This window comes from Micromonospora siamensis (genome assembly GCF_900090305.1).
Taxonomy (GTDB): Bacteria; Actinomycetota; Actinomycetes; order Mycobacteriales; family Micromonosporaceae; genus Micromonospora; species Micromonospora siamensis.
In genome coordinates, this window is sequence record NZ_LT607751.1 from 4818298 (window position 1) to 5048356 (window position 230059).

General features: G+C 73.9%; 202 protein-coding genes, 1 tRNA gene and 4 pseudogenes (2 of these 207 running past the window's edge). 73 read left to right on the forward strand and 134 right to left on the reverse strand.

Features of this window, described 5'->3' with window-relative positions:
* From tkt to pgl, 6 genes are all read left to right on the forward strand, one after another.
* Positions 1–400: the end of a transketolase gene (gene tkt, locus GA0074704_RS21875; RefSeq protein WP_088972236.1), read on the forward strand. The gene continues 1739 nt to the left of window position 1, outside the view; the window shows 400 of its 2139 coding nt (coding positions 1740–2139); its start codon lies beyond the left edge, outside the window; its stop codon occupies positions 398–400.
* Between the two features lie 16 nt (positions 401–416).
* A complete protein-coding gene (tal, locus tag GA0074704_RS21880; RefSeq protein ID WP_088973876.1) occupies positions 417–1595 on the forward strand; it encodes a transaldolase in 1179 nt (392 codons plus the stop codon).
* Between the two features lie 73 nt (positions 1596–1668).
* The gene (locus GA0074704_RS21885; protein WP_088972237.1) at positions 1669–3315 is read left to right on the forward strand and encodes a glucose-6-phosphate isomerase; all 1647 of its coding nucleotides are present in this window, start codon (positions 1669–1671) and stop codon (positions 3313–3315) included.
* A 65-nt stretch (positions 3316–3380) separates the two neighbouring features.
* A complete protein-coding gene (gene zwf / locus GA0074704_RS21890) occupies positions 3381–4931 on the forward strand; it encodes a glucose-6-phosphate dehydrogenase (protein WP_088972238.1) in 1551 nt (516 codons plus the stop codon).
* A 31-nt stretch (positions 4932–4962) separates the two neighbouring features.
* On the forward strand, positions 4963–5979 hold the full coding sequence (locus tag GA0074704_RS21895) for a glucose-6-phosphate dehydrogenase assembly protein OpcA (RefSeq protein ID WP_088972239.1): 1017 nt from the start codon (positions 4963–4965) through the stop codon (positions 5977–5979).
* Positions 5980–6012: 33 nt separating this feature from the next.
* Complete coding sequence (pgl, locus tag GA0074704_RS21900; RefSeq protein ID WP_088972240.1) at positions 6013–6783, forward strand: 6-phosphogluconolactonase; 771 nt, start codon at positions 6013–6015, stop codon at positions 6781–6783.
* A gap of 263 nt (positions 6784–7046) precedes the next feature.
* Here the strand turns inward: pgl and GA0074704_RS21905 are convergent, their stop codons facing one another.
* The 8 genes from GA0074704_RS21905 to rapZ form a co-directional block, all read right to left on the reverse strand.
* Positions 7047–7391, reverse strand: a complete 345-nt coding sequence (locus GA0074704_RS21905) for an RNA polymerase-binding protein RbpA (protein ID WP_088972241.1) — start codon at positions 7389–7391, stop codon at positions 7047–7049.
* Positions 7392–7525: 134 nt separating this feature from the next.
* Entirely contained in the window at positions 7526–7786 is a 261-nt protein-coding gene (secG, locus tag GA0074704_RS21910) for a preprotein translocase subunit SecG (RefSeq protein ID WP_088972242.1), read from the reverse strand.
* A 95-nt stretch (positions 7787–7881) separates the two neighbouring features.
* Entirely contained in the window at positions 7882–8673 is a 792-nt protein-coding gene (gene tpiA, locus GA0074704_RS21915; RefSeq protein ID WP_088972243.1) for a triose-phosphate isomerase, read from the reverse strand.
* Positions 8673–9872 (reverse strand): phosphoglycerate kinase, encoded by a 1200-nt coding sequence (locus GA0074704_RS21920; protein WP_088972244.1) that lies wholly within the window; start codon positions 9870–9872, stop codon positions 8673–8675. Before GA0074704_RS21920 ends, tpiA begins: the two co-directional genes overlap by 1 nt.
* 52 nt (positions 9873–9924) lie before the next feature.
* On the reverse strand, positions 9925–10929 hold the full coding sequence (gene gap / locus GA0074704_RS21925; RefSeq protein ID WP_088972245.1) for a type I glyceraldehyde-3-phosphate dehydrogenase: 1005 nt from the start codon (positions 10927–10929) through the stop codon (positions 9925–9927).
* A 318-nt stretch (positions 10930–11247) separates the two neighbouring features.
* Positions 11248–12228 carry a DNA-binding protein WhiA gene (whiA, locus tag GA0074704_RS21930; protein WP_076467662.1) on the reverse strand — a complete coding sequence of 327 codons (981 nt, stop codon included), beginning with the start codon at positions 12226–12228 and terminating at the stop codon, positions 11248–11250.
* A gap of 54 nt (positions 12229–12282) precedes the next feature.
* A complete protein-coding gene (locus GA0074704_RS21935; protein WP_088972246.1) occupies positions 12283–13248 on the reverse strand; it encodes a gluconeogenesis factor YvcK family protein in 966 nt (321 codons plus the stop codon).
* On the reverse strand, positions 13245–14141 hold the full coding sequence (gene rapZ, locus GA0074704_RS21940; protein ID WP_088973877.1) for an RNase adapter RapZ: 897 nt from the start codon (positions 14139–14141) through the stop codon (positions 13245–13247). Before rapZ ends, GA0074704_RS21935 begins: the two co-directional genes overlap by 4 nt.
* A gap of 363 nt (positions 14142–14504) precedes the next feature.
* Between rapZ and recQ the strand changes: the two genes are divergently transcribed.
* Entirely contained in the window at positions 14505–16349 is a 1845-nt protein-coding gene (gene recQ / locus GA0074704_RS21945) for a DNA helicase RecQ (RefSeq protein ID WP_088972247.1), read from the forward strand.
* 93 nt (positions 16350–16442) lie between these two features.
* On the opposite strand, the pseudogene GA0074704_RS21950 reads toward recQ, so the two are convergent.
* Positions 16443–17104: pseudogene (locus GA0074704_RS21950) on the reverse strand (C39 family peptidase).
* An 881-nt stretch (positions 17105–17985) separates the two neighbouring features.
* Complete coding sequence (gene uvrC / locus GA0074704_RS21955; protein WP_088972248.1) at positions 17986–19932, reverse strand: excinuclease ABC subunit UvrC; 1947 nt, start codon at positions 19930–19932, stop codon at positions 17986–17988.
* A 237-nt stretch (positions 19933–20169) separates the two neighbouring features.
* On the opposite strand from uvrC, the gene GA0074704_RS21960 reads away from it, so the two are divergent.
* The gene (locus GA0074704_RS21960; protein WP_157743765.1) at positions 20170–21468 is read left to right on the forward strand and encodes an MFS transporter; all 1299 of its coding nucleotides are present in this window, start codon (positions 20170–20172) and stop codon (positions 21466–21468) included.
* A gap of 6 nt (positions 21469–21474) precedes the next feature.
* Here GA0074704_RS21960 and GA0074704_RS21965 read toward each other — a convergent pair whose 3' ends face one another.
* The 3 genes from GA0074704_RS21965 to rsgA all read right to left on the reverse strand — a co-directional run bounded on the left by GA0074704_RS21965 (position 21475) and on the right by rsgA (position 26444).
* Positions 21475–21987, reverse strand: a complete 513-nt coding sequence (locus GA0074704_RS21965; RefSeq protein WP_088972249.1) for a Rieske (2Fe-2S) protein — start codon at positions 21985–21987, stop codon at positions 21475–21477.
* A 244-nt stretch (positions 21988–22231) separates the two neighbouring features.
* Positions 22232–25177, reverse strand: a complete 2946-nt coding sequence (gene uvrA, locus GA0074704_RS21970) for an excinuclease ABC subunit UvrA (protein WP_088972250.1) — start codon at positions 25175–25177, stop codon at positions 22232–22234.
* A 187-nt stretch (positions 25178–25364) separates the two neighbouring features.
* Entirely contained in the window at positions 25365–26444 is a 1080-nt protein-coding gene (rsgA, locus tag GA0074704_RS21975) for a ribosome small subunit-dependent GTPase A (protein ID WP_088972251.1), read from the reverse strand.
* A 184-nt stretch (positions 26445–26628) separates the two neighbouring features.
* Between rsgA and GA0074704_RS21980 the strand changes: the two genes are divergently transcribed.
* Together GA0074704_RS21980 and GA0074704_RS21985 are read left to right on the forward strand one after the other, a co-directional pair.
* A complete protein-coding gene (locus GA0074704_RS21980; protein ID WP_088972252.1) occupies positions 26629–27345 on the forward strand; it encodes a maleylpyruvate isomerase family mycothiol-dependent enzyme in 717 nt (238 codons plus the stop codon).
* A 7-nt stretch (positions 27346–27352) separates the two neighbouring features.
* Positions 27353–28006, forward strand: coding sequence for an MBL fold metallo-hydrolase (locus GA0074704_RS21985; protein ID WP_088972253.1), 654 nt, complete (start codon positions 27353–27355; stop codon positions 28004–28006).
* Positions 28007–28072: 66 nt separating this feature from the next.
* On the opposite strand, the gene GA0074704_RS21990 is transcribed toward GA0074704_RS21985, so the two are convergent.
* Entirely contained in the window at positions 28073–28693 is a 621-nt protein-coding gene (locus GA0074704_RS21990; RefSeq protein WP_088972254.1) for a DedA family protein, read from the reverse strand.
* A gap of 103 nt (positions 28694–28796) precedes the next feature.
* Positions 28797–29474 (reverse strand): class I SAM-dependent methyltransferase, encoded by a 678-nt coding sequence (locus GA0074704_RS21995; protein WP_088973878.1) that lies wholly within the window; start codon positions 29472–29474, stop codon positions 28797–28799.
* Between the two features lie 186 nt (positions 29475–29660).
* Between GA0074704_RS21995 and GA0074704_RS22000 the strand changes: the two genes are divergently transcribed.
* On the forward strand, positions 29661–29864 hold the full coding sequence (locus GA0074704_RS22000; protein WP_088972255.1) for a cold-shock protein: 204 nt from the start codon (positions 29661–29663) through the stop codon (positions 29862–29864).
* A 220-nt stretch (positions 29865–30084) separates the two neighbouring features.
* On the opposite strand, the gene GA0074704_RS22005 is transcribed toward GA0074704_RS22000, so the two are convergent.
* From GA0074704_RS22005 to GA0074704_RS22020, 4 genes are all read right to left on the reverse strand, one after another.
* Positions 30085–31395, reverse strand: a complete 1311-nt coding sequence (locus GA0074704_RS22005) for an MFS transporter (protein ID WP_231926642.1) — start codon at positions 31393–31395, stop codon at positions 30085–30087.
* The gene (locus GA0074704_RS22010; protein WP_088972256.1) at positions 31392–31991 is read right to left on the reverse strand and encodes a helix-turn-helix domain-containing protein; all 600 of its coding nucleotides are present in this window, start codon (positions 31989–31991) and stop codon (positions 31392–31394) included. The genes GA0074704_RS22005 and GA0074704_RS22010 overlap by 4 nt, the downstream gene beginning before the upstream one ends.
* 75 nt (positions 31992–32066) lie before the next feature.
* Positions 32067–32975: a hypothetical protein gene (locus tag GA0074704_RS22015; RefSeq protein ID WP_088972257.1), complete on the reverse strand. Its 909-nt coding sequence runs from the start codon at positions 32973–32975 to the stop codon at positions 32067–32069.
* 276 nt (positions 32976–33251) lie between these two features.
* Positions 33252–33767, reverse strand: a complete 516-nt coding sequence (locus GA0074704_RS22020; protein WP_088972258.1) for a MarR family winged helix-turn-helix transcriptional regulator — start codon at positions 33765–33767, stop codon at positions 33252–33254.
* A 181-nt stretch (positions 33768–33948) separates the two neighbouring features.
* Between GA0074704_RS22020 and GA0074704_RS22025 the strand changes: the two genes are divergently transcribed.
* Positions 33949–36084 carry an MMPL family transporter gene (locus tag GA0074704_RS22025; RefSeq protein ID WP_088972259.1) on the forward strand — a complete coding sequence of 712 codons (2136 nt, stop codon included), beginning with the start codon at positions 33949–33951 and terminating at the stop codon, positions 36082–36084.
* 207 nt (positions 36085–36291) lie between these two features.
* Here GA0074704_RS22025 and GA0074704_RS22030 read toward each other — a convergent pair whose 3' ends face one another.
* Together GA0074704_RS22030 and GA0074704_RS22035 are read right to left on the reverse strand one after the other, a co-directional pair.
* Complete coding sequence (locus GA0074704_RS22030; protein WP_088972260.1) at positions 36292–37767, reverse strand: PhoX family protein; 1476 nt, start codon at positions 37765–37767, stop codon at positions 36292–36294.
* Between the two features lie 109 nt (positions 37768–37876).
* Positions 37877–38707: a transglycosylase SLT domain-containing protein gene (locus tag GA0074704_RS22035; RefSeq protein ID WP_088973880.1), complete on the reverse strand. Its 831-nt coding sequence runs from the start codon at positions 38705–38707 to the stop codon at positions 37877–37879.
* Positions 38708–39179: 472 nt separating this feature from the next.
* Here GA0074704_RS22035 and typA point away from each other — a divergent pair, with 472 nt between their 5' ends.
* Positions 39180–41048, forward strand: coding sequence for a translational GTPase TypA (typA, locus tag GA0074704_RS22040; protein ID WP_088972261.1), 1869 nt, complete (start codon positions 39180–39182; stop codon positions 41046–41048).
* 86 nt (positions 41049–41134) lie between these two features.
* Complete coding sequence (locus tag GA0074704_RS22045; RefSeq protein ID WP_088972262.1) at positions 41135–42001, forward strand: serine hydrolase; 867 nt, start codon at positions 41135–41137, stop codon at positions 41999–42001.
* 8 nt (positions 42002–42009) lie between these two features.
* On the opposite strand, the gene GA0074704_RS22050 is transcribed toward GA0074704_RS22045, so the two are convergent.
* Positions 42010–42807 (reverse strand): tyrosine-protein phosphatase, encoded by a 798-nt coding sequence (locus GA0074704_RS22050; protein ID WP_088972263.1) that lies wholly within the window; start codon positions 42805–42807, stop codon positions 42010–42012.
* Between the two features lie 44 nt (positions 42808–42851).
* On the opposite strand from GA0074704_RS22050, the gene GA0074704_RS22055 reads away from it, so the two are divergent.
* Positions 42852–43949: a mandelate racemase/muconate lactonizing enzyme family protein gene (locus GA0074704_RS22055; protein WP_088973881.1), complete on the forward strand. Its 1098-nt coding sequence runs from the start codon at positions 42852–42854 to the stop codon at positions 43947–43949.
* 58 nt (positions 43950–44007) lie between these two features.
* The gene (locus GA0074704_RS22060; protein ID WP_088972264.1) at positions 44008–44910 is read left to right on the forward strand and encodes a C40 family peptidase; all 903 of its coding nucleotides are present in this window, start codon (positions 44008–44010) and stop codon (positions 44908–44910) included.
* Positions 44911–44973: 63 nt separating this feature from the next.
* Here the strand turns inward: GA0074704_RS22060 and GA0074704_RS22065 are convergent, their stop codons facing one another.
* From GA0074704_RS22065 to pnuC, 3 genes are all read right to left on the reverse strand, one after another.
* A complete protein-coding gene (locus GA0074704_RS22065; RefSeq protein WP_088972265.1) occupies positions 44974–45972 on the reverse strand; it encodes a TerC family protein in 999 nt (332 codons plus the stop codon).
* Between the two features lie 367 nt (positions 45973–46339).
* Positions 46340–47425, reverse strand: coding sequence for an AAA family ATPase (locus GA0074704_RS22070; RefSeq protein ID WP_231926646.1), 1086 nt, complete (start codon positions 47423–47425; stop codon positions 46340–46342).
* The gene (gene pnuC / locus GA0074704_RS22075; protein ID WP_088972266.1) at positions 47422–48078 is read right to left on the reverse strand and encodes a nicotinamide riboside transporter PnuC; all 657 of its coding nucleotides are present in this window, start codon (positions 48076–48078) and stop codon (positions 47422–47424) included. Before pnuC ends, GA0074704_RS22070 begins: the two co-directional genes overlap by 4 nt.
* Before the next feature lie 107 nt (positions 48079–48185).
* On the opposite strand from pnuC, the gene GA0074704_RS22080 reads away from it, so the two are divergent.
* On the forward strand, positions 48186–48479 hold the full coding sequence (locus tag GA0074704_RS22080; protein ID WP_088972267.1) for an antibiotic biosynthesis monooxygenase family protein: 294 nt from the start codon (positions 48186–48188) through the stop codon (positions 48477–48479).
* Positions 48480–48603: 124 nt separating this feature from the next.
* Here the strand turns inward: GA0074704_RS22080 and GA0074704_RS22085 are convergent, their stop codons facing one another.
* From GA0074704_RS22085 to rpsA, 6 genes are all read right to left on the reverse strand, one after another.
* Entirely contained in the window at positions 48604–49512 is a 909-nt protein-coding gene (locus GA0074704_RS22085; RefSeq protein ID WP_088972268.1) for a DUF5753 domain-containing protein, read from the reverse strand.
* Positions 49513–49627: 115 nt separating this feature from the next.
* The gene (locus tag GA0074704_RS22090) at positions 49628–49996 is read right to left on the reverse strand and encodes a VOC family protein (RefSeq protein WP_088972269.1); all 369 of its coding nucleotides are present in this window, start codon (positions 49994–49996) and stop codon (positions 49628–49630) included.
* Between the two features lie 24 nt (positions 49997–50020).
* Positions 50021–50869, reverse strand: a complete 849-nt coding sequence (locus GA0074704_RS22095; RefSeq protein WP_088972270.1) for a helix-turn-helix domain-containing protein — start codon at positions 50867–50869, stop codon at positions 50021–50023.
* Between the two features lie 19 nt (positions 50870–50888).
* A complete protein-coding gene (uvrB, locus tag GA0074704_RS22100; protein ID WP_088972271.1) occupies positions 50889–52994 on the reverse strand; it encodes an excinuclease ABC subunit UvrB in 2106 nt (701 codons plus the stop codon).
* Positions 52995–53312: 318 nt separating this feature from the next.
* Positions 53313–54494 (reverse strand): dephospho-CoA kinase, encoded by a 1182-nt coding sequence (coaE, locus tag GA0074704_RS22105; RefSeq protein WP_088972272.1) that lies wholly within the window; start codon positions 54492–54494, stop codon positions 53313–53315.
* Positions 54495–54889: 395 nt separating this feature from the next.
* Positions 54890–56383 carry a 30S ribosomal protein S1 gene (rpsA, locus tag GA0074704_RS22110; RefSeq protein ID WP_088972273.1) on the reverse strand — a complete coding sequence of 498 codons (1494 nt, stop codon included), beginning with the start codon at positions 56381–56383 and terminating at the stop codon, positions 54890–54892.
* Positions 56384–56751: 368 nt separating this feature from the next.
* Between rpsA and GA0074704_RS22115 the strand changes: the two genes are divergently transcribed.
* The 5 genes and pseudogenes from GA0074704_RS22115 to GA0074704_RS29790 form a co-directional block, all read left to right on the forward strand.
* Positions 56752–57552 carry a class I SAM-dependent methyltransferase gene (locus GA0074704_RS22115; protein ID WP_088972274.1) on the forward strand — a complete coding sequence of 267 codons (801 nt, stop codon included), beginning with the start codon at positions 56752–56754 and terminating at the stop codon, positions 57550–57552.
* Between the two features lie 110 nt (positions 57553–57662).
* Entirely contained in the window at positions 57663–58214 is a 552-nt protein-coding gene (locus tag GA0074704_RS22120; protein WP_088972275.1) for a Uma2 family endonuclease, read from the forward strand.
* Positions 58215–58264: 50 nt separating this feature from the next.
* Positions 58265–58483, forward strand: a complete 219-nt coding sequence (locus GA0074704_RS22125; protein WP_088972276.1) for a hypervirulence associated TUDOR domain-containing protein — start codon at positions 58265–58267, stop codon at positions 58481–58483.
* The gene (locus GA0074704_RS22130) at positions 58470–58901 is read left to right on the forward strand and encodes a DUF3140 domain-containing protein (protein WP_088972277.1); all 432 of its coding nucleotides are present in this window, start codon (positions 58470–58472) and stop codon (positions 58899–58901) included. Before GA0074704_RS22125 ends, GA0074704_RS22130 begins: the two co-directional genes overlap by 14 nt.
* A 72-nt stretch (positions 58902–58973) precedes the next feature.
* Positions 58974–59320: pseudogene (locus GA0074704_RS29790) on the forward strand (SDR family NAD(P)-dependent oxidoreductase); the annotation flags it as partial.
* A gap of 22 nt (positions 59321–59342) precedes the next feature.
* Here the strand turns inward: GA0074704_RS29790 and polA are convergent.
* From polA to GA0074704_RS22175, 8 genes are all read right to left on the reverse strand, one after another.
* The gene (polA, locus tag GA0074704_RS22140; RefSeq protein WP_088972278.1) at positions 59343–62042 is read right to left on the reverse strand and encodes a DNA polymerase I; all 2700 of its coding nucleotides are present in this window, start codon (positions 62040–62042) and stop codon (positions 59343–59345) included.
* A gap of 116 nt (positions 62043–62158) precedes the next feature.
* A complete protein-coding gene (locus GA0074704_RS22145; RefSeq protein ID WP_088972279.1) occupies positions 62159–62869 on the reverse strand; it encodes an ABC transporter ATP-binding protein in 711 nt (236 codons plus the stop codon).
* Complete coding sequence (locus GA0074704_RS22150) at positions 62859–63779, reverse strand: ABC transporter ATP-binding protein (RefSeq protein ID WP_172880704.1); 921 nt, start codon at positions 63777–63779, stop codon at positions 62859–62861. The genes GA0074704_RS22145 and GA0074704_RS22150 overlap by 11 nt, the downstream gene beginning before the upstream one ends.
* Entirely contained in the window at positions 63772–64926 is a 1155-nt protein-coding gene (locus tag GA0074704_RS22155) for a branched-chain amino acid ABC transporter permease (RefSeq protein WP_088972280.1), read from the reverse strand. Before GA0074704_RS22155 ends, GA0074704_RS22150 begins: the two co-directional genes overlap by 8 nt.
* Positions 64923–65873 carry a branched-chain amino acid ABC transporter permease gene (locus GA0074704_RS22160; protein ID WP_088972281.1) on the reverse strand — a complete coding sequence of 317 codons (951 nt, stop codon included), beginning with the start codon at positions 65871–65873 and terminating at the stop codon, positions 64923–64925. Before GA0074704_RS22160 ends, GA0074704_RS22155 begins: the two co-directional genes overlap by 4 nt.
* A 92-nt stretch (positions 65874–65965) precedes the next feature.
* Complete coding sequence (locus GA0074704_RS22165) at positions 65966–67132, reverse strand: branched-chain amino acid ABC transporter substrate-binding protein (protein ID WP_088972282.1); 1167 nt, start codon at positions 67130–67132, stop codon at positions 65966–65968.
* A gap of 280 nt (positions 67133–67412) precedes the next feature.
* Positions 67413–68609, reverse strand: coding sequence for a hypothetical protein (locus GA0074704_RS22170; RefSeq protein ID WP_157743766.1), 1197 nt, complete (start codon positions 68607–68609; stop codon positions 67413–67415).
* A 62-nt stretch (positions 68610–68671) separates the two neighbouring features.
* Positions 68672–69292, reverse strand: coding sequence for an ANTAR domain-containing response regulator (locus GA0074704_RS22175; protein WP_088972284.1), 621 nt, complete (start codon positions 69290–69292; stop codon positions 68672–68674).
* Positions 69293–69373: 81 nt separating this feature from the next.
* Between GA0074704_RS22175 and GA0074704_RS22180 the strand changes: the two genes are divergently transcribed.
* A tRNA-Leu gene (locus GA0074704_RS22180) sits at positions 69374–69456 on the forward strand.
* 32 nt (positions 69457–69488) lie between these two features.
* Complete coding sequence (locus GA0074704_RS22185) at positions 69489–70238, forward strand: transcriptional regulator (protein ID WP_088972285.1); 750 nt, start codon at positions 69489–69491, stop codon at positions 70236–70238.
* 73 nt (positions 70239–70311) lie between these two features.
* Here GA0074704_RS22185 and GA0074704_RS22190 read toward each other — a convergent pair whose 3' ends face one another.
* A complete protein-coding gene (locus GA0074704_RS22190) occupies positions 70312–71472 on the reverse strand; it encodes a trans-sulfuration enzyme family protein (protein ID WP_088972286.1) in 1161 nt (386 codons plus the stop codon).
* Between the two features lie 101 nt (positions 71473–71573).
* On the opposite strand from GA0074704_RS22190, the gene GA0074704_RS22195 reads away from it, so the two are divergent.
* From GA0074704_RS22195 to GA0074704_RS22205, 3 genes are all read left to right on the forward strand, one after another.
* Positions 71574–72053, forward strand: a complete 480-nt coding sequence (locus GA0074704_RS22195) for an Lrp/AsnC family transcriptional regulator (protein WP_088972287.1) — start codon at positions 71574–71576, stop codon at positions 72051–72053.
* An 84-nt stretch (positions 72054–72137) separates the two neighbouring features.
* The gene (locus GA0074704_RS22200; RefSeq protein ID WP_172880707.1) at positions 72138–73130 is read left to right on the forward strand and encodes an LLM class flavin-dependent oxidoreductase; all 993 of its coding nucleotides are present in this window, start codon (positions 72138–72140) and stop codon (positions 73128–73130) included.
* Positions 73131–73378: 248 nt separating this feature from the next.
* Positions 73379–74812 (forward strand): pyridoxal-dependent decarboxylase, encoded by a 1434-nt coding sequence (locus tag GA0074704_RS22205; RefSeq protein WP_231926648.1) that lies wholly within the window; start codon positions 73379–73381, stop codon positions 74810–74812.
* 612 nt (positions 74813–75424) lie between these two features.
* Here the strand turns inward: GA0074704_RS22205 and GA0074704_RS22210 are convergent.
* From GA0074704_RS22210 to GA0074704_RS22235, 6 genes are all read right to left on the reverse strand, one after another.
* Complete coding sequence (locus GA0074704_RS22210) at positions 75425–76396, reverse strand: sulfite exporter TauE/SafE family protein (RefSeq protein ID WP_088973884.1); 972 nt, start codon at positions 76394–76396, stop codon at positions 75425–75427.
* Between the two features lie 132 nt (positions 76397–76528).
* Positions 76529–77002 carry an RrF2 family transcriptional regulator gene (locus tag GA0074704_RS22215; RefSeq protein ID WP_088972290.1) on the reverse strand — a complete coding sequence of 158 codons (474 nt, stop codon included), beginning with the start codon at positions 77000–77002 and terminating at the stop codon, positions 76529–76531.
* 74 nt (positions 77003–77076) lie between these two features.
* Positions 77077–77946, reverse strand: coding sequence for an acyl-CoA thioesterase (locus GA0074704_RS22220; protein WP_088973885.1), 870 nt, complete (start codon positions 77944–77946; stop codon positions 77077–77079).
* Between the two features lie 64 nt (positions 77947–78010).
* On the reverse strand, positions 78011–79459 hold the full coding sequence (gene pyk / locus GA0074704_RS22225) for a pyruvate kinase (protein ID WP_088972291.1): 1449 nt from the start codon (positions 79457–79459) through the stop codon (positions 78011–78013).
* Between the two features lie 196 nt (positions 79460–79655).
* On the reverse strand, positions 79656–81038 hold the full coding sequence (locus tag GA0074704_RS22230; RefSeq protein WP_197697566.1) for an FAD-binding oxidoreductase: 1383 nt from the start codon (positions 81036–81038) through the stop codon (positions 79656–79658).
* Positions 81039–81159: 121 nt separating this feature from the next.
* Positions 81160–81525, reverse strand: coding sequence for a YciI family protein (locus GA0074704_RS22235; protein WP_088972292.1), 366 nt, complete (start codon positions 81523–81525; stop codon positions 81160–81162).
* A gap of 199 nt (positions 81526–81724) precedes the next feature.
* Here GA0074704_RS22235 and GA0074704_RS22240 point away from each other — a divergent pair, with 199 nt between their 5' ends.
* The 3 genes from GA0074704_RS22240 (at position 81725) to GA0074704_RS22250 (ending at position 86587) form a co-directional block, all read left to right on the forward strand.
* Complete coding sequence (locus GA0074704_RS22240; RefSeq protein ID WP_172880710.1) at positions 81725–83896, forward strand: SpoIIE family protein phosphatase; 2172 nt, start codon at positions 81725–81727, stop codon at positions 83894–83896.
* A 107-nt stretch (positions 83897–84003) separates the two neighbouring features.
* Positions 84004–84867 carry an aldo/keto reductase gene (locus GA0074704_RS22245; RefSeq protein WP_088973887.1) on the forward strand — a complete coding sequence of 288 codons (864 nt, stop codon included), beginning with the start codon at positions 84004–84006 and terminating at the stop codon, positions 84865–84867.
* A gap of 118 nt (positions 84868–84985) precedes the next feature.
* The gene (locus GA0074704_RS22250) at positions 84986–86587 is read left to right on the forward strand and encodes a GMC family oxidoreductase (RefSeq protein WP_088972294.1); all 1602 of its coding nucleotides are present in this window, start codon (positions 84986–84988) and stop codon (positions 86585–86587) included.
* A gap of 29 nt (positions 86588–86616) precedes the next feature.
* Here the strand turns inward: GA0074704_RS22250 and GA0074704_RS22255 are convergent, their stop codons facing one another.
* From GA0074704_RS22255 to GA0074704_RS22280, 6 genes and pseudogenes are all read right to left on the reverse strand, one after another.
* Complete coding sequence (locus GA0074704_RS22255; protein WP_088972295.1) at positions 86617–86856, reverse strand: hypothetical protein; 240 nt, start codon at positions 86854–86856, stop codon at positions 86617–86619.
* Between the two features lie 263 nt (positions 86857–87119).
* Complete coding sequence (locus tag GA0074704_RS22260) at positions 87120–87932, reverse strand: lipase family alpha/beta hydrolase (RefSeq protein WP_088972296.1); 813 nt, start codon at positions 87930–87932, stop codon at positions 87120–87122.
* A 290-nt stretch (positions 87933–88222) separates the two neighbouring features.
* Positions 88223–88413: pseudogene (locus tag GA0074704_RS22265) on the reverse strand (DUF397 domain-containing protein).
* A gap of 149 nt (positions 88414–88562) precedes the next feature.
* Positions 88563–88892, reverse strand: a complete 330-nt coding sequence (locus tag GA0074704_RS22270; protein WP_231926945.1) for a hypothetical protein — start codon at positions 88890–88892, stop codon at positions 88563–88565.
* Between the two features lie 71 nt (positions 88893–88963).
* Positions 88964–89275 carry a hypothetical protein gene (locus tag GA0074704_RS22275; RefSeq protein ID WP_088972298.1) on the reverse strand — a complete coding sequence of 104 codons (312 nt, stop codon included), beginning with the start codon at positions 89273–89275 and terminating at the stop codon, positions 88964–88966.
* A 143-nt stretch (positions 89276–89418) separates the two neighbouring features.
* Positions 89419–89994: a TetR/AcrR family transcriptional regulator gene (locus GA0074704_RS22280; RefSeq protein WP_172880713.1), complete on the reverse strand. Its 576-nt coding sequence runs from the start codon at positions 89992–89994 to the stop codon at positions 89419–89421.
* A 202-nt stretch (positions 89995–90196) separates the two neighbouring features.
* On the opposite strand from GA0074704_RS22280, the gene GA0074704_RS22285 reads away from it, so the two are divergent.
* Positions 90197–91663 carry an MFS transporter gene (locus GA0074704_RS22285; RefSeq protein WP_231926649.1) on the forward strand — a complete coding sequence of 489 codons (1467 nt, stop codon included), beginning with the start codon at positions 90197–90199 and terminating at the stop codon, positions 91661–91663.
* A 144-nt stretch (positions 91664–91807) separates the two neighbouring features.
* Here the strand turns inward: GA0074704_RS22285 and GA0074704_RS22290 are convergent, their stop codons facing one another.
* Both GA0074704_RS22290 and GA0074704_RS22295 read right to left on the reverse strand, forming a co-directional pair.
* Positions 91808–92791 (reverse strand): hypothetical protein, encoded by a 984-nt coding sequence (locus GA0074704_RS22290; RefSeq protein ID WP_088972300.1) that lies wholly within the window; start codon positions 92789–92791, stop codon positions 91808–91810.
* Positions 92792–95302 carry an FtsK/SpoIIIE domain-containing protein gene (locus GA0074704_RS22295; protein WP_088972301.1) on the reverse strand — a complete coding sequence of 837 codons (2511 nt, stop codon included), beginning with the start codon at positions 95300–95302 and terminating at the stop codon, positions 92792–92794. It abuts the gene before it with no gap.
* A gap of 204 nt (positions 95303–95506) precedes the next feature.
* Between GA0074704_RS22295 and GA0074704_RS22300 the strand changes: the two genes are divergently transcribed.
* Positions 95507–96931 (forward strand): alkaline phosphatase PhoX, encoded by a 1425-nt coding sequence (locus tag GA0074704_RS22300; RefSeq protein ID WP_088972302.1) that lies wholly within the window; start codon positions 95507–95509, stop codon positions 96929–96931.
* 94 nt (positions 96932–97025) lie between these two features.
* Here GA0074704_RS22300 and GA0074704_RS22305 read toward each other — a convergent pair whose 3' ends face one another.
* The 5 genes from GA0074704_RS22305 to gltB all read right to left on the reverse strand — a co-directional run bounded on the left by GA0074704_RS22305 (position 97026) and on the right by gltB (position 107806).
* Positions 97026–99680, reverse strand: coding sequence for a type 1 periplasmic-binding domain-containing protein (locus GA0074704_RS22305; RefSeq protein ID WP_231926650.1), 2655 nt, complete (start codon positions 99678–99680; stop codon positions 97026–97028).
* Positions 99681–99780: 100 nt separating this feature from the next.
* Positions 99781–100569: an SGNH/GDSL hydrolase family protein gene (locus tag GA0074704_RS22310; protein ID WP_088972303.1), complete on the reverse strand. Its 789-nt coding sequence runs from the start codon at positions 100567–100569 to the stop codon at positions 99781–99783.
* A gap of 193 nt (positions 100570–100762) precedes the next feature.
* Positions 100763–101374: an SMI1/KNR4 family protein gene (locus GA0074704_RS22315; protein ID WP_157743767.1), complete on the reverse strand. Its 612-nt coding sequence runs from the start codon at positions 101372–101374 to the stop codon at positions 100763–100765.
* Between the two features lie 212 nt (positions 101375–101586).
* Complete coding sequence (locus tag GA0074704_RS22320; protein WP_088972305.1) at positions 101587–103092, reverse strand: glutamate synthase subunit beta; 1506 nt, start codon at positions 103090–103092, stop codon at positions 101587–101589.
* Positions 103085–107806, reverse strand: coding sequence for a glutamate synthase large subunit (gene gltB, locus GA0074704_RS22325; protein ID WP_088972306.1), 4722 nt, complete (start codon positions 107804–107806; stop codon positions 103085–103087). Before gltB ends, GA0074704_RS22320 begins: the two co-directional genes overlap by 8 nt.
* 145 nt (positions 107807–107951) lie before the next feature.
* On the opposite strand from gltB, the gene GA0074704_RS22330 reads away from it, so the two are divergent.
* A complete protein-coding gene (locus GA0074704_RS22330) occupies positions 107952–108797 on the forward strand; it encodes a GNAT family N-acetyltransferase (RefSeq protein ID WP_088972307.1) in 846 nt (281 codons plus the stop codon).
* A 173-nt stretch (positions 108798–108970) separates the two neighbouring features.
* Here the strand turns inward: GA0074704_RS22330 and GA0074704_RS22335 are convergent, their stop codons facing one another.
* Positions 108971–110152, reverse strand: coding sequence for an FAD-dependent oxidoreductase (locus GA0074704_RS22335; RefSeq protein ID WP_088972308.1), 1182 nt, complete (start codon positions 110150–110152; stop codon positions 108971–108973).
* A gap of 269 nt (positions 110153–110421) precedes the next feature.
* A pseudogene (lgt, locus tag GA0074704_RS22340) lies at positions 110422–111588 on the reverse strand (prolipoprotein diacylglyceryl transferase); the annotation flags it as partial.
* Positions 111589–111690: 102 nt separating this feature from the next.
* Here lgt and GA0074704_RS22345 point away from each other — a divergent pair.
* Positions 111691–112332, forward strand: coding sequence for an NUDIX hydrolase (locus tag GA0074704_RS22345; RefSeq protein ID WP_088972309.1), 642 nt, complete (start codon positions 111691–111693; stop codon positions 112330–112332).
* Positions 112333–112623: 291 nt separating this feature from the next.
* On the opposite strand, the gene trpA is transcribed toward GA0074704_RS22345, so the two are convergent.
* The 3 genes from trpA to trpC are packed head-to-tail and all read right to left on the reverse strand — an operon-like array spanning position 112624 to position 115503.
* Positions 112624–113427 (reverse strand): tryptophan synthase subunit alpha, encoded by an 804-nt coding sequence (trpA, locus tag GA0074704_RS22350; protein ID WP_088972310.1) that lies wholly within the window; start codon positions 113425–113427, stop codon positions 112624–112626.
* Positions 113428–113429: 2 nt separating this feature from the next.
* Positions 113430–114659: a tryptophan synthase subunit beta gene (trpB, locus tag GA0074704_RS22355; RefSeq protein WP_088972311.1), complete on the reverse strand. Its 1230-nt coding sequence runs from the start codon at positions 114657–114659 to the stop codon at positions 113430–113432.
* A 40-nt stretch (positions 114660–114699) separates the two neighbouring features.
* The gene (gene trpC / locus GA0074704_RS22360) at positions 114700–115503 is read right to left on the reverse strand and encodes an indole-3-glycerol phosphate synthase TrpC (RefSeq protein WP_172880966.1); all 804 of its coding nucleotides are present in this window, start codon (positions 115501–115503) and stop codon (positions 114700–114702) included.
* 512 nt (positions 115504–116015) lie between these two features.
* Here trpC and GA0074704_RS22365 point away from each other — a divergent pair.
* The gene (locus GA0074704_RS22365) at positions 116016–116273 is read left to right on the forward strand and encodes a hypothetical protein (protein WP_088972313.1); all 258 of its coding nucleotides are present in this window, start codon (positions 116016–116018) and stop codon (positions 116271–116273) included.
* On the opposite strand, the gene GA0074704_RS22370 is transcribed toward GA0074704_RS22365, so the two are convergent.
* Genes GA0074704_RS22370 through GA0074704_RS22390 form a run of 5 tightly spaced genes read right to left on the reverse strand, consistent with a single transcriptional unit; the run spans position 116266 to position 120275 of the window.
* The gene (locus GA0074704_RS22370) at positions 116266–116853 is read right to left on the reverse strand and encodes a Trp biosynthesis-associated membrane protein (protein ID WP_088972314.1); all 588 of its coding nucleotides are present in this window, start codon (positions 116851–116853) and stop codon (positions 116266–116268) included. The genes GA0074704_RS22365 and GA0074704_RS22370 overlap by 8 nt on opposite strands.
* Positions 116850–118403 (reverse strand): anthranilate synthase component I, encoded by a 1554-nt coding sequence (locus GA0074704_RS22375; RefSeq protein ID WP_088972315.1) that lies wholly within the window; start codon positions 118401–118403, stop codon positions 116850–116852. Before GA0074704_RS22375 ends, GA0074704_RS22370 begins: the two co-directional genes overlap by 4 nt.
* On the reverse strand, positions 118400–118828 hold the full coding sequence (hisI, locus tag GA0074704_RS22380) for a phosphoribosyl-AMP cyclohydrolase (protein ID WP_088972316.1): 429 nt from the start codon (positions 118826–118828) through the stop codon (positions 118400–118402). The genes GA0074704_RS22375 and hisI overlap by 4 nt, the downstream gene beginning before the upstream one ends.
* 56 nt (positions 118829–118884) lie before the next feature.
* The gene (locus GA0074704_RS22385) at positions 118885–119889 is read right to left on the reverse strand and encodes an aldo/keto reductase (protein WP_088972317.1); all 1005 of its coding nucleotides are present in this window, start codon (positions 119887–119889) and stop codon (positions 118885–118887) included.
* Positions 119886–120275 (reverse strand): MerR family transcriptional regulator, encoded by a 390-nt coding sequence (locus tag GA0074704_RS22390; RefSeq protein WP_088972318.1) that lies wholly within the window; start codon positions 120273–120275, stop codon positions 119886–119888. The genes GA0074704_RS22385 and GA0074704_RS22390 overlap by 4 nt, the downstream gene beginning before the upstream one ends.
* Before the next feature lie 106 nt (positions 120276–120381).
* Here GA0074704_RS22390 and GA0074704_RS22395 point away from each other — a divergent pair, with 106 nt between their 5' ends.
* The 3 genes from GA0074704_RS22395 to GA0074704_RS22405 are packed head-to-tail and all read left to right on the forward strand — an operon-like array spanning position 120382 to position 122470.
* Complete coding sequence (locus tag GA0074704_RS22395; RefSeq protein WP_088972319.1) at positions 120382–121119, forward strand: ABC transporter ATP-binding protein; 738 nt, start codon at positions 120382–120384, stop codon at positions 121117–121119.
* Positions 121116–121871 carry an ABC transporter permease gene (locus GA0074704_RS22400; protein ID WP_088972320.1) on the forward strand — a complete coding sequence of 252 codons (756 nt, stop codon included), beginning with the start codon at positions 121116–121118 and terminating at the stop codon, positions 121869–121871. Before GA0074704_RS22395 ends, GA0074704_RS22400 begins: the two co-directional genes overlap by 4 nt.
* Positions 121868–122470 carry a TetR/AcrR family transcriptional regulator gene (locus tag GA0074704_RS22405; protein ID WP_088972321.1) on the forward strand — a complete coding sequence of 201 codons (603 nt, stop codon included), beginning with the start codon at positions 121868–121870 and terminating at the stop codon, positions 122468–122470. Before GA0074704_RS22400 ends, GA0074704_RS22405 begins: the two co-directional genes overlap by 4 nt.
* Positions 122471–122480: 10 nt before the next feature.
* On the opposite strand, the gene GA0074704_RS22410 is transcribed toward GA0074704_RS22405, so the two are convergent.
* Both GA0074704_RS22410 and GA0074704_RS22415 read right to left on the reverse strand, forming a co-directional pair.
* A complete protein-coding gene (locus GA0074704_RS22410) occupies positions 122481–124274 on the reverse strand; it encodes an ABC transporter ATP-binding protein (protein WP_088972322.1) in 1794 nt (597 codons plus the stop codon).
* Positions 124271–126145 carry an ABC transporter ATP-binding protein gene (locus tag GA0074704_RS22415; RefSeq protein WP_172880968.1) on the reverse strand — a complete coding sequence of 625 codons (1875 nt, stop codon included), beginning with the start codon at positions 126143–126145 and terminating at the stop codon, positions 124271–124273. The genes GA0074704_RS22410 and GA0074704_RS22415 overlap by 4 nt, the downstream gene beginning before the upstream one ends.
* Positions 126146–126330: 185 nt before the next feature.
* Here GA0074704_RS22415 and GA0074704_RS22420 point away from each other — a divergent pair, with 185 nt between their 5' ends.
* From GA0074704_RS22420 to GA0074704_RS22430, 3 genes are all read left to right on the forward strand, one after another.
* Positions 126331–126960, forward strand: a complete 630-nt coding sequence (locus tag GA0074704_RS22420) for a TIGR03085 family metal-binding protein (RefSeq protein WP_088972324.1) — start codon at positions 126331–126333, stop codon at positions 126958–126960.
* Positions 126961–127012: 52 nt separating this feature from the next.
* Entirely contained in the window at positions 127013–128038 is a 1026-nt protein-coding gene (locus GA0074704_RS22425) for a terpene synthase family protein (protein WP_231926651.1), read from the forward strand.
* A gap of 185 nt (positions 128039–128223) precedes the next feature.
* Positions 128224–130050: an AMP-dependent synthetase/ligase gene (locus tag GA0074704_RS22430; protein ID WP_088972326.1), complete on the forward strand. Its 1827-nt coding sequence runs from the start codon at positions 128224–128226 to the stop codon at positions 130048–130050.
* A 59-nt stretch (positions 130051–130109) separates the two neighbouring features.
* On the opposite strand, the gene GA0074704_RS22435 is transcribed toward GA0074704_RS22430, so the two are convergent.
* The 3 genes from GA0074704_RS22435 to yczR form a co-directional block, all read right to left on the reverse strand.
* Positions 130110–130508, reverse strand: a complete 399-nt coding sequence (locus GA0074704_RS22435) for a hypothetical protein (protein WP_172880717.1) — start codon at positions 130506–130508, stop codon at positions 130110–130112.
* Positions 130509–130516: 8 nt separating this feature from the next.
* The gene (locus GA0074704_RS22440; RefSeq protein ID WP_197697567.1) at positions 130517–131794 is read right to left on the reverse strand and encodes a low temperature requirement protein A; all 1278 of its coding nucleotides are present in this window, start codon (positions 131792–131794) and stop codon (positions 130517–130519) included.
* Positions 131795–131865: 71 nt separating this feature from the next.
* Positions 131866–133323, reverse strand: a complete 1458-nt coding sequence (yczR, locus tag GA0074704_RS22445; RefSeq protein ID WP_088972329.1) for a MocR-like transcription factor YczR — start codon at positions 133321–133323, stop codon at positions 131866–131868.
* Positions 133324–133381: 58 nt separating this feature from the next.
* Here yczR and yczE point away from each other — a divergent pair, with 58 nt between their 5' ends.
* Positions 133382–134053: a membrane protein YczE gene (gene yczE, locus GA0074704_RS22450; protein ID WP_088972330.1), complete on the forward strand. Its 672-nt coding sequence runs from the start codon at positions 133382–133384 to the stop codon at positions 134051–134053.
* A 68-nt stretch (positions 134054–134121) separates the two neighbouring features.
* Positions 134122–134583, forward strand: a complete 462-nt coding sequence (locus tag GA0074704_RS22455) for a hypothetical protein (RefSeq protein WP_088972331.1) — start codon at positions 134122–134124, stop codon at positions 134581–134583.
* 46 nt (positions 134584–134629) lie between these two features.
* Here GA0074704_RS22455 and hisF read toward each other — a convergent pair whose 3' ends face one another.
* From hisF to hisD, 12 genes are all read right to left on the reverse strand, one after another.
* Positions 134630–135397 carry an imidazole glycerol phosphate synthase subunit HisF gene (gene hisF, locus GA0074704_RS22460; protein ID WP_088972332.1) on the reverse strand — a complete coding sequence of 256 codons (768 nt, stop codon included), beginning with the start codon at positions 135395–135397 and terminating at the stop codon, positions 134630–134632.
* Positions 135398–135473: 76 nt separating this feature from the next.
* On the reverse strand, positions 135474–136472 hold the full coding sequence (locus GA0074704_RS22465; protein WP_088972333.1) for an NADP-dependent oxidoreductase: 999 nt from the start codon (positions 136470–136472) through the stop codon (positions 135474–135476).
* A 46-nt stretch (positions 136473–136518) separates the two neighbouring features.
* On the reverse strand, positions 136519–136950 hold the full coding sequence (locus GA0074704_RS22470; RefSeq protein ID WP_088973889.1) for an organic hydroperoxide resistance protein: 432 nt from the start codon (positions 136948–136950) through the stop codon (positions 136519–136521).
* Positions 136951–136955: 5 nt separating this feature from the next.
* Positions 136956–137417: a MarR family winged helix-turn-helix transcriptional regulator gene (locus GA0074704_RS22475; RefSeq protein ID WP_088972334.1), complete on the reverse strand. Its 462-nt coding sequence runs from the start codon at positions 137415–137417 to the stop codon at positions 136956–136958.
* A gap of 183 nt (positions 137418–137600) precedes the next feature.
* Positions 137601–138026, reverse strand: a complete 426-nt coding sequence (locus GA0074704_RS22480; protein ID WP_088972335.1) for a RidA family protein — start codon at positions 138024–138026, stop codon at positions 137601–137603.
* Positions 138023–138751 (reverse strand): bifunctional 1-(5-phosphoribosyl)-5-((5-phosphoribosylamino)methylideneamino)imidazole-4-carboxamide isomerase/phosphoribosylanthranilate isomerase PriA, encoded by a 729-nt coding sequence (gene priA / locus GA0074704_RS22485; RefSeq protein ID WP_088972336.1) that lies wholly within the window; start codon positions 138749–138751, stop codon positions 138023–138025. Before priA ends, GA0074704_RS22480 begins: the two co-directional genes overlap by 4 nt.
* Before the next feature lie 20 nt (positions 138752–138771).
* On the reverse strand, positions 138772–139092 hold the full coding sequence (locus GA0074704_RS22490; RefSeq protein ID WP_088972337.1) for a hypothetical protein: 321 nt from the start codon (positions 139090–139092) through the stop codon (positions 138772–138774).
* Positions 139093–139117: 25 nt separating this feature from the next.
* The gene (gene hisH / locus GA0074704_RS22495; protein ID WP_088972338.1) at positions 139118–139771 is read right to left on the reverse strand and encodes an imidazole glycerol phosphate synthase subunit HisH; all 654 of its coding nucleotides are present in this window, start codon (positions 139769–139771) and stop codon (positions 139118–139120) included.
* Entirely contained in the window at positions 139771–139941 is a 171-nt protein-coding gene (locus GA0074704_RS29090) for a hypothetical protein (RefSeq protein ID WP_172880720.1), read from the reverse strand. The genes hisH and GA0074704_RS29090 overlap by 1 nt, the downstream gene beginning before the upstream one ends.
* 176 nt (positions 139942–140117) lie before the next feature.
* Positions 140118–140729, reverse strand: coding sequence for an imidazoleglycerol-phosphate dehydratase HisB (gene hisB / locus GA0074704_RS22500; RefSeq protein ID WP_088972339.1), 612 nt, complete (start codon positions 140727–140729; stop codon positions 140118–140120).
* Positions 140729–141799, reverse strand: coding sequence for a histidinol-phosphate transaminase (locus GA0074704_RS22505; RefSeq protein WP_088972340.1), 1071 nt, complete (start codon positions 141797–141799; stop codon positions 140729–140731). The genes hisB and GA0074704_RS22505 overlap by 1 nt, the downstream gene beginning before the upstream one ends.
* The gene (hisD, locus tag GA0074704_RS22510) at positions 141796–143118 is read right to left on the reverse strand and encodes a histidinol dehydrogenase (protein WP_088972341.1); all 1323 of its coding nucleotides are present in this window, start codon (positions 143116–143118) and stop codon (positions 141796–141798) included. Before hisD ends, GA0074704_RS22505 begins: the two co-directional genes overlap by 4 nt.
* Before the next feature lie 106 nt (positions 143119–143224).
* Between hisD and GA0074704_RS22515 the strand changes: the two genes are divergently transcribed.
* The gene (locus GA0074704_RS22515) at positions 143225–143926 is read left to right on the forward strand and encodes an LON peptidase substrate-binding domain-containing protein (RefSeq protein ID WP_088972342.1); all 702 of its coding nucleotides are present in this window, start codon (positions 143225–143227) and stop codon (positions 143924–143926) included.
* On the opposite strand, the gene GA0074704_RS22520 is transcribed toward GA0074704_RS22515, so the two are convergent.
* The 25 genes from GA0074704_RS22520 to mraZ all read right to left on the reverse strand — a co-directional run bounded on the left by GA0074704_RS22520 (position 143838) and on the right by mraZ (position 170511).
* Positions 143838–144692, reverse strand: coding sequence for a DUF2567 domain-containing protein (locus tag GA0074704_RS22520; protein ID WP_088972343.1), 855 nt, complete (start codon positions 144690–144692; stop codon positions 143838–143840). The two genes, GA0074704_RS22515 and GA0074704_RS22520, sit on opposite strands and share 89 nt — an antisense overlap.
* A gap of 27 nt (positions 144693–144719) precedes the next feature.
* Complete coding sequence (locus tag GA0074704_RS22525; RefSeq protein WP_377470646.1) at positions 144720–146486, reverse strand: MinD/ParA family ATP-binding protein; 1767 nt, start codon at positions 146484–146486, stop codon at positions 144720–144722.
* Between the two features lie 235 nt (positions 146487–146721).
* Complete coding sequence (locus GA0074704_RS22530; protein ID WP_231926652.1) at positions 146722–147501, reverse strand: hypothetical protein; 780 nt, start codon at positions 147499–147501, stop codon at positions 146722–146724.
* A gap of 19 nt (positions 147502–147520) precedes the next feature.
* Positions 147521–148465, reverse strand: coding sequence for an RluA family pseudouridine synthase (locus tag GA0074704_RS22535; RefSeq protein ID WP_088972345.1), 945 nt, complete (start codon positions 148463–148465; stop codon positions 147521–147523).
* The gene (gene lspA / locus GA0074704_RS22540) at positions 148462–149094 is read right to left on the reverse strand and encodes a signal peptidase II (RefSeq protein ID WP_088972346.1); all 633 of its coding nucleotides are present in this window, start codon (positions 149092–149094) and stop codon (positions 148462–148464) included. Before lspA ends, GA0074704_RS22535 begins: the two co-directional genes overlap by 4 nt.
* A 67-nt stretch (positions 149095–149161) precedes the next feature.
* Positions 149162–149581, reverse strand: coding sequence for a TraR/DksA family transcriptional regulator (locus GA0074704_RS22545; RefSeq protein ID WP_088972347.1), 420 nt, complete (start codon positions 149579–149581; stop codon positions 149162–149164).
* A gap of 228 nt (positions 149582–149809) precedes the next feature.
* A complete protein-coding gene (locus GA0074704_RS22550) occupies positions 149810–151312 on the reverse strand; it encodes a potassium/proton antiporter (protein ID WP_088972348.1) in 1503 nt (500 codons plus the stop codon).
* A 22-nt stretch (positions 151313–151334) separates the two neighbouring features.
* Positions 151335–151637, reverse strand: coding sequence for a DUF167 domain-containing protein (locus GA0074704_RS22555; protein ID WP_088972349.1), 303 nt, complete (start codon positions 151635–151637; stop codon positions 151335–151337).
* Between the two features lie 11 nt (positions 151638–151648).
* Positions 151649–152326 (reverse strand): hypothetical protein, encoded by a 678-nt coding sequence (locus GA0074704_RS22560; RefSeq protein ID WP_088972350.1) that lies wholly within the window; start codon positions 152324–152326, stop codon positions 151649–151651.
* A gap of 80 nt (positions 152327–152406) precedes the next feature.
* Positions 152407–153216: a DivIVA domain-containing protein gene (locus GA0074704_RS22565; protein WP_088972351.1), complete on the reverse strand. Its 810-nt coding sequence runs from the start codon at positions 153214–153216 to the stop codon at positions 152407–152409.
* Between the two features lie 53 nt (positions 153217–153269).
* On the reverse strand, positions 153270–153569 hold the full coding sequence (locus GA0074704_RS22570) for a YggT family protein (protein ID WP_088972352.1): 300 nt from the start codon (positions 153567–153569) through the stop codon (positions 153270–153272).
* 31 nt (positions 153570–153600) lie between these two features.
* Positions 153601–154308 carry a cell division protein SepF gene (locus GA0074704_RS22575; RefSeq protein ID WP_088972353.1) on the reverse strand — a complete coding sequence of 236 codons (708 nt, stop codon included), beginning with the start codon at positions 154306–154308 and terminating at the stop codon, positions 153601–153603.
* Between the two features lie 191 nt (positions 154309–154499).
* Positions 154500–155243: a YggS family pyridoxal phosphate-dependent enzyme gene (locus tag GA0074704_RS22580; RefSeq protein ID WP_088972354.1), complete on the reverse strand. Its 744-nt coding sequence runs from the start codon at positions 155241–155243 to the stop codon at positions 154500–154502.
* Positions 155244–155252: 9 nt separating this feature from the next.
* Complete coding sequence (gene ftsZ / locus GA0074704_RS22585) at positions 155253–156368, reverse strand: cell division protein FtsZ (protein ID WP_088972355.1); 1116 nt, start codon at positions 156366–156368, stop codon at positions 155253–155255.
* 242 nt (positions 156369–156610) lie between these two features.
* Entirely contained in the window at positions 156611–157429 is an 819-nt protein-coding gene (locus tag GA0074704_RS22590) for a cell division protein FtsQ/DivIB (protein ID WP_088972356.1), read from the reverse strand.
* A complete protein-coding gene (gene murC / locus GA0074704_RS22595; protein ID WP_088972357.1) occupies positions 157426–158910 on the reverse strand; it encodes a UDP-N-acetylmuramate--L-alanine ligase in 1485 nt (494 codons plus the stop codon). Before murC ends, GA0074704_RS22590 begins: the two co-directional genes overlap by 4 nt.
* Positions 158911–159001: 91 nt before the next feature.
* Complete coding sequence (gene murG / locus GA0074704_RS22600; protein ID WP_088972358.1) at positions 159002–160108, reverse strand: undecaprenyldiphospho-muramoylpentapeptide beta-N-acetylglucosaminyltransferase; 1107 nt, start codon at positions 160106–160108, stop codon at positions 159002–159004.
* Positions 160108–161511, reverse strand: coding sequence for an FtsW/RodA/SpoVE family cell cycle protein (locus tag GA0074704_RS22605; RefSeq protein ID WP_157743823.1), 1404 nt, complete (start codon positions 161509–161511; stop codon positions 160108–160110). Before GA0074704_RS22605 ends, murG begins: the two co-directional genes overlap by 1 nt.
* A 196-nt stretch (positions 161512–161707) precedes the next feature.
* Positions 161708–162835 (reverse strand): phospho-N-acetylmuramoyl-pentapeptide-transferase, encoded by a 1128-nt coding sequence (gene mraY, locus GA0074704_RS22610; protein ID WP_088972360.1) that lies wholly within the window; start codon positions 162833–162835, stop codon positions 161708–161710.
* On the reverse strand, positions 162832–164250 hold the full coding sequence (locus GA0074704_RS22615) for a UDP-N-acetylmuramoyl-tripeptide--D-alanyl-D-alanine ligase (protein ID WP_088972361.1): 1419 nt from the start codon (positions 164248–164250) through the stop codon (positions 162832–162834). Before GA0074704_RS22615 ends, mraY begins: the two co-directional genes overlap by 4 nt.
* Positions 164247–165839 carry a UDP-N-acetylmuramoyl-L-alanyl-D-glutamate--2,6-diaminopimelate ligase gene (locus tag GA0074704_RS22620; protein ID WP_172880723.1) on the reverse strand — a complete coding sequence of 531 codons (1593 nt, stop codon included), beginning with the start codon at positions 165837–165839 and terminating at the stop codon, positions 164247–164249. The genes GA0074704_RS22615 and GA0074704_RS22620 overlap by 4 nt, the downstream gene beginning before the upstream one ends.
* A gap of 52 nt (positions 165840–165891) precedes the next feature.
* Positions 165892–168150, reverse strand: coding sequence for a peptidoglycan D,D-transpeptidase FtsI family protein (locus GA0074704_RS22625; protein ID WP_088972363.1), 2259 nt, complete (start codon positions 168148–168150; stop codon positions 165892–165894).
* Between the two features lie 3 nt (positions 168151–168153).
* The gene (locus GA0074704_RS22630; protein WP_088972364.1) at positions 168154–168762 is read right to left on the reverse strand and encodes a hypothetical protein; all 609 of its coding nucleotides are present in this window, start codon (positions 168760–168762) and stop codon (positions 168154–168156) included.
* Positions 168752–169873 carry a 16S rRNA (cytosine(1402)-N(4))-methyltransferase RsmH gene (rsmH, locus tag GA0074704_RS22635; protein ID WP_088972365.1) on the reverse strand — a complete coding sequence of 374 codons (1122 nt, stop codon included), beginning with the start codon at positions 169871–169873 and terminating at the stop codon, positions 168752–168754. Before rsmH ends, GA0074704_RS22630 begins: the two co-directional genes overlap by 11 nt.
* Before the next feature lie 206 nt (positions 169874–170079).
* Positions 170080–170511: a division/cell wall cluster transcriptional repressor MraZ gene (mraZ, locus tag GA0074704_RS22640; RefSeq protein WP_088973890.1), complete on the reverse strand. Its 432-nt coding sequence runs from the start codon at positions 170509–170511 to the stop codon at positions 170080–170082.
* A 357-nt stretch (positions 170512–170868) separates the two neighbouring features.
* Between mraZ and GA0074704_RS22645 the strand changes: the two genes are divergently transcribed.
* The 5 genes from GA0074704_RS22645 (at position 170869) to GA0074704_RS22665 (ending at position 175620) form a co-directional block, all read left to right on the forward strand.
* On the forward strand, positions 170869–172116 hold the full coding sequence (locus tag GA0074704_RS22645; RefSeq protein WP_088973891.1) for a MurT ligase domain-containing protein: 1248 nt from the start codon (positions 170869–170871) through the stop codon (positions 172114–172116).
* On the forward strand, positions 172106–172828 hold the full coding sequence (locus GA0074704_RS22650) for a type 1 glutamine amidotransferase (RefSeq protein ID WP_088972366.1): 723 nt from the start codon (positions 172106–172108) through the stop codon (positions 172826–172828). Before GA0074704_RS22645 ends, GA0074704_RS22650 begins: the two co-directional genes overlap by 11 nt.
* Complete coding sequence (locus tag GA0074704_RS22655; protein WP_088973892.1) at positions 172768–173523, forward strand: TVP38/TMEM64 family protein; 756 nt, start codon at positions 172768–172770, stop codon at positions 173521–173523. Before GA0074704_RS22650 ends, GA0074704_RS22655 begins: the two co-directional genes overlap by 61 nt.
* A gap of 64 nt (positions 173524–173587) precedes the next feature.
* Positions 173588–174808, forward strand: a complete 1221-nt coding sequence (locus GA0074704_RS22660; RefSeq protein ID WP_088972367.1) for a TolB-like translocation protein — start codon at positions 173588–173590, stop codon at positions 174806–174808.
* Positions 174805–175620, forward strand: coding sequence for a phosphotransferase (locus GA0074704_RS22665; protein ID WP_197697569.1), 816 nt, complete (start codon positions 174805–174807; stop codon positions 175618–175620). The genes GA0074704_RS22660 and GA0074704_RS22665 overlap by 4 nt, the downstream gene beginning before the upstream one ends.
* A 461-nt stretch (positions 175621–176081) precedes the next feature.
* On the opposite strand, the gene leuS is transcribed toward GA0074704_RS22665, so the two are convergent.
* Complete coding sequence (leuS, locus tag GA0074704_RS22670; RefSeq protein ID WP_088972368.1) at positions 176082–178922, reverse strand: leucine--tRNA ligase; 2841 nt, start codon at positions 178920–178922, stop codon at positions 176082–176084.
* Between the two features lie 433 nt (positions 178923–179355).
* On the opposite strand from leuS, the gene GA0074704_RS22675 reads away from it, so the two are divergent.
* Genes GA0074704_RS22675 through GA0074704_RS22685 form a run of 3 tightly spaced genes read left to right on the forward strand, consistent with a single transcriptional unit; the run spans position 179356 to position 184196 of the window.
* Positions 179356–180408 (forward strand): AAA family ATPase, encoded by a 1053-nt coding sequence (locus tag GA0074704_RS22675; protein ID WP_088972369.1) that lies wholly within the window; start codon positions 179356–179358, stop codon positions 180406–180408.
* A 1-nt stretch (position 180409) separates the two neighbouring features.
* Positions 180410–181708, forward strand: coding sequence for a DUF58 domain-containing protein (locus GA0074704_RS22680; protein ID WP_088972370.1), 1299 nt, complete (start codon positions 180410–180412; stop codon positions 181706–181708).
* A 16-nt stretch (positions 181709–181724) separates the two neighbouring features.
* A complete protein-coding gene (locus GA0074704_RS22685) occupies positions 181725–184196 on the forward strand; it encodes a transglutaminase TgpA family protein (RefSeq protein ID WP_088972371.1) in 2472 nt (823 codons plus the stop codon).
* 478 nt (positions 184197–184674) lie between these two features.
* Here GA0074704_RS22685 and GA0074704_RS22690 read toward each other — a convergent pair whose 3' ends face one another.
* From GA0074704_RS22690 to GA0074704_RS22725, 9 genes are all read right to left on the reverse strand, one after another.
* Entirely contained in the window at positions 184675–185073 is a 399-nt protein-coding gene (locus GA0074704_RS22690) for a DUF3040 domain-containing protein (protein ID WP_088972372.1), read from the reverse strand.
* A 116-nt stretch (positions 185074–185189) separates the two neighbouring features.
* Positions 185190–186449, reverse strand: a complete 1260-nt coding sequence (locus GA0074704_RS22695) for a DNA polymerase IV (RefSeq protein WP_088972373.1) — start codon at positions 186447–186449, stop codon at positions 185190–185192.
* 37 nt (positions 186450–186486) lie between these two features.
* The gene (locus GA0074704_RS22700; RefSeq protein WP_088972374.1) at positions 186487–187650 is read right to left on the reverse strand and encodes an alkaline phosphatase family protein; all 1164 of its coding nucleotides are present in this window, start codon (positions 187648–187650) and stop codon (positions 186487–186489) included.
* The gene (locus tag GA0074704_RS22705) at positions 187647–188396 is read right to left on the reverse strand and encodes a methyltransferase domain-containing protein (protein WP_172880726.1); all 750 of its coding nucleotides are present in this window, start codon (positions 188394–188396) and stop codon (positions 187647–187649) included. Before GA0074704_RS22705 ends, GA0074704_RS22700 begins: the two co-directional genes overlap by 4 nt.
* Before the next feature lie 104 nt (positions 188397–188500).
* Entirely contained in the window at positions 188501–188677 is a 177-nt protein-coding gene (locus GA0074704_RS29095; RefSeq protein WP_172880729.1) for a hypothetical protein, read from the reverse strand.
* 167 nt (positions 188678–188844) lie between these two features.
* The gene (locus GA0074704_RS22710) at positions 188845–192228 is read right to left on the reverse strand and encodes an error-prone DNA polymerase (RefSeq protein WP_088972376.1); all 3384 of its coding nucleotides are present in this window, start codon (positions 192226–192228) and stop codon (positions 188845–188847) included.
* Positions 192229–192249: 21 nt separating this feature from the next.
* The gene (locus GA0074704_RS22715) at positions 192250–193809 is read right to left on the reverse strand and encodes a DNA polymerase Y family protein (protein ID WP_088972377.1); all 1560 of its coding nucleotides are present in this window, start codon (positions 193807–193809) and stop codon (positions 192250–192252) included.
* Positions 193806–194546 (reverse strand): hypothetical protein, encoded by a 741-nt coding sequence (locus GA0074704_RS22720; RefSeq protein WP_088972378.1) that lies wholly within the window; start codon positions 194544–194546, stop codon positions 193806–193808. Before GA0074704_RS22720 ends, GA0074704_RS22715 begins: the two co-directional genes overlap by 4 nt.
* 145 nt (positions 194547–194691) lie before the next feature.
* Positions 194692–195141: an SAV_6107 family HEPN domain-containing protein gene (locus tag GA0074704_RS22725; protein ID WP_088972379.1), complete on the reverse strand. Its 450-nt coding sequence runs from the start codon at positions 195139–195141 to the stop codon at positions 194692–194694.
* A 520-nt stretch (positions 195142–195661) separates the two neighbouring features.
* On the opposite strand from GA0074704_RS22725, the gene GA0074704_RS22730 reads away from it, so the two are divergent.
* A complete protein-coding gene (locus tag GA0074704_RS22730) occupies positions 195662–197059 on the forward strand; it encodes a ferredoxin reductase family protein (protein WP_088972380.1) in 1398 nt (465 codons plus the stop codon).
* Positions 197060–197072: 13 nt separating this feature from the next.
* On the opposite strand, the gene GA0074704_RS22735 is transcribed toward GA0074704_RS22730, so the two are convergent.
* The gene (locus tag GA0074704_RS22735; protein ID WP_088972381.1) at positions 197073–198281 is read right to left on the reverse strand and encodes an RNA-guided endonuclease InsQ/TnpB family protein; all 1209 of its coding nucleotides are present in this window, start codon (positions 198279–198281) and stop codon (positions 197073–197075) included.
* Positions 198282–198400: 119 nt separating this feature from the next.
* Here GA0074704_RS22735 and GA0074704_RS22740 point away from each other — a divergent pair, with 119 nt between their 5' ends.
* The 8 genes from GA0074704_RS22740 to GA0074704_RS22775 all read left to right on the forward strand — a co-directional run bounded on the left by GA0074704_RS22740 (position 198401) and on the right by GA0074704_RS22775 (position 205518).
* Complete coding sequence (locus tag GA0074704_RS22740) at positions 198401–198898, forward strand: FMN-binding protein (protein ID WP_088972382.1); 498 nt, start codon at positions 198401–198403, stop codon at positions 198896–198898.
* A gap of 7 nt (positions 198899–198905) precedes the next feature.
* Positions 198906–199712, forward strand: coding sequence for an FAD:protein FMN transferase (locus GA0074704_RS22745; protein WP_088972383.1), 807 nt, complete (start codon positions 198906–198908; stop codon positions 199710–199712).
* Positions 199713–200271: 559 nt separating this feature from the next.
* Positions 200272–200760: a YbaK/EbsC family protein gene (locus GA0074704_RS22750; RefSeq protein ID WP_088973894.1), complete on the forward strand. Its 489-nt coding sequence runs from the start codon at positions 200272–200274 to the stop codon at positions 200758–200760.
* Positions 200757–201497 (forward strand): monooxygenase, encoded by a 741-nt coding sequence (locus GA0074704_RS22755; protein WP_088973895.1) that lies wholly within the window; start codon positions 200757–200759, stop codon positions 201495–201497. The genes GA0074704_RS22750 and GA0074704_RS22755 overlap by 4 nt, the downstream gene beginning before the upstream one ends.
* Positions 201494–202063, forward strand: coding sequence for a GNAT family N-acetyltransferase (locus tag GA0074704_RS22760; protein ID WP_088972384.1), 570 nt, complete (start codon positions 201494–201496; stop codon positions 202061–202063). The genes GA0074704_RS22755 and GA0074704_RS22760 overlap by 4 nt, the downstream gene beginning before the upstream one ends.
* Positions 202063–202896: a carotenoid biosynthesis protein gene (locus tag GA0074704_RS22765; RefSeq protein ID WP_377470707.1), complete on the forward strand. Its 834-nt coding sequence runs from the start codon at positions 202063–202065 to the stop codon at positions 202894–202896. The genes GA0074704_RS22760 and GA0074704_RS22765 overlap by 1 nt, the downstream gene beginning before the upstream one ends.
* Entirely contained in the window at positions 202893–204020 is a 1128-nt protein-coding gene (locus GA0074704_RS22770) for a glycosyltransferase (protein WP_088972386.1), read from the forward strand. Before GA0074704_RS22765 ends, GA0074704_RS22770 begins: the two co-directional genes overlap by 4 nt.
* 10 nt (positions 204021–204030) lie before the next feature.
* Positions 204031–205518, forward strand: a complete 1488-nt coding sequence (locus GA0074704_RS22775) for a phytoene desaturase family protein (RefSeq protein WP_088972387.1) — start codon at positions 204031–204033, stop codon at positions 205516–205518.
* 15 nt (positions 205519–205533) lie between these two features.
* On the opposite strand, the gene GA0074704_RS22780 is transcribed toward GA0074704_RS22775, so the two are convergent.
* Positions 205534–206223, reverse strand: a complete 690-nt coding sequence (locus GA0074704_RS22780) for a CDP-alcohol phosphatidyltransferase family protein (protein ID WP_088972388.1) — start codon at positions 206221–206223, stop codon at positions 205534–205536.
* Positions 206224–206266: 43 nt separating this feature from the next.
* Positions 206267–207184, reverse strand: coding sequence for a methylenetetrahydrofolate reductase [NAD(P)H] (gene metF / locus GA0074704_RS22785; RefSeq protein ID WP_088972389.1), 918 nt, complete (start codon positions 207182–207184; stop codon positions 206267–206269).
* A 239-nt stretch (positions 207185–207423) separates the two neighbouring features.
* Here metF and GA0074704_RS28930 point away from each other — a divergent pair, with 239 nt between their 5' ends.
* Both GA0074704_RS28930 and GA0074704_RS22795 read left to right on the forward strand, forming a co-directional pair.
* Complete coding sequence (locus tag GA0074704_RS28930; RefSeq protein ID WP_157743768.1) at positions 207424–208764, forward strand: helix-turn-helix domain-containing protein; 1341 nt, start codon at positions 207424–207426, stop codon at positions 208762–208764.
* A gap of 34 nt (positions 208765–208798) precedes the next feature.
* Entirely contained in the window at positions 208799–209881 is a 1083-nt protein-coding gene (locus GA0074704_RS22795; RefSeq protein WP_088972390.1) for a polyprenyl synthetase family protein, read from the forward strand.
* A gap of 129 nt (positions 209882–210010) precedes the next feature.
* On the opposite strand, the gene GA0074704_RS22800 is transcribed toward GA0074704_RS22795, so the two are convergent.
* On the reverse strand, positions 210011–210397 hold the full coding sequence (locus GA0074704_RS22800) for an Rv2175c family DNA-binding protein (RefSeq protein WP_088972391.1): 387 nt from the start codon (positions 210395–210397) through the stop codon (positions 210011–210013).
* 143 nt (positions 210398–210540) lie between these two features.
* Between GA0074704_RS22800 and pknB the strand changes: the two genes are divergently transcribed.
* Both pknB and GA0074704_RS22810 read left to right on the forward strand, forming a co-directional pair.
* Complete coding sequence (pknB, locus tag GA0074704_RS22805) at positions 210541–212520, forward strand: Stk1 family PASTA domain-containing Ser/Thr kinase (protein ID WP_088972392.1); 1980 nt, start codon at positions 210541–210543, stop codon at positions 212518–212520.
* Positions 212511–213401, forward strand: a complete 891-nt coding sequence (locus GA0074704_RS22810) for a deoxyribonuclease IV (RefSeq protein ID WP_088972393.1) — start codon at positions 212511–212513, stop codon at positions 213399–213401. Before pknB ends, GA0074704_RS22810 begins: the two co-directional genes overlap by 10 nt.
* Before the next feature lie 120 nt (positions 213402–213521).
* Here GA0074704_RS22810 and GA0074704_RS22815 read toward each other — a convergent pair whose 3' ends face one another.
* Both GA0074704_RS22815 and GA0074704_RS22820 read right to left on the reverse strand, forming a co-directional pair.
* Positions 213522–214541, reverse strand: a complete 1020-nt coding sequence (locus tag GA0074704_RS22815) for a threonine aldolase family protein (RefSeq protein WP_088973896.1) — start codon at positions 214539–214541, stop codon at positions 213522–213524.
* Positions 214542–214605: 64 nt separating this feature from the next.
* Positions 214606–216012 carry a class II 3-deoxy-7-phosphoheptulonate synthase gene (locus GA0074704_RS22820; protein ID WP_088972394.1) on the reverse strand — a complete coding sequence of 469 codons (1407 nt, stop codon included), beginning with the start codon at positions 216010–216012 and terminating at the stop codon, positions 214606–214608.
* Between the two features lie 147 nt (positions 216013–216159).
* Between GA0074704_RS22820 and GA0074704_RS29715 the strand changes: the two genes are divergently transcribed.
* Positions 216160–217068 carry a lytic polysaccharide monooxygenase gene (locus GA0074704_RS29715; protein ID WP_088972395.1) on the forward strand — a complete coding sequence of 303 codons (909 nt, stop codon included), beginning with the start codon at positions 216160–216162 and terminating at the stop codon, positions 217066–217068.
* Between the two features lie 263 nt (positions 217069–217331).
* Positions 217332–218306 carry an AraC-like ligand-binding domain-containing protein gene (locus GA0074704_RS22830; RefSeq protein ID WP_088972396.1) on the forward strand — a complete coding sequence of 325 codons (975 nt, stop codon included), beginning with the start codon at positions 217332–217334 and terminating at the stop codon, positions 218304–218306.
* 70 nt (positions 218307–218376) lie between these two features.
* On the opposite strand, the gene GA0074704_RS22835 is transcribed toward GA0074704_RS22830, so the two are convergent.
* A complete protein-coding gene (locus tag GA0074704_RS22835; RefSeq protein WP_088972397.1) occupies positions 218377–220008 on the reverse strand; it encodes a glycosyl hydrolase family 18 protein in 1632 nt (543 codons plus the stop codon).
* A 164-nt stretch (positions 220009–220172) separates the two neighbouring features.
* On the opposite strand from GA0074704_RS22835, the gene GA0074704_RS22840 reads away from it, so the two are divergent.
* Positions 220173–220661 (forward strand): glutathione peroxidase, encoded by a 489-nt coding sequence (locus GA0074704_RS22840; RefSeq protein ID WP_088972398.1) that lies wholly within the window; start codon positions 220173–220175, stop codon positions 220659–220661.
* Between the two features lie 101 nt (positions 220662–220762).
* Here the strand turns inward: GA0074704_RS22840 and GA0074704_RS22845 are convergent, their stop codons facing one another.
* Positions 220763–221566 (reverse strand): SGNH/GDSL hydrolase family protein, encoded by an 804-nt coding sequence (locus GA0074704_RS22845; RefSeq protein ID WP_088972399.1) that lies wholly within the window; start codon positions 221564–221566, stop codon positions 220763–220765.
* A gap of 202 nt (positions 221567–221768) precedes the next feature.
* Here GA0074704_RS22845 and GA0074704_RS22850 point away from each other — a divergent pair, with 202 nt between their 5' ends.
* From GA0074704_RS22850 to GA0074704_RS22865, 4 genes are all read left to right on the forward strand, one after another.
* Positions 221769–222458: an NADPH-dependent F420 reductase gene (locus GA0074704_RS22850; RefSeq protein WP_088973897.1), complete on the forward strand. Its 690-nt coding sequence runs from the start codon at positions 221769–221771 to the stop codon at positions 222456–222458.
* Positions 222459–222591: 133 nt separating this feature from the next.
* Entirely contained in the window at positions 222592–223452 is an 861-nt protein-coding gene (locus tag GA0074704_RS22855) for a DUF4397 domain-containing protein (RefSeq protein WP_088972400.1), read from the forward strand.
* Positions 223449–224135 (forward strand): class F sortase, encoded by a 687-nt coding sequence (locus GA0074704_RS22860; RefSeq protein WP_231926654.1) that lies wholly within the window; start codon positions 223449–223451, stop codon positions 224133–224135. Before GA0074704_RS22855 ends, GA0074704_RS22860 begins: the two co-directional genes overlap by 4 nt.
* Before the next feature lie 51 nt (positions 224136–224186).
* Positions 224187–225134 (forward strand): threonine ammonia-lyase, encoded by a 948-nt coding sequence (locus tag GA0074704_RS22865; protein WP_157743769.1) that lies wholly within the window; start codon positions 224187–224189, stop codon positions 225132–225134.
* 30 nt (positions 225135–225164) lie between these two features.
* Here GA0074704_RS22865 and GA0074704_RS22870 read toward each other — a convergent pair whose 3' ends face one another.
* The 5 genes from GA0074704_RS22870 to GA0074704_RS22890 form a co-directional block, all read right to left on the reverse strand.
* Positions 225165–225515 (reverse strand): DUF2203 domain-containing protein, encoded by a 351-nt coding sequence (locus tag GA0074704_RS22870; RefSeq protein WP_088972402.1) that lies wholly within the window; start codon positions 225513–225515, stop codon positions 225165–225167.
* A 418-nt stretch (positions 225516–225933) separates the two neighbouring features.
* Positions 225934–226752 (reverse strand): pyrroline-5-carboxylate reductase, encoded by an 819-nt coding sequence (proC, locus tag GA0074704_RS22875; RefSeq protein WP_088972403.1) that lies wholly within the window; start codon positions 226750–226752, stop codon positions 225934–225936.
* 71 nt (positions 226753–226823) lie between these two features.
* The gene (locus GA0074704_RS22880) at positions 226824–227852 is read right to left on the reverse strand and encodes a 6-phosphofructokinase (protein WP_088973899.1); all 1029 of its coding nucleotides are present in this window, start codon (positions 227850–227852) and stop codon (positions 226824–226826) included.
* Positions 227853–228029: 177 nt separating this feature from the next.
* Entirely contained in the window at positions 228030–228533 is a 504-nt protein-coding gene (locus GA0074704_RS22885) for a pyridoxamine 5'-phosphate oxidase family protein (RefSeq protein ID WP_088972404.1), read from the reverse strand.
* Positions 228534–228612: 79 nt separating this feature from the next.
* The gene (locus tag GA0074704_RS22890; RefSeq protein ID WP_088973900.1) at positions 228613–229110 is read right to left on the reverse strand and encodes a polyadenylate-specific 3'-exoribonuclease AS; all 498 of its coding nucleotides are present in this window, start codon (positions 229108–229110) and stop codon (positions 228613–228615) included.
* A 263-nt stretch (positions 229111–229373) separates the two neighbouring features.
* Between GA0074704_RS22890 and GA0074704_RS22895 the strand changes: the two genes are divergently transcribed.
* Positions 229374–230059, forward strand: the 5' portion of a protein-coding gene (locus GA0074704_RS22895) for a Crp/Fnr family transcriptional regulator (protein WP_088972405.1). The gene runs 7 nt beyond the window's last position; the window shows 686 of its 693 coding nt (coding positions 1–686); its start codon is at positions 229374–229376; its stop codon lies beyond the right edge, outside the window.

Here is a 230059-nt window from a genome sequence, read left to right on the forward strand (position 1 = left end):
GGCGTCCAACGGCAAGCCGCAGGTGATCATCGTGGGCACCGGCTCCGAGGTGCAGCTCTGCCTGACCGCCCGGGAGCGGCTGGAGGCCGACGGCACCCCGACCCGGGTGGTCTCGATGCCCTGCCAGGAGTGGTTCTTCGAGCAGGACGAGGCGTACCGGGAGTCGGTGCTGCCGCGCGGGGTAAAGGCACGGGTGAGCGTGGAGGCGGGCATCGCCATGTCGTGGCGGGGCATCGTCGGCGACTCCGGGGAGAGCGTCAGCCTGGAGCACTACGGCGCCAGCGCCCCGCACACCGTGCTCTTCGAGCAGTTCGGGTTCACCCCCGACCGGATCGTGGCCGCCGCGCACGCGGCGCTGACCCGGGTGGGCGACATCACCGGTTTCACGACCGGCAACTGAGGGGAGCGTGGACGGCATGACGGACAGGCTGAGTGAGCTCACCGCCGCGGGAGTGGCGGTCTGGCTCGACGATCTTTCCCGGGTACGACTGAGCTCCGGCGGGCTGGACCAGCTCCGCCGCGAGAAGCACGTGGCCGGGGTGACCACCAACCCGAGCATCTTCGCCAAGGCGCTGAGCGACGCCACGGAGTACAACTGGCAGCTCAAGGACCTCGCCACCCGTGGCATCGAGGTCGAAGAGGCCGTACGGATGCTCACCACGTACGACGTGCGGTGGGCGTGCGACGTGATGCGCCCGTCGTACGACGGCAGCAACGGCGTCGACGGCCGGGTCTCCATCGAGGTGGACCCGCGGCTGGCCGACGAGACGGAGAAGACCGTCGCCGAGGCCAAGGCGCTGTGGTGGCTGGTGGACCGCCCCAACCTCTTCATCAAGATCCCGGCCACCGAGGCGGGCCTGCCGGCGATCACCGCGACCCTGGCCGAGGGGATCAGCGTCAACGTGACCCTGATCTTCGGCCTGGACCGCTACTCGCAGGTGATGGAGGCGTTCCTGGCCGGCCTGGAGCAGGCCAAGGCGAACGGCCACGACCTGTCCAAGATCGGCTCGGTGGCGTCGTTCTTCGTCTCCCGGGTCGACACCGAGGTCGACAAGCGGCTGGAGAAGCTCGGCTCCGACGAGGCGAAGGCGCTGCGCGGCAAGGCCGCCGTGGCCAACGCCCAGCTGGCGTACGAGCGCTACGGCGAGGTCTTCTCCTCCGACCGCTGGCAGAAGCTGGCCGACGCGGGCGCCCACCCGCAGCGGCCGCTGTGGGCGTCCACCTCGACGAAGAACCCGGACTACCGCGACGTCATCTACGTCGAGGAGCTGATCGCGCCCGGCACGGTCAACACCATGCCGGAGTCGGTGATCCACGCCTACGCCGAGCACGGCGAGACCCGCGGCGACACCATCACCGGCTCGTACGACGCCGCCCGCAAGGTCTTCACCGACCTGGAGGGCGTCGGCGTCGACATGTCCGACGTGATCGCCACGCTGGAGCGCGAGGGCGTGGAGAAGTTCGAGGCCAGCTGGCTGGAGCTGCTCGAGGGCGTGAAGAAGTCGCTGGCCGAGGCGGCGAAGGGCGCCGGCGCGCCGAACAAGGCCGCCAAGGGCAACGCGCAGGCCGCCCAGCAGGCCGGAGGCAACGCGTGACGATGCGCGACGGTGGCGCCCCGGGGTTTCCCGGGGCGCTCCCCCGCGCCCGGCCACCGATCGGGAGGCCGGCGTGACCGACCTGCTCGCCGGCGTGGAGGCGGCCGCCGGGCTCGCGGTGCACGGGGCGGACGCGGTCGACCGGGCCGCCGCCACGTCCACCCGGGCAGCCCTGGTGGCGGCCGGTGTCCCCGGCCGGCTGGCCGGCAAGGACCCGACCCTGTGGGGCCCGGCGGCGCAGGCCGGCGCGAAGAGCCGGCTCGGCTGGCTGGACACCCACCGGCGTAGTCGGGAACTGCTCCCCCAGCTCGCCGAGCTGGCCGCCGAGCTGGCCGACCTGGACCACGTGGTGCTGGCCGGGATGGGTGGCTCGTCGCTCGCCGCCGAGGTGATCGCCCGGACCACCGGCCGGCCGCTGACCGTGCTGGACACCACCGACCCGGGCCAGGTCCGGGCGGCGCTGGCCGACCGGCTGGAGCGCACCGTGGTGGTGGTGGCCAGCAAGTCCGGCTCGACGGTGGAGACCGACAGTCACCGGCGCGCGTACTGGCAGGCGTTCCTGGACGCCGGGATGACCGAGGCGGAGGCGGCCCGACACTTCGTGGTGGTCACCGACCCGGGTTCCCCGCTGGAGGAGACCGCCGCCGAGATGGGCGTGGTGGTCATCCACGCCGACCCGGAGGTGGGTGGCCGGTATTCGGCGCTGACCGCGTTCGGGCTGGTCCCGGCCGCGCTGGCCGGCGTCGAGGTGACCGCGCTGCTCGACGACGCCGAGGCGCTGGCCGGGTCGCTGGACCGGGATCGGGACAATCCGGCGCTCGCGCTGGGGGCCGCGCTGGCCGCCGCCGCGACCGACGGCCGGGACCGGGTCGTGCTGGTCTCCGACGGCACCGGCATCGACGGCCTGGGTGACTGGGCCGAGCAGTTGATCGCCGAGTCGACCGGCAAGACCGGGCTGGGAATCCTGCCGGTGGTGGTCGAGTCGCCGGGCGCCCCGGGGGCCTCCGGTGCCGGCGTGCTGACCGTGACCTACGGCGGCGCGCTGCCCCCCGACGCCGTGCCGGGCGGCGGGTGCGTGCCCGACCTGGCCGTCAACGGCCCGCTCGGCGCGCACTTCCTGGCCTGGAAATACGCCGTCGCGGTCGCCGCCGTGGCGCTCGGCGTCGACCCGTTCGACCAGCCGGACGTCGCCGGGGCCAAGCGGACCACCGAACGCGTCCTGGCCGAGGGGGCGCCGGCGCAGCCGCCGTCGTCCACCGAGGGCGCCATCGAGGTGTACGCCCCGGCGGGTGCCCCCGCCGACCTGGCCGGCGCGCTGCGCTGGCTGCTCGACCAGGTGCCCGGCGACGGGTACCTCGCCGTCACCGCGTACCTCGATCGGCTCGCCGACGCCGACGCGGCCCGGCTGCGGCCGCTGCTGGCCCGGGCCACCGCGGCGCCGGTGACCTTCGGGTGGGGACCGCGGTTCCTGCACTCCACCGGCCAGTACCACAAGGGCGGTCCGGCCGTCGGCGCTCATCTCCAGGTGACCGGGGCGGTCACCGATGATCTGCCGGTGCCCGGACGCCCGTACTCCTTCGCAGAACTTCAGGCGGCCCAGGCCGCGGGCGACCGGCAGGCCCTGGCCGACCGCGGCCGGCCGGTCCTGCGGCTGCACCTGACCGAGCGGGCGGCGGGCCTGGCCCAGCTGCTCGATGTGGCCGGACGGACACTGACGTGACGATGATTGACGAAAATCCCCCAGCGGAGCGAGGAGACACCGTGAGCGCGAGGAGTGGGCCGAGCGTGCCGACCGCGCAGACGTCGGGCGAGGGTGGCCCGGCGAACCCGCTACGCGACCCGCAGGACCGTCGGCTGCCCCGGATCCCGGAGCCGTGCGCTCTGGTGATCTTCGGGGTCACCGGCGACCTGGCGCGCAAGAAGCTGCTTCCGGCGGTGTACGACCTGGCCAACCGAGGGTTGCTACCGCCCGGGTTCGTGGTCCTCGGCTTCGCCCGCCGGGACTGGGGCGACGGCGACTTCGAGACCCTGGCCTGCGAGGCGGCCCGCAAGCACGCCCGCACCCCCTGGCGGGACGAGGTGTGGGCCCGGCTGGCCGGCAACATCAAGTTCGTCGGCGGCTCGTTCGACGACGACGCCGCCTTCGACCACCTGGCCGCCACCCTGGACGAGCTGCGGGACACCCACGGCATCCACGGCAACGCCGCCTTCTACTTCTCCATCCCGCCGGCGGCCTTCCCCGTCGTGCTCAAGCAGCTGGCCCGCACCGGCATGGCCGACAACGCCAAGTCCGGCGGCTGGCGGCGGGTCGTGGTGGAGAAGCCGTTCGGCAACGACCTGCCCTCGGCCAAGGCGCTCAACGACCTGGTCGACGACGTCTTCACCCGGCAGGACGTCTTCCGGATCGACCACTACCTGGGCAAGGAGACGGTCCAGAACATCCTGGCCCTGCGCTTCGCCAACAACCTGTTCGAGCCGCTCTGGAACTCCAAGTACGTCGACTCGGTGCAGATCACCATGGCCGAGGACGTCGGCATCGGCACCCGGGCCGCGTTCTACGACTCGGTCGGCACCGCCCGTGACGTGCTCCAGAACCACCTGCTCCAGCTGCTGGCCCTGGTGGCCATGGAGGAGCCGACCAGCTTCGACGCCGACGAGATCCGGGCCGAGAAGCTGAAGGTGCTCAAGGCCATCACCCTGCCGAAGGACGTCGAGCGGGGCACCGTGCGCGGCCAGTACCTGCCCGGCTGGGTGGGCGGCGAGCGGGCCAAGGGCTACCTGGAGGAGGAGGGCGTCCCGGAGACCTCCACCACCGAGACGTACGTCGCCGTGGAGCTGGGCATCCAGAACCGCCGGTGGGCGGGGGTGCCGTTCTACATCCGGGCCGGCAAGCGGCTGCCCCGACGGGTCACCGAGGTGGCCATCATGTTCAAGAAGGCGCCGCACCTGCCGTTCAACGCCGCCGACATGGAGTCGCTCGGCCCCAACCAGCTGGTCATCCGGGTCCAGCCGGACGAGGGCGTGGTGCTCAAGTTCGGTTCCAAGGTGCCCGGCACCACCATGGAGGTCCGCGACATCGCGATGGACTTCCAGTACGGCGAGGCGTTCACCGAGTCCAGCCCCGAGGCGTACGAGCGGCTGGTGCTCGACGTGCTGATCGGCGACCGGACGCTCTTCCCGGACGCTGCCGAGGTGGAGCAGAGCTGGCAGGTCGTGGACCCGCTGGAGCACGCCTGGGAGGGAACGAAACCGGAGCCGTACCGGGCCGGTGAGTGGGGCCCGCGCGCCGCCGACGAGATGCTGGCCCGCGAGGGCCGGGCGTGGCGGCGGGCGTGAGCGAGCAGAGGATGCGAACCAGGAGGCTTCAGTGATCGGGCTGTGGGACACCACCGGCAACGAGGTGGTCAAGGCGCTCGCCGCCGAGCGGCGCAGCGCCGGCGGGGTGGCCAGCGGCATGGCCCTGACCCTGATCGTCGTGGTGGACGAGAAGCGGGTCCGCGAGGCCGAGGCGGCGGCGACCATCGCCGCCGCCGCGCACCCCTGCCGGATCGTCGTGGTGGTCCGCTCCGACGTCGAGCGGGACCGCAACCGGCTGGACGCCGAGATCGTCGTCGGCGGCCGGCTCGGCCCGTGCGAGGCGGTGGTGACCCGGATGTACGGCCGGCTCGCCCTGCACGCCGAGTCGGTGGTGATGCCGCTGCTGGTGCCGGACGTGCCGGTGGTGACGTGGTGGCACGGCGAACCGCCGGCCGAGATCGCCACCGACTTCCTCGGCGTGGTGGCCGACCGGCGGATCACCGACGCCGCGCAGGCCGTCGACCCGGTGGCCGCGCTGCGGCAGCGGGCCGCCGACTACGCCCCCGGCGACACCGACCTGGCCTGGACCCGGATCACCCCGTGGCGCACGCTGGTGGCGGGCGCGTTCGACACCACCCAGGCCCGGGTCACCGAGGCGACCGTGGTGGCGCCGCGCACCGACCCCACGGCGGCGCTGATGCGCGGCTGGCTGACGGCCCGGCTCGGCATCGACCCGGTCTGGGAGCACACCGACGACTACCCGCGGATGCGGGAGGTGCAGCTGCGCTGCGCCAACGGTGACGAGCTGACCCTCAGCCGGGACGACAGCATCGCCATCTTCCGGCGTACCGGCCAGGACGACCGGACGCTGCCGCTGGTCCGCCGGCCGCTCGGCGACGAGCTGGCCGAGGAGCTGCGCCGGCTCGACGCCGACCAGGTGTACGCCGAGGCGCTCGGCGCGGCGGCCGGGCTCTCCGGGCTGGACCAGCGCCCCGCCGGGCGGGTGCACGTCTGGAAGGACCCGGCGACGGCCCAGCGGGCCGAGGCCGGGGTCACCGCGCATGCCGGCGCGACGGCACAGGGATGACCGCGTGGCGGTCGGAAGAACGAAGGCACAGGGATGAGTGAGGCGAGTGTCGCCGTACACGCCGATGCCGACCTGCTGGCGCAGGCGGTCGCGGCCCGGCTGGTGGTGAGTCTGCTCGACGCGCAGGCCGACCGGGGTGCCGCCTCGGTCGTGCTGACCGGCGGGCGGATCGCCGCGGCGGTGTACCGGGCGGTGGCGGCGTTGCCGGCGCACGACGCGGTCGACTGGTCGCGGGTGGATGTCTGGTGGGGCGACGAACGGTTCCTGCCGGCCGGCGACCCGGAGCGCAACGAGACCCAGGCCCGGGCGGCCCTGCTCGACGCGCTGCCGCTGGACCCGGCCCGGGTGCACCCGATGCCCGCCTCGGACGGGCCGGCCGGCAACGACCCGGAGGCCGCCGCCGCCGGCTACGCGCAGGAACTGGCCCGGGCCGCCGGGCCCGGGCACGCCACCCTCCCCCACTTCGACGTGCTGATGCTCGGGGTGGGCGAGGACGGTCACGTGGCCTCGATCTTCCCGGAGCACCCGGTGCACCACGACAACCGGCCGGTGAGCGCCGTGCGGGGCAGCCCGAAGCCGCCGCCGGTGCGGACCACCCTCACCCTGCCCACGATCAACACGGCGGAGGAGGTCTGGCTGGTCGCCGGGGGCGCGGACAAGGCCCGGGCGGTCGGCATGGCGCTGGCCGGGGCGGGGCCGGTGCAGTTGCCCGCCGCCGGGGTGCACGGTGTCGCGCGTACCCGATGGCTGCTGGACCGGGCCGCGGCGGCCGACGTGCCGCCGCGCTTCCGCAGCCTGCGCTAGCCGGCCGCCCGGACCGGCCCTGCCGACGGCGCTCGCCGAGCGCGATGGTCCGGTTGGCTCGCCCAGGCCGTAACGGGTCCTCGCGACGCAGTGATCGATGCGAGCGTGACACCTCAGAGGCACATGTATGACTCTGAGGTGTCACGCTCGTTGCATGTCGCCGCCCTGGCCGGGCGGTCGGACGACGTCGGCTCGTGCCACACGATCGCCATGCTCAGGACGTCGCCCCGGCCCACGCCCCAGCCGTGGACGGCACCGGCGGGTCACGCCCGGCCGCGTCGGCGGTGCAGCGCGGCCAGGGCCTCGGCGAGGATCGCCTCCGCCTCCTCCGGGGTGCGCCGCTCCTTCACGTACGCCAGGTGGGTCTTGAAGGGCTCGGTGCGGGCGCGGCCCGGCGGGTCGGCCGGGTCCTGGCCGCCCGGCAGCCCGCACCGCGGGCAGTCCCAGAGCGCGGGCGGCTCGGCCTCGGCGGCGATCAGGATGTCGAACCGGTGCTCGTTGCGGCACCAGTAGGTGACCGCCTGGCGGGGAGCCGGTGCGTACCGTTCGGGGGGCCGCTCGGGGCCGGACCCGATCCGGGTGCCGCGGATGACGTTGCCACTCGGCACGGCTGCTCGCTCCTGTCGTCGGAGGGGACCGCCGCCCGGTGCGGGCGGCGGGCGACGCGGTGCAGCGGAAAAAGAACTGCGCGCGGTCCGTCGGTGACGGACCGCGCGCAGATTGTACGGCGTGAATGCCTCGCTCAGGAGCCGCTGCCGACCTGGAGCCGGAGCCAGAGGCCGAGCCCGACGATGCAGGCGAACCAGACGATGCCCACCAGAACGGTGTAGCGGTCGAGGTTCTTCTCGGCCACCGACGAGCCGGCCAGGCTCGAGCTGACCCCACCGCCGAACATGCTGGACAGCCCGCCGCCCTTACCTCGGTGCAGCAGGATCAGCATGGTGAGCAGAACGCTCGTGATGACCAGCAACACGATCAACGTGTATGCGAACCAGATCGGCATGGCTGGGGTCAGTCCTCTCGTTACGATCCTCGCCCGGACAGATCGGGCACGGCGGCCTCGACCGGTGGACGGGCGGAGTCAAGGATAGCGAGCGATCAGCGGGCGGTGTGCTCCGGGAACCTGCAGATCTTCGCGAACTCCTCGGCGTCCAGGCTGGCGCCCCCGACCAGGGCACCGTCCACGTCCGGCTGGGCCATGATCGACGCCACGTTCGACGACTTCACCGACCCGCCGTAGAGGACCCGTACCTGGTCCGCCGTGGCCTGGTCGAAGGTCTCGACCAGGCGCTTGCGCACCTCGCCGCAGACCTCCTGGGCGTCCTCCGGGGTGGCCGTCTTGCCGGTGCCGATCGCCCAGACCGGCTCGTACGCGACGACGACCTTGGTGACCTGCTCGGCGGTGAGCCCCCGCAGGGCGCCGTCGAGCTGGTCGCAGCAGTGCGGCACGTGCCGCAGCTGCTCCCGGATCTCCAGCCCCTCACCGATGCAGAGGATCGGAGTGAGCCCGTTGGCCAGCGCCGCCGCCACCTTGGCGTTGACGATCGCGTCGTCCTCGTAGTGGTACTGCCGCCGCTCCGAGTGCCCGACCACCACGTACGTGCAGCCGAGCTTGGCCAGCATCGGCCCGGCGATGTCGCCGGTGTACGCGCCCGACTGGTACGGCGACAGGTCCTGCGCGCCGTACCCGATCAGCAGCTTGTCGCCGTCCACCGCGGTCTGCACGGTACGCAGGTCGGTGAAGGGCGGCAGCACCACGCACTCGACGTCGGTGAGCTGCTTCTCGTTGAGGCTCGCGGCCAGCTTCTGCACCAGTAGGTTGGCCTCGAGATGGTTCAGGTTCATCTTCCAGTTGCCGGCCATCAGCGGCCGGCGGGTGATGCTCGCCATCAGTCCTCCAGCGCCGCGATGCCCGGGAGCTTCTTGCCCTCGAGGTATTCCAGGGACGCCCCGCCACCGGTCGATATGTGATCGAAATCGGTCTCGTCCAGGCGCAACGAACGCACCGCGGCGGCGCTGTCTCCGCCGCCGACCACGCTGAACGCGTCGGTCTTGGTGATCGCCTCGGCGATCCCGCGGGTGCCCGCGGCGAAGGCCGGCATCTCGAACACGCCCATCGGCCCGTTCCAGAAGATGGTCTTCGCCTGGGAGATCGCGGCGGCGAAGCCGGCCACCGTCTCCGGGCCGATGTCCAGCCCGAGCCGGTGGCTCGGGATGCCGTCGGCGCGCACCGTGTCGTGCGCGGCGTCCGGGGCGAAGGCGTCCGCGGCCACCACGTCGACCGGGAGCATGATCTTGCCCTCGGAGCGCTCCAGGAGGTTGCGGCAGGTCTCCACCATCTCCTCCTCCAGCAGCGAGGTGCCCACCTCGTGGCCCTGGGCCTTGAGGAAGGTGAAGCACATCCCGCCGCCGATGAGCAGCCGGTCGACCGTCGGCAGCAGCGCCTCGATCACCGCCAGCTTGTCGGAGACCTTCGAGCCGCCCAGCACGACCACGTACGGCCGCTCCGGCGCGCCGGTCAGCTTGGAGAGCACCTCCACCTCGCGCAGCACCAGGCGGCCGGCCACGTGCGGCAGCCGCGCCGGCACGTCGTAGACGCTGGCGTGCTTGCGGTGCACGGCGCCGAAGGCGTCGTCCACGTACGCCTCGCCGAACGCGGCGAGCTGATCGGCGAAGGCGCCCCGCTCGGCGTCGTCCTTGCTGGTCTCACCCTTGTTGAACCGCAGGTTCTCCAGCAGCGCGACCTGACCGTCGGCCAGGCCCTCCACCGTGGACCGGGCGGACTCGCCGACGGTGTCCTCGGCGAAGTGCACCGGGGCGCCGAGCAGCTCGCCGAGGCGCCCGGCCACCGGGCGGAGGCTGAACTGCGGGTCCGGGGCGCCCTTCGGGCGGCCCAGGTGCGAGCAGACGACCACCTTCGCGCCGGCCTGCACCAGCGCGCTCAGCGTCGGCAGGACGGCCCGGATCCGGCCGTCGTCGGTGATCTCAGCGGTCTGCTTGTCGAGCGGGACGTTCAGGTCGGCGCGCACCAGCACGCGCCGACCCGAGACCCCCTCGCCGAGCAGGTCGTCGAGGTTGCGGATCGTCACCGAGCTAGCCCTCCGTTCGTGACTGCGGGGCTCGCAAGCTCACTCCTCGCACTCACAGGGACTGACCCACCAGCTTGACCAGGTCGACCAGGCGGTTGGAGTAGCCCCACTCGTTGTCGTACCAGCCGACGACCTTGACCTGGTTGCCGATCACCTTGGTCAGCGGCGCGTCGAAGATGCAGGACGCCGGGTCGGTGACGATGTCCGCCGACACGATCGGGTCCTCGTTGTAGACCAGGATGCCCTTGAGCGGGCCCTCCGCGGCGGCCTTCAGCGCGGCGTTGACCTCCTCCACGGTGGTCTCCCGGCCGACCTCGACGGTCAGGTCGGTCGCCGAGCCGGTCGGGATCGGCACCCGCAGGGCGTAGCCGTCCAGCTTGCCCTTCAGCTCCGGCAGCACCAGGCCGATCGCCTTCGCGGCACCGGTCGAGGTGGGAACGATGTTCAGCGCGGCGGCGCGGGCCCGACGCAGGTCCTTGTGCGGCGCGTCCTGCAGGTTCTGGTCCTGGGTGTACGCGTGGATGGTGGTCATCAGACCCTTGGTGATCCCGAACGTGTCCTGCAGGACCTTCGCCATCGGGGCGAGGCAGTTGGTGGTGCAGGAGGCGTTCGAGATGATGTTGTGCTTGGCCGGGTCGTACTGGTCCTGGTTAACCCCCATGACCACGGTGACGTCCTCGTTCTTCGCCGGCGCGGAGATGATGACCTTCTTGGCCCCGCCGTCGATGTGCGCCTTCGCCTTGGTGCCGTCGGTGAAGAATCCGGTGGACTCGATGACGACGTCGACGCCGACCTCGCCCCACGCCAGCTTGGCGGGGTCCTTCTCCTCGAACACCTTGATGGCCTTGCCACCCACGGTGATCTCGTCGGCGCTGGCCTTGACCTCGTGCGGGAGGCGACCCAGGATGCTGTCGTACTTGACAAGGTGGGCGAGCGTCGCGTTGTCGGTCAGGTCGTTGACCGCCACGATCTCGATGTCGGCGCCGGACGCAAGCACTGCCCGGAAGAAGTTACGGCCGATCCGGCCGAAGCCGTTGATGCCAACCCGGATGGTCACAGGTCCCATCTCCTCGCGTTCTGGTCCGCCGGCGTCGGACACCGGCCGGCGGAGATGTGTGCGCCGACCGTTGGAGCCGGCCGTTGACGGTTCATCTCGGCCACCCCGCCGCGGTCCGGAGACCTGACCGCCCGAGGCGGTGAGTCACGGCGAGGAGAGCCTGTGCCGGCCCCCTTGCCGTACGTCGTGACCTTATCCGAGCGCACGGGGCCCCGCTGCGCCGGGGCAAGATCCGGTACGCCCCGTGGGACGCGCCGGCCCGCCCCGGCGACGGTCCCGCGTTGCGCTCGGTAACGTCGTCCGGCCGTCACCGTCCTATCAGACCACGAGCATGTCCGGCGTGACTGCCGCTTCCGTATCGGGGATGCCCAGGTCACGGGCACGCTTGTCGGCCAGCGCCAGCAGTCGCCTTATCCGGCCGGCGATGGCGTCCTTGGTCAACGGCGGGTCGGCCAGCGCGCCCAGCTCCTCCAGGGAGGCCTGCCGGTGCTCCAGCCGCAGCCGCCCCGCCGAGGTGAGGTGGTTGGGGGCGTCGTCGGCCAGGATCTCCAGCGCGCGGGTCACCCGGGCCGCCGCGGCCACCGCCGCCCGGGCCGAACGGCGCAGGTTCGCGTCGTCGAAGTTGGCCAGCCGGTTCGCGGTGGCCCGCACCTCGCGGCGTACCCGACGTTCCTCCCAGGCCAGCACGCTGGAGTGCGCGCCGATCCGGGTGAGCAGCGCGGCGATCGCGTCACCGTCCTTGACCACCACCCGGTCCACGCCGCGGACCTCGCGGTTCTTGGCGGTGATGCCGATCCGGCGGGCCGCGCCGACCAGGGCCAGCGCCGACTCCGGACCCGGGCAGGTGATCTCCAGGGCGCTGGAGCGGCCCGGCTCGGTCAACGAGCCGTGCGCCATGAACGCGCCCCGCCACGCCGACACGGCGCAGCAGACGTTCGCGGCCACCACGTGCGGCGGCAGGCCGCGCACCGGCCGGCCCCGGACGTCCAGCAGGCCGGTCTGCCGGGCCAGCGCCTCGCCGTCCTTGACCACCCGGACGATGAAGTGGCTGCCCTTGCGCAGGCCGCCGGAGGCCAGCACGTGGATCTCGCTCGGGTAGCCGTACACCTCGGCGATCTCCCGGCGCAGCCGCCGGGCCACCGCGCCGGTGTCGAGTTCCGCCTCGACGACCACCCGCCCGGATACGATGTGCAGGCCGCCCGCGAAGCGCAGCAACGCGGCCATCTCCGCACGTCGGCAGCACGGCTTGGGCACGTCGACCCGACTCAGCTCGTCCTTGACCGCAGCTGTCATCGCCATTCTGCGCCCCCTCACGGACCGGTTCCGGCGTGTCGCCGGTGATTACGTACGTGCTTAACGATCGGCGCCCAGGACAGGCACCAGCGCGGCGCCGAGCGCGGCCGGATCGTGTCGGGACGTGCCGTCGGTGACGGCCACCGGGGCGAGGATCAGTCGGGCACCCAGCGATTCTGCCGCACGCTCGACCGGTTCCGGGTCACCCACCGCCTTGCCGTCGGCGAGGACCAGGTCGACCTTGAGTTCGGGAAGATACCAGTGCAGCGCGGCCAGGTGGTCGGCCACGGAGAGCCCGAGGGTCTCCTTCTCGGCCGCCAGGTTCAGGGTGACCAGCCGGCGGGCCGGACTCGCCACGATCGCCTCGGCCAGCCCGGGGACCAGCAGGTGTGGCAGCACGCTGGTGTACCAGCTGCCCGGCCCGAAGATCAACCAGTCGGCCTCGGTGATGGCCGCCACCGCCTCCGCGCAGGCCGGCGGCGCGTCCGGGGTGAGCCGCAGCGACTCGACCCGCCCGGTGGTCACCGCGACCTGGTGCTGGCCGCGGACCGTCCGCACCTCGTCGGGACGGGCCGGGTCGATCCCCCGCACCAGCGCCTCGATCCCCACCGGCTGCGGCGACATCGGCAGCACCCGACCCACCGCGCCGAGCATGACGCCGGCGTGCCGCAACGCGGCCACCGGGTCGCCGAGCTGCTCCATCAGGCCGCACAGCACCAGGTTGCCCACCGCGTGCCCGGCGAGCCCGTCACCGGCCGGGCCGGCCGGGGCGAACCGGTGCTGGAACAGGCCCGCGCTGCGGCGGGTCGTCGGGTGCTCCCCGGCCAGCGCCACCAGCGCCTGCCGCAGGTCACCCGGGGGCAGGCCGCCGCGCTCGGCGCGGAGCCGGCCGCTGGAGCCGCCGTCGTCGCCCACGGTCACCACCGCGGTGATGTCCAGGTCGATCTCGGGTACGCAGTGACGCAGCGCCCGCAGCGACGCCGAGAGGCCGTGCCCGCCGCCGAAGGCGACCACCTTCACCGTCATTCCCGCCCCAGGTCCCGGTGTTGCGCGTTGGCGGCGATGCCGGACTGCCGCAGCCGGCCGGCGAGCTCCTCGGTGATGGCGACGCTGCGGTGTTTGCCACCGGTGCAGCCCACCGCCACGGTCAGGTAGCGCTTGCCCTCCCGCTCGAAGCCGGCGGTGGTGGCGTTGACCAGGTCGGCGTAGGCGGCGACGAACTCGTCGGCCCCCTCCTGACCCAGCACGTACGCGCTGACCGCCTCCTCCCGGCCGGTGTGCTCGCGCAGCTCCGGCACCCAGTACGGGTTGGGCAGGAACCGGGCGTCCAGCACGAAGTCGGCGTCCGGCGGCAGGCCGTACTTGAAGCCGAAGGAGAGCACGGTGACCCGCAGCCGGCGGGCGTCCTCGCCGGCGAACAGCTCCTCCACCCGGCGGCGCAGCTGGTTGACGTTGAGCTGACTGGTGTCGATGATCACGTCGGCCTGGTCGCGGGCCTCCTCCAGCAGCTCCCGCTCCACGGCGATGCCGTCGGCCAGCCGGCCGTCGCCCTGCAACGGGTGCGAGCGCCGGACGCTCTCGAACCGCCGGATCAGCACCTCGTCGTCGGCGTCCACGAAGACCACCCGGGGGTGGAAGCCCCGGTCCTTCAGCTCCCGGATCGCGCCGGCCAGGTCGGTGGAGAAGGCGCGGGACCGCACGTCCAGCACCATCGCCGTACGCCGGGCGGCGCCGCCCGCCTTCACGGCCAGCTCGGCCATGTCCAGCATCAGCGCCTGCGGGAGGTTGTCCACCACGTAGTAGCCGACGTTCTCCAAGGCCCGGGCCACCGTGCTGCGCCCGCCGCCGGACAGGCCGGTGACCACCACCAGGGTGGTCTCCTCCTCGGCCGGCTCACCGGTCGCCGCCGGGCTCTCCACGACCGACCCGTGCACGCCCGGCAGGTCGCCCGGTGTCCGCTCCTGGGCAGTTCCCGCCTCGCTCAACCCGTTACCCCCAAGCCGTGGTGCTCCGGTGCGTTCTGCGACCGGGCATGGTCAGTCAGCGACTCTATCCCGCTGCGCCCCGTCGATCGTCGCCCCCGGCGCGCTGACGGGTCCGTCCGCTGCGCTCAACGTGCCGACCAACCCCGGTGTTCCTGCTCGGCGCCCGATCCGGCGGTGGGGTCGCGCACCCGACAGGAGCCACCCCTCGACGACGGGGCCCGCTGACGACGTCCGGCCCTCGGCGTGGCAGGCCCGCCGGGGCCGGACGCTGTCGGGGGCGCTCCGTAGACTGCCCCAATGGTCTCCCCCACCACCGAGCAGCGGACCGAGGACGCCTCCGGGGTGCTGCGCCGGGTCTTCGGCTACGACGCGTTCCGCGGTTTCCAGCGCGAGGTCATCGACCACGTCGTGGCCGGCGGGGACGCCCTGGTGCTGATGCCCACCGGTGGGGGCAAGTCGCTGTGCTACCAGATCCCGGCGCTGGTCCGCCCCGGCGTCGCGGTGGTGATCTCGCCGCTGATCGCGCTGATGCAGGACCAGGTGGACGCGCTCACCGCCGTCGGCGTCAACGCCGGTTTCCTCAACTCGACGCTCGACCTCGACGCCCGGCGGCAGGTCGAGCGGGCCTTCCTCGACGGCGAGCTCGACCTGCTCTACCTCGCCCCGGAGGCGCTCGGCACCCGCCCGGTGCAGCACCTGCTCGACCGGGGCAGCATCGCGCTGTTCGCCATCGACGAGGCGCACTGCGTGGCCCAGTGGGGGCACGACTTCCGTCCCGACTACCTGGCCCTGTCGATGCTGCACGAGCGGTGGCCGGCGGTGCCGCGGATCGCGCTGACCGCCACGGCCACCACCGCGACCCGCGCCGAGATCGCCACCCGGCTCAAGCTGACCGAGGCGCGGCACTTCGTGGCCAGCTTCGACCGGCCCAACATCCAGTACCGCATCGTCGGGAAACGGGAGCCCCGCAAGCAACTGCTGAGCCTGCTCCGCGACGAGCACCCGGGCGACGCCGGGATCGTCTACTGCCTCTCCCGCGCGTCGGTGGAGAAGACCGCCGACTTCCTGGTCGCCAACGGCATCCCCGCCCTGCCCTACCACGCCGGCCTGGACGCGGCGACCCGCGCGACCAACCAGCAGCGGTTCCTACGCGAGGACGGCCTGGTCATGGTGGCCACGATCGCCTTCGGCATGGGCATCGACAAGCCGGACGTACGCTTCGTCGCCCACCTCGACCTGCCCAAGTCCGTGGAGGGCTACTACCAGGAGACCGGCCGCGCCGGCCGGGATGGTCTGCCGTCCACGGCCTGGCTGGCGTACGGGCTCCAGGACGTGGTCCAGCAGCGCAAGATGATCGAGACGTCGGACGGCGACCTGGCCCGCCGCCGCTCGCTCGCCGCCCACCTGGACGCGATGCTGGCGCTCTGCGAGACGGTGCGCTGCCGCCGCGCCCAACTGCTCGAATACTTCGGCGAACCGGCCGGCGGCCCGTGCGGCAACTGCGACACCTGCCTGGAGCCGCCGGAGTCGTGGGACGGCACGGTGCCGGCGCAGAAGCTGCTCTCCACCGTCTTCCGGCTGGACCGGGAACGCAACCAGCGGTTCGGCGCCGGCCACTGCGTCGACATCCTGCTCGGCCGGCAGACCGAGAAGATCACCCAGCACACCCACGACCAGCTGACGGTCTTCGGCATCGGCGGTGAGCTGAGCGAGGCGGAATGGCGCGGCGTGGTCCGGCAGCTGCTGGCCGAGGGGCTGCTGGCGGTCGAGGGCGACTACGGCACCCTCGCCCTCACCGAGGCCAGCGCCGAGGTGCTGGGGCGCCGCCGCACGGTGATGATGCGCCGGGAGCCGGAACGGAAGTCCGCCGGGCGGGCCGCCCGCGCCAAGGCCTCCGCCGCCGCGGCCGTCGAGCTGCCGCCGTCGGCCGCGCCGCTGTTCGAACGGCTGCGCGCCTGGCGGGCGGCGACCGCGAAGGAGCAGGGCGTCCCCGCGTACGTCATCTTCCACGACGCGACGTTGCGCCAGATCGCCACCGACGCACCCACCTCGCTGGGTGAGCTGTCCAAGGTCGGCGGCGTCGGCGAGAACAAGCTGGCCAAGTACGGCGACGCGATCCTCGGCGTGCTGGCCGAGGGCTGACCCGCCCGCAGCCGTATCGGGTGGACGGCCCGTGGACAGACGACGAGGGCCCGACCCCGGGTGGGGGGTCGGGCCCTTGTCGGTTGCTCGGGGTCAGCTGGCGGTGTAGCCGCGGGTGGCGATCCAGTCGGCGAGGTTGTCCACGCTCATCCGGTAGGAGGCCATGTTCGGGTCGGCCGAGTCGGCGATCGTCACGGTCTTCCCACCATCGCGGTAACCCACCACCGAGATGTAGTGCCCGCCCTCGAAGGAATGGGTGTTGCCGTCGGTGTCCACCGCGGTACCGGCGATGTTCGCCACCACGGCCCGGCCCTCGTCGACGGTCTCGACGATGTCGGCGCGCAGCTTGTCGGTCTGCTTGTCGTCGGCCTTACGGTCCTTGATCTCCACCGACCGGTACACGTCCTTACCGGTCTCCTTGTTCAGCACCGGGGTGATGTCGTTGATGCTGTTGGTGCCGTCCTCGGTGGTTCGGTGGTGCCCATCTCCTTGGCCATGGCGTCGACGTCGATGTCCTTGCCCTGGACGGAGAGGGCGTTGCGGGTGGCGGCGGGGCCGCAGTAGTAGAAGTTCGGCTGTGCCTCGTAGCGCACGTTGAGCTCGCGCTCGCCGTGGCCACGGTTGCTGGACACACCGGTGGCGGCCTTCTCGGCCGGGGTGGCCTGCGCGGCGATCGCCGGACCCGCGATACCCGCGGTCGTGGCGGCCAGGCCGGCAACGGTCAGAGCGCTCTTACGAATCAGATCGGTACGCATCGGCGTGCTCCTCTGCATTCGGGGGTTGTGCGCGCGACCCACACGGGGGTGCGATGCGGCCACGCGACAAAAAGGGGGAAGCCTGAAAGAGGGTCGGCTCGGCGATCCGGGGGACCTGCTCGGCTGACCGGGGATGTAACGACCGGTGGCCGGAGACGATTCCCGCCGGCGCTACCGGGGACCGGTGCTGCGCGATCCCGGAGGGTGTAACCCGGCGACTCGGTCCCGCATTCCGCCGGGCCCTGACCGGTGCTGCGCGGTCCGGGGTGTAACCGTGCGGCTCGGTCCGGCATTCCACCGGGCCTTGCCCTGGGCCGGCGGGCTGGGAGTGCCCGCGGTATGCCAGGTACAACGCCCCGGCCCCGCCCGCGATTCCGCCCCCCGAGTGCCGCCCGCCACCGGGCACCGCTCACAAACCCGACACCCGGAACACCACAACCCGGACATTCCGCCCATGCCGCCTGGCGGCGACATGCGTGAGTGGAACGCCATGGCTGTCAAACGGGCCCGGAGACAGCCATGGCGTTCCACCGAGCGGTGGCGGCTCCGCGCCGAGTGACGAGGCCCGCTGGGTGCCGGACGCTCCCGTCGCCCGCGCCGGCGGCGACACCGCTATGCCACACGCCAGCCCGACAGCCGGCAGGGACGCTGCGACGACGCGGACATAACGCCGCGACGGCCGTCAGGGATGCCGCGACATGCGGGCATAGGACGCGACGGCCGGCAGGGACGCCGTGACATGCCGGTGCGACGGCCGCCAGGGACGCCACGACATGTGGGCACGCCGGCCAGCTGGGCGACGACCGGACGCCGCCGCGGGCGGCGGGTCAGCCGGGGGTGGCGGGTCAGCCGGGGGTGGCGGGTCAGCCGGGGGTGGCGGGTCAGCCGGGGGTGGACGGGGTCGCCGTGGTCTCCTCGTCCAGCGCGGCGAGGATCGCCTCCGCCGTCCGCTTACCCACCCCCGGCACCTCGGTGATCTCGTCCACGGTCGCCGCCGAGAGCCGCTTCAGCGACCCGAAGTGCCGCAGCAGCGCCTTGCGGCGTACCTCGCCGAGGCCGGGGATGTTGTCCAGGGCCGACTCGGTCATCCGCTTCGAGCGGCGCTGCCGGTGGAAGGTGATGGCGAACCGGTGCGCCTCGTCGCGGACCCGCTGCAACAGGTAGAGCCCCTCGGACGTACGCGGCAGGATGACCGGGAAGTCGTCGTCGGGCAGCCAGACCTCCTCCAGCCGCTTGGCCAGCCCGCAGAGCGCCACGTCGTCGATGCCCAGCTCGGCGAGGGCCTGGGCGGCCGCCGCCACCTGCGGCGCACCGCCGTCGACCACCACCAGCTGCGGCGGGTACGCGAACTTGCGGGGCCGCCCGGTGGTTGGGTCGATGCCCGGCCGGTCCGGGTCGGCGGCGGTCTCCTCCCCCAGCTCGCCGGTCTCGGCGCGGGCGTCGAGATAGCGGGCGAAGCGGCGGCGCAGCACCTCCGACATGGCGGAGAGGTCGTCGGTGGCGCCGCGGACGATGAAACGGCGGTATTCGCTCTTACGCGGCAGCCCGTCCTCGAAGACCACCATGCTGGCCACCACGTCGGTGCCCTGGATCTGGGACACGTCGAAGCACTCGATGCGCAGCGGCGAGGTGCGCATGTCCAGCGCCTCGCTGATCTCGTCGAGCGCCTTGCTGCGGGTGGTCAGGTCACCGGCGCGCTTGAGCTTGTGCCGGTTCAGGGCGTCCTTCGCGTTGCGCTCGACGGTCTCCAGCAGGGCCTTCTTGTCGCCGCGCTGCGGTACCCGCAGGGCGACCCGGCTCCCTCGCCGGCCGGAGAGCCAGTCGGCCAGCGCGTCGGCGTCGGCGGGCAGCTCGGGGACGAGCAGCTCGCGGGGCACGTCCGCCTCGCCCTGCTCGCCGCCGTACACCTGGGTGCAGAAGTGGTGCACCAGGTCGCCGGTGCTCAGCTCCTCGGTCTTCTCCACCACCCAACCGCGCTGGCCGCGGACCCGGCCGTCGCGGACGTGGAAGACCTGCACGGCGGCCTCGAGCGGGTCGTCGGCGAAGGCCACCACGTCGGCGTCCGTGCCGTCGCCGAGCACCACGGTCTGCTTCTCCATCGCCCGGCGCAGGGCGGCGACGTCGTCGCGGAGCCGGGCCGCCCGCTCGAACTCCAACTCCTCGCTGGCCTGGAGCATCTCTCGTTCGAGCTTGCGGACCATGGTGTCGGTGCGGCCGGCCATGAAGTCGCAGAAGCCGTCGACGATCTCCCGGTGCCGGTCGGCGGAGACGGTGCCCACGCAGGGCGCCGAGCACTTGCCGATGTAGCCCAGCAGGCAGGGACGGCCGACCTGGCCGGCCCGCTTGAACACCCCGGAGGAGCAGGTCCGCGCCGGGAAGACCCGCAGCAGCAGGTCGAGGGTCTCGCGGATCGCCCAGGCGTGCGAGTACGGCCCGAAATACCGCACCCCCTTGCGCTTGGCGCCCCGCATCACCTGCAGACGCGGGTATTCCTCGTCGAGGGTCACCGCGAGGTACGGGTACGACTTGTCGTCGCGGTAGCGGACGTTGAACCGAGGGTCGTACTGCTTGATCCAGGTGTATTCCTGCTGGAGGGCCTCCACCTCGGTGGCGACGGTGATCCAGTCCACCGACTCCGCCGTGAAGACCATCTGCCGGGTGCGCTGGTGCAGGTTGACCGGGTCGGCGAAGTAGGAGTTGAGCCGGCTGCGCAGGTTGCGGGCCTTGCCGACGTAGATCACCCGACCGGTGCCGTCGCGGAACCGGTAGACCCCCGGGGACTCGGGAATCGTGCCGGGCGCGGGTCGATAGGTCGAGGGATCAGCCACCCGACAAGCGTAATCCGATGGACCGACAGCCCTCGGGCGACGCTTGCGGGCCGGACAACGACACGGGCAGGCCGGGAAACGGCGGGCCGACCGGCAACGGCACGGGCCGGCCGGGAAAACCGGTGTCCCGGCCCGGCACCTGACCAGTAGCGTTCCCGCCCGGGCCCGTCCGGGCCGCCCGCCGGACGTCCGGCACCCCGGACGGTGGGGTGACCGGGTCGAACGAGGAGCGCGCGGATGCAGGCCACGCCGATCCGCCGCAGCCGGGGCGGAGCCGTCCTGGTCGCGGCGCTGACCGTCGACGCGATCGGCAACGGCCTGTTCATGCCCCTGTCGCTGGTCTACTTCCTGGTGCTGACCGACGTCCCGCTGGGACGGCTGGGTCTGCTGCTCAGCGCGGCCACCGCACTCACCCTCGGGGTGCCGTTGTGGGCGGGGGCGCTGGCCGACCGGTTCGGCGCGTTGCCGGTGGTGGTCGCCGCCCAGCTGCTACAGGCGGCCGGCTATCTCGCGTACTCCCGGGTCACCGGCCCGGTCGGCGTCTTCGCCGCGGCGGCACTGGTGGCCCTCGGGGTGCGGTTCTTCTGGTCCACGGTCTTCACGCTGGTCGCCGACTACGTCGACGGCCGCGGCGGCGGATGGACGTCGGACACCTGGTACTCGGTGAGCAACGGGGCCCGGTCCGCCGGCCTGGCGATCGGCGGGCTGGCCACCGGCCTGCTCGTGGCGAACGGCCAACCGGCCGCCTACCGCGCGACCGCCTGGGCGGCGGCCGGGTGCTTCACCCTGGCCGCGCTCACCATCGCGGTGGCGGTACGCGCGCCCCGCACCGCGTCCACCCCGGCCACGACCGGCCGCGGCGGCTACCCGGCCCTGCTGCGCGACCGGCCCTTCCTCGGTCTGGTCACGGTGAACACGGCGCACGCGTTGACCAGCATGATGCTCGGTCTGGCGCTGCCCACGGTGGTGCTGACCGACCTGCGCGCCCCGGCCTGGCTCACCGCCGCGGTGCTCGCCGGCAACGCCTTCGGAATCGCCGCGCTGTCCGGGCCGGTCGGCACCCGCCTGCCCCGCTTCCGGCGCAGCCGCACCATCGCCCTGGCGGCGACCCTCTGGACGGTCTGGGGTGTGGCGATGGCCGCCCTGGGGCCCGGGCCGCTGGTCGTGGTGGCGCCGCTGCTGGTGGCCGCGACGCTGCTGTGCACCGTGGCGGAGCTGGCCCACGCGCCGGCCTCGGCGGCGCTCGCCGCGGCGGTCGCGCCGGCCGGTTCGCGGGGGCGTTACCTGGCGGTGTTCCAGTACTCCTGGACGCTCGCCTCGATGCTCGCCCCGGCCTTCTTCGCCACCCTGCACGAGGTCGACGGCACCGCGCCGTGGCTGGTCCTGGCGCTGGTCAACGCGGGCACCGTCGGGGCCGTGCTGCTGCTGGAGCGGGCCCTGCCGCCGCGGGTCCTGCGCGACCCACCGCGCGCCGTCGAGCCGGTCGGGCGGCGGGCCGCCGCGGACGGTACGGAGGCGACCCGCACGCCCGTGTGACCCGGTTCAGGCCAGGGTGATCTGCTCGCCGGTGACCTTGAGCTGTTTCGCCGGCAGCGGCTTCGTGGCGGGCCCCTGCTGGACCGAGCCGTCGCTGGTCGAGAAGCGGCTGCCGTGGCAGGTGCAGATGATCGAGTCACCGTCGATCTTCGACACCGGGCAGCCCTGGTGGGTGCAGATCGGGTCGAAGCCCTTGAACTGACCGGCCTGCGGCTGGGTGATCACCACACCCTTGTCGGCGAGGATGACGCCTCCGCCGACAGGGACGTCGGTGGTCCGGGTCAGCGGGCCGGCGCTGTCCCGGTTGCCGCCTTCGGCGTCCCCGGCGCCCGTCGCGCCCGGCCCGCCGCTCGTCGGCCCGGCGCCCGGCCCGCCGCTGGTCGGAGTGGCGCCGGAGCCGGAGCCGTCGTCGCTGCCGCAGGCGGAGAGGAGCACGCCGGCCCCGACCGCTCCGGCGCCGGCCAGCAGGGTACGGCGGGTGGGCGTACCCGGCCCGGTGCAAGCCTGCTCGTCACTCATCTGCGGCCCCTCTCGGTTGGTGGCCCCGGTCGGCGACCCGGCGCCCCTGCCCTTCGACACGCGCCACCCGGTCACCCGGTTCAACGGGCCGCCGCAGGGCCCGGCAACGGCGACGGGCGGACCCGATCGTGGGCCCGCCCGTTCGCGTTCGTGTCCCGCCGACGGCACACCGGCGGAACCGCCTCGACGGCCGGCGCGACCCGGCCGTCGATCTCGCGGACCGGGTCGGTCCACCGCCCGCGGGTCAGCGCGCCCCGGCCGGCACCTTGCGGGTCGACCGGGACCGGGTGGCGCCGTTGGCCTTCGCCGCCCGGGTGGTGGCCGCCGCGGCGCCCTTCGCCGTGCCGTCGAGCTTGAGCAGCGGGCGCAGGAACTGGCCGGTGTGGCTCTCCGGCACCTCGGCGACCTCTTCCGGGGTGCCGGTGGCGAGCACCGTGCCGCCCCGGTGGCCACCCTCGGGGCCCATGTCGATGATCCAGTCGGCGGTCTTGATCACGTCGAGGTTGTGCTCGATGGTGATCACGGTGTTGCCCTTGTCGACCAGGCCCTCGAGCACCATCAGCAGCTTGCGGATGTCCTCGAAGTGCAGGCCGGTGGTCGGCTCGTCGAGGACGTAGACCGTCCGGCCGGTGGAGCGCTTCTGCAGCTCGGAGGCGAGCTTGACGCGCTGCGCCTCACCGCCGGAGAGGGTCGGCGCGGGCTGGCCGAGCCGGACGTAGCCCAGCCCGACGTCGACCAGGGTCTTGAGGTGCCGGTGAATGGCCGGGATGGCGGAGAAGAACTCGGCCGCCTCCTCGATCGGCATCTCCAGCACGTCGGAGACCGTCTTGCCCTTGTAGTGCACCTCGAGGGTCTCCCGGTTGTAACGCGCGCCCTTGCAGACCTCGCAGGGGACGTAGACGTCCGGGAGGAAGTTCATCTCGATCTTGATGGTGCCGTCGCCGGAGCACGCCTCGCAACGGCCGCCCTTGACGTTGAACGAGAACCGGCCGGGGCCGTATCCCCGGACCTTGGCCTCGGTGGTCTCGGCGAAGAGCCGGCGGACGTGGTCCCAGACGCCGGTGTAGGTCGCCGGGTTGGACCGGGGCGTACGCCCGATCGGCGACTGGTCGACGCCGACGACCTTGTCCACGTGCTCCAGGCCGGTGACCCGGGTGTGCCGGCCCGGCACCAGCCGGGCACCGTTGATCTGGTTGGCCAGTACGGCGTGCAGGATGTCGTTGACCAGCGTCGACTTGCCCGAGCCGCTGACCCCGGTGACCGCGATCAACTGGCCCAGCGGGAAGCCGACGGTCAGGTTGTGCAGGTTGTGCTCGCGGGCGCCGTGCACCACCAGCTCGCGGCCGGGGGTCTGCGGCCGGCGCTGCTGCGGGGTGGGGATCACCTTCCGCCCGGAGAGGTACGCCCCGGTGACCGACTCGGGATTGTCCAGCAGCGCCGGCACCGAACCGCTGTGCACGATCTTGCCGCCGTGCTCCCCCGCGCCCGGGCCGATGTCGACGATCCAGTCCGCCATCCGGATGGTGTCCTCGTCGTGCTCCACCACGATCAGCGTGTTGCCCAGGCCGCGCAGCCGGATCAGCGTCTCGATCAGCCGGTGGTTGTCGCGCTGGTGCAGCCCGATCGACGGCTCGTCGAGCACGTAGAGGACGCCGACCAGGCCGGAGCCGATCTGGGTGGCCAGCCGGATGCGCTGCGCCTCGCCACCGGAGAGGGTGCCCGCCGCCCGGTCCAGGGAGAGGTAGTCCAGGCCGACGTCGAGCAGGAACTTCAACCGGGCGTTGATCTCCTTGAGCACCCGCTCGGCGATCAGCTTCTGCCGGTCGGTCAGCTCGATGCCGGCCAGCAGGTCGGCCGCCTCGCCCACCGACAGGTTGCAGACCTCGGCGATGCTCCGCCCGGCCAGGGTGACCGCGAGCACCTCCGGCTTGAGGCGGGCGCCACCGCAGGCCGCGCAGGGCACGTCGCGCATGTAGCCCTCGTACTTGTCGCGGGACCACTCGGACTCGGTGTCGGAGTGCCGGCGCTCGATCCACTGCACCACGCCCTCGAAGCCGGTGTAGTAGGAGCGCTCGCGACCGTACTTGTTGCGGTAGCGCACGTGCACCTGGTCGTCGGAGCCGTGCAGGATCGTCTTCTGCGCCCGCGACGGCAGCGCCCGCCACGGCGTGTCGACGTCGAAGTGCTGGCTCTCGCCGAGCGCCTCCAGCAGGCGGAGGAAGTATTCCAGGTTGTGCCCGGTGGACCAGGGCTGGATCGCGCCCTCGCGGAGGCTGCGCTCCGGGTCGGGAATGATCAGCTCCGGGTCGACCTCCTTCTTGGTGCCCAGGCCGGTGCACTCCGGGCAGGCGCCGTACGGCGCGTTGAAGGAGAAGACCCGGGGCTCCAGGTCCTCGATGGCGAGGGGGTGGTCGTTGGGGCAGGCCAGGTGCTCGGAGTAGCGGCGCTCCCGGTTCGGGTCGTCCTCGGCCAGGTCGACGAAGTCGAGCAGGACCAGGCCGCCGGAGAGGCCGAGCGCGGCCTCGACCGAGTCGGTCAGCCGCTGCTTGGCGCTGGCCTTGACGGTGAGCCGGTCGATCACCACCTCGATCGTGTGCTTCTCCTGCTTCTTGAGCTTGGGCGGCTCGGTGAGCTGGTGCACCACGCCGTCGACCCGGGCCCGGGCGTAGCCCTTGCCCTGGAGCTCGGCGAAGAGGTCGACGTATTCGCCCTTGCGGCCGCGCACCACCGGGGCGAGGACCATGAACTTGGTGCCCTCGGCCATGGCGAGGACCCGGTCGACGATCTGCTGCGGGCTCTGCTTGGAGATCCGCTCGCCGCAGACCGGGCAGTGCGGCTCGCCGATGCGGGCGAAGAGCAGCCGGAGGTAGTCGTAGACCTCGGTGATGGTGCCCACCGTCGAGCGCGGGTTGCGCGAGGTGGACTTCTGGTCGATGGAGACCGCGGGACTGAGACCCTCGATGAAGTCGACGTCGGGCTTGTCCATCTGGCCGAGGAACTGCCGGGCGTACGACGAGAGCGACTCGACGTAGCGCCGCTGCCCCTCGGCGAAGATCGTGTCGAAGGCCAGGCTCGACTTGCCCGACCCGGAGAGCCCGGTGAAGACGATCAGAGCGTCCCGGGGCAGGTCGAGACTGACGTCACGCAGGTTGTGCTCGCGCGCGCCACGGATGATCAGTCGGTCGGCCACGGTGCGTGTGCTCCCGGAAGAAGAAAGTGAGGCGGTTCTGTCCGCTCCGAGCGGGGTCTGAGCGGTTTTGCGGGCGCGGAGAAGACGCCTGGGCAACTCTAGCCCCGACGTACGACAACTTTCCGCGCCCGCACATTCCCCCAGCTCACCCCGGTCGCGCCGCCCCTAACGCCCCCGGAGCGGCCCGTCAGTATCCGCCCGCCGACGGCGGCTGCGCCGGACGCGCGGTCCGTCGCCGGGCCGACCGCCACCCACCCCGCCGCTCGGCGGCCACCCGGGCCTCCCGGCGCCGGCTCTCGTGGGCCACCTCCCGCTGCAGGCGGCGCCAGCTGTCGTACCGCCGGGGCGGCAGCTCGCCGTTCTCCAGGGCCGCCCGGACCGCGCAGGCCGGCTCGGCGTCGTGCGCGCAGTCGGCGTACCGGCAGCCGGCGGCGAGGGCCGTGATGTCGGTGAACGCCCGGTCCACGCCCGCCGCGCCGTCCAGCAGGCCGACCGCGCGTACCCCCGGGGTGTCCAGCACGGCGCCGCCGCCGGGGATCGGCACCAGGGCCCGCCAGGTGGTGGTGTGCCGGCCCTTGCCGTCGACCCGGCGGATCGCCTGGGTCGGCATCACCGTCGCCCCGGCCAGCGCGTTGACCAGGCTCGACTTGCCGGCGCCGGAGGGCCCGAGCAGCCCCAGGGTGCGCCCGGGGGCGACCAGCGGGCGCAGCGGCGCCAGGCCCTCCCCCCGCTCGGCGCTGACCGGCAGCACCGGCGCCCCCGGCGCCACCGCGGCGAGCTGCCGGGCCACCGCGTCCGCGTCGGCGGCCAGGTCGGCCTTGGTCAGCAGCACCAGCGGGCGGGCCCCCGACTCGTGGACCAGGGAGAGCAGCCGTTCGATCCGGCCGACGTCCGGCTCGGGGTGCACCGGCTCGACGACCGCCGCCGCGTCCAGGTTGGCGGCCAGCACCTGGCCGCTGGCGTCCCTGCCGGCGGTCCGGCGGACCAGCGCGGTCCGCCGGGGCAGCACCGCCTCGACGGTGACCGGCCCGTCCGGCCAGGTCGCCAGCAGCACCCAGTCACCGGCGCAGGGCAGGGTCGCCGGGTCCCGGGCGGCGTCGCCGAGGACCGCGCCACCCAGCGAGGCGCGCACCGGCCCGTCGGCGGTGAGCACCGTGCAGACGCCGCGGTCCACCCGGGCCACCCGGCCGGGACGCCGCCCGGTCCGGCGGGGCGCCTGGGCCGCCCGGTCGGCGTCCCAGCCGAGGGCGGTGAGGTCGATCGTCATGGCACATCCTCAGGAGTGTCGGAACGGGTTGGGGCGGAACACGCGTACGACGACGGGCATGGTCACCACCACCTCGCCTCCCGACCCCCGGTGCCGCGTTCTGCGACGACGGTAGGACCACCGCCGACGCGCCGAAAGCGATTTCCACGGCGACGCGGTGCGAGGCGACCGCTAGGGTCGACCCGTGACCACCGACCCGCTGTTGCTGACCGGCGAGGTGGACGACGCCACCGCGCGGCTGCTGGCCACCGTCGGGGCCCTCGACGCCGCGGCGGTCGCCGCGCCGTCGCTGCTGCCCGGCTGGACCCGGGGGCACGTGCTGGCCCACCTGGCCCGCAACGCCGACGGCATGCTCAACCTGCTCACCGCGGCGCGCACCGGCGAGGACATCCCGATGTACGCCGACCCCGCCGCCCGGACCGCCGACATCGAGGCCGGCGCGGCCCGCCCGCCGGCCGAGCACCTGGCCGACCTGCGTCGCTCGGCCGCCCGGTTCGTCGACGCGGTCGCCGCCATGCCGGTGCCGGCCTGGGCGGCTACGGTGCGGACCCACCGTGGCCCGATGGTGGCCGCCCGGCTGGTCTGGGCCCGGCTGCGGGAGGTCGAGGTGCACCACGTCGACCTGGCCGTGGGATACCGGCCGGCCGACTGGCCGGCGGCGTTCGGCCACCGGCTGCTGCACGAGGTCGCCGCCGACCTGGCCGGTCGCTCCGACGTGCCGGCGATGGTGCTGCGCTTCGAGGGCAGCCGGCACGAACTCACCGTCGGCGAGCCGGCCGGCGCCCCCGTGGTCGCCGGTCCGGCGCCGGAGCTGGCGGCCTGGCTGATCGGCCGCGCCGACGGCCGGGTGCTCACCGTGACCCCGCACGGCCCGCTACCGACCCCACCGGAATGGATCTAGGTAACCGATGACCTACAACGGAGACGTCACCCCCGGCGGAGCGCCGGCGGTACGCGAACTGGACCGGCTCACCGTCACCAAGGTGTCGGTCGGCCCGATGGACAACAACGCCTACCTGCTGCGCTGCCACGACACCGGCGAGCAGCTGCTGATCGACGCGGCGAACGAGGCGCCCCGGCTGCTGGAGCTGGTCGCCGACGGCGGGCTGGCCACGGTGGTCACCACCCACCGGCACATGGACCACTGGGTGGCGCTGGAGGAGGTGGTCGCCAAGACCGGCGCCCGTGCCCTGGTGCACGCCGACGACGCCGACGGGCTGCCGATCCCGGCGGAGCCGCTGCGCGACGGGGACACCGTGCGGGTGGGCGACTGCGAACTCGAGGTGATCCACCTGGTGGGGCACACTCCCGGGTCGATCGCGCTGCTCTACCGGGACCCGTCCGGCGTACCGCACCTGTTCACCGGCGACTCGCTGTTTCCCGGTGGTGTCGGCAACACCGAGCAGGACCCGCAGCGGTTCGGCTCGCTGATCGACGACGTCGAGCACAAGCTCTTCGACCGGCTGCCCGACGAGACCTGGTTCTACCCGGGCCACGGCAAGGACAGCACGCTCGGCGCGGAGCGCCCCGCCCTGCCGCAGTGGCGGGCCCGGGGCTGGTGACCGCCCGGCCGGCGCGGTCCTGTCGATCCGCGCCGGCCGCCCCCGAGGCGATGCCGGCCGGCGTGGTCAGCCGGCCTGCTCGGCCAGCACGGCCCGCAGCCGGCGCCGGGTGCCGGCCACCGCCAGGGCGGCGAGGAGCAGGCCGACCGCCATGGTGACCGGCAAGGGTCCGCCGAACCCCGGCAGCACCCCGGCCAGCGACCGGGCCGCGGTGCCGAGCAGCACGTAGAGACCCGCCCACGCCGTCGCGCCGGCCGCCGCGCAGGCCAGGAAGCGCCGGTACGGCATCCGCAGCCCACCCGCGGCCAGCGGCAGCAGCGCGTTGAACACCGGCAGGAAGGGCGCGACCAGCACCATCCGCCCGCCACCGGCGCGCAGGATGCCCTCCGCGGCGGCCCACCGGGTCTCGCCGATCCAGCCCCCGGCCCGGCTGTGCCGCAACCGGTCGCCGTAGCGCCGGCCGGCGAGGAAGCTCAGCGACCAGCCGGCCAGGCAGCCGCCGACCACGGCGGCGAAGCTGGCGCCGGTGGTGGCGGGCGCCCCGACACCGATCGCGGCGAGGATCGCCACGTCGCCGGGGACGAGCACGCCCAGCAGGGGTACGGCGTCCAGGAGCATGACCACCGCGAGCGCCCCGGCCTGCAGGGTGGTGGGAAGCTCGGTCAGCTGGGACAACCATTCCGCCATGCCTCGTACGCTATTTGCACCGCCCCGCTCGGGGCATCCGGCGCGGTCCCCCGGTCGTCCCGGAGAACCGGTCTCCGGGTGTTCCCTGAGCCGGCGCCGCCGGTCAGGCCGGTCGGAGCACCCGGACCGGGCGTGGCGCCGGGTCGACGCTGGGCTCCGTCGTCGGCACCGGGTAGCTGACGACCGTCTCCCAGCCGGTGGCGGAGAGGTGACCGCGACCCGGATCGCCGAGGAGCACCTGCGCGCCGCCGGCCGCGGCCCGGCGCAGGAACGGCAGCACCCGACCGGCCATGTCGCCGTCGTAGAGCACGTCCCCGGCCAGCAGCAGGTCGACCTGGATGTCGGCGTCGAGCAGGTCGCCCAGCTGCGCGGCGACGTCCACCCGGTTGACCCGGGCGTTGACGGTGACCGCTGCCGCCGCGTACGGGTCGATGTCGTTGGCCACGACCTGCCGGGCCCCGGCGAGCGCGGCGGCGATGGCGACCAGCCCGGAGCCGGTGGCCAGGTCGAGCACCCGCCGGCCGCGGGCCAGGTCGGGATGGTCGAGCAGGTAGCGGGCCAGGGCCTGCCCACCCGCCCACGCCGAGGCCCAGTACGGCGCCGGCAGTGGGCCGCCGGCGGCGGCCTCCATCCGGGCCCACCAGACGATCGCGTCCTCGGCCAGGTGCAGCCGGACCTCGGGGACGAAGGGCGTCTCGACCAGCCGGAGCCGGTCGAGCCCTTCACCGGGCGCGGTGATTTCCTGCTCCAACTCGGTCAGCGCTGCGGCTGCGGCTACCACCATCGCAGGCCAGCATGCCGCAACCGGCCCGCCGACGGGTCGATTTCCCGACCCGGAGTGCGATTGTCCGAAGGCTCGCCGGCACTTCCGGCAGCGGATCGCGGTGCGGGCGGTTACTGTCGGGGGTGGTAAGGGCGATCACCGGCCAGTCGCCGGTGGTCCGCCGCTGTGAACAGGGAGAGATGCATGGCAACCGGCACGGTCAAGTGGTTCAACTCGGAAAAGGGCTTCGGCTTCATCGAGCAGGACGGCGGAGGCCCGGACGTCTTCGTCCACTACTCGGCCATCGCCTCCAGCGGCTACCGAGAGCTGCACGAGGCGCAGAAGGTCGAGTTCGAGGTGACCCAGGGGCAGAAGGGCCCGCAGGCGGACAACGTCCGTCCGATCTAGTTCCGTGCCGGTGGCGGCGGCCCTGGGTCGCCGCCACAGCGCGGTCGTCGCGTCCGCCGGCTCGGTCACGAGACGGCCGGGCACCGGCGTCACCGCGGCGATCGTGGCAGCGTCCACGGTCGCCGCGTCCACATCTTGACCCGTACGGCGCGCCGATCGAACCTGGTCGGGCGCCGTCGGTCTGTTCCAGGCCGTCGGCTGCGGCGTTCGGGCGGCGCGGTCAGGCCGGTGCCGTCGGTAGGTCGCGCCGGTGCCGGAGCGGGCCCACCAGCAGGATCAGCGGGCTGGCGGCCAGCCAACCGGTGAGCAGCCAGATCGCCCGCCCCGGCCCGAGGGCCGCGCCGAGCGCGCCGGCCACCGTGGCGGCCAGCGGGATCGCCCCGTAGTTGAGCAGGTGCATGCTCACGGTGACCCGACCCAGCAGGTGGTGCGGGGTGTACGCCTGCCGGAACGCGCCCTTGACGACGTTGCCGACGGCCACGCCGAGGCTGACCAGCAGCCCGCCCAGCACGGGCCAGAGCAGGCCCGCGCCCGGCCGGGCCAGCGGGATGAGCAGCGACGGTGGCCCGGTCAGGGCCGCGGCGACCAGCATGGCCCGCGCGCTGCCCAGTCGCCGTCCGGCGGTGGTGGCGACCAGTGCGCCGAGCACCCCGCCGAGGCTCATCGCGCCGACCACGGCACCGACCAGCCCGGGCCGCAGGCCGACCTCGCGGACAAGGAAGACCACCAGGAGCGCCTGGTAGCCGATCAGGCCGACGTTGCTGGCGGCGCCGAACATCGTCAGCACCCGCAGGTACGGGTCGCGCGCCACGAAGCTGAGGCCGTCGGCGATCCGTCGACGCAGCGACGGCGCGCCCGTCGCCCGGGCCGGCGGCGGCTCGACCGCCCGGACGCGCAGCAGGCAGGCGGCCGAGATCAGGAAGCTCAGCGCGTCCAGCAGCAGGGCGACGACCGCCCCGGCGAGCTGCGCGACCACGCCGGCCACCCCGGGGCCGAGGACGTAGCTGCTGGTCTGGGTGGCCTGGAGCTTGGCGTTGCCCTCCGGCAGCTGGTCGGGACGCAGCAGGGTGGGCAGGTAGACCTGGTCGGCGGTCTCGAAGAAGACCCGGGCCACCCCGGCGCCGAGCGCCACGGCGAGCAGCTGCCCGACGGTGAGCACGCCGAGCGCGGCGGTCACCGGGACGCTGGCGAACAGCAGTGCCGAGACCAGGTCGCAGCCGATCATCAGGGGACGACGGGGCAGCCGGTCGACCCACGCCCCCACCGGCAGCCCGATGAGCAGCCAGGGCAGCCACGCCGCGGCGGTGAGGACGGCCACCTGGAGGGCGCCGGCGTCGAGCACCGTGACCGCGACCAGGGGCAGCGCCACCGCCGTCACGTTGCTGCCCAGGGCGCTGGCGGTCTGCCCCGCCCAGAGCAGCCGGAAGTCGCGATGCCGCAGCAGCCCGCCGCGGGCGCGGTTGTCGCGCCCGTCGGTGGTGGGCCCGTCCACCGCGGGCCGGGAGCCGGCCGGGGCCGGGGTGGCGCTCACGGCCGGGCCGGGACGCCGTACGCGAAGACGAAGACCGGCTGCCGTTCGCGGCCGTCGTCCGGGGTCCCGCGGTCGCCCCAGCGGGCCAGCAGGTCGTTGAGTTCCCGGCTCAGTTCGGCCAGTTCGTCGGGGGTCAGTCGCAGCCAGCGGTCGGTGGAGAAGGGCCCGTCGCCCCACCGTTCGTGTGCCTCGTCTCCGGCGGCGTGCCAGGCACGGGCCAGCGTCACGTGCCGGTCGAGGTTGAGCGAGGTGGCGGCGTCGGCGACCGCCCGGCCGGCGGGGTCGGCGTCGAAGTCGGCGCTGGACCAGCGGACGCCCCGGTTGACCAGTCGCCACCAGCGTTCCCGCCGGTCCCGGGCCAGCTCGGGGGCCTCGGTGACGAGGTCGGCGGCGGCGAGGACCTTCATGTGGTGGCTGATGTTGGCGGGGGCCTGGCCGGTCTGTTCGGCGAGGACGCCGACGGTGGCGGCGTCGTGCACCTTGAGCACGTCCATGAGGCGGCGGCGCAGCGGGTGGGCCAGCGCGGCGAGCACCGGGGAGTCGGTGATCCGGCGTACGGCGGGGTCGGTGCGTGGTGTCGCGGGGGTCTCGTCCACCGACCCACTGTTTCATTAGCAAGAAGTGTTGCGCAAGGCCCGTTGCGCAACTCCTTCGCGGCTGACCGGCAGCGGTCAGGCGGCGAGCCGGCTGTGCAGCTCGTCGGCGACCTTGTCGGCGATGCTGGGCGGAATGGCGGCGGCGATCGCCTGCGGGGTGAGGGTGGCCAGGATTCCGGCCACGATGGCCTGCTCGTCGGTGAAGTCCTTCTTGGACAGCGCGGTGACCTGCGCGACCAGCGCCGGCCAGCCCTGGGCGGCGGTCAGCATCAGCCCGAGCGGCGAGGTCGCCGGCGGCTTGGTGATCAGGCCGGCGGTGCCGACCGGGGAGATCAGCCAGTTGCGCAGGTTCTGCAGGTCGGCGAAGACGTCGCCGACGGTCCGGTTGGGATAGCCGGTGTCTTTGATGAGCTTGTCGGTCTGTTCCATGGTGGGCTCCGGTTTCACGGGGGCGATCAGCCCGATGCTGGTGAGGTAGCGGCGGAACAGCGGGGTCTGGTCCCGGTTCGCCTTGGTGGAGTCGCGGAAGAAACTGAAGTGGGTGTGGTACAGGTGGCTGCTGTCGCCACTCGTACGCTTGCCCAGCCGGTCCCACCTCCTGACGGTCTTCCCGTCCGGCGAGTAGATGATCTCCCGCAGGTCACGGGTGTCCGGTGCGTCCGCGACGCACTGCGCGACCAGCCAGTTCGAGAAGGAGCGAAGGTCGTGGGTACGACCGTTCGACCTCACCTCGAACGGGCCGACGTCCAGTGCGGACGCGTACAGGGTCAGGCCGTTGCGGTCCCGTGGGGACTCGACGACGGAGTAGTCGTCGGGCAGCACCCGGTCGGAACCGCAGTGGTAGCCGCCCCGGTGGCTGGGATCACCGACGATCCCCACCTCCGCGGGCTCCAGGTCCTCGGGGCGGACGGTGTCCGGGTCGACGTTGAGATGGGTGAGCAGGAGGCGACGCACTGCGAGCAGGTTCGCCGGTGCCGTGGTCATCACAACCCCCTTTCCGATTTGGCGGGGGCCGGGAGCAGTGATCACCGTCCGTGATGGACGGGGACCGGGACGCCGCCCGGCCGATTGATGCACGTCGTCGGGCAGCTGAGCCCAGCGTAACCGATGAACCTGGGAATTCTCGCAGGTCAAAGTACCTGTATTGACCGGCGGAACGGCCCTGCGGCGGCCGTCGGAACAGCCGACCGGGCCGAGCAGCTGCGTACGCGCCGCAAAATACGACGTTTCACCTCGCGGAGCGTGACCGGGGTGGGCGACTCAGGCCGGCGGTCGGCGCGCGGGCTCGCCGCGCGCGGCGCGGACCTCGTCGCGGTGCTGGCGCATCGAGGTGACCATGGCGGCCATGAAGCGCTGCACGGTCTCCAGCTCGTCGTCGTCGAAGCCGGCCATCACCTCGTCGGTACGCCGGCCGAGCGGCCCGAAGAACTCCATCGCCAGCTGGGCGCCCGGGTCGGCGTAGCGCAGGAACACCTTCCGGCGGTCGGCGGTGTCGCGGTCCCGCCGGATGTGCCCGGCCCGCTCCAACCGGTCGACCAGGGCGGTCACCGCTCCCGAGGAGAGGTTGAGCAGATCCCCCAGCCGGCCCGGGGTGATCGGGTCGCCGACCAGTTCGGCGTCCATCACGGCGATCAGCGCGTGCAGGTCGCTGGCGCCCAGACCGTGCAGGCCGGCGAAGGCGTGCCCGACGTGCTGGGCGTCCACGGAGTATCGCCGCAGGTCGTTGGTGATGTCGGCGATCAGGCGACCGCGTCGGGTCTCCCGCCGCCGATACATGCCGTGCGCTGCCACGTCGCCCGTCGCTTCCTCCCGCCGCCCTGCGGTTGCAGCATAGAGCAACCGCAGATAATCTCGGTCATCAAGATACTCTGCGGTCGAGCGGAATGCCGACCGTCGAGATCCCTGTTTCCGCGCCGCTCCCGCTGCAAACCCACGCCGAGAGACCGTGAGGCACCCGATGTCCCTCTTCACCCGCGTCGCCCGTGGCCGGCTCGCCGCCTGGCTCACCGTGGTGGCGGTGATCGTGCTCGGCGGGGCCGTCTTCGGACTGCCCAAGCCCGACAACCCCGCACCTGTCTCCGCCACCGGACTGTCGACGCAGTGGCAGTCCACGCAGGTGGAGCGCCTCCAGGAGCAGCTGCCCTCCCGCGACGTGCAGCCGGCGATCGTGGTGCTCAGCCGCGCCGACGGTGGCCGGCTCACCGACGCCGACCGCGCCACCCTCACCGGCGGCCAGGTCGACCTCGGCCAGTTCGCCGTCGGCGGCCGGACCGCGCCGCCGCAGACCTCCCCGGACGGCACGGTGGCACTGGTCGTCGTGCCGCTGTCCACCGACGGCGGTCAGGAGAAGGTCGCCGACAAGGTCGCCGAGATCCGCGACGCGCTCGGCGCGCTTCCCGACCCGCTCACCGTCCAGGTGACCGGCGGCCCCGCGTTCACCGCCGACCTCACCAAGGTCTTCGAGGGCGCCGACGTCACCCTGCTCGCCGTCACCGCCGCGGTGGTGGCGCTGCTGCTGCTGATCACCTACCGCAGCCCGTTCCTCTGGATCGTGCCGCTGGTCGTGGTCGCCGCCACCGAGCAGCTCACCCTGCGGGCGGTCGACACGATCGTGCCGGCGGTCGGCATCCACCTCCAGGATGGCGCGGTCACCGGCATCGCCAGCGTGCTGGTCTTCGGCGCCGCCACCGACTACGCCCTGCTGCTCATCGCCCGCTACCGGGAGGAGCTGCGCCGCGAGGAGGACCGGTTCGCCGCCATGCGGCACGCCCTGCGCCGCACCGCCGAGCCCATCCTGGCCAGCGGCGGCACCGTCGTGCTCGGCGTACTCACCCTGCTGCTGTCGGAGCAGGAGACCAACCGCGCCCTCGCCGTGGCCTGTGCCACCGGCGTCGTGTTCGCCATGCTCTCCGCCCTGTTCGTGCTCCCGGCGGTGCTGGTGCTGTTCGGGCGGGGCCTGTTCTGGCCGTTCGTCCCCCGGGTCGGCAGCCCGGCCCGCGAGGGGAAGCTCTGGGGCCGGCTCGGCGCCGCCGTCGAACGCCGTCCGGCGCCGGTCGCGGTGCTGGCCACCCTGCTCCTGGCCGGTCTCGCCCTCGGCGGCCTCGGGATCCGCACCGGCCTGTCCGAGACCGAGCAGTTCCGGGTGAAGCCGGAGGCGGTCGCCGGGGCGGAGACCCTGGCCCGGGCCTTCCCGGCCGGCACCACCCAGCCGGTCGCCGTGCTCACCAACCCGTCGGCGGCCGAGGCCGTCACCCGGGCGGCCGCCGCCGTGGACGGAGTCGCCTCGGCCCGACCCGGCACCGCGGGTGAGGCCGTGGCCCAGGTCGACGTGGTGCTGGAGGCGGAGCCCGGCACCGCCGCCTCCGACCGGGCGATCGAGGCGCTGCGCGACGCGGTCGTCGCGGTCCCCGACTCCGCTCCCCCGGCCGTCAAGGGCGTCGAGGCCGCCCGCGGCGCACTGGTCGGCGGCTCGGTGGCGGCGACCCTGGACACCGAGGAGGCGAACGACCGGGACCTGCGGCTGATCCTGCCGATCATCCTCGCCCTGGTCGGCGCCGTGCTGGTGCTGCTGCTGCGCGGCCTGGTGGCGCCGCTGCTGCTGGTGGCCACCGTGATCGCGTCGTTCTTCGCCAGCCTGGGCGCGGCGTGGCTGCTCTTCGACCACGTGCTCGGCTTCCCGGCGCTGGACAGCGGGGTGCTGCTGCTGGCCTTCGTGTTCCTGGTCGCGCTGGGGGTGGACTACAACATCTTCCTGGTCACCCGGGCCCGCGAGGACGCCCGTACAACCGGCACCCGCGACGGGATGCTCTCCGCGCTGCGGGTCACCGGCGGGGTGATCACCAGCGCCGGCATCCTGCTCGCCGCGGTCTTCGCGGTGCTCGGCGTGCTGCCGCTGATCACCCTCACCCAGATCGGCATCATCGTCTGCATCGGCGTGCTGCTGGACACCCTGCTGGTGCGTACCGTGCTGGTCCCCGCGCTGGCCTTCGTGCTGGGTGACCGGTTCTGGTGGCCGGGTCGGATCCGGCGGGAGCCGGACGGCACGGCCGGTGCGGAGTCCGCCCCGGTCGAACCGGCCGGCACCCACGCCTGAGTCGGCCACGCGACGGGGCCCCGGCGGTCGACACCGCCGGGGCCCTGCGCGTCGGCCACCTCAGAAGGCGCCCACCCCGTTCGGGGTGCCCAGGCCGCTCGGCCCGTCCCAGCCGGCGCGGGCGGTGCACCACTGGCCGGGTGGGGCAGCAGCCGTTGGAAGCAGGGGTCGGGGTGACCACCCCGACCCCTACCCACGGGTGCGCGCTCAGACCCCGATCGCCCGCCAGTCACCCCAGATGGCGAAGGTCAGGCCGCGGCTGGCCTGGATGTTCACGAACAGGGTGTGCCCGTCCGGGCTGAACGTGGACCCGGCGAACTCGTCGTCGGACCGGTCCACCCCGGTGCTGCTGACCAGCCGGTTCAACGCGATGTCGAACAGCTCGCCGCGCGGGGTCAGCCCGCGTACGTAGTTGTCGTCGACGTTGTCCTCGCAGACCACGATGGTGCCGCGCGGGCTGGTGGTGACATTGTCCGGGAAGTCCAGCACGTCGGGGCCGGGCGACTCGTAGACCAGCCGCAGCAGCTGCGCCCGGCAGTCGTACGCCCAGACCTGACCGTGCCCGTTGCCGAACCCGTCGGCGATCGGGCCGGTGGAGGTCTCCGCCGGGCCACCGCCCTGGGTGGCGGTGAAGTAGACGACCCCGTCGTCGTACGCCGAGCCCTCCAGCCGGGAGAAGTACGCGGCGCCCTGCGCCCAACCCTGCCGGGAGACGTGGGTCAACGCGGTCTCGTTGCCGGTCGGCGCCGGCTGCCCGGGCGTGTAGGGGAAACGCGGCGCCGGGTCGTCGATGTCCACCCACCGCACCGGGTAGGTGGCGTGCCGGCGCTGGCTCGCGGCCAGGTTCACGTTGGGTCGGCCCCGCACGGCGAGCATCTGCAACCGGCCGCCGTCGGCCAGCCGGCCGGTACGCATCGGATGCTCCGACGGGGTGTAGCGGTAGAAGCCGGAGGCGAAGCCGAAGTTGTCCTCGGTCAGATAGAGGTGCCCGCCCACCGGGTCGAACGCGACCGACTCGTGGGCGAAGCGGCCGGCGGCGGTGACCGGCTGACGGTCGGCCGTGCCGTCCACGGGCACCTCGAAGACGAAGCCGTGCGGTCGGGTGAGCGGGACGTTCGAGGTGCCGGTGAAGTCGGGGCCGACGTCCGGTCCGTTGACCGTCTCCTCGCAGCTGATCCAGGCGCCCCACGGCATCCGGCCGCCGGAGCAGTTCATCATCGTGCCGTTGAGGCTGGTCCAGGCCCGGCGTACCTCGCCGAAGCGGGTGACCTCGACGGTGGTGGTGCCGCCCTGCGCCATCGGGTCGTACGCGACCGAGGCGTCGCCGAAGGCCGGGCCGGGGTTGTTGACCTCGTGGTTGCGGACCAGCCGGACGGTGTCGCCGGGGCCACGGAAGGCGCCCATGCCGTCGTGCCGGCCGGGCAGCCGGGTGCCGTCGTCCAGGACGACGGGGCTCTCGGTGTCGTGGAACGAGCGGTACCGGAAGCCTTCGGGAAGGTGCAGCCGGACCCGGCCGTCGCGCAGGTCGGGCACAGGGCCGAGGGTGGGGTGGGGCGCGGGACGGCGGCCGACCGCGCCGGCCTCGCCGCGGGCGACGAACCCGAGGAACGGGCCGCCGAGCACGGCGCCGCCCGCGGCGGCGGCAGCGCCGCGCAGCAAGGAACGCCGGTTGACATCGGGCATCGGAGACTCCTTTGTCGCCGGGCGGGCCCCGTCGGCCGGAGCCCGGTCCACAGGAGATCCTGGTCACGCCGGCGTGGGCTTGGCAACCCCTGCCCGGCGGCCCTCGGGGTCAGAAGTCGAGGCAGACGCAGGTCCTCATCAACTCCCGCACGTTCTCCACGTACTGCGCGTTGGGGATCACCAGCGGCCCCCTGTCGTCCTGCGGGAGCACCGCGGCGATGCCGAAGTTGTACGCCGCGATCACCGCGTTCAACAGGCAGGACTCGATCCCGCCGGTGCACAGCCCCGGGTCGAGGCGATAGTTGCCCCGGAAGTGGGTGTCGCCGATCTTCTTGGTCAGCCAGGCGAGGTAGGTCCCGCCGAGGTAGGCGTTGTCGCGGTAGTCGTGCACGTCGTAGTCCTGGCCGAAGCGCTGGTTCATCCAGTCGACCGTCTCCGGCTGGATCTGCATCAGCCCGATGCCGCCGTCGCAGGCCACCACGTCGGACTGCCAGCCGCTCTCCTGCCAGGCGGTGGCCTTGACCAGGCTCAGCGGAATCTTGATCTCGGGGGCGCTGGTCGGCCAGTACGTCCGCCGGGCGGCGTCGGTCAGCGCGGCCTTCGCCTTCGCCCGGCTGACCGGGGTGCCCCGGTGGGTGGGCGGGCAGCCGGGCGGGTCCGGGGGCCGGGTGGCCACGGGCGCCCCGGTCTCCGCGGGTGGCGGTGTGGTCCGGCTCGCCGTGCGGGTCGGTCTCGGTTTCGGCTTGGGCTTCGGTTTCGGCGAGGCGGACCGCCGCGGGGACGGCGAGGCGGTCGGCGCGGGCGGAGAGGTCTCCTCCACCACCGGCTCGACCCACTCCTGCTCGGTGGGTGCCGCGTCGGCGGTCACCGGCGCGCCGGCCGTCACCGGCCGCTCCGGCTGCCCGCAGCCCACCGTCGTGGCGGCCAGCGCGACCAGCATCACCGCCACCGGCCATCCCCTGCGTCGAGACACGTCGACCTCCCCCGTCGTCGGACGGACCGTAGCAAGGGTGTAGCCCCTTGTGTGGCCCCGCGCGCATCGGGCGCGCCGGGGTCGGCCCTCCCACCAGGGCCGACGGGGGTACGCCCGGAGACCGCCGGCCGCGCGGAAGCCACCCGTACGTGTGTCACCGGTCACGGCTGCGGCGGCGAGGCCGCAGCGCCGACCCGGGCTGCGGCGCCGCCGCGTACGCTAGGAAGCCGACCAGCAGCAGGCGCGCCCGCCCGGCGTACGCGAGCCGAGATCAACGCCGGTCCCACCGCGACCGACCGTCGCAGCCGGTGGGGCGGCGGGGATGGCAGGGGCCTGGGCGTGAAATCGGTCGGAACAGCAGCTTCGACTCAGATCCGGACGCGTCCGGGGGACGACCCCGGCCCGCGCACCGGCAACCGCAGACAGGAGTATGGAGGGTATGCAGCTTCGCACCGACCTCCGCAACGTCGCCATCATCGCCCACGTCGACCACGGCAAGACGACCCTGGTCGACGCCATGTTGCGGCAGGCCGGCGCCTACGGCGCCCGTGGTGAGACCACCGAGCGGGTCATGGACTCGGGGGATCTCGAGCGGGAAAAGGGCATCACCATCCTGGCCAAGAACACCGGCGTGCGGTACCTGCCGGCGGACGGGTCCGACCCGGTCACCATCAACATCATCGACACCCCCGGCCACGCCGACTTCGGCGGCGAGGTCGAGCGCGGCCTGACCATGGTCGACGGCGTGGTGCTGCTGGTCGACGCCAGCGAGGGTCCGCTGCCGCAGACCCGGTTCGTGCTGCGCAAGGCGCTGCGGGCCCGGATGCCGATCATCCTGGTGATCAACAAGGTGGACCGGCCGGACGCCCGGATCAAGGAGGTCGTGGACGACACCTACGAGCTCTTCCTCGACCTGGACGCCGACGAGGAGCAGATCGACTTCCCGATCGTCTACGCCTGCGCCCGCGACGGCATCGCCTCGCTGACCCAGCCCGCCGACGGCGCGGTGCCGGACGACAGCACCAGCCTGGAGCCGCTGTTCCGCACCCTGCTGGACACCATCCCGGCGCCCGCGTACGAGGAGGGAGCGCCGCTGCAGGCGCACGTCACCAACCTCGACGCCTCGCCGTTCCTGGGCCGGCTGGCGCTGTGCCGGGTCCGCCAGGGCACCATCAGCAAGGGCCAGACGGTCGCCTGGTGCCGCACCGACGGCAGCACCCAGCGGGTCCGCATCTCCGAGATGCTGATGACCGAGGGCCTGGAGCGCAAGCCGGCCGAGACCGCTGGCCCGGGCGACATCATCGCCGTCGCCGGCATCTCGGACATCATGATCGGTGAGACCCTCGCCGACGCGGAGAACCCGGTGGCGCTGCCGCTGATCACCGTGGACGAGCCGGCCATCTCGATGACCATCGGCACCAACACCTCGCCGCTGGTCGGCCGGGTCAAGGGCTCCAAGGTCACCGCCCGGATGGTCAAGGACCGGCTCGACAAGGAGCTGATCGGCAACGTCTCGCTGCGGGTGCTGCCGACCGAGCGGCCGGACGCCTGGGAGGTGCAGGGCCGTGGTGAGCTGGCCCTGGCCATCCTGGTCGAGCAGATGCGGCGCGAGTCCTACGAGCTGACCGTCGGCAAGCCGCAGGTCGTCACCCGGGAGATCGACGGCAAGACCTGCGAGCCGGTCGAGCGGCTGACCATCGACGCCCCGGAGGAGTACCTCGGCGCGATCACCCAGCTCCTCGCGACCCGCAAGGGCCGGATGGAGCAGCTGGTCAACCACGGCACCGGCTGGATCCGGATGGAGTGGCTGGTCCCGGCGCGCGGCCTGATCGGCTTCCGCACCGAGTTCCTCACCGACACCCGGGGCACCGGCATCCTGCACCACGTCTTCGAGTCGTACGAGCCGTGGTTCGGCGAGCTGCGGACCCGTAACAACGGTTCGCTCGTCGCCGACCGGTCCGGCGCGGTCACCGCCTTCGCGATGATCAATCTGCAGGAGCGCGGCCAGCTCTTCGTCGAGCCGACCACCGAGGTGTACGAGGGCATGATCGTCGGGGAGAACTCCCGCTCCGACGACATGGACGTCAACATCACCAAGGAGAAGAAGCTCACCAACATGCGGGCGTCGACCTCCGACGAGACCGAGAAGCTGATCCCGCCGCGCAAGCTGTCGCTGGAGCAGGCCCTCGAGTTCTGCCGCGAGGACGAGTGCGTCGAGGTCACCCCGACCGCGGTGCGCATCCGCAAGGTGGTGCTGGACCAGCAGCAGCGGGGTCGGGCCGCGGCCCGCCGCAAGCACGCCGGCTGACCCACCGCGTACCACCGGAGCCCGGACCGCCCGCACGGCGGCCCGGGCTCCGTCGTACCGGCCCGGGGTGGGTTACCGTTCCGGACATGATCTGGGCGGAACTCGACGCGCACCTGGCCAAGGTCCCCGGCACCGTCTCGGCGTACGTAGGTCGTCCCGGCGCCGCGCCCGCCTGGACCCGGCTGCCCGACGCCACCCACTACGCGGCCAGCACCATGAAGGTCGCCGTGCTGGTCGCCCTGCTCCGCGCCGCCGAGGCCGGCGAACTGGACCTGGACACCCCGATCCCGGTGGTGAACGAGTTCGACTCCGCCCTGCCCGGCGCGCCCCGGTTCGGCTGCGACCGCGACTACGACAACGACGAGGCGGTCTGGGAGCGCGTCGGCGGCACCGCCTCGCCGCGCTGGCTCGCCCAGCGCATGATCGTCCGGTCCAGCAACCTGGCCACCAACATCGTGCTGGGCCTGGTCGGCCTGCCGGCGGTGGCGCGGGCCTGGACGCTCGGCGGGGCCCGGCACAGCGCCACCGGCCGGGGCATCGAGGACTTCGCCGCCCGGGAGGCCGGCATCACCAACCCGGTCACCGCCGCCGACCTGGCCGCCCTGCTCGGCGCACTGGCGCTGGGCGCGCGGCGGCCCGGCCCGCTGGCCTCGCCGGCCGGCTGCGCGGCCATGCTCGACGTGCTGTGCGCCCAGGAGTTCCGCGAGGACATCGCCGCCGGGCTGCCCGAGGGCACCCGGATCGCGCACAAGAACGGCTGGGTACGCGGGGTCCGGCACGGCGCCGGCGTGGTCTTCCCGGACGACGCCCCGCCGTACGTCATCGTCGTCTGCACCACGACCGACCTGGCCGACGGCGGCCCGAGCGGCGAAGAGGTGGAGGACGACGCCTGCCGGCTGATCGCCAACGTCTCGGCCCGCGTGTGGGCCGCCCGGCACGACCTGCCGGCCTGACCACCGGCTCAGTCCAGCAGGTTCTCCCGCAGCGCCGCCACCGTCGTCGCGTCCACCCCCAACCCGTCGCGCAGGTACGCCTCGAACGAGCCGTGCACCCGCCGCACCTCGTCGTACGCGGCGTCCAGGTACTCCGGGCGCACCTCCAGCACCGGGCGCACCGTCTCCGGGTCCAGCCCCGGATGCCGGCGCCCCATCGCCTCCAGCAGCACCTCCCGCAGGCTGGCGGTCAACTCGTTGTTTCGCAGGTAGTCCGCCCGGATCGTCGCCTCGTCCACGCCGAGGGCGGTCAGCAGCACCACGGTCAGCCAGCCGGTGCGGTCCTTGCCCGCCGAGCAGTGGAACACCAGCGGCAGGTTCCCCGGCTCCGCCGCCAGCCGCACCGCCGTCCCGAAACCGGTCCGGGCCGAGGATCCGGTGACGAACCAGCGGTAGATCGCCGCCATCGCCGCCGGCGTCCCCTCCGCGGCCAGCTCGTCGTACGCGGCCAGGTCGTGCCCGAGCAGCACCGCCGAGACGTACGTGAAGACGGGGTGGGCCGCGTCGTGCACCGGCAGGTGCACCAGCCGGGGTTCACCGGCCAGCCGGTCCGGCGGGGCGACGTCGATCTCGGAGGCGTCCCGCAGGTCCACCACGCAGGCCGCACCCAGCTTGCCCAGCACCGGCAGGTCCTCGTCGGTGAGCCGGCCCAGCGCGGGCGTCCGGATCAACCGGCCGGCCCGTACCCGCCGCCCACCGGCGCCCAGCAGGCCGCCGAGGTCCCGTGCGTTCGGCGCCCCCACCAGTTCCCAGTCCCGTACGGTCATCGACGCTCCCCTGTCCCGGCTGCCCTGCGTATAGGGTGCCCGACATGACGATCGCCGCGGTACGCACCCACCGGCTTTCCGCCCCCTTGCACACCCCGTTCGTCACCGCGCTGCGCCGCGCCACCACCGTGGAGACACTGGTCGTCGAGGTGACCGACGACGAGGGACGCTCCGGTTTCGGGGAGGCGCCGCAGGTGTGGCAGGTCACCGGCGCCTCGGTCACCGGCGCCCAGGCCTGCGTGCAGGACGTGCTCGGCCCGTTGATCGCCGGCCGGGACCCCGACGACCTCGTCGCCCTGTGCGCGGAGGTGGCCCGGGCGGTGGCCGGCAACGAGTCGGCCAAGGCGGCGGTCGACGTCGCCCTGCACGACCTGGCCGCGCGACGGCTCGGCGTACCCCTGGTGCGGCTGCTGGGTGGCACGGCCCTGCGGGTGCCCACGGACGTCACCCTGGCGGCCGGTGACCCGGCGGAGCTGGCGGCGGCCGGCCGGCAGCGCCGCACCGAGGGTTTCTCGGTGCTCAAGCTGAAGGTGGGCACGGACGCCGCGGGTGACCTGGAGCGGGTCCACGCCGTCCGGACCGCCGTCGGCCCCGGGGTGCGGATCCGGTTGGACGCCAACCAGGGCTGGACGCCTCGCGAGGCGGTCCGGGTGATCAACGGCATCGCCGACGCCGGGCTCGACGTCGAGCTGGTCGAGCAGCCGGTGGCCCGCTGGGACCTCGACGGGCTGGCCTGGGTCAGCGACCGGGTGTCGGTGCCGATCCTCGCCGACGAGTCGGTCTTCGGGGTGCGCGACCTGGTCGAGGTGATCCGCCGTCGGGCCGCCGACCTGGTGAACGTGAAGCTGGCCAAGTGCGGTGGACTGCAACCGGCCCGGACCCTGCTCGACCTGGCCGCGGCGCACGGGGTCGGCACCCTGGTCGGTTCGATGATGGAGAGCCAGATCGGGGTGGGCGCGGCGGCGAGCCTGGTCGCCGCGTACGGGACGACGGTGGTGTCCGACCTGGACGCCGCCTGGTGGCTGGCCTGGTCCCCGGTGGTCGGCGGCATCGGGTACGAGGGCGCGACGGTGGTGCTGCCCGACGTGCCCGGGCTCGGCGTCACCGGAATTCTTGAAGCAAAGCTGCAACGTCGTGGTTGATGCCCGTTGCTTTCTTTCATAGGGTCGCCTCGGGGGACGACGCGAGCGGGAGGTGCGCGTGGAGCTGCAACCGGGCCGGGAGGCCCTCGTCCGGGTGGCGGCGGCCACCCTGTGGACCGCACCCGAGGCGGTCCGGCCCGTCGACCGCCCCGCCCTCGCGCCCCGCACCGACATCCCCGCCTGGGTCGCCGGGATGGACGCCGAGCAGCGCGTCGGCGACTGCGTGCTGAGCCAGCTGCTCCTCGGCGAACGGGCGCTGGTCACCGAGCTGCGCCCCGACGGCTGGGCCCGGGTGGTCGCCGTCGAGCAGCCCGCCCCCGAGCTGGACCGGCGGGGCTATCCGGGCTGGCTGCCGACCGCCCAGCTGACCCCGGCCCCACCCCGGTCCGACAGCTCGGCCCGGTGCACCGTCGCCGCGCTCACCACCGACCTGCGGGAGGACGCCCACGGGCCGGTGGCCCTCGCCGGGGCCACCCTCGGCACCCGGCTGCCCCCGGCCGGGCCACCCGTGGCCGGCCGGCTGCCGCTGCACACGCCCGGTCACGCCGACCCGCTCTGGGCGGCCGAGGATGACGTGGCCCCCCTGCCCGAGGGGCATCCGGATCCGGCCGACCCGCTGGCGCTCGCCCGCCGCCTGCGCGACGTCCCGTACGTCTGGGGCGGCCTCACCCCGCACGGCGTCGACTGCTCCGGCCTGGTGCACCTGGCCTGGCGCCGGTACGGCGTCGTCCTGCCCCGCGACGCGTACGACCAGGCGCAGGCCACCACCCCGGTGCGCCTCGGCGAGGAACGCCCGGGCGACCTGTACTTCTTCGCCCGGCCGGGCCGGCGGATCCACCACGTCGGCATCGTCACCGGCGAGCGGCGGATGCTGCACGCCTGCTACCGGCAGCGCCGGGTGGTGGAGGAGGCGCTGCCGGCCGACCGGCTGGCCACCCTGGTCGGCGCCGCCCGGGTCTGATCCTCCCCACGTACGCGAAAGGGCGCCCCGGACACGCCGAGACGCCCTCGCACGGTCACCGGGTCAGCGGCGCGCCTCGGCCAGCTCCCGGCGGCGGTCCCGGGCGGACTTGGCCAGGCTGGCCACCGTGGCGATCAGCAGGGTGCCGAGGATGACCAGCAGGGAGAGCCAGATCGGGATGTGCGGTGCCCAGCCGACGGGCTCCCCGCCGTTGATGAACGGCAGGTTGTTGTCGGCCAGCGCCTCCAGCACCAGCTTCACGCCGATGAAGCCGAGCACCACCGCGAGGCCGTAGCTGAGGTAGATCAGCCGGTCGAGCAGCCCGCCGAGCAGGAAGTAGAGCTGGCGCAGCCCCATCAGCGCGAAGACGTTCGCGGTGAAGACGAGGTAGGGCTCCTGGGTGATCCCGAAGATCGCCGGGATCGAGTCGAGCGCGAAGATCAGGTCGGTGGTGCCGATCGCGATCATGACGATCAGCATCGGGGTGAAGAGCCGCCTGCCCGCCTCGTGCGTGGTCAGCTTCGCGCCGTCGAAGTTCTTCGACAGCGGCAGCGCCTTGCGGCTCCACCGGATCAGCACGTTCTCGCTGAACTCGTCCTCGTCCGGCTCGCCCTGCCGGGCCAGGTTCACCGCGGTGTAGATGAGGAACGCGCCGAAGATGTAGAAGACCCAGGAGAACTGCGAGATCAGGGCCGCGCCGGCGGCGATGAAGCCACCGCGCATCACCAGCGCCAGCACGATGCCGATGAGCAGCACCTTCTGCTGGTACTGCCGGGGCACCGCGAAGCGCGCCATGATGATCACGAAGACGAAGAGGTTGTCCACCGAGAGGCTGTACTCGGTGAGCCAGCCGGTGTAGAACTGGCCGGCGACGCTGCCGTCGTAGAAGAGCCACAGCCCGGCGCCGAAGAGCAGGGCCAGGCCGACGTAGAAGCCGACCCAGAGGCTCGACTCGCGCACGCTCGGCTCGTGGGGCCGACGACCGATGATCAACAGGTCGACGACCAGGACCGCTGTCAGTGCGACGAGGGTTCCCGCCCACACCATTCCGGACACGTTCAATCCATTCCTCCGGCAGACACGCGGCGTCGGGCACGACGGTACGCCGAGTGACGGCACGGCGTGCGGCGACGCTGACTCTGGTGACTGTCGGAGGTCTCTTCCGCCAGCGACCCGGGATGGGCCGCTGACCGACGGAGCCGGGTCGGGTGCCGGGGGTTGGCGGTCGACCGTGCTGACGACTCCGTCGCGGGGGAATACTCCCCTCCTTGGCCGCCATTGTTCACCATCGGCGGCCCTCAGCGCACCTCCAGGGAGCCCGATTGCCGGCAGTGTCACGTCCGGGCGCACACCGCGTACGGCGTCCTAGGAGGCTAGGTGTCAACCCTCACGCCGGTCGGGACCAGCCTCACGCCGGCCGGGACCAGCCTCAGGCCGGCGGGAGCAGCGGTTCGGCCAGCGACCAGCCGGCGGCCAGCAGCGCGTCACAGGCCTCGACCGCCCGGGCCAGCCGCCGCGGGTGCGACCCGGCCAGCTCCACCACCGGCACCCCGCTCGCTGCCAACTCCTGGCGGAACCGCCCGGTCATCCAGGCCCGCAGGTGCTCGCCGTCGCGCAACCCGTCGTCGTCGAACGGCACCCCGGCGTGGTCGGTCAGCAGATAGAGGTCCGGCCTCCGCGCGGCCGCCCGCACCTGCACGGAGGAGGAGCCGAGATACCGCTCCTCCCAGACGGCGGTGGCCCGGGCGTCGGTGTCGCAGAACAGCAGTGGCCCGCTGGACCGGGCGGCGGCGTCCTCGGCGGCCTGCTGGGCGCGGACCACCTCCCGGAAGTCGGCCCGGTCCCACGTCACGTCGAAGACCGTCGCCGCGGGCCGGCGGGCGCGCAGCTCCGCCAGCTTGCGGGCGGTCAACTCGCGGCCGTACTCCGGCACCCAGGCGCCGCGGTAGTGCGCCGCCAACGCCCGGGCCATCGTGGTGGTGCCGGTCGACTCCGCGCCGACCACCACCACCCGGCGGACGAACCAGGCCCGCACCGGCGGGCTCAGCCAGCGCCAGTGCGCCACCGGGTCCGCCCGCACCGCGGTGCCCGAGACCGGCACGGTCCGCCGGTCCGGGTCCACGTCCACGGGTACGGCGTCGAAGCGCCGGGCCAGCTCCGCCCCGTACGCCTCCGAGGAGAAGACGGCGTCCACCGGGTCCGGCCCCACCGCCTCCCGGAACACCGCGCAGTGCGCGTCCCAGGCCGCCGGGTCGGCGTAGTCGACGGGGTGGTCGTCGTACCGGCCCACCACCCGGACCCACGGGGTGTGCGCGTGCGCCTCGCGCAGCCAGTCCAGCCGCGGCGCGAGCGGGATCGACTCCCGCCGGGACGGCGCCACCACCACGGTGACCGCCGCGCAGCGGGCGGCGGCGGCCTCGATCAGGGCGTGGTGACCGGCGTGCGGCGGATAGAACTTGCCGACCACCAGGCCGTGCCGGAACTCCGGCCGGCACGCCTCGGGCCGTCCGGTCACGCCGCGGCCGGGGCCGGGCCGGGTGGCACCGGGGCGGGGTCGCGGTCGGCCGAGCGCAGGTCCGCCCGCCAGGCGCGCAGGCCCAGCACGCAGAGCCCGAGGAAGACCAGGTAGAGCGCGCCGGTCAGCCAGAGTCCCTTGTACGCGTAGAGCGGGATGTAGATCAGGTCGGCGGCGATCCACAGCCACCAGCTCTCCACCAGCTTGCGGGTCTGCCCGTAGGTGGCGAGCAGGGACAACGCGGTGGTGAGCGCGTCCGCCAGCGGCACGGTGGAGTCGGTCGCCCGGTCCAGCAGGACCCAGAGACCGGCCGTGAGCAGCACGCCGGCAACTGCCAGGCCCAGCCACTCGCCACGCCCCGTCCGGCTGACCGTCAACCGGCTGCGCCGCTCGCCGCCGAAGAGCCAGTGGTACCAGCCGTAGACGCCCAACGCCACGTAGACGAGTTGCAGGCCGGCGTCGGCGTACAGGCCGGCGGCCCAGAACAGCACCATCAGCAGCAGCACGTTGGCGATGCCGAGCGCCCAGTTCGCGATGTGCTGGCGGGCGACCAGCCACACGTTGAGCACGCCGGTGGCGAAGCCCAGCACCTCCGCCCAGGTCGTCGCCACCCCGGCGACCCTGAACGCCTCCGTGGTCAACCAGTCCAGCACGGCTGTCCCTCCCCCGCGATCCGCGCGCCCACCCTAGATCCACCCGTCGCGGGGGAACAATCCCCCCGGGCCGCACCGGGGGCGGCCGGACGTGCGAGGCTTCGGACATGGTGCTTGAAGTCGCGCTCATCGACGTGCTCCCCGGACACGAGGACGCTTTCGCCGCCGCCTACCGGGAGGCGCACGCGATCGTCTCCGCCGCCGAAGGCTGCCGCTCGGTGCGGATGACCCGCGGCGTGGAGACCCCGACCCGCTTCGTGCTGCTGATCGAGTGGGACTCGGTGGAGGCGCACGACGTCAACTTCCGGCAGACCGAGGCGTTCGGCCGGTGGCGGGCGCTGATCGGCCCGCACTTCGCCGGCCCGCCCGTGGTCGAGCACTTCGTGGACGTGCCGGCCTGACCCGCGCCGGGTTGTCGTACCCGCCGGTTAGCGTCCGGTCACGCGCGGGCCGCCGTCCCCCGACGGTCAACGGGGGCGCCGGGTCCGGTGGCCCGCGCGCACCGCACGTCGGCCGCGCGGCAGGTCACCGACCGGGTTCGGCCGCCCCGACCGCGCGGCCACCGTTGCCGGCCGCCGGGCCCTCCGCCCGCCCGGCCAGCAGAGCGACACTCTCCTCGGCCGACAGCGCCGCCGCCAGCAGCCACTCGGCGACCCGCTCGTAGCGGCTCACGTCGTGCTCGGCGACCAGCCGCAGGTCCGTGGTGAGCGCCTCCACCATCACCGTGCGCGGATCCGCCGGGTCGGGAAACGAGTAGCAGGTGAACGGGGTCAACGGATGCGGACCGCCCGGAGTGGCGGCCCGGGGCAGCACCCGCAGCCGCACGTTCGGCCGGCCCGCCAGCGTCACCAGATGGCGCAGCTGCTCGCGCCACACCTCGTCCGGCACGCCGGCCGGATCGCAGGCCCGCTCGTCCAGCAGGGCCGTGTACTCCGGGGGTTCCGCACCCCAGAGCACGTCCTGCCGGGCGAGCCGGGCCCGCACGTCGGCCTCCACGTCCACCTCCGGATGCAGCAGCCGGCCCGCGGCCACCCGCAGCCGGGCGTACGCCGGGGTCTGCAGCAGCCCCGGCACGAGCGCGGGGTGGTAGTCCAGGATGGTCGCCGCCCCCGCCTCCAACTCGGCGTACGTGCGCTGCCGCTCCCCCATCTCACCGAGCGACTTCCACCAGCCGCGGCTGGTGGCCGCGTCCCGGGCGATCACGATCAACGCGGCCCGCTGCTCCTCGCCCACCTCGTAGACGTCCAGCAGGTCCAGCACGTCGGCCAGGTCGGGCCGGCTCTGCCCCAGCTCGATGCGGGACAGCTTCGATGTGGACGCCCAGCCGAGCCGGGCACACACCTGTTCCAGGGTGAGCGACTCCCGTCGGCGCAGCCGGCGCAGCTCTGCGCCGAGCCGGGCACGTCGAATCACCGGACTCGTTGACAACGGCATCCTGGCCTCCCCAGGTACGGAGAGTACGCAGGACGATCACCCACGGCAATACCTCGCTCGCACACCGCTACCGGCCGCGGCCGGGCGTGGGGCCGCGACCGGGCAGGGCAGCGGGTCAGGGCCGGTAGGTGCCGAACGACCAGACGTTGCCGGCCAGGTCCCGGGCCGCGTAGTCGCGGGAGCCGTAGTCGGTGTCGAACGGCGCCCGGACGATCTCCGCCCCGGCGGCCCGGGCCCGCTCGTGGTGGGCGTCCAGGTCGTCGACCGCCACGTAGACGACGTAGTCGTCGTCCGCCGGGCGCCCCCGGGAGTCCCGTCCCGGACCGACCATGATCATGGCGTCGTCGAGGGCCAGCACGGCGTGCGTGACGGATCCGTCGGGTTCCTCGTGCAGCTTGTGGACCTGGAAGCCGAAGGCGGCGCAGAGCCAGTCGACGGCGGCACGGGCGTCGGGGTACCGGAAGACCGGGTAGATGTCTCGCATGGGACCAGGATGCCGCCCGGCCGGTCAGTCGGTATTGGACGAATGAGATCCCGGCCGGAGCAGCGCCCCCGGCGTGGCGCCGGCGAACTCGCGGAACTCCCGGATCAGGTGCGACTGGTCGTAGTAGCCGCAGCGCGCCGCGAAGTCCGCCCAGCCACCGTCCGGGCCGGTCGCCGCGACGGCGTGGAGGGCACCCGCACCGCCGGTCAGCTCCCCGTACGCCCGGTGGAAGCGCGCCAGCCGGACGACGGTCCTCGGGGGCAGGCCGAACTCCCGGTGGAACCGCACCGCCAGGTGCCGCCGGCTCCAGCCCAGCTCGTCGGCGACCGTGGCGACGGCCACCCCGGCCCCGCCGTGGGTCAGCCGCTGCCAGGCCCGGCGCAGCCGCGGGTCGGCGGGGGTGGTCTCCGCGAGCCGGCCGGTCAGGGCGGCGTCCAACAGGGCGAACCGCCCGGGCCACCGCCGCTCCTCGGCCAGCCGCTGCCGCAGCCGGTCGAGCCAGCGGCCGGGCAGCTGCCCCAGCGGCACCGCCCGGTTGGCCACCTCACCGAGCGGGAAGTCGAGCAGCCGACGCGCCGTCAACGGCTCCAGCAGCAGCTGCACGCCGGTGCCCACGCCCACCGTCGACGTGGTGCAGTGGCCGTCGAACGGGCCGGCCAGGAAGGAGGCCACCCCGTACGCTCCCCGGTCCGCGGCCCGCCCGTCGACCACGTCCAGCGGCGCGCCCCAGCCGATCACCAGCACCACGAACGCACCGGCCACCTCGGTACGGACCAGCGGCACCGGCGCCGGCTCCCGGTAGCCCAGGTAACGGTCGACGAAGGGACGCAACCGGGGCGCGGGGCGCCCGACCACGAACTCGGCGCCGGTCATCCCCACTCCCTGCGGGTCGTCACTTCACGCCGGCGGCATCCATCCCGCGCAGCTCCTTCTTCAGGTCCGCCACCTCGTCGCGGATCCGGGCCGCCAGCTCGAACTGCAACTCCCGGGCGGCGGCGAGCATCTGGTCGTTGAGCTCCTGGATGAGGTTGGCCAGGTCCGCCCGGGCCATCCCCTCCCGCGACGGCGTGGCGGCAGCGCCCCGGCCGCGGCTGCGGGTCTCCTTGACCGGCGCCTTGCCGCGGGACAGCTGCCGGGCGGCGCCACCGACCTGGTTGTCGGTGTCCTCGGCCTCCCGGTAGATGTCGTCCAGGATGTCGTGGATCTTCTTCCGCAGCGGCTCGGGGCTGATCCCGTGCGCCTCGTTGTGCGCGATCTGCTTGGCCCGGCGCCGGTTGGTCTCGTCGATCGCGCTCGCCATCGACGGGGTGATCTTGTCGGCGTACATGTGGACCTGGCCGGAGACGTTACGGGCGGCCCGGCCGATGGTCTGGATCAGCGACCGACCGCTGCGCAGGAAACCCTCCTTGTCGGCGTCCAGGATCGCCACCAGGGAGACCTCCGGCAGGTCGAGACCCTCCCGGAGCAGGTTGATGCCGACCAGCACGTCATACTCGCCCTTGCGCAGCTCGCGCAGCAGCTCCACCCGGCGCAGCGTGTCGACCTCGGAGTGCAGGTAGCGCACCCGGATGCCGTTCTCCAGGAGATAGTCCGACAGGTCCTCGGCCATCTTCTTGGTCAGCGTGGTGACCAACACCCGCTCGTCGCGCTCGGTCCGCAGCTTGATCTCGTGCATCAGGTCGTCGATCTGGCCCTTGGTGGGCTTGATCACCACCTCCGGGTCGATCAGACCGGTCGGGCGGATCACCTGCTCGACGAACTCGCCCTGGGCCTGCTCCAGCTCCCACGGACCGGGGGTGGCGGAGAGGTAGACCATCTGGCCGACCCGCTCCAGGAACTCGTCGAAGCGCAACGGCCGGTTGTCGGCGGCGCTGGGCAGCCGGAAGCCGTGGTCGATCAGCATCCGCTTGCGGGACGCGTCGCCCTCGTACATGCCGCCGATCTGCGGGATGGTCACGTGCGACTCGTCGACCACGGTGAGGAAGTCGTCGGGGAAGTAGTCGAGCAGGCAGTGCGGCGGACTGCCGGGCAACCGGCCGTCGATGTGCATCGAGTAGTTCTCGATGCCGGAGCAGAACCCGACCTGCCGCATCATCTCGATGTCGTAGGTGGTGCGCATCCGCAGCCGCTGCGCCTCCAGCAGCTTGCCCTGCCGGTCCAGCTCGGCGAGCCGCTCGCCCAGCTCGGCCTCGATGTCGCGGATCGCCCGCTCCATCCGCTCCGGGCCGGCGGCGTAGTGCGTGGCGGGGAAGATGAGCAGGTGGTCGACCTCGCGGACCACGTCACCGGTGAGCGGGTTGAGGTAGTAGAGCTTCTCCACCTCGTCACCGAAGAGCTCGATCCGGACGGCCAGCTCCTCGTACGCCGGGATGATCTCCAGCGTGTCGCCGCGGACCCGGAAGGTGCCGCGCTGGAACGCCATGTCGTTGCGGGTGTACTGGATGTCGACCAGCCGACGCAGCAGCTGGTCGCGGTCGAGCTCCTGCCCGACGGCGACCCGCACCGCGCGGTCGAGGTATTCCTCCGGGGTGCCCAGGCCGTAGATCGCCGACACCGTCGCCACCACGATCGTGTCCCGCCGGGTGAGCAGGGACATGGTCGCCTTGTGCCGCAGCCGCTCGACCTCCTCGTTGATCGAGGAGTCCTTCTCGATGTAGGTGTCGGTCTGCGGGATGTAGGCCTCGGGCTGGTAGTAGTCGTAGTAGGAGACGAAGTATTCGACCGAGTTGTGCGGGAGCAGCTCGCCGAACTCCTTGGCCAGCTGGGCGGCGAGGGTCTTGTTGGGGGCGAGGACCAGCGTCGGGCGTTGCAGCCGCTCCACCAGCCACGCGGTGGTCGCGCTCTTGCCCGTGCCGGTCGCGCCGAGCAGCACGGTGTTGCGGTCACCGCGCCGGACCCGACGCTCCAGCTCGTCGATCGCGGCGGGCTGGTCGCCGGCCGGCTGGAACTCGGAGACGACCTGGAACCGGCCGTCGAGCCGGGGAATGTCGAGCGCCATGACCCCAACGGTACGCCGGGGGTCCGACACTTCCGCCCGACTACCGAGGGTCCGTGATCGGCTTCGATATTCCCATTGTGAGGCACCTGTCAGCGCGCTAGCCTGATGTCCGTAGGCCGCTCGCGGCGGCCGACCGGGCAGGTGGCCGGGCCCTCGTCGGGCTCCCGCCCCCGGCACGTGGGGTCGCAGCACCCGGACATCACCGGCGTGCGCACCACTCGTGGTCGCGCTGGAGGCGCAGACCGGCCGCCGCGAGCGCCCCTGCCTCGTCACCCCACCTCCCCCGCACCGGGTCCACTACCCGCAACGGCCGACGGATCAGGGACGCCAGCCGGTGCGGGTGGCCCACTCCTCGGCGCGCAGCTGCTCCTCGTCGAACCACGGGTCCTTGGCCGTGCTGTAGGCCGCGCTGTCCGGAGCCGCGGCGGCCAGCTCCCGCTTGAACAGCAGGTACGCCGAACGCTGGTCCGGGTCGGCGCGCAGGTGGTCGCGCATCAGCAGGGCGTACCGCCAGCCGGGCGAGCCGGCCTCCCGCACGTGCAGGTACGCCGGCCGGGCCGGGTCGGCGCTGCCGTGCAACCGCTTCGGCCACCGGCCGCTGCCCGGCGGCCTGGGGTTGTCCCACCACTGGCCCGGCACCCGGGGGAACCCGGCCTCGGCGAGCCGGTCGGCCAGCGGACCGTCCGCCTCGTCCAGCGAGGCCACGGTGAGCTGGACGTCGATCACGTCCTTGGCGGCCAGCCCCGGCACGGCCGTCGAGCCGATGTGGTCCACCCGCAGGTCGGCGGGGGCGACCGCGTGCCGGATCCGGGCGGCCAGCCGGGCGTACTGCTGCGGCCAGGTCGGGTCCGGGCCGGCCAACACGACCGGCTCCGGGCGGACCACCCGCCGCTCGCGCAGGTTCGCCTCGTAGGGCACCAGCCGGTCCCGCCAGAGCGCGTCCACCGCCGCGTGCAGCTCGTCCAGGCCGCCGTCGTTGGACAGGACCACGTCGGCGCAGGCGCGGCGCCGCTCGTCGTCGGCCTGCGCGGCGATCCGCCGCTCGGCCTCCGCCCGGGGCATCCCCCGGTCGCGCGCCAACCGCTCCAGCCGGATCTCCACCGCCGTCTGCACCACGACCACCAGGTGGTACGTCGGCGCGAGCCCCACCTCGACCAGCAGCGGCACGTCGTTGACGACCACCGCGTCCGGTCCCGCCGCGGCGACCAGCTCGGCGGTGCGGGCCCGGACCCGCGGGTGGGTGATCGCCTCCAGCCGGCGGCGGGCCGCCTCGTCGGCGAAGACCAGGGCGCCCAGGGCGGCCCGGTCGAGCGCGCCGTGCGGATCCAGCACCCGCTCCGAGAAGGCCGCGACGATCTCGGCCAGCCCCTCGGTGCCCGGCGCCACCACCTCACGGGCGATCCGGTCGGCGTCGACCACCAGCGCGCCCAGGGCGGCCAGCCGGGCCGCCACCGCGCTCTTACCCGATCCGATCCCGCCGGTCAGCCCCACTCTCAACACCGGACCAGTCAACCCGATGGCCGGATCGCTGCCAACCGCGCCCCCGCCCGCCGCGCGCCCGGCCGACATGCCGCACCCCGCGCCCTCACCAGGCCGGGACAACCCCACACGCCCGCACTCCGTGCGCTCACCAGGCCGGGGACACCCCCACATCCCGTGCTCCGTGCGCTAACCAGGCCGGGGACACCCCCACATCCCGCACTTCGCGGGCCGCCGGGCCGGGACACCGCCAGCTGTCTCCGTGGACATCGGGTAGCCAGGGGCAGACGCACGAGGGCCCCGCCCTCGGCGATCCGGCGTACCGGATCCCCGAGGACGGGGCCCTGCGTCGTTCTAGACGGCTCCGACTCCCGGCGCACCGTCAGGCGCGCGCAGCGGTCGGAATCGTCGCGGCGTCACTTGCCGCCGGCGAGCTTCTCCCGCAGAGCGGCGAGCGCCTCGTCGGTGGCCAGGGTGCCCGCCGGCTCCTCGGCCTGCCGGCTCGGGGCCGTGCTGGTCGAGGTGGTGGTGCCACCGGTGGACACGGCCGGAGCCGGGTTGGCAGCGGCCTCGGCGTCGGCGGCCCGAGAGGTCTGCACCTGCTTGGTGTGGGCCTCCCAGCGCTGACGCGCCTCGGCGTACTGGTTCTCCCAGGTCTCGCGCTGCTTGTCGTACCCCTCGAGCCACTCGCCCGTCTCCGGGTCGAAGCCCTCCGGGTAGATGTAGTTGCCCTCGTTGTCGTACGTCGCGGCCATGCCGTAGAGGGTCGGGTCGAAGTGCTCCTCGCCCTCGACGAAGCCCTCGTTGGCCTGCTTGAGCGACAGCGAGATCCGGCGGCGCTCCAGGTCGATGTCGATGACCTTGACCATGACCTCGGAGCCGACCTGGACGACCTGCTCCGGAATCTCCACGTGGCGCTCGGCCAGCTCGGAGATGTGGACCAGGCCCTCGATGCCGTCGTCCACCCGGACGAAGGCGCCGAACGGCACCAGCTTGGTGACCTTACCCGGCACGATCTGCTGGATCGCGTGGGTGCGGGCGAACTGACGCCACGGGTCCTCCTGGGTCGCCTTCAGCGACAGCGAGACCCGCTCGCGGTCCAGGTCGACGTCCAGGACCTCGACCTCGACCTCCTGGCCGACCTCGACGACCTCGGACGGGTGGTCGATGTGCTTCCAGGAGAGCTCGGAGACGTGCACCAGGCCGTCCACGCCGCCAAGGTCGACGAAGGCGCCGAAGTTGACGATCGAGGACACGACGCCCTTGCGGACCTGGCCCTTCTGCAGCTTGTTGAGGAACTCGGTGCGCACCTCGGACTGCGTCTGCTCCAGCCAGGCCCGGCGGGACAGGACCACGTTGTTGCGGTTCTTGTCCAGCTCGATGATCTTGGCTTCGAGCTCGCGGCCGACGTACGGCTGCAGGTCACGCACCCGCCGCATCTCGACCAGGGACGCCGGCAGGAAGCCGCGGAGCCCGATGTCGAGGATGAGGCCACCCTTGACCACCTCGATGACCGAACCGCGGACGACGCCGTCCTCGTCCTTGATCTTCTCGATCGTGCCCCAGGCCCGCTCGTACTGCGCCCGCTTCTTGGAGAGGATCAGACGACCCTCCTTGTCCTCCTTCTGGAGGACCAGGGCCTCGATGTGGTCGCCGACCGAAACGACCTCGGCCGGGTCCACGTCGTGCTTGATCGACAACTCACGAGAGGGGATGACACCCTCGGTCTTGTAGCCGATGTCGAGCAGGACCTCGTCCCGATCGACCTTGACGACGGTGCCTTCGACAATGTCGCCGTCGTTGAAGTACTTGATGGTCTCGTCGATCGCGGCGAGGAAAGCTTCCTCGGAACCGAGATCGTCGTGGGTGACCCGGGTGGCGCTCGAGGGGGCCTCGATGCTGCTCGTCATGTGGGCGGTTGCTCCGGTCGGATGGTGTGTCACAGCAAGGCTGGTGTCGCGGTGACCTGTTCGCGCCAGCGGACCCGCCGCCGGGCACACCGAACGATCGCCAAGAGAAGATCATTAGTGGCTCCGGTGACCGCGCACCTGCTCCCTGCCGAGGCACACGATCCGCGAGCGCATCGTCTACCCTACCCGCTGCATTACCACAGCGTGCAAGGCCTCCCGGGTCCTCGCAGCCTCGTCAGCTGCGAAAGCGGAGATTTCGCCCGCTGGACGCCTCTGCTGTCTCCCAGGTCACACCGGCCCCAACGGCGTCGGCGCGCCGTCGGTGGTCCCGCGCGGGCGAGCCCCGGGCGGGGGCCTAGCGTGAGCGGGTGGACGACGACAGGGTGACCCGCCGGCGGGTCGAGGACGCCGAGGCACGCCGCGCCAACCGGGGCTGGTGGGACGCCGACGCCGACGACTACCAGGCCGAGCACGGCGCCTTCCTGGGCGACGTGGACTTCGTGTGGTGCCCGGAGGGCCTGCGCGAGGCCGACGCCCGGCTGCTCGGCGACGTGACCGGGCGCCGGGTCCTCGAACTGGGCTGCGGGGCCGCGTCCTGCTCCCGCTGGCTCGCCACCCAGGGCGCCCGGCCGGTCGCCTTCGACCTGTCCGCCGGCATGCTGCGGCACGCCGCGCAGGCCGCCGACACCACCGGCGTACGCGTGCCGCTGGTGCAGGCCGACGCGCTGGCGCTGCCCTTCGCCGACGCCGCGTTCGACGTCGCCTGCACGGCCTTCGGGGCGATCCCGTTCGTCGACGACTCGGCGGCGCTGATGCGCGAGGTGTTCCGGGTGCTGCGCCCCGGCGGCCGCTGGGTCTTCTCGGTCACCCACCCGATGCGTTGGATCTTCCTGGACGACCCGGGCGAGAGCGGGCTGACCGCGGTGCACTCGTACTTCGACCGCTCCCCGTACGTCGAGCAGGACGCGCACGGCGTGGCGACCTACGTCGAGCAGCACCGCACCCTGGGCGACCGGATCCGGGAGCTGGTCGGCGCCGGCTTCGGCCTGGTCGACCTGGTGGAACCGGAGTGGCCGGCGGGCCACGAGGGGATCTGGGGGCAGTGGAGCCCGCTGCGCGGGAAGCTCTTCCCCGGCACCGCCATCTTCTGTGCCGTGAAGCCCCGGTGACGTGCCAACCGGACAGGTTGTCCGACTCCACCGGCCCGCGGCGGGGTCACGCTCAGCCGGTGAGCGCCGAGCCGATCGCGACATCACCTGGCCCATGGTGTCCGGACCCGATGCGGCAACAGCGTGCCGACTACACGCTGGAGGACCTGCTCGCCCTGCCGGACGACGCCCCCCGCGTCGAACTCGTCGACGGAGTGATCCAGGCGACACCCTCCCCCACCCTGGGCCACCAGGACATTTCCAGCCTGCTCTGGCTGTGGCTGCGCACCCACGCGCCGGCGCACCTGCGCGCAGCACAGGCCGTCGGAGTGGCACTCAACGCCAACACCAGTCGACAGCCCGACGTTCTGCTGCGCCGAGCCCACGTCAGCGGCAGCCGCTCACTGCTCACCCCCGACGACGTGGTGCTCGCCGTCGAGGTGGTCTCCCCCGGCACGCGAAGGACCGACCGGTTCGCCAAGCCCGGCGAGTATGCCGCCGCCGGCATCCCGTTCTACTGGCGCGTCGAGCAGGACCCGGTGCACCTCTACGCGTACCGCCGAGGTGACCGGATCGGTCCGGGCGGTGAGCGCCAGTACGAGCTGGTCGCCGACAGCGCCGAGCTGATCGAGCTGACCGACCCGTTCGACATCAAGCTCCCGATCACCGAGATCACCCCGTAGGCCCCGACGGCGCGTCGTTTTCCTCCGGCCGCCCCGGGTAACCCGGCGGCATGGCCGAGAACGAGTTCCGCACCGGCGACCACGTCTCCTGGGCCAGTCACACCGGCCGGGCGTACGGCGTGGTCAAGGAGAAGATCACCGAGCGGACCCACGTACGCGGACACGCGGTGAACGCCTCGCCGGAGGAACCGCAGTACCGGATCCGCAACGACGACTCGGGCCGGGACGTCGCCCACCGTCCGGAGGTGCTGCGCCATGAGCGGTCGTGACCAGGGGCAGGACACCTACCGGGAGTTCACCGACGCGGTGAACATGAAGCCGGGCGAGCTGTCGAAGTGGCTGGAGACCGACGAGTCCAAGCACGTCGGGTGGCGGAAGAAGGGCACCAAGGGCGGCGAGTCCGTCGGCCACGAGTCCGGCCGCCGGATCATCGAGCTGCTGCGCCGCAAGCGCGACCAGCTCTCGGAGGCCGACTACCGGCACATGCGCAAGGTCGTCGGGTACGTCCGCCGGCACATGGCGCAGCGCCCGAGCGGCGACGTCCGGCAGACCCGATGGCGGTACTCCCTGATGAACTGGGGCCACGACCCGGTCAAGGAGGCGCTCCCGCCGCCGGGCGGCCCGTCCCGCAAGGCGCTCGACCGGCGTGGCACCCCGCCGAAGGAGCGCCGCGGTCCCGGCCGCTGAGATCCCGGGACCGGAACGCGCGGGCCGGCGACCTGACCCTGCCGCTGACGTCAGGGTCGGACGATCACCGGCATGAGCGATGAACGACAGCATCGGACCATGGTGGTCACCGGTGCGGGCACCGGCATCGGCCGGGCCACCGCCCGGGCCTTCGCCGTGGGCCCGGGTCGCGGGGCCGCTCCGGGGCCAGCGCAGCGCGGGGCGACCGGGTGCTGGCGGTGGGCCGCCGCGCCGCTCCACTGGCCGAGACCGCGGCCGGGCACCCCCTGATCACGCCGGTCGTGGCCGACGTGACCGCCGAGGACGCGCCGGCGCACGTGGTGGGCGCGGCGCTGGACCGGTACGGCCGGTTGGATGTGCTGGTCAACAACGCCGGGATCGCCGGTGGCGGCCCGCTGGCCGGAGCGGGTCGGGCTGCCCCGACACCCGCCCCAGAAAAGATCAGTGATCCGCGCTGTTCCAGTCCCGCCCCTCGCCGACCGACACCTCCAGCGGCACCGACAGCGGGTACGCCTCGCCCATCTCCCGGCGGACCAGCGCCTCCAGGGACTCCCGCTCGCCCGGGGCCACCTCGAAGACCAGCTCGTCGTGGACCTGGAGCAGCATCCGGGAGCGCAGCCCGGCGTCGCGCAGCGCGGTGTCGACGTGCAGCATCGCCACCTTGATGATGTCGGCGGCCGATCCCTGGATGGGGGCGTTGAGCGCCATCCGTTCGGCGATGTCCCGGCGCTGCCGGTTGTCGCTGACCAGGTCGGGCAGGTAGCGGCGACGGCCGAGGATGGTGGAGGTGTAGCCGTCGTGGCGGGCCCGGGCGACGACCTCGTGCAGGTAGTCCCGGACGCCGCCGAAGCCGGCGAAGTAGTTCTCCATCAGCCCGCGTGCCTCCTCGGTGCTGATCCCGAGCTGCTGGGACAGGCCGAACGCGCTCAGCCCGTACGCCAGGCCGTAGTTCATCGCCTTGATCTTGCGCCGCTGGTCGGCGCTGACCTGGTCGACCGGGACGGCGAAGACCGACGAGGCGGTGGCCGCGTGGAAGTCGTGGCCGGAGTTGAACGCCTCGATCAGGGCGTCGTCCGACGACAGGTGCGCCATGATCCGCATCTCGATCTGGCTGTAGTCGGCGGTGAGCAGGCACTCGTAGCCCTCACCGACCACGAAGGCACGCCGGATCCGCCGTCCCTCCTCGGTGCGGATCGGGATGTTCTGCAGGTTGGGCTCGGTGGAGGAGAGCCGGCCGGTGGCGGCCACCGTCTGGTTGAACGTGGTGTGGATGCGGCCGTCGTCGGAGACCGACTTGAGCAGGCCGTCGACTGTCGACTTCAGCTTGGCCACGTCGCGGTGGCGCAGCAGGTGCTCCAGCACCGGGTGCGGATTCTGCGCGTAGAGCCACTGCAACGCGTCGGCGTCGGTGGTGTAACCGGTCTTGATCTTCTTGGTCTTGGGCAGGCCCAGCTCGGTGAAGAGGATCTCCTGGAGCTGCTTGGGCGAGCCGAGGTTGAACTCCCGCCCGACCGCCGCGTACGCGCCCTGGGCGGCGGCCTTCACCTCGGCGGCGAAGTGCGCCTCCAGCTCGGAGAGGTATTGCGTGTCGGCGGCGATGCCGGTGCGTTCCATTCCGGCGAGCACCCGCATCAGCGGCAGCTCCACCCCGGCCATCAGCCGGGCCGACTGCTCGCCGTCGCGGGACAGCTCGGCGTCGATCGCGTCGGCCAGGTCGAGGGTGGCCCGGGCCTGGAGCATCAGGTTCTGCTCGGCGGCGCCGTCGTCGCCCAACCCGTCGAGGGTGAGCTGGCCGGTCTCCGGCGCGTCCACCCGCAGCTCCCGGTGCAGGTAGCGCAGCGCCAGGTCGGTCAGGTCGTAGGAGCGCTGGTCGGGGCGGGCCAGGTAGGCGGCGATCTGGGTGTCCCGGGCGATGCCGGCCAGGTCCCAGCCGTGGGCGGCGAAGGCCAGCACCGCCGGCTTGCTGTCGTGCAGCACCTTGGGGCGCTGCGGGTCGGCCAGCCAGCCGGCCAGGGCGGCGTCGTCGGCGGCCTCCAGGCCGGCCGGGTCGAAGTAGGCGGCGGCGCCGGCCCCACTGGCCAGGGCCATCCCGGTGACCGAGGCGGTGTGCCGGCGGTTGGGGCCGGTGTCGAGCTTGACGGCCACGCCGACCGGCGTGCCGGCCGGGGCGTGCGTCTCCAGCCAACCGGCCACCGCGCCGGGCTCGGTGAGCACCTGGCCGGACAGGTCGAAGCCCGCCTCCGCCTCCGGCTCGACCGCTTCGAGGTACTGGTAGAGCCGGTCGCGCAGGATGCGGAACTCCAGGGTGTCGAAGACCTGGTGCACGGCCTCCCGGTCCCACCCCTCCCACCGGGCGTCCTCCGGGCGCAGCGGCAGCTCCAGGTCGCTGACCAGGCAGTTGATCTCGTAGTTGCGGATCACGTCGGCGAGTCGCTCGCGCAGGCTGTCGCCGGCCTTGCCCTTGATCTTGTCAGCGTCGGCGACGACGCCCTCGACCCCGTCGTACATGTTGATCCACTTGGCGGCGGTCTTGGGCCCGACGCCGGGGACACCGGGCAGGTTGTCGCTCGTCTCACCGACCAGCGCGGCCAGGTCGCGGTAGCGCTCCGGGCCGACACCGTATTTCTCCAGCACCGCCGCCGGGTCCATCCGGGCCAGGTCGGAGACGCCCTTGCGCGGGTAGAGCACGGTCACCCGCTCGCCGACCAGCTGCAACGCGTCCCGGTCACCGCTGGAGATCAGCACCTCCATGCCGGCGTCGCGGGCCTGGCAGGCCAGGGTGGCGATGACGTCGTCGGCCTCGTAGCCCTCCTTCTCGACCACCGGGATGCGCAGCGCGTCGAGGACCTCCTTGATCAGGCTGACCTGACCCTTGAAGTCGGTGGGGGTCTCCTTGCGCCCGGCCTTGTAGTCGGCGTACTTCTCGGTGCGGAAGGAACGGCGGGAGACGTCGAAGGCCACCACGATGTGGCTGGGCTGCTCGTCGCGGAGCACGTTGATCAGCATCGAGGTGAAGCCGTACACCGCGTTGGTCGGCTGACCCGTCGTGGTGGCGAAGTTCTCCACCGGCAGGGCGTGGAACGCCCGGTATGCCATCGAGTGTCCGTCGACGAGGAGCAGGCGCGGGGTCTTGGCTGTCACGGCAGCGACTCTAGCCCGTACGCCCGACATCCCCGGCCGGCGGCACCGGGGAACGGGCGGGAAAAACGCCGGCGGCCGGCCACCCGCGAGGGTTGGCCGGCCGCGGCGGTACGACCTCAGGCCACGCCGAGGTACGCCTCCTTGACCGCCGGGTCGTGCAGCAGGTCCCGCCCACTGCCCTCCTTGACGATCCGGCCGGTCTCCAGCACGTAGCCCCGGTGGGCGCGGGAGAGCGCCTGCTGGGCGTTCTGCTCGACCAGCAGGATGGTGGTGCCCTGCTCGTTGATCCGGGTGATGATCTCGAAGATCTGCTGGATCAGCTTCGGGGCGAGCCCCATCGACGGCTCGTCGAGCAGCAGCAGCCGCGGACGGGCCATCAGGGCCCGACCCACGGCCAGCATCTGCTGCTCACCGCCGGAGAGCGTGCCGCCGGCCTGCTTGCGCCGCTCGGCCAGCCGGGGGAAGAGGTCCATCACCATCTTCAGGTCCTCGGCGATGCCGGCGCGGTCCCGGCGGGTGTACGCCCCCATCTCCAGGTTCTCCACCACCGACATGCCGGGGAAGACGCCCCGGCCCTCGGGCGCCTGCCCGATGCCCCGGACCACCCGCAGGTCGGCCCGCATCTTGGTGACGTCGGTGCCGTCGAAGACGATCGAGCCGGACGCCACCGGACGCAGCCCGGAGATGGCCCGCATGGTGGTGGTCTTACCGGCGCCGTTCGCGCCGATGAGCGCCACCACCTCACCCTCGTTGACGGTCAGGCTGATCCCGTGCAGCGCCTGGATCCGCCCGTAGAGCAGGGTCAGGTCGTTGATCTCAAGCAGCATCGGTCGGCACCCCCAGGTACGCGGCGATCACCTTCGGGTCCTCGCGGACCTGGGCCGGCAGGCCCTCGGCGATCTTCTTGCCGAACTCCAGCACCACGATCCGATCGGTCACGCCCATCACCAGACGCATGTCGTGCTCGATCAGCAGCACCGTGGTGCCCTTGTCCCGGATCTTACGGATCAGGGCGTTCAACTCCTCCTTCTCCGCCGGGGTGAAGCCGGCGGCCGGCTCGTCCAGGCAGAGCAGGGTGGGGTTGGTGGCCAGCGCCCGAGCGATCTCCAGCCGGCGCTGCTCGCCGTAGGAGAGGTTGCGGGACAGGTCACCGGCGCGGCGCTCGATGCCGACGAAGCGCAGCAGCTCGTACGCCTTCTCCCGGCCCTCCCGCTCCTCCCGCCAGTGCCGCGGCAGCCGCAGCATCGCGGCGATGACGCTGGTCTTGTGGTGGGCGTCCGCGCCCACCATCACGTTCTCGAGCGCCGTCATCTCCGGGAAGAGCCGGATGTTCTGGAACGTCCGGGCGATGCCGGACTTGGTGATCCAGGACCGGCGCTTGCCGTTGATCCGCTGCCCGGCGAACCGGATCTCCCCCTCGGTGGGCCGGTAGACGCCCGTCATCGCGTTGAAGCAGGTCGTCTTGCCGGCGCCGTTCGGGCCGATCAGGCCGAGGATCTCCCCCTTGTAGAGGGTGAAGGCGACGTCGTCGAGGGCCACCACACCGCCGAAGCGGAGGGTGACGTGGTCGACCTCCAGCAGCGGCTCCCTGCCGGCCGGGGCCGCCTCGCCCGGGGTGGGCTCGACCGGCGTGTCGTCGCCGGCGGCCGGCGGGGTGCCGACGGTCGTGCGACCGTCGTCGGCGATGTCCCGCTGGCTGGTCTCGTCCCGCTCGCTGTGCATCTGCGGCTCACTCATTGGGCACCGTCTCCTGGGGAACCGCTTCCTTACGCCGGTCCTCGATCTCGGCGGCGCGCCGCCGGTTGGGCACGATGCCCTGCGGGCGGAAGATCATCATGACGATGATGACCAGGCCGAAGATCAGGATCCGGTACTCGGAGGCGTTGAACTCCACTCCGATCAGACTCCCGGCGCCGCGCAGCCACTCCGGCAGGTACCAGGTGATGGCACCGCCGAGAATGGCGCCCTTGATGTTGCCGGCGCCGCCGAGGATGACCGCGGCCAGCACCAGGATGGAACTCTCCAGCACGAACTGGTCGGAGTTGATGAACGTCTGTTTTCCGGCGAACACCGCGCCGGTCAGGCCGGCCACCGCCGCGCCGATCGCGAACGCCCACAGCTTGTACTTGAAGGTCGGCACGCCCATGATCTCGGCGGCGTCCTCGTCCTCCCGGATTGCCACCCAGGCCCGGCCGACCCGGCTGTTGGCCAGGTTCCGGATCAGCACCAGCACCACCAGGATCAGCGTGAGCATCAGCCAGTAGTACGGCTTGGAGTCGGTCACCCCGAACAGCGGCTTGCCGTCCGAGCCGGTGCCCGGCGGGTGCGGGATCGCCGGGATGCCCCGCTGGCCCTGCATGATCCCCTCGTTGCGGGCCGCGTAGAGGCGGATCATCTCGGCGAAGCCGAGCGTCACGATGGCCAGGTAGTCGCCGCGCAGCCGCAGCGTCGGACCACCGAGGATGACGCCGGAGACCATCGCGACCATCACCGCCAGCGGTACCGCCGCCAGCCACGGCCAGTTGGTGCCGAACCGGCTCTCCGGCGAGGTCAGCAACGCCACCGTGTACGCACCGAGCGCGTAGAAGCCGAAGTAGCCCAGGTCGAGCAGGCCGGCGAAGCCGACCACCACGTTCAGGCCGACCGCCAGCAGGACGAAGACCGAGGTGTCGAAGAGGACACCGGCGAAGTCCGAGCTGGTCGTGTAGAGGGCGAAGTACTTGCTGCCGATCGGAAAGCCCAGGTACTCGTAGAACCACCTGTTGGGCAGGACGTACAGGAAGACGATCAACGCCGCGATGGCGACCCAGCGGACCTGCTTGGGCATCGCCGCCCAGCGGGTCCTGATGCCCGTGGAGCGCTTGTCGTTCACGGTGGCGGTCATGCGCGCGCCCTCCCGAGAGATTCGCCGAGCAGGCCCGTCGGGCGGAACATCAGCAGCACGATCAGCAGCACGAAGCCGGTGAAGTCCTTCCACTCGCCACCGAACAGGCCGGCGGCGTAGTTCTCCGCCAGGCCGAGCAGCAGGCCGCCGAGCAGCGCCCCGCGCAGGTTGCCGATGCCGCCGAGCACCGCGGCCGCGAAGGCCTTGAGCCCGAGCAGGAAGCCGACGTTGAACTTGGTGAAGCCGTACTTGACGTTCCACAGCAGGGCACCCACACCGGCCATGATGCCGCCGAGGACGAAGACCAACAGGATCACCCGGTTCTTGTTGACCCCCATCAGGGCCGCCGTGTCGGCGTCCTGGGCCACGGCCCGGATGCCCCGACCCAGTCGGCTGCGGTTCACGAACTGGTCCAGCCCGACCATCATCACCAGGGTGATGCCGAGGATCAGCAGCTGGAGATTGGTGACGTCGGCGCCGAAGACCGTGAAGAGGGTCTCCTGCGGGATCAGGGTCGGCATGCCGAACGGCGCCCGATCGGTGCCGATGCCGAAGGACTCGGCCAGCACGAACGACGCGCCGATCGCGGTGATGAGGAAGGCCAGCGGCGGCGCGTTGCGCCGGCGCAACGGCCGGTACGCCACCAACTCGACCGTCACCGCCGTCAGGGCGGAGGCCGCCGCCGCCACCACCAGGCCGGCGATGATCGCCACCAGCAGCGGCCCGAAGGCCGGGGCGGCGGAGTTCTGGTCGTAGCCGAGGAACTCCCAGGTCCACAGGGCGGCGAAGGTGCCGACCATGAAGACCTCGGAGTGGGCAAAGTTGATCAGGCGCAGGACGCCGTAGACGAGGGTGTAACCGAGGGCCACGAGCGCGTAGATCGCGCCCTGTTCCAGCCCGGTGATGGTCAGCGTCGGGAAGTTCCCGAACAGCTCATCGAAGTTCACGTGAGGGCTCCAACTGTGCGGCCAAACAGTGCGGCCGGGAGGATGACTCCCGGCCGCGCCGTCTGGTATCCCTGCCGGGACCGGTGATCCGGTCAGGCCTTCGGGATCTCGATGTCCGGGACGACCTTGCCCGCGTTCACCTTGAACGCCCAGACGATCACCTGCGCCGGGTCCAGCTCACCGTTGGACTCGAACTTGTAGGTGACGCCGGTGGCGCCGCCGGCCTTGTTGTAGCCGTTGACGAAGTTCAGCAGGTCGCCACGGGTCGACTTACCGTCCTTGATGCCCTCGAGGAAGATCTTGGTGATGTCGTACGAGACGTCGGCGTAGGTGCCCGGCTCGGCGTTGTCGAACGCGGCCTTGTAGTCGGTGACGAAGGTGCCCTTGGCCGCGGTGGCCGGGGCGCAGGGGCAGGTGAGGATGGTGCCCTCGGCGACCTGCTCGCCGGCGACCTTGATGAAGTTGGCGTCGTTCACGCCGTCGCCGGCGATCATGGTGCCCTTCCAGCCGGCGCCCTTGAGCTGCTTGAGCAGCAGGCCCGCCTCGGTGTAGTAGCCACCGAAGAAGAGCGCGGTCGCGCCACTGCCGACGATCTTGGTGACGACGGCGGAGAAGTTGGTCTGCTTGACCTGGATCTTGTCCTCGCCCGCCACGGTGCCGAGGACCTTCTTGACCTCGTCCACCAGGCCCGCGCCGTACGCCGACTGGTCGTCGACGACGTACACCTTCTCGGCCTTCAGCACGTCCTTGATGTAACGACCGGCGGCCGGGCCCTGCGAGGTGTCGTTACCGACGCCCCGGTGGAAGATCTTCCAGCCCTTGGTGCTCAGGCTCGGACGGGTCGCCGACGGGGTGATGATCGGCAGACCGGCCTCGTCGAAGATCGGGTCGGCCACCTCGGACTCACCGGAGAACGCCGGGCCGATGATGCCGACGACCTTCTGGTCACCGACGGCCTGCTGCGCCAGCGACGGAGCCTTGGCCGGGTCACCCTGCGAGTCGTACTCGGTCAGGTTGACCTTGCAGTCCGCGTTGTCCTTGTTGTACTGGTCGATGGCCAGCTTGGTGCCGTTGCGCATGTGGATACCGAGACCCGCGGCGTCACCGGTCAGGGGGCCGAAGAAACCGATCTTCAGATCGCAGGCGGCCGAGCTGCCGCCGCCCTCGCTACCACTGTCGGCCTTACACGCGGCGGCGCCGCTGATAACGAGCGCGCTGATGGCCACGCCACCGAGCACCCGTGCGAGCTTCTGCCTCACGGCTCGTACCCTCCTCCGTCCGAAGGCCCGGACCACCCAGCGCAGATTGGACCTTGCGAGGGTTGGCCGGACCGACCGCGATCCCGGTCTGGGCCGGGACGTTATCCCACCGGCGGGTCACGCCGGAATACCTGCGAACCGGGGTTGACCTAACCGTTACGTTGAGTGGCCGCATCGACGGAGATGCTGTAACACGCGCTCTCAGGCAACGGGAAAATCGGGGATCCGACACGTGCCGGAAACAACGGAGAGCGACAATTCTCGGCCGCCCGCGGCCACCTCACCCGGCCGGCAGCCGCGCCGTCCAGACGCCGCCGCCCGCACCGCCGTCGACCAGCAGCAGCACCCGGTCACCCGCACCGGCCAGCGCCACCGTCGCGTCCGCACCCGCCGGCAGCGCCACCGGTGCCCGACGACCCGACCAGTCGTCACCGTCCGTGGTGAACCACAGCGACGCCGCGCCGTCCGACCCGGCCACCAGCGCCCCACCGGCCACCGCCGCCAGGCCGAGCACCCGGGGCGGCGCCCCACCGGTCGCGCGGCCGAACCCACCCGCCGCCCGCCAGCCGCCCGCACCACCCACCCAGGACCCGAAGCCGGCGCCGCGCCGCCCGACCGCCACCACCCGCTCCCCCACCGGCACCACCCGTTGCAGGTCCTCCGGGACCCCGTCGGTGGAGAGCACCTGCCGCCGCCAGCCCCGACCGTCCGCCGAGGTCCACACCGCCGGATCGACGTCCGCACGGCCCGCCGGCAGCACCGAACCCACCAGCAGCCAACCCTGCGGCACCGCGGCGGCGTCCGCCGCCCACGGCCGGCCCGCCCCGTCCACCGCCAGTCCGGGTACGCCGCTGACCAGGCGGAAATCGGTCGCGTCCGGGGACAGCCAGGCCGCCGCCCCGGTCGCCCGGTTGCCCGCGATCAGCCAGCCCCGCGGACCACCGACGATCCGGCCCACGTTCACCGCGTCCGGGCCGCCGAACAGCTCGAACTCGGCCGGCACCTCCACCAGGGAGCCGTCGGCGGCCTGCCGCCAGCCGCTCACCCGCGGATTGCCGTGCACGCCACCGCTCTTCGCCCCCACCGCCGCGATCCGACCGCCCCGACAGCCCACCGCGGCCAGCACGTTCTCCGCCCCGTACGGCGACCGGGCGGTCAGCCGCAGCGGCGTCCACGTCGAGGCGTCCGGGCTGCTCCAAGCCGCCGGACGGGTCGCGCCGGCAGGGTCGGCGAGGGCGCCCACCACGTACCAGCGGCCGGCGCAGGCCACCGCGTCGCGCGGCATCACCCGCCCGGCCGAGGCGGGCGGCGGCGGAAGGTTCGAGGGCCGCCAGTCCAGCGGTGCCGCCGGCGCCGATTCGGCCCGCGGTGGCGATCCGCCGCCCGGCGGGGACGGCGACGACCGGCCGTCCGGCACGCAGCCCGACACCAGCCCGGCGAGCAGGCCGAGCGCCACGATCGCACGACGGACGGGCACGCCTCGATGCTATCGACGCGCGCCGCTGCGCGACGCCCCGCGAACGGGTACGCCTCCGCCGGTCAGGCGGTCGGCTGGGCCACCTCGCCGCCGGCGGTCTCGGCGAGGATCCGCTCGGCGACCTCCTTCATGGTCATCCGGTGGTCCATCGCGGTGCGCTGGATCCACTTGAACGCCTGCGGCTCGGTCATCCCGTAGGTCGTCATGAGCGCGCCCTTGGCCCGCTCGACGGTCTTACGGATCTCCAGGCGGTCGGTCAGGCCGGCGACCTCCGCCTCAAGCGCGGCGATCTCCGAGTAGCGGGACAGCGCGATCTCCACCGCCGGCACCAAGTCGCTCTTCTGGAACGGCTTCACGAGATAGGCCATCGCGCCGGCCGCCCGGGCGCGCTCGACCAGGTCACGCTGGCTGAACGCGGTCAGGATGATCACCGGGGCGATCCGGGCGCCGGCGATCCGCTCGGCGGCGGCCAGCCCGTCCATGATCGGCATCTTGATGTCGAGGATGACCAGATCCGGCTTCAGCTCCTCGGCCAGCCGGACGGCGGTCTCGCCGTCGCCGGCCTCGCCGACGACCTCGTAACCCTCCTCGACCAGCATCTCGGCCAGGTCCAGTCGGATCAGCGCCTCGTCCTCGGCGATCAGTACGCGCCTGCGCTCGGCATCCGTCTGCGTCTCGGCCACGAGCCACTCCCACCATCGATCCCGGCACGGCTACCACCCATGCTCCCGCATGAGCCTAGTCGGGTACAGTTGCGGCAACTCGCCGGGATGGTGGAACGGAATACACGGAAGTCTCAAACACTTCTGCCCGAAAGGGCTTGCGGGTTCGAGTCCCGCTCCCGGCACTTCTGTCATACACATGTTCGATGATGCCCTCGTGCATCCACCCGAGATGCGGGCTCGCGCCCGCGCCCTTCGCGCCCGGGGCCACAACATCCGTTCGGTGGCCCGCTCCCTCTCTTTGCCGTACACCACGGTCTGGCACTGGTGCGTCGACCGACCCGAGCCCGCCGTCTTCGGCAGCGCTGTCCGCTGCTTTCGGTGTCGGCCGGAGCAGGAGGCACCACCCGACCCGGCGGCCTACGCGTATCTGCTCGGCCTCTATCTGGGAGACGGCCATCTGGTCACCACCGACCGGGTACCGGTCCTGCGGATCTACTGCGCCGACGCCTGGCCCGGGCTGATCGATGCCTGTGACGAGGCGATGCGGGCCGTGCTCGCGAACAAGGTCCAGCGGATCCAGAAGCAGGGCTGCGTCGCGGTGCAGAGCACCGCAAGCCATTGGCCCTGCCTGCTCCCGCAACACGGACCGGGCAAGAAGCACCGCCGCCCGATCGTGCTGACCGACTGGCAGCGCGAGATCCTTTCGGCGCATCCGGGCCACTTCCTCCGCGGCCTCTTCCACTCCGACGGCTGCCGATTCAGCAACCGGGTGGTCACCCGGGGCAAGGAGTACGTCTATCCCCGCTACATGTTTTCCAACCGGTCCATGGACATCATGGGCCTCTGCCAGTGGGCCCTCGACCTGCTGGGCATCGCCTGGCGGATGAACCTGCCGTGGTCCCTGTCGGTGGCTCGTCGGAAGGCGGTCGCCGCCCTCGACCAGCATGTCGGCCCCAAGTCCTGAGCCGGGCCGGGAACGGAAACGGTCGCCGGCCACGTGCCACAGGAGTCGGCCGGCACGCGCGGCCCGACCCGGGTCAGATCGCGGCGAGCGCCCGCGCCAGATCCGCCCGCAGGTCCTCCGGGTCCTCCAGCCCGACCGACACCCGCAGCAGCCCGCCACAGGGCTTCGCCTCCCCCTCGACCGGCCGGTGGGTCAGCGACGCCGGATGCTGGATCAGCGTGTCCACCCCGCCGAGCGACACCGCGTGGGTGATCAGCGCGCAGCCGTTCGCCACGGCGGCCGCAGCGGGCACGCCGCCGCGTACCTCGAAGGCGAGCAGGCTGCCGGTGCCGGACATCTGCCGGCCGACCAGCCCGGCCGGGTCGGCGACGCTGGGGTGGTGGACCCGTTCGACGGCCGGGTGGCCGGCGAGCCAGGCGGCGAGCTTCTCGGCGCCGGCCTGCTGGGCGCGGACCCGCAGCGGCAGGGTCTGCAGGCCGCGGTGCAGCAGGTACGCGCCGAGCGGGTGCAGGACGGCGCCGGTGACGGCGCGGACCTGGCGGAGTCGGGCGGCCCAGCCGGCGTCGCAGGCGATCACGCCGGCGAGCACGTCGCCGTGGCCGCCGATGCTCTTGGTGGCGCTGTGCAGCACGAGCGCGGCGCCGTGGCGGGCCGGCTGCTGGAGCACGGGGGTGGCGACGGTGTTGTCGACCAGCAGTGGGACGTCGCCGGCGGCCTCGGCGAGGGCGGCGAGGTCGACCAGGTCGAGGGTGGGGTTGGCGGGGGTCTCGACGATCACCAGGGCGGTGTCCGGGCGCACGGCGGCGGCCACCTCGTCGGGGCGGGCCCAGCTGACCTCGGTGCCGAGCAGGCCGGTGGCGAGCACGTGGTCGGTGCCGCCGTAGAGGGGGCGGACGGCGACGACGTGCCGCTTGCCGTCGCGGGTGGCGGCGAGCAGGGCGGCGGTGAGGGCGGCCATGCCGCTGGCGAAGGCGACGGCGTCGGTGGTGCCCTCGAGCTCGGCGAGGGCGGTCTCGAAGCGGGCCACGGTGGGGTTCCAGAGCCGCTGGTAGACGGCGCTGGTGCCGTCGGCGGGGAGGGTGCCGCCGGTGGCGAGCAGTTCGTACGCGTCGCCGCCGGCGTCGACCGAGGGCAGCGGGTTGGTGGTGGAGAGGTCGATGGGCGGCACGTGGACCCCGAGGGCGGACAGGTCGTCGCGTCCGGCGTGCACGGCTCGGGTGTCCAGGGTCGTCATGCCCGGAAGCGTCGAACATGAGCCGCGCAGAGGGCAACAGATCCGTAGAAGATTCTCAGTAGGGTCTTTCGGTGGAAGGATGTTCGGAGAATGATGGCGGGATGCCCCTCGCACCGAACGATGTGCGGCCCTTCGCCGGCCTGGACGACGTCGACCGCGCGATCCTCACCGAGCTGGCCGTGGACGGCCGCCTGCCGAACAACGCCCTCGCCGAACGGGTGGGGGTGGCCCCGTCGACCTGCCTGACCCGGACCCGCGCGCTGCGCGAGTGCGGGGCGATCCGCGGGATCCACGCCGAGGTGGATCCGGCCGCCGTGGGGCTGCCGTTGCAGGCGCTGGTCTCGGTCCGGTTGACCGCGCACGAGCGGGCGGCGGTGGACGCGTTCCGGGCCCGGTCGGTGCGGCTGCCCGGGGTGGTGTCGGTGTTCCACGTGGCCGGCGCGGAGGACTACGTGCTGCACGTGCGGGCCGCGTCCGGTGACGCGCTGCGCGACTTCGTGCTGGACCACCTGGCGGTGGATCCGGTGGTGCAGCACACCCAGACGAGTCTGATCTTCGAGCAGGCCCGCGGCATGGGCTGACCCGGGTGCCTCGATGTGACGTGGCCGGTGGCCGGAACAATTCGGGCGTGGGCGACGTTGGCCCGACGTGTGATCGACGTACCGATGTCTGTCCTCGACCTTGCCCCGGTCGCCGCCGCCGGCTCCGCCGGTGAGGCGCTGCGGCACACCACCGAGCTGGCCCGACGTACCGAGGAGCTGGGCTACCGGCGCTTCTGGGTGGCCGAGCACCACAACATGCCGGCCATCGCGTCCTCCGCGCCGGCGGTGCTCCTCGCCCACCTGGCCGCCAACACGAGCACCATCCGGCTCGGGTCGGGCGGGGTGATGCTGCCCAACCACGCCCCGCTGGTGGTGGCCGAGCAGTTCGGCACCCTGGAGGCGCTGCACCCGGGCCGGATCGACCTGGGTATCGGCCGCGCCCCGGGCACCGACCAGGTGACCGCGCTGGCGCTGCGCCGGACCATGGAAGGGCTGTCGGCGGAGGGTTTCCCACGCGAGCTGGCGGACCTGATGAACTACTTCAGCGGCGATCAGCAGGGCCCGATCACCGCGTCGCCGGGGCTGGGCCAGTCCCCCGCGGTGTGGCTGCTGGGCTCCAGCGGGTTCAGCGCCCAGCTGGCCGGCCTGCTCGGCCTGCCGTTCTCGTTCGCGCACCACTTCAGCGCGCAGAACACCCTGCCCGCGTTGCAGCTCTACCGGCAGAGCTTCCGGCCGTCGCAGTGGCTGGACCGGCCGTACGCGATGGTCGCGGTCAACGCGGTCTGCGCCGAGACCGACGAGCGGGCCGAGTGGCTGGCCGGCCCGAGCGGGCTGTCCTTCCTGAAACTGCGCTCGGGCCGTCCCGAGCCGCTGGCCTCGCCGGAGGAGGCGGCGGCGTACCCGTACACCGACGTCGAGCGGGAGTTCGTCGAGGGCAGGCGGTTCGGTCAGGCGCTCGGTTCGCCGCAGACGGTGGCCCGGCAGCTCGGTGAGCTGGTGGAGCGGACCGGCGCGGACGAGCTGATGCTCACCACGATGGTGTACGACGTGGCCGACCGGGTCCGCTCCTTCGAGCTGGTCGCCGAGCACGTCGCCGGTGGATCGCTGCGCCGGTGACGCAGGTCACGCCGCTCTGAGCGGCCGAAACACGGGCTTCATAACGGCGTCACCCGCGCGACGCGTGGGACGACTAACTTTGTCCTCGGTGGTGGTACGGCATTCCCGGTCGGGACGGGTCGGGGATGCCGCGGTGTGGTGCACCGGGCCGCTGACTGTGCGGATTCCGCGGTCGGCGGCCCGGTGCCTGCCTTTTCGGGCGCCGGCGCCCCCTTGATCCGGGCCGGTGGACCTGATCGACTCGGGGCATGGCTGCGCACATGACCCCGGACGAGTTCCGCCGCGCGGGGTACGCGGTGGTCGACTGGATCGCCGACTACTGGTCGACGCTCGGCGAGCGGCCGGTGACCTCCCAGGACCCGCCGGGCGCGGTGGCCGCCGCGCTGCCACCGACCCCGCCGGAGCGGGGCGAACCGGTGGACGCCGTGCTGGCCGACCTGGACGCCCTGGTCACCCCCGGGCTGACCCACTGGCAGCATCCGGGCTTCTTCGGCTACTTCCCGGCCAACACCAGCGGTCCCAGCGTGCTCGGTGACATGGTCAGCTCCGCCCTCGGGGTGCAGGGGATGCTCTGGGCCACCGGGCCGGCGTGCACCGAGCTGGAGACGGTGATGCTGGACTGGCTGGCCGAGCTGATGGACCTGCCGCGGCGGTTCCGCTCCACCGGCGCGGGCGGCGGGGTCATCCAGGACTCGGCGTCCTCGGCGACCCTGGTCGCCACGCTCGCCGCGCTGCACCGGGCGAGCAAGGGCCGGTGGCGCGTCGACGGCCTGGACCGGCGCTACCGCGCCTACACCTCCACCCAGGGGCACTCCTCCATCGAGAAGGCGGCCCGGGTCGCCGGGCTGGGCGCCGAGGGGGTACGCGCGGTCGGGGTGGACCCGGCGAGCCAGGCGATGGACCCGACGGCGCTGCGGGCCGCGATCGAGGCCGACCTGGCCGCCGGGGATGTGCCGGCGATCGTGGTGGCGACCGTGGGCACCACCTCCACCACGGCGGTGGACCCGCTGCCGGAGATCGGCGCGATCTGCGCCGAGTACGGGGTCTGGCTGCACGTCGACGCCGCGTACGCCGGGGCGGCGGCGGTCTGCCCGGAGCTGCGCTGGGCGCACGCCGGGCTGGAGCGCGCCGACTCGTACTGTTTCGACCCGCACAAGTGGCTGCTCACCGGCTTCGACTGCGACGCGTTCTGGGTGGCCGACCGGGCCGAGCTCGTCGAAGCGTTGACGGTGATGCCGGAGTACCTGCGCAACGCGGCGAGCGAATCCGGCGCGGTGATCGACTACCGGGACTGGCAGGTGCCGCTGGGCCGCCGGTTCCGCGCCTTGAAGCTCTGGTTCGTGCTGCGCTGGTACGGCGCGGAGGGGCTGCGGGCGCACATCCGCTCCGGGGTGGCGCTGGCGGACCGGTTCGCCGCGCGGGTGGCCGAGGACGACCGCTTCGAGCTGGCGGCGGCGCACCCGTTCTCGCTGGTCTGCTTCCGGTTGGTCGCCGGGGACGAGGCGAGCGCCGAGTTGCTGCGCCGGGTCAACGACACCGGTCGGGTGCACCTGACGCACACCCGCGTCGCCGGCCGGTACACGCTGCGGCTTGCGGTCGGCTCGCCGTCGAGCACCGAGGCTCATGTGGACGAGGCGTGGCAACTGCTGAGCGGCGCCGCCGACGAGCTGCTCGCGCCCTGACCCGAGCCGGGCCCGACCGGCCCGACCGAGGGCCCGCCGTCCGGAGCGCGGCCCCGCCGTCCCGACCCCGGGGGCCGTCGTCCCGACCGCCGGGGGGCCGTTCGTCCCGACCGCCCGTTCGAGGCCTCTCAGCTGCCGGGCCCAGCTACGGCGCCCGCGTAACTCCGTGGGCTCCATCGCCCCAGGTCCGGCCACCCGGAGGTCCGGTGCCGCACGGCCCGATCCCCCAACGGGCGGGCCATTCGCTGGTCGCGCTACGGCCGCTGACGACATGGCCGCCGCCCGGCGGTGGGTCGCCCGGGCCCGTAGCCCTGAGGCCCGTCACCGCCGCGCCGGCCGACGTGGGAAGGAACTTCTCTGCGAGCGTGATGCCTGAGAGGAATATTGATGACTCTGAGGTATCACGCTCGTTCGCGATGTCGGCAGGAGCCGGATTGCAGAGCGTGATCCAGTCCTCGTTCCGTGCGTGCTCGGGAGGCGGCGGACCGCCACGTGTCGCCAGCGAAGCAGCCCGGGCCCGGTGACGAGCGCAGACCGCCAGCCAGCACAGCACGGACGGCAGGGCGACACGGACGGCCGGCGACCGCTCAGGTGACGTACCCCCGGGAGGGGTCAGCGGTCGACGGCGGCCAGCGTGGGCGACGGCTCGGCGTCGCCCGCGGTGAGCGGCGCGGGATGGTCGGTGGGTGCGGGGGCCGCGAGCGCGGTGGCGGCGACGGCCCGGGCCCGGCGGGTGCGGCGCAGGGCGCGCACGGCCAGCACCAGGGCGACCAGCCAGCCGGCGGCGAGCAGGGCGTAGACGGCGGGGCGGGCGCTCCCGCCGAGGTCGCCGGCGCGCATCAGGGTACGGGCGTTGGTCAGCACGATCACGCCGCCGACGGTGGCGCCGAGCAGCTGGGCCGGGACGATGCGGACCAGCCAGGCGGCCACCGGCGCGGCGATCAGGCCGCCGACCAGCAGCGCGGCCGTGGTGGGCAGCAGGAAGCCGTCGGAGCCGAGCCCGATCAGGAAGCCGAGGCTGGCGGCGCCGGCCACCAGGAACTCGGAGGTGTCGACCGAGCCGATCACCTTGCGCGGCTCCAGCCGGCCGGAGACCAGCAGCGCGGGTGTCGCCACCGGCCCCCAGCCACCGCCGCCGGTGGCGTCGACGAAGCCGGCGACCAGGCCGAGTGGGCCGAGGAAGCGGGTCCGCAGCCGGCCCGCCACGCGGTCGGTGCGCAGCGGCCGGGAGAAGCGGATCAGGAGGTACGCGCCGAGGGTGAACAGGATGCCGGCCATCCAGGGGGCGGCCGCCTCGGTGGAGATCGAGCTGAGGAAGGTGGCCCCGGCGAAGGCGCCGGCGGCGCCGGGCAGGGCGATCCGGCGGACCACCCGCCAGTCGACGTTGCCGAACCGCCAGTGGGCGACGCCCGCGGCGAGGGTGGTGCCGATCTCGGCCAGGTGCACCGAGGCGGAGGCGGCGGCCGGGGCGACGCCGGCGAGCAGCAGCAGCGTGGACGAGGTCAACCCGTACGCCATGCCGAGGGCGCCGTCGACCAGCTGCGCGGCCAGCCCCACCAGGGCGAGGATCAGCAGTTTGCGCACGAGCACTCCCCGGCTTCTAGGGATCTCCTATCGACTTGGTCGACAATGCGGTATGCCGGGCCACCGGTCAAGCCCCTGATCGGTGGGTGGGACGCGGGACACCGCGCGGGCGCCCGGGAGGGAGGCGGGCGGTCAGCTCCAGGCGCGCGGGTCGGCGGCCAGCTCGCTGACCCGGCCCGGCAGCGTGCCGCCCGCCACGTCGGCGATCGTGACCTGCTCGAGGATCTCCCGCTCGCTGGCCCGCAGGGCGATCCAGACGTCCTGCAACGACCGGGCGGCACCCTGGTAGCCGAGCTGCTCGGGGCGCTGGCCCCGCACGTGCGCCAACGGCCCGTCGATCACCCTGATCACCTCGGCGAGGGAGATCTCCGCCGCCGGGCGGGCCAGCCAGTAGCCGCCCTCCGGGCCGCGCTGGGCGTGCACGATGCCGCCCCGGCGCAGCTGGAGCAGGATGCTCTCCAGGAACTTCGGCGGGATCTCCTGGGCACGGGCGATCTGCTCCGCGGTGACCGGCCGGCTCCGCCCGCCGGTGGCCGTGCCGTCGGTGACCGCCGCGAGCTCGGCGGCCGCGCGGAGGGCGTAGTCGACCCGGGCGGAGAGACGCATGCGGCAAGGTTAGTCGGCGGATCGGCCGCCCGGTCCGGCGGCCCTCCGCCGACCGGCCGGCAGCGCGGGTACGGTCAGCCACCCACCCGGCGCAGCAGCCCCTCCTGGACGGCGCTGGCGATGTGCCGCCCGTCGGTGGTGAACATCCGCCCGGTGGCCAGGCCCCGGGCACCGGAGGCCGACGGGCTCCAGCAGTCGTAGAGGAACCACTCGTCGGCGCGGAACGGCCGGTGGAACCAGAGCGCGTGGTCCAGGCTCGCCCCCACCACTCCCCCGGGCCCCCACACCTCGCCGTGCACGGAGAGCACCGAGTCCAGCAGGGTGAGGTCCGAGGCGTACGCCAGGGCGCAGGCGTGCAGCAGCGGATCGTCGGGCAGCTTGCCGTCGATGCGCATCCAGACCCGCTGGTGCGGCTCGGCGGGGCGGTCACCGGGGCGTACCCAGCCGGGCTCGCCGACGTAGCGCACGTCGATCGGGCGCGGGATCTGCCCCCAGATGCCGAGCCGCTCCGGATAGCGGGAGAGCCGCTCGGTCATGGTCGGGACCTCGTCCGGGCCCGGCACGTCGACCGGGGTCGGGGCCTGGTGGTCCAGCCCCTCCTCCTGCCGCTGGAACGACGCCGACATGAAGAAGATCGGCTTGTCGTGCTGCAACGCCACCGAGCGGCGGACCGAGAAGGACCGGCCGTCCCGGACGTTCTCCACCTGGTACTCGATGGGCTCGGCGGGGTCGCCGGGGCGGACGAAGTAGCCGTGCAGCGAGTGCACGAACCGCTCCGGGTCGACGGTGCGGCCGGCGGCGACCAGGGCCTGCCCGGCGACCTGCCCGCCGTAGACCCGCTGCGGGCCGACGGGCGGGCTCATCCCCCGGAAGGTCATCTCCCCGGTGTGCTCCAGGTCGAGCACCTCGAGGAGCTGGTCCACGGCCGCCTGGCCGACCGCCACGTCGCTCACTGAAGCGCCTCTGTTCGCGACTGCGGGGCTCGCAACCCCGACTCACTCCTCGCGCTCACTGAAGCGCCCGGGCCGATGCCGCGTCGACGAGCGAGCCGAGCTGGTGCACCCGCAGGGTGTTGGTGGAGCCCGGGGTGCCGGGCGGGCTGCCCGCCACGATCACCACGTGGTCACCCGGGTTGGCCCGGTTCAGGCCGAGCAGCGCCTGGTCGACCTGGCGGAACATGTCGTCGGTGTGCTCGACGAAGGGCATCAGGAAGGTCTCCACGCCCCAGCAGAGCGCGAGCTGGTTGCGCACCTCCGGCACCGGGGTGAAGGCCAGCAGCGGCAGGTCGCAGTGCAGCCGGGCCAGCCGCTTGACGGTGTCACCGGTCTGCGAGAAGGCGACCAGCGCCTTGGCGCCGATGGCCCGGGCGATCGAGGACGCGCCGATGGTGAGCGCCCCGCCGTGCGTACGCGGGTCGTGCTGCAGCCGCGGCACGCCGATCGAGCCGGCCTCCGTGGTGGTGATGATCTTGGCCATGGTGCTGACGGTGAGCACCGGGTACTTGCCCACGCTGGTCTCGCCGGAGAGCATCACCGCGTCGGCGCCGTCGAGCACCGCGTTGGCCACGTCCGAGGCCTCGGCCCGGGTCGGCCGGGAATTCTCGATCATGGAGTCGAGCATCTGGGTGGCCACGATGACCGGCTTGGCGTTCTCCCGGCACAGCTGCACGGCGCGCTTCTGCACCAGCGGCACCTGGTCCAGCGGCAGCTCGACGCCAAGGTCACCGCGAGCGACCATCACACCGTCGAAGGCCAGCACGATCGCCTCGAGGTTGTCCACCGCCTCGGGCTTCTCGACCTTGGCCAGCACCGGGCGGCGGACGCCCTCCTCGTCCATGATCGCGTGGACGAGCTTGATGTCGTCGGCCGAGCGGACGAAGGAGAGCGCGATCAGGTCGACGCCCAGACCGAGGGCGAAGCGCAGGTCCTCGGCGTCCTTCTCCGACATCGCCGGCACGCTCACCGCCACGTTCGGCAGCGAGACGCCCTTGTTGTTGGAGACCGGGCCACCCTCGGTGACCAGCACCCGGATGTCGTTGCCGGTGACGTCGCTGACCTCGACGGCCACCCGGCCGTCGTCGATCAGCAGCCGGTCACCCGGCTTCACCTCCTGCGGCAGCTTGCGGTAGGTGCAGGAGACCCGGTCCTTGGTGCCCAGGATGTCGTCGCTGGTGATCACCACCGAGTCGCCGGTACGCCACTCGTGCGGGCCGTCGGCGAACTTCCCCAGCCGGATCTTCGGACCCTGCAGGTCGGCCAGGATCGCCACCGGGTGGCCGGCGGCGTCGGCCGCCTCGCGGACCAGCCGGTACACCGACTCGTGGTCGGCGTGGGCGCCGTGGCTGAAGTTGAGCCTCGCCACGTTCATGCCCGCCTCGACGAGTCCGCGGATCCGCTCCGGGGACGAGGTGGCGGGGCCAAGAGTGCAGACGATCTTCGCGCGGCGTGTCACGCCCATCAGGCTAGTCTCTCCTCCGGATCGACCTGCCGGCCGACCCTCTACGGACTGCGGAACATCTGTCCAACGACACGCGACCGGGGCGTGTGGCCGGCGGGACGAAGACCGCACCGGGGACAACGTGAGTGGCGGGCATCGGCGACCGCGCGCCGGGAATCGTACCGCCCGCCCGGGCCGGCCGCCCGGGGGACGCCGGTCACCCGGCGCCGCGCACCTCCGGCAGGGTGGGTACGGCGGAGAAGACCGCGTCCGGATCGTACCGGCGCTTGGCCCGGCGCAACCGGTCGACGTTGGCGCCGTAGGCCAGCAGCACCCGGTCGGTCTCCTCCGGCGCGAGCAGGTTCGGATAGCCACCCGGCAGCGCGTACGGCGCCAACGCGGCGCTGGTGGCCTCCGCCCAGTCCCGGTGCGGCCCGGCCGGGTCACCGGGCGCCCACGCCGCGATCACCTCCACCAGCGAGTGCGCCGTCCGCAACCCGAACGCCGTGTCGGCGGCGCCGACCCGGGTGGCCGCCCCGTGGAAGTGGTGCAGGGCGATCGCCGAGTACGGCGAACTGACCCGCCGGGCGGCGGCCGCCAGCGCCTCGACGGCCCCGTCGGCGAGCCCCGGCAGCCAGCGGGTGCGCAGCAGGTAGTGGTTGCCGTCGACCATGCCGCCGTCGAACATCCCGAGCACCTCCTCGTACGGCAGGCGCGCCACCTGGTCGACCAGCGGGCTGCCCAGCGCGCGGATCCGGTCGACGTACCGCTCGCCCTCGCCGGGGTCGGCGCCGGAATACACCGGGCAGACGAAGACCAGCGGCTCGCCCTGCGGACCGGGCAGGAAACCGGCCATCACGGTCAGCTCGTCCGGCGCCCCGGCGATCAGCTCCCGGTAGCCGCGCAGCACACCGACCGCCTCGTCGAGGCCGAACAGCACCATCCCGGCCAGCGCGGCCGGCACCCGGTGGGCCCGGAAGGTCAGCCGGGTCACCACCCCGAAGTTGCCGCCGCCGCCGCGCAGCGCCCAGTACAGCTCGGGGTCGTGCGTCGGGTCGGCGGTCAGCTCCCGGCCGTCGGCGAGCACCACGTCGGCGCGGAGCAGGTTGTCCAGGGCCAGGCCTAAGCGACCGCAGAGCGGGCCGTACCCGCCGGCGAGGGTGAGGCCGGCGAGCCCGACGGTGCGGACGGTGCCGGTGGCGACGACCAGGTCGTGCGGTCGGCCGGCGGCGACGGCGTCCCCGGCGGTGGCCCCACCGGCCACGGTGATGGTGCCGGCCTCCGCGTCCACGTCGACCTGACGCATGCCGGTGAGGTCGACGACGACCCCGCCGTCGCGCAGCGCCCGGCCGGCCCAGTCGTGGCCGCCGGCCCGCACGGACAACGGCAGCCGGCAACGGCGGGCGATCCGGACCACGCCGGCCACCTCGCCGGCGTCGGCGCAGCGGGCGAGCAGCGCCGGCGCCCGGTGCACGGCGCCGTTCCACAGCCGGGTGGCGGTGGCGAAGTCCGCGTCCGCGGGGACGAGCACCCGCTCGCCCAGCAGCTCGCGCAGCAGGTCGGCGGCGCGGGAAAGGTCGGGGATGGCGGTGGCGGTCACGGCGTCTCCTCGGCCCCGGACCCGGCGGCGCCCGGCGCGTCCGCCCCGGCCGGGGTCACCAGTGAACACCCGGCCGACCGGCGGCGCCGTCACCCTGCCGACAGCCGGCCCCGCCCGCGGCTCAGCTCTGCATCTTGGCCAGCGGGAAGTCCATCGAACCAGCCGGGCAGAGGAAGGTCATCACGTCCACCTGGTACAGGCCGGCCTGCACCGCGGGGTCGGCCTCCATGACGCTGCGTACGTCGTCCACCGAGCCGGTCCGCGCCAGCCCGAAGCCGATCGGCGGGGCCGGCTCCCGGGCCGGGCCGTCGACGGAACCGGCGACCAGCACGATGCCCCGGCGTTGCAGCGCCTGCATGTGCTGGAAGTGCTCGGCCTGCAGCCGCTGCACCGTCTCCTCGGGCAGGGCCGGGCCGGCCGGACCGGGATAGAGCACGATGCACTCGTACGTGTCGAGCGCGAAGTCCACCTTCGGCGTACCCGTCATGGCGCTCCCTCCCCGCGCTGCCGGCGCCCTGCCGCGCCGGATCCGGCCGGTCCAGCGTCGCACGGCTCGGGCCCGGGCAGCGGCGGGTCCGGCGAACGGCCCACCCCGACCGCCCGGTTCGGCCCACGCCGGACCCGACGTCCCGGCCTCACCGGCCGGCGATCGCCACCCCCGCCGCACGCTGGTACGGTCCGAGCTGATGGGCGTCCGCCTGGCCGCCCGGAAGGCGCTCGACGTGACCGTTCCTCCCCCCGGCCCGACCGATCCGGACGAGTCCCGGTGGCGGGACGTGCTCGCGACCGGCGGCGAGACGGGCGCCCGGATCGCCGCGAACGACTGGACGGCCACCTCACTCGGCCCAATCGAGAAGTGGCCGCAGAGCCTGCTCACCGCGGTCGCCATCTGCCTGCACTCCCGGTTGCCGATCCTGCTGTGCTGGGGTCCGGAGCTGGTGCTGCTCCACAACGACGCGTACCGGCCGATGCTGGGCGCGGCCGGGCCCGAGGCGTTGGGCCGGCCCGCCGCCGCGGTCCGGCCGGAGAGCTGGGACCGGATCGGGCCGGTGTTCGCCGGGGTGCTCGCCGGCGGGGGCGCGACCCACGGCCGGGACCAGGTGCTCCTGCCGGACCGCGACGGCGCCGGGGAGGACGGCCACGTCGCCCTGTCGGTCAGCCCGATCATGGACGAGTCGGGCACTCCGGCTGGCGTCTTCGCCGCGGTCACCGGAACCACCGGCCGGGACGTCGGCGACCGCCAGCGGGCGCTGCGCCAGGCGGAGGGGCTGGCCGGGCTGGCCGGTGCGCTCAGCTCGGCCGAGCAGCGGGCGCAGATCGTCCGGTTGATCGTGGAGACCGTGCCGGAGGTGGTGGAAGCCGCCGCCGTACGGGTGGCGGTGGTGCCGCCGGGGTCGACGACCGCGCAGGTCACCGCCCGGACCGGCACGAGGGCGCTGGCGATCGACTCGGGCGTCCCGCTGGCCCGGGCGGTACGCAGCGACGCGGTCACCCGGGCGAGGGGCGGGCGGGTGGTGTGCGTGCCGCTGCGCGACGGCGAGGGCGGGGTGTCCGGCGCGCTGGAGGTGCGCTGGGACCGGCCGGCCGGCGACGACGGAGCCCGGCGCAGTCTGCTCGACGCGGTCGCCGGGCTGTGCGGGCAGGCCCTGCGCCGCGGGGAGCTGACCGAGTCGGCGCGGGCGACGGCGGGCTTCGCCGCCCGGCTGAGCGTCACCCGGTCGACCACCGAGGCGATGGAGGTGATCCTCTCCGCCGCGCCGGCCGCGCTGGGCGCGGCGCTGCCCGGCCTGGCCCTGTTCGACGAGGGCCGGGTCCGGCTCTGGTACGACGACGTCCCGGGTTCCCTGGCGGCCACCTTCACCGACCTGCGGCTGGACGATCCCCGGCCGATCGCCCGGGCGCTGCGCACCGGGGAGCGGATCGTGGTGCGCGACCGGGCCGGGTTCGCCCGCGCCTTCCCGGGGCTGCCCGATCCGGTGGGGGCGCACGGCATCGTCACCACGGTGGCGCTGCCGCTGTTCGACGCCGCCCGGCGGCCGGTGGCCGCGCTGGCCTTCGGCTGGTACCGGGAACACCCGCTGCGCGTCAGCGACCTGGCGTTGCTGGACACCATCGCGGACCTGTGCGAGCAGACCCTGGAAAGGGTCCGGCTGGCCGCCGCCGAGCACAACCTGGTGACCCGGCTGGCGGGACGGCTGCGCACCCCGGCGACCGGGATCCCGGAGTCGCTGGAGGTCGCCACCCGCTACCGGCCGGCGATGACGGGGCTGCACCTGGGCGGCGACTGGTACGACCTGATCGAGCTGCCCGGCGGCCGGCTGGCGGTGGTGCTCGGGGACGTGGTGGGGCACCGGGTGGAGGCCGCTGCGGACATGGCCCAGCTGCGGACGGTGGTGAACACCCTGCTGCGTACGGGGGTGCCGTTGGACGAGGTCTTCCCCCGGGTGACGGAGCTGGCCGGCAGCGGTTTCCTCGGCACCTGCCTGGCGATGATCGTCGACCCGGCCGCCGGGGAGGCGACGGTGGCGCGGGTAGGGCATCCGTACCCGGTGCGGATGCCGGCCGGTGGCCCTCCGGAGACCGTCGTCACCGGCAATTCGCTGCCGCTGGGGATGGTCCGGGAGCGGGTGCCGCTGACCCGGGTGGACTTCACCCCCGGGGACCTGCTGGTGGTCTACACCGACGGCCTGGTGGAGCGGCGTGGCCGGCCGTACGAGGCCGGGGTGGCGGCGTTGCACGAGGTGCTGGCGCCGGTGGCGGGCCGCCCCGTGGAGGAGATCGCGGACGCGCTGCTGGCCGGCCTGACCGGCGCGGAAGACGACCAGGCGCTGGTGGTGGTCCGGCACGCGAGGCGCTGACCGGGGCGGTGTCGCCACCCACATTCCGGGGCGTGGCACGTTGCAGGAGGGGTTTCCCGGGAACCCTGCGAGTGGGCAGCACGACCGAGAGAATCGAGGACCGCTCCATGACCAGCGCGCAACCCGTCAAGGCGTCGGGCACCTACCGGATCGGCGGCGACCTTCAGGTCGACCGGCTCGGCTACGGCGCCATGCAGATCACCGGCCCGGGCGTCTGGGGGGATCCCAAGGACCCGGCCGAGGCGGTGCGGGTGCTGCGCCGGGCGTACGAGCTGGGGGTGACGTTCATCGACACCGCCGACTCGTACGGCCCGTTCGTCTCCGAGATGCTGATCAAGGAGGCGCTGCACCCGTACGCGGACGACCTGGTGATCGCGACCAAGGCCGGCCTGACCCGCTCCGGCCCGGGTGACTGGCGGCCGGTGGGCCGGCCGGAGTACCTGCGCCAGCAGTGCGAGCTGAGCCTGCGGCACCTGGGCCTGGAGGCGATCGGGCTCTACCAGCTGCACCGGATCGACGAGCAGGTGCCGCTGGCCGACCAGCTCGGTGAGCTGGCCCTGCTCAAGCAGGAGGGCAAGGTGCGGCACATCGGCCTGTCCGAGGTGACCGTGGAGCAGATCGAGGCGGCCCGGAAGATCACTCCGATCGTCTCGGTGCAGAACCTCTACAACCTCGCGGACCGCAGCGCCGAGGACGTCCTGTCGTACTGCGAGCGCGACGACCTCGCGTTCATCCCATGGTTCCCGATCGCCACCGGCAACCTGGCCAAGCCGGGCGGACCGTTGGACGCCATCTCCACCGACCACTCGGCGACGCCCGCGCAGCTCGCGCTCGCCTGGCTGTTGCGCCGGTCACCGGTCATGCTTCCCATCCCGGGTACGTCCTCCGTGGCGCACCTGGAGGAGAACCTGGCCGCCGCCGAGGTCCAGCTCACCGACGACGAGTTCGAGGCGCTGGCGAAGGCCGCCTGACCGACCGGCCACCGGCCGTCCACCCCGTCCCGGGTGGACGGCCGGCCCCCTTTCCACTGGGTGATCCGCCGGCTACTGTCTGAATGGTCTTCACGACAGCGAGGTCGGAGGTTCCACGGTGGAAGAGTTCGACTTCGTCATCGTGGGGGCCGGGGCGGCGGGCTGCGTGCTGGCCAACCGGCTCTCGGCGGATCCGGGGACCCGGGTGCTGCTGATCGAGGCGGGCGGCTGGGACACCAGCCCCTTCGTGCGGGTGCCCAAGGGGTTCTCCCGGCTGATGGACGACCGGCGCACCGCCTGGCACTATCCGGCCACGGTCGGCGCCGGCCGGCAGGAGACCTGGCAGCGGGGCCGGCTGGTCGGTGGGTCCAGCGCCATCAACGGCATGATCTACGCGCGCGGCGGGCCGGCCGACCACGACGAGCTGGAGCGCCGGGGCAATCCCGGCTGGGGCTGGTCGACCATGCTGCCGATCTTCAAGCGGCTGGAGGACAACCCGCTGGGCGCGTCCCCGGTGCGGGGGGCGGGCGGGCCGCTGCGGCTGTCCACCGCCACCGGCACCGATCCGCTCTGCGAGGACATGATCGCCTCGGCCGGCGAGCTGGGCTGGCGGCGGGTCGACGACGTCAACGCCGACGACGACGAGCGGATCGGCTACGTGATGGCGACGATCCACGGCGGGCGTCGGGTCAGCGCCGCCGAGGCGTTCCTGCACCCGGTCCGCCGGCGGCCGAACCTGACCGTCGTCGTGGACACCGTCGTGCTGCGGATCCTGGTCCACGACGGACGGGCCGTCGGCGTACGCGCCGAGCACCGGGGGCGCCCTGTCGACTACCGGGCCACCGCCGAGGTGCTGGTGGCGGCCGGCGCCATCGCCAGCCCCCAGCTGTTGCAGGTCTCCGGGATCGGTCCGGCCGACACGTTGCGGGCCGCCGGGGTGGAGGTGCTGCTGGACCGGCCCCGGGTCGGGGTGGGCCTGCGCGAGCACCGGCCGATGCGCTTGCAGCACCGGCTGGCCGAGCCGGGCGGCTACAACCCGCTGCTGAACAACGCCCTCGGGCAGGGCCTGGCCGGGTTGCGCTACCTGCTCACCCGGCGCGGCCCGCTGGCGTTGCCGGTGCACGACGTGATCGCCTACGTGAAGTCCCGGCCCGAGCTGGACCGCCCGGACGCGTACCTTCTGATGGCGCCCTTCTCGGCGGCGCCCCCGCGGCCGGGGCGCGCCCTGGAGTTGGAGCAGGAGCCCGGCGTGATGTGCCTGGGCACGGTCTGCCGGCCGGACAGCGAGGGCAGTTTGGCCGTCACCGCCGCCGACCCGCGCACCCCGCCGGCCATCGTGACCGAATACTTCGGCACCGCGCACGACCGCAGGGCGGCGGTGGACACCTTCCGCCGGATGCGGGAGCTCTTCGCCACCGGCCCGATCGCCAAGCGGGTGGTCGCGGAGACCATCCCGGGTCCGGGGGTACGCACCGACGAGGAGATCGTGGAGGCGGCCCTGGCGTACGGCTACTGCGGCTACCACGCGGTGGGGACCTGCGCGATGGGGCCGACCGACGAGCACGTGGTCGACGCGCAGCTGCGGGTACGCGGGGTGGCCGGCCTGCGGGTGGTGGACGCCTCGGTGCTGCCGACGCTGGTGGCCGGCTTCATCAACGGGCCGGTGTCGGCGCTGGCCTGGCGGGCCGCCGACCTCATCCTCGGCGAGACCACCACCTGACCCGACCCTCGCCGACTCGCGCTGTGCGGTCAGTCCCAGATCCAGTGCAGGACGGTCCACATGCCGATGGCGACCATCGCCAGGAACCAGACGACGACGGTGATGGCGCCCGCGGCGGGCAGGTCCCGCATCTCGTGGTGGACCGTGGCCAGCAGGTCGAGCACCTCGCGGTCCTGGCGGTGGACGAGCACGCCGGTGAGCCGGTTCCGTGCCTTCCAGGGCCGGCCGGCGGCCAGATCGGCGCGGGCCCGCGCGACTGCGTCACTCACCCGGCGATCGTGCCAGCGACAAAAGAACGGATCGACGGATTATCCGCCGACCACCCTCTCCCGGGCTGGTGGCCGGGCCGGAGGCGGCCGGCTCACCGCCTGCCGAAGTATCGAACGAGCGTGATACCTGAGAGGAATAATGATGACTCTCAGGTATCACGCTCGTGGTGAGTTCCGGGCGGAACGGAAGCCGCGTCTGTCGCAACGCCAACCTCCGGCCGGCCACCCGCGGTGTCGGCGACCGGCCGGAGGTGGGGCCGGGATCAGACGGCGAAACAGTTGGGCCGGATCGCCGCGTCCGCGAGCGCCTGCCGCACCACCGTGTACGCCGTACCGTCGAGGACCAGGCCGAGGTGGCCGACCACCCGCAGCGGGCACCAGGCCTGGATGGACACGTTGGTCGCCCCGTCGGCGAGGGCGGCGTTGCCGACCGGCCGGACCAGCTCGTCCTGCCAGGTTCGGATCGTTGTCCAGCGGACCGCACCCGGGGTGTCGTCGCCGTTGTTGATGGTGGTGAGGAAGTCCGAGCCGATGGACATCTGCTGGCAGGCCACGATGCCGGCGCAGCTGCCCAGGCCGACGAAGTTGATGATGTTGGCGACGTAGGTGCCCTGCTGCGGGGTGCCCAGGCTGACGTAACGCTGGACGACGTCGGCGCCGCCGAGGAACTTGACGTACCAGCGGGAGACCAGGCCGCCCTCGGAGTGGGTGACCAGGTCCACCTTGGCCGCTCCGGTGCTGGCCCGGACCTGGTCGACGAAGCCGCGCAGCGACTGCGCGGACTGTCGGATGTCGCCGAAGCCGAGGTTGGGCAGCTGATAGATCCAGACCCGGTAGCCGTCGGCGCGCAGTCGGGCGGCGATCGGCTCGTACGCGATGGAGACGCCGATCAGGCCGCCGACCACGACGACGGGATTGGCGTTGGCGGCGGCGAGCGAGGTGGGGGCGTTTTCGGTCGCGGCGGTGTCGGCCGCGACGGTCGCCGGGGCGGGTTCCGCCGTGGCTGCGGAGGCGGCGGTGGGGACGAGCAGGACGGTGGCGGCGGTGGCCGCGGCCAGAATCGTTCGGAGCAGCATGGCTGCGCCTCCATGAGGGAGGTGCCCGGGGTGGCCGGGGGGGGGACGGGTGGGGGATCCGATCGATCGTGGACACGATGATGCGTGGCGTGTTTCACACTCGTCAATGAAAAGTTACGCGCCGGTAACCACTTGTCCCCCTGGACGCGCAAACCGGCATACCGCCTCCACGCCTCCTGGAGCGAGGCGACAACTTCCTGGTTGTTGTGGCCTCGCACCCGGATCGAGGCAACTACATCCAGGAAGTTGCACGGCCTTTTCGTGGGCATGGTGGAGGCGGAAGGGGTGGGTCAGCGATGGCTGGCCATCCGGGCGACGAAGGCCCCCCAGGATTCGGGGGCGAGGTCAGAGTCGGGCCGGTCGGGTCCTTGGAGTCGCGGACGGCGACCACGCCGGGCAGGTTGTCGGCGACCTCGACACAAGCACCACCGTTGCCGCTGCTGCGGCTGCTCTTGCGCCACCGCGCGCTGATCAGTTCCATTTCCGCGCCGAGTGGGCCTGCTGGTGCACCTGGCGTCGCTGATGACGGTGGCCCGGGAGCACCTGACCGACCTCGACCAGGGCAACGCGCCCCGCCTGGGGGAGCGCTTCCTCGGCTGGGTCCGGACCAGACAGGACCGAACCGCCCGCTCAGCCCGGAAAGGCGATCACCGGAAGGTCACCGCCGTCGCCGTACGCCTTGCTCTCACTGGTCAGCACGGACGCGTCGTGGTCGAAAACCGCCATCACCGCGGCGGCAAGATCCACCCGGCCCGTCACGGCGCGCCAGTAGGCCAACTCCTGCCACTCTTCGCCCCAGGTCGACAGCACCGCGCACGCCGGACGGTCCAGTAGGCGTTGCAGCACCGCACGGTCCCCGGCGTCGTCGACCATCGCCAGCGCCTCGGCGACGGCGACCGCCGGGACACCGAACCGCACGCCATCCTGTGCCACCTCGTGCAGCGGCTCCGCGACGTGCATCGACCCGGCGACGTAGGCGAGCAGCGCCGATCGGTCCAGCACCAGTCGTACCGGTGGCAGATCGGGTTCGGTCACGCCGCCGGCGCCTGACGATCCGCCCCCTCCACCATCTCCTGCGCCGCCCGACGAGACCGCTCACGTAGCGCCGCCCGACGGCCCGGTGACCAGTCCTGCTCCACCTGTGCGCGCTGCGCCCTGGCCCGAGCGCGTCCTTCGGCCGACACCGTCATGCCGCGCCGGGCCAACTCAGCGTCGAGGTCCTCGGCGCGCATCCGCGCGCGCACGGCGTCAACGACGTACGCACTGGCGTTCGGCTCGTGCTCAAGTCGCTCGGCCACGTCTTGCGGCAGCGAGAACGACCTCTTGGTCACCGGTCCGGTCATACCCGGGATGCTATCGGATCGCACCGCACCAGCGGCGGCTTTCCTCCCGCGACGCGCCCGGCGTCCCTTACGACCGCCGCGCTTCCGAGGCGTCAGCTCGCTTCTCCTGCGCGCGTCCGACGACATCCCCGCCACCCGAGCGGTCAGTCGCCGCGCGGGGCGCGCAGGCCGTCCAGAGCGAAGCCGAGCACCTTGTCGCGCTGCCCGGACTCGGTGAATGAGGCGGCGGTAATGCCACTGACCAGCCGCAGCACGTCGTCGAAGGTGGCGTCGGGGCGGGCCGCCCCGGCCTGCTGCGCCCGGCGCAGCATCGGCTCACCCTCGGCGTGGATGACCGCCCGGCAACTGGCGAAGACCTCCGAGTCGGCCAGCCCCTCGGCCAGGGCGCGCTTGGTGGCGACGTACTCGACGAAGCGGTGCAGCCAGGCCACCAGCGCGTCCCACGGGGGCAGCCCGGCCAGGTCGCCGGCGGCCTGGCAGAGCGCCTCCACCTCGTCGACGTAGACGGCCTCGAGCAGCTCGCGGCGGGTCGGGAAGTGCCGGTAGAGGGTGCCGATGCCCACCTGGGCCCGGCGGGCGATCTCCTCCAGGGAACCGCCCGCGCCCTGCGCGGCGAAGACCTCGCGGGCCGCGGCGACCAGGGCCTCGTAGTTGCGCCGGGCGTCGGCCCGCCGGGGACGCCGGGCGAGGGCCTCGGGCAGCGGTTCAGCGCCAGCCATGACGCGCGTCACTCCTCCTGGGTTGCAAGCGGAGGTATCCCTCCGTTAGCTTGGCGGAGGCACCCCTCCGGAAACGCCGGAGGCCTGCCTCCGGTAAGCCTACCCGGCCCCCTCGGTATCCGATCGAGCGCGCGCGGCCGGTTTCCTCCGACGACCCGTGTCCGGTCGTCGCCCGTACGTCCAGTGAACCTGGGAGATCCACGTGGCTATCGCCATCCGACCCGTTCGGCACGGCTCGCGCCGGCTGACCCTCGCCGTGCTCGCCGCCGGCGCGGGCGTCTTCTCGATGCTCCAGTCGCTGATCACGCCGGTGCTGCCGACCATCCAGCAGGACCTGCACACCAGCCGGAACACCGCCACCTGGGTGTTCACCGCCTACCTGCTCTCCGCGTCGATCTGCACGCCGATCCTCGGCCGGATCGGTGACATGCGGGGCAAGGAGCGGATGCTCGTCGCCTCGCTCGCCACGCTCGCCGTGGGCTGCCTGCTGGCCGCGGTGGCGCCCAGCATCGGCCTGCTGATCGCCGCCCGGGTCGTGCAGGGCGTCGGCGGAGCGGTCTTCCCGCTCTCCTTCGGCATCATCCGCGACGAGTTCCCCGCCGCCCGGGTCTCCTCGGCCGTCGGCACCCTCTCCGCCATCGTCGCCGCCGGAAGCGGCCTGGGCATCGTGGCCGCCGGCCCGATCGTCGGCGCGTTGGACTACCGCTGGCTGTTCTGGATCCCGATGGTCGTCGTCGGGCTCACCGCCGTGGCGGCCCACCTGCTCGTGCCGCCGTCCCCGGTCCGCACCCCGGGCCGGATCAACTGGACGTCCACCGCGCTGCTCTCCGGCTGGCTGGTCGCCCTGCTGCTGCCGATCAGCCAGGCCACGGTCTGGGGTTGGGGCTCGGTCCGGGTCGTCGCGCTGCTGGTGCTCGCGGTCGCGCTGTTCGCCGGTTGGCTGGCCGCCGAGATGCGCTCGGCCAACCCGCTGATCGACATGCGGATGATGCGGCTGCCCGCGGTCTGGACGACCAACCTGGCCGCGCTCCTGTTCGGCGCCGCGATGTTCGCCGTCTACGCCTTCGTGCCGCAGTTCGTGCAGATCCCGGCCAGCGCCGGGTACGGCTTCGGCGCCGGGGTCACCGGGGCCGGGCTGCTGATGCTGCCGATGCTGGTCGCCATGTTCCTCGCCGGCATCGTCGGCGGTCGGCTGGAGTCCCGGTTCAGCGCGAAGGTCCAGCTCACCACCGGTGCCGCACTCGGTGCCCTGGCCTGCGCGGCGCTGGCCGGGCTGCACGACCGGCCCTGGCAGGTGGCGGTGGCCGCCGGGCTCTTCGGCCTCGGCATCGGCCTGTCGTTCGCGGCGATGCCGAACCTGATCGTGCGGGCCGTCCCGGCCGCCCAGACCGGCGCGGCCACCGGGATGAACGCCAACATCCGCACCATCGGTGGGGCGATCGGCGGCGCGGCGGTGAGCGCGGTGATCACCGCACACCCCCAGGCGAGCGGTCTGCCCCGGGAGGCCGGCTTCACCCTGGGCTTCGTGGTCGTGACCGTCCTCGCGGTGGCCGCCACCGCGGCAGCCGCCGCCGTCCCGTCCCGCCCCCGCTCACCCCGCCCGCCGCAGCCCTCGACGCCGCTCGACACCCGCCAGCCCGCCCTGGTCCCGGTAACCGCCGCCCGCTGACCAGCCCCACACCCGGTCCCCCGCCGCACACCGGTCCCGCCGCACACCGGTCCCCGCCGCGCAGTTTCGGGGAAGTTGTCGCCTCGCACCCAGGCCGAGGGGACGACTTCCCCGAAGTAGCGGGGATCATGGAGCAGCGGCCCGTCAGCGCAGGAAGCGGACCAGCAGCAGGTAGGCGCAGTACAGCATCGGCACCAGCAGCACGCAGATCACGAAGCCCATCGGCACGTACCGGGGTGGTGGCGTGGCGGCCAGCGGCGGCCGGCCGAACCGGGCGAGCACCAGGTAGCCGGCGAGGAACGACAGCACCGGCAGCCCCGCGCAGATGAAGGCGCCCAGGGTGACGCCGCCGACCAGGCCGACGCCGGAGGCGACCACCATGACCAGCATCAGCGTCGCCCCGGCGAGCGCGCACGCGGAGTAGACGGCGAGCGCCCGGGCCGGCGGCGACCACGCGGGCAGCAGCACGGCCTGGTGGCCGATCGCCTCGGTGACCTGCGCGTGCCGGTCGGCCTCGTCGGCGAGCTGCCGGACCGCGGCCAGCTCCGCGGCCGGGTCGGCCGGCGCCGGTCGCTGGGCCGGCACCACGGCCGCCGTCGTGGCCGCCGTCGTGGGCCGCGCCGGGCCACCGCCACCGGCCGTCCCCATCGGGTACGCCCCGACCCCCGGCCGCCCCGGCGCGGCGGCTGCGCCGCCGGTCTCCCCCGCCCCGGTTCCGAGCCCCCCACCGGGCGCGGGAAAGAACGAGTGGGCGCCGGCCGGGGCGGGTGATCCGGGGCCGGCCGAGCCGGGGCCGAAAGGCGCGGCCGAGCCGGGAGCAGACGGCACCGCCGAGCCGGGAGCAGACGGCACCGCCGAGCCGGCGTCGGTCGGAGCGAGCTGGTGTGGCGGCAGGTGCGCCGGTGCCGCGGTCGGCGCCGGCGGCGGTGCGTCGGACATCGGCACCCCGATGGCCCGGCCGAGCTGGTCGAGGCGGTGCGCCTGGGCGGCGAGCCGCTGGTCGAGCTGTCCGGCGGCGGCCTCCAGCCCGCGCAGCCGCCGGGTCTCCTCGACCGCCGCCCGCTCGCCGGAGCGGAGCTGCCCGGAGAGGCGGGCGGCCAGGGCCGCGTACTCGTCGAAGGTGGCCACCTACTGCTCCTGCGATTCGGGGCGGACGAACGGCACGATCAGCTGGAGCCGCTGGTCGTGCCGGTCCACCAGCAGCGCCCGGTTCGGCCGGGGCCGCCAGGCGAGGTCGTGCGCGCCGAGGTGCAGGCCCAGGTCGGCACCGGGCACGTTCAGCGCGACCAGGCAGGCCACGTCGTCGCGCTGGTGCGCGCCGCCCAGGTCGTCGGCGAGCGGCCGGAGGCCACGCCACCAGCCGAGCAGGTGCACCCCGCGTCCGGGCCCGTCGCGCAGCACGGTGCGCAGCTCCTCCCGCCCGGAGCGGAAGGTCTCCGGGTCGGGCGCGGCCAGTGCCGCAGCGGCGGCCTCCACCCCGAACACGACCAGGTAGGTCCGCACGGCCCTGGCGCTGCCGTCCGGCTCGCCCGGCGCGGCCAGCCCGGTGAGCCGGTCCCGCAGACCGGCGACGTCGAGCCGGTCGACCGGGTGCCCGGCGGCGGTCAGCAGGCCGGTCAGGTCGGCGGCGACCACCTGCGCCTCGGCGACCAGCGGGGCGAGCAGGAACCGGGCCTGCCCGGGAGCGTGCTGGCGGGCCAGGCCGGTCACCGCCGCGTGGAGCACCTCGGCGCCGGTCGGGTCGGTACCGACCACGGCCAGGTGCCGGCCGGGCACGGCGTCCAGGGCGAACCCGGCGGCCGTGCCGTCGACGTCGACCGCCCGGCCGACCAGGGCCACCGGGGCGCCCGCGGCCGGGGCCAGGGCGGTGAACGCCGGGGTGTCCGCCGGGTGGGCCGGCTCGTAGCCGCGGAAGACCGCCGGGGGCGGCGATCCGGCCGGGCGGGCCTGCCACAACTCGTGGCGTACCCGGGCCAGGCCGGCGGGGTCGGCGTGCGCGTCGGGGAACCGGACGACGGTGTCCGCGCCGATCGCGCCCGCCGCCGTGTTGACCACGGCCGAGCCGACCTGCAGCCGGCTGGCCGCGTCGCTGAGCGGGTCGAGCACCCCGCCGCCGCCGGGCAGCGCCACCCGCAGCGGGAACTGCCCGAAGATCGCCTCGGCCCGGCCGTAGAGCGACTCGATGCCGGTGGTGCTCTGGCTGGCCAGCACCAGGTGTACGCCGTACGAGCGGCCCTTGCGGGCCAGCTCCTCCAGCAGGTCCACCGCCTCCCGGGCCACCGCGTCGGCGCCGGCGAGCAGCACGTGGAACTCGTCGACGACGACCACCGCCCGGGGCAGCGCCGCCGCCGGCGGCAGGTCGGCCAGCCGGCTGACCCCGTGCCGCTTGAACACCCCGGCCCGGCGGTCCAGCTCCCGGCGCAGCCCGCGCAGCACCGCCAGGCCGTACTCCCGGTCGGACTCGATGCCGACGGCGCGGGCGTGCGGCAGCCAGGACGGGTCGCGGTCGGTCGGCACGAACTCGGTGAAGCTGACCCCCTCCTTGAAGTCGAGCAGGTGCAGCTGGAGCTCGGCCGGCGCGTAGCGGCTGGCCAGTCCGTAGAGGACGTCGAGCAGGAAGACCGTCTTGCCGGCGCCGGTGCGGCCACCGACCAGCCAGTGCGGGGTGGCGTCGTCGAAGGCCAGGGTGACCGGTTCCCGGCCGGCCCGGCCGACCACGGTACGCAGACCGGTCGCGGCGGATTCCGTCCAGCGACGGGCGGGCAGCAGGTCGGCGAAGGCGGGCGGGGCGTCCCGGCGGACCGCCGGGCCGAGCTGCCGGGCCAGGCCCGCGGCGGTGCCCGGCTGCGGATCCCCGTCGAGCTGCACCGGTGCGGCCAGTCCCCGGCCGTCCGGGCTGAACGGGTGCCCGGGCGGGTCGCCGAGCAGCGCGTACCGCTCGTTGAGGCGCAGCACGGTGGCGCGCGGCGCGGTGCGCTCGGCGCCCGGGGAGACGCCGGCCAGCAGCACACAGACCCCGGCGGTGTCGCCGGCGTGGGTGAGGGCGGTGAGCCGGGCCAGTTCCCGGGGACCGGGCGCCGACGCGGCGACCAGCACCAGCAGCTCACCGGCCGGGCCGGTGGCCTGCCCGGCGCTGCGGGCGTGCCGCTCGGCCTGGTCGAGCAGCGCGGCGATCTCCGCCTCGCTGGTGGCGGTCGCGGCGAGCACCCCGGCGTCGACCAGCGGGCGCAGCGGCAGGAAGGTGGCGCCCAGGGTGGCCGGGTCGAGGCCGGCGACCCGTACCGTGCCGGCGGGGGCGGCGGCGAGCAGCCGCAGCACCAGCGTACGCAGCAGGGCGCCGACCCGGGCGTCGCGCGCGTCGCGGTCGACCACCAGGTGGTGGCCGGCGCCGAGCGGCACCAGGGCCGGGAAGCCACCGTCCACGGTGGTGGCCGTGCCGATCCGGACCGGCAGCGGGCCGGCGGCCGGCGGGGCGGTCAGCGCGGCGGCGGTCCGGTCCAGGCCGGCGACCAGCTCGGCGGTGTCCGGTGCGGCCGACGCGGCGGCGACGGCGAGCGCCCGACGGGCCTGCGCCAACCGGTACGCGGCGTGCCGGTGGGCGGCGACGGCCTGCCCGTACGCCGTTGACAGCCTGCCCACTCCCGCTCCCAACGCCCGGCCGATCGATCTGCGCGAACCCTAACGGACCCGCGCCGGCTCGGCACAGCGCACCGCCGCGCCCCGGCCGGTACCCGACGTTGCCGCACTGTTCGCCTCGACGTCACCTCCGACGCCGGCTGCGTTCGGCCGGTCCGGCTTGCCTGCTCTCGGGATCAGTGAACGCGTGAACAGGAAGGCTTCGACGTGACCTCCTCCTCCTTCTCTCGCCGCAACCTGCTGCGCGGTGGCGCGGCCGGCGGCCTCGGCATCGTCGTGGCCGGCAGCCTGGAAGCGATCGCCGGCCCGGCCGCGGCCCGGGCCGCCGTCCGGCCGTCCGTCGGCTACGGCGAGCTCGTCCCGGACCCGGCCGGCCTGCTGGCGCTGCCGCCCGGCTTCTCCTACACGATCGTGGCGCAGGCCGGCGTGACCACCCTGGACGGTGGGCAGCCGACACCGAGCGACGCCGACGGCACCGGCTGCTTCCGGTCGCCGACCGGCTCGGTGCTGGTGAACAACCACGAGATCGGCGGCAGCGAGCCGTACGGTGTGCCGCCGCTGCCGCGCCTGACCTACGACCCGGGCGCCCGGGGCGGCACCACCACCATCGAGGTCGACGGCCGGGGCCGACGGCTGCGCGAGTACGTCAGCGTGGCCGGCACGCACAACAACTGCGCCGGCGGCATCACCCCGTGGGGCACCTGGCTGACCTGCGAGGAGACCGAGCAGCGGGCCGGCGGGAAGTACCTCAAGGACCACGGGTACGTCTTCGAGGTGGACCCGCACGACCCCGAGCAGAACCTGGACCCGGTGCCGCTGAAGTTCCTCGGCCGGTACGCCCACGAGGCGGTGGCCGTGGACCCGTACACCCACGCGATCTACCTGACCGAGGACGCCGGCAGCCCGAACGGGCTCTACTTCCGGTGGACTCCGCCGACGGGCTTCCGGGGCGGCAAGGGCGCGCTGCGCGCGCTGGCCACCCGGCCGGACGGGGACACCGCCGGGGAGTTGCAGGCGATGAGCTGCTGGCACGGCGACACCCACATCGACGACCTGGCCACGGCCACCCGTCCGGGCACCCGCTACAAGGTGCGGTGGGTGGACGTGCCGGACCGGGACGCGAAGAGCGTCTCGGTGCGCAAGCAGCTCGCCGAGGGGCAGGTGACCCGCAGCCGCAAGCTGGAGGGCGCCTGGTGGGCCGACGGTGGCGCGTACTTCGTGGCCAGCTTCGCCCGGCTCTCCGACGGCAGCGTCAACGAGCACGACGGGCAGGTCTGGTTCTACGACCCGCGGACCGAGTCGGTCACCCTGAAGACCATCTTCGGCGTCAACGAGAACCCGGACGTCGAGGGCGGCTACGACGGCCCGGACAACATCACCGTGTCGCCGTACGGCGGGGTGATCCTGGCCGAGGACGGCGAGGGCCTGTCGCACCTGGTCGGCGTGACCGAGCAGGGCAAGGCGTACCCGCTGGCCCGCAACGAGCTCAACGACAGCGAGTTCACCGGCCCGACGTTCAGCGCGGACGGCACGGTGCTCTTCGCCAACATCCAGACCCCCGGCTACGTCTTCGCGATCACCGGCCCGTGGGGCCGGCCGAGCAACGCCGACCCGGCGGCCGACCGCTCCTGAACCACGCGGGCGACGGCCGGCGGCTCCTGGGGGGCCGCCGGCCGTCGCCGTCCGTCAGGTGCCTGGCGGGCCTCAGCTGGGCCGGCAGCCCCGGTCACGGCCGCCGTCGGTCACGCCGCAGCCGAACACCTCGACCGGAGGGGTGACCACGTCCGGCACCCGGGCCACGGTGAGCAGCGCGAGTCGCTTGGCGATCGGCTCCCCGGAGTCGGGGGCGTAGCGGATCAGGCCGGCGACCCCCGGGTAGCCACCGGCGGCGTTCTGCCGCAGCACCTCGGCGTGCACCCCGACCGGATCGATCGACCCCGGCTCCCACCGCTGGCCGGTGTCGGCGTGCCGGAGCCGGGCGGCGAGGCTCTCCACGGCGCGTACCACCATCATCGAGGCGTCGTAGGCGAGGCTGACCCGCTCCCCCACCGGCGGTCCGGCGTCGGTGCGGCAGCGGGGCGGGTCGAGCAGGTCGGGGGCGCCGATCCAGGTGAGGAAGCTGCCCCGGGCGTCGTCCCGCCGGGCCTGCGCGGCCCGCAGGGTCGCGCAGGCCCGGCGCCGCCTTCGACACGTACGTCACCGGCAGGTTGCCCGGCGCGCTGGCCCGCAGCCCCGGATTGGCCATGTACCGGTTGACCGAGTCGTCGGCCAGCAGGTGCCGGGGTGGATCCGTCCCGCACTCCTTCAGGGCGCGCAGGAAGCCGTCGAACTCCGACCAGCGGCCGGCGAAAACCAGCGCGCCCCGGTAGCCGCACTCCTGGGTCAGCCGCCGCCCCGCACGCCACTCCTCGTCGCGGGTCAGCCGGCCGGCGAGCCGCTGCCGCAGCCCGTCGACGAGGGTGGCGACGTAGAGGTCCTCGGTGAGGGAGCTGTCCTCACCGGTGCTCCAGTAGACGTGCGCGTCGCGGACCCGCAGCACCTGCCGGGCGTACTCCTCGATCATCCGGGCCTGGTCCCGGTTGGGCGCGGAGATCTGCAGGTAGAGGCTGGAGTTGGCGTCCATCCGGTCGGCGGAGAGGGTGGGGGCGAGCACGGGCAGGCCGACCCGGTTGAGTTCCCGCAGGGCGGCGGCGGTGGTGGCACGGCTCTCCACCAGCCCCACCACGGCGAGCACGGTCGGGTCGTCACGGGCCAGTCCCTCCAGCATCCGTACGGCCGGTCCGGCGTGCCGCATCTGCCGGCCCGCGTTGGCCACCACGACGCGCAGCAGCGCCGACCCGTCGGCCGCCGCGGACTCCTTGAGCAGCGCGTACTGGGCGGCGGCCATGCCCTCCAGCTCCTCGCGTTCGGAGACGTACGACTCCTCGTCGGCGCGGGTCCGGTTGCCCGTGAGGGTGCCGAGATACACCAGGGTCAGGTAGGGGCGGCGGTGGTCGCTGCGCCGCCACACCTCCGCGGCGGCCCGGTTCTGGGCGAAGATCCGGCGCTGCACGGCACGCAGGCGTTCCTGCCCGGGTTCGCTGTTGAACACCTGCGCGGCGGAGTTGCTGTAGCCGACGCACTCGCCGGCGATCCGTTGCACCCGGACCTCGCCGGTGGGCCACGGATGGCAGTCCGGCGACCACCGGCCGTTCGCCCACCCGCCGATCCCGACGAGCAGCAGCAGGGCCACCGCGGCCGGCAGGTACCGCCGGGACCACCAGGGCGGGTCCGGGGCGACCAGCGCCGGCGGCGCGAGCCCGGACGCGGGCCGGCCGTCGTCACCGTCGAGGCGCAGCACCATCAGCCAGGCGCCGGGGCGACGCAACCGGCGCGCCTCCGGCAGCACCTCGACCCACTCGTCGTACGCCTCGTCGGCCTCGCCGAGGGGACGCGGCGGGACCGGCTCCGGCGGTGGGTCGCCGGCCACCGCCAGCACGAGCAGCGGATCGTTACGGCCGGTCTCGTTGCGGACGTCGTCGAGGAGCCGGACCAGGGTGTGTCCGACGCCGTCCGGGGTCACCCCGGCGAGCAGCAGCACCGGGTACGCGGTGCGCCGCCAGTCGCCGGGGTGCCAGAACCGCCGCCGGTACGCCTGGCGCAGGTCCTCCAGGAAGGCGTGCAGCAGCAGCTTCTCCACCTGTGCGGGTTGTTCGCCGTCACGCCACCCGGCGGTGAGCCGTTCGGCGAAGCCGAGGAAGGTGATCGACTGCCGCGGGGCGAGGTACTGCTGCCGCATGAACCAGCGGTACTGCCGACCGACGAGCGGGACCCGGCCGGACACGGCGATCCGGAAGACCACGCTCGGCACCGCCCGGCGCAGGAGCCAGAGCAACAGTTGCACCGCGGCGCCCACCCCGGAGTCGCCGCCGACCTGGGGGTCCTCGCCACCGCGGCGGCCCCGCCAGTCCCGCAACCGGCGGACCAGGGTGCCCCGGCCGCTGTCCCCGGGGCCGGTGCCGATGGTCAACGTCTGCTGCATCAGCCAGTCGGCCAGCGGATAGTGCCGGAACCTCAGCCGCGCGACGCCGAAGGCTTCCAGGGAGAGCTGCCGGTGCAGCTCACGCAGCACCGCCGGCACGTCGTCGGTCTCCGGTCGGCCGGCCAGGTCGACCACGGCGTGCGGCACCCGGCGGCCGGCGCCCTGGCCGAGGAAGCGGCGCAGCAGGGCGGCGACGTCCGCGCTGCCGGGGGCCCGGGTGAGCCAGAGCAGCGGCAGCTGGCGGTCACCGCGGCGGGGCCGGCGCAGCAGCCGGGCGAGCAGGGTGAGCAGATCGAGACTGCCCCCGGTGAGCCGTTCCCGGGCCGGCCGGGGGTACTGCCGCACGGCGGGCTCACGCATTGCCACCTCCACGTCACCACGGGTACGCGCCAGTGTGCCCGTGGTGCGCAAGCCGGCCGACGGCCGACGGTCCGGGGTGGACCGTCGGCCGTCGCGTACGTCAGGACAGCGCCCGGTTCAGCGCCGGCAGGTAGCCGTACCGGTAGCCGTCGGCGTCCGGGTGGTACGCCTCGATGACCCCGGAGACGTCCCGGATCCACGGGTCCGCGGCGCAGACGCCGTGACCGGTGAAGTCGCCGCGCGGGTCGGCGAAGGTGGCGCCGGCCGCCGCCGCCCGGTTGGCGATGACCGAGGCGAGCAGGTCGGCGGCGCCGTTGAGGATGGTCCGCTTGTAGCTGCTCATGGCCAGCCAGCCGCACCAGCCGGTCTCGAACAGCCGCGGGTAGCCGAGCACCACCAGCCGGGCCTGCGGCGCCCGGGCCCGGATCGCGGCGTAGGTGGCGTCGAGGCGGCCGGGCAGGGTGGTGGTGGCGAAGCTGCGGGCCTGGTTGACGGCGTTCTCGCAGCTGCTGGTGCTGCCGAACCGGCAGCTGGTGATGACGTCGGCGAATCCGGCGTCGTTGCCGCCGATGGTGATGGTGACCAGGGTGGTGCTCGAGCTGAGCGAGTTGACCTGGCCGCCGATCACATCGGCGGTGACCGCGCCGCCGCAGGCGGCGAAGCGGAAGCTGGCCACTGCGTTGGCGGCGGCCCAGAGCGGCGCGTACGACTTCTGGCTGCGGAAGCAGCCGGAGAGGTCGTACGGGCCGGCGCCGACGCCGGAGGAGTAGGAGTCGCCGAGGGCGACGTAGTTCTCGCCGGCCGCCTGGGCGGCGGTGGCGGGGACGAGCACGACGCCGAGGATTGTGGCGAGGAAGGCGACCAGCGCGGTGCGGACGCGACGGGGCATGACGGGACCTCCACGGGACAGGGGTGGTGGATCCGCAAGACCGCGCGCGTGGCCAGGGGGTAGTGGTGGTTACTAGTCGGTAATCCTATCGAAACATTCGCATCGGCGAAACCGTCGGGACGCCGGCCGGTTCCCGGACCACCTCATGGGTCGCGTGTGGAGCTGATGGCACAGACGATTCAGCCAGCTGCGCTCAGGCCGACGGTTGACATGGGCGAGCCTCACGGTTCGGGCTGGTGAGAGCAGCCCATTCCGCAGGGCTGGGCGGGTACGGCGCCCAGTACGGAAGGTAGAACGGCAGCCGCGGCGGGTCCGCCACGGTGAACGGCTTGAACTCCGGGTCCGCGATGACGCGGTAGACGAACTCCGCCGTCGACATGTCGAACTGGTGCCACGACTCACCGGACTCCCTCCGGGAGACCACCGGCCACCGCTCCGGCTCCACCGAGCGGTCCACCAGCCAGAAGTGGTCCCCCTCGCTGATGTCGATGCCCCACTGAACCAGCCCTGGCCCGGTATCCGGCCCGTAGACCCTGTACGGCTCGCGGAGCCGCGCGTGGGACCCGTGCAGGACTGCCATTTGACGGCCGCCGAACCACATCGACAGCAACGGCGTTCCGAAGTGCTCGTCCGTCGGACGCAGCAGATCGAGGTAGCCGGAGAACGCCCCCGGCACGAACCGCCGACTCAACTCCTTGAAGTCGGTGGGCAGCGCAACGCCGAGCTCGGCCTCGACCTGCTCCCATCCAGGGCCCTCAGCAGCCTGCCGCCATCCGGTCACGTCGACTATCCGGTCTGTCCACACGTTCGCGATGGTAGGGGCCTGGACCGTGAAGCCGGGACAGTGGCCGCAGCCTGCGCCGCCCGAGGCCGCTGATCCGTTTGCGACATCAGCTCGACAGCCTTCGGACCCGATGGGTCCGAGGCCCACTCCACCGGCCGGAGCCGGCCAGGTCACGCCGGTAACGGGACCACCCGGGCGTCCGGCCGGTCGGACCGGACACCCGGGCGTACGGGTCAGCGGGCGGCGAGCGGCTGCCGGACCGGGTCCACCGGCGCCGGCAGGGTCCCCACCCCACCGAGGTAGGAGTGGATCGCCGCGGCGGCGGCCCGCCCCTCGGCGATCGCCCAGACGATCAGCGACGCCCCCCGGTGCATGTCCCCGGCCACGAACACGCCGTCGGCGGCCTGCCAGTCCGGCCGCGCGTCGACCGCGCCCCGGGCGTTGCGGGTCACCCCGAACTGAGCCAGCAGCGGCTGCTCCTCGGTGCCCTCGAAGCCGATGGCCAGCAGCACCAGGTCGGCCGGGAGTTCCCGCTCCGAGCCGGGCAGCGCGGTGAGGATCCGCCGTCCGTCCCGCTTCTCCACGGTGACCTCGGCGATCCGGACCGCCCGCACCTGGCCGGTGCCGTCGTCGACGAACTCCTGCACCGCCACGGCGAAGACCCGCTCGCCGCCCTCCTCGTGCGCCGGGTAGTTGCGCAGCACCCACGGCCAGGTCGGCCACGGGTCCCGCCCGGCGTCCCGGTCCTGCGGCGGCTCCGGGTAGAGGTCGAGCTGGTGCACCCCGGCCGCGCCCTGCCGGTGCGCCACGCCGAGGCAGTCGGCGGCGGTGTCACCACCGCCGATGATCACCACATGCTTGCCGGCCGCGTCGATCGGCGTGCCGTCGGGCAGCGCGGGCACCGCGGGCCGACCGTCCCCGGCCGCCGCGACCACCTTGTTGGCCGCGACCAGGTGCGACATCGCCTGGTGTACGCCGCGCAGCGCCCGCCCCGGAGTCTCCGCGGTGTCCCGGCCCTGCAACGCCCCGCAGGCCAGCAGCACCGCGTCGTGCTCGGCGCGCAGCTGCTCGGCGGTGACGTCGACGCCCACCTCCACGCCGGTGCGGAACCGCACGCCCTCGGCGGCGAGCTGCGCCACCCGCAGGTCGACGTGCTGCTTCTCCAGCTTGAAGTCCGGGATGCCGTAGCGGAGCAGGCCACCGATCGCGTCGTCCCGCTCGTACACGGTGACGGCGTGACCGGCGCGGGCCAGTTGCTGGGCGGCGGCGAGCCCGGCGGGCCCGGAGCCGACCACGGCGACCGACCGGCCGGTCGGCGCGGGCACCGGGCGGGGCCGCAGCCCGCCCTGGGCCACCGCCGCGTTGGCGATCTCCACCTCGACCTGCTTGATGGTGACGGGCTGCTGCCCGCCCAGGCCCAGCACGCAGGCCGCCTCGCAGGGCGCCGGGCAGAGCCGGCCGGTGAACTCCGGGAAGTTGTTGGTGGCGTGCAGCGACTCCACCGCGGCGTCCCAGTCGCCGGTACGCACCAGGTCGTTCCAGTCCGGGATGCGGTTGCCCAGCGGGCAGCCGTCGTGGCAGAACGGGATGCCGCAGTCCATGCACCGGGTGGCCTGCTCGCGGATCAGCTCCTCGCCGGCCGGCGGGTACACCTCCCGCCAGTCGGTGATCCGCACCGGCACCGGCCGGCGGGCCGGCAGCCGCCGGTCGTAACGCAGGAAACCGTTCGGGTCAGGCACGAGCCACCTCCTGGGCGACCACCCGCGGGGCGGGCGGCGCCGGCACGGACGACGCGGAGGGGGTGAGCGCGCTCATCACCGCGTCGTCGACGTCGTGGCCGGCGGCTTCGGCGGCCCGCATGATCTCCATCACCCGGCGGTAGTCCCGGGGCACCACCGCGGTGAACTCCTCCACCGCCTCCGGCCAGCGCTTGAGCAGCCCCTCGGCGACCGCCGAGTCGGTCTCGGCGAAGTGCCGCTGGACCAGCTCGTGCAGCAGCGCCCGCTCCTCGTCGCGCAGCGGCGCCAGGTCGACCAGCTCGGTGTTGACCCGGGACCGGTCCAGCCGGTGCACGAAGGCGGTGCCGCCGGACATGCCGGCGGCGAAGTTGCGTCCGGTCTCGCCGAGCACCACCACCGTGCCGCCGGTCATGTACTCGCAGCCGTGGTCGCCGACTCCCTCCACGACCGCCACCGCGCCCGAGTTGCGTACCGCGAACCGCTCCCCCACCCGGCCGCGCAGGAACAGCTCGCCGGCCGTGGCGCCGTACAGGATGGTGTTGCCGGCGATGATCTGGTCCTCCGCGCGCTGCCCGGCCGCGGCGTCCTCGCCGACGAACGGCGCGGCGGCGTCCGGGCGGACGACCAGCCGGCCGCCGGAGAGCCCCTTGCCGACGTAGTCGTTGGCGTCGCCGTGCAGCCGCAGGGTCACCCCGCGCGGCAGGAACGCGCCGAACGACTGGCCGGCGGTGCCGCGCAGCAGGAACTCGACGGTGTCGGCGGGCAGGCCGGCGCCGCCGAAGCGGCGGGTCACCTCGCCGCCGAGCATCGCGCCGACGCTGCGGTGCTCGTTGCGGACCGTCACCTCGGTACGCACCGGGGTGCCGTCGCGCAGCGCCGGCTGCGCCAGGGCGATCAGCTCGTTGTCCAGCGCCAGCTCCAGGCCGTGGTCCTGGGCCCGCACCCCGCGCCGGGCCGCGCCGGCCGGCAGCTCCGGCAGGTGCAGCACGGGGGCCAGGTCCAGCCCGTGACCCTTCCAGTGGTCGATGGCCGGGGTCAGGTCCAGCACCTCGGTCTGCCCGATCGCCTCCTCGATCGACCGGAAGCCCAGCTCGGCGAGGTAGCCGCGGACCTCCTCGGCGAGGAAGAGGAAGAAGTTCTCGACGAACTCCGGCCGGCCGGTGAACCGCTCGCGCAGCACCGGGTTCTGGGTGGCGATGCCGACCGGACAGGTGTCCAGGTGGCAGACCCGCATCATCACGCAGCCCTCGACGATCAGCGGGGCGGTGGCGAAGCCGAACTCCTCGGCGCCGAGCAGCGCCGCGATCAGCACGTCCCGACCGGTCTTGAGCTGGCCGTCGACCTGCACGGTGACCCGGTCGCGCAGCTTGTTGAGCAGCAGGGTCTGCTGCGCCTCGGCCAGGCCCAGCTCCCACGGGGTGCCGGCGTGCTTGAGCGAGTTGAGCGGGGACGCGCCGGTGCCGCCGTCGTGGCCGGAGATCAGGATGACGTCGGCCTTGAGCTTGGCCACGCCGGCCGCGACGGTGCCCACGCCGACCTCGCTGACCAGCTTGACGTGCACCCGGGCGGCCGGGTTGACGCACTTCAGGTCGTGCACGAGCTGGGCGAGGTCCTCGATGGAGTAGATGTCGTGGTGCGGCGGCGGGGAGATCAGGCCGACGCCCGGGGTGGCGTGCCGGGTCCGGGCGATCCACGGCCAGACCTTGTTGCCGGGCAGCTGCCCGCCCTCGCCGGGCTTGGCGCCCTGGGCCATCTTGATCTGGAGGTCGTCGGCGTTGACCAGGTATTCGCTGGTCACCCCGAACCGGCCGCTGGCGATCTGCTTGACCGCCGAGCGCCGCGCCGGGTCGTGCAGCCGCTCGACGTCCTCGCCGCCCTCGCCGGTGTTGGACTTGCCGCCGAGCCGGTTCATCGCGATGGCGAGGGTCTCGTGCGCCTCCGCCGAGATGGAGCCGTACGACATGGCGCCGGTGGCGAACCGCTTGACGATCTCGCTCGCCGGCTCGACCTCGTCGATCGGCACCGGCGGGCGCAGCCCGGTACGCAGGGTGAACAGCCCGCGCAGCGAGCCGGCCCGCGCGGCCAGCTCGTCGACCTTGGCGGTGTACTGCCGGAAGACGTCGTACTGGCGGCTGCGGGTGGCGTGCTGGAGCAGGAAGACCGTCTCCGGGTTGAACAGGTGCAGCTCACCCTCGCGGCGCCACTGGTATTCCCCGCCGACCTCCAACCGGTCGCTGGCCGGCACGCCCGGCGCCGGCCAGGCCAGCGCGTGCCGGGCGGCCACCTCGGCGTGGATCTCGTCCAGGCCGATCCCGCCGATCTTGCTCGGGGTGCCCCGGAAGTACCGCTGGACCAGCCGGGTGTCCAGGCCGACCGCCTCGAACACCTGCGCCCCGCAGTACGACGACACCGTCGAGATGCCCATCTTGGACATGATCTTCAGGACGCCCTTGCCGAGCGCCTGGACGTAGTTGCGGACCGCTCTGGTCGCCATCTCCGATGGCGGCTCGTCGGGCTTGGGCGGCGCCACTCCGGTCAACGCTCCGGTGGAGATCATGTCCTCGACCGACTCGAAGGCCAGGTACGGGTTGACCGCCGCCGCGCCGTACCCGATCAGCACGGCCGCGTGGTGCACCTCCCGGCAGTCGCCGGACTCCACGACCAGCGCCACCTGGGTGCGGGTCTGCTCGCGGACCAGGTGCTGGTGCACCGCCGCGGTGAGCAGCAGCGACGGGATCGGGGCCAGGTCGGCGGTGGAGTCCCGGTCCGACAGCACCAGGATGCGTACGCCGTCCTCGATCGCCTCGGAGACGTGCCGGCAGATCTCGGTCAGCCGGGCCTTGATGCCGGCGCCGCCGTCCCGGATCCGGTAGAGGCCGGAGACCCGGACCGCCTTGAAACCGGGCAGGTCACCGTCCTCGTCCACCGAGAGGATCTTGGCCAGCTCGTCGTTGTCGATCACCGGGTACGGCAGCACGATCTGCCGGCAGCTCGCCGGGCCGGGGTCGAGCAGGTTGCCCTCCGGGCCGATGGTCGACGCCAGGCTGGTCACCAGCTCCTCCCGGATGGCGTCCAGCGGTGGGTTGGTGACCTGGGCGAAGAGCTGGTGGAAGTAGTCGTAGAGCAGCCGCGGCCGGGTCGACAGCGGGGCGATCGGGGTGTCCGTGCCCATCGAGCCGATCGGCTCCGCGCCGGCCCGCGCCATCGGGGCGAGCAGGATCTTCAGCTCCTCCTGGGAGTAGCCGAAGGTCTGCTGCCGGCGGCGTACCGAGTCGTGGGTGTAGACCACGTGCTCGCGCGGGGGCAGGTCGTCCAGCTCGATCAGGCCGGCGTGCAGCCACTCGTCGTACGGCCGCTCGGCGGCCAGCTCGGCCTTGATCTCCTCGTCCTGCACGATCCGCCCGTTGACCGTGTCGACCAGGAACATCCGGCCCGGCTGGAGTCGGCCCTTGGCGACCACGGTGGCCGGGTCGAGGTCGAGCACGCCCGCCTCGCTGCCCAGCACGACGAGGCCGTCGGCGGTACGCCACCAGCGGCCCGGACGCAGCCCGTTGCGGTCCAGCACCGCGCCGACGATCTCGCCGTCGGTGAAGGCCACCGACGCGGGCCCGTCCCACGGCTCCATCAGGCTGGCGTGGAAGCGGTAGAAGGATCTCCGATGGTGGTCCATGCCCGGGTCGTTCTCCCAGGCCTCCGGGATCATCATCAGCACCGCGTGCGGCAGGCTCCGCCCCGCCAGGTGCAGCAGTTCGAGGACCTCGTCGAAGTTCGCCGAGTCGGAGGCCGCCGGGGTGCAGACCGGGAAGATCCGCCGGATGTTGCCGGGGAGGTTCGGGCTGCGCAGCAGCGCCTCCCGGGCCTGCATCCAGTTCCGGTTGCCGCGGATCGTGTTGATCTCGCCGTTGTGGGCGATGAACCGGTACGGGTGGGCCAGCGGCCAGGACGGGAAGGTGTTGGTGGAGAAGCGGGAGTGCACCAGGGCGATCGCGCTGACCACCCGGGAGTCGGTCAGCTCCGGGTAGTACGCCGGCAGCTGGTCCGGGGTGAGCATGCCCTTCCAGACCATGGTCCGCGCCGACAGCGACGGAAAGTACGCCGGCACGCCCCGCTCGGCGCTCTCCCGCTCGGCCTGCTTGCGGACGCAGAACACCACCCGGTCCAGGTCGAGCCCGGACAGCGGGGAACCGGCCGGGCCGGCGGCGGAGCCGGTGAGCCGGTGCGCGCCCAGGAAGAGCTGCCGGACCCGGGGCATCGCGGCGAGCGCCGTCTCGCCCAGGCCGGACGGATCGGTCGGCACGTCCCGCCAGCCGAGCACGTCGGCGCCCTCGACCAGGGCGTACTTCTCCACCACCCGGCGGGCCCGGGCCTCGGCGGCGTCGTCGTCGGGCAGGAAGACCAGGCCGGTGGCGTACTGCCCGGCGGGCGGGAGCGGGAAGTCGACCACGGTGCGCAGGAACGCGTCCGGCACCTGGATCATGATCCCGGCGCCGTCACCGGTGTTCTGCTCGGCGCCCCGGGCGCCGCGGTGGTCCAGCCGGACCAGCGCCTCCAGGCCGTTCGCCACGACCTCGTGCGAGCGTCGTCCGTGCAGGTCCGCCACGAAGGCCACACCGCACGCGTCGTGCTCCTGCGCCGGGTCGTAGAGCCCGGACGCGGACCGTCCCGGTCCGGCGGTCGTGGCCGCCTGCGGGCTGTGAGGGTACGGAAGGGCCACCGGGCCTCCTGTCGTCGCTCAGGATGGATCAAGGTGGGGACGACGTCGGCCCTCGGGGGTCTATTGAGTCTACGTTAGGTCGGGGAAAGCAAGGCCAGTGCAGATTGATCACACTTCCAGCATCTGGGACGTGTAGTCTCGCGCGGTGGATTTCGTACCGGCTGACCTCTTCGACCGACTGGAAGCCTTCTACGACGCGGTGCCCCGCGACGCGGCCCGTCCGGAAGAACACGGCGCGCTGGTGCTCTTCGTCCGCGACGGCGCGGGCTGGCCGTTCTACGCCCGGCCCCGCCTCGACGCCACCGAGCCGCCGTCGCTGGCCGACGTCATGGCGGTCCGCGAACGGCAGCGCGAACTGGGCCTGCCGGAGGCCTTCGAATGGGTGCACGAACGCACCCCGGACCTGCTGGCCGTGGCCCGCTCCGCCGGGCTGGCCGTGCTGGAGGCGCCGCTGATGGTGCTGGAGGCGGCCGCCCTGCCCGAGGTGGGGAGCCTCACCGACGTACCCGTGCGGGTGCTGGACCCGACCGACGCCGACTTCGCCGCGGCCGTGGCCGCCCGGCGGGCGGTCGCCGCCGTCGGCTTCGCCGCGGCCGGCACCGCCCCGGGCGACGCCGGGCCGGCGCAGCGGGACGCCGCGATCACCGAACTGGACGTGGCCGCCCTCGACGAGGAGCGGGTACGCATCGCCGACGGCCGGCGCATCTCGGTGATCGCCGGCACCCCGACGCAGGGCGCGCTGGCCAGCGGCATGGCGATGCGGGTCGGCGACGTGGCGGAGATCGCCGGGGTGGCCACCCTGCCGTCGGCCCGCCGCCGGGGCCTCGGCGCCGCGGTCACCGCCGCCCTGGCCCACGAGCTGCGCGCCGCCGGCACCGACCTGATCTTCCTGAGCGCCGGCAGCGAGGAGATCGCCCGGGTGTACCTGCGCGTCGGCTTCCGCCGCGTCGGCACCGCCTGCATCGCCGAACCCGCCCCCGTCCTCCCCTGACCGCCCGCCCGACCCCGCCCGCCGACCCCGGTCGGCGCTTCCGGTCGGCGCTTCCGGTCGGCACGTCGTTGATCAAGGAGTTCTGGTCACGACACGCCGACCGGCCTGACGCAAACTCCTTGATCAACCACGGGAGCGTCGGGAGCGCGGGGTGGGGTCGGGGGGTGGGGCTGTCAGGGGGTGGGGGGTGTCCATTGGGCGGCGGAGGTGGCGGCGCTGTTGCGGAGGCGAGGGCTGATCTTGCCTAGCGCGGCGTCGCGGGCACGGAGGGCCAGGCGGCCGCGGGTCTGCAGGACCGCGGACATCCGGCGGGTCTGCCGGACCACAGTCGCGGCCCTCGGGCGACGGGCCCGGTCGTACGCCTGCACCGCGTCCGGCAGCCGGGCCTCCCGCAGCAGGGACTGCAGCGTGGCCGCGTCCTCGAAGGCGAGACAGGCGCCCTGGCCGAGGTGCGGCGGCATCGCGTGGGCGGCGTCGCCGAGCAGCACCACCCCGCCCGGCCCGGCCGGAAAGCCGTACGCCCGGGGCAGCGGGCGCAGCTCGCGGACCTCCTGCTGGACCAGGTCCGCCGGGTCGGTCGCGGCGAGCAACGCCCCGATCGGCTCCGGCCAGCCCGCGTACCAGCGGCGCAGCAGGGCCAACTGGGTCTCCGGCGGCTCCGGCCGTGGCGCCCCCGCGGCGGTGGCCACCCAGTAGATGCCGCCCCGGCCGGACTCGCCCCGCTCACCGAGCGAGGCCGCCACGAAGCGGTAGCCGGCGCCCAGCGTCTCGCCGTTCACCGGCTGGTCGGCGGGGAGCTTCGGGGCCCGGTACCAGGGGATGACCGCCCGCCAGGCGGCGCAGCCGGAACTCACCACCCCGGCCTCCGGGGCCAACTGCCGGCGGATCTCGCTGTCCGTGCCGTCCGCGGCGACCAGCAGGTCCGCCTCGAAGGTCTGCCGGCCGTCACCGACCGCCGGCCGCTGACCGGCCGTCGCGGTCACCGTCCGCACGGCCACCCCGGTCCGCAGCTCCACCTGGTCACCCAGGCCGGCGATCAGGGCGTCGTGCAGGTCCTCGCGGTGCACCACCACAGGGGCACGGTCCGCCGGGGTCGGGCGGGGCTGCACCAGCCACTGGCCGTCCGGGCGGCGTACCCCGCCGTCGGGCAGCGGGGTGGCGATCGCCTCCAGCCCCGAGCCGAGGCCGAGGGCGCGCAGCGCGCGTACCCCGTTGGGCCAGAGCACGACGGCCGTCGGCTCGGGGCGTACCCGGTCGGCCCGTTCGAGGAGGGTGACCCGCCAACCGGAGCGGGCCAGCGCCCCGGCGGTCGCCAGTCCGCCCAGGCCGGCTCCGACCACCACCGCGGTACGCATCGGCGCCGCTCCCCCGCTCAGCTGTCCCGGTCGGCAGGGCGACCGCCGGCCGCCCCGGCCCGGTCGTCCTGGTCCGCCGTCGCCGGGTCGCCCTCGACCCGGTCGCCCTGGTCCGCCGCGACCCGGTCGCCCTGGTCCGCCGTGGCCCGGTCGCCCTGGTCCGCCGCGACCCGGTCGCCCTGGTCCGCCGTGGCCCGGTCGCCCTGGTCCGCCGCGACCCGGTCGCCCTGGTCCGCCGTGGCCCGGTCGCCCTGGTCCGCCGTGGCCAGGTCCGCCCGGTCCGACCCGGTCGGCCGGTCCTCGGCGGTCTCCCGGTGCGCCGGGTCCGCCGCCTCGTCGTCGCCGGCCGGCCGGTCCCCGGCCCCCGGGGCGTCCCCTGCCGCCGGGGCGTCCCCGGTCGCGTCGGCCGGCGCCGGCTCCTCCGGCGGGACGCCGGTCTCCTGGTACGTCCGGAACTGCTCCTCGCTGACCACCCGGTAGCCCTCCGGGGCCACCGTGGCCGGGCCGGTCTCCCGCTGCGCCAGGTCGACCTGGGACAGGTCACCCCCGCCGGCCGGCACGGCGGGCGCGGGCACACCGATCGGGACGAGGTACTCGCGCGGGCCACGCACCCGCAGGAAGTAGATCAGGGCGGCCACGAAGACCAGCGCGGCCGTCCAGACGTTGATGCGCACCCCGAGGATGTGGGTCGCCGGATCGCTGCGCATCAGCTCGATCCAGAACCGGCCGGCGGTGTAGCCCATCACGTAGAGCGCGAAGGCCCGGCCCCGGCCCAGCTTGAACCGGCGGTCGACCAGCAGCACCAGCGCGGCGACCCCGATGTTCCACAGCGCCTCGTAGAGGAAGGTCGGGTGGTAGAGGCCGGGTTCGAGGACCGGCTTCCCGTCGGCCAGCTCCGCGTGGCCGGGGTTGCCCGGGTCCATCCGGTGCACCTCGAGGCCCCAGGGCAGGGTGGTCCGGCCGCCGTACAGCTCGTTGTTGAACCAGTTGCCGAGCCGGCCAACCGCCTGCGCCAGCGGCAGCCCGGGGGCGAGCGCGTCGGCGACCACGGCGAACGGGATGCCGAGCTGCCGGGCGGCGATCAAGGCGCCGATCGCGCCACCGGCGACCGCGCCCCAGATGCCCAGGCCGCCCTCCCAGATGGCGAACGCCTTGAGGGGTTGACCGCCGTCGCCGAAGTATTTCTCCGGCGAGGTGATCACGTGGTAGATCCGGGCGCCGATGATGCCGGTCGGCACCGCCCAGACCGCGATGTCCAGCACCGCGCCGGGGGCCACCCCGCGCCGGCGCAGCCGCCACTCGGTCACCACGCAGGCGACCACGATGCCGAGGATGATGCAGAGCGCGTACGCCCGGATCGGCACCGGCCCGAGCTGCCACACGGCGGTGCTCGGGCTGGGCAGGGCCGCCTGGGGGATCGTCGAGGCGAGGGTCACGGGTGCACACGCTACCGCTGTGGACCGCCCCGGCGGCACCCCGGTCCCGGCGGTTGGCGCAACCGGTGACTTGTGGTTTGCGGGCCCGTAGGCTCTTTGTCCATGAGCGGGCTCACCTGGGCGGTGGCCGCCGTCGTCCTGGACGGGACCGGTCGCGTGCTGCTCTGCCGTCAGGGCCACGGCGAACGGCGTTGGGCGCTGCCCGGCGGCCGGCTCCGCTCCCCGCGGTGCCCGGCCACGGCGGTCGCCGAGGCGGTCCGGCGGGAGACCGGGCAGCGGATCGAGCCGGTCGAACTGGTGGGGCTCTACCACCTCACCGAGCATCCGTGCGGTGTCGGCGACGGGGGTCGGCCGACGCCGGGCGCCTCGCCGCACGACGTGGTGGTGCACGTCTTCCGGGCCCGCCCGGGCGGTGACCTGGAGCTCGGGGACGAGCTGGCCGGCGACCCGGCGGACGGACCCGGTGGTACGCCGGTGGATGGACCCGCCGGCGTCGAGGTGGGTGGGGGCGGGCGCGGGTGCGTGCTGGCCTGGCATCGGCCCGAGGCGCTGCCCAGCGGACTCACCCCGGTGACCCGGGCGGCCGTCGCCGACGCGCTGGCCGGCCGGGCGGGGGTGCTGCGCGCCGTGCGCCCCGACGGGACGGGACCCACCAGACCCGACCGGGTCCCGCTGCCCGGCCAGAGCGACCCCCTGACGACGCCCGAGCCACGCCCCGAGCCGGCGGCGAACCCCCACCGCTGACCGCGCACCCCTCCCCGCACCCTGTCAACCTGATCACGCCAACGACTCACGCCTCCTCCCCGCCCCGTTGATCATGAGGTTAGGTTCGGGGCGCGGGGCGGTGGGTCGTTCGTGCTCTCAGGTCGACAGGCGCGTGGAGAGTTGGGGCCGGGGTTCGCTGCGCGGGTGGGTTCCGGGGTGGCCGGTGGACCGCGGCGCGCGAAGAGGGGCGTACCCGTGCGGGTACGCCCCTCTTCGCGGCAACGTGGGCTGATCACATCTCCGGCGGGCAGCGGCCCGGGCGGGAAGGGGTCAGCGGGTGGGGTTGCGGACGCCCTCGGCCAGTTCGGCGCTGAGGGTACGCAGGGCGGCCAGGCCGGCGGCCTGGCCCGGCGCGTCGAGCACGCAGCGGACCAGGGCGCTGCCCACGATCACGCCGTCGGCGTACCCGGCGACGGTGGCGGCCTGCGCCCCGGTGCCCACGCCCAGCCCGACGCCGACCGGCAGGTCGGTCACCCGGCGGACCCGGTCGACCAGGACCGGCGCCGCGTCCGAGGTACGCGCCCGGGCCCCGGTCACGCCCATCACCGCAGTGGCGTAGACGAAGCCGCGGCAGTGCTCCACCGTCATGGCCAGCCGCTGGTCGGTGGAGGAGGGCGACACCAGGAACGTCCGGTCCAGGCCGTGCGCGTCGGAGGCGGCGAGCCACTCCTGCGCCTCGTCCGGGATCAGGTCCGGCGTGATCAGGCCGGTGCCGCCGGCGGCGGCCAGGTCGCGGGCGAACGCGTCGACGCCGTACCGCTCGACCGGGTTCCAGTAGGTCATGGTGACCACCGGCGCGCCGGTGGCCGCGACCGCCTCGATGATGCGCAACGCGTCGGCGGTGCGTACGCCACCGGCCAGGGCGATGTCGCTGGCCTTCTGGATCACCGGGCCGTCCATCACCGGGTCGGAGTACGGGATCTCCACCTCGATGACGTCCACGCCCGCCTCGACCATGGCGGTCATCGCGGCGATGCTGCCCTCGACGGTCGGGAAGCCGGCCGGCATGCAGCCGACCAGTACGGCCCGACCGTCGGCGCGGGCCTTGTCGAAGGCGACGCCGATCCTGCTCACCGTCACTGCTCCTTGTCGAGGATGCCGAAGTACTCGCCGGCGGTGTGCACGTCCTTGTCACCACGTCCGGAGAGGTTGATCAGGATGACCGGCTCCCGGCCCAGCTCGGCGGTGAGCTTCGGGGCGATCTTCAGGGCGCCGGCCAGCGCGTGCGCGCTCTCGACCGCCGGGATGATCCCCTCGGTACGGCAGAGCAGCTCGAACGCGGCCATCGCCTCGGTGTCGGTCACCGGCGTGTAGGTGGCCCGCCCGCTGTCGTGCAGCCAGGCGTGCTCGGGCCCCACCCCGGGGTAGTCCAGGCCGGCGGAGATCGAGTGCGACTCGACGGTCTGGCCGTCGGCGTCCTGGAGCACGTACGTCCGGGTGCCGTGCAGCACCCCGGCGGACCCGCCGGTGATGCTCGCCGCGTGCTTGCCGGTCTCCACCCCGTCGCCGCCGGCCTCGAAGCCGTAGAGCCGGACGTCGGCGTCACCGACGAAGGCGTGGAAGATGCCCAGCGCGTTGGAACCGCCACCGACGCAGGCCGCGACGGCGTCGGGCAGCGCGCCGAGCTGGTCGAGGCACTGCTGGCGGGCCTCGTCGCCGATGCCGCGGACGAAGTCCCGGACCATGGCCGGGAAGGGGTGCGGCCCGGCCGCGGTGCCGATCAGGTAGTGGGTGTCGTCGACGTTGGCGACCCAGTCCCGCATCGCCTCGTTCATCGCGTCCTTGAGGGTGCGCGAGCCGGTGGTGACCGGCACGACGGTGGCGCCGAGCATCCGCATCCGGGCCACGTTCAGCGCCTGCCGCTCGGTGTCCACCTCGCCCATGTAGACCACGCACTCGAGGTCGAACAGGGCGGCGGCGGTCGCGGTGGCCACCCCGTGCTGGCCGGCGCCGGTCTCGGCGATCACCCGCTTCTTGCCCATCCGCTTGGTGAGCAGGGCCTGGCCGAGCACGTTGCGCACCTTGTGCGCGCCGGTGTGGTTCAGGTCCTCCCGCTTGAGCAGCACCCGGGCGCCGAGCTTGGCGGAGAACCGCTCGGCCGAGTAGAGCAGCGACGGGGTGCCCGCGTAGTCGCGCAGCAGGGCGGCGAACTCCGCCCGGAACGACTCGTCGGCCATCGCGGTGCGCCACGCCCCGTCCAGCTCGTCCAGCGCGGCCACCAGGGCCTCGGGAACGAACCGGCCACCGAAGCGGCCGAAGTGGCCGGCGGTGTCGGGGTACGGGGCGGCCAGCGCGTCGGCGCTCATCGCGGGTTCCTCTCGCTGCGGATTCGGACCCCGACGCGGCTCAGCGCGCCGGTCGGGGCGTCGCCGGGTGGTTCCCGGCGTTGACCAGTTCGGCCACCGCCTCGCGGGGGCTCTTCTGGGTGACCAGTCCCTCACCCACCAGGACCGCGTCGGCGCCGGCCGAGGCGTACCGGATGAGGTCGTGCGGGCCGCGCACGCCGGACTCGGCGATCTTGACGACGCTGCTCGGCAGGCCGGGCGCGATCCGCTCGAAGACGGACCGGTCGACCTCCAGGGTACGCAGGTCGCGGGCGTTGACCCCGATCACCTGGGCACCCGCCTCCAGGGCCCGGTCGGCCTCCTCCTCGGTGTGCACCTCGACCAGCGCGCACATGCCGAGCGACTCGATCCGCTCCAGCAGGCCGACCAGGGCGTTCTGCTCCAGCGCGGCGACGATCAGCAGAACCAGGTCGGCGCCGTGCGCCCGGGCCTCGTGCACCTGGTAGCTGGAGACCACGAAGTCCTTGCGCAGCACCGGCACCTGCACCGCGGCGCGCACCGCGGCCAGGTCGTCCAGCGACCCGCCGAACCAGCGCCCCTCGGTCAGCACGCTGATCGCCCGCGCGCCACCGGCGGCGTAGTCACCGGCCAGGTCGGCCGGGTCGGCGATCTCGGCGAGCCGCCCCTTGGACGGCGAGGAACGCTTGACCTCGGCGATCACGGCCACGCCGGGCCGGCGCAGGGCCGCGTACGCGTCCAGCGGCGGCGGCGCGGCGGCCGCCAGCTGCCGGATCCGCTCCAGCGGAACCTGCGCCTGGCGCTGCGCCACGTCCTCGCGCACACCGGCAATGATCTCGTCGAGCACGCTTACGAACTTCGCCTTACCGGCGTCGTCCCCCTCCGCGTGCGCATGCTCAGCAGTCACCAACGGACTCCCCTCTCCGGGTGTCATGGGCCGATGCTAGGTGGCGCCACCTGGTGCCGGGTGGCGGGGGTATGGCGCTCCTCACGAGATGGCCTGGGGCATAATGGCCGACTTCCGGTGAACGGGATGTCACCCAGGGCCACCACTGCGATCGATCACAGTCACCGGCCTGCGGCGGCCGGAACGCATCACATCGATCGATGCCCATCACCCATTCGACCATGATCCGGCCGACCGCGCAGCGCGGGACGGCGGGCGCCGGGATGTGACGAAGCTCAAGGCCGAACGGTCCTACCCAGGTGGTTCGCGGCGCGCGACAGTTGTTCCGCCCGTCATCGCGGCGAAACGTGAGCCGGGCAGCATTCGACTCGGGCAGACTCGACGACGCGTCCACCCGATCGACGACCGGTCCGCCCGACCGTCGCCACCGATCCTTCGTGCGAGGTGACCCCATGACCACTCCCGAGTCGCCGTCCACCATCGGCCTCACCACGATCTCCCGCACCGTCGCGTCGCTCGCCGTCGGCGTGGTGCACACCCTGGAACGTGCCGTGGTCGGCGAGGCCCGGATGCGTACCGCCCGGGGCAACGCCTGGGAGGCGGTCTGCGCCGACCGCGCCCGCGCCGACCAGCGCGCCGAACTGGACCGGCTGGTCACCGAGCTGGCCGCCGCCCGGGCCGCCGTGCGGGACCGCCAGCCGGTCAGCTGACCGTCGGGTCCTCGCCCCGGTCCAGCGCGTCCCACGCCTCCCGGGTGCGGGCACCGGAGACCGGGCCACCGCCAGCCGCGGTCGGGGCGCCGCCGTCGTGGGGCCGCCGCTCGTAGCGGGCGCCCATCGCCGGCCAGTGCCGCCCCCGGACCGCGGTCAGGCCCCCGCCGGCCGCGGCCAGCAGGCCACCGACCAGGCAGAGCGCCGGCCACTGCCGGCTCAGCTCCCCGTCGAAGCCGGCGAGGAGCCCGTACCCGCCGCCGGCCGCCACCGCCAGGCCGAGCAGCCCGAGCAGGGCGCCGAGGGCCCGGCGTACCGCACCCCGGGTGGCCAGCAGCGCGCCACCCCCGGCCAGCCCCACCACGGCCAGCGCGGGCAGCCACGGCAGCAGGGCGGCGCCCGTGCGGACCGCCCGGGTCGGCGGCAACGGCGGCCGGTCGGTCAGCTCCACCGTCCAGGTCCGGGTGGCCGCGTAGAGCGCCAGGCCCGCCCCGGCCAGGCTGAGCAGGACGGCGTACGTCAGCTCGCGGCGCCCGGCCCGCGACGGCTCCCCGGCCGGCTCAGGGCCCGCCCCGGTCATCGGGCCGGCTTCAGGGTCTCGGCGGCGGCGATCGCGGCGAGCACCGCGGCGGCCTTGTTGCGGGTCTCCTGATCCTCCGAGGAAGGATCGGAATCGGCCACCACCCCGGCGCCGGCCTGCACGTACGCCCGCCCGTCGCGCAGCAGCGCGGTACGGATCGCGATCGCCATGTCCAGGTCACCGCCGAAGCCGAAGTAGCCGACGGTGCCGCCGTAGAGGCCGCGACGCACCGGTTCCAGTTCCTCGATGATCTCCATGGCGCGCACCTTGGGGGCGCCGGAGAGGGTGCCCGCCGGGAAGGTGGCCGCGAGGGCGTCGAAGGCGGTCCGGTCCTCGCGCAGGGTGCCGGTCACCGTGGAGACGATGTGCATGACGTGGCTGTACCGCTCGATGGTGGCGAACTCGGGCACCTCGACGCTCCCCGGCCGGCAGACCCGGCCCAGGTCGTTGCGGCCCAGGTCGACCAGCATCACGTGCTCGGCGCGCTCCTTCGGGTCGGCGAGCAGCTCGGCGGCGTACCGGGCGTCGGCCTCCGGGGTGGCCCCGCGCGGGCGGGTGCCGGCGATCGGGTGCAGCAGGGCGCGCCGCCGGCCGTCGGCGTCCCCGGTGACCTTGAGGTGCGCCTCCGGGGACGAGCCGACGATGTCGAAGCCGTCGAAGCGCAGCAGGTACATGTACGGGCTGGGGTTGGTGGTGCGCAGCACCCGGTAGACGTCCAGCGGGTCGGCCTCGGTGGCCCGCTCGAAGCGCTGGGCCAGCACGATCTGGAAGCACTCGCCGGCCCGGATGGCCTCCTTGGCCGCCTCGACCGCCTTGGGATAGCCACCGTCGGGGGTGCGGCTGACCACGTCGCCGACCGCCGGCCGCTCGACCGTGGAGATCATGGGCGGAATCGGTCGGGACAGCGCGGTGGTCATCGCGTCGAGCCGCCCCACCGCGTGGTGGTACGCCGCCGCCACCAGCGGCGCCCGGTCCGGGGCGTCGGTGGGCGGCAGCACCGCGTTGGCCACCAGGATCGCCGAGCCCTCGTGGTGGTCGAGCACCACCAGGTCGGTGGCGAGCATCATGCCCAGCTCGGGCAGGCGCAGGTCGTCCTCGGTGAGCTCGGGCAGCCGTTCGAGGCGCCGGACGAAGTCGTAGCCGAGGTAGCCGACCATCCCGCCGGTGAGCGGCGGCATCCCGCTGGCCGGGTCGAAGACCGGACCGGCGAGCTGCTCGACGGTCTCCCGCAGCGCGCGTACCGGGTCGCCGCCGGTGGGCAGGCCGGCGGGCGGGTGGCCGGTCCAGACGGCGGAGCCGTCCCGCTCGCCGAGGGTGGCGAGGCTGCGTACCCCGATGAAGGAGTAGCGCGACCAGGGCGTGCCGGCCGGGCCGGCGCCCTGCTCGGCGGACTCCAGCAGGAAGGTGCCGGGGCCGCCGGCCAGCTTCCGGTAGACCCCGACCGGGGTCTCGGCGTCGGCGAGCAGCCGGCGGACGACCGGTACGACCCGCCAGCGCGCGGCCAGGTCGGCGAAGGTGGCCTGGTCCGGGCTGACCGTCCCGTCGGTCATGCGGCATCGCCTCCAGGGGTGACCGGCAGTTCCTCGAAGAAGCACGAGTGGTGCCCAGTGTGGCAGGCGGCGCCGACCTGATCGACGCTCACCAGCAGCGCGTCACCGTCGCAGTCCACCGCCACCGAGCGGACGTGCTGGTGGTGGCCGGAGGTGGCGCCCTTGACCCAGTACTCCTGGCGGCTGCGCGACCAGTACGTGGCCCGGCCGGTGGTCAGCGTGCGGTGCAGGGCCTCGTCGTCCATCCAGGCGAGCATCAGGACCTCGCCGGTGTCGTGCTGGCGCACCACGGCGGCGACCAGGCCGTCGGGGGTGCGGCGCAGCCGGGCGGCGACGGCGGGGTCGAGCCGGGACGGGCGGGCCGGGCCGCCGGCCGCGTCGGAGCGGTCGGGACCGGCGGTCAGGGGAGCGTCAGGTACGGGCACAGTGACCCATTGTCCCGCACCCGCCGCGGCCCCCGCCGCCGCGTCCCGGAGGGCGGTCAGTGACCGACCGTCCGCATCCCCGCCTCGGGGTAGCGCTCCCCGGCCACCGCGTCGGCCGGCACCGCCTCGCGCAGCCGGTCCCGCTGCGCCGCGGTGAGCTCGATGTCGGCCGCCGCCGCGTTCTCCTCCAGGTAGCGGACCCGCTTGGTGCCGGGGATCGGCAGGATGTCCTCGCCCTGGGCGAGCAGCCAGGCCAGCGCCGCCTGGGCCGGGGTGCAGCCGACCTCGGCGGCGACCTCGCGGACCGCCTCGACCAGCTTCAGGTTGGCGTCGAGGTTGCCCTCGGCGAAGCGGGGCACGTTGGCCCGCCAGTCGTCGGCGGCCAACTGTTCACGGCTGGTGATCGCGCCGGTGAGCAGCCCCCGACCCACCGGCGAGTACGCGACCAGCGCCACACCGAGCTCCCGGCAGGTGGCCAGCATCTCGGTCTCGACGTCCCGGCTGAACAGGGAGTACTCCATCTGCACGGCGGCGATCGGGTGGACCGCGTGGGCCGCCCGCAGGGTGGCCGGGCTGACCTCGGAGAGGCCCACCAGCCGGATCTTGCCGGCCGTCGCCAGCTCGGCGAGCGCGCCGACGGTCTCCTCGATCGGGGTGTCCGGGTTCCGCCGGTGCAGGTAGTACAGGTCGATGGTGTCGACGCCCAGCCGGCTCAGCGAGGCGTCGCAGGCCTCCCGGGCCCAGGCGGCGCTGCTGTCGACGTACGCGCCGGGGGTGCCGGTGCCGCCGAAGCTGTCGCCGCGGGCACGGTTGCCGAACTTGGTGGCCAGGAAGACCTCGTCGCGGCGGGCCCGCACCACCGGACCGAGCAGCCGCTCGTTGGCGCCGAACCCGTACATGTCGGCGGTGTCGAGGTGGTTGACGCCCAGGTCGAGGGCCCGGTGCAGGGTCCGGGTGGACTCGGCGTCGTCGCCCTGCCCGTACGCGAAGCTCATCCCCATGCAGCCGAGGCCGACGGCCGAGACCTCCGGTCCGTCCGCGCCCATCCGTCGTCGCATCATGCCTGCTCCTCCTCCGCCCTGCGGTAGATGTCGATCTTGTGGTCGAGGACCTCGAGGTCCTCGGTGAGCTCGGCCATCCGGGCCAGCACCCGGGCCCGGTGCGCCTCGAACAGCGCCCGCCGGGCGCCGAGGGTCCGGTCCCCCAGCCGGGCCAGCTCGGCGTAGCGGCGCATGTCCCGCACGGGCATGCCGGTGCGGCGCAGCCGGGTGAGCAGGACCAGCCAGTTGACGTCGGACTCGGTGTAGCGGCGGCGGCCCGCAGAGTCCCGCCCGACCGGGGCGACCAGCCCCTCCTGCTCGTACCAGCGCAGCGTGTAGGTGGTCAGGCCGACCCGGGCGGCGGCTTCGCCCACCGACAGGCCCCTCTCCTCGGTGCTGATGTCCACGCGCTCCAGCCTTCCAGTTCGAGCACGCTCGAAGTCAACCGTTGCGGGGCGGGGCACAACTCATCTAGCGTTGAGTTCAACAGGTGATGAGTTTCGGAGGCGGGCGATGGACGAGGCGGTGACGGTCCACGACCTGGTCGTGGAGCGCGGCGGGCGGCGGGTGCTGCACGGCGTCAGCTGTGCGGTGCCGCGCGGCACGGTGACCGGGCTGCTCGGCCCCAGCGGCAGCGGCAAGACCACCCTGATGCGGGCGGTCGTCGGTGTGCAGACCATCGGCTCGGGCACGGTCACCGTGCTCGGCCGGCCCGCCGGGTCGCGGGAGCTGCGCTCGCGGGTCGGCTACCTCACCCAGGCGCCCAGCGTCTACGCCGACCTGACGGTGCGGGAGAACACCCGCTACTTCGCCGCCCTGCACGGCCGGGGCCACACCGAGGCCGACCGGGCGGTCGCCGACGTCGGGCTGGCCGACGCCGCCGGCCAGCTGGTCGGCACCCTCTCCGGCGGGCAGCGCAGTCGGGCGTCGCTGGCCTGCGCCCTGGTCGGCGAGCCGGAGCTGGTGATCCTGGACGAACCCACCGTCGGGCAGGACCCGGTGCTGCGGGCCGACCTGTGGGCCCGGTTCCACGCCATGGCCGCCGCCGGGACCACCCTGCTGGTCTCCAGCCACGTGATGGACGAGGCGGCCCGCTGCGACCGGCTGCTGCTGATCCGCGAGGGCCGGCTGATCGCCGACGACACCCCCGCCGGGGTACGCGCCACCGCCGGCGTCGACGACCTCGACGAGGCGTTCCTGCGACTGATCCGCGCGAGCGAGGCGGGCACCGCCGGAAAGGACGCCTCGTGAACCCGCGCATCCTGGCCGCCACCACCGGACGCATCCTGCGCCAACTGCGGCACGACCGGCGCACCGTGGCGCTGCTGCTGGTGGTCCCGACCGTGCTGCTCACCCTGGTCTACTTCATGTACGTCGACCAGCCCACCCCGCCCGGGCGGCCCAGCGTCTTCGACCGGGTGGCCCTGATCATGCTGGGCTTCTTCCCGTTCATCATCATGTTCCTGGTGACCAGCATCGCCATGCTCCGCGAGCGCACCACCGGCACCCTGGAACGGCTGCTCACCACCCCGCTGGGCAAGCTCGACCTGCTCTTCGGCTACGGCATCGCGTTCGGCCTGGCCGGGGCGGTGCAGGCCGCCATCGCCTCGGCCGTGGCGTACTGGGTCTTCGGGCTGGACACCGCCGGCAGCATCTGGCTGGTGGTGCTGATCGCCGCGGTCAACGCCGTGCTGGCCGTGGCGCTCGGACTGTTCTGCTCCGCCTTCGCCCGCACCGAGTTCCAGGCCGTGCAGTTCATGCCCGTGGTGGCGATCCCCCAACTGCTGCTCTGCGGGCTCTTCGTGCCCCGGGGCGAGATGGCCGGCTGGCTCCAGGCGGTCAGCGACGCGCTGCCCCTGTCGTACGCGGTCGAGGCCCTCCAGGAGGTCGGCGCCCACCCGGACCCGACCGGCACCATGTGGCGCGACGTGGCGATCGTGGCCGGCGCGGCCGTGGTGGCGCTGGTGCTGGCCGCGGCGACCCTGCGCCGGCGCAGCGGGTGACGGCCCGGCGCACCGGCCGGCGGCCCGGCAACCCGGACACCCGCGACGCGATCCTCGCCGCGGCTCGGACCGCGTTCGCCGAGCGTGGCTTCGACGCCGCCTCGATCCGGGCCATCGCCACCACCGCCGGCGTCGACCCGGCGCTCGTGCACCACTACTTCAGGACCAAGGAGGAGCTGTTCCGGGCCACCGTGGCGATCCCGATCGACCCGGCCGAGCTGCTGCCGCGGGTGCTGGCCGGCGGCCGGGACGAGGTCGGCGCCCGGCTGGTCCGCACCTTCCTCGGCGTCTGGGACTCGCCGGTCGGCACCGCCGCGGTGGCGCTGCTTCGCTCGGCGGTCAGCAACCAGTGGACCGCCCGGCTGCTGCGCGAGTTCCTCACCACCCAGATCCTGCGCCGCGTCCTCGACCAGCTCGACCTCGACCCCGCCGAGGCGCCGCTGCGCGGTTCCCTGGTGTCCACCCAGCTCGCCGGCCTGGCCATGATGCGCTACGTCATCCGCCTGGAGCCGGTCGCCTCCGCCACCCCCGACACCCTGGTGGCCACCATCGGCCCCACCCTCCAGCGCTACCTCACCGGCCCCCTCGACCAGAGTTGACCGGCGGGGGTCAGCGGGTTTGTTCGAGCCAGGAGGCGTAGAGGAGGGCGTAGACGGAGTCTTCGTCCTTGAGCAGGTCTTCGTGGGGGCCGCGTTGGACGACGCGACCGCGGTCCACCACGATCACCTCGTCGGCGGACTGGGCGGTGGAGAGCCGGTGCGCGATCGCCAGGGTGGTCCGGCCCCGGGTCACCGCGTCCAGGGTGCGTTGCAGGCGCACCTCGGTGGCCGGGTCGACCGCGCTGGTGGCCTCGTCGAGCACCAGCAGGTCGGGGTCGGCGACGTACGCCCGGGCCAACGCGACCAGCTGCCGCTCCCCCACGCTCAGCGCCTCGCCGCGCTCCCCGACCGGGGTGCCCAGCCCGGACGGCAGGCCGTCCAGCCAGTCGGCCAGGCCCAACTCGGTGAAGGCGGCGGTGAGCTGCTCGTCGGTCAGCTCCGGCCGGGCGAAGCGGACGTTCTCCCCCACCGTGGCGTCGAACAGGAACCCGTCCTGCGGCACCATCACCACCCGGGACCGCAGCGAGTCGAACCGCACCCGGTCCAGCGGCACCCCGGAGAGCAGCACCGACCCGGTGGTCGGGTCCATCAGCCGGGTGAGCAGCTTGGCGAAGGTGGTCTTGCCGCTGCCGGTCTCCCCGACCACCGCCACCCGGCTCTTCGCCGGGATGTCCAGGGTGACGTCGTGCAGCACCGGCGGGCCGCCCGGGTAGGCGAACCCCACGTTCGCGAAGCGCACGTCGATCGGGCCCGGCGGCAGCTCGCGGCCCTGCTCACCCGGGTCGGCCACGTCCGGGGCGACGTCCAGCACGTCGAGCACCCGCCGCCAGCCGGCGATCGCGTTCTGCGCCTCGTTGAGCACCTCGGTGGCGATCTGCACCGGCTGGATGAAGAGCGTCACCAGGAACAGGAACGCGGTGAGCTGGCCGATCGACAGGGTCCGGTCGACGCCCAGGCTGACCCCGACGACCACCACGCCGGCCAGCGCCAGCCCCGCCGCCAGCTCACCGACCGAGCTGCCCAGGATGCTGATCCGGATGGCCCGCTGCTGCGCCTCACGCTGCCGTTCGATCGCCTCGTCCAGCCGCCGCTCGGTCCGGCCCGCGATGCCGTACGCCCGGATCACCGGCGCCCCGACCACGCTCTCGCCGATCGTGCCGAGCAGCGCGCCCATCCGCTGCCGGACCACGCCGTACGCGCCGGCGAGGCGGCGCTGCAACAGCCGGATCACCAGCACGGCGGGCGCGAAGGCCGCGTAGACCACCAGGGTCAGCTGCCAGGAGTACGCCAGCATCACCGCCGTGGTCACCACCAGCTGACCCAGGTTGACCAGCAGGATCACCCCGCCCCACTGGAGGAACTGGGTTATCTGGTCGACGTCGCTGGTCACCCGGGAGACCAGCGACCCGCGCCGCTCCGACTGCTGGTGCAGCATCGACAGGTCGTGCACGTGCCGGAACGCCCTGGTCCGCACGTTGGCCAGCGCGGTCTCGCTGACCGTGAACAGCCGCCGCATCATCAGGTAGCCGCAGGTGGTGGTCACCACCAGCACGGCGGCGGTCACCACCACCACCGTCCACACCACGTCCAGGTCGAGGCCGCCGACGATGCCGTGGTCGATGCCGCGCTGCACCGCCACCGGCACGGCCACCCGGCCGACCATGTAGACCAGCGCCAACGCCAGCGTGCCGGCCAGCCCGACCTTCAGTTCCGGCGAGAGCGCCAGCCCGCGCCGCAGCGTCCCCCAGGTCGACTCGCTCTTCTCCGCCGGCCGCCCGGCCTCGGTGGTAGGGGTAGTGCTCACCGGTCCACCTCGATCTCCAGGCCCGAGGTCAGCGGCGCCACCTCGTCGTACGTCCGGTTCTGTTCGCGCTCCTGCTCGGCCTGCTCGTACGCGGTGACCAGGTCGGCGTACCCGGGCACGGTGGCCAGCAGCTCGGTGTGGGTGCCGCGGGCCAGCACCCGGCCCTGCTCCAGGTAGATCACCTCGTCGGCCAGGGCGATGGTGGCCCGCCGGTAGGCGACCACCAGGATCGACGCGGCCGCCCCGTCGGGGGTGCCGCCGCGCAGCCCGGCCAGGATGGCCGCCTCCACCCGCGGGTCGACGGCGCTGGTGGCGTCGTCGAGCACCAGCAGCCGGGGCCGGCCGGCCAGGGCCCGGGCCAGGGTCAGCCGCTGCCGCTGGCCGCCGGAGAGCGAGGTGCCCCGCTCGCCGACCATGGTGTCCAGCCCGTCGGGCAGCGCGGCGACGAAGCCGTCGGCCTCGGCCAGCCGCAGCGCCGCCCAGACGTCGTCGTCGCCGACGCCGGGGCGGTCCAGGCTGATGTTGGCCCGGACGGTGTCGTCGAAGACGAACGGCACCTGGGCGACCAGCGCGACCGTGCGGGCCAGCGACTCGGCGGTCAGCTCGCGCAGGTCCACCCCGTCCAGGGTGACCGTGCCGGAGTCGGGGTCGACCAGCCGGACGGCCAGCGACGCGACGGTGGACTTGCCGGCACCGGTGGGCCCGACCAGGGCCACCGTCTTCCCGGCCGGCACGGTGAAGCCGACCTCGCCGAGGACCTGGGCGCCGGGCAGGTGCGCCTCGGCCGGCTCGTACCCGAAGTGCACGTCGTCGAAGGCGAGCGTGGCCGGGCGCGGCTCGGCCGGGTCGAGCCGGCGCGTCCCGTACGGCATCTCGCCGGTGGCGTCCAGCACCCGGCGCACCCGGTCCCAGCCGGCGACGCTGCGCGGCAGCTCGGCCAGCACCCAGCCGATGGCCCGCACCGGGAAGGCCAGCACGGTGAAGAGGAAGGCGACGCTGACCAGTTCGGTGACGGTGATCGCGCCCGCCCGGAGCCGGAACGCGCCGACCACCAGCACGGCCAGCGTGCCGAGGCTGGGCAGGGTCTCCAGCATCGGGTCGAAGACGCCGCGCAGCCGGCCGACGGAGATCAGCGCGTCGCGCAGCTCGTGGGCGCGGGCGGCGAACCGGTCGGTCTCCTGCGCCTCGCGGCCCATGGTCTTGACCACCAGCGCGCCGTCGAAGCTCTCGTGCGCGATGCCGCTGACCTCGGCGCGCAGCCGCTGGGCGCGGGCCTGTCGGGGCGCCATCCGGCGGGAGTAGACGACGTTGAGCGCGAACAGCGCCGGGAAGACCGCCAGGCCGACCAGGGCGAGGGCCCAGTCGGTGAGGAAGAGCGACACCACGGCGCCGACCAGCATCACCAGGGTGCCGACGGCGAACGGCAACGGGGCGATCGGGTACCAGGCGGCCTCGACGTCGGAGTTGGCGTTGGAGAGCAGGGTGCCGGTGGCGTTGCGGTGGTGCCAGGACAGCGGCAGCTCAAGGTAGCGGCGGGTGACCCGGCGGCGGTAGGCGGCCTGGAGCCGGTACTGCATGTAGCCGGCGCCGAGCCGCCGGCCGAAGATGCCGACCACCCGCAGCACGCTGATCCCGAACAGCGCGGTGGCGGCCAGCGCCAGCGCGCCGACCCCGACCGAGCCGCGGGCGACCGCCGGCACCACCACCTCGCCGACCACCCCGCCGACCACGTACGCGCTGGCGATGACCATGGAGCCGAAGAGCACACTGCCGGCCACGGCCACCGCGAAGATCCGCGGCTGTTCCCGGATCGCCCGGCCGAGGACCGCCATTCCCCTGCCGAGTACGTCCCGACTCGTCCCGCTCGCCACACTCTCCCCCGCCGTAAGCCGCAATTATCTCCCTCATCCTTACCGCTCGGGGGTCGCTCCGCCGACCCGGAGGAGCATGTCCACCGTCACTTCCGTACCCGGTCGTCTCCGGCGGGGCCGCCCCGGCGGGAACGCGGCGCGGCACCGGCGCGCCGATCGGTCGTGGCGGGCCTACGATCGGCGGCATGCCGCGGTACGCCAGAGCCGAGCGCGAGGCGCTCGCCGACCTGATGCTGGAACTGGGACCGGACGCGCCGACCGTCGCCGAGGGTTGGACGACCCGGGACCTGGCCGCCCACCTGATCGTCCGCGAGCGGCGGCCGGACGCCGCCGGGGGCATCGTGCTGCCGCCGCTGCGGGAGTACGCCGAGAAGGTGCGCCGGCGCACCGCCGCCCGCCCCTACGCCGACCTGGTGGCGCAGGTGCGCCGCCCGCCGGTGTGGAGCCCGGTCAGCAATCCGCTGACCGACGAGCTGGTCAACACGATGGAGTTCTTCCTCCACCACGAGGACGTGCGCCGGGCCCGCCCCGGCTGGCTGCCCCGCGACCTGCCGGCCGGCGAGTCGGCGGTGCTGTGGAAGCGGGCGGCGCTGCTGGCCCGGATGGGGCTGCGCCGGTTCCCGGCGGACCTGCTGGTCCAGGCGCCCGGCTTCGGCGAGACGCGGCTGGGTCGGGGCGGCGACCGGCTGCGGCTGGTCGGCGCGCCGGGCGAGCTGGCGCTGTTCCTGTCCGGTCGGCAGCGGGTGGCCCGGGTGCAGGTGGACGGTTCCCCGGCGGCGGCCGAGCGGCTGCGGGCGGCCGACCTCGGCCTCTGACGGAGCGTGCAAAAGCGGTCACGGGAAACGTGAACTACTTTTCCGTCCAGTGATGGAAATCGATGCCCAGCGCCGTACGCTGCTCCTCGCGCCACCGATCCCCTCCGGTGGCGCGGCAGGGAGCACCATGCGGAGCTTCGCGGTCTCGGTCCTGCGCGAACCCCCCTTCGTGCCGCGCCGGCACGACGCCATGGGCGTGGTGGCCGGGGAAAGCGCCGGATGGGCGCGCGACCTGGGCCTGGTCCACACCCCGGCCGGACTGCGCCGGTTGCGCGCCGCCGACCCGGCCGACCTGGCCGCCCGGGCCTGTCCGGAGGCGCCCGTCGACCGGCTGCGCCTGCTGACCGACCTGATCACCTGGCTGTTCGTGATGGACGACGCCTGCGACGAGGACGGCCTGGGCGCCAGCCCGGTCCGGCTGGCGCCCGTGGTCGCCCTGCTGCTGGAGGTGTTGGACCGGCACGGTGACGGGAGCGTCGCGCCGCCCGCCGGGGCCGGCCCGCTCGGTGTCGCGCTGGACGACGTGTGCCGGCGGGTGCGCGACCGCCGGCAGCCGGCCGCCCTGCTGCGCCTGATCAGCCAGTTGCGGGAGTACCTGCTGGCGCTGCTCTGGGAGGCGGCCAACCGGGAGCACCGGCGGGTGCCCGGCTCCGCCGAGTACGTGCAGATGCGCCGGCACACCGGCGGCGCCCGCCCCGCCTTCACCCTCACCGACCTGGCCCGCGACCGGTGGCCCGGCCCGGCCGGGCGGGCCGACCCGGGGATGGCCGCCCTCGACGCCCTCGCCGCGGACCTGGTCTGCTGGTGCAACGACCTGTTCTCCTACGGCAAGGAACAGAGCCGGTTGCCGGACGCGCACAACCTGGTCAGCACGATCGCCGGTGAGGACGGGCTGGACGAGGAGACAGCGCTGCGGGCGGCGGCCGACCGGTACAACGCCGGGCTGGCCGCGTACGCCGCCCGGGAGGCGGTGCTGGCGGCGGCCGGCAACGAGGCCGTCCGCGACTTCCTGACCACCCGGCGGGACTGGATCCGGGCCACCTACGACTGGTCCCTGGCGGCCACCCGGTACGCCTGAACCGGCCGGCCCACCCCGCCGTCCCGGCCCGGCGACCCGCCGTCCCGGCCCGACCAGCCCGCCGCCCGGGCTGGTCACGCTCCGGTGACGGCACTAGCCGATGGCCGGGTGCAGGCAATACCCTTCGGTAACCGCAAAACGACGTGACCCCCGTCACGCCTCCACCCCTGAAGGCGGCTTCAGCGATGGCTCTCGATGTACCGTACCGCTCGATCCCCGACATGTTCCTCAAGCGCGTCGCGGCGTCCCCCGATCGGCACGCCTTCGCCCACCCGGCCCCCGACGACTCGGGACCGGTCTGGCTGACCTGGGCGCAGGTCGGGCAGCGGGCCCGGGCGGTCGCCGCCGGGCTGCACGGGCTCGGTGTCGGCCTGGAGGACCCGGTGGCCATCCTGGCGAACACCCGCATCGAGTGGGTGATCGCCGACTTCGGCATCATGTGCGCCGGCGGCGCCACCACCACGGTCTACCCGACCACCGAACCCGAGGACGCCACCTACATCGTCGCCGACTCGGGCTCCCGGGTGCTCTTCGCCGAGAACCCGGCCCAGGCCGCGAAGATCTCCGGCGCGCAGCTGCCCCGGCTGACCCACGTAGTGCTCTTCGACGGCGCCGCCGACCCGGACGCGCCGATCCCGCAGCTCACCCTCGCTGAGCTGGAGGAGCGCGGCGCCCAGGCGCTGGCCGCCGAGCCGGACCTGATCGACATGCTGGTCGCCGGCATCGGTCCGGACCACCTGGCCACGCTGATCTACACCTCCGGCACCACCGGGCGCCCCAAGGGCGTCGAGCTGCTGCACGGCGGCTGGTGCTGGGAGGGCGTGGCCCAGTGTGAGGTGGGGCTGCTCCGCGACGACGACCTGCAGTACCTCTGGCTCCCGCTGTCCCACTCGTTCGGCAAGACGCTGCTCTGCGGCGCCACCCACGTCGGCCTGCCCACCTACGTCGACGGTCGGGTGGACAAGCTGGTCGACATGCTGGCCGTGGTGAAGCCGTCACTGATGTGCGGGGCGCCCCGGGTCTTCGAGAAGGTCTACAACAAGTCGGTCACCACGGCGCAGGACGCGGGCGGAGCGAAGGCGAAGATCTTCGCCTGGGCGGTCCGCACCGGCAAGGAGAAGGTCGGGCTGGAGCAGGCCGGCAAGCCGGTCCCGGCCGGGCTCAGGCTGCGCTACGCGCTGGCCGAGAAGCTGGTGTTCAGCAAGATCCAGCAGCGCCTCGGCGGCCGGATCCGGGTGCTGGTCTCCGGCGCCGCGCCGCTGAGCCAGGAGATCGCCACCTTCTTCGCCGCGGCCAACCTGCCCATCTCCGAGGGGTACGGCCTGACCGAGACCAGCGCGGGCAACTTCGTCAACCCGCCCGACGGGCTGCGGATCGGCACCGTCGGCCGGGCGATGGGCGACCTGGAGTGCCGGATCGACACCGACGGCGAGATCCTGGTCCGCGGCCGGCCGGTGATGCGCGGCTACCACAACCTGCCCGAGGAGACCGCCGCCGCGTTCACCGACGACGGCTTCTTCCGCACCGGCGACATCGGCAGCCTCGACGACGACGGCTACCTGCGGATCACCGACCGGAAGAAGGACCTGGTCAAGACCTCCGGCGGCAAGTACATCGCGCCCAGCCACATCGAGGGCATGTTCAAGGCCATCTGCCCGTACACCTCGCAGGCGATCGTCATCGGTCAGGCCCGCAACTACTGCACGATGCTGGTCACCCTCGACCCGGACGCGATCGCCGGCTGGGCGGCCGGCGGGCCGCTGGAGGGCCGGCCGTACGCCGAGATCGTCGCCTCCGACGAGGCCCGGGAGATGGTCGAGGGCTACGTCGCGGAGCTCAACGGCAAGCTCAACCGCTGGGAGACCATCAAGAAGGTGGCGATCCTCCCCCGCGACCTGACCATCGAGCACGGCGAGATCACCCCGTCGCTGAAGATCAAGCGCCGGGGCGTGGAGAGCAACTTCGCCGCCGAGATCGACAAGATGTACGCCGGCACCCTCGCGGAGCTGTAGCCGACCGGAACCACGCGACGGCCGTGCCCCACCGTCCCGGGGCACGGCCGTCGCGCGTGTCAGAGGTGCTCCCGTCGCCACCGGCTCTGCTCCTGCTCGGCCGCGTACTGCTCGGCGAGGGCGAGCTGCCGAACCTGCCGCCGCCGGCCGTCCTCGCTCAGCGTCTCGGCCGTGACGACGGCGAGGACGACCAGCGCCAGCACGCCCAGCGCCACCAGCTCGGGCAGCGGCGCGGCGAGCGGCGCGAGGCCGGCGAGCACCAGCACCCCCACCAGCAGTGGCCAGCGCACCGACCGCAACGCCAGGTACGCGCAGCCGCCGACGCTGAGCAGATAGAGCGCCACCCCGCCGTAGAAGACGGTGATCCAGAAGCCGCCCAGCGGCACGCCCCAGAGCGGGCTGGCCGGGTCGGCCGCCTCGGCGAGGAGGTCCTTGAGCGCCAGGGCGAAGAAGATCACCCCGGTGATCACCGGCCGGGCGGGCCGCCGGCGCCGTGCTCGTCGAGGAACTCGTCGCGCAACTGCCGGCGGGCCGCCCCGAAGAGCACCACCTCGGCCACCACCATCGCGCCGCAGACCAGGGCGAGCAGGGCCAGGGCGGCCAGCGCCGGCAGGTGGTCGGCGACCGGCAGGAGCGCCACCAGCAGTACCATGGCCACCACCCGGGGCCAGTTCACCGAGTGCATGTTGCGCAGCCGGAAGCCCAGGTGCCCGAGCAGGTAGAGGACCACGCCGCCGTAGAGGGCGAGCAGGCCCAGCCCGTGCAGCGGGTCGGCGAGCGAGTGGTGGGTGCCGTCGCCGACGTACGCCAGGACCTTCTTGAAACCCAGGGCGAGCAGGATGATCCCGGCGACCATGGGCAGGTGCAGGTAGGTGTAGGAGTCCCGGCCCAGCGCGGCCCGCTGCGCGCCCTGCGCCCGGGCCAGCACCCGCTCGGCGGCGATGGACACCACGTCGAAGTACGCCCACCACAGCGCCGCCGCCACCGCCACGCCGAGGAACGACGCCACGATGATCGGCCAGGAGATGGGCAGCGCGGTGATGCCGACGCCGATCCCGACCAGCGACTCGCCGAGCGCGACGATGATGATCAGGCCGTGCCGTTCGGTCCAGTGCGCCGCCGAGAAGATCTGCCAGCCGGCCGCGCCGATCACCATGATGCCGCCGTAGTCGACGGCGAGGGCGAGCACCCAGAGCAGGGTGCGCAGCGTGCCGATCCGCCCGGGGTCGTCGCTGAGCTGCTGGGGCAGCAGGGCCGCGGTGAACAGCAGCGTGGCGCCGGCCAGCATCGGCCAGGCCGCCCGCAGCAGCTGCCGGCGCAGGCCGGCGTCGCCCCGGGCGGCGTACCAGTAGATGACCAGGTGCAGCACCCGGACGACCAGGTAGCAGGAGGCGAAGACCACCGGGCCGGAGAGCCCGCCGGTCAGGTCGACGAAGGCCTCCGGGATGGTGGCCGCGACCACGAACATGGTGGCGATCACCGCGAACAGGGCCAGCCGGACCACGCCCTCGTCCGCCCGCACCGTGTTGCCCAGCCACGCGTAGCAGCACCAGCACCACCAGAGCAGGGCCAGCACGAGCATGCCCCGACCCAGTCCAGGCCAGGTCAGGTCGGCCGCCATCAGCGCGGTCACCTGGGTGAGCGCGTAGACGAAGACCAGGTCGAAGAAGAGTTCCAGCGGGGTCACCGAGGCGCCCTCGGTCATCACCCGCATCCGCGCCGCGCGCCGCGTGGAGTCCGTCACGGCGCACAGTCTGGCAGCCGGGCGTCCCGCCGGGTGGGCCCGGTCGCCCGCCGCGCCGCCCCGACGCCCGGTCAGGCGATGACGGTGGCCTCCCGCCACGCCGGACGGCCGGCCCGGTCCAGGTCGTAGCGGACCGCGGCGAGCCGACCGACCGCCTCCGCCAGGTCGTCGGCGGGCAAGGTGAAGGGCAGCCGCAGGAAGCGTTCCAGGGTGCCGTCCAGGCCGAACCGGGGGCCGGGCGCCAGGCGTACGCCGACCTCCTCGGCGGCCCGGGCGAGCGCGCTGGAGATCGGCCCGTCCAGCTCGACCCAGAGCGTCACGCCGCCCCGGGGGACGGTGACCCGCCAGTCGGGCAGCCGCTGCGCCAGGGCGTCGAGCAGGGCGTCGCGCTGGGTGGCGAGCTGGGCCCGGCGGTCGGCCACGATGGCCGGGGCGTCGGCGAGCAGGTGCACCGCGACCAGCTGGTCCAGCACCGGGCTGGCCATGTCCACGCCGACCCGGGCGGCGGCCAGCCGCTGCACCTGCGGCGCGGACGCGCGGACCCAGCCGATCCGCAGCCCGCCCCAGTACGGCTTGCTCATGCCACCGATGCTGATCACCCGGCTGTGCCGGTCGAAGGCGGCGACCGGCGGCGGCAGCGGGGTGCCGTCCAGCGGCAGGTCGACGAAGGACTCGTCGATCACCAGGTCGGTGCCGGCGGCGTGCGCGGCGCCGACCACCCGTTCGCGCAGCTCGGCCGGCATCAGGTGTCCGGTGGGGTTCTGGAAGTCCGGGATCAGGTAGGCCACCTTGGGCCGGGACTGCCGCAGGCTGGCCAGCAGCAGGTCGGCGTCCCACCCGCCGCCGTCGGCGGCCAGGCCGTGGGTGGTGATCCGGGCCCGGCGGGCGGCGAGCGCGGCCAGCGCGTTGGGGTAGGTGGGCGACTCGACCAGCACGCTGCCGCCGGGGGCCAGGGCCAGCCGCAGCACCAGGTCCAGCGCGTGCTGGGTGCCGCTGGTCACCATGATCTGCTCGGGGCTGGTCGGCAGTCCCCGCTCGGTGTACGACCGGGCGATCGCCTCGCGCAGCTCGATGATCCCGGTCGGGTGGTAGCCGGCGCCGCACAGGTAGCGGGGCAGGTCCTCGGTGGCGGCCCGGGCGGCGGGCAGCAGCTGCGCCGGGGCGGCCAACGCGGCGACGCCCAGGTCGATCATGTCCCGGTCGTCCTGCGGGGTCCACAGTCCGGTGCTGGCGACCCGGTGGGTGCCCGGGAGCATGGTCCAGCTCCCCGCGCCGCGCCGGCTGGCCAGGTGGCCGGTCTCGCGCAGCTGCCGGTACGCGGCGGTCACCGTGGTCCGGCTGATCCGCAGCGCCTCGGCCAGCTCCCGCTCGGCGGGCAGGCGTACTCCCAGGGGGAGGCGGCCGTCGGCGAGCAGGCCGCGGACCGCGGCGGCGAGCGCGGCGTAGTCCGGGCTGCGCCGGCGGCCGGGAAGCGCGTGCCACTGACCCAGCAGGCGGGCCAATTGGGCCCCACGCACCTGACTCGTCATGGCCACCCCTCCCTAATTGGCTCTAACAATGCCGGAATTGGCCCCTAGGGTGGCATGCATGGCTCCGATTGGCAATCTCCGGCACCGGCCCGCCCGCCGGCTGACCCAGCTCTACGCCGGCCTGGTCCTGTACGGGGTCAGCATGGCGATGATGATCCGCTCCGACCTGGGCCTGGACCCGTGGGACGTGTTCCACCAGGGGCTGTCGCTGCGCACCGGGCTCTCCTTCGGCACCGTCACCATCGCCGTCGGCGCGCTGGTGCTGCTGCTCTGGATCCCGCTGCGGCAACGACCCGGGTTGGGCACGATCAGCAACGTGCTGGTGATCGGGCTGGTCGTGGACGCCACCGCGGCCCTGCTGCCGGCCGGTCTGCCCCTGCCGGCCCGGATCGCCCTGCTGGTCGGCGGGATCGTCGCCAACGGCGCCGCCACCGGCCTCTACATCGGCGCCCGGCTCGGCCCCGGTCCGCGCGACGGCCTGATGACCGGTTACGTGGCCCGTCGCCCCGGCCGGTCGATCCGACTGGTCCGTACGGTCATCGAGGTCACCGTGCTGGCGCTGGGCTGGCTGCTCGGCGGCACCGTCGGGCTCGGCACCGTCGCCTACGCGGTGGGCATCGGACCGCTGACCCAGCTCTTCCTGCCGCCGTTCACCGTCGCCGACCCGCCCACCCCGGACCCCACGCCGGCCACCGTCCCGGCCCCCGTACGACCAATGTGGAGGGTGTGAGCTGGGGTGACGGCCGGTGAGCACAACTGGGTGTTTTCTTCGCCGAGGGTAGCGGGCATCATTCCTGCATGGGGGAGAACGGTTGGCACCGTACCGATGCCTGGATCTTCGTGTCCCTGGTGATCGCCAGCGGCGCCGGGCGGCACCGCCGCGCGGCGTCGACCCGCCGGCCCGAAGGGGTACGGCTGGCCGACGTGCTCTCCACAGCGGACCACCTCAACCGGGCCATCCCCGAGCGGCACGAGGTGGAGGCGGCGGTCCGGCGGCTCGCCGGCGCCGGCCTGGTCAGCGTCGCCGACGGCTGGTTCCGGATCACCCCCGACGGCGAGCAGCTCTGGCGGACCCGGCCCAACGCCGGGCTCTCCACCACCGTGGACACGGTGCAGGGCGCGCTCGACCGGCGGCACACCCCGGGTGACGCCGAATGGCGGCTGCCCGAGGAGGACCACGCCGCCGCCGTGCAGGAATACCTGGTGCGGTCCATCCCGGCGCCGCGCCGCTCCCCGGAGGGGCACTCCGGGCGACACTGAGGGGCACTCCGGGCGGCACTGAGCGGCCCGGCACGCCCCCCGGCGCTCAGCGGACCGGGTGACCGGCGCCGCGCAGGGCGTCCTTGACCTCGCCGACGGTCAGCTCACCGAAATGGAAGACGCTGGCCGCCAGCACCGCGTCCGCGCCGGCGCCGATCGCCGGGGGGAAGTGCGCCACCTGCCCGGCGCCGCCACTGGCGATCACCGGCACGTCGACCACCGCGCGGACGGCCTCGATCAGGGCCAGGTCGAAGCCGGCCTTGGTGCCGTCGGCGTCCATCGAGTTGAGCAGGATCTCCCCCGCGCCCAGCTCGGCGCCACGCGCGGCCCACTGGACCGCGTCGACGCCGGTGCCCCGGCGACCGCCGTGGGTGGTCACCTCGAAGCCGCTGGGCGTGGTGCCGGCCGGCGCCCGCCGCACGTCCAGCGAGAGCACCAGCACCTGCCGGCCGAACCGGTCGGCGATCTCGGCGATCAACTCCGGCCGGGCGATCGCGGCGGTGTTCACCCCGACCTTGTCCGCACCGGCGCGCAGCAGGGTGTCCACGTCGGCGACCTGGCGTACGCCGCCGCCGACGGTGAGCGGGATGAAGACCGACTCGGCGGTGCGCCGCACCACGTCGAGCATGGTGCCCCGGTCGCTGGAGGAGGCGGTGACGTCGAGGAAGGTCAACTCGTCCGCGCCGGCCCGGTCGTACGCCGCGGCCAGCTCCACCGGGTCACCGGCGTCGCGCAGGTCGAGGAAGTTGACCCCCTTGACCACCCGACCGGCGTCCACGTCCAGACACGGAATCACCCGTACCGCCACCGTCATGCCGCGAGCCTATCCAACGGGTACGCGGCGGCGGCCGGCGTGTGAGGCCGGCCACCGCCGCGCGGTCGATCGGGACTCACACCCGGACGAGCATCTTGCCGAGGTTCTCGCCGCGCAGCACGCCGAGGAACGCCTGCGGGGCGTTCTCGATGCCCTCGACGACCGTCTCGTCGTAGGAGATCTTGTCGTCGCGCAGCCAGCCCGCCATCTCCTGCACGAACTGCTCGCGCAGGTGGCCGTGGTCACCGACGAGGAACCCACGCAGGGTGAGCCGCTTGCCGATCACCAGGGCCAGGTTGCGCGGGGCGGCCGGCGGCTCGGTGGAGTTGTACTGCGCGATCATGCCGCAGATCGCGGCCCGGCCGTGCAGGTTCATCGCGCCGATGGCGGCCTCCAGGTGGTCGGAGCCGACGTTGTCGAAGTACACGTCGACGCCGTCCGGGGCGGCGGCCTTGAGCTGCTCGTACACCGGGCCGTCGTGGTAGTCGAAGGCGGCGTCGAAGCCCAGCGCCTTCAGCCGCTCGACCTTGGCCGCGGAGCCGGCGCTGCCGACCACCCGGGCGGCGCCGCGCAGCTTGGCGATCTGGCCGACCATGCTGCCCACGGCGCCGGCCGCGCCGGAGACGAAGACCGTCTCGCCGGGCTTCATCTCGGCCACGTCGAGCAGGCCGGCGTACGCGGTCAGCCCGGTCATGCCGAGGACGCTGAGGTAGGCGCTGACCGGGGCCAGGCTCGGGTCGACCGCGCGGGCGGCCCTGGCGTCGAGCAGCGCGTACTCGCGCCAGCCGAGGCCGTGCAGCACGGTGTCGCCGGGCTTGAAGCCCTCGGCCTCGCTCGCCACCACCTCGCCGATCGCGCCACCGTCGAGGGGCGCGTCGAGCGCGAACGGCGGCACGTACGACTTCACGTCGTTCATCCGGCCGCGCATGTACGGGTCGACCGACATGAACCGGTTGCGGACCACGATCTGACCGGCGCCCGGGGTGGGCACCTCGGTCTCCACGAGGCGGAAGTTCTCGGCGGTGGGCCAACCCTGCGGGCGGGAGGCCAGGTGGATCTCACGGTTGGTGCTCATGGGGCTCGTCCTTTCGTACGCGGATCGTCGTGCGGCCGGGCGGCGGTCAGGCCGCGGCGGTCTCGCGGACGGTGAGCGCGACCTCGATGTTGCCCCGGGTCGCGTTCGAGTACGGGCAGACCTGGTGGGCGGTCTCGACCAGCTGCTCGGCGGCGGCGCGCTCGACGGCCGGCAGGTCCACCACCAGGGTGACGGCAAGGCCGAAGCCGCCGCTGCCGTTCGGGCCGATCCCGACCTCGGCCTCGACGACCGAGCCGGACACGTCGGCCTTGGCCTTGCGGGCGACCAGGCGCAGCGCCGAGTGGAAGCAGGCCGCGTAGCCGGCGGCGAAGAGCTGCTCGGGGTTGGCCGCACCGCCGGCGCCGCCCATCTCCTTCGGGATCGCCAGGTCCAGGTCCAGGGTGCCGTCGGTGGTGCGGACGTGGCCGTCGCGGCCGTCGCCGGTGGCCTGCGCGGACGCGGTGTAGAGCACCTGCATGGTGGTCACTGCTCCTTCTGTCGGTGGATCGTGTCGGTGACCCGGGTGAGGGTGTCCCGCAGGTCGACCAGTTGGGTTTCGGTGAGGCCGGTGGCGCGGGCCACCCGCAGTGGCACGTCGCCCATCCGCTCCCGCAGGACGCGGCCGGCTCCGGTGAGCCCGACCTCCACCCGCCGCTCGTCGCGGACGGATCGGGACCGGACCACCAGGCCCGCCGTCTCCAGCCGCTTGAGCAGCGGAGAGAGCGTGCCGGAGTCCAGCCGCAGGGCCGTGCCGAGCTCGGAGACGGTCGGCAGCTCGCCCGCCTCGGCGCGCTCGGCGCGCTCCCAGAGGGCGAGGAGGACCAGGTACTGCGGGTAGGTCAGCCCGTGCTCGTCGAGGATCGGGCGATAGACGTCGGTCAGGGCGCGCGACGCGGCGTAGAGCGCGAAGCACACCTGCCGCCGCAGCACCAGATCATCGGTCATGCCCAAAACGGTAGCCCGCAATTAGATTGCGCGCAACTCAAGTGCCGATCGCGGTGACCGGCCTCGCAACGAGAGAACGAGCGCGATACCTCAGAGGCATCAAAATGACTCTGAGGTATCGCGCTCGTGAGGATGTCCGCGTCTGGTTGCCCGCGACGCCCGGCCCCGAACGGGGCCGGCCGGTCAGCGCGCCGGGAGGTAGGCCTCCAGCTCCACCTCGACCAGGTGGTCCGGGTCGATCAGCCCGGCCACCACCACCATGGTCGCCACCGGACGGACCGCCCCGAAGACCGCGTTGTGCGCCCGACCCACCTCGTCGGCGTAGAGCCGGTCGGTCACGTACATCCGGGTCCGCACCACGTCGGCCGGCTCCGCGCCCACCTCGGCCAGCGCCGCCAGGCCGATCCGGATCGCCTGGGCGGTCTGCGCCGCCGCGTCACCGACGTGCACCACCTGCCCGTCGACCGTTGACGTGCACCCGGCCGTCACCGCCCGGTCGCCGGCCCGGACCACCCGGGAGTAGCCGTACACGGTCTCCCACGGCCCGCCCGAGCCCAGTCGGGTGACCGTGGTGGCCGACGGTTCGGGCTCGGCGACCGCCGCGCTCACCCGGCGGTCCGAAGGGTCTCCAGCGCCTCGGCCACCGTGAAGGCGCCCGCGTAGAGCGCCTTGCCGGCGATCACACCCTCCACGCCCACCGGCTCCAGGGTGGCCAGGGCGCGCAGGTCGTCCAGCGTCGAGACGCCACCCGAGGCGATCACCGGCGCAGCCGTCCGGGAGCAGACCTCGCGCAGCAGGTCCAGGTTCGGGCCGCGCATGGTGCCGTCCTTGGTGATGTCGGTGACCACGTACCGGGAGGCGCCGGCCGCGTCCAGCCGCGCCAGCACCTCCCACAGGTCACCGCCGTCGCGGGTCCAGCCACGCGCCGAGAGGGTACGACCCCGCACGTCCAGGCCGATCGCCACCCGGTCGCCGTACTCGCCGCAGATCCGGTCGCACCACCGCGGGTCCTCCAGGGCGGCGGTGCCGATGTTCACCCGCGCCGCCCCGGTGCCCAGCGCGGCGCGCAGCGAGGCGTCGTCCCGGATGCCACCGGAGAGCTCGACCTTGACGTCCAGCTTCCCGACCACCTCGGCCAGCAGCTCCGCGTTGGAACCCCGGCCGAACGCCGCGTCCAGGTCGACCAGGTGGATCCACTCCGCGCCGTCGCGCTGCCACGCCAGGGCGGCCTCCAACGGATCGCCGTACGCGGTCTCGCTACCGGCGGCGCCCTGCACGAGCCGGACGGCCTGGCCGTCGGCGACGTCCACGGCGGGCAACAGGGTGAGGCTCAACGGTCCATCTCCTCGCTTCTTCAACGACGGTCCAGGGCGATCACCACGATCGCCGGCAGGACCAGCAGCAACAGCACGACCAGCGCCACCCGCAGCGCAAGGTCGTCGACCAGGGCCCAGATGGCGATCAACGCCACCCCGGTCAGCAGCACGATCGCGGCCCGCTCGCCCCGGGTGTGCCGGGCCAGCCGGCCGGAACGACCCATCCGGACCCGCGGGGTCAGCCGGCGCACCACCGCACGGCGGCGCGCCCGGCGGGCCACCTGGCGGCGGCGTACCGCCCGGTCCCGCTCCAGCTGGGCCTCCCGGGCCTCCCGACGCCGGGCCCGCTCCTTGCTCACCGGGCTTCCTCGGTCCGCGACCCGCTCACAGGGTGGCGAGCCAGTTGCGCAGCAGGGCGGCGCCGGTGCCGGCGGACTTCTCCGGGTGGAACTGGGCGGCCGACAGCGACCCCCGCTCCACCGCCGCGACGAAGTCGGCGCCGTGCTCGGCGGTGGTCACCCGCGCGCCCGAGGCGGCCAGTCCGGCGGTGTCGGTGACCCCGTAGGAGTGCACGAAGTAGAACCGGGCGTCGGCCGGCAGGCCGGCGAAGAGCACCGAACCCGCCGGCGCCTGCACCGTGTTCCAGCCCATGTGCGGCAGCCGCCGCGCGGGCAGCTTCGTCACCCCGCCGGGCAGCAGCCCGAGCCCCTTGGTGACCACGCCGTGCTCGTCACCGTGCTCGAAGAGCACCTGCATGCCCACGCAGATGCCGAGCACCGGCCGGCCCGCCGCCACCCGCTCCGCGATCACCGGCCCGGCGCCGAGCGCCTCGATGCCGGCCATGCACGCCGCGAACGCGCCCACGCCCGGCACCACCAGGCCCTCGGCCTCGGCCGCGGCGGCCAGGTCGTCGGTGACGGTGACGTCCGCACCGGCGTGCTCCAGCGCCCGCTCGGCCGAGCGCAGGTTGCCCGACCCGTAGTCGAGCACGACGATCCGCCTGCCCGCGCCACCGGGCGCGGTGGTCGACTCGCTCATCAGCCCTCCCCGGGCAGCAGCCAGAGCAGCCCGCCCGCGGTGGCCAGCACGGCGAGCAGGCCGGTGAGCAGCACCGCGCCGCGCGGCGCGCCCTGCCGGTACAGCGACCAGGCTCCACCGACCAGCAGCCCGGCCAGGATCAGCAGCAACGTCGGCAGCACCGCACCCATCAGAGCCACCCTTCATTCGCGACTGCGGGACTCCGCCGCGCTGCGTTCCTCGCGCTCATCAGAGCCACCCTTCATTCGCGACTGCGGGACTCCGCTTCGCTGCGTTCCTCGCGCTCATCAGAGCCGCCCTTCATTCGCGACTGCGGGACTCCGCTTCGCTGCGTTCCTCGCGCTCATCAGAGAGCCCCCTTGGTGCTGGGCACCACGCCCGCGTTGCGCGGGTCGATCGCGGTGGCCTCGCGCAGCGCCCGGGAGACCGCCTTGAACTGGGCCTCCACCACGTGGTGGGCATCCGGGTGGCCGCCCGGGCGGGCCGCCCGCAGCACGTCCACGTGCAGCGTGATCCGGGCCGACTGGCCGAAGGACTCCCAGATGTGCCGGGTCATGCTGGTCGGGTAGACCGGCCCGATGTACGGCGCGAGGACCGGCTCGTCGTGCACCACGTACGGCCGGCCGGACAGGTCGACGGCCGCCCGCACCAGCACCTCGTCCATCGGGACGGTGGCCGAGCCGTACCGCCGGATGCCGGCCTTGTCCCCCAGCGCCTGGTCGAACGCGGCGCCCAGGGCGAGCGCGGTGTCCTCCATCGTGTGGTGGGCGTCGATCTCCAGGTCGCCGACGGTGCGGACGGTCAGGTCGAAGCCGCCGTGCCGGGCGATCTGGTTCAGCATGTGGTCGTAGAAGCCGACCCCGGTGCTGATCTCGGCCTTGCCGGTGCCGTCGATGTCGATCTCGACGAGGACCTCGGTCTCCTTGGTGATCCGCTCCACCCGGGCGGTCCGGCTCATCAGATTCGCTCCATCGCTGAAAGGAAGGCGTCCGTCTCGGCGGGGGTGCCGGCGGTGACCCGCAGCCAGCCGGGCAGGCCGACGTCGCGGACCAGCACCCCCTGCTCCAGCAGGGCGTGCCAGGCGGTGGACTGCTCGCCGTCGACCGCGAAGAGGACGAAGTTGGCGTCGCTGTCGGCGACCCGGTGACCCCGGGCGCGCAGCTCGGCGACGATCCGGTCGCGCTGCGCCATGATCGCGGTGACCGTGCCGAGCAGGGCGTCGCGGTGGGCCAGCGCCGCGCGGGCGGCGGCCTGGGTGAGCGCCGAGAGGTGGTACGGCAGCCGGACCAGCTGCACCGCCGCCACCACCGCCGGGTCGGCGGCCAGGTAGCCGAGCCGGCCACCGGCGAACCCGAACGCCTTGCTCATCGTCCGGGTGACCACCAGCCGGGGGTGGCCGGGCAGCACCGCCAGGGCGCTGACCGTGCCGGGCCGGGCGAACTCGGCGTACGCCTCGTCGACCACCACCATGCCCGGTGCGGCGTCCAGCACGGCGGCGACCACGGCCGGGTCGAGCGCGGTGCCGGTGGGGTTGTTCGGCGAGCAGAGGAAGACCACGTCGGGGGCGTGCTCGCGGACCTGGGCGACCGCCTCGGCGGCGGTCAGACCGAAGTCGACGCCGCGGGTGGCGGGGATCCACCGGGTGCCGGTGCCGAGCGCCAGCAGCGGGTGCATCGAGTACGCCGGCACGAAGCCCAGCGCGCTGCGCCCCGGACCGCCGAACGCCTGCAGCAGCTGCTGCTGGATCTCGTTGGAGCCGTTGGCCGCCCACACCTGCCGGGCGGTGAGCCCGTGCCCCAGGTAGGCGGCCAGGTCGGCGCGCAGCGCCACGGCGTCGCGGTCCGGGTAGCGATTGAGGTCGCGCAGCTCCGCCGCGACGGCCTTGCCGATCGCGTCCACCACCGGCTCGGGCACCGGGTAGGAGTTCTCGTTGGTGTTCAGCCGCACCGGCACGTCCAGCTGCGGCGCCCCGTACGGCGACAGCCCCCGCAGGTCGTCCCGGATGGGCAGGTCGTCCAGGGTCGTCACGGGGTCTCCCCCGGGAACCGGACGCTGACCGCCTGACCGTGCGCGGGCAGGTCCTCGACGGTGGCCAGGGTCACCACGTGCCCGGCGACGTCCCGCAGCGCCTCCTGCGTGTATTCCACCAGGTGCACGCCGCGCAGGAAGGACTGCACGGACAGGCCGGAGGAGTGCCGGGCGCACCCCCCGGTGGGCAGCACGTGGTTGGAGCCGGCGCAGTAGTCGCCGAGGGAGACCGGCGACCAGGCGCCGACGAAGATCGCCCCGGCGTTGCGCACCCGCAGCGCCCACTCGCGGGCGTCCACGGTCTGGATCTCCAGGTGCTCGGCCGCGTACGCGTCGACCACCCGCAGGCCGGCCTCGAGGTCGTCGACGAGCACGACGCCGCTCTGCTCGCCGCGCAGCGCGGTGGTGATCCGCTCGGTGTGCTTGGCCGCCGGCACCTGCCGGGCCAGCTCGGCGTCGACCGCCTCGGCCAGCGCCACGGACGGGGTGACCAGCACGCTGGCCGCGAGGGGGTCGTGCTCGGCCTGGCTGATCAGGTCGGCGGCGACGTGCGCCGGGTCGGCGGTGTCGTCGGCCAGGATGGCGATCTCGGTGGGGCCGGCCTCGGCGTCGATGCCGACGACGCCGCGCAGCAGCCGCTTGGCGGCGGTCACCCAGATGTTGCCCGGCCCGGTGATCATGTCGACCGGGTCGCAGCGCTGCTCGCCGGCCGGGTCGACGGTGGCGCCGTACGCCAGCATGGCCACGGCCTGGGCGCCGCCGACGGCGTACACCTCGTCCACACCGAGCAGCGCGCAGGCCGCGAGGACCCGCTGGTCGGGCAGGCCGCCGTTCTCCTTCTGCGGCGGGCTGACCACCACCAGCGAGCGCACCCCGGCCGCCTGGGCGGGGACCACGTTCATCACCACGGTCGACGGGTACATGGCCAGGCCGCCGGGGACGTACAGGCCGACCCGGTCGACCGGCAGCCAGCGTTCGGTCACCGTGCCACCGGGCACCACCGCGGTGACGTGGTCGGTGCGGCGCTGGTCGGCGTGCACCTTGCGGGCCCGGGTGATCGACTCCAGCAGCGCGGCGCGGACCTGCGGGTCCAGCGTCCCCTCGGCCTCCCGGATCGCCGCCACCGGCACCCGCAGCACCTCCGGGGAGATCCCGTCGAAGCGCTCGCTGGCCTCCCGGATCGCCGGGTAACCATGCTCCCGGACCGCCTCCACGAGGGGGCGGATCCGCTCGACCGCCACGGAGACGTCGAGCTGGGCACGGGGCAGCAGGCGGCGCGGGTCACGGACCCCGCCGCGCAGGTCGATCCGATTCAACACCCTTGCGAGTCTAGGCGGCGGCACCGCGGGCGGCCCGCGCCGCCCGGACCACGGGACGGTGAGCCGGGACACGCCGCGCGGGACGCGGCGGGCTACGCTCGGAGCCGTGACTGCGCGGCTGCCGGTGTTCCCGCTCGCAACGGTGCTCTTTCCCGGTCTGGTGCTGCCGCTGCACATATTCGAGGAGCGCTACCGGGCGCTGGTGCGGCACCTGATGGCGCTCCCCGACGGCACCCCCCGGGAGTTCGGCGTGGTGGCCATCCGGGCCGGCTGGGAGGTCGCTCCGGGCGGTGGCCGGGCCACCCCGGGCGGCGGCGAGATCACCCTGCACGAGGTGGGCTGCACCGCCGAGCTGCGTCAGGTCACCGAGCTGGCCGACGGCGGGTTCGACATCGTCACGGTCGGGCGGCGTCGGTTCCGGATCGGCGACGTCGACCGGGACTCCGCGCCGTACCTGACCGCCTCGGTGGACTGGCTGCCGGAGCCGGCCGGCCCGGACGAGGCCGCCGACCTGCTGGCCGCCCGGGTGATCTCGGTGTTCCGGCAGTACCTGGGCCTGATCCGGCCCGATCCGGAGGAGATCTCCGAGCAGCTGCCGGAGGACCCGACGGTGCTGTCGCACCTGGTCGCCGCGACCGCCGCGCTCACCGTCGACGACCGGCAGCGGCTGCTGGCCGTCGACGACACCGCCGCCCGGCTCCGCGCCGAGCTGCGGCTGCTCAACCGCGAGACGGCCCTGCTGCGCCAGGTGCGGGCGGTTCCGGTGCCGCTGGCGGAGCTGGCCAGCCCGCCGCCGGCCCCGAACTGACCGGTCCCGGACCGCCCGGACCGACCGGGCCCGGGCCGGACGGCTCCGCACCGAACGGCACCGGGCCGAACGGCGCCCCGGCGAAGGGCTCCGGCTCCGGACGCAGCGACGGCCAGCGCGACCAGCCGGCCAGCAGGGTGTACGTGACGGCCACCCCGAAGGCGGGCAGCAGCAGGTTGCCGTGCGGGTAGGGCAGCACCCCGTGGAACCAGTCGACGCCACCGGCGCGCAGGTCGGCCGGCTTGGTGAAGGCCCGGCCCGGTGGCGCCGTCTCCAGCAGCCGCTGGTACGTCGACAGGCCGATCCGGCGTCCCACCTGCCAGGCGACCAGCGCCGCCGCCAGCGCGCCGGCCGTCCCGCCCAGCAGCGAACCGGGTCCGCGGCGGCGGCGCAGCACGAACCAGAGCGCCACCCCGGCGAGCACCCCGAAGCCCAGCCCGAGCAGGCTGAACCAGCCGTCGGCGGCGATCGGCTGCTCGGGCTGCGGCTGGGCGTACACCGCTCCCTCGGGGGTCTTCACCACCGGGATGTCCGGTGCCAGGGCCGCCCAGAGCAACCCCAGCGGGAGGCCCAGCACGGTCAGCGCCGCGAACGCGGCCAGCCCGGCGAGCACCGCCCGCCGACGGGCACCCGGCTCCGGCGCGGGCGCGGGCGGCGGCTGCCACCACCACGGCGGCGCCTCTCCCGCCCCTGCGGACGCGGCGGGCGGATCGGTGGCAGCGCGACCGGCTTCGGCCCGCTCGGCATCGGAATTCTCCGGACTCACCCGATGATCCTCTCAGCCCGGGCGGGGTCAGCGGGCGAAGGGTTCGAGCATGACGGCGGCGGCCTCCAGCCAGGCGCGCCGGGTGTCCGGCTGGAGCTGGTGGTACTCGATCGAGGAGCCGGTCTCCAGCGCCGGGTCGTACGGCACCACGGCCACCGCCCGGGTCCGGGTGGCGAAGTGCCGCTCCAGGTCGGTCTGCAACGACGACCGGCCCGGCGTGGGGCAGGAGATCAGGGTCACCGCGTTGTCGGCCAGCTCCCCCATCCCCACCTCGTGCAGCAGGTCCAGCATCCAGTCCGCGCTGAACGCGGCGTCCTCGCGCGGCACGGTGGTGACGACGAGCTGGTCGGCGGCCTGCATCACCGTCCGCCAGTTGGCGCTCTCCACGTTGTTGCCGGTGTCCACGCAGACCACGTCGTGGGTACGGCGTAGCAGCTCCAGCACCCGCTTGACGGTGAACTGGTCCAGCCGCTGGGCGAACCGGGGGCTCTCCTCACCGGCCAGCACGTCGTACGAGCCGTCGGAGGCGTGCCGCAGGTAGTCGTCCAGCTGGTCCAGCAGGGTCGCACCCTCCAGGATCTCGATCTGGGCGAGGTCGTGGATCAGGTGCCGGATGGTGCGGGCGTGCCGGGCGCTGCCGGCGCGCAGGCCCAGCGTGCCGCGCAGCTCGTTGTCGTCCCAGGCGAGCACGCCCTTGCCGCGCACGCTGCCCACGGTGGCGGCGGCGAGCACCGTGGCGGTGGTCTTGTGCACGCCGCCCTTGGGGTTGGCGAAGGCCAGCACCCGCGGGGCGCCCAGCTCGCGGCGGAGCACGGCGGACGCCCGCTCGGACTCGCTCTCCGGTGCCGGCGCCCGCCAGTCCGGCCGCTCGGCGACCACCGCGGAGGCGACCACGGCGGAGGCGACCACGGGCGGGGCCGCCTCGACGGCGGCGGTGGCCCGGTACGCCGGTTCGACCGCCGCCACCGACCGGTACGTGGGCTCCGGCCGGGCCGGTGTGGGTGGGTAACCCGGATCCGGGTGGCCGGGGTCGACGTAGTCCGGGTCGAGCGGACCGGGGCGGGCCGGCTCCGGCGGGGCGACCGTTGGGGCGAGCTGCTGCCGCCGCGCCTCCGGCTGGTGCGCCTCGGGCCGGTAGCCGCGCCCCTCCAGCAGCGCGTACCGGGACTCCACCGGGGGCGGCTCGTGCCGGTAGCCGTTCTCCAGCGCCGAGTACCGCGACTCGGCCACCGGCTCCTGCCACGCCGGCTCGGGCTGGTACGCCGACTCGGCCCGGTAGGCCGGCTCGGGCTGGTACGCCGGCTCGGGCTGGTACGCCGGCTCAGGCTGGTACGCCGGCTCGGCCCGGTACGCCGGGTCCACCCGGTACGTCCCCTCGGCCCGGTAACCGGGCTCGGCCCCGTACCCCGGCTCCCGGTAGGCCGCGTCGGGACGACCCGGCTCCGGATACGCCGGCTCGCGATAGGACTCCGCGCCGTAGCCCGGCTCCGCGCCGTAGCCCGGCCCCGCCCGGTGGGTGGGGTCGGCCCGGTAGCCGTCCTCTGCCCGGTAGCCGGCCAGCGGGTCGTACGCCGGCTCGGTCACCCGGCCGACCGCCGACACCCGCCCCGAGTACCCGCTGCCGGACGCGCGTCGCGGCAACGCCTCCCGCGCCGCCGGTGGGGGCTCCTCCGTGCGGTGGTCGGCGTCGGCCTGTTCCGCGGTACGACCGCCGAGCCGGGCCCGGTCGAACAGCGCCCGCCACCGCGGTGCTGGTTCGACCGGCCGTGACCAGCCGGTCTCCGTGCCGTCCAAGGCTCGCCCTCCCAGCGCCATCGGTTCCCGCCTGACAGGCTACGGAGACAAACCCTATTCGGACCACACCCGTGCGCGCACATCCCCCGTCGGTCATGCTCGCCGCCGCCTGCCGGCGCCTCCGGGCCGGAGCGTGTCCGGCGAGGTCAGCGCGGTGCCGCCGGGTGGCGGACCGGTCGGCCGCGCGGCCGGCCCCGGTGACGGATCGATCACCTCCGGTGCCGCTTCCGACGAATCACCCGCCCGGGGCCAGCTCCCGGTCGGCCGGCGGCCGGGCCAGGTCGCGCTGTTCCGGCAGCGGTGGGGTGAGCACCGCCCGGTCGAGCCGCCGCAGCTCGGGCGCCGGATCGACCGCGCGGACCCCGGGCCGGCCGGCGAGCGCCCGCAACGCGGCCGGGTCGGCCCGGACCAGGGCCGCGTACACGCAGGAGCAGCCGGACCGGTACGCCGCCGCCTCGGCGGTCGCCACCCGGGCGCCGCTGTCGTACACCCGGCGCAGTTCACCACCGGGATCGGTGGCGTCGGTCAGCGCGGCGGACCGGTCCCGCTGGTCGGCGGCCTCCCGGTCCTTGCGCGCGGCCACCTCGGTCATCCCGGCTCGGACGTGCTCCGGCACCAGCTGCGCGGGGATCCGGACGATCTCGGTCTGCCGCTGCGGCAGCGGCACCCGGGCGACCACCTCGGCGACCGTCGTCCCGGCCAGTACCGGCGCCAGCCGTCCCGGCGGGAGGTAGCCGGCGAAGGTGACCAGCGCGTACGGCTCACCGCCGGCCGGCAGGGCCGCCAGCTCGGCGGACGAGGCGCGCAGGTAGGCGGGGACGGAGCCGCCGGCGGCCACCCCGACCCGGGTCACCTCGCCGACCGTGGTGTCCACCGCCGCCGGCCGGTCCGCCGTACGGGCGGCGACCGCCCCGACGGCGAGCACGCCGGCCAGCGCGGCGACGGTCAGCCGCCCCGGCGTCCGCCACCGGGGCGACGCCGGCGGCGCGGCGGTCGGTTCTTCCGCTCGGCTCATCGGACAGCTCGCACCGGCGTCAGTCGGCCAGGATCTCCAGCGCCCGGGCCAGGTCCGCCGGGTAGTCGCTGACGAACGTGACCTCCTCGCCCGTGCCCGGGTGGGTGAAGCTCAGCGAGCGGGCGTGCAGCCACTGCCGGGACAGCTTGAGCCGGGCCGACAGGGTCGGGTCCGCGCCGTAGGTGAGGTCGCCGACGCACGGGTGCCGCATGCTGGAGAAGTGCACCCGGATCTGGTGCGTACGCCCGGTCTCCAGCCGGACGTCGAGCAGGCTCGCCGCCGGGAACGCCTCGAGGGTGTCGTAGTGGGTGATGCTCGGCTTGCCGCCGGAGACCACCGCCCAGCGGTAGTCGTGGTTCGGGTGCCGGTCGATCGGCGCGTCGATGGTGCCGCGCGACGGGTCGGGGTGGCCCTGCACCACGGCGTGGTAGCGCTTCTCCACCTCGCGGTACTTGAAGGCCCGCTTCAACGCCGTGTACGCCTGCTCGCTCTTGGCCACCACCATGATCCCGGTGGTGCCGACGTCCAGCCGATGCACGACGCCCTGCCGCTCGGCGGCGCCGCTGGTGGAGATGCGGTGCCCGATGCCGGCCAGGCCGCCGATCACGGTCGGGCCGGTCCAGCCGGGGCTGGGGTGGGCGGCCACCCCGACCGGCTTGTCCACCACCACGATGTCGTCGTCGGCGTAGACCACGTCCAGGCCGGGAACGGCCTGCGGCACCACCGTCGGCGGGGCGGCCGGCGCGGGGAGGGTGACCTCCAGCCAGGAGCCCGCCTTGACCTTGTACGAGTTGGCCCGCGCGGCGCCGTCGACGAGCGCGTCACCGGCGTCGACCAGCGCCGCTGCGGCGGTGCGGGAGAGACCGAACAGCCGGGACACCGCCTGGTCGAGGCGCATGCCCTCCAGGCCGTCCGGGACCGGCAGCGAGCGGTGGTCGCCGCCCGCGGAGAAGGCGGAGGTCACGAGCGCCCCCGGGGCTCGGTGGTGGTGCCGTCGGCGGGCTCCGGCGTGGGTTCGGCGCCGGCGGTCGGCCGGTCGGCTCCGGCCCGGCCACCGTCGCGCTGGCGTCCGGTCAGCTCCAGCAGCACCGCCAGGGTCACCCCGGAGACCAGGGCGCTGTCGGCCAGGTTGAACACCGGCCAGACCTGCCCGTACGGGTCGAAGAGGCTGACCATGTCGACCACGTGGCCGACGAAGTGACCCGGGGCGCGGAAGATCCGGTCGACGAGGTTGCCGAGCGCCCCGCCCAGCACCAGGCCCAGCGAGACCGCCCAGGGCACCGAGCGCAGCCGTACCGCCATCCAGCAGATCCAGCCGACGACGCCGAGGGTGATCAGCGGAAAGACCCAGGTGTGGTCGGAGCCGATGCTCCAGGCGGCGCCGCTGTTGCGGGTCAGGCTGAAGTAGACCGCTCCACCGAGCACCCGCACCGGGGCGCGGTCGGTGAGCGCGGAGAGCGCCCACTGCTTGGTGAGCAGGTCGGCCGCGAGGACCGCGACGGCGAGGCCGACGAGCACCCCGACCGCCTTTCGGCGACGGGTGCCGCCGCCCGGCTCGGCGGTGCCGGATCCAGCGGGTGGCGCTGCGGTCATCTGCTCCCCATCGACACTATCGACGGTGATGCCTCACCGTCGGCTCATCGCCGCCGGGGAGCGGACCTCAGCGCCGCTCCTCCAGCTGCTTGCACTTCACGCAGAGGGTCGCCGACGGGAAGGCGGCGAGCCGCTCCACCGGAATCGGGTCGCCGCACCGCTCGCACCAGCCGTAGCCACCCTCGTCGAGCCGCTCCAGGGCGCGTTCGACCTGCGTGATCCGTTCCCGGATGCTGTTGGCGAGAGAGATCTCCTGCTCCCGCTCGAACGTCTTGGTCCCGGTGTCGGCCTGGTCGTCCCCGGCCGAGTCGGTCAGCCGGTCGCGCTGCAGCTCGGTGATCTCGCTCAGCGTCTGATCGTACTCGGCGCGCAACTCGTCGCGCCGTGCCGCCAGGGCCGCCCGGATCTTCTCGGTCTCCGCCGCGCTGCGGGTGGCCTTCGCCACCGGCTTACGGCCGGCGGTCCTGGTGTCGGCTGGCTTCGCCATCGTCAGCTCCCTCGGCCACGGAAGACCCGCAGCGGTCGGCGGTCGGACAGGGTCCGCCGGCCTGGCGTCCCCCATGCAGGTACGAAACGGGCACACGGCAGCGACGACCGCGCACTCCGGAGGTTGGCAAGAATACGGAACGTACAGGCGTCCGACAACGTGGCGCACCGTGGCACCGTGATTCCGCCTCGATCATCCCCTAACCAGGGCAAAAGGAACGCTAGCAGATCAGTCGTCGTGATCTTCGCCGTACTCGCCAAACCACCTGGCCAGACGACCCCGCCGGCTGACCGCCCGGAGCCGGCGCTCGGCGGCGTCCCGCACCCCCGCGGTGGCCACGATCAGCAGGCTGTCCCCCACCTTCAGCCGGGTGTCCGGACCGGGCACGAAACCGACGCCGTCGCGCAGCACCAGGGTCACCGCGGCACCCACCGGCAGCCGCAGCTCGTCCACGTGCACCCCGCCCAGCCGGGAACCCGGTGGCACCTCCAGCTGGAGCAGGTCGGCCCGCATCCGCTCCAGTGGCGCGGTCTCCACCCGGATCTCCGCCGCCTCGGCCGGCGCGGTCACCCCCAGCCGGCGGGCCGCCGGCGCGAGCGTCCCCGCCTGGAGCAGCGTGAAGATCACCACCAGCACGAAGACCGCGTCGAAGAGCCGGTCCGCGCCCGGCACCCGCTCCGACAGCGGGATGGTGGCCAGCACGATCGGCACCGCCCCCCGCAGCCCGGCCCAGGACAGGAACGCCTGCTCCCGCAGCCGGAACCGGAACGGCAGCGCGGCGACCGCCACCGACAGCGGCCGGGCGGCCAGCACCAGCGCCAGCCCGGTGACCACCGCCGGCCACACCGCCGCGCCCAGCCGGCTCGGCGTGACCAGCAGGCCGAGCAGCACGAACAGGCCGATCTGGGCCAGCCACGCCAACCCGTCGGCGAACCCCAGGATGGCCTGCCGGTGCGGCAGCCGCGCGTTGCCCAGCAGCACGCCGGCGACGTAGACGGCGAGGAAACCCGAGGCGTGCAGCACCGCGCCGGCCGCGTACGCCAGCACCGTGAAGCCGACCACCGCGATCGGATAGAGCCCCGCCGACGGCAACGCCTCCCGGCGCAGGGCGAACCGCCCGGCGAGCCCGGCGAGCAGGCCGACCGCCGCGCCGGCACCCAGCTCGTAGCCGAGCACGAGCACCTCGTACCACCAGGGGTGGCCGGTCGGCGCGCCCCGGGACAGCAGCACCACCAGCAGCACCACCGGGGCGTCGTTCATGCCGGACTCGGCCTCGAGGGTGGCCACCAGCCGGGGTGGCAGGCGCAGCCGGCGCAGGGTGGCGAAGACCGCGGCGGCGTCGGTGGAGGAGAGCACCGCGCCGTAGAGCAGGGCCAGCCGCCAGTCCAGGCCGAGCGCGACGTGCACCACCACGCCGACCACCACGATGCTGACCAGCACGCCGAGGGTGGACAGCGTCGCCGCCAGGCCGAGCACCGGGCGCAACGTGCTCCACCGGGCGCTCAGCCCACCCTCGGCGATGATCACGATCAGCGCACAGAACCCGAGCACCCGGGTCAGCTCGGCGTCGTCGAAGCGGATCCCGAGGCCGGACTCCCCGATCGCCACGCCCAGCGCCAGGTAGACCAGGAGGCTGGGCACGCCCAGGCGGGTGGAGAAGCGGACCGCGCCGACCGCCACCAGCAGGACGGCGGCCCCGAGCAGCAGGGCCAGGTCGAGCCCGGGCGTCACGGGCCACCGACCGGCGGCGCCGTCACCCGGCCGATCCGTCGCGCAGCCGGCGCAGCGCCTCCGGCAGGCCCGGCGTCACCTGGACCCCGAAGAGCTTGTCCCGGCTGGTCGCCCCGGCCCGCAGGGACACCGCGGCCGGCCGGAGGCCGAGCGCGTCGGCCAGGGCACGGCGGGCCGCCTCGGTGGCCCGCCCGTCGACGGCCGGCGCGTTCACCGCGATCACCAGGGCGGGGCCGTGCGGACCGTCGTACCGGCCGCCGACCCGGGCCCGGGAGGAGCCCGGCTTCACCCGTACGGCCACGGTGAGGGTGTCGTCCACGGTCACGGTGGGGCGGCTCAACTCGGGCCGGACTCGGCGAGCAGCACGGCGTCCGGGGTGCAGCGGGAGCACGGGGTGAAGCCCAGCTCGACCGCCTCGGCGACCGGGAGCGACTCGTCGTCGCGGCCGACCAGGTGGACGCAGTCGGCGAGGTGGTAGCGGGGCCGGCCGTCCACCACCCGCACCTCGGCCTGCAGCCGGGCCACCAGTGCGGCCTGTGCGGGGGTGACCGGCTCGGCGGGCGGCTCGTCCGGCAGGAGCACGGAGGTGGCCACCGGCTCCGGGGTCACGAACCGCTGGTCGAGCGGGTCGAACGGTGGCCGGCCGGCGTAGGGGTTCGCGCCGGCGTACCGGTCGGCGTCGAGGTCGAGGTCGGGCCCGGCCTCGGCGAACGGGTCGACGGTCGCCGACGGGCCGGGCGGTTGCCGCCACCCGGCGCCGTCGGTGTCGACCGTCGTGGGGACGTACTGCCCCGGGATGTCCGCCGGCGCGACGGACGGGTCACGCGGGGCCGTCCCGGCCCGGGCCGCAGCGGCGCGGGCGGTGGCCGCCTGGCGGGCGCCCACCACCAGCGCGATCGCGGCCAACAGGCTGGCCGCGATCGAGGCGACCAGCAGCGGGCTGGACCCACTGGCCAGGCCGAGGACGAGTGACCCGACGGCGACGAGGATGAGCAGCACGCTTGCGACTATCACGGCTCACCCCCGCCGCCTCGCAGTCGGTGTGGCAGGGCCGGCGGGCGCCGCGCTCGAGGCGACGGCCGCCGACGGTTGGGTCAGCGACCCGACTCGAGGGCGCCGCCGGAGCGGCCCCCGCCGTACGAGCCCGCGAGGCCGGCCGTGGCGAGGCCGTTGGTGCCGGCCCCCGACCGGTTGCCCTCGACGCGGGTCATCTCGGCCTCCAGGCCCTGGCCCCGACCGTCGAGGTCCCGCAGCTGGCTCTCCAGGTACGCCTTGAGCCGGGTGCGGTACTCGCGCTCGAACTGCTTGAGTTCCTCGATGTGCTTCTGCAGCGCGGTGCGCTTGGCGTCCAGGCCGCCCATGGCCTCCTGGTGCCGCTGCCGGGCGTCCCGCTCCAGGGCGTCGGCCTTGGCGCGGGCCTCGCGGGTGACCTCCTCGGCCTTCGAACGGGCCTCGGAGAGCAGCTGGTCGGCCTCGCGGCGGGCGTCGGAGACGTGGTCGTCCGCGGTCCGCTGGGCCATCATCAGCACCCGCAGGGCCTGCTGCTCGCCGTCACCGGCGGCCGCAGCCGGGCCGCCGGTCGCGCGGACCTGCTCCAGCTCGGCCTGCATCGCACGGGCCGCCTGCTCGGCGGCCGACTTGTCACGCTGGACCCGGTCGAGCTGGGCCTTCACGTCGTTGAGCTCGGCCGCGAGCCGGGCGTCGCCGCCGGGGCCGGCGGGGGCACCGCCACGGCCACCGCGCTCCACCTGGGCACGCAGCTCGTTGTTCTCCTCGATCAGACGGGCGAGCTCGCGCTCGACCTCGTCCAGGAAGGCGTCGACCTCCTCCTCGTCGTACCCCCGCTTACCGATCGGCGGTTTCTTGAAGGCGACGTTGTGGACGTCGGCCGGGGTCAGCGGCATCGAAACTCCTCGGGTCAGTTGCGGCCGCGTAGCGGGCTGTTCCAGCGGGTCGTTCACCCGAGGATCAGCCGCTTCAACACGAACTCCATCAGCACGAACAGGATAACCAGGAGCACAAGGGAGGCCAGGTCGATGCTCACGGTACCAATTCGCAGTGGAGGGATCACACGCCTCAACGCCTTGAGAGGCGGATCAGTGACGCTCCACACGGATTCCAGTCCCGCGGCCGCTCCCCGGCCCGGCTGCCAGCGGCGACCGTACTGGAGTACCGCGCTCAGGACAAAACGGGCCAGCAGCAGGAGCAGAAAGACGTACAGGATCAGGTAGAGAACCTGAAGCAGGATCGACAACACGGCAGGCGACGTCCCTCGGTCGAGCGGAGGATTAGCTCAGGCTGAAAAAGCCGCCCTCAGCGATCTTGGCCTTGTCCTCCGCGGTGACCTGGACGTTGGCCGGTGAGAGCAGGAACACCCGGTTGGTCACGCGCTCGATCGTACCGCGCAGCCCGAAGGCCAGCCCGGCGGCGAAGTCCACCAGTCGGCGGGCGTCGGCCTCGTCCATCTCGGTGAGGTTGATGATCACCGGAACCCCGTCCCGGAAGTGCTCGCCGATCGTGCGCGCCTCACGGTAGGTGGTCGGGTGCAGCGTGGTGATCTGGTACCGCTGCTCGTCCTCGACCGGCACGACCCGCTCCCTCGGCTGGACCTGCGGCGCGAGGGCCAGGTTGTCCCGGGTGTGGTAGGTCAGCGCCCCGGACGTCTCGCCGGCCCCGGACCGGGTGATCGACCGGACGCTGGACCGTTCCGCCCGCTCCGGCCGCTCCGGCCGCTCGACGTCGGCCCGGTCGCCGTCCAGGCCACGGGCCGTGGACCGCTCGCCGAGCCGACCCCGGTCACCCACCCGGGGCCGCGGCGCCGGCGGCTCGTCGGGCTCGTCGTCCTCGTCGTCGGCGAACTCCTCGGCGTACCGGCTGCTCGACCGGTACCGCGACTCGCGGTAGCCACCCTTGTCGTAGCCGCCGTCATCGTAGGCCCGCTCGTCGTCCTCCTCGACGAGACCGAGCCAGACCCCCGCCTTGCGCAGTGCACCCATCCCGCGCCCTTCCGTCCGCCGTGCGGCACGCACCCCCGTGCCGTGTCGCCTGATCACTAGTGGACGACCATGCCCACCGGATCGGACCGGCAATCCCCTGGCGTCCGGTTCGCGTTCCGTCCGCCGTGGCCCCCGACAAGGGGACGCCGTTCCTCAAACAACACTGATGTAATTTGCTTATCGCGGTCAGGCTACCCCAGGGTGGGACGCATTCCGAGTAACGCGCTGCCGACGCGGACATGTGTCGCGCCGTACCGGATCGCGATTTCCAGATCCCCGCTCATTCCCGCGGAGAGCGCCGTGGCCGCCGGATGGGCCGCCCGCACCTCGGCGGCCACCTCGGCGAGCCGGGCGAAGGCGCGCTCCGGCTCCCAGCCCAGCGGGGCGACCGCCATCAGCCCGGCGAAGCGCAGCTCCCCGGCCGCGGCCAGCGCCTCGGCCACCGGCCCGAGCCCCCGGTCCGGGTCGGCCGAGCCGGGCAACGCCCCGCCCCGGGCCGGGTCGCCGTCGATGCTGACCTGGGCCAGCACCTCCAGCGGCCGCTCCCGGGACGCCGCCGCGGTGGCCAGCGCCCCGGCCAGCCGCACGCTGTCGACCGAGTGGACGACGTCGGCGTACCGGACCACCGAACGGCACTTGTTGCGCTGCAACTGGCCGATGAAGTGCCAGCGCGGACGCAGCCCGGCCGCGGCGACCTCGGCGGCCTTGCCGGCCGCCTCCTGGTCGCGATTCTCCCCCACGTCGGTGACCCCGAGCCCGGCCAGCGCGATCACGTCGCCGGCCGGGTAGGTCTTGGTCACCGCGATCATCGTCACCGCGGACCGGTCCCGGCCGGCCGCCGCGCAGGCGTCCGAGATCCGGGTCCGGACCCGGCCCAGGGCGGCCGCGAGCTCGGCCCGCCGGTCCGGCCGCACCGTGGCGTCCCGCTGTGTCATCGGTACGACTCAGGACCCGTTCTTGAGGAAGTCCGGCACGTCCACGTCGTCGAAGAGCACCCGACGCGGGGACTGGGCCGGCGGGGGCATCGGCGCGGGCGGCGTCACCGGCGTGGCCGGCTGCGCGGGCTGGTTCTGGTTGGTCTTGCGTGCCGTCTCGGCCGCCTTGTACGCCGGGGCGCCCCCGTCGAAGCCCGCGGCGATCACGGTCACCCGCACCTCGTCGCCGAGCGCGTCGTCGATCACCGCGCCGAAGATGATGTTGGCGTCCGGGTGGGCGGCGTCGGTGACCAGCTGAGCCGCGTCGTTGATCTCGAACAGCCCCAGGTCGGAGCCGCCGGCGATGGAGAGCAGCACCCCCCGCGCGCCGTCCATGCTCTGCTCCAGCAGCGGGCTGGAGATGGCCGCCTCGGCCGCCTCGACGGCGCGGTTCTCGCCGCGGGCGCTGCCGATGCCCATCAGGGCGCTGCCGGCGCCGCTCATCACGCTCTTGACGTCGGCGAAGTCCAGGTTGATCAGTCCCGGGGTGGTGATCAGGTCGGTGATGCCCTGGACACCGGAGAGGAGCACCTGGTCCGCGGTGCGGAAGGCGTCCATCATGCTGATGTTGCGGTCACCGAGCGCGAGCAGCCGGTCGTTGGGGATCACGATGAGCGTGTCGCACTGGTTGCGCAGCTCGTCGATGCCCGACTCGGCCTGCACCTGCCGGCGCTTGCCCTCGAACGAGAACGGCCGGGTCACCACGCCGATGGTCAGCGCGCCCAGCTTGCGGGCGATGTTGGCCACCACCGGCGCGCCGCCGGTGCCGGTGCCGCCGCCCTCGCCGCAGGTCACGAAGACCATGTCGGCGCCCTTGAGCACCTCCTCGATCTCGTCGCGGTGGTCCTCGGCGGCGTTCTTGCCGACGTCGGGGTTCGCGCCGGCGCCGAGCCCGCGGGTCAGCTCCCGGCCGACGTCGAGCTTCACGTCGGCGTCACTCATCAGCAGCGCCTGCGCATCGGTGTTGATCGCGATGAACTCGACGCCCTTGAGCCCAACCTCGATCATGCGGTTGACGGCGTTGACGCCGCCGCCACCGATGCCGACGACCTTGATGACCGCCAGATAGTTGTGCGGAGGTGTCATCTCCGGTCCCTTTCCCTTCGAGATTGGCGTGGGCCGACCAGTAACGGCTTGGCCAGAACGGTGGCCGACTCGACGGTCCCCAGTGGAGGATCGGGGGTGAACCCTAACCCTCTACTAGAGGCTTACGGTTATGTCAACCACTGATCCTCTTCCGGGCAACGTAGGCGCACCCACGCCGCGAGCCAAGGACCTGCGCGGCGTGTCGCCGCCCGGAGCGGAACGTCTCACGTCCACCCCCCGGATCACTTGAAGGTCACCACGTCGGGCGCGCTGACGTCGATCGTGTCGGCTTCCCGACCGAGCAGCGCCGCGGCCACCCTCGCCTTGTCATTACCCCGGCTGGAGTCTCCCCAGACCACCGTCCGGTCGTCGGCCAGTCGCAGGCTGATCCGGGCCAGCCCGTCCACCTCGACCTCCCGCAGCACGGCGCGCAGCGGCGGGGTCAGCGCGGCGAGCACGGTCAGGCCGGCCCGGGTGTCCGGATCCTCCGGCCCCGGCCGCGCCACCCGCAGCAACGGCAGCCCGGCCGGCTGCTCGGCCGGGGTCAGGAAGACCACCCCCGCCCGGTCAACCACCGCGAACCGGTCGCCCTGCGGCACCACCGCCACCTGCCGGCGTTCCACCACCCGGACCACCAGCGTCCCCGGCCAGTCCCGGTGCACCGACGCCCGCTCCACCGGAGCCAGGGCACCGATCCGGCGGGCCGCGCCGGCCAGGTCGACCCGGGCCAGCGGCACCCCGTCCGGCACCGCCGCCGCGTCCCGCACCTGCACCGGGGTGACCAGCTTCGCGCCCTCCACCCGGACCTCCCGGACCCCGAACAGCCCGGTCCCGAGGACCGTCCAGGCGACCAGCCCGGCCAGGGCGAGCACCCCGGCGGCGACCGCCCAGGGCAGCGCGGCCCGCATCCGGCGACGCCGGGCCCGGGCCATGAACCGTCGGGTGGACGGCGGAACCGCGTCGGTGCCGGCGCGGACCAACTGCCAACGCCGGACCGGCCCGCGGCGCGTACCACCGGGGTCCGCCCCGGAGGTACGGCCTCGCGCCGGCCCGGGGCTCATCCGGCCGCGGCGGCCGCGTCCGGACCCACGGCCGAGCCGATCGCGGTCGTGCCGGCGTCGCCCGTGCGGGCCAGCAGCGCGTCCAGCAGCTCGTCACCCATCAGCGAGATCGGCGGCGCGCCCATCGTCACCACCACGTCACCGGCCCTGGCCCGGCGGGCCACCTCCACCGGAGCCGCCTCCCACGAGTCGACGAAGACCTTCCGGTCGGCCGGCAACGGCACCTCCGCGATCAGGGCCACCGAGCCCTCCCCCGGCGCCCGCAGCTCACCCGGGCCGAAGACCTCCAGCAGCACCACCTCGTCGGCGATGCCCAGGGCCGCGGCGATCTCGGCCTGGTTGTCCCGGGTCCGGTAGAGCCGGTAGGGCTGGAACACCACGATCAGCCGGCCCTCGCCGGCCACCTCGCGCAGCGTCTGCAACGCCAGCGTCATCGAGGTCGGGTGGTAGGCGTACTCGTCGTAGACCAGCACACCGTCCGCGACGCCCTTGCGCTCGAACCGCCGCCGCACGCCGGGGAACGCGCCCAGCGCGGCCTCCGCCGCGGTCAGCGGCAGCTCCAGCAGGTACGCGGTGAGCACCGCCGACGCGGCGTTTAGCCCCATGTGCCGGCCCGGGATCGGCAGCCGGATCTCGCCCAGCGACCGCCCCTGCATCTCGGCCAGGAAGCGCACGCCCCGCGCCGAGGACGCCAGCTCGGTCATCCGCAGGTCGGCGTCGGCCGCCTCGCCGTACGTCCAGACCCGTCGCCCCTCGGCGCGCAGCGTCTCCGCCAGCCGCCGCCCACCCGGGTCGTCGGCACAGGTGACGATGAAGCCCTCCGGGTCGGTGAGCCGGGCGAACTCGGCGAACGCGGCCTCCAGGGTGGCCAGGTCGCCGTAGGTGTTGAGGTGGTCCGCCTCGATGTTCGTGATGATCGACACGTACGGGCGGTAGATCAGGAAGGAGCGGTCGCTCTCGTCCGCCTCCACCACGAAGTACTCGCCGGTGCCGTGGTGGGCGCTGGACGCCGACTCGGAGATCTCGCCGCCGATGACGAAGGACGGGTCCACCCCGGCCTGCTGGAGCACCATCGTGATCATCGAGGTGGTGGAGGTCTTGCCGTGCGTGCCCGCCACCGCCACCGTGCGCCGGCCGGTCATCGCCGCGGCCAGCGCCTCGGAGCGGTGCAGCACCCGCAGGCCGCGCCGGCGCGCCTCGACCATCTCCAGGTGGTCCTGCGGGATGGCGGTCGAGTAGACCACGGTGTCCACGCCGTCCAGGTTGGCCGTCTCGTGGGTCATGTGGATCGTCCCGCCGAGCGCCCGCAGGCCGGCCAGGGAGGGCCACTCCCGCAGCTCGCTGCCGGAGACCGGCAGGCCCCGGGTGAGGAAGAGCCGGGCCAGGCCGGCCATCCCGACGCCGCCGACGCCGATCAGGTGGATCCGGCCCAGGTCCTCCGCGGTGAGGGTGCCGGCCGGGGTGAACTGCGCGGTGTTCATGCGGTGTACCTTCCCGTCGCGGTCGACCAGATCACCGGTCCACCGTTCGTTCGCGACTGCGGGGCTCGCAACCCCGGCTCACTCCTCGCGCTCACCGGTTGACCGCCTCGTAGACGAACCTGAGCAGCGCCTCGTCGCCGTCGCGACGGCCGTACGCGGCGGCGGCGTGGCTCATCGCCGCGAGCCGCTGCGGGTCCCGCACCAGCGGGATCACCGTACGCTCCAGCCAGTCCGGGGTCAGCTCGGCGTCGTCGACGAGCAGCCCTCCACCGGCCTGCACCACGGGCAGCGCGTTGCGCTTCTGCTCCTGGTTGCTGTGCGGGTACGGCACGTAGATCGTGGGCAGGCCGATCGCGGCCACCTCGGCGCAGGTCATCGCCCCGCCCCGGGCGAGCATCAGGTCGGCGGCGGCGTAGCCCAGCTCCATCTCCGACAGGTAGGGCAGGGTCACGTACGGCACCGGCAGGTCGGTGGGGACCGGCACCGGCTCGTTGCGGGCGCCGATCACGTGCAGCACCTGCACGCCGTTGCGGGCCAGCTCCTTGGCCGCCCCGGAGACGGCCAGGTTGATCGAGCGGGCGCCCTGCGAGCCACCGGCGACGAAGAGCACCGGCAGGTCGGGGCGGAGTCCGAAGTGGGCGCGGGCGGCGTTGCGCATGGCCGTCCGGTCCAGCCCGGAGATGCCCCGGCGCAGCGGCACCCCGACCACGCGGGCGTCACGCAGCGCCTCGGCCTGGGCCGGCTGGTGCGGGAAGCCGACCGCGACGTTCTTCGTGAACTTCATGCCCATCCGGTTGGCCACGCCCGGGGGCACGTTCACCTCGTGGATGACGATGGGCAGCTCGCGCCGCCAGGCCGCCAGGTAGCCGGGGACCGAGACGTACCCGCCGAAGCCGACCACCACGTCGGCCCGCACCTCGTCGATCACCTTGCCCGCCGCGCGCGCCGCCTTCCACATCCGGTCCGGGGTGCGGACCAGGTTGAGGTTGATCGAGCGGGGCAGCTGGTAGGCCGGGATCTGGCGCAGGTCGTAGCCGTGCGGCGGGATCAGCTCGTTCTCCAGGCCCTTCGGCGTGCCGAGGCAGGTGATCCGGACGCCCGGGTCGTGTCGGCGCAGGCAGTCGGCGAAGGCCAGCAGCGGGTAGATGTGCCCACCCGTGCCCCCTCCGCAGAGCACCACCGAACGCAGCGGACCCATCAGCGTCTCCTCTCGTTCGCCGTCCCCGCCCGGCCCGTGCGGGCGGCGCGGGGTGCGGCCTGGTCGTCGGACCGCCGCGCTCGCGCCCGGGGCACGGACCCTCGGGCAGCCGGCGGCGGTGCCGCCGGTCGGCGGCGCCGGCCGGGAAGCGGCGGCAACGGGGCCCACACTAGCCGGACCCATCGGGCCGGCGGACGGGCGTGCAGGGCCCGGGCCGCGTCCGGCTCCGCGCGGGCGAACGAGGCGAGCATCCCGACCGCGGCCATCGTCACCACCAGGGCGCTGCCGCCGTCGGAGATGAACGGCAGCGGCAGGCCGGTGATCGGCAGCAGGCCGACCACCCCACCGATGTTGATCGCCGCCTGGCTGACCAGCCAGGTGGTGACCGCGGCGGCGGCCAGCCGGCGGAACGGGTCCTCGACCCGGCGGGCGATCCGCAGCCCGCTGTAGGCCAGCACGGCGAAGAGCACCAGCACCACCGTGCAGCCGACCACGCCCAACTCCTCGGCGATGATCGCGAAGATGAAGTCGTTGTGCGCCTCGGGCAGCCAGTCCCACTTCAGGCTGCTCTTGCCCAGGCCGACGCCGAACCAGCCACCGTGCTCGATGGCCAGCCGCCCCTGGTAGATCTGCCAGCAGCTGGTGAGCTTGCACTTCGCCGGGTCCTCCAGGAAAGAGGTCAGCCGGGCGAAGCGGTAGTTGGTGGCGTCCCGCTCGCCGGAACCGGCGCCGAGCGAGGCGGCGGCGATCAGCAGGCCGATGCCGGCGACGCCGACAGCGCTGAGCACGGCGAAGATCTGCGTCCGCACCCCGGCCGCCCAGAGCAGGCCCACCACGATCGCCAGCAGACAGAGCATGGTGCCGAGGTCGTTGTAGCCGACCAGCACGGCGAGCAGGCCCATCACCGGGAACATCGGGGTGGCCAGCTCCTTCCACCAGCCCAGCGCGGCGCCCTTGCGAGCGATAACCCGGGCCCCCCAGAGCACCAGCGCGAACTTCGCCAGCTCGGAGGGCTGCAGCTGGACCGGGCCGAGGTAGAGCCAGTTCAGGTGGGCCCGCAGCGGGCCGATGACGCCGTCCTCCTGGCCGGTCAGCCGGGCGTAGGCCAGCAGCAGGTTGAGCACCAGCAGCAGCGCGATCGCGGTGGCCAGCGCCGGGCGGCCCAGCGCCCGGTAGGTGCGGGCGGGCAGCCGTTGGCAGGCCCAGAAGGCCACCACGCCGATCAGCGCGAAGATCGTCTGCTTGGCCAGCGAGGCGGAGGCGTCGCCGTCCTTGGCGTAGTCCACCACCGACGTCGCCGAGAAGACCATGGTCAGGCCGATCACCAGCAGCAGGCCGCCGCTGGAGAGCAGCAGATAGTACGAGGCCAGCGGCCGGGCCAGCAGACCGCGCAGCGCGGCCAGCCCGGCCGCCGCGGTCGCCCCGGACGGCGGTGCGGGCGGGTCGGGCGTACGCCCACCGCCCGTCACCCGCCGTGCCGCCGTGTCCGTCGTCGTCGTGCCGGTACCTCGGTCCTCCCCCACCCGACCATCATTGCGGGTCGGGCGGGTCCGTTCCCGGTGAACCGCCCGGTCGGCGTGTCGGAACGTGGAACCAGGCTCAGGTGACCGCGGCCAGGAACTCGCTGTAGAACAGGCCCAGCGCGATCGCCACGCCGATCCCGGCGATGATCCAGAAGCGGACCACGATGTTGACCTCGCTCCAGCCGGCCAACTCGAAGTGGTGCTGCAACGGGGACATCCGGAACACCCGTTTGCCGGTCGTACGGAACGAGATGATCTGGATCACCACGGACATCGTGACGATCACGAAGAGCCCGCCCAGGATCGGCAGCAGCAGGATGGTCCGGGTGGACATCGCCATGCCGGCGATCAACCCGCCCAGGCCGAGCGCCCCGGTGTCACCCATGAAGATCCGCGCCGGTGAGGTGTTCCACCAGAGGAAGCCGACGCAGGCCCCGGCGGCCGCCCCGGCGATCAACGCGATCTCCAGCGGGTCCCGGACGGTGTAGCAGTACTCCCCGGCCGGGTAGTTCGGGTCGGCGCACCAGTGCCGGTACTGCCAGAAGGCGATCAGCGCGTACGCCCCCAGCACCATCACCGAGGCGCCGGTGGCCAGACCGTCCAGGCCGTCGGTGAGGTTCACGCCGTTCGTCGCGGCCATCACCACCATCACGATGACGATCACCGAGCCGATCTTGCCGATCTCCAGCGCCGGGATGTCCCGGATGAAGCTCAGCGTGGTGCTGGCCACGGTCTCGGTGTTGGTGGTCTTGCCCCCGGCGTCGGTCATCGTGGACGGGAAGTAGAGCGCCACGATGCCGAAGACCACGCCGACCAGGATCTGGCCGAGCAGCTTGCCGCGCTTGTTCAGGCCGCCGCTGTGCCGCTTGCGGACCTTGAGGAAGTCGTCGAGGAAACCGACCGCGCCGGAGAAGACCATCAGCCCCAGCAGCACCAGCGCCGTGATGGTCGGCTCGACCTGCGCGATCTGCTGGTCCGGCAGGGTGGTCAGGGCCAGGTGGCCGGCGACGTACGCGATGACGGTGGCCAGGATGAACACCACCCCGCCCATCGTCGGGGTGCCCTTCTTGCCCTGGTGCATCGCCGGGCCCTCGGCCCGGATCGGCTGGCCGGCCTTGAGCCGGGTGAACACCTTGATCGCGATCGGGGTGCAGAGCAGCGAGACCACGAAGGCCACCCCGATGGCGACGATGACCGCCCTCATGCGGCGCCGCCCTCGGTCGCGACCGCCACGTTCCCGGCGGCCGGCTCGCGCAGCGCGTCGGCCACCTCCCAGGTCCGGTACCGGGAGCCCTTCACCAGGACGACGTCGCCCGGCCTCAGTTCGCCCCGCAGCACCTCGACGGCCGCCGCCTGATCGGTGAGCAGCACCGACTCTCCTCCCCAGTCGTTCACGGATGTCGCGCCTTCGTGGATCGGCGCCGCCGGCTCACCCACCACGAGCAGCCGGTCCACCCCCAGCTCGGCCGCGAGCCGGCCGACCTGCCGGTGTCCCTCGGCCTCGAAGTCGCCCAGTTCGGCCATGTAGCCGAGCACCGCGACCGTACGCCCCCGACCGCGCATGCTGGCCAGCGCCCGCAGCGCCACGCCGGTCGACGCCGGGTTCGCGTTGTACGAGTCGTCGATCACCGTCACCGAGTCGGAACGCTCGAAGACATCCATCCGGCGGGTGGAGACCAGGCCCAGCTCGCCCAGCGCCGCGGCCACCTCGGCCGGCGGCATGCCCAGCTCGCGGGCGACCGCCGCGGCGGCCAGCGAGTTGGAGACCTGGTGGCGGCCGGTCAGCCCGAGCCGCACCGGCGCGCTCCCCTCCGGCGTCACCAGGGTGTACGCCGGGCGGCCCCGCTCGTCCAGCGTGACGTCCACGGCGCGCACGTCGGCCCGCTCCGACTCGCCGTAGCGGACCACCCGGGCCGCCGTACGCGACGCCATGGCGTCCACCAGCGGGTCGTCGGCGTTGAGCACCGCGAGCCCGTCGGCGGGCAGCGCCTCGACCAGCTCCCCCTTGGCCAGCGCGATCGCCTCCACCGAGCCGAACTCGCCGATGTGCGCCACGCCGACGTTGAGCACCACGGAGATCCGCGGCGGCACCACGTCGCACAGGTAGCGGACGTGCCCCACCCCGCGGGCGCCCTTCTCCATCACCAGGTAGCGGGTCTCCGGCGTGGCCTGCAACGCCGTGTACGGGTGGCCCAACTCGTTGTTGAACGAGCCGGGCGGCGCCACGGTCGGGCCGAGCCGGACGGTGAGCTGGGCGATCAGGTCCTTGGTGGTCGTCTTGCCGGACGAGCCGGTCAGCCCGATCACGGTGAGCCCCGGCAGCCGGTCGACGACCGCGCGGGCCAGCCAGCCCATCGCGTCGAGCGCGTCGGCGACCAGCACCATCGGCACCCCGGGCACCTCGCGGGTACCCAGCACCGCCACCGCGCCCGCCTCGACGGCGCGGGCGGCGTAGTCGTGCCCGTCCACCTTCTCCCCGGGGAAGGCGACGAAGAGCCCACCGGCGGCCACCTTGCGGGAGTCGAACTCGACCGTCCCGGTCACCCGGGCGTCCCGCTCGGCGGCCACCAGCCGCCCGTCGACGGCCGCGGCGACCTCGGCCAGCGTCAGCGGGATCATCGCTGCCCCACCAGGTCGCCGAAACGGGCCCGCAGCGCCGCCGCCAACTCCACCCGGTCGTCGAACGGCAGCACCTCGCCACCCACCTCCTGGCCTCGTTCCTGTCCCTTGCCCAGCAGCGCCACCACGTCACCCGGTTCGGCCAGCCGGACCGCCTCGGCGATGGCGTCCCGCCGGCCGGGCGCCTCGATGATCCGCGCCGGGGTGCCCGCCTCGTACGCCCCGGCCAGCACCTCGGCCCGGATCGCCGCCGGGTCCTCGGTACGCGGGTTGTCGTCGGTCACCAGCACCACGTCGGCCCCCTGCGCCGCGGTCGCGCCCATCACCGGCCGCTTGCCCCGGTCCCGGTCGCCGCCGGCGCCCAGCACGCAGATCAGCCGGCCGGCGCTCAGGCCGCGCAACGCGACCAGCACCGCCTCGATGGCGTTGGCCTTGTGCGCGTAGTCCACCACCCCGCGCACCGGGGCCGCGCCGCTGACGAGTTCCAGCCGCCCGGGAACCCCGCCGCAGTCGGCCACCCCGGCCGCCGCGGTGGCCGGGTCCACCCCGATCGCCACCAGCATGGCGATGGCCAGCAGCGCGTTGGCCACGTTGTGCCGGCCGGGCAGCGCCACGCCGGTCTCCAGGGTCTCCCCGTGCGGACCGTGCACGGTGAACCGTTGCGCGTAGCCCTCGCCGCCGACGCCGGTGGCGTACCAGGTGGCGGTCGGGTCACCGGTCGCCGAGTAGCTGACCGTGGCCGGCTTGAACAGCGGCCGCAGCGCCGGGTCGTCGTGGTTGAGCACCTCGACGCCGCACCGGCCGTCGAAGAGCCGCGCCTTGGCCGCGAAGTAGTCCGCCGAGTCGGCGTGGAAGTCGAGGTGGTCGGAGCCGAAGTTGGTGTAACCGCCCACGGCGAAGCGCACGCCGCCCACCCGGCCCATCACCAGCGCGTGGCTGGACACCTCCATCACCACCGCGGTCACCCCTCGCTCGCGGGCCGCGGCCAGCATGGCGTGCAGGTCGGTCGCCTCCGGCGTGGTGCGGACGCTGTCCACCACCAGGTCACCGAGGCGGGTCTCCACGGTGCCGATCAGCCCGGTGGTGTGACCGGCGGCCCGCAGCCCCGACTCGACGAGGTAGGCGGTGGAGGTCTTGCCCGCGGTGCCGGTGATCCCGATCATCGTCAGGCCCTCCGTGGGGTCGCCGTAGACGGCGGCGGCGACCAGGCCGAGCACCGCCCGCGGGTCGGGCACCACCAAGGCCGGCAGGCCCGCCTCGGCCGCCGCGGCAGCGCCGGCGTGATCGGTGAGCACGGCCACCGCGCCGGCCGCCGCGGCCTGGGCGGTGAATTCCGCGCCGTGCCTACGGGCGCCGGGCAGGGCGGCGTACAGGTCGCCGGGGCGGACCTCCTGGCTGGCGTGGGTGGCGCCGGTGACCGCGACCTCGGCGGCTTCCGGCGGCAGCGCGAGCGGCTGGTCGCCGGTCGCCGGGGTGCTGGCCCGTAGCCGGGCGACGAGGTCGCCGAGCCGGACGGGATTCACGATCTGGGGACGTGGATTGCCGGGCACGGCGTCAGACCCTACCCGGTCGTCCGGTTCCGACCGCACAGCCGCCCCGGTGGTTCGTCGCCACCCAACGATGATGTCCCGCCCCGGTCGCTCAGCGTGGATAGACCACGAACTTCGGTGCCGGCTCACTGCTCGGCGGCACCCGGTAGTGGCGCAGCGTGAAGCCCATGATGTCCCGGAAGGCCGGCGCGGCCGAGGTGCCGCCACCGCCCGTGGTGGGACCCCAGACGAAGACCGCCACCACGTACCGGGGGTTCTCCGCCGGTGCCATCCCGATGAACGAGCCGACCTCGCCGGGCTGCTGCTTGCCGTCGAGGTAGCGCAGACCGGTGCCGGTCTTGCCCGCCACCCGGTAACCGGGGACCGCGGCGGCCAGCCCGGTGGCCCGGTCCACCGTGGTGACCGCCTCCAGCATGCTGCGCAACGCCACCGCGTTCTGCGGACTGAGCACCGGGTGCGTCGCCGGCGGCGCGGCCGGGATCCGCTTGCCGTCGCTGATCGTGGCCCGGATCAGGTGCGGCTGCACGTAGGTGCCGTTGTTGGCGACCGCCGCGTACACCGCGGCCATCTGCAACGGTGTGGCGTCCACACTGTGCCCGATCGGCACCGACCCGTGCGACGACTCGCTCCACTTGTCGGCCGGCAGCAGCCGCCCCGAGGCCTCGCCCGGCATGCCCTCCCCGGTGGGCCGGCCCAGTCCGAACCGCTTCTGGTAGTCGATCAGCCGGTCGGGGCCGAGCTTCTCCCCGATCTCGATGGTGCCGACGTTGGACGAGTAGGCCAGCATGCCGGGGATGCTCATCTTGCGGCCGCCCGCGGGGTGGCTGTCCTTGAACCGGACGTCGCCCTTCACGATGCTGTCCTGTAGGGGCAGGGCGGTCTGCGGGGTGATCACCCCCTCCTGCAGCGCCGCGCCGTAGGTGATCGCCTTGTGCACCGAGCCCGGGTCCACCACGAAGCTGGTGGCGGCGTCCTCCCGGTCGGTCGGCCGGCTGCGCCCGGGATCGGCGGCGTCGTACGTCGGCTGGCTGGCCTGGGAGAGCACCTCTCCGGTGCGGACGTCCAGCACCACGGCGGCGCCGACGCTGCCCTTGACCTTGTCCACCTGGGCCTTGAGCATCCGCTGGGTCTGGTACTGCAGGTCGGCGTCGAGGGTCAGCTCCAGCGAGCTGCCCGGCTGGGCCGGGGTGGTCTCGCTGTAGCCACCGGGGATCGGCGCGGCGAGGTTGCCCTGGCCGGCCTCGAAGAGCCGCCGGCCGTCGACCCCGCGCAGCACGTCGTCGTACTTGGCCTCCAGCCCCTCCAGGCCGACCATGTCCTCGCCGGTGAAGCCGATCAGGTTGGCCGCCAGGTCACCGCCGGGCACCTCGCGCCGCTCGTCGCGGCTCAGGTCGATGCCGCGCAACTTGAGGGCGGCGACCTGCTTGGCCTTGTCGATCGGCACCCCGCGGGCGAGGTACTGGAACCGGGAGCCGGGGCCGGTCCGGTGCCGCATCTTCTCCGCCAGCTCGGACACGGGCACCCCGAGCAGCGGGGAGAGCGCCTTCGCGGTGGCGTCGGGGTCCTTGACCAGGGTGGGATCGGCGGAGACGTACCGGGCCTCGACGCTGTGCGCCAGCGGGGCGCCGGACCGGTCGTAGATCGCGCCCCGCGGGGCGGGCAGGTCGATCCGGCTCAGCCGGTCGGTGACCCCGCCGCCGGCGAACGCCGGGCTGTCGGTCGCCTGGAGGAAGACCAGCCGGATGCCGATGACCGCGAAGAGGGCCAGGGTGAGCAGCGTGCCCAGCCGCAGCCGGCGGTTCGGGTCGGCCAGCTTGGGCGGGCGTCGCGGCTTGCGTGACGGGCGCCGGGCCGCCGGCCGGTCCGGGCGGCGCGGGGCGCGCGGGCCGGGGCGGCGGCGCGGCGGCGGCGGCAGGTCGTCGTCGTCGAAGGGATCGTCGTCGACCGGACGGGCCCGCACGGTGCGGACCACACCGCCCCGGCCGGCGGCCGGGGCGTCCCGGCGCGCGGCCCGGGCCTGGCCGGTGCGACCGCCGTCGAGCACCTGCAACGCGGGGCGGAACGGGTCCGCGGCCCGGCTGCTACGGGGCGTACGCCGCTGGCCGCCACCCGCGGCCCGGGTGCTCCGCTCCGGCCGTTCGACGCTGTGTTCCTCGCGCGGCGCGCGGCCACGCTCCTCGTTGCTCTCCCGCACGGTCCGGCCCCGCGGGGTGTACGCGCGGGCCCCGGAGATCCCGCCGACCCCCGGCTCACCGCCGCGCGGCTCAGCGACCCGGCCACCCCGGGACGACGAACCGCGCCGGGAGCCTGTGGCGTCCCGGCGCGGGTCCTCCGACGATCTCGGGGGCACGGCTCATCCCCCCGCGCCCTGCGGGCTGGTGATGGCCGGCTGGCCGGTGGCCGGCTGCGGCACGCCGATCACCCGACCGTCCGGCAGCCGGATGTACGCGGGCTCGTCGGACTCGACCAGCCCCAGCTTGCGCGCGTTGGCCGCCAGGTTGCCCGGCGCCTCCGCCGCGGCGATCTCCTTCTCCAACTGCTGCTGGTCCAGGTCGAGCTTGGCCTGCTGCTCGTGCAGCTTCTCCAGCCGGAAGGCGTTCTCATTGATCTTGGTGTTGACCAGCAGGATGCCCAGCACCCCGCCAACCACCAGCAGCACGACCAGCGCGGCGAACGGCGCCCGCGGCACCGAGATCGGCGCCGGCGGGGCGACCCGCAGCCGCGGCCCCGCCGCCGCGGTCTCCCGCTTCGCCGGCCGTTCGGCCGGGCGCAGCGCGGCGCTGCCCTGGGTCGGGAACTCGCGCGCCCCCCGGGCGCGAGTCTCCCCCTGGCGTACGCGGTCCGCCGTCGGCGTTCCCGCCTCGCCGCGCGTGGCCCGCTGCGCCGCGATCCGGCCCCCCGACCGCGGTGCGCGTGGCCCGACGCCGGTACGGTCCCGGCGGTCGCGCTCGTCAACGTTCATATGTTCCCTCCCCCTCTTCGTCCGTCCCACTGCCGTCCCTCGGCGTCGCCGGGAGAGCCGCCTCGGCTCCCGTCGTCGACCCCGTTCCCGGTTGGTGCATCGCCTTGACCCGCCGGCGGTACCGTTCGCGGTCGGTCCGCCCCTGCTGTTCCGCGTCCGGGTCGAGCCGTTCCGCCGCCCGCAGCCGCACCGAGGCGGCCCGCGGGTTGGCGGCGACCTCCGCGTCCCCGGGGAGTTCGGCGCCCCGGCTGAGCAGCCGGAACGTCGGACCCGACCCGGGCAGCTCGACCGGGAGGTCGATCGGGCCCTTACTGCGGACCCGATCGGCGAGCGCCTGCTTGGTGAGCCGGTCCTCCAGCGAGTGGTAGGACAGGACCACCATGCGACCGCCCACGGAGAGCTTGTCCAGAGCGGCCGGCAGCGCCGTCTCCAGCGCTGCCAGTTCTCTGTTTACCTCGATCCGTAAAGCCTGAAACGTTCTCTTGGCCGGGTGTCCCCCGGTTCGTCGGGCTGGCGCCGGAATGCTCTCCCTGACCAGCTCGGCGAGCCGGGCCGACGACGTGATCCGGCCCTTCTCGCGCTCCCGGATGATCGCCGAGGCGATCCTTCCGGCGAACTTCTCCTCGCCGTACACCCGCAGCACCCGGGCCAGGTCCGGATGCGAGTAGGTGTTGACCACCTCCTCGGCGGTCACCCCCCGGGTCTGGTCCATCCGCATGTCCAGGGGCGCGTCCTGCGCGTACGCGAACCCCCGGTCGGGCGCGTCGAGCTGCAACGAGGAGACGCCGAGGTCGAACAGCACCCCGTCGATCTCCGGGTAACCCAGGCGGTCCAGCACCTCGGGCAGCTCGTCGTAGACGGCGTGCTCCAGGTGGATGCGGTCGGCGAACCGGGCCAGCCGGACCCGCGCGTGGGCGAGAGCCTCGGTGTCCCGGTCCAGACCGATCAGCACCGTGTTCGGATGGGCCTCCAGGACCGCTTCCGCGTGCCCCGCCAGACCCAGCGTCGCGTCGACGTGAACCGTCCGACCGTTGCGCCCCAGCGCGGGGGCCAGCAGCTCGAGACACCTCTCGAGCAGCACCGGCACGTGCGTGCCGCGAAGCTCCCCCATGTCGACCCCCACTGGTTGAACCGTCCGTTCCTTCCGCGTCCTGCTCGTCGGGCGACGCTTGCCGTCGTACCGCCAGATCCCCATCCGCTCCCGCCCGCCGGAGGCCGCGGCCCTCCGTTACGGATCGTGCGCCTGGCACCGGGGAAGGGGTGCCAGGAACTCGAAAGCGGCTGGAGATCTCGCAGTACGTCGGGCGTCGCCACGCCCTACAGACCGCCGGGCAGCACCCCCTCCTCGATGTCGGCGAAGTCGTCTTCGCTCTCTGCGAGGTAGGTCTCCCAGGCCGTCCGGTCCCAGATCTCCACCCGGGTGCTCGCCCCGATGACCACGAGATCGCGGTCGAGTGCGGCGTACTCCCGGAGGTGGGCCGGGATGGTGACCCGGCCCTGCTTGTCGGGGACCTCGTCGTGCGCGCTGGCGAAGAAGACCCGGTTGTAGGCCCGGGCCGCCTTGTGCGTCATCGGCTGCGCGCGCAACTGCTCCGCGATGCGCTCGAACTCGGGCATCGGGAAGACGTAGAGGCAGCGCTCCTGCCCTTTGGTGATCACGACACCCCCCGCCAGCTCATCCCGGAACTTCGCCGGAAGGATCAACCGGCCCTTTTCGTCCAGGCGTGGGGTGTGGGTGCCGAGGAACATCGGCCCAACCCCCTCGCCCTTCCAGACGGCGTTCGCGGCGCCGCCCACCCCCCGGGCCGGTGGGCCCTCCCGGCCTCACCATCGCGCCCCACTCTACTCCACTTCCCTCCACCCGCAACCAGAATCGCCCGCGTGGCGCGCCGTTTGAATTGTCAAAACCGCACGTCAGAGGGGGTGGAGCGGAGTGGAGGGCCCCGGCGGCGCCCGGCGGCGTCCGCTTCCCGACATCGGTCCACCCCCGGTCGGCCGAGCGCCGGCCGACCGGTCGCCCGGGCGGTCCGGCCGAACGGTTCGCCGTCGGCGGCGATCTGGTGGCACCGCCGGTCCGGTAACCTCGCTCGGGTGACGGACGCGAAGATGCCCCTGCGGGCGAAGGTGGCCAGCTCCGTGTCCCGGACGGCCGGGGCGCTCTCCCGGGCCGCGGGCCGGGGCGACGGCTCGGTGATCGGTGGCTGGATCGGCCTGAAGATCGACCCCGACCTGCTCGCCCACCTCTCCGCCGGCCGCGCCATCGCGCTGGTCTCCGGCACCAACGGCAAGACCACCACCACCCGGCTCTGCGCCGCGGCGGTCGGCGTGCTCGGCCGGGTGGCCACCAACTCCTTCGGCGCCAACATGCCCACCGGGCACACCTCGGCGCTGGCCCGGGCCGGCAGCACCCCGTACGCGGTGCTGGAGGTCGACGAGCACTACCTCGCGCAGGTGCTGGAGGCCACCGAGCCGCACGTGGTGGCCCTGCTGAACCTCTCCCGCGACCAGCTCGACCGGGCCAAGGAGGTCGCCATGATGGCGCAGCTCTGGCGGGCCGCGCTGATCCGGCACCCGCAGCTCCGGGTGGTCGCCAACGCCGACGACCCGATGGTGGTCTGGGCGGCCACCCCGCCGGCCGACCCGGCCCGGGGCGCGCACCCGCCGCACGTCACCTGGTTCAGCGCCGGCCAGCGCTGGCACGACGACTCCTGGGTCTGCCCCGAGTGCGGCTCCACCATCCAGCGCTCCGGCGAGCAGTGGTGGTGCAGCGGCTGCCCGCTGCGCCGGCCCGAACCGCAGTGGACCGTCGAGGACGACGGGGTGATCGACCCGACCGGCGCCTGGCACAAGGTCACCCTCCAGCTGCCCGGCAAGGTCAACGTCGGCAACGCCGCGACCGCCCTCGCGGTCGCCGCCGAGTTCGGCGTACGCCCCGTCGACGCGGTGTCCCGGCTGGGCTCGGTCACCTCGGTGGCCGGCCGCTACGCCCAGGTCGACCGGGACGGGCGCAACATCCGGCTGCTGCTGGCCAAGAACCCGGCCAGTTGGCTGGAGGCGTTCGACATGGCCGACGTGGCGCCGACCCTGCTCTCCATCAACGCCCGGGACCCCGACGGCCTGGACACCTCCTGGCTCTTCGACGTCGACTTCGCCCCGCTGCGCGGCCGGCAGGTGCTGATCACCGGTGACCGGGCGTACGACCTGGCCGTCCGGCTGGACGTCAACGACGTGCCCTTCCAGCACGTCCGCGACTTCGACGACGCGGTCCGCGCGGTGCCGCCGGGTCGCCTCGAGGTCATCGCCAACTACACCGCCTTCCAGGACATCCGAGCGGAGCTGGACCGTGTCAACTGAGAGCCTGCGCATCGTCTGGATCTACCCCGACCTGCTCTCCACCTACGGCGACCGGGGCAACGCGCTGATCCTGGCCCGCCGGGCGCAGCGCCGCGGCATGCCGGTCGAGGTGTTGGAGGTCCGCTCCGACCAGCGGCTGCCCGCCACCGCCGACATCTACCTGATCGGTGGCGGCGAGGACGGGCCGCAGGCGCTCGGCGCCCAGCGGCTGCTGGCCGACGGCGGCCTGCACCGCGCCGTCGCCCAGGGATCGGTGGTGTTCGGCGTCTGCGCCGGCTACCAGCTGCTCGGGATGTCCTTTTTCGCCAAGGGCACCCGGTGCGCCGGGCTGGAGCTGCTCGACATCTCCTCCGACCGGGGGCCGACCCGCGCGGTCGGCGAGCTGGCCGGCGAGGTGGACCCGCGGCTGGGCCTGCCGGCGCTCTCCGGCTTCGAGAACCACGGCGGCCGTACCCACCTCGGCCCGGGCGTGGCGCCGCTGGCCCGGGTCACCGCCGGGGTCGGCAACGACGGCGCCACCGAGGGGGCGTGGCGGGGCAAGCTGCTCGGCACGTACTCGCACGGGCCGGCGCTGGCCCGCAACCCCGCCCTGGCCGACCTGCTGCTGCGCTGGGCCACCGGCATCCACCAGCTGCCCCCGCTGGACGACACCTGGGCGGACCGGCTGCGCAACGAGCGCCGCGCCGCGGTGGCCGCCGCCGCCCGGCCGTGATCCCCGCCGCCCGGCGGCTGCTCCGGCAGCCGTCGGCGCGACGGTTCGCCCTGCTGCTGCTTCTGCTGGCCGGGTTCGCGGCGCTGCTGCCGACGCTGCCCCGCCCCGACCCGCACCGGCTGCCCGAGCTGGCCGACCAGCTCGGCGGGCTGGCCCCGGTGGTGGCGATCGTCGGCGGGGCCCTGCTGCTGGTCGCGCTGGTCCCCCGGACCTTCATCACGCTCGCCACCGGCGCGATCTTCGGCCCCTTGCCGGGCGCCGCGTACGCCCTCGGCGCGGCGCTGCTCGCCGCGGCGATCGGCTTCACCGTCGGCCGGCTGCTCGGCCGGGAGTTCGTCGCGGAACGGGTCCGCGGCCGGCTGGCCCGCCTCGACGGCTGGTTCGCCCGGCAGAGCGTCTTCGGCGTGGTCACCGTCCGGCTGCTGCCGATCGCCGGCTTCGGTCTGGTCAGCTACGGCTACGGCACCACCGGCGCCCGGCTGCTGCCGTTCCTCGCCGGCAGCGTCATCGCCTCCGCCCCCACCGCCTTCGGCTACGCCGCGATCGGCGCCGCCGCCACCTCACCCGGGAACATCAACTGGTACGCCGCCGCCCCGGCCAGCCTCGGCCTGATCGCCAGCGCGGTGCTGATCCACCGGTGGTGGCGCGCCGAGCGGCGGCGCCGGGCCGCCCCACCTACCGAACCGGTGGCATAACGACCCGACGTCGATCGGGCCGACGGGCCGACGGGCGGCCCGGGGCGCCGCCTAGTCTGCGGCGGTGATCCCACCCCGTCGGGCCGGGCTCCGCCGACCCACCGCCGCCCTCGCGTCGGCGGCCGTGGCGCTGCTTCTCGCCGCGTGCACCCCGGCGGGCCCGCCCGCCGCGTCGGCGTCCCCCGCCGGCGTCGAAGCGACGCCCGCGACCCGGGTGACCACCCCGCCGACCTCGGACTTCTGCTCCGTCCCCCTGCCGCAGAGCTGGCGGGACGCGATCCGCGACAGCCGGCTGCCGCAGCGGCCCGGTGAGCGGTGGGTCGGGCTGGTCCCCGCACCGGACGGCCGGTCCGCGTTCGCCACGGTGGCCGAGGGCACCGCGGCCGCCCCGATGACGCTGGTCTGGCAGCGGGCGGACGGCAGCCGGCGGGAGGTGGCCACCATGCCGGACATGTTCACCCTTCCGCTGTGGGCGGTGTTCGACGGCCGTTGGCTGGTCTACCTGCGCAGCGACCTGGGCCGGGCGGCCCCGCACGGCAGCGGGGGCGGGGAGCTCTTCGTCTGGGACGCGCGAGCGGGCGGCGAGCCCCGGCAGCTCGCCGACACCAACGGGATGCCCGGTCTGCTCCTGCACGACGGCACGCTCGCGGTGACCCGGGTGCTCGGCCGGCACCGCTCCGAGGTGGTCCGGTACGACCTGGCGGCCGGGACCAGCCGCCCGGTGGCCAGCGGTTGGGTGACCGCCGTCGGATTCCGCGGTGACGACCTGCTCTGGTACGACGACACCGCCCGGCGGCTGCGCTCCTCCGGTGCCGAGCCCGCGGTGCCGCCCGGCCCGCTGTCCGCCCAGATGCTGACGACCGACGGGCTCACCACCGCGTGGACCTCCCGGGACGAGCTGACGCTGACCGCCTGGCGGCCGGGGTGGCCCGCACCCGTCCGACTGTTCCGCGTCCCGCCCGCCCCCAAGGGTCCGCCGCCGTCGCTCGTCCCGCACGGCTCCGGAACGCCGCCGCCCGCCGTGCCGGACTGGGCCGACCCGTTCCGGACGGTCGGTCGTCCGAGGGCCGTGGGCGACCTGGTGGTCTTCGAGTTCAAGCAGGGCTGGTACGTGGCCGACCTGCGCAGCGGCTCGTACGCCCGGTTGGCCGCCGACCACACGCTGCCGTCCCTGACGGGCACGGCCCTGCTGTTGGATCCGGACGACACCTCGGTCCCGCCCGAGCGGCACGCGTACTCGCTGATCCACCTGGACCGGCTGCCCCCGCTGCCGGGCTGCCGGTGACCGGCCAGGAGGAGCTGCTGCCGGGCGGCTTCGTCACCGAGGTGGTGCGGATCGGCGACACCGTGCGGCGCACCCGACCGGCCAACGCCGACTTCGTCGAGGCGTTGCTGCGGCACCTGGAGCGGGCCGCGCCGGGCCTCGCGCCGAGGCACCTCGGCTACGACGAGCGGGGCCGGCAGGTGCTCAGCCACGTCGACGGGCGTGTTCCCTGGCGGGAGCGGGAGGACCCCGGCTACCGCGGCGACGCGGCCCTGACCCGGCTGGCGGCGCTCATCCGCCGGCTGCACGACGCCTGCGCGGGCACCGAACTGGCCGGTGCCGCGCAGACCGTCTGCCACCTGGACCTGTCCCCCAAGAACACCGTCTACCGGGACTCCCCCGAGGGGCCGCTACCGGTGGCGCTGCTCGACTGGGACCTGGCCGCCCCGGGTCGGCGGATCGACGACGTGGCGTTCGCGGCGTGGCACTTCGCCGAGCTGGGCGACGGCGCCGACCCGGGCGAGCTGGGCCGGCGGGCCCGGCTGCTCTGCGCCGGCTACGACGCCGCCGCCAGCGCGACCGGCACGGGCGCGACCGGCAGGGGCGCGGCCCGCGACGACACGGCCGGCGGCGGCCGGCTGGACCGGGCCGAACTGGTCGACGTGATGCTGCACCAGATCGAGTACACCTGGCGGGGCATCGACGCCGGCGCGGACCTCGACCGACCGGGAATGCGCCGGCTGCGCGACGCCGGCGCGGTCGACGGGGTACGCGCCTGGCAGCACTGGCTGGTCGCCCACCGGGACGCGGTGACGGCGGCGCTGCTGGGCTGAGCCGGCGAGCCGGCCCGACGCGAGCGGGCCGACGGGCCAGCCTGGCCGCGGCGGGTCGAATCCAGGTCCGACAACGCGGAGGAGCGTGATGACTCTGGGGAATATCTATGACTCTCAGGTATCACGCTCAATCAGGAAATCACTCCCGGCGGACGGCAGACCGGGCGTCCACCTCCCCACTGCGAGAACCGGCCGGACCGCGCCGCAGCGGGTTGCGGCAAGCCGGCCCATCAGCGCCACGACGTCTCGCCAGTCGCCGCACTGGGGTCCACGCGCCCGCCGGAAGCCACGACTTGCCGCAACCCGGGCACGGGCCGACGCGGCGAGACCGCCCCACGCCACATGCCGCGAACCGGATCCACCAGACGCGTGGAGGCCGCGACATGCAACATGTCACGGCCTCCACGGCGGGTCGAGCGACCACGCCCTCGCCGGCCGGACGGACAGCGGGGACGCGGTGGTCAGGCGACGACCGAGACCATCCGCCCCTTCACCACGATGACCTTGCGCGGCTCCTTGCCCGCCAGCGAACCGGCCACCGCCTCCAGCGCCGCCGACCGGACCTCGTCCTCGGGCGCGTCGGCGGCGACCTCGATCCGGCCGCGTACCTTGCCGTTGACCTGCACCGGGTACGTGACGGTCTCGGCCACCAGCAGCGCCGGATCGGCGGTCGGGAAGTCCGCGTACGCCAGTGAACCGGCGTGACCCAGCTTGCGCCACAGCTCCTCGGCGACGTGCGGGGCGAACGGGGCCAGCATCAGCACCAGCGGCTCGGCCACCTCGCGCGGGGTGGCCGGCAGCCGGGTGATCGCGTTGGTCAGCTCGATCAGCTTGGCGATCGCGGTGTTGAACCGGACCCCCTCCATGTCGCCGCGGACCCCGTCGATCACCTTGTGCAGCAGCCGCTTCGTCGCCTCGTCGGCGGGCTCGTCGGTGATCCGCAGCTCACCGCTCTCCTCGTCGACGACCGCCCGCCAGACCCGCTGCAGGAACCGGTACGACCCGACGACCGCCCGGGTGTCCCAGGGGCGGGACACCTCCAGCGGGCCCATCGACATCTCGTACACCCGGAAGGTGTCGGCGCCGTACGCCGCGCACATCTCGTCCGGGGTGACGACGTTCTTCAGGGACTTGCCCATCTTGCCGTACTCGCGGGCGACCTCGGTCTCGCCGTGGAACCACCGGCCGTCGACCTCGACGACCTCCTCCGCCGGCACCGGGGCGCCCCGGGAGTCGCGGAACGCGTACGCCTGGATCATGCCCTGGTTGAACAGCTTGCGGAACGGCTCGAACGACGAGACGTGGCCCAGGTCGAACAGCACCTTGTGCCAGAACCGGGCGTACAGCAGGTGCAGCACGGCGTGCTCGGCGCCGCCGACGTACAGGTCGGTTCCCCCGCAGTCACCGGCGGAGCGTGGCCCCATCCAGTACCGCTCGTTCTCCGGGTCGGCGAACCGGGTCGTGTTGGTCGGGTCCAGGTAGCGCAGCTCGTACCAGCAGGAGCCGGCCCACTGCGGCATCACGTTGGTCTCGCGGGTGTACCGCTTCGGGCCGTCACCCAGGTCCAGCTCGACCTCCACCCAGTCGCGCCGGCGCGACAGCGGGGTCTCCGGGTTGCTGGCGGCGTCGTCGGCGTCGAACGTCTTCGGCGAGAAGTCGTCCACCTCGGGCAGCTCGACCGGCAGCATCTCCTCGGGCAGCGCGATGGCGGCGCCGGTCTCGTCGTAGACGATCGGGAACGGCTCGCCCCAGTAACGCTGCCGGGAGAACAGCCAGTCGCGCAGCCGCCAGGTCACCGCGCCGGTGCCCTTGCCGTTGGCCTCCAGCCAGGCGATGGCCCGGGCCTTCGCGTCGGCCAGCCCCAGGCCGTCCAGGTCCAGGCCCGCGTCGGGCGCGGCGCTGTTGATCCGCGGGCCGTCCCCGGTGTACGCCCCACCGGCGAAACCCTCGGGCGGCTGCACGGTACGCACGATCGGCAGTTCGAAGACCTCGGCGAAGGCGTGGTCCCGCTCGTCCTCGGCCGGCACCGCCATGATCGCGCCGGTGCCGTAGCCGGCCAGCACGTAGTCGGCCACGAAGATCGGCACCGGGGCGCCGGTGACCGGGTGCTCGGCGTACCCGCCGGTGAAGACGCCGGTCTTCTCCCGGGTGTCCGACTGCCGCTCCACGTCCGTCTTGGCCGCGGCGGCCTTGCGGTACGCCTCGACGGCGGCCCGCGGGCTGGCGTGCCCACCGGTCCACGCCTCCCGCGTCCCCTCGGGCCAGGCGGCCGGGACCAGGGTGTCGACCAGCTCGTGCTCGGGCGCCAGCACCAGGTAGGTGGCGCCGAAGATGGTGTCCGGGCGGGTCGTGAACACCCGCACCGGCCCCTGCCCGGTGACGAAGTCGATGTGCGCGCCCTGCGACCGGCCGATCCAGTTGCGCTGCTGCAGCTTGATGGGCTCCGGCCAGTCCAGGGTGTCCAGGTCCTCCAGCAGCCGGTCACCGTAGGCGGTGATCCGCATCATCCACTGCTTCAGGTTCCGCTTGAACACCGGGAAGTTGCCCCGCTCGGAGCGGCCGTCGGCGGTGACCTCCTCGTTGGCCAGCACGGTGCCCAGCCCCGGGCACCAGTTCACCGGCGCCTGCGAGACGTACGCCAGCCGGTGGTCGTCGACGATCGCCCGCCGCTCGGCGACGGTCAGCTCGGCCCACGGCCGGCCGTCCGGGGTGGCCCGCTCGCCGCCCTCGAACCCGGCGATCAGCTCGGCGATCGGGCGGGCCCGCTTCGCCTCGGTGTCGTACCAGGAGTTGAAGACCTGCAGGAAGATCCACTGGGTCCAGCGGTAGAAGTCGGTGTCGATGGTCGACACCGAGCGGCGCTCGTCGTGGGCCAGGCCCAGCCGGCGCAGCTGCTCCTTGTACCGCTCGATGTTCGCCTCGGTGGTGGTCCGGGGGTGGGTGCCGGTCTGCACCGCGTACTGCTCGGCGGGCAGGCCGAAGGCGTCGAAGCCCATCGCGTGCAGCACGTTGCGCCCGGCCATCCGCTGGTAGCGGGCGAAGCAGTCGGTGCCGATGTAGCCCAGCGGGTGCCCGACGTGCAGCCCCGCGCCGGAGGGGTACGGGAACATGTCCAGCACGTACAGCTTCTCGGCGCCGGCGCGCGGGTGGCCCGGGTCGGCCAGCGGGCCGGTCGGGTTCGGCGCGTGGAAGGTGCCCTCCCGCTGCCAGGTGTCCTGCCAGCGCTGCTCGATCTCGCCGGCCAGGGCGGCGGTGTACCGGTACGGGGGAATGTCGGTGGCCGGTGCGGCTGCCTCACTCATGGCGTCTCCTCGGCGCGGTCATGTCGGACATGGGGAGTTTCTGCTTGCGGGCACAAAAAAGCCCCTCGCGCAGGAGGGGCGGCCGTGCTGTCGCGCGTCAGCGGATCAGCACGGCTCGGTAAGAAGCAGGAAGACTCCGGCCATGACCGGCAGTGTAGCGCGCCGGGCCCGACCGCACGTCGGCGCGCCCACGCGCCGGGACGGCCGACGGAACGCGGTGTGATCGTCCCGTTGCTCCCGGAGATCCCCGGACGGGCGAATATTCGGGGCGTAACCGACCGACCGCCTGCGGGGGTCGGCGGTGACGAGAAACATGGATAGCCTGAGAGGCCAGTGAGATTTTTGCGGCAGACGAGGCTCGCACGTCGCGAACCCAACGGCGGGTCCAGGTGCTCTTTACAGAGCTGCCGTTCCGGCGACGAGGAGGAGGCCCGTGACACAACAGACCTGGGACGAGGTGGGCGGTCTGCTGCCGCACGACGAGTTCCGCGCCGCCAGTGAAGCCATCGTCGGCAACATCGAGCAGGTCATCGAGGGCAAGACCGCCACCGTGCGGCTGGCCCTGGCCGTCCTGCTCGCCGAGGGGCACCTGCTCATCGAGGACGTGCCCGGGGTCGGCAAGACCAAGCTGGCCAAGGCGTTGGCGCGCTCGATCGACTGCTCGGTGCGGCGGATCCAGTTCACCCCCGACCTGCTCCCCAGCGATGTCACCGGCGTGAGCGTCTACAACCAGGAGACCCACGACTTCGAGTTCCGCCCGGGCGCGGTCTTCGCGAACCTGGTCGTCGGCGACGAGATCAACCGGGCCTCGCCGAAGACCCAGTCGGCGCTGCTGGAGTGCATGGAGGAGCGGCAGGTCACCGTCGACGGGGTGACGTACCAGCTCCAGACCCCGTTCATGGTGATCGCCACCCAGAACCCGATCGAGATGGAGGGGACCTACCCGCTGCCCGAGGCGCAGCGCGACCGGTTCACCGCCCGCATCGCGATGGGCTACCCGGGGCCCGAGGCGGAGCTGGCCATGTTGGACGGGCACGGCGCCACCGACCCGTTGCAGGAGCTGCGGCCGGTCTCGGACGCGGCGATCGTCCGCCGGCTGATCGCCCACGTCCGCCAGGTGCACGTCGCCGACGCGGTCAAGCAGTACGCCATCGACCTGGTCACCGCCACCCGGGAGGCCCCCGACCTCCGGCTGGGGGCGTCCCCGCGGGCCACCCTCCAGCTGCTGCGCACCGCCCGGGCGGTGGCCGCCCTGGAGGGACGCGACTACGTGCTCCCCGACGACCTGCAGGTGCTGGCGGTGCCGGTGCTGGCGCACCGGATCATCCCGACCGCCGACGCGCAGCTCGCCCGGCGGACCACCGACGCGATCGTCTCCGAGCTGGTGCACCGGCTGCCGTTGCCGCACGACCGCAAGCGCTCGCCGTACGACACCCGGCCGGCGCCGAACAACGGCCGCGGGCCGTACGAGCCGCGGAGGCCGTGACGTGCGGGAGGGGCTGCGCGGCCTGACCACCCGCGGCCGGTCGTTCCTGGCCGCCGCGGTCGCCGCCGCGATCTCCGCGGCCATCCTCGGCGAGAAGGACCTGCTGAGGGTGGCCGTCCTGCTCGCGGTGCTGCCGCTGCTGGCCGCGGCGTACGTCGGGCGCAGCCGCTACAAGCTGGCCTGCAACCGGTCCCTGGAGCCGCACCGGGCGCCGGTGGGGGCGAGCTCCCGGGTGGTGCTGCGCCTGCAGAACCTGTCCCGGCTGCCCACCGGGACGCTGCTGCTGGAGGACCGGCTGCCCTACGCCCTGGGCAGCCGGCCGCGGGTGGTGCTGGAGCGGCTCGGCGCGCACCAGGCGAGCTCGGTGGCGTACACGGTCCGCGCGGACGTGCGCGGCCGGTACGAGGTGGGCCCGCTGGTGGTCCGGATGACCGACCCGTTCGGGCTCTGCGAGCTGTCCCGGGCCTTCCCCAGCATCGACCGGCTGACGGTGGTCCCGCAGGTCACCCCGCTGCCGTCGGTGCGTCTCCCCGGCGAGTACGCGGGCAGCGGCGACAGCCGGGCCCGGTCGGTGGCGGTGCACGGCGAGGACGACGCGGCCACCCGGGAGTACCGGATGGGCGACGACCTGCGTCGGGTGCACTGGAAGTCCACCGCGCGCACCGGCGAGCTGATGGTGCGCCGGGAGGAACAGCCCTGGGAGAGCCGGGCCACGGTCGTGCTGGACACCCGGGCGTACGGGCACCGGGGCGAGGGGCCGACGGCCAGCTTCGAGTGGGCGGTCTCGGCCGCGGCGAGCGTCGCGGTGCACCTGCGCCAGGCCGGCTACAAGCTGCGCCTGGTGACCGGCGCGGGCGCGGACGCGGACGCCAACGAGGCCGCCGGCGACGGGGTGATCCTGGACCACCTGGCCGACGTCCGGCTGGACAAGCGGGGCGAGTTGAGCACCCTGGTGCAGCAGGTCCGCCAGCGCGCCGACGGTGGTCTGATCATCGCCCTGCTCGGCACGCTGAGCACCGCCGAGGCGGAGCTGTTGGCGAGCCTGCGGGGCAACGGCGCGACCTGCGTCGCGTTCCTGCTGGACAGCTCGACCTGGCTGAACCTGCCGGCGAAGGCGCGGGCCGAGGCCGAGCACGCGCACGGCAGCGCCGCGCTGGCCCTGTTGCAGAGCGGGTGGCGGGTGATCGGCGTGGAGCACGGCACCCGGCTGCCCGCGCTCTGGCCGCAGGCGGGTCGCGGGTCGCAGGGGTTCGCGATGCGGGCGGCGATGGCCGAGACGGTGGCCGGTGGGATGAAATGACGTCGGGAGTGAGTTCATGATCGGGCAACGCAGCCTCGGCTTCGTGGCGGCGGCGGCCACCCTGCTCGCGGCGGCCCCGCTGTCGGCGATCTTCCAACGCTGGACCTGGCTGGTCCAGGCGGCCGTCGCGGTCACCGTGGTGGCCGGCGTCGCCGCGCTGGCCCGAATGGTCCGGGTGCCACTCTGGGGACAGGTCCTCGGCATGCTGGCCGGCCTGCTGCTCGCGCTGACCTGGATCTTCCCCGGCGGCACGGAGCTGCTCGCGTTCCTGCCCACCCCGGCCACCATCGACCACTTCGGCGACCTGCTGGCCGCGTCGGTGCAGGACATGCGGTCGTACGGCGTCAAGGTGCCGGACACCGACCCGCTGCTCTTCGTCACCGTGCTCGGGGTCGGCGGCGTGGCGATCGTGGTGGACGTGCTGGCGGTCGGGCTGCGCCGCCCCGCGCTGGCCGGGCTGCCGATGCTGGCGATCTACTCGGTGCCGGTGGCGGTGTACGTGGACAGCGTGCCCGCCGTGCCGTTCGCGATCGGCGCGGTCGGTTACCTGTGGTTGCTGCTCACCGACAACGTCGACCGGGTCCGCCGGTTCGGCCGCCGGTTCACCGGCGACGGCCGCGACATCGACGTGTGGGAGGCGTCGCCGCTGGCCGCCGCCGGCCGCCGCCTGGCGGTGGTGGGTGTCGCGCTGGCCGTGGCCCTGCCGCTGGCGGTGCCGGGGATGACCGGCGGCCTGCTCGACTCGCTCAACTCGGGCAACGGCACCGGCACCGGCCGGCCCGGGCAGGGCGGCTCTCCGAGCCGGATCGACCTGTTCGCGGCGCTCAGCGGGCAGTTGAACCAGTCCGAGGAGACCGAGATGGTCAAGGTGAACACCAACGAGGAGGCGCCGTTCTACCTGCGCTACGCGGTCGCCGACCAGTTGCGGCCCAACGGTTTCCAGGTCAGCCAGCCCAACGGCCGGCCGGCCAACGGAGACCTGCCGGAGCTGACCTCGAAGGCCGGGCCGGGGGTGCAGCAGCGGACGTACCAGGCCTCGGTGGAGGTCAAGAACCTCAACATGCCGTTCCTGCCCAGCTACGCCGAGCCGACCCGGATCAGGGACCTCAGCGGCGCCTGGCTGTACGACCGGGGGCAGCAGGTGCTCTTCTCCAACCGGGACAACTCCCGGGGCAAGAAGTACTCCTTCGACTACGTCCGCTCGACGTACACCCAGGAGGCGCTGCGCCGGGCCCAGCCGCTCGCGGCGGACAACCCGATCAAGCAGCTGCAGACCCAGGCCCCGACGGTGCGCGCGGTGGATCAGCTGGTCCGCAAGCTGGTCCAGGGCAAGGACACCGAGTACGACAAGGTCCGCGGGATCTACGACTACTTCTCGGTGGAGAACGGCTTCAGCTACTCCAAGACCACCGGGGACGGCAGCAGCGGTGACGAGATCACCGACTTCCTGACCAACAAGGTGGGCTACTGCCAGCAGTACGCCGTGGCGATGGCCTGGCTGGTGCGGGCCGCCGGCATCCCGGCCCGGGTGGCGTTCGGCTTCACCAACGGCAGCAACTCCTCCGGCGGCACGTACGTGCTGACCAACCGCAACCTGCACGCCTGGACCGAGGTCTACTTCGACGGGATCGGCTGGGTCCCGTTCGACGCCACCCCCGCGTACGCGGTGCAGGGCTCGACCCGGTCGGCGTGGGCGCCGGACACCGACGCGCCGCCCGACGTCTCCCCCTCCACCCGCAGCACCGCGGCCCCGGGCAACACGGACCCGTCGGCCGGCCCGGCACCCCGGGACAAGGCCGACGAGGAGACCGACCAGGGGTTCAGCGGGAGCGCCGGCGGGCCGACCCGGCAGGCGCCCGTCTGGCCGTGGTGGACCGCCGGCATCCTCACCCTGCTGGCCCTGCTCGCCCTGCCGGCGCTGCGCCGGATGGCCCTACGTCGGCGACGCGTCACCCGCGCCGCGGCACGTCCGACGGTGAGCCCGACCGACGTCCCCGCGGAAGCGGCCGGCGGCGGTCGGATGGTGGTGGTCGGGGCGGACCCGGACCGGGCTCGCGCCGACGCCCATGCCGCGTGGGACGAGCTGCTGGACACCCTCGTCGACTACCGGGTCCTCGTCGACCGGACGGAGACCCCGCGGGCCACCGCCGACCGGCTGGTCCGGGACGAGCTGGGTGGCGACACCCCGGCCGGCGGGGCGGTACGCCTGCTCGGCCGGGCCGAGGAGCGGGCCCGCTACGCGCGTCAGCCGCTCACCGGTGAGGAGTTGCACCCGGCGCTGCGGGCGGTCCGTGGCGAACTGGCCGCGCGGGCCGACCGGCGTACCCGGCTGATGGCCGCCGTGCTGCCGCCATCGGTGCTGCACCGCTGGCGGACGGGCTTCGCCGACCGGTCGTCGGGCCTGGTGTCGACGTTCAGCCTGGGCCGCTACCGGCTGGCCCGTCGGTTCAACCCGCGCCGGATCCTGGCCGACCGGGCCGCCCGCTGACCCTTCCGGTCGTCCGGGTTCGTCGCAGCCGCGTCCGCCGAGCGCCTCCCGCCGCTCGGCGGACCGGCCCGCCGGCCCGGCCCCCGGATCCCCGGCCGGGGCCCCGGGCAAAGTCCGGCAACTTCGGATCTCCCAGACACCCACGGTCCACGCGCTGTTGGGGCGGGGCGTCGGGGTACAGGGCTGGGCGTGCGGATGGTCGGGGCCGTGAGTGGAACACCACGGGTGTCTCCGGGCCCCGTTGACAGCCATGGCGTTCCACTCACCGGTGCCACCGAGCGTCGCGGCGGGTTGGATGTCCGTTTCCAGCGGCCAGATTCGTGCAGTGCCGGATGCGTCCGGAGGCCACCCCACCTACTGCAAGGGCGCGATCCGGCCACCGGCCGAACCCCTCCGGACACCAGCAGACGCCCAGCCCGGCCTGGGGATCCGGGCCGGGCACGGTCCGGGGTGGCTCAGGCCCTGAGGCCGGGGCGGCTCAGCGGTGGCCCTCCGGGCGCTGTCGCCAGCGGTCCTCCAGCCGGTCGAGGAACGACGGCCGCCGGCCGCCGCTGCGCCCGCGCGGACGCCGACGGCTGGTCGTGCCGCCCACCACGTGCAGGTCGGGCGACTGGGCCCGGCGTTGCGACTGCACCGCGTAGCCCAGCGCGGCCAACATCACGACGAAACCCGCCACCGCCAGCGGCGGCGTCTTGATCACCGCGCCATAGACCAACAGGGCCAGGCCGACGATCACCACACCGGCAGCGACGAGCAGGCGACGCCGCGCGTGGAAGCGCGGATCGCTGGCGCGCACGGCCGAGGCGAATTTGGGGTCCTCGGCAAGCGACCGCTCGATCTGCTCGAACAGCCGCTGCTCGTGCTCCGAGAGCGGCACGGCACTCCTCCCCGGTCACGCTTGGTCGACCCGGACGGGCCAACAGACCGTGGCAGCCAACCGGCTGCTTACCCGCAAGTCTACGAGGGGGGTCGCGCGTCGGAAAGCGGGACGACCTACGGCCGGGGTGGATTTTCATTTCGTCGATGATCACGGCGCCCCAACAGACTGGCCGGACCTATGACGGATCGCCCGAATCGGGCAGCCGCGGCGTCCGCGGCGGCTTCGGCCTCGCGCCAGCCGCGCTCGGGCGCGCCCAGCGTGAGCTGGCGGGGCGTCTCGGCCACCGCGGTCAGCCCTTCGACGCGTACACCGACGAGCCGGATCCGCTCGCCCGGGTCGAGGGCGGTGAAAAGCGCCCACGCCGTGTCGAAGATCTCCCGGGCCACGTCTGTCGGGGTTCCGACGGTGCGGGACCGGTTGACGGTGCGGAAGTCGGCCAGCCGCACCTTGAGGGTGACCGTCCGGCCGACCTGACCGGCGCCGCGCAGGCGTACGCCCACCTTCTCGCTCAGCGCCAGCAGGGACCGGCGGATCTCCACCGGGTCGGCGACGTCGGCGTCGAAGGTGACCTCCGCGCCGATCGACTTCTCCACGTGCTCCGGGGTGACCGCCCGAGGGTCGCGGCCCCAGGCCAGTTCGTGCAGGTGACCGGCGGCCGCGTCGCCGACCGCCCGGCGGAGCATGCCGTACGGCGCCTCGGCGAGGTCGCCGATGGTGGCCAGGCCCAGCCGGCGCAGCGACTCGGCGGACCGCTCCCCCACCCCCCACAGGGCGTCGACCGGCAGCGGGTGCAGGAAGTCGAGCACCCGGTCGGCGGGGACCACCAGCAGGCCGTCCGGCTTGGCGCGGGTGGAGCCGAGCTTGGCCACGAACTTGCTCGGCGCCACCCCGACCGAGCAGGTGATGCGCTGTTCCTCGACGACCCGGCGGCGGATCAGCCGGGCGATCTGGACGGGCGGACCGAACAGGCGCCGGGCGCCGGCCACGTCGAGGAACGCCTCGTCCAGCGAGAGCGGCTCGACCAGCGGGGTGACGTCCCGGAAGATCTGCATCACCGCCCGGGAGGCCGCCGTGTACTGCGTGAAGTCGGGCGGCAGGTAGACCGCGTGCGGGCAGAGCGACCGGGCCCGCGCGGTCGGCATGGCGCTGCGGACGCCGTACCGCCGGGCCTCGTAGCTGGCGGAGCTGACCACGCCGCGCGGCCCGATGCCGCCCACCACCACCGGCCGGCCGCGCAGCTCGGGCCGGCGACGCACCTCGACCGAGGCGAAGAAGGCGTCCATGTCGACGTGCAGGATCGGGCTGCCGGAGTCGTCGGCGTCCGGCCCGAAGCGCGGGTCACCGCCGCGCGGCAACGACTGGCTCCGACCCATCCCCGCAGGCTAGCCCCCGGGTCCGACACCCCGGCGGTCAGCCGCGGACGACCAGCAGCGGAATGGTCATCTCGGCCGCCGTGTCCGCGCCGTGGTACGCCACCAGCCGCGCCTCGACCGGGTTCTCCGACCGGCTGGCCACCACGGCGGCGGTCCCCTGGCAGACGACCACCACGTCGCCGATGCGACGCAGGTGCTCCTCGGGCACCGGCCCGAACCAGCCGGTGGCCACCGCCTCGTCGCGGGTGAGCACCCGCGCGGCCCCGCCCAGCACCGTCGACCAGGCCGCGACCACGTCGTCGACCGCGCCCGGCTCGGCGTGCAGGTAGCGGACCCGGGGCTCGCCGGCGACCACCCGCACCCCGGCCCGCAGCCGCGGGTCGGTGTCGAGGTCGAAGCGGTCGGCCCACGGCACGTTCAGCTGCCCGTGGTCGGCGGTGACCAGCAGCGCCGCGTCCGGCGGCAGGCCGTCGACCAGGCGGGCCAGCAGCCGGTCCACCTCGGTCGCGGCCAGCCGCCACGGGGCCGAGTCGACGCCGCTGAGGTGCCCGTGCCGGTCCAGGTCCGGGTGGTAGCCGGAGACCAGGGTGGGCCCCGCGCCGGCGGCCAGCGCGGTGAGCATCCGGACGGCCAGCTCGTCGACGTCGGCGGCGCCCCGGTAGTCGCCACCCCGGTTCGCGGCGAGGGTCAGCCCGCTGCCGCCGTACTCCGGGCGGCTGACCACGGTCACCGCCACCCCGGCGGCCCGGGCCTGCTCGAACCGGGTGGCCACCGGCTGCCAGCGCAGCGGCTCCGGGTCGCCGGTCCACTCGATGTGGCTGAGCACCCGGTCGGTGCCGGGCACCCGCACCCGGAACCCGAGCACCCCGTGCGCGCCGGGCGCCCGGCCGGTGCCGAGGGTGACCAGGCTGGTCGGGGTGGTCGAGGGAAAACCCGAGGTGAGCGGCCGGCCCGCGGTGGCGGCCAGGCCGGCCAGCGTCGGGGCGTACCGGGCGGCGGTGGGGATCTGGTACCAGCCGAGCCCGTCGACCAGCAGCACCGCCACCCGGCGTACGCCGTCCAGGCGCGGCACCAGGCCGAGCGGGTCGGCGACACCGGGGACGCCGAGCACCGCGAGGGCGCTGGGCAGCACGTCGGCGAGGCTGCCGCCGTCGTACGCGGGCGCCACCCGGGCCAGCGGGTCGACCGGCGGGGCGGTCATGCCGGGCGGCGGGCGAACAGGTGCAGCTGGGCGGCGAGGTCCCGGTACGGCGGCCGGGCGGCCAGCGCCCGCTCCAACTCCACCAGCGCGGCCGGCTGGCCGTCGGCCACCGCGGCGGGCAGCAGGTCGGCGAGGACGCGTACCCCGTGGATCTCCTGCACGGTGAGCCCGGCGGCGGTGAGCAGCGCCGTGGCGCCGTCGGCGTCGTAGCGGCGGCGCAGGGTGTCCCGCGGCCCGGCGGCGCCGGCCGGGTCGGCGGCGAGCGCGGCGGCGGTGTCCAGGTGGCCGTTCATCGCCCGGCCGAGCACGGCGGCGGCCCGGCCGGCGACCAGGACGCTGGCCGCCCCGCCCGGGCGCAGGGCGGCGGCCAGCGCGGCCACCACCGGCGCCGGGTCGTCCACCACCTCCAGGACGGAGTGGCAGAGCACCAGGTCGACGGCGGCCGGCTCGACCAGGCCGCCGAGCGCGTCACCGTCGCCCTGCACCGCGCGTACCCGGTCGGCGACCCCGGCCTCGGCGGCCCGGCGGGTCAGCGCGGCCAGCGCGTCGGGGCTGGCGTCGACCACCGTGACCTGGTGGCCGGCCTCGGCGAGCGGCACCGCGAAACCGCCGGTGCCGCCGCCCACGTCGAGCACGGTGAGTCGTTCGCCGGCCCGGCGGTCCAGCTCGGCCGCCAGGACCGCCCAGATGACGGCGGTACGGGGGGTCAGCGTTCGGGTCTGCTCCACGCCGCCGAGCCTAGTCACCCGCGCCACTCAGCCCTTGCGGCCGGTGTCGACGGTCGGCGCGGCGGGGGGTCGACCGGATCCCACGCGGAGACCGGCGGGGCCACGCCGCGCGACCGCCGCGGTCACGACTCGGTCCCGCCCGGGGCCTCGTCCTCGGCCCGGGAACGCCGGGCGTTGGCGACCGGACCGTCGGTCACCTCGTGCTCCCGCGGCTCGATGTGGTGCGTCGGCAGCCAGCCGGCCCCCAACCGGGTACGCCGCGAGTTGGCCACGCCGTTGTGGCCGTAGATCCCCGTCACTTTTCCTCCCCCTCGTGGTACACGAACCTGTTGCTGAGTTTCACCTGCACCAGCGTGATCAACAATATGATCACGAACAGGCCTGGACGTCTCCCCTTCTCCGGCTCTTCAAACCGTTTTGTGACGCATCCACGCCCCTCATCGGTGACCTGGGGCGGGGCACGGCGTCAACGGAAGTCCCGGGAGGCCGGGGCGACCGGCGGGTCGATCGCGTCCAGCCGGTCGGCGGTCAGGCTGGTGACCCCCTCGTGGCGCTGCAACCGCCCGCGCACCACCAGCGCGGCACTGGTCCGGGCCACCGTCCGGTAGCGCTGCCACAACCCCGGCGAACAGGTGACGTTGAGCATCCCGGTCTCGTCCTCCAGGTTGAGGAAGGTCACCCCGCCCGCGGTCGCCGGCCGCTGCCGGTGGGTGACGATCCCGCCGACCCGGATCCGCTGCCCCGGCTCCACCCGGCCCAGCCGGGCGATCGGCACCGCGCCCAACGCGTCGAGACGGTCCCGGACGAACCGGGCCGGGTGGCTCTCCGGGGACAGGCCGGTGGCCCAGACGTCGGCCACCAGGCGGTCCACCGCCTCCATCCCGGGCAGGGTCGGCGCCGCCGCGCCGGTCACCGTGCCCGGCAACCGGCCCGGCCGGTCCTGGGCGGCGGCGCCGGCGGCCCAGAGGGCCTGCCGCCGGGTCAGCCCGAAACAGGCGAAGGCGTCCGCGGTGGCCAGCGCCTCCAGCTGCGCGGCGGTCAGACCCACCCGGCGGGCCAGGTCCGGCATGTCGGCGTACGGGCCGTGCGCCGTCCGCTCCGCCTCGATCCGCTCGGCCACGTCGTCGCCGAGGGTGCGTACGCCGGACAGCCCGAGCCGGACCGCCGGACCGCCCAGCCCCCAGGCGTGCGGCGGTTCACCGGGCACGCTGCCCCACCGGGTCTGCGGGGTGGACTCCAGCACCGCCCTGGCACCGCTGGCGTTGATGTCCGGCCGGCGTACCTCGACGCCGTGCCGGCGGGCGTCGTCGACCAGGGTCTGCGGCGAGTAGAAGCCCATCGGCTGAGCGTTGAGCAGGGCGGCCAGGAACGGGGCCGGGTGGTAGCGCTTGAGCCAGGAGCTGGCGTACACCAGGTAGGCGAAGCTCATCGCGTGACTCTCCGGGAAGCCGTAGCTGGCGAACGCGGTGAGCTTGCGGTAGACGTCGTCGGCCAGCTCCCCGGTGATGCCCCGCTCGGCCATCCCGGCGTAGAGCCGGTCGGCGATCTGCGCCATCCGCTCCACCGACCGCTTCGCCCCCATCGCCCGGCGCAGCTGGTCCGCCCCCGCCGCGTCGAAGCCGGCCAGGTCGATGGCGAGCTGCATCAGCTGCTCCTGGAACAGCGGCACGCCGAGGGTCTTCTCCAGCGCGTTGCGCATCAGCGGATGCGCGTACGTCACCGGCTCCTGGCCGTTCTTGCGCCGGATGAACGGGTGCACCGAGCCGCCCTGGATCGGGCCCGGACGGATCAGCGCCACCTCCACCACCAGGTCGTAGAACTCGCGGGGCTTGAGCCGGGGCAGGGTGGCCATCTGGGCCCGGCTCTCCACCTGGAACACGCCCACCGAGTCGGCCCGGCAGAGCATGTCGTAGACCTCGGGGTCGTCCAGGGTCATGTCGCCCAGGTCGAGGGACTCGCCGATCATGTCGTAGCCGTAGTGCAACGCCGAGAGCATGCCCAGGCCGAGCAGGTCGAACTTGACCAGCCCGACGGCGGCGCAGTCGTCCTTGTCCCACTGGAGCACGCTGCGGCCGGGCATCCGCCCCCACTCCACCGGGCACACCTCGATCACCGGCCGGTCGCAGATCACCATGCCGCCGGAGTGGATGCCCAGGTGCCGGGGGAACGTCTGGAGCTCGTTGGCGTACGCCACCACCTGCTCGGGAATGTCCTCGACGTCGACCGCGGCGACCGACCCCCAGCGGTCGATCTGCTTGCTCCAGGCGTCCTGCTGCCCGGGCGAGAAGCCGAACGCCTTGGCCACGTCCCGCACCGCCGACCGGGGACGGTACGAGATGACGTTGGCGACCTGGGCGGTGTGCTCCCGGCCGTACCGGGCGTAGACGTGCTGGATGACCTCCTCGCGGCGGTCGGACTCGATGTCCACGTCGATGTCGGGCGGGCCGTCCCGCTCCGGGGCGAGGAAGCGCTCGAAGAGCAGCCGGTGCCGGACCGCGTCCACGTTGGTGATCCGCAGCGCGTAGCAGACCGCCGAGTTGGCCGCCGAGCCCCGCCCCTGGCAGTAGATGTCCTGCTCGCGGCAGAAGCTGACCAGGTCGTAGACGACCAGGAAGTAGCCGGGGAAGCCCAGCTCGTCGATCATGCGCAGCTCGTGCTCCAGCTGCGCGTACGCCTCCGGGTGCGCCTCGGGTGGGCCGTACCGCTCGTGGGCGCCGGCCATCGTCAGGTGGCGCAGCCAGCTCATCTCGGTGTGCCCCGCCGGCACCGGGTACGCCGGCAGCTGCGGCGCGACCAGCTGGAGGTCGAAGGCGAGCCCCGCGCCGAACTCGGCGGCCCGGGCCACCGCCCCCGGGTACGCCGCGAACCGGGCCGCCATCTCCGCGCCGCTGCGCAGGTGGGCGGTGGCCGCGGCGGGCAGCCAGCCGTCGATCTCGTCGAGGCTGCGCCGGGCCCGCACCGCGGCCACGGTGGTGGCCAGCCGACGCCGGCCCGGGGTGGCGTAGTGCACGTTGTTGGTGGCCACGGTGGGCAGCCCGGCCGCGGCGGCCAGCTCGGCCAGGGCGTCGTTGCGGTCGGCGTCGACCGGGTTGCCGTGGTCGGTCAGCTCCACCGCCACCGTGTCGGCGCCGAAGAGCGCGGTGAGCCGGTCCAGCTCCCGGGCCGCCGCGTCCACTCCCTCGGTGAGCAGCGCGGCCGGCACGTGCCCCTTGCGGCAGCCGGTGAGCACCAGCACGTGGTCGCGCAGCTCGGCGGCGACCTCATCCAGCTCGCCGTAGACCGGGCGGCCCTTCTCCCCACCGCGCAACTGGGCCCGGGAGATGGTGGCGGCGAGGCGGGCGTACCCCTCGTGACCGTGGGCGAGCACCAGCAGGTGTGACCCGTGCGGGTCGGGCTCGCCGTTCTGCGGGCCGGGCAGCCCGAGGGAGAGCTCCGCGCCGAAGACGGTCGGCAGGTGCAGCGCGCGGGCCGCCTCGGCGAAGCGGACCACGCCGTAGAAGCCGTCGTGGTCGGTGACGGCGAGCGCGGTCAACCCCAGCCGGGCCGCCTCCTCGGCCAGCTCCTCCGGGTGGCTGGCGCCGTCGAGGAAGCTGAAGTTGGTGTGCGCGTGCAACTCGGCGTAGGGCACCGTGTCGTCGGGTCGGGGCAGCTCGGGCGGCTCGTAGTGCTGCCGCTTGCGGCTCCAGGCCGGGGAGTCGCCACCGTCGGCGTCGACCGCGAGCGGGTCCACCACGTGCAGGTGCCGCTCGCCCCGCCCCTTCGCGCCCCGGCCCGCCGGCCCGCCGCCGGACCCGCCGGAGAGCACCTGTTCCAGCTCCGACCAGGGCATCTTCGGATTGTGGAAGCTCAACCGACCGCTCCCCCGCCGCGCTCAGTCATAGATCGCCTCCACCAGCCACCGGCCGCCCTCGACGGCGAGCAGCAGGGCGGCGCCGTCGGCGAGGCCGACCTGGAACCGGGCCCGCCGGCGGGCCTCGGCCGGGGCCCACCAGCGCTCGTCCACCGGCCACGGGCCGGCCCAGCCGACGATCTCGGCCGGCCGGCCGGTGCCGACGGTCAGCCGCGCGGGTGCGGCGCTCACCGCCAGCCGGGCGGTGACCACGACCGGTTCCCCGGCGGCGTCGTGCACAGTGGCCGGCAGCGGGCTGGGCAGCACCACGGCCGGCGCGGGCGGCGGGATCCGGCCCGGCCACGGCGGCTGCCCGGGACGGGCGGGCAGCCGCTCGTCGCCCCACGGGACCAGTCGGGTCTGGTCGGCCGGGGAACGGCCGCCGCCGAGCACGGCGGTGACCACCGCCTCCGGCCCGAGGATGCCCTGCACCCGGCTCAACGCCCGGTGCGCCCGCTCCCGCTCCTCGCCGGCCTCCCCCCAGAGCCCGGCCTGCAACCCCGCCTGGGCGAGCACCCCGTCGGGGACCAGGCGCAGCCGGATGATCCCGGCCGTCGGCCGGGCCGGGCGGCCACCGGCCCGGCCGTTGCTGCCGGAGAGCCAGCCGTCGAGCTGCCAGCGGACCCGGTCGGCGATCGCCGCGACGGTCAGCAGCCCGTCGTGCCGCCACACCCGGTGCAGTTCCTGGCCGTGCGCGGTGACCGCCTCGATGCCGAGCCGGGTGCAGGCCAGGCCGTGCGCGGCGAGCCGCTCGTGCAGCCGCTCGGCCAGCGCCCGGGCGGCGAACGCCGCCGCGTCGACCCGGTCGATCGGCTCGTCGTGGTCGGCGGTCACCGCCAGGTCGACCGGGGGCTGCCGGACCGCGAGCGGCCGGTGGTCCCTTCCTGCGGCGAGCCGGTGGGCCAGGGCCCCGTCGAAGCCGAACCGGGCCAGCACGTCGCCGGCCGGCAGCGCCGCGAAGTCACCCAGCGTGCGTACGCCGAGCCGGCGCAGCAGGTCGGTCAGGGCCGGCCGGCCGAGCGCCTCCACCGGCAGGTCGGCCAGGAAGGCGGGCGACCCGCCCGGCGACACCACCCGCCCGGTCCGCGCGGCCAGCCCGGCGGCGAAGACCCCGTCGGCGATCCCGACCTGGCTCTCCACCGCACACGCCTGGGCGACCTGCTCGATGATCCGTTCGGCGGCCGCCTCCTCGCCGCCGAGGTAGCGGGCGGGGCCCCGGGCCGCCAGCGCGCAGGCGCCGGGACGGACCACCTCGACCCCGGCGGCCACCTCCTCGACCGCGGCGACCACCGGCTCGAACGCCCGGGCGTCCCGGCCGGGGTCGTGGTCGACCACGGTCAGCCGGGGGCAGCGCCCCTGCGCCTCCCGTCGGCGCAGCCCTCGGCGCACCCCCTCGGCGCGGGCCTGTTCCGAGCAGGCCACCACCCGGTTGGCGTGCAGCACGGCCACCGGCCCGGTGGCCGGCACCCCGTCGACGATCTCCGCGGCGATGACCGGCCAGTCCGGGCACCAGAGCAGCAGGGTGCGTACCGGCGCGGTCACACGGACCCGACCAGGGTGAGCGCGCCCCGACGGGACGGGACCGCCCGGGACGGAGCCGACGCTCCGGCGGACCGGGGGACGACCCGGGTCAGCGCGTCCCCGGGCAGCCAGACCTTGATCTCCTTGGGCCGGGCGGCCGCGCCGCGACCCCGGGCCGACACGGTGACCTCGCGGCGGCGCAGCCGCCCCCGGCCCGCGCCGAGCCCCTCCCAGACCCCCCGGACCACCTGGAGGGTGACGTCCGCGCCGTCCCACCGGCCGTACGGGACGAGCACGCTGCCCCGCTGCCGGGCCCGGGCGGCCAGCCGGGTGGCCACCGACGCGGAGACGCTCGCCGGCACGGCGGTGACCACCACGTCCACCCCGTCGATCAGCGCGGCGACCACGGTCGACCACTCGGGGCCGGGGTTGGGCACCAGGGCGAGCCGGTCCAGGGCGATGCCGGCCTCGGCGGCCGCCCCGGCGCCGAAGGTCGGCACCCCCACCACGGCGCACCACGAGCCGGCGCGGGACGCCTCGGCGAGCAGCGCCAGCACCAGCGAGGTGCCGCCGCTGCGCCGGGGCTGCCCGGTGGCCACCGCGACGGTGCTGCCCCGGCGCAGTCCCCGGTTGGGCAGCAGCCCGGTCAGCTCGGGCGCGACCGGCAGCACCCGGTGGCCGCCCGTCGGATCGGGTGCGCTCGCCGGACGCACCAGACCGGCCAGTGCGGCGGAACCGACAACCATGCGGCCCGCCATCGGACCAACCCCCCGTCGTGTGACCCCGGGGCGAAGCCCGGTCGTGCAGTGCCGAATTGGCCGGCCTAAGCCCGGCCGGTCTGCTGGATCTGGATGCGTGGCGTCCGGCCACGGTTCTCCCGCCGGTGGCCGGACGCCACGGGCCTCAGGCGGCGAGCCCGTCGAGCGCGGGTTGGTGCGGCACGCCGAGCGCGTTCTCCACCACCGTCACGAACTCCTCGGCGGCGCGGAGCAGATCGTCGGCCTCCCGGGCGGTCACCACCCGGGGGATGCCGGCCTCGGCGGCGGCCCGCTTGCCGGCGCCGGCGGCGAAGTAGCGCGCCCACTCGTCCAGCTCGGGGGCGACGGCGCTGAGCAGCACCCAGACGCTGGTGATCCGGTTGCGTCGGGTGGGCGCGGGACGGGCCCGGGCGGCGAGCAGGGCCGCGGCGGCGCGCAGGGCGGAGAGGTGGGCGGCGGCGTACCGGAGACCGTCGGGACGGGTCTGGGCGGCCTCGACGAGACCACGACGGGCCACCGCGAGCAGTTGGGCCGGGGTGCGGTGCGGCAGCACGTGCGCCGGCACCGTCGGTGCCTGGGCCGGACTGGTCGGCATGGGACGTCTCCTCCACGTGACCGGGACGGACGCGCCGCGCCGCGGACCGGAATCCGCCGGTGGTGCGCCCGAGGGCGGTGGTGCGGAGGAAGACGCACCTGGTGGTGGCCGGCCGGGTGTGGACGCTTCCCCACACCACACCCGGCCGGCGTACCGGCGGGTCCGTCGTCCGCCGCCCGGGGGTCGGTGGGCGGCGGACGACGGTCCTGCCTTGACGGGAACCGGGCTCGCGACTGCCCGGCGCCCGGCGCGGTCCGCGGAACCGCGCCGCCCGGGAGGCGGTGCCGCGAAACACCGCTCCCGGAGATCGTTGGAACGGGTGTGCGACTCAATCGAACACTCGTTCTAACTACTGCTGACAGTACACCTCCCCGCCGACGAAAACGCAACGTGTGGCGCGCCGGGCAGGCGAATCCCCGGTCCGGATTCCCAGGTGGCGCACAGCGACGGCAAAGCAGGCGCAGAGTTCCCCGGACCAGGGTGAGGTCATGAACGTGAGCCGTACCGAAACGACCGTCCGGTGACCGCCGCCGTCGCGGACCGGCGCACCGTCCGCCGCCCGCTCCCGGCCGCCCCCCGCTGGTGGGCGGACCTGGCGGGCGTCGCCGCCGGGCTCAGCCTGCTGGTGGTCACCGCGCTCTGGACCGCCGACCGGGGGGTACAGGAGCTGCTCTCCGGCCCGGCCACCGGCCTGACCTCCGCCGGCCGGCTCACCGGCCTGCTCAGCGCCGACCTGATGCTCGTCCAGGTGGTGCTGATGGCCCGGGTTCCGCTGATCGAGCGCAGCTTCGGCCAGGACCGGATCGCCCGCTGGCACCGGCTCGCCGGCTTCACCTCCTTCGACCTGCTCCTCGCCCACGTCGCGCTGACGGTCCTCGGGTACGCCGGCACCGCCCGGCAGGGCGTACTCGCCGAAACCTGGGACCTGGTCGTCACGTACCCGGGGATGCTGCTGGCCACGGCGGCGCTGGCGCTGCTGGTCCTGGTCGTGGTGACCTCGGTCCGGGCGGCCCGGCGCCGGCTGCGCTACGAGTCCTGGCACCTGCTGCACCTGTACGCCTACCTGGGCATCGCGCTGGCGCTACCGCACCAGCTCTGGACCGGCGCCGACTTCGTCGACTCGACCGCCGCCCGCGCCTACTGGTGGACGGTGTACCTGCTGGCGCTGGGCAGCGTGCTGCTGTTCCGGCTGGGGCTGCCGGCCTGGCGCTCGCTGCGGCACCGGGTGGAGGTGGCCGCGGTGGTGCCCGAGGCGCCCGGCATCACCTCCGTCTGGCTGCGCGGGCGCCACCTGCACCGGCTGCCCGTCCGGGCCGGGCAGTTCTTCAACTGGCGGTTCCTGGACGGCCCCGGTTGGTCCCGCGCCCACCCGTACTCGCTGTCCGCGCCGCCGTCGGGTGACCTGATGCGGATCACCGTCAAGCAGCTCGGCGACGACAGCTCCCGGGTGGCCGCCCTGCGCCCCGGCACGAAGGTGCTGCTGGAGGGGCCGTACGGGCGGCTGACCGGGGAGCACTGGCGCGGCGGCGGGGTCACCATGCTCGCCTGCGGCGTGGGCATCACCCCGCTGCTGGCGCTGCTCTGGGAGCTGCCGTACGCCCCGGGCCACGCGGTGCTGCTCTACCGCGCGCGTACTCCAGAGGAGCTGGCCTTCCGCGCGGAGCTGGACCGGATCGCCGCGGAGCGCGGCGTGGTGGTCCACCACCTGGTCGGGCCGCGCGCGCGGCGACCGTCCTGGCTGCCGGCGTACGCCGAAGGGCTCTCCGACGTCGAGGCGCTGCGCCGGCTGTCGCCGGAGATCGCGGGACACGACGTGTACCTCTGCGGCCCGGACGGCTGGGTCGACGCCGTCCGCGCCGCCACCCGCGCGGCCGGGGTACCCAATGGGCACGTCCATTACGAACGCTTCGCCTGTTGACATCCTCTCCGTCCTAAAGGACGGGGATTCCCTCGATCGCTCGAGAAAGTTCCTGGTTCATTGCAGACCGCACGGAAGGAGGCCTTCCATGTCTGACGTCCGCTCCGCAGGCGTTTATCGTCTCCGCCAGCCCGGCGGCGACCGCGATGTTCTTGGCGGCGTTGACGTCCCGGTCGTGCCGGGTGCCGCAGTTCGGACACGTCCAACGACGCGTTTGGAGCGAGAGTCTGGCGAGCAGGTGTCCGCACGTCGAGCACGTCTTGCTGGACGGGTACCAGCGGTCGACGACGGCCAGGTGCCGGCCGTCACGGTGTGCCTTATAGGCCAGCATCTGCCGGAACTCGGCCCAACCGGTGCGGGAGATCGCCTTGGCGAGTCTGTGGTTGCGGGCCATGTTCGCCACGGCAAGATCTTCCACCGCGATCGCGTCGAACCGGCGCACCAGAGCGGTGCTGGCCTTGTGAAGGAAGTCCCGCCGAGCATCACGTACCTGGGAGTGCACGCGGGCGATCTTCTTCTTGATTTTGGCCCGGTTGTTGGAGCCACGCTTTTTGCGGGCCATCATCCGCTGGTACCGCCTGAGTCGGCGCTCTCGGCGTTCCATGTGCTTCGGGTGGGGGATGCGTTCGCCGGTGGACAGGACCGCGAAGTCGGTCAGCCCGAGGTCGACGCCGACGACCCGCCCGGTCAGCTCGGGTGCCGGCGGGACCTCGACGTCAAGGGCAAAAGTGACATACCAGCGGCCGTCCGGGTTACGCGACACCGTCACCGTGGACGGGTCGAGGGTGGCCGCATCGATGTTCGGCCACGACCAGACGAACGCCAGAGCCCCCGGGGTCTTACCGAGGCTGAGATGCCCGTTGCGCATCCGGAACGCCGACCGGGTGTAGGAGGCGGACTGACGGCCGTGGCGAGACTTGAACCGGGGGTAACGAGCCCGCTTCGCGAAAAAGGCAGTCATGGCGTTGTGCTGGTGTCGCAGCGTCTGCTGCAACGGCACAGACGACACCTCGTTAAGGAACGCCAACTCAGGCACGCACTTCATCTCGGTCAGCGCTCGGTCGGTTTCGGCGTACGAGGTGCTCTTGCGCTCGGTGTGCCAGCGAGCGTGACGAGCGACGAGGGTGCGGTTCCAGACGACGCGCACGCATCCGAACGTACGGTTCAGCACCGCGGCCTGTTCGGGCGTCGGGTAGGCCCGGCACTTGTACGCCGTCCTCATAGGACCAGATTACCAAAGGAGATGATCATGGCTAACAGCGAGAGGTCCGCCAATCTTCCCCGCCCCGAACGGTCGGGCGTCCTGGCGGCAATTCGATGACCGAAAGTAAAGGAGGATCCGTGCGACGGATCACCCTCTGGTTGCTGTCCACGGTCGCCGCGCTGGTGCTGCTGTTCAGCTACAAGACCAGCACCATGGGACCGGGCAGGGAGAGCAGCGCGATCGCCGCCGGCTCGGACGGCTCGACCGGCAGCTCCTGGAGCGGCACGGACGACGGCAGCGACACCGACTCCTCCGGCGGCTCGTCGAACGACTCCGGCGGCTCGTCCGGCGGGGCTTCCGGCACGGCCACCGGGTCGGTGGCGCAGACCCGGTGGGGGCCGGTGCAGGTCCGGATCACCGTCTCCGGCGGGAAGATCACCGACGTCACGGCGGTGCAGGTGCCGGACGGCAACCACCGGGACCAGGAGATCAACGACTACGCCGTGCCGGTGCTGCGGCAGGAGGCCATCGCGGCCCAGAGCGCGAACATCGACACCGTCTCCGGGGCCACCGTCACCAGCGAGGGCTATCGGGAGTCCCTCCAGTCGGCGCTCGACGCGGCGCACCTGAAGTGAGGACACCATGAACCTGACCGTGGAACCCGACCGGCGCGCCTGGGTGGTGCAGGTGATGGGGCTGCCGGTCAGCGTGCACCTGCGCGGGCCCGAGGTGCGTACCGACGCGGTGGCGCAACGGGTGGAGCGGATCTTCGGCGAGCTGCGCGAGCTGGACGCGGTGTTCAGCACGTACCGGCCGGAGAGCGCGCTGGGCCGGCTCGGCGGCGCGCCGCCCGGCCCGGCCGTCACCGCCGACCCGCTGGTGCGCGAGGTGGTGACGCTCTGCGAGGAGGCTCGCGCGCGGACCGGCGGGTGGTTCGACGCCCGCCACCTGCCGCTACCCCTGGGCGGCGTCGGCTTCGACCCGTCCGGCCTGGTCAAGGGCTGGGCGGTGCAGCGAGCCGCCCGCTGGCTCGCCGACCTGGACGGGCACGACCTGTGCCTGAACGCCGGCGGTGACGTGCTGCTGCGTACCGGCCCGGGGCGCCCGTCGTGGCGGGTCGGCGTGGAGGATCCGGGTCACCCCGAACGGCTGCTCGACGTGCTCGAACTGGAGCGCGGCGCGGTCGCCACCTCGGGCACCGCCCGGCGCGGCGCGCACATCACCGACCCACGCTCCGGGCGACCGGCCGAGGCCGTCCGGTCGGTCACCGTGGTCGGGCCCGAGCTGCTCTGGGCCGACGTGTACGCCACCGCGGCGGTCGCCCGGGGCGCCGACGCCGTGGACTGGCTGGCCACCCTGGACGGGTACGCGGCCCTGCTGGTCAACGCGGCCGGCCGGGTGACCGCCACCCCCGGTTGGCCCGGCAGCAGGATCCTCCGCCCTGCCTGACGGCCACCCGACTCCGGATGCTCATGGCTCTGCGCGACACTCCCCTCGGCCGAGGGATTTGGTCACGATCCGTGGTCGCCCGCACCGAACCGGCGCGGGCCTGGCCAACCCTTCCGGCGGGCGCAACCCGCCGACCAGGAGATTCGCGAAGAGCTCCGCCCAGCCCGGCGCATCTCTTCGCGCCCCTTTGCTCTGCTGCCTTCCACGCAACAGTGACCGAGGGTGCCTGTTGCGCCGGCGGCAGCAGAGCAAAGGGAGCGACACAGGTGGTCGAGGGGGCAAGCCTGGTCGCTGTCGGTAACCATCGGGTCGCTGGCTGGCGACGGATACGGCTTGGGACCTGGCCGCCGCGCGGCGGGACCGCGGTCGTGGCGGCCGTGGCGGCGGGCCGGCGGAGACCGAGATCCGCCGGCCGTGGCGACAGGCCGGGCAGGACCGTGCCGACGCGGCCCATCGCGGCGGCGGCGCGGCGCGGAGCCGTGGAGCGGGTGGCGGCTCGATGCGGCGCGCGGCGTGGCCGGCCGAACGGCGCGGCGGCGAACCGGGAAGAATGGTCGGCATGCAGCCACACCCGAACGTGCAGGCGGTGCAGCGGGCGCTCGACGACGCGGGAGCGCGGGACGCCTCCGGGGCCGCCACCCAGGTCCGCCTGCTGCCCGACGCCGTGCACACCGCCGCCGCGGCGGCCGAGGCGCTGGGCGTCCAGGTCGGCCAGATCGCCAACTCGCTCATCTTCGACGCCGACGGCGCGCCGCTGCTGGTGCTGACCTCCGGCGCGCACCGGGTGGACACCGCCGGCCTGGCCGCCTCCCTCGGGCTCACCCACCTGCGCCGGGCCACCCCGGAGTTCGTCCGGGAGCACACCGGCCAGCCGATCGGCGGGGTCGCGCCGGTCGGCCACCCAACACCGCTACGCACGCTGGTCGACACCGCGCTCGAGGCGTACGACGAGGTGTGGGCGGCCGGCGGGGTGCCGCGGGCGGTCTTCCCCACCACGTACGCCGACCTGCTGTGGATCACCGCGGGCACCGCGGTCGGGGTGGCGTGAGCGAGCCCGCTGTCCCCGACCTGGTCACCCTGCACGTGTGGCGGATCCCCCGCACGACCGTCCCCCGGGCGCTGGCCCGGATGGCGACGCTCCCGCCGCGGCTGCGCCGGCTGCCCGGCGTCCGGTTCGCCAAGCTGCTCGGCACCGGGACGGGCACCGGCTTCGGCCCGGGCGACGCCGACCTGACCCGCTGGGCCGCCCTGGTGGTCTGGGACTCCGCCGCGGCGGCGGACCGCTTCGACGACTCCCCGGTCGGCCGGTCCTGGGCCCGGATCGCCCGTTCCTCCGCACGGGTCGACCTGCGGCCGGTGACCAGCCGGGGCGAGTGGTCCGGCCGGCGGCCCTTCGGCGACCCGCCGGGAGGCCGGGTGGCCGGGCCGGTGCTGGCGCTGACCCGGGCCCGGCTGCGGCCCCGGCGGGCGGCCACCTTCTGGCGGGCGATCCCGCCGGTGGCCGCCGCGCTGCACGGCGCGCCCGGCCTGCTGGCCCGGTTCGGCGTGGGCGAGGCCCCGCTGGGCTGGCAGGGCACGGTCAGCGTGTGGCGCGACCCGGCGGACCTGGTGGCGTTCGCGTACCGTCACCCCGAGCACCGGGCCGCGATCACCCGCACCCCCACCGAAGGGTGGTACGCCGAGGAACTCTTCGCCCGGTTCGAGGTGCGCGACGTGGTCGGTGACCGGACGGTGCTGGGTTGGGTCGCCGAGGGCGACCAGGTGACGGGGAAGGAACACGCATGAGGCTGGTCCGGTGGACACCGGAGGATCTCGTCCGGCGGCTGGACGACGTGGTCGCCGTCTACGGCGAGGCGATGGGCTACCGCGCCGACCTCCTGCAGGCCCGGCGCGGCTACATCGCCACCCACGTCCGCCGCCCCGGCTTCCGGGCGGTGGCCAGCCTCTCCTCGGAGGGACACCTGGCCGGCTTCGGCTACGGCTACCTCGGCACGTCCGGTCAGTGGTGGCACGACCAGGTCCAGCGCGCCCTGGACCCGGCGGCCCGGCAGCGCTGGCTCACCGACTGCTTCGAGGTCGTCGAGCTGCACGTCCGGCCCGCGGCGCAGGGGCACGGGCTGGGGGCCGGACAGCTGCGCGCCCTGCTCGGCATGGCGGAGGGGAGCACCACCCTGCTCTCCACCCCCGAGGCCGACGAGCAGAAGTCCCGGGCCTGGCGGCTGTACCGCCGGTTCGGCTTCGTCGACCTGCTGCGCCACTTCCACTTCCCCGGCGACGAACGCCCGTTCGGGGTGCTCGGCCGGGACCTGCCGCTGGAGGCGCCGACCGCCGACCGCCCGGGGCAGCCGTGATCCGCGCGCGGTTGTCCTGGGTGCTGCTGGCCGTCCTGGTCCTCGCCCAGATCTGCTACCCGCTGACCGGGGGCGGCACCCGCAACCGGCTGACCGTCGCCACGGTGGTGCTGGGCTGGCTGCTCTCGGTGAGCCACGCGCTGCTCACCCGGGGCCCGCGTACGGCCGCCGCCCTGGTCGCCGTGGCCACCGGCGGCGGTTTCGCGATCGAGGCGCTGGGGGTGGCCACCGGTTTCCCGTTCGGCAGCTACGACTACTCCGGCCAGCTCGGCCCGAAGCTGGCCGGGGTGCCGCTGATCATCCCGCTCGCCTGGACGTGGATGGCCTGGCCGGCCTGGCTCACCGCCGTCCGGCTCACCACCGCCCGGACCGCCCGGATCGGGCTGGCCGCCGTCGGGCTGGCCGCCTGGGACCTCTTCCTCGACCCGCAGATGGTGGCCGAGGGGCACTGGCGGTGGCGCGACGCGACCCCGGCGCTGCCCGGGCTGCCCGGCATCCCGGTCAGCAACTACCTCGGCTGGCTGCTCTTCGCGGTGCTGCTGATGGCGGCGCTGCGCCCGCTCGCCGGGCCGGCCGTGGACCAGACCGGGCCGGCGGACCGGCCGATGTTCGCGCTCTACCTGTGGACGTACTTCTCCAGCATCCTGGCCCACGCGGTCTTCCTCCGGCTGCCCGCGTCGGCGGTCTGGGGCGCGCTGGGCATGGCGGTGACCGCCGTGCCGCTGGCCGTCGCGCTCGGCCGGGGGCGTCGCCCGGACGCCGGGGACAGCCCGGCCGACGTGACGCCGGACCGGGCGGGCACCCCGGCGGGCGGGGTCGACGCGACCCGATGACCGCCGCCCTCGCGCTGCTGCTCGTCGTGGCCGCGCTGACCGCGCACAGCTGGCTCAACGCCACCCGCTGGCTGCGCCGCCCCACCGACCGGCCGGTCGAGGTCGCCGACCCGGTGGCGGTGCTGCTGCCGCTGCGCGACGAGGCGGACCGGGTCACCCCGTGCCTGCGGTCGCTGCTCGCCCAGCGGGGCGTACCCGGGCTGCGGATCGTGGTGCTCGACGACGGCTCCACCGACGGCACCGCCGACGTGGTGCGGTCGGTGGCCGGCGACGACCCGCGGGTCACGCTGCTCACCGGGGTGGCCCCGCCGCCGGGCTGGCTGGGCAAGCCGCACGCCTGCTGGCAGCTGGCCAGCCGCGCCGACCCGGCCGCCACCGCGCTCGCCTTCGTCGACGCCGACGTCGTGCTCACCCCGTACGCGGTCGCGGCGGCGGTGACCGAGCTGCGCGCGGCGGACGCGGCGCTGCTGTCGGCGTACCCCCGGATCGTGGTGCGGTCGGTGGCCGACCGGCTGGTGCAGCCGCTGTTGCAGTGGTTGTGGCTGACCTTCCTGCCGCTGCGGGCGATGGAACGCTCGCCGCGGCCGTCGCTGGCCGCCGCGGGCGGCCAGTTCCTGGTCGTGGACCGGGCGGGCTACCTGCGGGCCGGCGGGCACGCGGCGGTCGCCGACAAGGTGCTGGAGGACATCGAGCTGGCCCGGGCGGTGAAGCGGTCCGGCGGCCGGATCGCCCTGGCCGACGGCTCCCGGCTGGCCGCCTGCCGGATGTACGAGACCTGGCCCGAGCTGCGCGACGGCTACACCAAGTCGCTCTGGGCCTCGTTCGGGCACCCGACCGCCGCGGCGGTCGTGGTGACGCTGCTGCTCCTGCTCTACTCCGCTCCGCCGCTGCTGGCGGTGGCGGCGCTGCTGGCCGGCGCGCCGGCCGTGGCCGGGGTCACCCTGGCCGCCTACCTGCTGGGAGTCGCCGGGCGGCTGGTCTGCGCCCGGGCCACCGGCGGCCGGGCGTGGCCCGACGCGCTGGCACACCCCGTGTCGGTCGTGGTCCTCGGTTGGCTGACCGGGCGGTCGTACCATCTGCGGAAGCGGCGCCGCCTGTCCTGGCGTGGCCGCCCCGTCACCTAGGAGGAGCGGCATGGCGCGGATCGTGGTCGTCGGCGCCGGGGTGGGTGGCCTGGCCACCGCCGCCCGGCTGGCCGCCACCGGGCACGAGGTGACCGTCCTGGAGCGGGCCGACACCGTCGGCGGCAAGCTCGGCCGGTACACCCACGACACGGCCGAGGGGTCGTTCCACTTCGACACCGGCCCCAGCCTGCTCACCCTGCCGCAGGTCTTCCACGACCTGTTCGAGGCGACCGGCGCGAAGCTCGACGAATACCTCGACCTGTCACCGCTGGACCCGATCGTGCGGCACGTCTTCCCCGACGGCGTCACCCTCGACTCGTGCGCCGACCCGGACGGGTTCGCCGCCCGGATCGGCGCCGCGCTCGGCGAACGCCCCGCCGCCGACTGGCGGCGGCTGTGGCAGCGCGCCGCCCGGGTGTGGGCGGCCTCCGAGCGAGACATCCTGCGCCGCACCGTCGACTCGCCGCGCGACCTGGCCGCGCTGGCCTGGCGGCTGGGTGACCTGGCCGCCATCGCCCCCGGGCGTACGCTGCGCGGGCTGGGCCGCGGTCACCTGTCCGACCCGCGGCTGCGGATGCTGCTCGACCGGTACGCCACCTACACCGGCGCCGACCCGCGCCGTGCCCCGGCCGCCCTGGTCGCCGTCCCCTACGCGGAGCTGGCGTACGGCGGCTGGTACCTGCGCGGCGGGCTGGGCACGCTCGCCGACGCGCTGCTCACCCGCTGCCGGGACCTGGGGGTGGTGGTCCGCACCGGCGCCACGGTCACCCGGATCGACGCCGCCGGCGGCCGGGTGCACGGGGTACGCGTCGCCGGGACCGCCGCCCCGATCCCCGCCGACGTGGTGGTGGCCAACTGCGACGCGCTCACCCTCTACCGTGACCTGCTGCCGCACCCGCGCCGGCTGGCCGCGCTGACCGACCGCAGCCTCGCCGGGTTCGTGCTGCTGCTCGGCGTACGCGGCGAGTCCGGGCTGGCCCACCACAACGTCTTCTTCCCGCGCGACTACGACGCCGAGTTCGACGCCGTCTTCGGCGCACCGGGCCGGGGGGTGCGCGCCCGGCCGGCGCTGGACCCGACGGTCTTCGTCACCGTGGCCGACGACCCGATGGTCCGCCCCGCCGGGCACGAGGCGTGGTTCGTGCTGGTCAACGCGGCCCGCCACGGCACCGCCGCCGGGGCGGTGGACTGGCGCCGGCCGGGACTGGCCGACGCGTACGCCGACCGGATCCTGGACGTGCTCGCCGAACGGGGCGTGGACGTGCGGGACCGGCTGCTGTTCCGCGAGGTACGCACCCCGGCGGACCTGGCCACCACCACCGCCGCCCCCGGCGGGTCGATCTACGGCACCGCCGGTGGGCTGCTCCGCCCGGCGAACCGGGGGCCGGCGCACGGGCTGTGGCTGGTGGGCGGCTCCAGCCACCCGGGCGGCGGGCTGCCGATGGTCACCCTCTCCGCCCAGATCGTCGCCGACGAGATCGGCCCCGCCTGGGACTGAGGGAGGGCCGGCCGGTCAGCCGGCGTCGATCAGGGCCCGGCGGACGGCCGACAGGAGCTGGCCCAGCCCGAAGCCGGCCAGCAGCACCCAGACGGCGGTCGCCATGGTCATCGTGCCGGCGGTCAGGTCCGGGTCGATCAGGCCGCTCACCCCGGCCAGCAGCAGCCCCACCAGGGCCACGCAGACCCGGGTGGGCCGCTCCCCCACGGTGACCGCGCCCAGCTCCCGCATCCCGGCGGCGACCGCCCGGGCGCGGACGTACTCGTGCAGCCAGGACAGCGCGCCACCCGCGACGACCAGCGCACCCGGCGCCCCCACCAGCCAGAACGCGGTCAGCCAGGCCACCTCGCCGAGCCGGTCGGCCAACGAGTCGTAGACGTAGCCGAGTCGGGTGGTCCGGGCGGTGGCCACCGCGACGGCGCCGTCCACACTGTCCGCCACGGCGGCGGCCAACACGAACAGCGCGCCCAGGATCGGCCCGTTGCCCGGCCGTACGGCGAACAGCGGTACGCAGAAGCAGAGCAGCACCCCGGCCACGGTCACCGCGGTCGGGGTGACCCGCAGCCGGCCCAGGATGAAGCCCACGTGGTACGCGAAGCGCAGCCAGGCGCGGACCACCGGCGCCGCCACCCGCGGATCGAAACCGCCGTGCAACCGGGCCCAGGCGGTGGCGTACTCGTCCCAGCTCAGTTGTGTCCCCACCACCGGTCAACCGTCGCAGCAGGCTCCAGGTGTCGCGCAGCCGGGGTCACACCCGCGCGCCGGCCTGGAGGTGCTGCCACACCTCGCGGGTCGCGGTGGAGCGGTTGAGGGTGATGAAGTGGATGCCCGGCACGCCCTCGTCGAGCAGCCGCCCGCACATCTCGCTGGCCTGCTCGACGCCGAGCTGCCGGACCGCCTCCGGGTCGTCGGCGACCTTGGCGAACCGTTCGGCCAGGGCGGTCGGGAACGGCGCCCCGGACAGCTGCACCGACCGCTCGATCGTGCCCAGCTGGGTCACCGGCATCACCCCGGCCAGGATCGGGGTGTCGCAGCCGGCGGCGGCGACCCGGTCCCGCAGCCGCAGGTAGTCGTCGGCGTCGAAGAACATCTGGGTGATCGCGAACTCGGCGCCGGCCCGGCACTTGCGGACGAAGTGCGCGGTGTCGCTGGCCACGTCGGCCGACCGGGGGTGTTTGTACGGGAAGGCGGCCACGCCGACGCTGAAGTCCCCCGCGTCGCGGACCAGCCGGACCAGGTCCTCGGCGTAGCGCACGCCCTCGGGGTGGGCGACCCACTCACCGCCCGGGTCGCCCGGCGGGTCGCCCCGCACGGCGAGCACGTTGCGCACGCCCACACCGGCCAGCCGGCCGACCACGTTGCGCAGCTCGGCGACGGAGTGGTTGACCGCGGTCAGGTGGGCCATCGGCAGCAGGGTGGTCTCGGTGGCGATCCGCTCGGTGACCGCGACCGTGGTGTCCCGGGTCGAGCCGCCCGCGCCGTAGGTGATCGACACGAACGACGGCCGCAGCGACTCCAGCTCGCGGATCGCCTGCCAGAGCAGCCGCTCGCCCTGCGCCGTCTTGGGCGGGAAGAACTCGAAGGAGAAGGTCGGCTGACCGGCGCGGATCAGCTCCCCGATCGCCGGCTGGGGATTGGGGAGGACGGAGGGAAGACCGAGCGCCACGTTCCGACTCTAGCGGGCCGCGGCCGGCCCGCCGGCGATCTTCCCACCGGGTGGAGCGCCCGGCGTGGCGACGGAAGCGTCGTACCCCCGGGATATGAATGGTCCAGCGCGGGTGGCGGTGGTCGCGGGACCACGGTCACGGGGGCCCGCGCGGGGGTCAGCACCGATGAGGCGACGTGCGTCCCGTCCCACCCGGGACGGCCGGGTCGCCCGCCGCGCCGACGCCTTCCGGAGGACCGATGACCCCGCCCCCGCTCGGCACGCTGCTGGCCCGGCTGCGGCACCGCCGTGGCTGGAGCCAGCAGCGGCTGGCCGCCGAGCTCTGCGCCGCCGCCGGCGTTTCCACGCTCACCCGGCACGAGGTCTCCCGCTGGGAGCGGCAGCTCCGCCTGCCCGGCGACTTCTGGCTGGGCTGGCTGGCTGTCGTCCTCGCGGTGCCGGCCGGCCTGCTCGCCGACGCCGCCGCCCGGGACCGCCATCGTGGGGCGGCGCCGGGGCCAGCCACCGGCTCCCGCCCGCGGGCGGCGCTGATCGCCGTGGCACACCGCTGGTCGGCCGATCCGCACGGTGGGCTCCTCGCCGCCCCGACCGCCGCGCAGCTGTCCGGGCTGCCGGTCGGTGCGACGCCGGACCGGGTGGGGCCGCTGGCCGAGCTGCGCCGGCTCGACGACCTGGTGGGCGGCGCGGACCTGGCCCCGGCCGGGGCGTACCGGCTGGGTCGGGTGGTGCGCCGGTTCTCGGCGGCGGGGCCGGCCGACCGCCGCCGGCTGCTCCCGGCGTTGGCCGAGTCGGCGCAGCTGTGCGGCTGGCTGGCGGCCGACGCGGGCGATGCGGCCGGGGCGCTCGGCGCGTACCGGCTGGGCCTGCGGGCGGCCGCGGCGGCCGGCGACCCGGAGCTCGGCGGGCACGTGCTCGCCTCGGCCAGCCACCTGCTGGCCGGGGCCGGTGATCCGCAGGGGGCGCTGCTGCTGGCCCGGCTGGGTTACGCCGGGGCCCGGCGGGCGGCCAGTCCGGGGCTGCGCGCCCTGCTGCTGCACCGGGTGGCGCTGGCCGCCGCGCTCGGCGGCCGGCACCGCGTGGCCGGCGCCGCGCTGGCGGCGGCCGGCCGCGCCGCCGACGCACCGGAGCCGGGCCGGGAGCCGCCGTGGCTGTACTGGCTCGACGGCGCGGAGCTGGCCGCGATGACCGGGCGGACGCTGGTGGCGCTGGGCCGGCCCGGCCCCGCCGAGCCGCTGTTGCGGGCCGCCGCCCGCCGGGCGGGACGGCCCCGCACCGCGGCCGTCTACGGCGCCTGGCTGGCCCGCGGCCACCTCGAGGCCGGTGAGGTGGAGCAGGCCTGCGCGGTGGCCGGCGCCGCGCTGCTCGACGCCGTCCGCGCCGGGTCGCCGCGGGCCGTCGGGCAGCTGACCGAGGTACGCCGCCGGCTGGCCGACCACCCCGACTCCCCGGCGGTACGCCGCTACGGCGCGCTCGTGGCCGCGGTCCGGCCGTGGCTGCCGCGGGGCGGGCCGACCGGTCGGCCGGGTCCGCGTCGTCCCCAGGGCGGCCCACCCCGGCCGACGCGCCGACCCGGCGGGTGAGGCGGCTCCGGCCGGGACCGGCTAGCGTCGGGGCGTGACCCACGCTGCTCCCGTCTCCCCCGTCGACCGCGCCGGCCTGCGCCAGCGGGTCGACAAGGCCCTGGCCGAGTTCCTGGCGCACCAGCGCTCCTGGATGAACGGGGTGGACGACGCCCTGGCCCCGGTGGCGGAGGCAATCGAGCGGTTCGTGCTGGGCGGAGGCAAGCGGCTGCGCCCGGCCTTCGCCTACTGGGGATACCGGGGCGCCCGCGGGGTGGATTCCGACCAGGTGGTGAGCACCCTGGCCGCGCTGGAGTTCGTGCAGGCCAGCGCGCTGATCCACGACGACCTGATGGACCGTTCGGACACCCGGCGGGGGGAGCCCGCGGTGCACCGGCGGTTCGCGACCCGGCACCGCGGCGCCGGTTGGGGTGGCGACGCGGACGGCTTCGGCGACGCCGCGGCGATCCTCCTGGGCGACCTGTGCCTGGTCTGGTCGGACGAGCTGCTGCACTCCGCCGGGTTGGACCCGCGTACGGTGGCCCGGGCCCGGCCGGTCTTCGACGAGATGCGCACCGAGGTCACCGTCGGGCAGTACCTCGACGTGCTGACCCAGGCGACCGGTGACTTCTCGCTGGAGCGGGCCGGCAAGGTGGCCCGTTACAAGTCGGCGAAGTACACGGTCGAGCGCCCGCTGCTGCTAGGCGCCGCGCTGGCCGACGCGCCGGCGGCGGTGCGGGACGCGTACTCGGCGTACGGGCTGCCGCTGGGTGAGGCGTTCCAGCTCCGCGACGATGTGCTCGGGGTCTTCGGGGACCCGGCGCAGACCGGCAAGCCGGCCGGGGACGACCTGCGGGAGGGGAAGCGGACGTACCTGGTGGCCGCGGCGGTCCAGGCGGCGGACGAGGCGGGCCGCGACCTGCTGCTCGGCGGGCTGGGCGATCCCGAGTTGGACGAGGCGGGGATCGCCCGGCTGCGGGAGCTGATCACCGCGACGGGCGCGCTGGACCGGACCGAGCAGCGGATCGCCGCGCTCACCGAGACCGCCCTGGCCGCCCTCGGCACGGTCGACCTGGACACCGAGGCCCGGCAGGCCCTGGTCGACCTGGCCATCGCCGCCACCCGCCGCACCGACTGACCCACCGCCCGCCACCGCCCCGCCAGCGCCCGGCCGCCGTTGATCATGAAGTTAGCGGCGATTCTGATCGAAAAGTGCCGCCAACTTCATGATCAACGGGGTGGAAGGGGCCGGCCGGGGTGGGGTGGGTCAGAAGCCGAGGGCCTGGGCGCGGCGCTTGACCTCGCGGGCGTGGTCGCCGCCGAGGGTACGGGCCGGGGTGCCGCCCGAGAGGGTGTCGTCGGGCTGGTACAGCCAGCGCAGCGCCGCCTCGTCGTCGTAGCCGGCGTCGGTGAGCAGGGTCAGCACACCGGGCAGGTGCTTGAGCACCGTCTTGTTGGCCACCAGGTCGGCCGGGATCCGGCGCACGCCGTCGCGCCGGACGGCGAGCAGCTCACCGTCCCGGATCATCTGGTGCACCTTGCTGATCGACACGTCGAGGCGCTCGGCGACGTCGGGCAGGGTGAGCCAGTCGGCCGGGTCGGTCGGGCCGGCGAGGTCGGTGCCGGGAGCCTGGTCGGCGAAGGAATCGGTCACCCGACCACCCTGCCACGTCCGTCCGGCCCGGGCGTAGCGGCACCCCCCGTGGCCTGCGTGAGCGCGCCGGGGCAGGACGGCCGGACCACCGGCTGTAGCATCCTGTTCAACCTTCACCCTCCCGACACATAGACTGCCTGCCGATGGACACACAGGTCGCCGACACGTTGCTGGGCTCGCTGATCGACGGGCGCTACCGCATTCGCGGTCGCGTCGCGCGTGGCGGCATGGCGACCGTGTACACCGCCACCGACGAGCGCCTGGAGCGCACCGTGGCGGTCAAGATCATTCACCCGACCCAGGCGCCCGAGCCGCCGTCCCGGTTGGCCGGGTTCGTGACCCGGTTCACCGACGAGGCCAAGACGATCGCCCGGCTGACCCACCCGAACGTGGTGGCCGTCTACGACCAGGGCACCCACGGCGGGCTGCCGTACCTGGTCATGGAGTACGTCCGCGGCCGTACCCTGCGCGACGTGCTCGCCGAGCGGCGCCGGCTCAACCCGGACGAGGCCCTGGCGATCACCGAGCAGATGCTCTCCGCGCTCGCCGCCGCGCACCGGGCCGGCCTGGTCCACCGCGACGTCAAGCCGGAGAACGTGCTGGTCGCCGAGGCGCCCACCGGCGGGCCGGCGAACCTGGTCGACAGCGTGGTCAAGGTCGCCGACTTCGGGCTGGCCCGGGCGGTGGAGGCCAGCGAGGAGAACGGCAACCAGCTGATGGCGACCGTCGCGTACGTGGCGCCGGAGCTGGTCACCGAGGGCCGGGCGGACGCGCGTACCGACGTCTACTCCGCCGGCATCGTCCTGTTCGAGATGCTCACCGGCCGGGTGCCGTACGACGGGGACCGGCCGGTGGACGTGGCCTGGCAGCACGTCGACAAGGACGTGCCGGCGCCGTCGACGCTGGTGCCGGGGCTGCCGCGCGGGCTCGACGACCTGGTGGCCCGGGCCACCCGACGGGACCCGGGGGCCCGGCCGGCCGACGCTGGCGCCCTGCTGGCCGAGGCGCAGGTCGTCCGGGAGGACCTCGGCAAGCCGGACAACACCCACACCGCGGTGCTGCGGCGGGTGACCGACGGGCCGCAGCCGGTGGCCGAGCCGACCATGGTGGTGGCCGCGGTGCAGCCGGCGCAGCGTCCGTCCTGGGCCCGGCTGCCCGAGACCCCGGCCGCCCAGCCGCACCGGAGGCGGGCGGCGAGCACGCCGACCGACGACGCGGGTGGCCTCGCCGCGCTGCGGGGCCGGCTCGGCGGCGGGCAGGGGCGGCTCGGCATCGCCGCCGTCGTGGTGGTGTTCGGGCTGGTCGCGGCGCTCGCCGGCTGGTGGTTCGGGGTGGGCCGGTACACCGTCGCCCCGGAGCTGGTGAGCCTGAGCAAGACCGAGGCGGAGGCGCAGGCCGCCCGCGCCGGCTTCAACATCGACTACGGCGAGCCCCGGTACGACGAGAAGGCCCCCCGGGACCGGGTCGTCGGGCAGAGCCCGGCCTCCGCGGCCCGGATCGTCAAGGGCGGCACGATCACCCTGGTCCTCTCCCTCGGCCCGGAGCGTTTCCCCCTGCCCGACGTGGTCGGCAAGGACTACGAGCTGGCCGTGGGGGACCTGAAGAACCTGAAGCTGGCGGTGGTCAAGGGCCCCGCCCGGTACGACGACAACCTGCCCAAGGGCGTGGTGGTGGGCACCAGCCCGAAGGCCGGCACCCAGGTCAAGCCGGGCACCCGGGTCACCGTGGTGGTGAGCCGGGGCCGGGCGCCGATCAGCGTGCCGCAGCTGGTGGGCAGGAACGTCAACGAGGCACGGGCGGCCCTGGGCCAGCTGGGCCTGGTGCCGGTGGAGACGTACAAGGACTCCGACAAGCCCAAGGACGAGATCCTCGGGCAGAGCCCGGCCGACGGCGCCGGGGTCGAGAAGGGCGCCCAGGTCAAGCTGGAGGTCAGCAAGGGCCCGGCCGCGGTGGTCGTGCCCCGGGTGGTCGACCTGCCCTGCCCGCAGGCGCAGCAGCAGTTGCAGGCGCAGGGCTTCCCGGTGAACGTGCAGTTCAACCCGAACGGCATCGTCCGGTTCCAGAACCCGGGCGAGAACGCGCAGGTCCCGCCGGGCACCCAGGTGACCATCGGATGTCTGTGACCACCACCGGTCCGGTCGTGTCGGTGGCCCGCCGGGCGGTCGGCTCGCACACGCCGACCTCTGGCGGCCTGGCCCGGGCGGCCCTGCCGTACCTCGACGCGGCCGGCTCCCGGGTGGTGCAGGTCTACGTCTCGAACTCGCGGGGCTGGGCGCTGCCGCCGGGCGATCCGGTGCAGGACGTGCTGTTCCGGGACGGCTGCGGCGAGCGCGGCGTACCGGTCTACATCCACGCCTCCCTGCTGGTGAACCTCGGCTCCCCCACCGGCAACACCGTGCAACGGTCGGCGGAGACGTTGGCGCACGCGCTGCGCCGGGGTACCGCGATCGGCGCGGCCGGGGTGGTGTTCCACGCCGGCAGCGCGGTGGACGCCGGGCACGCCGAGGCGGCGATGCGGCAGGTACGCGAGACGTTGCTGCCGCTGCTGGACGCCGCTGACGCGGCGGGCGGCCCGATGCTGCTGGTGGAGCCGAGCGCCGGTGGCGGCCGCTCGCTGGCCTCCCGGGTGGAGCAGCTGGGCCCCTACCTGGACGCGGTGGACCGGCACCCGATGCTGGGCGTCTGCTTCGACACGTGCCACGCCTGGGCCGCCGGGCACGACCTGGCCGCCGAGGGCGGGATGACCGAGACGCTGGACACCCTGGTGGCGACGGTCGGGCCGGGCCGGTTGAAGCTGGTGCACGCCAACGACTCGAAGGACCTGTGCGGCTCGACCCGGGACCGGCACGAGAACATCGGCAAGGGCGGCATCGGCGAGCCCGCCTTCGCGGAGCTGATGCGCCACCCCGCCACCGAAGGCATCCCGATCGTCGTGGAGACCCCCACGGAGAAGCACGAGGGCCACGCCACCGACATCGCCACCCTCAACCGCCTCCACCCCTGACCAACCCCCCACCCCCGCCCTGCGGCGTTGATCATGAAGTTTGCGGCAGCAAAAGAGATCATCCACACCGCCAACTTCATGATCAACGCGTCGGTCGAGGGGCCGGGGGCCGGTGGGGGGTTAGGCGCGGAGGGTGTGGGTGAGGGACTCGGTGGCGCGGGTGATCGCGTCGTCGGTGAGGTCCAGGTGGGTGACCAGGCGGGCGGTACGCGGGCCGAGCACCGAGACCAGGACGCCCTCGGCGCGGGCGGCCGCCGCGAACTGCTTCGCGTCGAGCGGGTGCTTGGTCAGGTCGAGCGGGACGATGTTCGTCCGGACCGGACCGGCGAGCACCCCGAACGGGGCGACCGCCTCGGCCAGCCGGGCCGCCCTGGCGTGATCCTCGGCGAGCCGCTCGACGTGGTGGGCGAGGGCGTACCGGCCGGCGGCGGCGAGCACGCCGACCTGCCGCATCCCGCCGCCCATCCGCTTGCGAACGAACCGGGCCCGGGCGACCTTCTCCGCGCTGCCGACCACGAGGGAGCCGATCGGTGCGCCGAGGCCCTTGGAGAGGCAGACCGACAGGGTGTCGAAGAGTCGGCCGTACTCGTGCAGCGGCACCCCGTCGGCGACGTGCGCGTGCCAGATCCGCGCGCCGTCGCAGTGCAGGGCCAGCCCGTGCTCGTCGGCGACCTCCCGCAGCCGGCGCAGGGTCGGCAGCGGGATCACCCCGCCGCCGCCGCGGTTGTGGGTCTGCTCCACGGCGATCGCCCGGGTCGGCACCGCGAAGTAGCCGTCCGGGCGGACCATCGCCGCCACCAGGTCCGGGTCCACCTCCGCGCCGACGGCCGGCCAGGTCCGCGAGGAGATCCCGCCGTACGCGGCCGCCGCGCCGATCTCGTACGTGACCACGTGCGCGTCGGCGTCGCAGAGCAGCTCGTCGCCGACGGGCACCACCAGCTGGAGGGCGATCTGGTTGGCCATCGAGCCGGTCGGGGCGAACAGCGCCGCCTCGTGGCCGAAGAGCGTGGCGACCTCGGCCTCCAGCGCGGCGACCGTCGGGTCCTCCCCGTAGACGTCGTCACCCACCTCGGCGGTGGCCATCGCCTCCCGCATGCCGGCGGTGGGCCGGGTCACGGTGTCCGAGCGGAGATCGATCAGGTCAGCCACAGGATTCCCTTCGGCCGCCGACTGCGGGGCTCGCAGAACCGGCTCACTCCTCGCGTCAGCCACGCAGCATCTCCGCCACCAGGAAGGCCAGCTCCAGCGACTGCTGGGTGTTCAGCCGCGGGTCGCAGGCGGTCTCGTACCGGTCGGGGAGGTCGAGGTCCTCGATGCCCTGGGCGCCGCCGAGGCACTCGGTGACGTCCTCGCCGGTCAGCTCGACGTGCAGGCCGCCCGGGTGGGTCTCCAGGCCGCGGTGCACCTCGAAGTAGCCGAGCACCTCGTCGACGATCCGGTCGAAGTGCCGGGTCTTGTAGCCGTTGGAGGACTCGTGGGTGTTGCCGTGCATCGGGTCGCACTGCCAGACGACCTTGGCGCCGGCGGCGGTGACCTTGGCGACGATCGGCGGCAGGGCGTCGCGTACCCGGTGGTTGCCCATCCGGCTGATCAGGGTGAGCCGGCCGGGGACGTTGTCCGGGTTGAGCTTCTCGCAGAGCTCGATCGCCTCGTCGGGGCTGGTGGTCGGACCGAGCTTGACGCCGATCGGGTTGGCGATCCGGGAGATGTAGTCGATGTGCGCGCCGTCGATCTGCCGGGTCCGCTCACCGATCCAGAGGAAGTGCCCGGAGAGCCCGTACGCCCGCCGGTCGGAGACCCGGGTGAGCGCGCGGTCGTACTCCAGGGCGAGGGCCTCGTGCGAGCAGTAGAGGGTGACCGTGCGCAGCGCCTCCTCCTCGGTCATCCCGCAGGCCCGGATGAAGGCCAGCGCCCGGTCGATCTCCCGGGCGATCGCCTCGTAGCGCTCGCCGGCCGGGGAGTTCTTGACGAAGCCCTTGTTCCAGTCGTGCACGGCGTGCAGGTCGGCCAGGCCACCGCCGAGGTACGCGCGGAGCATGTTCATCGCGGCGGCCGAGTTCGCGTACGCCCGGATCATGCGCTGCGGGTCGGCGGCCCGCGCCTGCGGCGTGGCCTCGAGCCCGTTGATCATGTCGCCGCGGTACGCCGGCAGCCCGCGGGCGTCGGTCGGCAGCGACCGGGGCTTGGTGTACTGCCCGGCGACCCGGGCGACCTTCACCACCGGCAGCGAGGCGCCGTAGGTGAGCACGATCGCCATCTGGAGCAGGGTGCGGGCGTTGGCCAGCAGGTGGCTCTCGGTGTTGTCGGCGAACGTCTCGGCGCAGTCGCCGCCCTGGAGCAGGAACGCCTTGCCCTCGCAGACCAGCGCGAGCTTCTGCCGCAGCTGGTCCACCTCGTAGGGGGCGACGACCGACGGGACGGTGTCGAGCACCTTGCAGACCTCGGCGACGGCGGCCCGGTCCGGCCACGGCGGGGTCTGCTCGCGGGGCAGGTCCCGCCACCGGTCCAGGCCGAGGGCGGCGTCCTCGGCCGAGTCGACGGTCGGTCGGCTGGTCTGCAGCCCCGGGCTGCCCACCGCGGGGTGACTCAACTGGTGCCACTCATGGCGCATGGGAGAAAGCGTACGGCGACCGGCCGGGTGACCTGACGTCGAGGGGGACGGTTCCGGCAGTTGGGAGCGGATCACGGCGGCCTCTTGCCGGGGCCGGCTCCGTACCCGACACTCTTTAGTTAGGTTTGTTTACTGTTGGGAGGAACGATGGATCGCCGACGTTGGATACCGGCCGTCGCCGCGGTCGGCGTGGCGCCCGCGCTGCTCAGTCTCGCCCTGGTCGGGCGGGCCGGGGCGCACGGCTCCATGCAGTCCCCGGTCAGCCGCACCTACGCCTGCTTCCTGGAGGGCCCCGAGTCGCCCGACTCGGACGCCTGCCGCGCCGCCGTGGCGGCCGGCGGCACCCAGGCGCTCTACGACTGGAACGAGATCAACATCGCCGACGCCGCCGGTCGGCACCGGCAGCTCATCCCCGACGGCCGGCTGTGCAGCGCCAACCGGGACAAGTACCGCGGCTTCGACCTGGCCCGCGCCGACTGGCCGGCCACCGCGCTCCCCTCGGGCGGCACCTGGACCTTCGCCTACCGGGCCACCGCGCCGCACCGGGGCACCTTCGAGCTGTACGTCACCCGGGACGGCTACTCCCCCACCCGGCCACTGACCTGGGCCGACCTGGAGCTGCTCCACACCGCCACCGACCCGGCGCTCACCGACGGGGCGTACCGGATGACGGCCCGGCTGCCGCAGCGCACCGGCCGGCACCTGATCTACTCCATCTGGCAGCGCTCGGACAGCCCGGAAGCCTTCTACACCTGCTCCGACGTGACGTTCGGCGGCACACCCACCACCTCCCCGTCCCCGACGCCGACCACCACCGCCTCCCCCGGCCCGTCCCCGACCCCGACCGGCACCCCGTCGCCGACCCCCACGACCCCCGCCCCGTCGCCGACCCCGACCGGCCCGTCGCCGACCGCGCCGGCCTGGCAGCCGAACACCGGGTACGCGCTGGGCGCCCTGGTCAGCTACGCCGGCCGGACCTGGCAGTGCCGCCAGGCACACACCTCGCTGGTCGGCTGGGAACCCCCCAACGTCCCCGCCCTCTGGCTCGCCCGCTGACCCCGCCTCCCTTCCCCCACCCCGCCGCCCATGCCCGAGATCCCGTCGACTCCCCTGAAGGTGCCGCCTCGCCCCGACGGGAGGCAGCATCTTCCGGGAGCTTGCCTCCCCCAACCGGGCGCAGGGGCCCGGCTCCGGCGCGGGCCCCGTCGGCCACCGGGGGTGCGCGAGCACCAGTCGCTGCGGCGGGGCGGCGGCTGGCTAGTCTGCCGTGGACGGTGGGCGCCGGGCCCGCCGCCAGGAGGTGACGGGTCATCCTTGCCGTGGCGTCGGTCGACACCGGGTGGCTGCCCGCTGCCGAACGGTTCGACTTCTGGCAGGACCTGGTCGCCCGCGAGTCGGGGCCGGCCCGGATCACCAGCGAGCACGCCGACGACTTCGCCGCCTCGGCACGCGCGGTCGACCTCGGGGTGGTCCGGCTGGGCGCCTGGCACTACCCCTCGCTCACCCTGACGCGTACGCCGAGGATGATCCGCAGCTCGGATCCGGAGCTGTACCAGCTCGCCCTGCCGCTGTCCGGGCACGGCGTCATGTCGCAGGAACGGCGGGCCGGCCCGCTCGGTCCCGCCGGCTTCGCCCTCATCGACACCGTCCGGCCGCACGGCTCCACGCACCGGCCCGACGGTGGCGAGCGGGCACCGGTGCACACCGTCACCGCGCTGGTCCCGCACGACGCGCTGCCGCCGCCCGCGCGGCGGATGGACGCGCTGCTGGCCGCCGCCATCCCAGCCGACACCGGGATGGCGGTGCTGCTGGCCACCTTCCTGCGGCAGGTCGTCGAGCACCCGGAGCAGTACGCCGCCTCCGACGCCGCGCGGCTCGACCGCATCGCGCTGGACCTGATCGCCGGAACGCTGGCCCACCGGCTGGACGTGGAGGGTGAGCTGCCGGCAGAGGTCCGGATCACCGGGCTGCGCAGCCGGGTGGAGGCGTTCGTCCGGCGACACCTGGCCGATCCGGAGCTGACCCCGACCACCGTGGCGGCGGCCCACCACCTGTCGGTGCGGTCCCTGCACCGGCTCTTCGCGGGCACCGGCACGACCGTCGCCGCCCTGATCCGCACCGGCCGGCTGGAACGCTGCCACCGCGACCTGACCGACCCGCGGCTCGCCCATCTCCCGGTGCACCGGATCGGCGCGCGCTGGGGCCTGCGCGACCCCGCCCACTTCAGCCGGGCGTTTCGGACGGCGTACGGGATCTCGCCGCGGGAGCACCGCGAACGGGCCCTGCGGGGGTGACCGGGCACGCGGACGGGGAGGGGCCGGTCGGCCCCTCCCCGTCGGGTGGGATGGTGCGTCGGCGCTCGGCTCAGCCGAGACCGCCCCGGATGGCGCCGATCAGCTCACCGTTGCCCGTGTCGCCGGAGAGCTCCCAGAAGAACGCGCCACCGAGTCCCTGGTTCTTCGCGTACGTCATCTTGCCGGTGATGGTGGCGGGGGTGTCGTAGCTCCACCAGTTGCCGCCGCACTTCGCGTACGCGGTGCCCGCCACGGTGCCGGTGGCCGGGCAGGTGTTCTTGAGCACCTTGTAGTCCTCGATGCCCTGCTCGTAGGTGCCCGGGGCCGGCCCGGTGGCGGTGCCGCCCGGCGCCGACTGGGTCACCCCGGTCCAGCCGCGGCCGTAGAAGCCGATGCCGAGCAGCAGCTTGCCGGCCGGCACGCCCTTGGCCTTGAGCTTCTGGATCGCCGCGTCGGACCAGAAGCCCTGCTGCGGAATGCCGGTGTACGAGTACAGCGGCGAGTGCGGCGCGGTCGGCCCCTGGGCGTTGAACGCGCCGAAGTAGTCGTAGGTCATCGGCATCAGCCAGTTGAGGTTCCCGGCCGCGCCGGCGTAGTCGGTGGCGTCGATCTTGCCGCCACTGCTGCCGTCCGCGGTGATCGCGGCGGTGACCAGGGCCGACGAGCCGAACCGGGCCCGCAGCGCGCCGATCACGTTCTTGAAGGCGTTCGGTCCGCTGGCGTCGCAGCTCAGGCCGCAGGCGTTGGGGTATTCCCAGTCGACGTCGATGCCGTCGAAGACGTCCGCCCAGCGCGGGTCCTCGACCAGGTTGTAGCAGCTCTCGGCGAACGCGGCCGGGTTCTGCGCGGCCTGGGTGAAGCCGCCGGACCAGGTCCAGCCGCCGAACGACCAGATCACCTTGAGGTGCGGGTACATCTTCTTGAGCTTGCGCAGCTGGTTGAAGCTGCCACGCAGCGGCTGGTCCCAGGTGTCTGCGACGCCGTCGACGCTGTCCGCCGCGGTGTACGCCTTGTCGTAGTCGGCGTAGCTGTCCCCGATGGTGCAGCGACCGCCGGTGGTGTTGCCGAAGGCGTACAGGATGTGGGTCAGCTTGGCGGCCGAGCCGCTGGTGTGGATGTTCTTGACGTGGTAGTTGCGCCCGTAGACCCCCCACTCGGCGAAGTAGCCGACGACCTTCTTGCCGCTCGAGTCCGGCGGGGTGGTGGTCGGCGGCGGCGTGGTGGGTGGCGGGGTCGTCGGCGGCGTGGTGGTGGGCGGGGTGGTGGTGGGCGGCGTCGTGGTCGGCGGCGGGGTGGCGCCACCGGCGCAGGACGCGCCGTTGATGGTGCAGTTCAGCGGGGCCGCGTACGGGCCGGTGCCGTTGTAGCCCCAGCTGAAGCTGGCGCCCGGGGCGAGCGGCCCGGCCCAGCTCTTCTTCACGGCGACGTAGTGGTTGCCGCTGCTGGTGACGTCGGCGTCCCAGAAGCTGCCGATGGTGGTGCCGGTCGGCAGGTCGAACTCGATGCGCCAGTTGTCCACGCCGGCGCTGGTGCCGTTGCTGACCGTCACTCTGGCCTCGTGGCCGGTCCCCCAGTCCTGGACCTTGGTGAACGTGGCGGTCACGGTGCCGGCGGCCGAGGCGGTGGCCACCGGCACCGCCGCGATCGCCATCGCGACCGCGGCGCCACCGGCCCAGAGGGCCTGGCGGAGCGATCTCTTCATGGCGCCTCCCCTAACTGTTAGGAAACTTTCCAAAATGGTTGCTGAGACGCTACTCACGCCGTCACGACTTCGTCAAGATGTGCATGCATCGATTTCTTCGGTCCCGGCGGACGGGTCCGGACGGTCACCGCCGCCGCCCCACCTCGGGCGCGTAGCCTCGGCCCATGACCGTCTTCGACATCGAGATCGGGGCCCTCGCCGGTGGCCCCGCCGACCTCGGGCAGTACCGCGGCCGGGCCCTGCTGGTGGTCAACGTCGCCTCGCGCTGCGGCCTCACCCCGCAGTACGCCGGCCTCCAGACCCTCGCCGACTCCTACGCCGACCCTGGCCTCACCGTGCTGGGCGTGCCGTGCAACCAGTTCGCCGGCCAGGAGCCCGGCACGGCCGCCGAGATCTCCGAGTTCTGCGAGGTCAACTACGGGGTGACCTTCCCGCTGACGGAGAAGGTCGACGTCAACGGCCCCGATCGGCACCCGCTCTACGCCGCGCTGGTCGGCACCCCGGACGCCGAGGGCCACACCGGCGACGTGCGGTGGAACTTCGAGAAGTTCCTGGTCGCCCCGGACGGCACGGTCGCCGCCCGGTTCGCCCCCACCGTCACGCCCGACTCGCCGGAGCTGCGCGCCGCCGTCGACAAGGTCCTGCCGACCTGACCCGTCGGCGGACACGCAACGGGCCCGGGGCGCTCACGCCCCGGGCCCGAGTTCGATCACCGGTCGACGGCCGCGCCGACGGGACCGTCTCGACCGCCGGATCAGCCGGCGGTGTTGCGGAAGACCGGGTAGTAGCCGCCGGACTGGCCGGCCGCCGTCGGGTGGTACGAGATGCCGATGTTGGTGTAGTTCAACGCGTGCAGCCACTTGTCGCCGTAGCTGCAGAGCTGGTGACCGACGAAGATCGACCGGACGTCGGCGAACGTGAAGCCCGCGTTGCCGGCGGCGGTGCGGATGATGTCGTCGACCAGGTTGATGCCCTCGTTGATCTTCGCGCGGGAGGTCGCGCTCAACCCGACGCAGAGCGTGCCGAGCTGGTAGAAGACGGGGTAGCCGACCACCACCACCCGGGCCGACGGGGCCCGGCCGCGGATTCCGTTGTAGACGTTGGCCAGCAGGCCGGGCAGTTGACTGCGGGCCTTGTCCTCGGCGGCCTGCACCGCGGCGACGCACTGCGACTCGCTGTAGAGCACGCAGGTGGTCATGATGTTCGAGAAGCCGACGTCGTTGCCGCCGACGGTCACGCTGACCAGGGTGGTGGCCGAGCTGAGCGCGCCGAGCTGGCTGTTGATCACGTCCGTGGTGCGCGCCCCGGAGCAGGCCACCGAGCGGTAGGAGGCCGGTCTGACGTTGGCGTTGTAGAGCGCCGGGTAGGCGTTGGTGCTGCGCTGGCACGAGCCGCTCTCGGTGGTGTAGCTGCCGGCGCCGACGCCGGAGGCGTACGAGTCGCCGAGGGCGACGTACTGGTCGGTGGGGGCGGCCAGGGCGGGGGTGGCCAGGGCGAACACGGCAGTCAGGGATGTCGCCGCGCTCAGGGCGAGGGTCACGAGACGGGATCTCCGCACGTCGCACTCCAGGGGGTGGGAAGTGGTGGTGGGAGATTGATATCAATAAGATCGTACGCGGCGGTAGCTCGGTGATTGCCGACAGCCGTCCATAAAGATCATTGACTACAAATCATTGCCAAACTGTTTCCGGGGCTTGAAATTTTCCTGCGACGCACCGGGACTCGGAATGCCGCCGGGCCGGACCGGGTTGGCCACGGACATGACGACTGTGGGACTCATCGGCAGCGGAAACATCGGCGGCACCGTGGCCCGGCTGGCGGTCGCCGCCGGCCACGACGTGGTGCTCAGCAACTCCCGCGGGCCGGAGACGCTCAAGGAACTGGTCGACGAGCTGGGGCCGCGCGCCAGGGCGGCCACCCCGGCCGAGGCGGCGGCGGCCGGGGACCTGGTGGTGGTGACCATCCCCCTGCGGGCCTACCGGGACGTGCCGACCGCGCCGCTCGCCGGCAAGATCGTGATCGACACCAACAACTACTACCCCGAGCGGGACGGGCGGTTCCCGGAGCTGGACGACGAGTCGACCACCACCAGCGAGCTGGTCCAGCGGCACCTGCCGGAGTCCAGGGTGGTCAAGACGTTCAACAACATCTACTTCAAGCACCTGCTCGCCCTGGCCCGGCCGGCCGGCGCCGCCGACCGGACCGCCCTGCCGATCGCCGGCGACGACAGCGGCGCCAAGGCCACCGTCACCGCGTTCCTGGACTCGCTCGGCTACGACGCGGTCGACGTCGGCCCGCTGGCCGAGGGCTGGCGCTACCAGCGGGACACCAGCGCGTACGCGGCGCTCTACTCCGCCGACCCGGTGAACGACTGGGAGCGGCCGGCACCGGTCGACGCCGAGAAGCTGCGCGCCGCCCTGGCCGCCGCCCGCCGCTACGCCGACAGCTGATCAGGTGACCGCCGGCCCGGGACAGGGCGTCCCACGGGGACGCTCGGCCCCGGACCGGCGGCGGGTCGGGTTGCGCAGCAGTCCCGCCTACGGGACTCTGGTGGTCGTCCCAACCGACCATCGGGAGACGACAATGCCCCAGCTGCGTACCGCGTCGCGTCGGCTGCTCGCCGCCACCGCCGCGCTCCTGTTCGGCGCCACGCCGATCGGCGGAGCCGCGCCGGCCCGGGCCGCCACCGCGGCGGACACCGTCGGGTACGTCCGGCTGGCGCACCTCTCCCCCGACACTCCCGCGGTGGACGTCTACCTCACCGCGCCGGGCGCCGCCGAACCGCGCCGCTTCCCCGGCGTCGCGTACGGGGTGGTGTCGGCGTACCTGCCACTGCCCGCCGGCCGGTACGCGGTGGCCATGCGCGAGGCGGGCGCCCCGGCCGACCAGCCGCCGGTGCTCACCACCGAGGTGGCGGTGACTGCGGGCGGGGCGTACACGGTGGCCGGAGTGGGCCGGCACGCCGACCTCGGGCTGCGGGTGCTCCGCGACGACCTCGGCGCCCCCGCGCCGGGCCGGGCGAAGGTCCGCGTCGTGCAGGCGTCGGTGCGTACCCCGGTGCTCGACGTCACCGCGACCGACGGCCCGGCCATCGCCGACGCGGTCCGGTTCGCCACCACCACCGGCTACCGCGAGGTCGAGCCGGGCCGGTGGCGGCTGCGGCTGGACGGGCGGAACGGGCCGAGCGCCACCGCCGAGGTGACCCTCGCCGGCGGCGCCGTCTACTCGCTGCTGGTGCTCGACGCGAAGCGCGGCGGGCTCGTCGCCGAGCTGCGCGAGGACGCCCGGGGCGGCACGGTCGTCCCCACCGGCGGCGTGCAGACCGGCGCCGGCGGGACGGCCCGGCCGGGCGTCGGGGCGTACCCGATGCTGGCCGGCGGGCTGCTCGCGGGCGCCGCCGTGACGGGTGCGCTGCTGCTGCGCCGGCGGCGCACGACCTGGTGACCACCGGCGCGGCGATCCGGCGGCACCGGGCGGGCCGCCGTGGCCGCTCCGCCCGGGTCGCGGCCGGCGCGGCGCTCTGCCTGGCCGCCGGCACCGGCGTCGGCATCGCCACCACCCGCCCACCCGGCCCGGCCGCCGTCTGGCGACCCGGCTGCATCGACGACTGCCCGGCCGCCGCAGCGACCACCACCACCGCCGCCCGCCGCCCGCAGGGCCCACCCACCCGGGTACGCGTCGCGCGGATCGGCGTCGACTCCCAGCTGGCGCTGCTCGGCCTGGACCGGGCCGGCGAGCTGGTGCCGCCCGCCGACTTCGCCGAGGCCGGCTGGTACGGCGGCGGTCCCGTCCCGGGCGACCCCGGCCCCGCGGTGATCGCCGGTCACGTCGACTCGCCCACCGGTCCGGCCGTCTTCGCCCGCCTCGGTGAGCTGCGCCCCGGCGACCCGGTCGAGGTGTGGCGCGGCGGCCGGCCGGTGACCTTCCGGGTGACCGGCTCGCTGCGCACCCCGAAGGACCGGTTCCCCACCGCCGCCGTCTACGGCCCGACCCCCGGGCCGGAGCTGCGCCTGATCACCTGCGCCGGGGACTTCGACCGGCGTTCCCGCCACTACCGGGACAACCTGGTGGTCTTCGCCGTGGCGCAGGCCGCCGGCGGGCTGTTCCCCGACTCCGCGGCCGGCTGACCACACCTCGCCGGGCGGCGGACCGGTCGGGGCGCGGCTAGGATCCGCGGCGTGCGACTGGTCAGCGAGGACGAGATCACGGCGGCGGAACGACGACTGGCCGGCCGGGTGGTGCACACCCCGCTGCTGCCCTGCCCCCGGCTCGGCGACGACCTCGGCCTGCCACTCGCGGTCAAGGCGGAGAACCTCCAGCACACCGGCAGCTTCAAGACCCGGGGCGCGCTGAACGCCCTGCTGGCCCTCGTCGAGCGGGACACCCCGCCGACCGGGCTGGTGGCCTACTCCGCCGGCAACCACGCCGCCGCCGTGGCGTACGCCGGGCACACCTCCGGACTGCCCACCGTGGTCTGCATGCCGACCCGGGCGGTGTCCACGAAGGTGACGACGGTCCGCCGGTACGGCGCCGAGGTGCTGCTGACCGACGACCTGGTCGCCACCGCCCGGGGCCTCGCGGCCGAGCGCGGCTGGCACCTGCTGGAGCCCTTCGACCACCCCGACGTCATCGCCGGCGCCGCCACCGTCGGACGGGAGATCCTGGCCGCCGGGCCCGCACCCGACCTCGTCCTGGTGCCCGTGGGCGGGGGTGGACTGATCAGCGGCATCGCCGCGGCCCTGCGGTCGGCGTCGCCGCGGACCCGGATCGTCGGGGTGGAACCGGCCGGCGCGAACGTCGTGTCGTACGCCCTGCGCACGGCCGGCGGCACGCCGCCGGACCGGCCGGCGTCGGTGGCCGACGGGCTGGCCGCCCCCTTCGCCGGCCGGCACACGCTGGCCCACGTCCGGGCACTGGTCGACGCGGTGGTCGAGATCCCCGAGGAGTCCATCCTGCCCGCCTGGGCGGAGCTGCTGGACGCCACGAAACTGCTGGTGGAGCCCTCGGCGGCGGTCGGGCTGGCGGCGCTGCGCGCCGGGCTGGTCGAGACCGCGCCGGCAACCCGGACGGTGCTGGTGCTCAGCGGCGGCAACGTGGCGCCGGCGACGCTGGCCACCCTCGGCTGACCTGTTGCCCGGCGCGGACCGCGCGGCCGTTCAGACCGGGCGGCGCCCGGCGAACCCGCACTCGACCCGGTGGTACCAGCGCACGTCGGCGTCCCCCTCCAGCCAGCACCACAGCACCGGCCGGCCCGCGCGCTCGCCGGGGAAGTCCAGCAGCACCGGGGCGATGCCCTTGACCTGGATGTCGTGCTCGTGGAACTCGTCGACGATGCCGTGCAGCCGGGCCTCCAGCGCCTTGACCTCGGCCAACCCGCCGTGGACGCTCACCCCGGGGCCGGCCAGGTCGGCCCGGAGCTCGGCCAGGTCGGCGCGGAGCCGGATCAGCTCGTCGATCCGTGGGCGCAGCGTCGCCACCAGGTGTCGCGACTGGGCGAGGGTGAACACCCGAGCAGTATGGGGCACGGCACCCGATGACGACTTCCCCGAGGCGACCGCGGCCAGGGCTCGCCGGCACGACGGCGCGGTGCGCGAGTCGCGTCCGTGGCGCCGGGTGGCCGGCCGATCGGTCACTCCCCGTACCGGCGGGTCGCCGGGGCGGCATCCGCCCGGCCGCCGCTTTGCTCTGCTGCCCCCGACGCACCACCGCGATGACCTGCTGTTGGTCACCCGATCATCCGCTCGGCCCACGGCCACCCCGGTCACCTTCCGCTACTGAGGCGCGGGGGGCAGCAGAGCAAAGGCGGGCGCGGGTGGTCTGCCGGGGGTGGCCGGAGCCGACGAGGCTCTCGGTGCCGCCGGCGGGGTCGGCCGGGCGCCTCGGGTCACCGCCGGCCCGATCGCGCCGCCGTCGGGGGCGGTTTGCTCAGTCGGCCTGCGCGGCCAGTTCCCGGGCCCGGTCCCGAGCCGCCTCCAGCGCGGCCAGCAGCGCCGCCCGCACCCCGTGCTTCTCCAGCTCCCGGATCGCCGAGATGGTGGTGCCGGCCGGCGAGGTGACCGCCTCGCGCAGCTTGACCGGGTGCTCCCCGGAGTCGCGGAGCATGACCGCGGAGCCGATCGCGGTCTGCACGATCAGCTCGTGCGCCACCTGCCTCGGCAGGCCGAGCAGGATGCCGGCGTCGATCATCGCCTCGACCAGGAGATAGAAGTACGCCGGGCCGGAGCCGGAGAGCGCGGTCACCGCGTCCTGCTGCGACTCGGGGACCCGGACCGTCGAGCCCAGCGGCTTGAACATCTCCTCGGCCAGGGCCAGGTGCTCGCCGGTGGCGTGCGCGCCCGCCGAGATCGCGGTCATCGCCTCGTCCACCAGGGCGGGGGTGTTGGTCATCACCCGCACCACCGGGGTGCCCTCGGGCAACCGGCGGGCGAAGAAGGTGGTGGGCAGGCCGGCGCAGAGCGAGACGACCAGCTTGTCGGCCGGCACCTTGGGACCGATCTCGTCCAGCAGGGTGGCCGCGTCCTGCGGCTTGACCGACACGGCGAGCACCGCAGCCTCGTCGACGGCGGTGAGGTTGTCCACCACCCGCACGCCGTACCGGGCGGTCAGCTCCTCGGCACGCTCCGGTCGACGGGCGGTGGCGAGCAGCCGGTCGGTCGGCCAGCCGGACCGCAGCAGGCCGGAGAGCATCAACTCGCCGATCTTGCCCGCGCCGATCACCGCGACCGTGTGCCTGGCCGATCCCATCGGTCGTACCCCTTCCGTCGCCTGAGGACCGTCGGCGGCGCGACGGTCGCCCGCCGCGCCGCCCAGCAGGGTCAGCTGCCGAAGAAGACCTCGGCCTCTTCGTAGCGCTCGATCGGGACGGTCTTCAGCTCGGCGGTCGCGTCGGCCAGCGGGACGCGGACGATGTCCGTGCTCTGCATCGCGACCATCTTGCCCCAGTCGCCCTCGTGCGCCGCGTCGATCGCCTGCAGGCCGAGCCGGGTGGCCAGCACCCGGTCGAACGCGGTCGGGGTGCCGCCGCGCTGGATGTGGCCGAGCACCACGGTGCGGGCCTCCTTGCCGGTCTTCGCCTCCAGCTGCTCGGCGAGCCACTGGCCGATGCCGCCGAGGCGGACGTGACCGAACGAGTCCAGCTCCTGGTTGTGCAGCACCATCTGGCCGTCCAGCGGCTGGGCGCCCTCGGCGACCACCACGATCGGGGCGTACTGGTGCTGGAAGCGCTTCTCGACGTAGCCGGCGACCTGCTCGACGTCGAACTGCCGCTCGGGCAGCAGGATCACGTTGGCGCCACCGGCCAGGCCGGCGTGCAGGGCGATCCAGCCGGCGTGCCGGCCCATCACCTCGACGACCAGCGTGCGGTGGTGGCTCTCCGCGGTGGTGTGCAGCCGGTCGATGGCCTCCATCGCGATGTTGACCGCGGTGTCGAAGCCGAAGGTGTAGTCGGTGGCGCCGAGGTCGTTGTCGATCGTCTTCGGCACGCCGATCACGTTGACGCCCAGCTCGTGCAGCTTGGTGGCGACCCCGAGGGTGTCCTCGCCGCCGATCGCGATCAGGGCGTCGACGCCCTGCGCGGCGAGGTTCTCCTTGATCCGCTCCACGCCGTTCTCGATCTTGAACGGGTTGGTCCGGGAGGAGCCGAGGATGGTGCCGCCGCGCGGCAGGATGCCGCGGACCTCCGCGATGCCCAGGGGCTTGGACAGGCCCTCCAGCGGGCCCTTCCAGCCGTCCCGGAAGCCCACGAACTCGTGACCGTAGGTGGCGACGCCCTTGCGGACCACCGCCCGGATTACCGCGTTGAGACCCGGGCAGTCGCCGCCGCCGGTGAGCACGCCGATACGCATGATCTGCTCATCCTCCTGGAGCATCAGGTGAAGCCCGATTTGCCCCAGGATATGCGTCAGATCAGACCATCGGCGCCGTTGCCGGCCCGGGGCGGGCCGTCCGTGCGAACTGTAGTCGGCGCAGCGGTACGCCGACACCGCGCCCCGGGCGGTCCCACCCGCCGGACCGGCTACCGGTCAGTAGCTGACCTCGTGGTTCTCGCCCGCCTTCGGCGGCCTGCCGGTCACCGCCGCCTTGGCGAACCCGAGCAGGTTGACCACCGCGCTGCCCGGCGAGTCCCAGTACTCCGCCGAGCTGGCGTGCACCCGGACCAGGGTCAGCCGCGGGGTCTCCAGCCCCTCCGGGAACCACGTCTTGAGCAGCGGGTTCCACAACTGCTCCGCCTTCGCCCGGTCGAAGCCCTCCCGAGCCGTGCCGGACAACGACACCCAGGAGTTGTGCCGCTGGTCGGAGAAGGCCACGTTCACCTCCGGGTTGACCCGGATCTGGCGCACCTTCGCCGAGTCGCCGTACGCGAAGAACCACAGGTCGCCGTCGAACTCGGCCTCCTGCAGGGCCATCGGACGGCTGACCATCCGGCCGTCCACCCCGATCGTGGTGAACATGCAGATCCGGGCCTGCCGGACCAGCTCGGTCACCCGGTGACGCGCGTCGGCTGCGGTGGTCGGCTCGTCGGTCATGGCACATCCCTTCACGTCGGCTCGACGGAACCGGTGCCCGGGACGGAACGGGTCAAACCTGCGATCTGCCCGAAGTCGGTCAGCGCCGGGTCATCGCCTGCCAGCGGGCCAGGTTGTGCCGGGCGTCGACCAGCGCGTCGTGCCGCTCCGCGGCCGCGTCCGGCAGCTTCGGCCGGCCCCGGTCGTCCCAGAGCTGGCGCAGCTCCTTGGTGAACCGGGGGATCTCCCGGGGCAGCGCGGTCATCGACCCCCAGAGCTGGGCGAGCACCACGTGGTCGTACGCGGCGTACCAGGCCCACAGCTCCAGCTGCTCACCCGGGCGGTCCCGCACCGGCTCGAGCAGGAACTCGTGCAGGTCGTCGCGGATCCGTTCCCGCGACCGCCAGGCGCGGTCGGCCGGCGACGGGAGCCGGTCCAGCACGTTGCGGCGCACCCACGGCACGGCCCGGGAGTCGTCGAACTCGGTGGAGACCGCGTAGAACTCGCGGCCGTACTCGTCGACGACGCCGATCGACACCAGGTCGATGGTGCGGCCGTCCTCGATGAATTCGCAGTCGTAGAAATAGCGGTAGACCATCGGCACCATCCTGGCCCACCCCGGCGCCGCCGCCGACGGCGGGGCCCGGGCGACGGCCGGACCGCGCAGCCGCACGTCAGCGAGGTGTCAGTGCGGCCCCGGCCTGGTCACGGAAGTGATTTGAGGGGTGTACAGCAAGCGACCGGACCGTCATGATCTGATGTGTACCGCTACCGGACGCCGCACCGGTTCCGCCGACTTCGTGCCGGGAACTGTCGCGTTCACCCGGTGCGTGAGGTCCTTTACCGGGGAGGGGTTGGGCCGTGGAGATGCGCCTGCCGGAGCCGGGCGACGCGCTCACCGGTGTCGAGATGTTCGCCGGCCTGGAGCCCGAGGTACGCCAGCGGGTGATCGCGGCGGCCGTGCCGCGCACGTACCGCAAGGGGCAGTTGCTCTTCGTGGAGAACGACCCCGGCGAGTCGCTGATCGTGCTGCGCCGCGGCGCGGTCGCGGTGTTCCGCACCGCGCCCACCGGCGAACGCGCGGTGCTGTCGGTGATCAGACCGCCGGACGTGCTCGGCGAGGTGTCCCTGCTCGACGCCTCGACCCGGTCGGCCTCCGCGGAGGCGATCGAGGACTGCGCCGCGCTGGCCCTGTCCCGGCCCGCCTTCATGGAGCTGGTGCACTCCAACCCGCGCATCCTCGACGCGGTGATGCGCTCGCTCGGCGGGCTGATCCGCCGGCTGACCGAGCAGAACGCCGACCACGTCTTCCTCGACCTGCCCGGTCGGGTGGCCAAGACGCTGGTCCGGCTCGCCGGCGAGAGCCAGGCCCCGATGATCACCATCGAGCTGAACCAGAGCCAGCTGGCCGAGATGGCCGGCGGTTCCCGGCAGAGCGTCAACCAGGCGATCGGCTCGTTCGCCAGCCGGGGCTGGCTGCGCACCGAGGGCCGCCGGATCGTGGTCACCGACGTGGCCGCGCTGCGCCGCCGCGCCGGGATGAACGA

Excerpts from the sequence above, each read along its gene's own strand:
- tal (WP_088973876.1), top strand. The coding sequence starts at position 417 with ATGACGGACAGGCTGAGTGAGCTCACCGCCGCGGGAGTGGCGGTCTGG.
- pgl (WP_088972240.1), top strand. The coding sequence starts at position 6,013 with ATGAGTGAGGCGAGTGTCGCCGTACACGCCGATGCCGACCTGCTGGCG.
- secG (WP_088972242.1), bottom strand. The coding sequence starts at position 7,786 with ATGCCGATCTGGTTCGCATACACGTTGATCGTGTTGCTGGTCATCACG.
- tpiA (WP_088972243.1), bottom strand. The coding sequence starts at position 8,673 with ATGGCGAGCATCACCCGCCGGCCGCTGATGGCCGGCAACTGGAAGATG.
- whiA (WP_076467662.1), bottom strand. The coding sequence starts at position 12,228 with ATGGCGATGACAGCTGCGGTCAAGGACGAGCTGAGTCGGGTCGACGTG.
- GA0074704_RS21935 (WP_088972246.1), bottom strand. The coding sequence starts at position 13,248 with ATGACGGTGAAGGTGGTCGCCTTCGGCGGCGGGCACGGCCTCTCGGCG.
- recQ (WP_088972247.1), top strand. The coding sequence starts at position 14,505 with ATGGTCTCCCCCACCACCGAGCAGCGGACCGAGGACGCCTCCGGGGTG.
- GA0074704_RS21960 (WP_157743765.1), top strand. The coding sequence starts at position 20,170 with ATGCAGGCCACGCCGATCCGCCGCAGCCGGGGCGGAGCCGTCCTGGTC.
- GA0074704_RS21965 (WP_088972249.1), bottom strand. The coding sequence starts at position 21,987 with ATGAGTGACGAGCAGGCTTGCACCGGGCCGGGTACGCCCACCCGCCGT.
- rsgA (WP_088972251.1), bottom strand. The coding sequence starts at position 26,444 with ATGACGATCGACCTCACCGCCCTCGGCTGGGACGCCGACCGGGCGGCC.
- GA0074704_RS21985 (WP_088972253.1), top strand. The coding sequence starts at position 27,353 with ATGACCTACAACGGAGACGTCACCCCCGGCGGAGCGCCGGCGGTACGC.
- GA0074704_RS21990 (WP_088972254.1), bottom strand. The coding sequence starts at position 28,693 with ATGGCGGAATGGTTGTCCCAGCTGACCGAGCTTCCCACCACCCTGCAG.
- GA0074704_RS22000 (WP_088972255.1), top strand. The coding sequence starts at position 29,661 with ATGGCAACCGGCACGGTCAAGTGGTTCAACTCGGAAAAGGGCTTCGGC.
- GA0074704_RS22015 (WP_088972257.1), bottom strand. The coding sequence starts at position 32,975 with ATGACCACGGCACCGGCGAACCTGCTCGCAGTGCGTCGCCTCCTGCTC.
- GA0074704_RS22020 (WP_088972258.1), bottom strand. The coding sequence starts at position 33,767 with ATGTATCGGCGGCGGGAGACCCGACGCGGTCGCCTGATCGCCGACATC.
- GA0074704_RS22025 (WP_088972259.1), top strand. The coding sequence starts at position 33,949 with ATGTCCCTCTTCACCCGCGTCGCCCGTGGCCGGCTCGCCGCCTGGCTC.
- GA0074704_RS22030 (WP_088972260.1), bottom strand. The coding sequence starts at position 37,767 with ATGCCCGATGTCAACCGGCGTTCCTTGCTGCGCGGCGCTGCCGCCGCC.
- GA0074704_RS22035 (WP_088973880.1), bottom strand. The coding sequence starts at position 38,707 with ATGCTGGTCGCGCTGGCCGCCACGACGGTGGGCTGCGGGCAGCCGGAG.
- typA (WP_088972261.1), top strand. The coding sequence starts at position 39,180 with ATGCAGCTTCGCACCGACCTCCGCAACGTCGCCATCATCGCCCACGTC.
- GA0074704_RS22045 (WP_088972262.1), top strand. The coding sequence starts at position 41,135 with ATGATCTGGGCGGAACTCGACGCGCACCTGGCCAAGGTCCCCGGCACC.
- GA0074704_RS22050 (WP_088972263.1), bottom strand. The coding sequence starts at position 42,807 with ATGACCGTACGGGACTGGGAACTGGTGGGGGCGCCGAACGCACGGGAC.
- GA0074704_RS22055 (WP_088973881.1), top strand. The coding sequence starts at position 42,852 with ATGACGATCGCCGCGGTACGCACCCACCGGCTTTCCGCCCCCTTGCAC.
- GA0074704_RS22080 (WP_088972267.1), top strand. The coding sequence starts at position 48,186 with ATGGTGCTTGAAGTCGCGCTCATCGACGTGCTCCCCGGACACGAGGAC.
- GA0074704_RS22085 (WP_088972268.1), bottom strand. The coding sequence starts at position 49,512 with ATGCCGTTGTCAACGAGTCCGGTGATTCGACGTGCCCGGCTCGGCGCA.
- GA0074704_RS22090 (WP_088972269.1), bottom strand. The coding sequence starts at position 49,996 with ATGCGAGACATCTACCCGGTCTTCCGGTACCCCGACGCCCGTGCCGCC.
- GA0074704_RS22095 (WP_088972270.1), bottom strand. The coding sequence starts at position 50,869 with ATGACCGGCGCCGAGTTCGTGGTCGGGCGCCCCGCGCCCCGGTTGCGT.
- uvrB (WP_088972271.1), bottom strand. The coding sequence starts at position 52,994 with ATGGCGCTCGACATTCCCCGGCTCGACGGCCGGTTCCAGGTCGTCTCC.
- rpsA (WP_088972273.1), bottom strand. The coding sequence starts at position 56,383 with ATGACGAGCAGCATCGAGGCCCCCTCGAGCGCCACCCGGGTCACCCAC.
- GA0074704_RS22120 (WP_088972275.1), top strand. The coding sequence starts at position 57,663 with ATGCGGCAACAGCGTGCCGACTACACGCTGGAGGACCTGCTCGCCCTG.
- GA0074704_RS22125 (WP_088972276.1), top strand. The coding sequence starts at position 58,265 with ATGGCCGAGAACGAGTTCCGCACCGGCGACCACGTCTCCTGGGCCAGT.
- GA0074704_RS22130 (WP_088972277.1), top strand. The coding sequence starts at position 58,470 with ATGAGCGGTCGTGACCAGGGGCAGGACACCTACCGGGAGTTCACCGAC.
- GA0074704_RS22145 (WP_088972279.1), bottom strand. The coding sequence starts at position 62,869 with ATGCTGCTTGAGATCAACGACCTGACCCTGCTCTACGGGCGGATCCAG.
- GA0074704_RS22150 (WP_172880704.1), bottom strand. The coding sequence starts at position 63,779 with ATGAGTGAGCCGCAGATGCACAGCGAGCGGGACGAGACCAGCCAGCGG.
- GA0074704_RS22155 (WP_088972280.1), bottom strand. The coding sequence starts at position 64,926 with ATGACCGCCACCGTGAACGACAAGCGCTCCACGGGCATCAGGACCCGC.
- GA0074704_RS22190 (WP_088972286.1), bottom strand. The coding sequence starts at position 71,472 with ATGACGACCCTGGACACCCGAGCCGTGCACGCCGGACGCGACGACCTG.
- GA0074704_RS22195 (WP_088972287.1), top strand. The coding sequence starts at position 71,574 with ATGCCCCTCGCACCGAACGATGTGCGGCCCTTCGCCGGCCTGGACGAC.
- GA0074704_RS22200 (WP_172880707.1), top strand. The coding sequence starts at position 72,138 with ATGTCTGTCCTCGACCTTGCCCCGGTCGCCGCCGCCGGCTCCGCCGGT.
- GA0074704_RS22205 (WP_231926648.1), top strand. The coding sequence starts at position 73,379 with ATGGCTGCGCACATGACCCCGGACGAGTTCCGCCGCGCGGGGTACGCG.
- GA0074704_RS22215 (WP_088972290.1), bottom strand. The coding sequence starts at position 77,002 with ATGCGTCTCTCCGCCCGGGTCGACTACGCCCTCCGCGCGGCCGCCGAG.
- pyk (WP_088972291.1), bottom strand. The coding sequence starts at position 79,459 with ATGGGCGTGACACGCCGCGCGAAGATCGTCTGCACTCTTGGCCCCGCC.
- GA0074704_RS22235 (WP_088972292.1), bottom strand. The coding sequence starts at position 81,525 with ATGACGGGTACGCCGAAGGTGGACTTCGCGCTCGACACGTACGAGTGC.
- GA0074704_RS22240 (WP_172880710.1), top strand. The coding sequence starts at position 81,725 with ATGGGCGTCCGCCTGGCCGCCCGGAAGGCGCTCGACGTGACCGTTCCT.
- GA0074704_RS22245 (WP_088973887.1), top strand. The coding sequence starts at position 84,004 with ATGACCAGCGCGCAACCCGTCAAGGCGTCGGGCACCTACCGGATCGGC.
- GA0074704_RS22260 (WP_088972296.1), bottom strand. The coding sequence starts at position 87,932 with ATGCTGCTCCGAACGATTCTGGCCGCGGCCACCGCCGCCACCGTCCTG.
- GA0074704_RS22270 (WP_231926945.1), bottom strand. The coding sequence starts at position 88,892 with ATGCACGTCGCGGAGCCGCTGCACGAGGTGGCACAGGATGGCGTGCGG.
- GA0074704_RS22275 (WP_088972298.1), bottom strand. The coding sequence starts at position 89,275 with ATGACCGGACCGGTGACCAAGAGGTCGTTCTCGCTGCCGCAAGACGTG.
- GA0074704_RS22280 (WP_172880713.1), bottom strand. The coding sequence starts at position 89,994 with ATGGCTGGCGCTGAACCGCTGCCCGAGGCCCTCGCCCGGCGTCCCCGG.
- GA0074704_RS22305 (WP_231926650.1), bottom strand. The coding sequence starts at position 99,680 with ATGCGTGAGCCCGCCGTGCGGCAGTACCCCCGGCCGGCCCGGGAACGG.
- GA0074704_RS22310 (WP_088972303.1), bottom strand. The coding sequence starts at position 100,569 with ATGCCCCGTCGCGTCCGCACCGCGCTGGTCGCCTTCCTCGCCACAATC.
- GA0074704_RS22335 (WP_088972308.1), bottom strand. The coding sequence starts at position 110,152 with ATGCGTACCGCGGTGGTGGTCGGAGCCGGCCTGGGCGGACTGGCGACC.
- GA0074704_RS22345 (WP_088972309.1), top strand. The coding sequence starts at position 111,691 with ATGAGCGGGCTCACCTGGGCGGTGGCCGCCGTCGTCCTGGACGGGACC.
- trpB (WP_088972311.1), bottom strand. The coding sequence starts at position 114,659 with ATGAGCGCCGACGCGCTGGCCGCCCCGTACCCCGACACCGCCGGCCAC.
- GA0074704_RS22365 (WP_088972313.1), top strand. The coding sequence starts at position 116,016 with ATGACCACTCCCGAGTCGCCGTCCACCATCGGCCTCACCACGATCTCC.
- GA0074704_RS22370 (WP_088972314.1), bottom strand. The coding sequence starts at position 116,853 with ATGACCGGGGCGGGCCCTGAGCCGGCCGGGGAGCCGTCGCGGGCCGGG.
- GA0074704_RS22375 (WP_088972315.1), bottom strand. The coding sequence starts at position 118,403 with ATGACCGACGGGACGGTCAGCCCGGACCAGGCCACCTTCGCCGACCTG.
- GA0074704_RS22385 (WP_088972317.1), bottom strand. The coding sequence starts at position 119,889 with ATGATGCGACGACGGATGGGCGCGGACGGACCGGAGGTCTCGGCCGTC.
- GA0074704_RS22395 (WP_088972319.1), top strand. The coding sequence starts at position 120,382 with ATGGACGAGGCGGTGACGGTCCACGACCTGGTCGTGGAGCGCGGCGGG.
- GA0074704_RS22420 (WP_088972324.1), top strand. The coding sequence starts at position 126,331 with ATGCCGCGGTACGCCAGAGCCGAGCGCGAGGCGCTCGCCGACCTGATG.
- GA0074704_RS22425 (WP_231926651.1), top strand. The coding sequence starts at position 127,013 with ATGGAAATCGATGCCCAGCGCCGTACGCTGCTCCTCGCGCCACCGATC.
- GA0074704_RS22430 (WP_088972326.1), top strand. The coding sequence starts at position 128,224 with ATGGCTCTCGATGTACCGTACCGCTCGATCCCCGACATGTTCCTCAAG.
- yczR (WP_088972329.1), bottom strand. The coding sequence starts at position 133,323 with ATGACGAGTCAGGTGCGTGGGGCCCAATTGGCCCGCCTGCTGGGTCAG.
- yczE (WP_088972330.1), top strand. The coding sequence starts at position 133,382 with ATGGCTCCGATTGGCAATCTCCGGCACCGGCCCGCCCGCCGGCTGACC.
- GA0074704_RS22455 (WP_088972331.1), top strand. The coding sequence starts at position 134,122 with ATGGGGGAGAACGGTTGGCACCGTACCGATGCCTGGATCTTCGTGTCC.
- hisF (WP_088972332.1), bottom strand. The coding sequence starts at position 135,397 with ATGACGGTGGCGGTACGGGTGATTCCGTGTCTGGACGTGGACGCCGGT.
- GA0074704_RS22465 (WP_088972333.1), bottom strand. The coding sequence starts at position 136,472 with ATGAGCACCAACCGTGAGATCCACCTGGCCTCCCGCCCGCAGGGTTGG.
- GA0074704_RS22470 (WP_088973889.1), bottom strand. The coding sequence starts at position 136,950 with ATGCAGGTGCTCTACACCGCGTCCGCGCAGGCCACCGGCGACGGCCGC.
- GA0074704_RS22475 (WP_088972334.1), bottom strand. The coding sequence starts at position 137,417 with ATGACCGATGATCTGGTGCTGCGGCGGCAGGTGTGCTTCGCGCTCTAC.
- hisH (WP_088972338.1), bottom strand. The coding sequence starts at position 139,771 with ATGAGCGAGTCGACCACCGCGCCCGGTGGCGCGGGCAGGCGGATCGTC.
- GA0074704_RS29090 (WP_172880720.1), bottom strand. The coding sequence starts at position 139,941 with ATGGGTGCGGTGCTGCCGACGTTGCTGCTGATCCTGGCCGGGCTGCTG.
- hisB (WP_088972339.1), bottom strand. The coding sequence starts at position 140,729 with ATGAGCCGGACCGCCCGGGTGGAGCGGATCACCAAGGAGACCGAGGTC.
- GA0074704_RS22530 (WP_231926652.1), bottom strand. The coding sequence starts at position 147,501 with ATGAGCCGAGCGGAAGAACCGACCGCCGCGCCGCCGGCGTCGCCCCGG.
- lspA (WP_088972346.1), bottom strand. The coding sequence starts at position 149,094 with ATGACCGCAGCGCCACCCGCTGGATCCGGCACCGCCGAGCCGGGCGGC.
- GA0074704_RS22545 (WP_088972347.1), bottom strand. The coding sequence starts at position 149,581 with ATGGCGAAGCCAGCCGACACCAGGACCGCCGGCCGTAAGCCGGTGGCG.
- GA0074704_RS22565 (WP_088972351.1), bottom strand. The coding sequence starts at position 153,216 with ATGCCGCTGACCCCGGCCGACGTCCACAACGTCGCCTTCAAGAAACCG.
- GA0074704_RS22575 (WP_088972353.1), bottom strand. The coding sequence starts at position 154,308 with ATGGGTGCACTGCGCAAGGCGGGGGTCTGGCTCGGTCTCGTCGAGGAG.
- GA0074704_RS22580 (WP_088972354.1), bottom strand. The coding sequence starts at position 155,243 with ATGACACAGCGGGACGCCACGGTGCGGCCGGACCGGCGGGCCGAGCTC.
- ftsZ (WP_088972355.1), bottom strand. The coding sequence starts at position 156,368 with ATGACACCTCCGCACAACTATCTGGCGGTCATCAAGGTCGTCGGCATC.
- GA0074704_RS22590 (WP_088972356.1), bottom strand. The coding sequence starts at position 157,429 with ATGAGCCCCGGGCCGGCGCGAGGCCGTACCTCCGGGGCGGACCCCGGT.
- murC (WP_088972357.1), bottom strand. The coding sequence starts at position 158,910 with ATGAACACCGCGCAGTTCACCCCGGCCGGCACCCTCACCGCGGAGGAC.
- murG (WP_088972358.1), bottom strand. The coding sequence starts at position 160,108 with ATGGGTCCGCTGCGTTCGGTGGTGCTCTGCGGAGGGGGCACGGGTGGG.
- mraY (WP_088972360.1), bottom strand. The coding sequence starts at position 162,835 with ATGAGGGCGGTCATCGTCGCCATCGGGGTGGCCTTCGTGGTCTCGCTG.
- GA0074704_RS22615 (WP_088972361.1), bottom strand. The coding sequence starts at position 164,250 with ATGATCCCGCTGACGCTGGCCGAGGTCGCCGCGGCCGTCGACGGGCGG.
- GA0074704_RS22630 (WP_088972364.1), bottom strand. The coding sequence starts at position 168,762 with ATGAACGTTGACGAGCGCGACCGCCGGGACCGTACCGGCGTCGGGCCA.
- rsmH (WP_088972365.1), bottom strand. The coding sequence starts at position 169,873 with ATGGGGGAGCTTCGCGGCACGCACGTGCCGGTGCTGCTCGAGAGGTGT.
- mraZ (WP_088973890.1), bottom strand. The coding sequence starts at position 170,511 with ATGTTCCTCGGCACCCACACCCCACGCCTGGACGAAAAGGGCCGGTTG.
- GA0074704_RS22645 (WP_088973891.1), top strand. The coding sequence starts at position 170,869 with ATGCCCCTGCGGGCGAAGGTGGCCAGCTCCGTGTCCCGGACGGCCGGG.
- leuS (WP_088972368.1), bottom strand. The coding sequence starts at position 178,922 with ATGAGTGAGGCAGCCGCACCGGCCACCGACATTCCCCCGTACCGGTAC.
- GA0074704_RS22685 (WP_088972371.1), top strand. The coding sequence starts at position 181,725 with ATGATCGGGCAACGCAGCCTCGGCTTCGTGGCGGCGGCGGCCACCCTG.
- GA0074704_RS22695 (WP_088972373.1), bottom strand. The coding sequence starts at position 186,449 with ATGGGTCGGAGCCAGTCGTTGCCGCGCGGCGGTGACCCGCGCTTCGGG.
- GA0074704_RS22700 (WP_088972374.1), bottom strand. The coding sequence starts at position 187,650 with ATGACCGCCCCGCCGGTCGACCCGCTGGCCCGGGTGGCGCCCGCGTAC.
- GA0074704_RS22720 (WP_088972378.1), bottom strand. The coding sequence starts at position 194,546 with ATGGCGGGCCGCATGGTTGTCGGTTCCGCCGCACTGGCCGGTCTGGTG.
- GA0074704_RS22725 (WP_088972379.1), bottom strand. The coding sequence starts at position 195,141 with ATGCCGACCAGTCCGGCCCAGGCACCGACGGTGCCGGCGCACGTGCTG.
- GA0074704_RS22735 (WP_088972381.1), bottom strand. The coding sequence starts at position 198,281 with ATGAGGACGGCGTACAAGTGCCGGGCCTACCCGACGCCCGAACAGGCC.
- GA0074704_RS22745 (WP_088972383.1), top strand. The coding sequence starts at position 198,906 with ATGAACCTGACCGTGGAACCCGACCGGCGCGCCTGGGTGGTGCAGGTG.
- GA0074704_RS22750 (WP_088973894.1), top strand. The coding sequence starts at position 200,272 with ATGCAGCCACACCCGAACGTGCAGGCGGTGCAGCGGGCGCTCGACGAC.
- GA0074704_RS22760 (WP_088972384.1), top strand. The coding sequence starts at position 201,494 with ATGAGGCTGGTCCGGTGGACACCGGAGGATCTCGTCCGGCGGCTGGAC.
- GA0074704_RS22770 (WP_088972386.1), top strand. The coding sequence starts at position 202,893 with ATGACCGCCGCCCTCGCGCTGCTGCTCGTCGTGGCCGCGCTGACCGCG.
- GA0074704_RS22775 (WP_088972387.1), top strand. The coding sequence starts at position 204,031 with ATGGCGCGGATCGTGGTCGTCGGCGCCGGGGTGGGTGGCCTGGCCACC.
- GA0074704_RS28930 (WP_157743768.1), top strand. The coding sequence starts at position 207,424 with ATGACCCCGCCCCCGCTCGGCACGCTGCTGGCCCGGCTGCGGCACCGC.
- pknB (WP_088972392.1), top strand. The coding sequence starts at position 210,541 with ATGGACACACAGGTCGCCGACACGTTGCTGGGCTCGCTGATCGACGGG.
- GA0074704_RS22810 (WP_088972393.1), top strand. The coding sequence starts at position 212,511 with ATGTCTGTGACCACCACCGGTCCGGTCGTGTCGGTGGCCCGCCGGGCG.
- GA0074704_RS22820 (WP_088972394.1), bottom strand. The coding sequence starts at position 216,012 with ATGCGCCATGAGTGGCACCAGTTGAGTCACCCCGCGGTGGGCAGCCCG.
- GA0074704_RS29715 (WP_088972395.1), top strand. The coding sequence starts at position 216,160 with ATGGATCGCCGACGTTGGATACCGGCCGTCGCCGCGGTCGGCGTGGCG.
- GA0074704_RS22835 (WP_088972397.1), bottom strand. The coding sequence starts at position 220,008 with ATGAAGAGATCGCTCCGCCAGGCCCTCTGGGCCGGTGGCGCCGCGGTC.
- GA0074704_RS22840 (WP_088972398.1), top strand. The coding sequence starts at position 220,173 with ATGACCGTCTTCGACATCGAGATCGGGGCCCTCGCCGGTGGCCCCGCC.
- GA0074704_RS22850 (WP_088973897.1), top strand. The coding sequence starts at position 221,769 with ATGACGACTGTGGGACTCATCGGCAGCGGAAACATCGGCGGCACCGTG.
- GA0074704_RS22855 (WP_088972400.1), top strand. The coding sequence starts at position 222,592 with ATGCCCCAGCTGCGTACCGCGTCGCGTCGGCTGCTCGCCGCCACCGCC.
- proC (WP_088972403.1), bottom strand. The coding sequence starts at position 226,752 with ATGGGATCGGCCAGGCACACGGTCGCGGTGATCGGCGCGGGCAAGATC.
- GA0074704_RS22880 (WP_088973899.1), bottom strand. The coding sequence starts at position 227,852 with ATGCGTATCGGCGTGCTCACCGGCGGCGGCGACTGCCCGGGTCTCAAC.
- GA0074704_RS22885 (WP_088972404.1), bottom strand. The coding sequence starts at position 228,533 with ATGACCGACGAGCCGACCACCGCAGCCGACGCGCGTCACCGGGTGACC.
- GA0074704_RS22890 (WP_088973900.1), bottom strand. The coding sequence starts at position 229,110 with ATGGTCTACCGCTATTTCTACGACTGCGAATTCATCGAGGACGGCCGC.